This is a genomic window from Streptomyces sp. NBC_01591, from assembly GCF_035918155.1.
Taxonomy (GTDB): Bacteria; Actinomycetota; Actinomycetes; order Streptomycetales; family Streptomycetaceae; genus Streptomyces.
In genome coordinates this window covers 5035065-5260668 of sequence record NZ_CP109327.1, presented here as the reverse complement: position 1 = coordinate 5260668, position 225604 = coordinate 5035065, and the positions used below count along the sequence as shown (strand labels likewise).

At 69.8% G+C, this 225604-nt stretch carries 224 protein-coding genes, 4 tRNA genes and 3 pseudogenes (1 of these 231 running past the window's edge); 86 read left to right on the top strand and 145 right to left on the bottom strand.

The window, feature by feature from the left end:
* Positions 1-64 precede the first annotated feature (64 nt).
* Positions 65-631 carry a hypothetical protein gene (locus OG978_RS24690; protein ID WP_326767277.1) on the top strand — a complete coding sequence of 189 codons (567 nt, stop codon included), beginning with the start codon at positions 65-67 and terminating at the stop codon, positions 629-631.
* A gap of 80 nt (positions 632-711) precedes the next feature.
* On the opposite strand, the gene OG978_RS24685 is transcribed toward OG978_RS24690, so the two are convergent.
* The 4 genes from OG978_RS24685 to OG978_RS24670 form a co-directional block, all read right to left on the bottom strand.
* The gene (locus OG978_RS24685; protein ID WP_326767276.1) at positions 712-1836 is read right to left on the bottom strand and encodes a GuaB3 family IMP dehydrogenase-related protein; all 1125 of its coding nucleotides are present in this window, start codon (positions 1834-1836) and stop codon (positions 712-714) included.
* Between the two features lie 104 nt (positions 1837-1940).
* Positions 1941-3446, bottom strand: a complete 1506-nt coding sequence (guaB, locus tag OG978_RS24680; RefSeq protein ID WP_326767275.1) for an IMP dehydrogenase — start codon at positions 3444-3446, stop codon at positions 1941-1943.
* Between the two features lie 139 nt (positions 3447-3585).
* On the bottom strand, positions 3586-4161 hold the full coding sequence (locus OG978_RS24675) for a sigma-70 family RNA polymerase sigma factor (protein ID WP_326767274.1): 576 nt from the start codon (positions 4159-4161) through the stop codon (positions 3586-3588).
* Between the two features lie 297 nt (positions 4162-4458).
* Positions 4459-5070, bottom strand: coding sequence for a response regulator transcription factor (locus OG978_RS24670; RefSeq protein WP_003948568.1), 612 nt, complete (start codon positions 5068-5070; stop codon positions 4459-4461).
* Positions 5071-5482: 412 nt separating this feature from the next.
* Here OG978_RS24670 and OG978_RS24665 point away from each other — a divergent pair, with 412 nt between their 5' ends.
* Complete coding sequence (locus OG978_RS24665; RefSeq protein WP_326767273.1) at positions 5483-5818, top strand: WhiB family transcriptional regulator; 336 nt, start codon at positions 5483-5485, stop codon at positions 5816-5818.
* Positions 5819-5903: 85 nt separating this feature from the next.
* On the opposite strand, the gene OG978_RS24660 is transcribed toward OG978_RS24665, so the two are convergent.
* On the bottom strand, positions 5904-6794 hold the full coding sequence (locus OG978_RS24660) for a LysR family transcriptional regulator (RefSeq protein ID WP_326767272.1): 891 nt from the start codon (positions 6792-6794) through the stop codon (positions 5904-5906).
* 108 nt (positions 6795-6902) lie between these two features.
* Between OG978_RS24660 and OG978_RS24655 the strand changes: the two genes are divergently transcribed.
* Both OG978_RS24655 and OG978_RS24650 read left to right on the top strand, forming a co-directional pair.
* Positions 6903-7577: an MOSC domain-containing protein gene (locus OG978_RS24655; protein ID WP_326770149.1), complete on the top strand. Its 675-nt coding sequence runs from the start codon at positions 6903-6905 to the stop codon at positions 7575-7577.
* A gap of 35 nt (positions 7578-7612) precedes the next feature.
* Entirely contained in the window at positions 7613-8386 is a 774-nt protein-coding gene (locus tag OG978_RS24650) for an SDR family NAD(P)-dependent oxidoreductase (protein ID WP_326767271.1), read from the top strand.
* Positions 8387-8394: 8 nt separating this feature from the next.
* Here OG978_RS24650 and OG978_RS24645 read toward each other — a convergent pair whose 3' ends face one another.
* Positions 8395-9924 (bottom strand): right-handed parallel beta-helix repeat-containing protein, encoded by a 1530-nt coding sequence (locus tag OG978_RS24645; protein WP_326767270.1) that lies wholly within the window; start codon positions 9922-9924, stop codon positions 8395-8397.
* A gap of 259 nt (positions 9925-10183) precedes the next feature.
* On the opposite strand from OG978_RS24645, the gene OG978_RS24640 reads away from it, so the two are divergent.
* The 6 genes from OG978_RS24640 (at position 10184) to OG978_RS24615 (ending at position 16388) form a co-directional block, all read left to right on the top strand.
* The gene (locus OG978_RS24640) at positions 10184-11275 is read left to right on the top strand and encodes a substrate-binding domain-containing protein (protein WP_326767269.1); all 1092 of its coding nucleotides are present in this window, start codon (positions 10184-10186) and stop codon (positions 11273-11275) included.
* A 193-nt stretch (positions 11276-11468) separates the two neighbouring features.
* Positions 11469-12797 carry an ABC transporter substrate-binding protein gene (locus OG978_RS24635; protein WP_326767268.1) on the top strand — a complete coding sequence of 443 codons (1329 nt, stop codon included), beginning with the start codon at positions 11469-11471 and terminating at the stop codon, positions 12795-12797.
* Positions 12797-13690, top strand: coding sequence for a carbohydrate ABC transporter permease (locus tag OG978_RS24630; protein ID WP_326767267.1), 894 nt, complete (start codon positions 12797-12799; stop codon positions 13688-13690). The genes OG978_RS24635 and OG978_RS24630 overlap by 1 nt, the downstream gene beginning before the upstream one ends.
* The gene (locus OG978_RS24625) at positions 13687-14541 is read left to right on the top strand and encodes a carbohydrate ABC transporter permease (RefSeq protein ID WP_326767266.1); all 855 of its coding nucleotides are present in this window, start codon (positions 13687-13689) and stop codon (positions 14539-14541) included. Before OG978_RS24630 ends, OG978_RS24625 begins: the two co-directional genes overlap by 4 nt.
* 36 nt (positions 14542-14577) lie before the next feature.
* Positions 14578-15606: a hydroxyacid dehydrogenase gene (locus tag OG978_RS24620; RefSeq protein WP_326767265.1), complete on the top strand. Its 1029-nt coding sequence runs from the start codon at positions 14578-14580 to the stop codon at positions 15604-15606.
* A gap of 68 nt (positions 15607-15674) precedes the next feature.
* On the top strand, positions 15675-16388 hold the full coding sequence (locus OG978_RS24615; RefSeq protein WP_326767264.1) for an ester cyclase: 714 nt from the start codon (positions 15675-15677) through the stop codon (positions 16386-16388).
* A 100-nt stretch (positions 16389-16488) separates the two neighbouring features.
* On the opposite strand, the gene groL is transcribed toward OG978_RS24615, so the two are convergent.
* On the bottom strand, positions 16489-18114 hold the full coding sequence (gene groL, locus OG978_RS24610; protein WP_326767263.1) for a chaperonin GroEL: 1626 nt from the start codon (positions 18112-18114) through the stop codon (positions 16489-16491).
* A gap of 98 nt (positions 18115-18212) precedes the next feature.
* Complete coding sequence (gene groES, locus OG978_RS24605; RefSeq protein ID WP_124716902.1) at positions 18213-18521, bottom strand: co-chaperone GroES; 309 nt, start codon at positions 18519-18521, stop codon at positions 18213-18215.
* A gap of 315 nt (positions 18522-18836) precedes the next feature.
* Between groES and OG978_RS24600 the strand changes: the two genes are divergently transcribed.
* Positions 18837-19313: a DUF6234 family protein gene (locus OG978_RS24600; protein ID WP_326767262.1), complete on the top strand. Its 477-nt coding sequence runs from the start codon at positions 18837-18839 to the stop codon at positions 19311-19313.
* A gap of 190 nt (positions 19314-19503) precedes the next feature.
* Here the strand turns inward: OG978_RS24600 and OG978_RS24590 are convergent, their stop codons facing one another.
* Positions 19504-20535 (bottom strand): polysaccharide deacetylase family protein, encoded by a 1032-nt coding sequence (locus tag OG978_RS24590; RefSeq protein ID WP_326767261.1) that lies wholly within the window; start codon positions 20533-20535, stop codon positions 19504-19506.
* Between the two features lie 82 nt (positions 20536-20617).
* Between OG978_RS24590 and OG978_RS24585 the strand changes: the two genes are divergently transcribed.
* Positions 20618-21910 (top strand): THUMP-like domain-containing protein, encoded by a 1293-nt coding sequence (locus OG978_RS24585; protein ID WP_326767260.1) that lies wholly within the window; start codon positions 20618-20620, stop codon positions 21908-21910.
* A 136-nt stretch (positions 21911-22046) separates the two neighbouring features.
* On the opposite strand, the gene OG978_RS24580 is transcribed toward OG978_RS24585, so the two are convergent.
* From OG978_RS24580 to OG978_RS24570, 3 genes and pseudogenes are all read right to left on the bottom strand, one after another.
* Positions 22047-22712, bottom strand: coding sequence for a hypothetical protein (locus OG978_RS24580; RefSeq protein WP_326767259.1), 666 nt, complete (start codon positions 22710-22712; stop codon positions 22047-22049).
* 35 nt (positions 22713-22747) lie between these two features.
* A pseudogene (locus OG978_RS24575) lies at positions 22748-22996 on the bottom strand (VOC family protein); the annotation flags it as partial.
* Between the two features lie 82 nt (positions 22997-23078).
* The gene (locus tag OG978_RS24570) at positions 23079-24635 is read right to left on the bottom strand and encodes an MFS transporter (protein ID WP_326767258.1); all 1557 of its coding nucleotides are present in this window, start codon (positions 24633-24635) and stop codon (positions 23079-23081) included.
* A gap of 90 nt (positions 24636-24725) precedes the next feature.
* Here OG978_RS24570 and OG978_RS24565 point away from each other — a divergent pair, with 90 nt between their 5' ends.
* Positions 24726-25475 (top strand): TetR/AcrR family transcriptional regulator, encoded by a 750-nt coding sequence (locus tag OG978_RS24565; RefSeq protein WP_326767257.1) that lies wholly within the window; start codon positions 24726-24728, stop codon positions 25473-25475.
* Positions 25476-25483: 8 nt separating this feature from the next.
* On the opposite strand, the gene OG978_RS24560 is transcribed toward OG978_RS24565, so the two are convergent.
* The 4 genes from OG978_RS24560 to tsaB are packed head-to-tail and all read right to left on the bottom strand — an operon-like array spanning position 25484 to position 28033.
* On the bottom strand, positions 25484-25762 hold the full coding sequence (locus OG978_RS24560) for a hypothetical protein (RefSeq protein ID WP_326767256.1): 279 nt from the start codon (positions 25760-25762) through the stop codon (positions 25484-25486).
* Positions 25759-26859, bottom strand: coding sequence for a tRNA (adenosine(37)-N6)-threonylcarbamoyltransferase complex transferase subunit TsaD (gene tsaD, locus OG978_RS24555; RefSeq protein ID WP_326767255.1), 1101 nt, complete (start codon positions 26857-26859; stop codon positions 25759-25761). The genes OG978_RS24560 and tsaD overlap by 4 nt, the downstream gene beginning before the upstream one ends.
* The gene (rimI, locus tag OG978_RS24550; RefSeq protein ID WP_326767254.1) at positions 26859-27374 is read right to left on the bottom strand and encodes a ribosomal protein S18-alanine N-acetyltransferase; all 516 of its coding nucleotides are present in this window, start codon (positions 27372-27374) and stop codon (positions 26859-26861) included. The genes tsaD and rimI overlap by 1 nt, the downstream gene beginning before the upstream one ends.
* Positions 27371-28033 (bottom strand): tRNA (adenosine(37)-N6)-threonylcarbamoyltransferase complex dimerization subunit type 1 TsaB, encoded by a 663-nt coding sequence (gene tsaB, locus OG978_RS24545; RefSeq protein ID WP_326767253.1) that lies wholly within the window; start codon positions 28031-28033, stop codon positions 27371-27373. The genes rimI and tsaB overlap by 4 nt, the downstream gene beginning before the upstream one ends.
* Positions 28034-28186: 153 nt before the next feature.
* Here tsaB and OG978_RS24540 point away from each other — a divergent pair, with 153 nt between their 5' ends.
* A complete protein-coding gene (locus tag OG978_RS24540) occupies positions 28187-28750 on the top strand; it encodes a hypothetical protein (RefSeq protein WP_326767252.1) in 564 nt (187 codons plus the stop codon).
* A gap of 49 nt (positions 28751-28799) precedes the next feature.
* Here OG978_RS24540 and OG978_RS24535 read toward each other — a convergent pair whose 3' ends face one another.
* The 8 genes from OG978_RS24535 to glmS form a co-directional block, all read right to left on the bottom strand.
* Positions 28800-28985: a hypothetical protein gene (locus tag OG978_RS24535; protein ID WP_326767251.1), complete on the bottom strand. Its 186-nt coding sequence runs from the start codon at positions 28983-28985 to the stop codon at positions 28800-28802.
* A gap of 130 nt (positions 28986-29115) precedes the next feature.
* Entirely contained in the window at positions 29116-29646 is a 531-nt protein-coding gene (tsaE, locus tag OG978_RS24530) for a tRNA (adenosine(37)-N6)-threonylcarbamoyltransferase complex ATPase subunit type 1 TsaE (RefSeq protein WP_326767250.1), read from the bottom strand.
* Complete coding sequence (locus OG978_RS24525; RefSeq protein ID WP_326767249.1) at positions 29615-30871, bottom strand: alpha/beta fold hydrolase; 1257 nt, start codon at positions 30869-30871, stop codon at positions 29615-29617. The genes tsaE and OG978_RS24525 overlap by 32 nt, the downstream gene beginning before the upstream one ends.
* Positions 30872-30964: 93 nt before the next feature.
* Entirely contained in the window at positions 30965-32119 is a 1155-nt protein-coding gene (alr, locus tag OG978_RS24520; protein ID WP_326767248.1) for an alanine racemase, read from the bottom strand.
* A 97-nt stretch (positions 32120-32216) separates the two neighbouring features.
* On the bottom strand, positions 32217-32603 hold the full coding sequence (locus tag OG978_RS24515; RefSeq protein WP_326767247.1) for a DUF488 domain-containing protein: 387 nt from the start codon (positions 32601-32603) through the stop codon (positions 32217-32219).
* A 50-nt stretch (positions 32604-32653) separates the two neighbouring features.
* Entirely contained in the window at positions 32654-34105 is a 1452-nt protein-coding gene (locus tag OG978_RS24510; RefSeq protein ID WP_326767246.1) for an NAD(P)H-hydrate dehydratase, read from the bottom strand.
* 4 nt (positions 34106-34109) lie between these two features.
* Positions 34110-34478 carry a holo-ACP synthase gene (locus OG978_RS24505; protein ID WP_326767245.1) on the bottom strand — a complete coding sequence of 123 codons (369 nt, stop codon included), beginning with the start codon at positions 34476-34478 and terminating at the stop codon, positions 34110-34112.
* A 20-nt stretch (positions 34479-34498) separates the two neighbouring features.
* Positions 34499-36346 carry a glutamine--fructose-6-phosphate transaminase (isomerizing) gene (gene glmS, locus OG978_RS24500; RefSeq protein ID WP_326767244.1) on the bottom strand — a complete coding sequence of 616 codons (1848 nt, stop codon included), beginning with the start codon at positions 36344-36346 and terminating at the stop codon, positions 34499-34501.
* Positions 36347-36781: 435 nt separating this feature from the next.
* Here glmS and OG978_RS24495 point away from each other — a divergent pair, with 435 nt between their 5' ends.
* From OG978_RS24495 to OG978_RS24475, 5 genes are all read left to right on the top strand, one after another.
* Positions 36782-37381, top strand: a complete 600-nt coding sequence (locus OG978_RS24495; protein ID WP_326767243.1) for an RNA polymerase sigma factor — start codon at positions 36782-36784, stop codon at positions 37379-37381.
* Entirely contained in the window at positions 37369-38355 is a 987-nt protein-coding gene (locus OG978_RS24490; protein WP_326767242.1) for a CU044_5270 family protein, read from the top strand. Before OG978_RS24495 ends, OG978_RS24490 begins: the two co-directional genes overlap by 13 nt.
* A gap of 254 nt (positions 38356-38609) precedes the next feature.
* Positions 38610-39119: a hypothetical protein gene (locus OG978_RS24485; RefSeq protein ID WP_326767241.1), complete on the top strand. Its 510-nt coding sequence runs from the start codon at positions 38610-38612 to the stop codon at positions 39117-39119.
* A gap of 82 nt (positions 39120-39201) precedes the next feature.
* Positions 39202-40197 (top strand): type I pantothenate kinase, encoded by a 996-nt coding sequence (gene coaA, locus OG978_RS24480; protein WP_326767240.1) that lies wholly within the window; start codon positions 39202-39204, stop codon positions 40195-40197.
* Between the two features lie 27 nt (positions 40198-40224).
* Positions 40225-41181, top strand: a complete 957-nt coding sequence (locus OG978_RS24475; RefSeq protein ID WP_326767239.1) for a DUF389 domain-containing protein — start codon at positions 40225-40227, stop codon at positions 41179-41181.
* A gap of 32 nt (positions 41182-41213) precedes the next feature.
* Here the strand turns inward: OG978_RS24475 and OG978_RS24470 are convergent, their stop codons facing one another.
* On the bottom strand, positions 41214-41912 hold the full coding sequence (locus OG978_RS24470) for a response regulator transcription factor (protein ID WP_326767238.1): 699 nt from the start codon (positions 41910-41912) through the stop codon (positions 41214-41216).
* Positions 41909-43135: a sensor histidine kinase gene (locus OG978_RS24465; RefSeq protein WP_326767237.1), complete on the bottom strand. Its 1227-nt coding sequence runs from the start codon at positions 43133-43135 to the stop codon at positions 41909-41911. Before OG978_RS24465 ends, OG978_RS24470 begins: the two co-directional genes overlap by 4 nt.
* Before the next feature lie 241 nt (positions 43136-43376).
* Between OG978_RS24465 and OG978_RS24460 the strand changes: the two genes are divergently transcribed.
* On the top strand, positions 43377-45587 hold the full coding sequence (locus OG978_RS24460; RefSeq protein WP_326767236.1) for an MMPL family transporter: 2211 nt from the start codon (positions 43377-43379) through the stop codon (positions 45585-45587).
* A gap of 51 nt (positions 45588-45638) precedes the next feature.
* Here the strand turns inward: OG978_RS24460 and glmM are convergent, their stop codons facing one another.
* The 4 genes from glmM to OG978_RS24440 all read right to left on the bottom strand — a co-directional run bounded on the left by glmM (position 45639) and on the right by OG978_RS24440 (position 50089).
* Positions 45639-46997 carry a phosphoglucosamine mutase gene (glmM, locus tag OG978_RS24455; protein WP_326767235.1) on the bottom strand — a complete coding sequence of 453 codons (1359 nt, stop codon included), beginning with the start codon at positions 46995-46997 and terminating at the stop codon, positions 45639-45641.
* Positions 46998-47167: 170 nt separating this feature from the next.
* Positions 47168-47695 carry a 30S ribosomal protein S9 gene (gene rpsI / locus OG978_RS24450; protein ID WP_030914197.1) on the bottom strand — a complete coding sequence of 176 codons (528 nt, stop codon included), beginning with the start codon at positions 47693-47695 and terminating at the stop codon, positions 47168-47170.
* Between the two features lie 44 nt (positions 47696-47739).
* On the bottom strand, positions 47740-48183 hold the full coding sequence (gene rplM / locus OG978_RS24445; protein WP_072486702.1) for a 50S ribosomal protein L13: 444 nt from the start codon (positions 48181-48183) through the stop codon (positions 47740-47742).
* A gap of 277 nt (positions 48184-48460) precedes the next feature.
* Positions 48461-50089 carry an ABC-F family ATP-binding cassette domain-containing protein gene (locus OG978_RS24440; protein ID WP_326770148.1) on the bottom strand — a complete coding sequence of 543 codons (1629 nt, stop codon included), beginning with the start codon at positions 50087-50089 and terminating at the stop codon, positions 48461-48463.
* Positions 50090-50146: 57 nt separating this feature from the next.
* Here OG978_RS24440 and OG978_RS24435 point away from each other — a divergent pair, with 57 nt between their 5' ends.
* Both OG978_RS24435 and OG978_RS24430 read left to right on the top strand, forming a co-directional pair.
* Positions 50147-50998 carry a hypothetical protein gene (locus tag OG978_RS24435; protein ID WP_326767234.1) on the top strand — a complete coding sequence of 284 codons (852 nt, stop codon included), beginning with the start codon at positions 50147-50149 and terminating at the stop codon, positions 50996-50998.
* Positions 50999-51014: 16 nt separating this feature from the next.
* On the top strand, positions 51015-52907 hold the full coding sequence (locus OG978_RS24430) for a hypothetical protein (protein WP_326767233.1): 1893 nt from the start codon (positions 51015-51017) through the stop codon (positions 52905-52907).
* 5 nt (positions 52908-52912) lie between these two features.
* Here the strand turns inward: OG978_RS24430 and truA are convergent, their stop codons facing one another.
* From truA to rpsJ, 31 genes are all read right to left on the bottom strand, one after another.
* A complete protein-coding gene (gene truA, locus OG978_RS24425; RefSeq protein ID WP_326767232.1) occupies positions 52913-53767 on the bottom strand; it encodes a tRNA pseudouridine(38-40) synthase TruA in 855 nt (284 codons plus the stop codon).
* Between the two features lie 97 nt (positions 53768-53864).
* Positions 53865-54365 (bottom strand): 50S ribosomal protein L17, encoded by a 501-nt coding sequence (gene rplQ / locus OG978_RS24420; RefSeq protein WP_072486706.1) that lies wholly within the window; start codon positions 54363-54365, stop codon positions 53865-53867.
* A 207-nt stretch (positions 54366-54572) separates the two neighbouring features.
* Entirely contained in the window at positions 54573-55595 is a 1023-nt protein-coding gene (locus tag OG978_RS24415) for a DNA-directed RNA polymerase subunit alpha (protein ID WP_326767231.1), read from the bottom strand.
* A 134-nt stretch (positions 55596-55729) separates the two neighbouring features.
* Entirely contained in the window at positions 55730-56134 is a 405-nt protein-coding gene (gene rpsK / locus OG978_RS24410) for a 30S ribosomal protein S11 (protein ID WP_003956432.1), read from the bottom strand.
* A 105-nt stretch (positions 56135-56239) separates the two neighbouring features.
* A complete protein-coding gene (rpsM, locus tag OG978_RS24405; protein WP_018519286.1) occupies positions 56240-56620 on the bottom strand; it encodes a 30S ribosomal protein S13 in 381 nt (126 codons plus the stop codon).
* 194 nt (positions 56621-56814) lie between these two features.
* Positions 56815-56928, bottom strand: coding sequence for a 50S ribosomal protein L36 (gene rpmJ, locus OG978_RS24400; RefSeq protein ID WP_003956441.1), 114 nt, complete (start codon positions 56926-56928; stop codon positions 56815-56817).
* 60 nt (positions 56929-56988) lie between these two features.
* Positions 56989-57210, bottom strand: coding sequence for a translation initiation factor IF-1 (gene infA / locus OG978_RS24395; protein WP_003956442.1), 222 nt, complete (start codon positions 57208-57210; stop codon positions 56989-56991).
* Between the two features lie 178 nt (positions 57211-57388).
* The gene (map, locus tag OG978_RS24390) at positions 57389-58225 is read right to left on the bottom strand and encodes a type I methionyl aminopeptidase (protein ID WP_326767230.1); all 837 of its coding nucleotides are present in this window, start codon (positions 58223-58225) and stop codon (positions 57389-57391) included.
* 137 nt (positions 58226-58362) lie between these two features.
* The gene (locus OG978_RS24385) at positions 58363-59019 is read right to left on the bottom strand and encodes an adenylate kinase (protein ID WP_326767229.1); all 657 of its coding nucleotides are present in this window, start codon (positions 59017-59019) and stop codon (positions 58363-58365) included.
* A complete protein-coding gene (gene secY, locus OG978_RS24380) occupies positions 59019-60338 on the bottom strand; it encodes a preprotein translocase subunit SecY (protein WP_326767228.1) in 1320 nt (439 codons plus the stop codon). The genes OG978_RS24385 and secY overlap by 1 nt, the downstream gene beginning before the upstream one ends.
* 215 nt (positions 60339-60553) lie before the next feature.
* The gene (gene rplO / locus OG978_RS24375) at positions 60554-61009 is read right to left on the bottom strand and encodes a 50S ribosomal protein L15 (RefSeq protein ID WP_018550610.1); all 456 of its coding nucleotides are present in this window, start codon (positions 61007-61009) and stop codon (positions 60554-60556) included.
* A 1-nt stretch (position 61010) separates the two neighbouring features.
* Positions 61011-61193, bottom strand: a complete 183-nt coding sequence (rpmD, locus tag OG978_RS24370; protein WP_018550611.1) for a 50S ribosomal protein L30 — start codon at positions 61191-61193, stop codon at positions 61011-61013.
* Complete coding sequence (gene rpsE, locus OG978_RS24365; protein WP_030914151.1) at positions 61193-61798, bottom strand: 30S ribosomal protein S5; 606 nt, start codon at positions 61796-61798, stop codon at positions 61193-61195. The genes rpmD and rpsE overlap by 1 nt, the downstream gene beginning before the upstream one ends.
* A gap of 46 nt (positions 61799-61844) precedes the next feature.
* Positions 61845-62228 (bottom strand): 50S ribosomal protein L18, encoded by a 384-nt coding sequence (gene rplR, locus OG978_RS24360; RefSeq protein ID WP_093540756.1) that lies wholly within the window; start codon positions 62226-62228, stop codon positions 61845-61847.
* 2 nt (positions 62229-62230) lie between these two features.
* Positions 62231-62770, bottom strand: coding sequence for a 50S ribosomal protein L6 (rplF, locus tag OG978_RS24355; RefSeq protein ID WP_326767227.1), 540 nt, complete (start codon positions 62768-62770; stop codon positions 62231-62233).
* Between the two features lie 21 nt (positions 62771-62791).
* The gene (rpsH, locus tag OG978_RS24350; protein ID WP_124716936.1) at positions 62792-63190 is read right to left on the bottom strand and encodes a 30S ribosomal protein S8; all 399 of its coding nucleotides are present in this window, start codon (positions 63188-63190) and stop codon (positions 62792-62794) included.
* Positions 63191-63414: 224 nt separating this feature from the next.
* Entirely contained in the window at positions 63415-63600 is a 186-nt protein-coding gene (locus OG978_RS24345; protein WP_003948630.1) for a type Z 30S ribosomal protein S14, read from the bottom strand.
* Positions 63601-63602: 2 nt separating this feature from the next.
* Positions 63603-64160, bottom strand: coding sequence for a 50S ribosomal protein L5 (rplE, locus tag OG978_RS24340; protein WP_326767226.1), 558 nt, complete (start codon positions 64158-64160; stop codon positions 63603-63605).
* Positions 64160-64483, bottom strand: a complete 324-nt coding sequence (rplX, locus tag OG978_RS24335) for a 50S ribosomal protein L24 (RefSeq protein WP_003966949.1) — start codon at positions 64481-64483, stop codon at positions 64160-64162. The genes rplE and rplX overlap by 1 nt, the downstream gene beginning before the upstream one ends.
* Positions 64484-64485: 2 nt before the next feature.
* Positions 64486-64854: a 50S ribosomal protein L14 gene (rplN, locus tag OG978_RS24330; protein ID WP_003966950.1), complete on the bottom strand. Its 369-nt coding sequence runs from the start codon at positions 64852-64854 to the stop codon at positions 64486-64488.
* Between the two features lie 107 nt (positions 64855-64961).
* Positions 64962-65246 (bottom strand): 30S ribosomal protein S17, encoded by a 285-nt coding sequence (gene rpsQ / locus OG978_RS24325; protein WP_073786784.1) that lies wholly within the window; start codon positions 65244-65246, stop codon positions 64962-64964.
* Positions 65246-65470 (bottom strand): 50S ribosomal protein L29, encoded by a 225-nt coding sequence (gene rpmC, locus OG978_RS24320; RefSeq protein WP_015035581.1) that lies wholly within the window; start codon positions 65468-65470, stop codon positions 65246-65248. The genes rpsQ and rpmC overlap by 1 nt, the downstream gene beginning before the upstream one ends.
* The gene (rplP, locus tag OG978_RS24315; RefSeq protein WP_014047785.1) at positions 65470-65889 is read right to left on the bottom strand and encodes a 50S ribosomal protein L16; all 420 of its coding nucleotides are present in this window, start codon (positions 65887-65889) and stop codon (positions 65470-65472) included. The genes rpmC and rplP overlap by 1 nt, the downstream gene beginning before the upstream one ends.
* A gap of 5 nt (positions 65890-65894) precedes the next feature.
* The gene (rpsC, locus tag OG978_RS24310; RefSeq protein ID WP_093540760.1) at positions 65895-66737 is read right to left on the bottom strand and encodes a 30S ribosomal protein S3; all 843 of its coding nucleotides are present in this window, start codon (positions 66735-66737) and stop codon (positions 65895-65897) included.
* Positions 66737-67084 carry a 50S ribosomal protein L22 gene (gene rplV, locus OG978_RS24305; RefSeq protein WP_004571827.1) on the bottom strand — a complete coding sequence of 116 codons (348 nt, stop codon included), beginning with the start codon at positions 67082-67084 and terminating at the stop codon, positions 66737-66739. The genes rpsC and rplV overlap by 1 nt, the downstream gene beginning before the upstream one ends.
* A 43-nt stretch (positions 67085-67127) precedes the next feature.
* Positions 67128-67409 carry a 30S ribosomal protein S19 gene (gene rpsS, locus OG978_RS24300; protein ID WP_003966956.1) on the bottom strand — a complete coding sequence of 94 codons (282 nt, stop codon included), beginning with the start codon at positions 67407-67409 and terminating at the stop codon, positions 67128-67130.
* 12 nt (positions 67410-67421) lie between these two features.
* Positions 67422-68258, bottom strand: coding sequence for a 50S ribosomal protein L2 (rplB, locus tag OG978_RS24295; RefSeq protein ID WP_124716938.1), 837 nt, complete (start codon positions 68256-68258; stop codon positions 67422-67424).
* A 39-nt stretch (positions 68259-68297) separates the two neighbouring features.
* Positions 68298-68621 (bottom strand): 50S ribosomal protein L23, encoded by a 324-nt coding sequence (gene rplW, locus OG978_RS24290; RefSeq protein ID WP_014154589.1) that lies wholly within the window; start codon positions 68619-68621, stop codon positions 68298-68300.
* Entirely contained in the window at positions 68621-69271 is a 651-nt protein-coding gene (gene rplD, locus OG978_RS24285; protein ID WP_072485541.1) for a 50S ribosomal protein L4, read from the bottom strand. The genes rplW and rplD overlap by 1 nt, the downstream gene beginning before the upstream one ends.
* A gap of 4 nt (positions 69272-69275) precedes the next feature.
* Positions 69276-69920, bottom strand: a complete 645-nt coding sequence (rplC, locus tag OG978_RS24280; protein ID WP_072485542.1) for a 50S ribosomal protein L3 — start codon at positions 69918-69920, stop codon at positions 69276-69278.
* Positions 69921-69933: 13 nt separating this feature from the next.
* A complete protein-coding gene (gene rpsJ / locus OG978_RS24275) occupies positions 69934-70242 on the bottom strand; it encodes a 30S ribosomal protein S10 (RefSeq protein WP_003948644.1) in 309 nt (102 codons plus the stop codon).
* A gap of 567 nt (positions 70243-70809) precedes the next feature.
* Here rpsJ and OG978_RS24270 point away from each other — a divergent pair.
* Positions 70810-72480 carry an RNA ligase family protein gene (locus OG978_RS24270; RefSeq protein ID WP_326767225.1) on the top strand — a complete coding sequence of 557 codons (1671 nt, stop codon included), beginning with the start codon at positions 70810-70812 and terminating at the stop codon, positions 72478-72480.
* The gene (locus tag OG978_RS24265) at positions 72481-74769 is read left to right on the top strand and encodes a poly(A) polymerase (RefSeq protein ID WP_326767224.1); all 2289 of its coding nucleotides are present in this window, start codon (positions 72481-72483) and stop codon (positions 74767-74769) included. It begins immediately after the preceding gene.
* A gap of 94 nt (positions 74770-74863) precedes the next feature.
* Here the strand turns inward: OG978_RS24265 and OG978_RS24260 are convergent, their stop codons facing one another.
* Positions 74864-75073, bottom strand: coding sequence for a DUF397 domain-containing protein (locus tag OG978_RS24260; protein ID WP_326767223.1), 210 nt, complete (start codon positions 75071-75073; stop codon positions 74864-74866).
* The gene (locus OG978_RS24255; protein ID WP_326767222.1) at positions 75070-75972 is read right to left on the bottom strand and encodes a helix-turn-helix domain-containing protein; all 903 of its coding nucleotides are present in this window, start codon (positions 75970-75972) and stop codon (positions 75070-75072) included. Before OG978_RS24255 ends, OG978_RS24260 begins: the two co-directional genes overlap by 4 nt.
* 141 nt (positions 75973-76113) lie before the next feature.
* Between OG978_RS24255 and OG978_RS24250 the strand changes: the two genes are divergently transcribed.
* From OG978_RS24250 to OG978_RS24230, 5 genes are all read left to right on the top strand, one after another.
* The gene (locus OG978_RS24250) at positions 76114-76605 is read left to right on the top strand and encodes an ATP-binding protein (RefSeq protein WP_326767221.1); all 492 of its coding nucleotides are present in this window, start codon (positions 76114-76116) and stop codon (positions 76603-76605) included.
* Positions 76606-76809: 204 nt separating this feature from the next.
* Entirely contained in the window at positions 76810-77778 is a 969-nt protein-coding gene (locus OG978_RS24245) for a helix-turn-helix domain-containing protein (protein ID WP_326767220.1), read from the top strand.
* Positions 77779-77811: 33 nt separating this feature from the next.
* Positions 77812-78696, top strand: a complete 885-nt coding sequence (locus OG978_RS24240; RefSeq protein WP_326767219.1) for a hypothetical protein — start codon at positions 77812-77814, stop codon at positions 78694-78696.
* Positions 78697-78840: 144 nt separating this feature from the next.
* Positions 78841-79299: a GNAT family N-acetyltransferase gene (locus tag OG978_RS24235; RefSeq protein ID WP_326767218.1), complete on the top strand. Its 459-nt coding sequence runs from the start codon at positions 78841-78843 to the stop codon at positions 79297-79299.
* Between the two features lie 249 nt (positions 79300-79548).
* A complete protein-coding gene (locus OG978_RS24230; protein WP_326770147.1) occupies positions 79549-81600 on the top strand; it encodes a PIG-L family deacetylase in 2052 nt (683 codons plus the stop codon).
* Between the two features lie 122 nt (positions 81601-81722).
* On the opposite strand, the gene tuf is transcribed toward OG978_RS24230, so the two are convergent.
* The 4 genes from tuf to rpsL form a co-directional block, all read right to left on the bottom strand.
* Positions 81723-82916, bottom strand: coding sequence for an elongation factor Tu (gene tuf, locus OG978_RS24225; protein ID WP_266913357.1), 1194 nt, complete (start codon positions 82914-82916; stop codon positions 81723-81725).
* 160 nt (positions 82917-83076) lie between these two features.
* Entirely contained in the window at positions 83077-85203 is a 2127-nt protein-coding gene (fusA, locus tag OG978_RS24220; protein ID WP_326767217.1) for an elongation factor G, read from the bottom strand.
* A gap of 38 nt (positions 85204-85241) precedes the next feature.
* Positions 85242-85712, bottom strand: a complete 471-nt coding sequence (gene rpsG, locus OG978_RS24215) for a 30S ribosomal protein S7 (RefSeq protein WP_072485550.1) — start codon at positions 85710-85712, stop codon at positions 85242-85244.
* Positions 85713-85714: 2 nt separating this feature from the next.
* Entirely contained in the window at positions 85715-86086 is a 372-nt protein-coding gene (rpsL, locus tag OG978_RS24210; RefSeq protein WP_003948652.1) for a 30S ribosomal protein S12, read from the bottom strand.
* Between the two features lie 381 nt (positions 86087-86467).
* Between rpsL and OG978_RS24205 the strand changes: the two genes are divergently transcribed.
* The 6 genes from OG978_RS24205 (at position 86468) to OG978_RS24180 (ending at position 93558) form a co-directional block, all read left to right on the top strand.
* Positions 86468-87217 carry a Crp/Fnr family transcriptional regulator gene (locus OG978_RS24205; protein ID WP_326767216.1) on the top strand — a complete coding sequence of 250 codons (750 nt, stop codon included), beginning with the start codon at positions 86468-86470 and terminating at the stop codon, positions 87215-87217.
* Between the two features lie 155 nt (positions 87218-87372).
* Positions 87373-88155 (top strand): hypothetical protein, encoded by a 783-nt coding sequence (locus OG978_RS24200; protein WP_326767215.1) that lies wholly within the window; start codon positions 87373-87375, stop codon positions 88153-88155.
* Positions 88152-90323, top strand: coding sequence for a hypothetical protein (locus OG978_RS24195; protein WP_326767214.1), 2172 nt, complete (start codon positions 88152-88154; stop codon positions 90321-90323). Before OG978_RS24200 ends, OG978_RS24195 begins: the two co-directional genes overlap by 4 nt.
* Positions 90324-90358: 35 nt before the next feature.
* On the top strand, positions 90359-91984 hold the full coding sequence (locus OG978_RS24190; protein WP_326767213.1) for a hypothetical protein: 1626 nt from the start codon (positions 90359-90361) through the stop codon (positions 91982-91984).
* On the top strand, positions 91981-92490 hold the full coding sequence (locus OG978_RS24185; protein ID WP_326767212.1) for a Pycsar system effector family protein: 510 nt from the start codon (positions 91981-91983) through the stop codon (positions 92488-92490). The genes OG978_RS24190 and OG978_RS24185 overlap by 4 nt, the downstream gene beginning before the upstream one ends.
* Before the next feature lie 24 nt (positions 92491-92514).
* A complete protein-coding gene (locus tag OG978_RS24180) occupies positions 92515-93558 on the top strand; it encodes a M48 family metalloprotease (protein ID WP_326767211.1) in 1044 nt (347 codons plus the stop codon).
* Positions 93559-93652: 94 nt separating this feature from the next.
* Here the strand turns inward: OG978_RS24180 and OG978_RS24175 are convergent, their stop codons facing one another.
* The 10 genes from OG978_RS24175 to OG978_RS24130 all read right to left on the bottom strand — a co-directional run bounded on the left by OG978_RS24175 (position 93653) and on the right by OG978_RS24130 (position 107012).
* Positions 93653-97552, bottom strand: a complete 3900-nt coding sequence (locus tag OG978_RS24175; protein WP_326767210.1) for a DNA-directed RNA polymerase subunit beta' — start codon at positions 97550-97552, stop codon at positions 93653-93655.
* Positions 97553-97681: 129 nt separating this feature from the next.
* A complete protein-coding gene (gene rpoB, locus OG978_RS24170) occupies positions 97682-101167 on the bottom strand; it encodes a DNA-directed RNA polymerase subunit beta (RefSeq protein ID WP_326767209.1) in 3486 nt (1161 codons plus the stop codon).
* Between the two features lie 619 nt (positions 101168-101786).
* Positions 101787-102170: a 50S ribosomal protein L7/L12 gene (gene rplL / locus OG978_RS24165; RefSeq protein WP_114246089.1), complete on the bottom strand. Its 384-nt coding sequence runs from the start codon at positions 102168-102170 to the stop codon at positions 101787-101789.
* A gap of 111 nt (positions 102171-102281) precedes the next feature.
* Positions 102282-102812, bottom strand: coding sequence for a 50S ribosomal protein L10 (gene rplJ, locus OG978_RS24160; protein ID WP_326767208.1), 531 nt, complete (start codon positions 102810-102812; stop codon positions 102282-102284).
* A 275-nt stretch (positions 102813-103087) separates the two neighbouring features.
* Complete coding sequence (locus OG978_RS24155; RefSeq protein WP_326767207.1) at positions 103088-103990, bottom strand: hypothetical protein; 903 nt, start codon at positions 103988-103990, stop codon at positions 103088-103090.
* A 162-nt stretch (positions 103991-104152) separates the two neighbouring features.
* Positions 104153-104875, bottom strand: a complete 723-nt coding sequence (rplA, locus tag OG978_RS24150; protein WP_326767206.1) for a 50S ribosomal protein L1 — start codon at positions 104873-104875, stop codon at positions 104153-104155.
* Positions 104876-104957: 82 nt separating this feature from the next.
* Positions 104958-105392, bottom strand: coding sequence for a 50S ribosomal protein L11 (gene rplK / locus OG978_RS24145; protein ID WP_006126872.1), 435 nt, complete (start codon positions 105390-105392; stop codon positions 104958-104960).
* Positions 105393-105569: 177 nt separating this feature from the next.
* Positions 105570-106472: a transcription termination/antitermination protein NusG gene (gene nusG, locus OG978_RS24140; protein WP_326767205.1), complete on the bottom strand. Its 903-nt coding sequence runs from the start codon at positions 106470-106472 to the stop codon at positions 105570-105572.
* A 73-nt stretch (positions 106473-106545) separates the two neighbouring features.
* A complete protein-coding gene (gene secE / locus OG978_RS24135) occupies positions 106546-106833 on the bottom strand; it encodes a preprotein translocase subunit SecE (RefSeq protein WP_093540775.1) in 288 nt (95 codons plus the stop codon).
* Between the two features lie 106 nt (positions 106834-106939).
* A tRNA-Trp gene (locus OG978_RS24130) sits at positions 106940-107012 on the bottom strand.
* Positions 107013-107237: 225 nt separating this feature from the next.
* Between OG978_RS24130 and OG978_RS24125 the strand changes: the two genes are divergently transcribed.
* Positions 107238-108464, top strand: a complete 1227-nt coding sequence (locus OG978_RS24125) for a pyridoxal phosphate-dependent aminotransferase (RefSeq protein ID WP_326767204.1) — start codon at positions 107238-107240, stop codon at positions 108462-108464.
* Between the two features lie 121 nt (positions 108465-108585).
* Positions 108586-109608 (top strand): adenosine deaminase, encoded by a 1023-nt coding sequence (locus OG978_RS24120; RefSeq protein WP_326767203.1) that lies wholly within the window; start codon positions 108586-108588, stop codon positions 109606-109608.
* 30 nt (positions 109609-109638) lie between these two features.
* Here the strand turns inward: OG978_RS24120 and OG978_RS24115 are convergent, their stop codons facing one another.
* Entirely contained in the window at positions 109639-110244 is a 606-nt protein-coding gene (locus OG978_RS24115) for a TetR/AcrR family transcriptional regulator (RefSeq protein ID WP_326767202.1), read from the bottom strand.
* Between the two features lie 87 nt (positions 110245-110331).
* Between OG978_RS24115 and OG978_RS24110 the strand changes: the two genes are divergently transcribed.
* Complete coding sequence (locus tag OG978_RS24110; RefSeq protein WP_326767201.1) at positions 110332-110967, top strand: NAD(P)-dependent oxidoreductase; 636 nt, start codon at positions 110332-110334, stop codon at positions 110965-110967.
* Positions 110968-110988: 21 nt separating this feature from the next.
* Here OG978_RS24110 and OG978_RS24105 read toward each other — a convergent pair whose 3' ends face one another.
* From OG978_RS24105 to OG978_RS24070, 8 genes are all read right to left on the bottom strand, one after another.
* The gene (locus OG978_RS24105) at positions 110989-112044 is read right to left on the bottom strand and encodes a UDP-N-acetylmuramate dehydrogenase (RefSeq protein WP_326767200.1); all 1056 of its coding nucleotides are present in this window, start codon (positions 112042-112044) and stop codon (positions 110989-110991) included.
* A 69-nt stretch (positions 112045-112113) separates the two neighbouring features.
* Positions 112114-113544, bottom strand: a complete 1431-nt coding sequence (locus OG978_RS24100; RefSeq protein WP_326767199.1) for a DHA2 family efflux MFS transporter permease subunit — start codon at positions 113542-113544, stop codon at positions 112114-112116.
* Positions 113545-113639: 95 nt separating this feature from the next.
* Positions 113640-114188 (bottom strand): TetR/AcrR family transcriptional regulator, encoded by a 549-nt coding sequence (locus OG978_RS24095; RefSeq protein WP_326767198.1) that lies wholly within the window; start codon positions 114186-114188, stop codon positions 113640-113642.
* A 119-nt stretch (positions 114189-114307) separates the two neighbouring features.
* Complete coding sequence (locus OG978_RS24090; protein WP_326767197.1) at positions 114308-114736, bottom strand: MaoC family dehydratase; 429 nt, start codon at positions 114734-114736, stop codon at positions 114308-114310.
* Complete coding sequence (locus tag OG978_RS24085) at positions 114736-115188, bottom strand: MaoC family dehydratase N-terminal domain-containing protein (RefSeq protein WP_326767196.1); 453 nt, start codon at positions 115186-115188, stop codon at positions 114736-114738. Before OG978_RS24085 ends, OG978_RS24090 begins: the two co-directional genes overlap by 1 nt.
* Before the next feature lie 104 nt (positions 115189-115292).
* Positions 115293-115457, bottom strand: a complete 165-nt coding sequence (gene rpmG / locus OG978_RS24080; protein WP_003956487.1) for a 50S ribosomal protein L33 — start codon at positions 115455-115457, stop codon at positions 115293-115295.
* A gap of 89 nt (positions 115458-115546) precedes the next feature.
* Positions 115547-115619 (bottom strand) — tRNA-Met (locus tag OG978_RS24075).
* A 45-nt stretch (positions 115620-115664) separates the two neighbouring features.
* Positions 115665-115737 (bottom strand) — tRNA-Thr (locus OG978_RS24070).
* Between the two features lie 301 nt (positions 115738-116038).
* Between OG978_RS24070 and OG978_RS24065 the strand changes: the two genes are divergently transcribed.
* Both OG978_RS24065 and OG978_RS24060 read left to right on the top strand, forming a co-directional pair.
* Positions 116039-117340, top strand: coding sequence for an amidohydrolase family protein (locus OG978_RS24065; protein WP_326767195.1), 1302 nt, complete (start codon positions 116039-116041; stop codon positions 117338-117340).
* A 34-nt stretch (positions 117341-117374) separates the two neighbouring features.
* The gene (locus OG978_RS24060; RefSeq protein ID WP_326767194.1) at positions 117375-118031 is read left to right on the top strand and encodes an SDR family oxidoreductase; all 657 of its coding nucleotides are present in this window, start codon (positions 117375-117377) and stop codon (positions 118029-118031) included.
* 34 nt (positions 118032-118065) lie between these two features.
* On the opposite strand, the gene OG978_RS24055 is transcribed toward OG978_RS24060, so the two are convergent.
* A complete protein-coding gene (locus OG978_RS24055) occupies positions 118066-118515 on the bottom strand; it encodes a DUF523 domain-containing protein (RefSeq protein ID WP_326767193.1) in 450 nt (149 codons plus the stop codon).
* Between the two features lie 77 nt (positions 118516-118592).
* Positions 118593-118674, bottom strand: a tRNA-Tyr gene (locus OG978_RS24050).
* Positions 118675-118886: 212 nt separating this feature from the next.
* Between OG978_RS24050 and OG978_RS24045 the strand changes: the two genes are divergently transcribed.
* The 3 genes from OG978_RS24045 to OG978_RS24035 all read left to right on the top strand — a co-directional run bounded on the left by OG978_RS24045 (position 118887) and on the right by OG978_RS24035 (position 120752).
* Entirely contained in the window at positions 118887-119375 is a 489-nt protein-coding gene (locus OG978_RS24045) for a YajQ family cyclic di-GMP-binding protein (RefSeq protein ID WP_030926258.1), read from the top strand.
* A 161-nt stretch (positions 119376-119536) separates the two neighbouring features.
* On the top strand, positions 119537-120037 hold the full coding sequence (locus tag OG978_RS24040) for a methylated-DNA--[protein]-cysteine S-methyltransferase (protein ID WP_326767192.1): 501 nt from the start codon (positions 119537-119539) through the stop codon (positions 120035-120037).
* A gap of 1 nt (position 120038) precedes the next feature.
* Positions 120039-120752, top strand: a complete 714-nt coding sequence (locus OG978_RS24035) for an alpha-ketoglutarate-dependent dioxygenase AlkB family protein (RefSeq protein ID WP_326767191.1) — start codon at positions 120039-120041, stop codon at positions 120750-120752.
* On the opposite strand, the gene OG978_RS24030 is transcribed toward OG978_RS24035, so the two are convergent.
* Both OG978_RS24030 and OG978_RS24025 read right to left on the bottom strand, forming a co-directional pair.
* Positions 120713-120985, bottom strand: a complete 273-nt coding sequence (locus OG978_RS24030; protein ID WP_326767190.1) for a GlsB/YeaQ/YmgE family stress response membrane protein — start codon at positions 120983-120985, stop codon at positions 120713-120715. The two genes, OG978_RS24035 and OG978_RS24030, sit on opposite strands and share 40 nt — an antisense overlap.
* A gap of 106 nt (positions 120986-121091) precedes the next feature.
* Positions 121092-121649: an SMI1/KNR4 family protein gene (locus OG978_RS24025; RefSeq protein ID WP_326767189.1), complete on the bottom strand. Its 558-nt coding sequence runs from the start codon at positions 121647-121649 to the stop codon at positions 121092-121094.
* 190 nt (positions 121650-121839) lie between these two features.
* Between OG978_RS24025 and OG978_RS24020 the strand changes: the two genes are divergently transcribed.
* A complete protein-coding gene (locus tag OG978_RS24020) occupies positions 121840-122241 on the top strand; it encodes a YccF domain-containing protein (protein WP_266415560.1) in 402 nt (133 codons plus the stop codon).
* Positions 122242-122523: 282 nt separating this feature from the next.
* Here OG978_RS24020 and htpX read toward each other — a convergent pair whose 3' ends face one another.
* The 12 genes from htpX to OG978_RS23960 all read right to left on the bottom strand — a co-directional run bounded on the left by htpX (position 122524) and on the right by OG978_RS23960 (position 134374).
* Positions 122524-123387: a zinc metalloprotease HtpX gene (htpX, locus tag OG978_RS24015; protein ID WP_326767188.1), complete on the bottom strand. Its 864-nt coding sequence runs from the start codon at positions 123385-123387 to the stop codon at positions 122524-122526.
* Positions 123388-123602: 215 nt separating this feature from the next.
* Positions 123603-124058: a large conductance mechanosensitive channel protein MscL gene (gene mscL, locus OG978_RS24010; RefSeq protein ID WP_326767187.1), complete on the bottom strand. Its 456-nt coding sequence runs from the start codon at positions 124056-124058 to the stop codon at positions 123603-123605.
* 94 nt (positions 124059-124152) lie between these two features.
* On the bottom strand, positions 124153-125778 hold the full coding sequence (locus tag OG978_RS24005) for an NADH-quinone oxidoreductase subunit N (RefSeq protein ID WP_442817742.1): 1626 nt from the start codon (positions 125776-125778) through the stop codon (positions 124153-124155).
* A complete protein-coding gene (locus OG978_RS24000) occupies positions 125775-127322 on the bottom strand; it encodes a complex I subunit 4 family protein (protein ID WP_326767186.1) in 1548 nt (515 codons plus the stop codon). The genes OG978_RS24005 and OG978_RS24000 overlap by 4 nt, the downstream gene beginning before the upstream one ends.
* A 27-nt stretch (positions 127323-127349) precedes the next feature.
* Positions 127350-129350 carry an NADH-quinone oxidoreductase subunit 5 family protein gene (locus OG978_RS23995; RefSeq protein ID WP_326767185.1) on the bottom strand — a complete coding sequence of 667 codons (2001 nt, stop codon included), beginning with the start codon at positions 129348-129350 and terminating at the stop codon, positions 127350-127352.
* Positions 129347-129754 carry an NADH-quinone oxidoreductase subunit NuoK gene (gene nuoK, locus OG978_RS23990; protein WP_326767184.1) on the bottom strand — a complete coding sequence of 136 codons (408 nt, stop codon included), beginning with the start codon at positions 129752-129754 and terminating at the stop codon, positions 129347-129349. The genes OG978_RS23995 and nuoK (OG978_RS23990) overlap by 4 nt, the downstream gene beginning before the upstream one ends.
* The gene (locus OG978_RS23985) at positions 129754-130344 is read right to left on the bottom strand and encodes an NADH-quinone oxidoreductase subunit J family protein (RefSeq protein ID WP_442817741.1); all 591 of its coding nucleotides are present in this window, start codon (positions 130342-130344) and stop codon (positions 129754-129756) included. Before OG978_RS23985 ends, nuoK (OG978_RS23990) begins: the two co-directional genes overlap by 1 nt.
* A complete protein-coding gene (locus tag OG978_RS23980; protein WP_326767183.1) occupies positions 130341-130922 on the bottom strand; it encodes a NuoI/complex I 23 kDa subunit family protein in 582 nt (193 codons plus the stop codon). The genes OG978_RS23985 and OG978_RS23980 overlap by 4 nt, the downstream gene beginning before the upstream one ends.
* Positions 130922-131890 (bottom strand): complex I subunit 1/NuoH family protein, encoded by a 969-nt coding sequence (locus OG978_RS23975; protein WP_326767182.1) that lies wholly within the window; start codon positions 131888-131890, stop codon positions 130922-130924. The genes OG978_RS23980 and OG978_RS23975 overlap by 1 nt, the downstream gene beginning before the upstream one ends.
* Complete coding sequence (locus OG978_RS23970) at positions 131887-133317, bottom strand: NADH-quinone oxidoreductase subunit C (protein ID WP_326767181.1); 1431 nt, start codon at positions 133315-133317, stop codon at positions 131887-131889. Before OG978_RS23970 ends, OG978_RS23975 begins: the two co-directional genes overlap by 4 nt.
* Positions 133314-133973, bottom strand: coding sequence for an NADH-quinone oxidoreductase subunit B (locus tag OG978_RS23965; RefSeq protein ID WP_326767180.1), 660 nt, complete (start codon positions 133971-133973; stop codon positions 133314-133316). Before OG978_RS23965 ends, OG978_RS23970 begins: the two co-directional genes overlap by 4 nt.
* The gene (locus tag OG978_RS23960) at positions 133964-134374 is read right to left on the bottom strand and encodes an NADH-quinone oxidoreductase subunit A (protein ID WP_326767179.1); all 411 of its coding nucleotides are present in this window, start codon (positions 134372-134374) and stop codon (positions 133964-133966) included. The genes OG978_RS23965 and OG978_RS23960 overlap by 10 nt, the downstream gene beginning before the upstream one ends.
* A 170-nt stretch (positions 134375-134544) precedes the next feature.
* Here OG978_RS23960 and OG978_RS23955 point away from each other — a divergent pair, with 170 nt between their 5' ends.
* The 6 genes from OG978_RS23955 (at position 134545) to OG978_RS23930 (ending at position 143566) form a co-directional block, all read left to right on the top strand.
* The gene (locus OG978_RS23955; RefSeq protein WP_326767178.1) at positions 134545-135765 is read left to right on the top strand and encodes a sensor histidine kinase; all 1221 of its coding nucleotides are present in this window, start codon (positions 134545-134547) and stop codon (positions 135763-135765) included.
* Between the two features lie 221 nt (positions 135766-135986).
* Positions 135987-137342, top strand: a complete 1356-nt coding sequence (locus OG978_RS23950) for a sensor histidine kinase (RefSeq protein WP_326767177.1) — start codon at positions 135987-135989, stop codon at positions 137340-137342.
* 178 nt (positions 137343-137520) lie between these two features.
* Positions 137521-138195: a response regulator transcription factor gene (locus OG978_RS23945; RefSeq protein WP_177328130.1), complete on the top strand. Its 675-nt coding sequence runs from the start codon at positions 137521-137523 to the stop codon at positions 138193-138195.
* A 299-nt stretch (positions 138196-138494) separates the two neighbouring features.
* Positions 138495-140450, top strand: a complete 1956-nt coding sequence (locus OG978_RS23940; protein ID WP_326767176.1) for a 2-oxoacid:acceptor oxidoreductase subunit alpha — start codon at positions 138495-138497, stop codon at positions 140448-140450.
* The gene (locus OG978_RS23935) at positions 140443-141501 is read left to right on the top strand and encodes a 2-oxoacid:ferredoxin oxidoreductase subunit beta (protein ID WP_326767175.1); all 1059 of its coding nucleotides are present in this window, start codon (positions 140443-140445) and stop codon (positions 141499-141501) included. Before OG978_RS23940 ends, OG978_RS23935 begins: the two co-directional genes overlap by 8 nt.
* A 109-nt stretch (positions 141502-141610) precedes the next feature.
* Positions 141611-143566 carry an APC family permease gene (locus OG978_RS23930; RefSeq protein ID WP_326767174.1) on the top strand — a complete coding sequence of 652 codons (1956 nt, stop codon included), beginning with the start codon at positions 141611-141613 and terminating at the stop codon, positions 143564-143566.
* An 11-nt stretch (positions 143567-143577) separates the two neighbouring features.
* On the opposite strand, the gene OG978_RS23925 is transcribed toward OG978_RS23930, so the two are convergent.
* Positions 143578-143922 carry a winged helix-turn-helix transcriptional regulator gene (locus OG978_RS23925; RefSeq protein ID WP_326770144.1) on the bottom strand — a complete coding sequence of 115 codons (345 nt, stop codon included), beginning with the start codon at positions 143920-143922 and terminating at the stop codon, positions 143578-143580.
* A gap of 179 nt (positions 143923-144101) precedes the next feature.
* Here OG978_RS23925 and OG978_RS23920 point away from each other — a divergent pair, with 179 nt between their 5' ends.
* The 11 genes and pseudogenes from OG978_RS23920 (at position 144102) to OG978_RS23870 (ending at position 154053) form a co-directional block, all read left to right on the top strand.
* Positions 144102-144962 (top strand): SDR family oxidoreductase, encoded by an 861-nt coding sequence (locus OG978_RS23920; RefSeq protein WP_326767173.1) that lies wholly within the window; start codon positions 144102-144104, stop codon positions 144960-144962.
* Positions 144963-145082: 120 nt separating this feature from the next.
* Positions 145083-146066 (top strand): EamA family transporter RarD, encoded by a 984-nt coding sequence (gene rarD / locus OG978_RS23915; RefSeq protein ID WP_326767172.1) that lies wholly within the window; start codon positions 145083-145085, stop codon positions 146064-146066.
* A 70-nt stretch (positions 146067-146136) separates the two neighbouring features.
* Positions 146137-147696 (top strand): FAD-dependent monooxygenase, encoded by a 1560-nt coding sequence (locus OG978_RS23910; protein WP_326767171.1) that lies wholly within the window; start codon positions 146137-146139, stop codon positions 147694-147696.
* Between the two features lie 108 nt (positions 147697-147804).
* On the top strand, positions 147805-148254 hold the full coding sequence (locus OG978_RS23905; RefSeq protein WP_326767170.1) for a VOC family protein: 450 nt from the start codon (positions 147805-147807) through the stop codon (positions 148252-148254).
* Between the two features lie 269 nt (positions 148255-148523).
* Positions 148524-148664, top strand: a pseudogene (locus tag OG978_RS23900) (DUF397 domain-containing protein); the annotation flags it as partial.
* A gap of 219 nt (positions 148665-148883) precedes the next feature.
* Positions 148884-149177: pseudogene (locus OG978_RS23895) on the top strand (urease subunit gamma); the annotation flags it as partial.
* Positions 149157-149693, top strand: coding sequence for an urease subunit beta (locus tag OG978_RS23890; RefSeq protein ID WP_326770143.1), 537 nt, complete (start codon positions 149157-149159; stop codon positions 149691-149693). The pseudogene OG978_RS23895 and the gene OG978_RS23890, both read left to right, overlap by 21 nt.
* Positions 149690-151690: an urease subunit alpha gene (locus OG978_RS23885; RefSeq protein WP_326767169.1), complete on the top strand. Its 2001-nt coding sequence runs from the start codon at positions 149690-149692 to the stop codon at positions 151688-151690. Before OG978_RS23890 ends, OG978_RS23885 begins: the two co-directional genes overlap by 4 nt.
* A gap of 112 nt (positions 151691-151802) precedes the next feature.
* On the top strand, positions 151803-152477 hold the full coding sequence (locus tag OG978_RS23880; protein ID WP_326767168.1) for an urease accessory protein UreF: 675 nt from the start codon (positions 151803-151805) through the stop codon (positions 152475-152477).
* 26 nt (positions 152478-152503) lie between these two features.
* Positions 152504-153199 carry an urease accessory protein UreG gene (gene ureG, locus OG978_RS23875; protein ID WP_326767167.1) on the top strand — a complete coding sequence of 232 codons (696 nt, stop codon included), beginning with the start codon at positions 152504-152506 and terminating at the stop codon, positions 153197-153199.
* A complete protein-coding gene (locus OG978_RS23870; protein ID WP_326767166.1) occupies positions 153196-154053 on the top strand; it encodes an urease accessory protein UreD in 858 nt (285 codons plus the stop codon). The genes ureG and OG978_RS23870 overlap by 4 nt, the downstream gene beginning before the upstream one ends.
* Before the next feature lie 76 nt (positions 154054-154129).
* Here OG978_RS23870 and OG978_RS23865 read toward each other — a convergent pair whose 3' ends face one another.
* Together OG978_RS23865 and OG978_RS23860 are read right to left on the bottom strand one after the other, a co-directional pair.
* Positions 154130-154420 carry a hypothetical protein gene (locus OG978_RS23865; RefSeq protein WP_326767165.1) on the bottom strand — a complete coding sequence of 97 codons (291 nt, stop codon included), beginning with the start codon at positions 154418-154420 and terminating at the stop codon, positions 154130-154132.
* An 85-nt stretch (positions 154421-154505) separates the two neighbouring features.
* Positions 154506-155414 carry a nitroreductase/quinone reductase family protein gene (locus OG978_RS23860; RefSeq protein WP_326767164.1) on the bottom strand — a complete coding sequence of 303 codons (909 nt, stop codon included), beginning with the start codon at positions 155412-155414 and terminating at the stop codon, positions 154506-154508.
* 393 nt (positions 155415-155807) lie between these two features.
* Between OG978_RS23860 and OG978_RS23855 the strand changes: the two genes are divergently transcribed.
* Positions 155808-156614, top strand: coding sequence for an HAD family hydrolase (locus tag OG978_RS23855; RefSeq protein WP_326767163.1), 807 nt, complete (start codon positions 155808-155810; stop codon positions 156612-156614).
* 40 nt (positions 156615-156654) lie between these two features.
* Here OG978_RS23855 and OG978_RS23850 read toward each other — a convergent pair whose 3' ends face one another.
* The 6 genes from OG978_RS23850 to OG978_RS23825 form a co-directional block, all read right to left on the bottom strand.
* On the bottom strand, positions 156655-157101 hold the full coding sequence (locus OG978_RS23850) for a hypothetical protein (protein ID WP_326767162.1): 447 nt from the start codon (positions 157099-157101) through the stop codon (positions 156655-156657).
* A gap of 62 nt (positions 157102-157163) precedes the next feature.
* Complete coding sequence (locus OG978_RS23845; RefSeq protein WP_326767161.1) at positions 157164-157757, bottom strand: TetR/AcrR family transcriptional regulator; 594 nt, start codon at positions 157755-157757, stop codon at positions 157164-157166.
* Between the two features lie 200 nt (positions 157758-157957).
* Positions 157958-158845: an ABC transporter permease gene (locus OG978_RS23840; RefSeq protein ID WP_326767160.1), complete on the bottom strand. Its 888-nt coding sequence runs from the start codon at positions 158843-158845 to the stop codon at positions 157958-157960.
* A complete protein-coding gene (locus OG978_RS23835) occupies positions 158832-159815 on the bottom strand; it encodes an ABC transporter ATP-binding protein (RefSeq protein WP_326767159.1) in 984 nt (327 codons plus the stop codon). The genes OG978_RS23840 and OG978_RS23835 overlap by 14 nt, the downstream gene beginning before the upstream one ends.
* A 121-nt stretch (positions 159816-159936) precedes the next feature.
* On the bottom strand, positions 159937-161208 hold the full coding sequence (locus tag OG978_RS23830) for a LolA family protein (protein WP_326767158.1): 1272 nt from the start codon (positions 161206-161208) through the stop codon (positions 159937-159939).
* A gap of 229 nt (positions 161209-161437) precedes the next feature.
* On the bottom strand, positions 161438-162448 hold the full coding sequence (locus tag OG978_RS23825; RefSeq protein ID WP_326767157.1) for a polyprenyl synthetase family protein: 1011 nt from the start codon (positions 162446-162448) through the stop codon (positions 161438-161440).
* A gap of 156 nt (positions 162449-162604) precedes the next feature.
* Between OG978_RS23825 and OG978_RS23820 the strand changes: the two genes are divergently transcribed.
* The 5 genes from OG978_RS23820 to OG978_RS23800 all read left to right on the top strand — a co-directional run bounded on the left by OG978_RS23820 (position 162605) and on the right by OG978_RS23800 (position 168877).
* Positions 162605-164104: a peptide MFS transporter gene (locus tag OG978_RS23820; RefSeq protein ID WP_326767156.1), complete on the top strand. Its 1500-nt coding sequence runs from the start codon at positions 162605-162607 to the stop codon at positions 164102-164104.
* A gap of 9 nt (positions 164105-164113) precedes the next feature.
* Positions 164114-166108, top strand: a complete 1995-nt coding sequence (locus OG978_RS23815; RefSeq protein WP_326767155.1) for a CocE/NonD family hydrolase — start codon at positions 164114-164116, stop codon at positions 166106-166108.
* A gap of 136 nt (positions 166109-166244) precedes the next feature.
* A complete protein-coding gene (gene fahA, locus OG978_RS23810; protein ID WP_326767154.1) occupies positions 166245-167474 on the top strand; it encodes a fumarylacetoacetase in 1230 nt (409 codons plus the stop codon).
* Positions 167471-168154, top strand: coding sequence for a GOLPH3/VPS74 family protein (locus OG978_RS23805; protein WP_326767153.1), 684 nt, complete (start codon positions 167471-167473; stop codon positions 168152-168154). The genes fahA and OG978_RS23805 overlap by 4 nt, the downstream gene beginning before the upstream one ends.
* Positions 168155-168268: 114 nt before the next feature.
* Positions 168269-168877, top strand: coding sequence for a Uma2 family endonuclease (locus OG978_RS23800; RefSeq protein ID WP_326770142.1), 609 nt, complete (start codon positions 168269-168271; stop codon positions 168875-168877).
* 31 nt (positions 168878-168908) lie between these two features.
* Here OG978_RS23800 and recQ read toward each other — a convergent pair whose 3' ends face one another.
* The 15 genes from recQ to OG978_RS23725 form a co-directional block, all read right to left on the bottom strand.
* Positions 168909-170888 carry a DNA helicase RecQ gene (gene recQ / locus OG978_RS23795; RefSeq protein ID WP_442817740.1) on the bottom strand — a complete coding sequence of 660 codons (1980 nt, stop codon included), beginning with the start codon at positions 170886-170888 and terminating at the stop codon, positions 168909-168911.
* Positions 170889-171026: 138 nt separating this feature from the next.
* Positions 171027-172691 carry an NADH-quinone oxidoreductase subunit NuoN gene (gene nuoN, locus OG978_RS23790; protein ID WP_326767152.1) on the bottom strand — a complete coding sequence of 555 codons (1665 nt, stop codon included), beginning with the start codon at positions 172689-172691 and terminating at the stop codon, positions 171027-171029.
* Positions 172688-174259, bottom strand: coding sequence for an NADH-quinone oxidoreductase subunit M (locus OG978_RS23785; protein ID WP_326767151.1), 1572 nt, complete (start codon positions 174257-174259; stop codon positions 172688-172690). Before OG978_RS23785 ends, nuoN begins: the two co-directional genes overlap by 4 nt.
* A 5-nt stretch (positions 174260-174264) precedes the next feature.
* Complete coding sequence (gene nuoL, locus OG978_RS23780) at positions 174265-176160, bottom strand: NADH-quinone oxidoreductase subunit L (RefSeq protein WP_326767150.1); 1896 nt, start codon at positions 176158-176160, stop codon at positions 174265-174267.
* Between the two features lie 14 nt (positions 176161-176174).
* Positions 176175-176474, bottom strand: coding sequence for an NADH-quinone oxidoreductase subunit NuoK (gene nuoK / locus OG978_RS23775; protein WP_072485616.1), 300 nt, complete (start codon positions 176472-176474; stop codon positions 176175-176177).
* Positions 176471-177298 carry an NADH-quinone oxidoreductase subunit J gene (locus tag OG978_RS23770; protein WP_326767149.1) on the bottom strand — a complete coding sequence of 276 codons (828 nt, stop codon included), beginning with the start codon at positions 177296-177298 and terminating at the stop codon, positions 176471-176473. Before OG978_RS23770 ends, nuoK (OG978_RS23775) begins: the two co-directional genes overlap by 4 nt.
* Positions 177295-177942, bottom strand: coding sequence for an NADH-quinone oxidoreductase subunit NuoI (gene nuoI, locus OG978_RS23765; protein WP_326767148.1), 648 nt, complete (start codon positions 177940-177942; stop codon positions 177295-177297). The genes OG978_RS23770 and nuoI overlap by 4 nt, the downstream gene beginning before the upstream one ends.
* Positions 177935-179338 (bottom strand): NADH-quinone oxidoreductase subunit NuoH, encoded by a 1404-nt coding sequence (nuoH, locus tag OG978_RS23760; protein WP_326767147.1) that lies wholly within the window; start codon positions 179336-179338, stop codon positions 177935-177937. The genes nuoI and nuoH overlap by 8 nt, the downstream gene beginning before the upstream one ends.
* Positions 179335-181842: an NADH-quinone oxidoreductase subunit G gene (locus tag OG978_RS23755; protein WP_326767146.1), complete on the bottom strand. Its 2508-nt coding sequence runs from the start codon at positions 181840-181842 to the stop codon at positions 179335-179337. Before OG978_RS23755 ends, nuoH begins: the two co-directional genes overlap by 4 nt.
* Positions 181839-183215, bottom strand: coding sequence for an NADH-quinone oxidoreductase subunit NuoF (nuoF, locus tag OG978_RS23750; RefSeq protein WP_326767145.1), 1377 nt, complete (start codon positions 183213-183215; stop codon positions 181839-181841). The genes OG978_RS23755 and nuoF overlap by 4 nt, the downstream gene beginning before the upstream one ends.
* A complete protein-coding gene (nuoE, locus tag OG978_RS23745; RefSeq protein ID WP_326770140.1) occupies positions 183215-183991 on the bottom strand; it encodes an NADH-quinone oxidoreductase subunit NuoE in 777 nt (258 codons plus the stop codon). Before nuoE ends, nuoF begins: the two co-directional genes overlap by 1 nt.
* A gap of 29 nt (positions 183992-184020) precedes the next feature.
* Entirely contained in the window at positions 184021-185343 is a 1323-nt protein-coding gene (locus tag OG978_RS23740) for an NADH-quinone oxidoreductase subunit D (RefSeq protein ID WP_326767144.1), read from the bottom strand.
* Positions 185343-186071, bottom strand: coding sequence for an NADH-quinone oxidoreductase subunit C (locus tag OG978_RS23735; RefSeq protein WP_326767143.1), 729 nt, complete (start codon positions 186069-186071; stop codon positions 185343-185345). Before OG978_RS23735 ends, OG978_RS23740 begins: the two co-directional genes overlap by 1 nt.
* The gene (locus OG978_RS23730) at positions 186068-186622 is read right to left on the bottom strand and encodes a NuoB/complex I 20 kDa subunit family protein (protein WP_326767142.1); all 555 of its coding nucleotides are present in this window, start codon (positions 186620-186622) and stop codon (positions 186068-186070) included. The genes OG978_RS23735 and OG978_RS23730 overlap by 4 nt, the downstream gene beginning before the upstream one ends.
* A gap of 18 nt (positions 186623-186640) precedes the next feature.
* A complete protein-coding gene (locus OG978_RS23725; protein WP_003992243.1) occupies positions 186641-187000 on the bottom strand; it encodes an NADH-quinone oxidoreductase subunit A in 360 nt (119 codons plus the stop codon).
* 819 nt (positions 187001-187819) lie between these two features.
* Between OG978_RS23725 and OG978_RS23720 the strand changes: the two genes are divergently transcribed.
* The 4 genes from OG978_RS23720 to OG978_RS23705 all read left to right on the top strand — a co-directional run bounded on the left by OG978_RS23720 (position 187820) and on the right by OG978_RS23705 (position 191929).
* Positions 187820-188653 (top strand): C40 family peptidase, encoded by an 834-nt coding sequence (locus OG978_RS23720; RefSeq protein ID WP_326767141.1) that lies wholly within the window; start codon positions 187820-187822, stop codon positions 188651-188653.
* Positions 188654-188892: 239 nt separating this feature from the next.
* Positions 188893-190122: an MFS transporter gene (locus tag OG978_RS23715; RefSeq protein ID WP_326767140.1), complete on the top strand. Its 1230-nt coding sequence runs from the start codon at positions 188893-188895 to the stop codon at positions 190120-190122.
* A 58-nt stretch (positions 190123-190180) separates the two neighbouring features.
* Complete coding sequence (locus OG978_RS23710) at positions 190181-190381, top strand: DUF397 domain-containing protein (protein ID WP_326767139.1); 201 nt, start codon at positions 190181-190183, stop codon at positions 190379-190381.
* Positions 190382-190570: 189 nt separating this feature from the next.
* Positions 190571-191929, top strand: coding sequence for an acyltransferase family protein (locus OG978_RS23705; RefSeq protein WP_326767138.1), 1359 nt, complete (start codon positions 190571-190573; stop codon positions 191927-191929).
* A 66-nt stretch (positions 191930-191995) separates the two neighbouring features.
* Here OG978_RS23705 and OG978_RS23700 read toward each other — a convergent pair whose 3' ends face one another.
* From OG978_RS23700 to OG978_RS23690, 3 genes are all read right to left on the bottom strand, one after another.
* Positions 191996-192583 carry a TetR/AcrR family transcriptional regulator gene (locus OG978_RS23700; protein ID WP_317863763.1) on the bottom strand — a complete coding sequence of 196 codons (588 nt, stop codon included), beginning with the start codon at positions 192581-192583 and terminating at the stop codon, positions 191996-191998.
* A complete protein-coding gene (locus OG978_RS23695) occupies positions 192583-192972 on the bottom strand; it encodes a hypothetical protein (protein WP_317863764.1) in 390 nt (129 codons plus the stop codon). The genes OG978_RS23700 and OG978_RS23695 overlap by 1 nt, the downstream gene beginning before the upstream one ends.
* 71 nt (positions 192973-193043) lie before the next feature.
* A complete protein-coding gene (locus tag OG978_RS23690) occupies positions 193044-193511 on the bottom strand; it encodes an ATP-binding protein (protein WP_326767137.1) in 468 nt (155 codons plus the stop codon).
* 254 nt (positions 193512-193765) lie between these two features.
* Here OG978_RS23690 and OG978_RS23685 point away from each other — a divergent pair, with 254 nt between their 5' ends.
* The 5 genes from OG978_RS23685 (at position 193766) to OG978_RS23665 (ending at position 197289) form a co-directional block, all read left to right on the top strand.
* Positions 193766-194620: a helix-turn-helix domain-containing protein gene (locus OG978_RS23685; protein WP_326767136.1), complete on the top strand. Its 855-nt coding sequence runs from the start codon at positions 193766-193768 to the stop codon at positions 194618-194620.
* An 11-nt stretch (positions 194621-194631) separates the two neighbouring features.
* On the top strand, positions 194632-194832 hold the full coding sequence (locus OG978_RS23680) for a DUF397 domain-containing protein (protein ID WP_072485631.1): 201 nt from the start codon (positions 194632-194634) through the stop codon (positions 194830-194832).
* Positions 194833-195063: 231 nt separating this feature from the next.
* Complete coding sequence (locus OG978_RS23675; RefSeq protein WP_326767135.1) at positions 195064-195465, top strand: hypothetical protein; 402 nt, start codon at positions 195064-195066, stop codon at positions 195463-195465.
* 66 nt (positions 195466-195531) lie between these two features.
* A complete protein-coding gene (locus tag OG978_RS23670; RefSeq protein WP_326767134.1) occupies positions 195532-196788 on the top strand; it encodes an MraY family glycosyltransferase in 1257 nt (418 codons plus the stop codon).
* Between the two features lie 105 nt (positions 196789-196893).
* On the top strand, positions 196894-197289 hold the full coding sequence (locus OG978_RS23665; protein ID WP_326767133.1) for a VOC family protein: 396 nt from the start codon (positions 196894-196896) through the stop codon (positions 197287-197289).
* 214 nt (positions 197290-197503) lie between these two features.
* On the opposite strand, the gene OG978_RS23660 is transcribed toward OG978_RS23665, so the two are convergent.
* On the bottom strand, positions 197504-198094 hold the full coding sequence (locus OG978_RS23660; RefSeq protein ID WP_326767132.1) for a dihydrofolate reductase family protein: 591 nt from the start codon (positions 198092-198094) through the stop codon (positions 197504-197506).
* A 395-nt stretch (positions 198095-198489) separates the two neighbouring features.
* Between OG978_RS23660 and OG978_RS23655 the strand changes: the two genes are divergently transcribed.
* A complete protein-coding gene (locus OG978_RS23655) occupies positions 198490-200451 on the top strand; it encodes a transglycosylase domain-containing protein (protein ID WP_326767131.1) in 1962 nt (653 codons plus the stop codon).
* A gap of 98 nt (positions 200452-200549) precedes the next feature.
* On the opposite strand, the gene OG978_RS23650 is transcribed toward OG978_RS23655, so the two are convergent.
* Complete coding sequence (locus OG978_RS23650; RefSeq protein WP_326767130.1) at positions 200550-201836, bottom strand: geranylgeranyl reductase family protein; 1287 nt, start codon at positions 201834-201836, stop codon at positions 200550-200552.
* Positions 201837-201933: 97 nt separating this feature from the next.
* Between OG978_RS23650 and OG978_RS23645 the strand changes: the two genes are divergently transcribed.
* The gene (locus tag OG978_RS23645) at positions 201934-202458 is read left to right on the top strand and encodes a GNAT family N-acetyltransferase (RefSeq protein ID WP_326767129.1); all 525 of its coding nucleotides are present in this window, start codon (positions 201934-201936) and stop codon (positions 202456-202458) included.
* Between the two features lie 9 nt (positions 202459-202467).
* On the opposite strand, the gene OG978_RS23640 is transcribed toward OG978_RS23645, so the two are convergent.
* The 9 genes from OG978_RS23640 to OG978_RS23600 form a co-directional block, all read right to left on the bottom strand.
* Positions 202468-204843: a zinc-ribbon domain-containing protein gene (locus tag OG978_RS23640; RefSeq protein WP_326767128.1), complete on the bottom strand. Its 2376-nt coding sequence runs from the start codon at positions 204841-204843 to the stop codon at positions 202468-202470.
* A gap of 121 nt (positions 204844-204964) precedes the next feature.
* Positions 204965-205657 (bottom strand): demethylmenaquinone methyltransferase, encoded by a 693-nt coding sequence (locus OG978_RS23635; RefSeq protein WP_326767127.1) that lies wholly within the window; start codon positions 205655-205657, stop codon positions 204965-204967.
* 307 nt (positions 205658-205964) lie between these two features.
* Positions 205965-206309 (bottom strand): hypothetical protein, encoded by a 345-nt coding sequence (locus OG978_RS23630; protein WP_326767126.1) that lies wholly within the window; start codon positions 206307-206309, stop codon positions 205965-205967.
* Complete coding sequence (locus tag OG978_RS23625; protein ID WP_326767125.1) at positions 206306-206920, bottom strand: RNA polymerase sigma factor; 615 nt, start codon at positions 206918-206920, stop codon at positions 206306-206308. The genes OG978_RS23630 and OG978_RS23625 overlap by 4 nt, the downstream gene beginning before the upstream one ends.
* Positions 206921-206995: 75 nt before the next feature.
* A complete protein-coding gene (locus OG978_RS23620; RefSeq protein ID WP_326767124.1) occupies positions 206996-207319 on the bottom strand; it encodes a hypothetical protein in 324 nt (107 codons plus the stop codon).
* A gap of 369 nt (positions 207320-207688) precedes the next feature.
* Positions 207689-208342 carry an imidazolonepropionase-like domain-containing protein gene (locus OG978_RS23615; RefSeq protein ID WP_326767123.1) on the bottom strand — a complete coding sequence of 218 codons (654 nt, stop codon included), beginning with the start codon at positions 208340-208342 and terminating at the stop codon, positions 207689-207691.
* Positions 208343-208349: 7 nt separating this feature from the next.
* On the bottom strand, positions 208350-209549 hold the full coding sequence (mqnC, locus tag OG978_RS23610) for a cyclic dehypoxanthinyl futalosine synthase (protein WP_266730534.1): 1200 nt from the start codon (positions 209547-209549) through the stop codon (positions 208350-208352).
* Positions 209550-209621: 72 nt separating this feature from the next.
* Entirely contained in the window at positions 209622-211469 is a 1848-nt protein-coding gene (locus OG978_RS23605; protein ID WP_326767122.1) for a serine/threonine-protein kinase, read from the bottom strand.
* 430 nt (positions 211470-211899) lie between these two features.
* Positions 211900-212778: a menaquinone biosynthetic enzyme MqnA/MqnD family protein gene (locus tag OG978_RS23600; protein WP_326767121.1), complete on the bottom strand. Its 879-nt coding sequence runs from the start codon at positions 212776-212778 to the stop codon at positions 211900-211902.
* A gap of 341 nt (positions 212779-213119) precedes the next feature.
* Here OG978_RS23600 and OG978_RS23595 point away from each other — a divergent pair, with 341 nt between their 5' ends.
* Together OG978_RS23595 and OG978_RS23590 are read left to right on the top strand one after the other, a co-directional pair.
* Positions 213120-213323 carry a cold-shock protein gene (locus tag OG978_RS23595; protein WP_003967102.1) on the top strand — a complete coding sequence of 68 codons (204 nt, stop codon included), beginning with the start codon at positions 213120-213122 and terminating at the stop codon, positions 213321-213323.
* A gap of 203 nt (positions 213324-213526) precedes the next feature.
* Complete coding sequence (locus tag OG978_RS23590) at positions 213527-214351, top strand: MerR family transcriptional regulator (RefSeq protein WP_326767120.1); 825 nt, start codon at positions 213527-213529, stop codon at positions 214349-214351.
* Positions 214352-214421: 70 nt separating this feature from the next.
* Here the strand turns inward: OG978_RS23590 and OG978_RS23585 are convergent, their stop codons facing one another.
* Positions 214422-215654, bottom strand: a complete 1233-nt coding sequence (locus OG978_RS23585) for an amidohydrolase family protein (RefSeq protein WP_326767119.1) — start codon at positions 215652-215654, stop codon at positions 214422-214424.
* Between the two features lie 262 nt (positions 215655-215916).
* Between OG978_RS23585 and OG978_RS23580 the strand changes: the two genes are divergently transcribed.
* Together OG978_RS23580 and OG978_RS23575 are read left to right on the top strand one after the other, a co-directional pair.
* Positions 215917-218874 carry an AfsR/SARP family transcriptional regulator gene (locus OG978_RS23580; protein WP_326767118.1) on the top strand — a complete coding sequence of 986 codons (2958 nt, stop codon included), beginning with the start codon at positions 215917-215919 and terminating at the stop codon, positions 218872-218874.
* Positions 218875-219094: 220 nt separating this feature from the next.
* On the top strand, positions 219095-219304 hold the full coding sequence (locus OG978_RS23575) for a hypothetical protein (protein ID WP_326767117.1): 210 nt from the start codon (positions 219095-219097) through the stop codon (positions 219302-219304).
* Between the two features lie 133 nt (positions 219305-219437).
* Here the strand turns inward: OG978_RS23575 and OG978_RS23570 are convergent, their stop codons facing one another.
* From OG978_RS23570 to OG978_RS23560, 3 genes are all read right to left on the bottom strand, one after another.
* Positions 219438-219833 (bottom strand): hypothetical protein, encoded by a 396-nt coding sequence (locus tag OG978_RS23570; RefSeq protein ID WP_326767116.1) that lies wholly within the window; start codon positions 219831-219833, stop codon positions 219438-219440.
* Positions 219833-220108, bottom strand: a complete 276-nt coding sequence (locus OG978_RS23565) for a hypothetical protein (protein ID WP_326767115.1) — start codon at positions 220106-220108, stop codon at positions 219833-219835. Before OG978_RS23565 ends, OG978_RS23570 begins: the two co-directional genes overlap by 1 nt.
* Positions 220109-220202: 94 nt before the next feature.
* On the bottom strand, positions 220203-221762 hold the full coding sequence (locus OG978_RS23560; RefSeq protein ID WP_326767114.1) for a FadD3 family acyl-CoA ligase: 1560 nt from the start codon (positions 221760-221762) through the stop codon (positions 220203-220205).
* Positions 221763-221833: 71 nt separating this feature from the next.
* Between OG978_RS23560 and OG978_RS23555 the strand changes: the two genes are divergently transcribed.
* The 3 genes from OG978_RS23555 to OG978_RS23545 are packed head-to-tail and all read left to right on the top strand — an operon-like array spanning position 221834 to position 224229.
* The gene (locus OG978_RS23555) at positions 221834-223003 is read left to right on the top strand and encodes a lipid-transfer protein (RefSeq protein WP_326767113.1); all 1170 of its coding nucleotides are present in this window, start codon (positions 221834-221836) and stop codon (positions 223001-223003) included.
* Positions 223004-223008: 5 nt separating this feature from the next.
* Positions 223009-223449 carry a Zn-ribbon domain-containing OB-fold protein gene (locus tag OG978_RS23550; protein ID WP_326767112.1) on the top strand — a complete coding sequence of 147 codons (441 nt, stop codon included), beginning with the start codon at positions 223009-223011 and terminating at the stop codon, positions 223447-223449.
* 6 nt (positions 223450-223455) lie between these two features.
* Entirely contained in the window at positions 223456-224229 is a 774-nt protein-coding gene (locus OG978_RS23545) for an enoyl-CoA hydratase/isomerase family protein (RefSeq protein WP_326767111.1), read from the top strand.
* A gap of 28 nt (positions 224230-224257) precedes the next feature.
* On the opposite strand, the gene OG978_RS23540 is transcribed toward OG978_RS23545, so the two are convergent.
* On the bottom strand, positions 224258-224803 hold the full coding sequence (locus tag OG978_RS23540) for a hypothetical protein (protein WP_326767110.1): 546 nt from the start codon (positions 224801-224803) through the stop codon (positions 224258-224260).
* Positions 224804-224963: 160 nt separating this feature from the next.
* Here OG978_RS23540 and OG978_RS23535 point away from each other — a divergent pair, with 160 nt between their 5' ends.
* Positions 224964-225604 carry the 5' portion of a hypothetical protein gene (locus OG978_RS23535; RefSeq protein ID WP_326770139.1) on the top strand. 64 nt of this gene lie beyond the right edge of the window, so 641 of the gene's 705 nt are visible here — the first part of the coding sequence; the start codon lies at positions 224964-224966; its stop codon lies beyond the right edge, outside the window.

Below are 225604 nucleotides of genomic sequence, written 5' to 3'. Positions count from 1 at the left end.
GCTGCTAGCCTGCGGCTCACTTCTCGCACAGTCGTGCGCTTCCGTCCCAGGGGGATCCCACACCATGAGTCAGCCCGTGCCGCCGCCGAACCAGCCGCAGCAGCCGCAGCAGCCGTACAACGCCCAGCCCGGCGGCAACCCGTTCGCGAACCAGCAGCCCGGTGACCCGAACGGCAACCCGTTCGGGGGCCAGCAGCCCGGCGCGCCGTTCGCCCCGCCGGCGCCCGCACGCAACAACATCGGCCTCGGCCTGGTCGCCGCCGTCGTCGCGGCCGTCGTCGCCGCAGGTATCTACGGGGCCATCATCGGCGCCACCAAGCACGAGATCGGCTACGCGGCCGTGGGTGTCGGCTTCATCGTCGGCTTCGTGGCGGGCAAGGTCGGCGGCCGCAACCCCGTGCTGCCGGTCGTCAGCGCCGTGCTCTCGCTGGTCGCCGTCTACTTCGGCCAGCTGCTCGGTGAGGCGATGATCGCGGCCAAGGAGCTCCCGGTCACCGTCTCCGAGCTCTTCTTCGAGCACTTCAGCCTGCTGAACGAGGCATGGAAGGCCGACTCGGACTTCATCTCGTACCTCTTCTTCGCCATCGCGGCGATCGCCGCGTTCTCCGGCGCCAAGAAGGCCGCCGACTAGTCGCGGACCGCACCCCGCACATACGGGAGGGCCCGGACCGCCACTGCGGTCACCGGGCCCTCCTGTCATGCTCGGAACACTCAGCGACGGTGCTGCGAGTCCGCCACCGTGACCTCGACGCGCTGGAACTCCTTGAGGTCGCTGTACCCCGTCGTCGCCATCGCCCGGCGCAGCGCGCCGAAGATGTTCATCGAGCCGTCGGGGGTGTGCGAAGGACCGGTCAGGACCTCCTCGGTGGTGCCGACCGAGCCCAGGTCCACCAGCTTGCCGCGCGGCACGTCCTCGTGGACGGCCTCCATGCCCCAGTGCCGGCCGCGGCCCGGCGCGTCCGTCGCACGGGCCAGCGGGGAGCCCATCATCACGGCGTCCGCACCACAGGCGATGGCCTTGGGCAGGTCGCCGGACCAGCCGACGCCGCCGTCCGCGATCACGTGCACGTACCGGCCGCCGGACTCGTCCATGTAGTCGCGGCGGGCGCCGGCCACATCGGCGACCGCGGTCGCCATCGGGACCTGGATGCCGAAGACGTTGCGCGTGGTGTGCGCGGCGCCGCCGCCGAAGCCGACGAGGACACCGGCCGCACCGGTACGCATCAGGTGCAGGGCGGCGGTGTACGTGGCGCAGCCGCCGACGATCACCGGGACGTCCAGCTCGTAGATGAACTGCTTGAGGTTGAGCGGCTCGGCAGCACCCGAGACGTGCTCGGCGGAGACCGTCGTACCGCGGATGACGAAGATGTCCACGCCCGCGTCGACGACGGCCTTGGAGAACTGCGCGGTGCGCTGCGGGGAGAGCGCGGCGGCGGTGACGACACCGGAGTCGCGCACCTCCTTGATGCGCTGCCCGATCAGCTCCTCCTGGATCGGGGCGGAGTAGATCTCCTGGAGGCGGCGGGTCGCCGACTCCACGGGCATCTCGGCGATCTCGTCGAGCAGCGGCTGCGGGTCGGCGTGCCGGGTCCACAGGCCCTCGAGGTTGAGGACGCCTAGGCCGCCCAGCTCACCGATGTGGATCGCGGTCTGCGGGGAGACCACGGAGTCCATGGGAGCGGCCAGGAACGGCAGCTCGAAACGGTAGGCGTCGATCTGCCAGGCGATCGAGACCTCCTTCGGGTCACGGGTACGGCGGCTCGGAACGACGGCGATGTCGTCGAATGCGTACGCCCGGCGGCCGCGCTTGCCGCGCCCGATCTCGATCTCAGTCACGTGTGTGGCCTTTCCCTCTGCGTTTCAGCGCCTTCCAGTATCCCCGACATACGTGCCAGGGGCGGCCCCGGGAGTCCCGGGGCCGCCCCTGGCACTGTCGGCGGCTACTTGCTGCGGCTGTAGTTCGGCGCCTCGACCGTCATCTGGATGTCGTGCGGGTGGCTCTCCTTGAGCCCCGCGGACGTGATGCGGACGAAGCGGCCCTTGGTCTCCATCTCGTCGATGGAGGCGGCGCCCACGTAGCCCATTGTCTGGCGGAGGCCGCCGACGAGCTGGTGCAGCACGTTGGCCAGCGGGCCTCGGTAGGGCACCTGGCCCTCGATGCCCTCGGGGACGAGCTTGTCGTCCGAGGCCACGTCGGCCTGGAAGTAGCGGTCCTTGGAGTACGAGCGACCCTGCCCGCGGGACTGCATCGCCCCGAGGGAACCCATGCCGCGGTACGACTTGAACTGCTTGCCGTTGATGAAGAGGAGCTCGCCGGGAGACTCCTCGCAGCCCGCGAGGAGGCTGCCCAGCATGACCGTGTCGGCACCGGCGGCGAGCGCCTTGCCGATGTCGCCGGAGTACTGCAGACCGCCGTCGCCGATGACCGGGACACCGGCCGCGCGGGCGGCGAGAGCGGCCTCGTAGATCGCGGTGACCTGCGGGACGCCGATACCGGCGACCACGCGCGTGGTGCAGATGGAGCCGGGGCCCACGCCGACCTTCACGCCGTCGACACCGGCGTCGATCAGGGCCTGCGCGCCGTCACGCGTCGCGACGTTGCCGCCGATGACGTCGACGCCGACGCTGGACTTGATCTTCGCCATCCAGTTCAGCGCGTTGCTGTTGTGTCCGTGCGAGGTGTCGACGATGAGGAAGTCCACGCCCGCCCCGGCCAGAGCCTGAGCGCGCTCCAGGGCCTCGGGGCTCGCGCCGACCGCCGCGCCGACGAGGAGCCGGCCCTCGGCGTCCTTCGCCGCGTTCGGGTACTGCTCGGCCTTCACGAAGTCCTTGACCGTGATGAGGCCCTTGAGGACGCCCGCATCGTCGACCAGCGGAAGCTTCTCGATCTTGTGGCGGCGCAGCAGCTCCATGGCGTCGACGCCGGAGATGCCGACCTTGCCGGTCACGAGCGGCATCGGCGTCATGACCTCGCGCACCTGGCGGCTGCGGTCGGACTCGAACGCCATGTCGCGGTTGGTGACGATGCCGAGCAGCTTGCCCGCCGGGTCGGTCACCGGGACGCCGCTGATGCGGAACTTGGCACACAGCGCGTCGGCCTCGGCCAGCGTCGCGTCCGGGTGCACGGTGATCGGGTCGGTCACCATGCCGGACTCGGAGCGCTTCACGAGGTCGACCTGGTTGACCTGGTCCTCGATCGACAGGTTGCGGTGCAGCACACCGACGCCGCCCTGCCGTGCCATGGCGATGGCCATGCGGGATTCGGTGACCTTGTCCATCGCCGCGGAGAGCAGCGGAATGTTCACGCGCACGTTGCGGGAGATGCGGGACGAGGTGTCGACTGCGTTGGGCAGCACCTCTGATGCGCCGGGCAGCAGCAGCACGTCGTCGTATGTCAGCCCGAGCGTCGCGAATTTCTCGGGCACTCCGTCGACGTTTGCAGTCATGACACCTTCCCCAAATGGCCTTGATCGGTGCGGATGTCCATGCTAACGGCCTCCGGGGGTGTCTCATTCCACGAGCAAGATCACCTAGAGGTTCTGTAGCTTCATACGGAAGCCTCCGTACGGACCCGACCGGGCCCGATCACTGCTCCGCGAGCGCCCGCAGCCTGCTCAGCGCCCGGTGCTGGGCGACCCGGACCGCGCCCGGCGACATGCCCAGCATCTGTCCGGTCTCCTCGGCGGTCAGCCCGACGGCGACCCGCAGGACGAGCAGCTCGCGCTGGTTCTCCGGGAGGTTGGCGAGGAGCTTCTTCGCCCAGGCGGCATCGCTGCTGAGCAGGGCACGCTCCTCGGGCCCGAGCGAATCGTCCGGCCGCTCGGGCATCTCGTCGGACGGCACGGCCGTCGATCCCGGGTGCCGCATGGCGGCCCGCTGGAGATCGGCGACCTTGTGGCCCGCGATGGCGAACACGAAGGCTTCGAAGGGTCTGCCGGTGTCCTTGTAGCGCGGCAGCGCCATCAGCACCGCGACACAGACCTCCTGCGCCAGGTCCTCCACGAAGTGGCGGGCATCACCGGGCAGCCGGCTCAGCCGCGACCTGCAGTAACGCAGCGCGAGAGGGTGGACATGGGCCAGCAGATCATGGGTGGCCTGCGCGTCGCCCTCGACGGCACGGTGCACCAGGGCACCGATCGCCGTCGTCTCGTCGTCGCGCATCGGACCATGGTGCCTCGGAGCCGCGCCATCCGTGCCGCCGCGTCCGTAGTTGTGCACCGAAGCGTTATGAGCGGGTGCGCCGGAAGTCATGTCCTGCGCCCTCCCCTTCCGCTCGACCGAATCGTTCCCGAGGAACTCCACCTCTCAAGGATGCGTCATCGGCCGGGAAGCGTCACATACCGTCGGCGCTACGGGCTCCGCCGGTGGAGCGGAACCCGTCCCGCGCACGTCGGTCACGTCGCCCCGTCCACAGCTTCGCGGACGGGGGATCGATCGACTGCCGGCCATGGCCGGCCCTCAGCGGACCAGGCCCCAGCGGAAGCCGAGCGCCACGGCGTGCGCCCGGTCCGAGGCGCCTAGCTTCTTGAACAGACGCCTGGCGTGCGTCTTCACCGTGTCCTCCGAGAGGAACAGCTCACGGCCGATCTCGGCGTTCGAACGGCCATGGCTCATCCCTTCGAGCACCTGGATCTCACGCGCGGTGAGCGTCGGCGCCGCACCCATCTCGGCCGACCGCAACCGGCGCGGGGCGAGCCGCCACGTCGGATCGGCCAGCGCCTGGGTGACGGTGGCGCGCAGCTCCGCGCGGGAGGCGTCCTTGTGCAGATAGCCGCGGGCACCGGCGGCGACCGCGAGCGCGACACCGTCCAGGTCCTCGGCGACGGTCAGCATGATGATCCTGGCGCCGGGGTCGGCGGAGAGCAGCCGCCGGACCGTCTCCACACCCCCGAGACCGGGCATGCGTACGTCCATCAGAATCAGATCCGAACGGTCGGCGCCCCAGCGGCGAAGGACTTCCTCGCCGTTGGCCGCCGTCGTCACCCGCTCGACGCCGGGCACGGTCGCGACCGCGCGACGGAGCGCTTCTCGGGCAAGCGGGGAGTCGTCGCAGACGAGGACGGATGTCATGACCGTCCTCCGCAGCTGATGCGCGTCACCTTGAGCCTCCAGGCTGTTACAAGTCGTCACCTGTGCGGTTGACACTCTCGGACATCTGCCCGATCGCTTTTTTCGTCAACCGCCTCCGCCCTCTCAACGATGGTCACTCGAAAGAGTTACGGGTCGGGGAACCGGGTTCGGCACTCTACGTGAGGGGCTGCACACGGAGGAGAACGGCACGGATCATCCAATCCTCAACCGAAACTTCACATGAAGGTATGCCCCATTTAGCGGATTTTCTTCCCTTTTACTGGTGTCTGTGGATAGATTCGCAATCAGTCATATTTACATCTACTTGCACCGTAGATGTACGGTCGTGGGCACGGTCGATGACGGACGACAACGACGTTTCCGACTCAGCAAGGTTTCGAGGGGACAAGCAATGGCAGATTTCTCCCGCCTTCCCGGACCCAACGCCGATCTCTGGGACTGGCAGCTGCTGGCGGCCTGCCGTGGGGTCGACAGCTCGCTGTTCTTCCACCCGGAGGGTGAGCGCGGGGCGGCACGGAGCGCCCGCGAGAACTCGGCGAAAGAGGTCTGCATGCGATGCCCGGTACGCGCCGAGTGCGCAGCCCATGCCCTGGCGGTGCGAGAGCCGTACGGAGTGTGGGGCGGACTGACCGAGGACGAGCGCGAAGAGCTCATGGGACGGGCCCGCAGCCGGCTGATCGCGGCAGCGGCGCCGTCGGGCGTTCCGTCCCCGCTGGGGCACGGCTGATCCAGCACGCCTCGTAACAACAACAAGAAAAACGTCTCTGCACTTCACCCGGCCGCAACGAGGGGCCGGGTCTCAGGCAGGCCCTTCAGCGGGCGGCCGCCAGGGACAGCCGGTCCAGGGTGGCCGCCACCGCCGGGACCTGGGCCAGGTCGGGCAGGGTCAGCGCGACGATCTCGCGCTCGATGGCCGGTTCCACCGTCACGGTGCACGCCCCCTTGGGACGTACCGACTCGATCGCCAGCTCCGGCAGTACGGCCACCCCGAGTCCGGCGCCGACCAGACCGACCACCGCCGGGTAGTCGTCGGTGGCGAAGTCGATCCGGGGGGTGAAGCCCGACTCCTCGCAGACCTCCACCAGCTGGCGGCGGCAGCGCGGGCAGCCCGCGATCCACGAATCCCCGGCCAGATCGGCGATGCCCACCGTGGCCGATCGCGACAGCCGGTGCCCCTCGGGGACCAGGCCGATCAGCCGGTCGGTGAGCAGCGGGCGTACCACCAGGTCGTCCCATTCGGTGCCGGAGGCGCCGTAACGGAACGCCAGCGCGATGTCGCAGTCGCCCTCGCGCAGCATCTCGACCGAGCGCGGCGGCTCGGCCTCCACCAGCGAGACCCGGGTGCCGGGGTGGGCCTCGCGCAGTGCGGCGAGGGCGCCGGGGACCAGGGTGGAGCTGCCGCTGGGGAACGAGACGAGCCGGACCCGGCCGGCCCGCAGCCCGGCGATGGCGGCGACCTCCTCCTCGGCGGCGGTGAGACCGGCGAGGATGCCGGAGGCGTGCCGGACGAGCGCCTCGCCCGCCTGGGTGAGCCGCATCTCGCGGCCGGTACGGATCAGCAGCGTGGTGCCCGCGGAGGCCTCCAGGGCCTTCATCTGCTGGCTGACCGCGGGCTGGGTGCAGCCCAGTTCGCGAGCGGCGGCGGAGAACGAGCCGGCGGCGGCCACGGCGCGCAGGACACGGAGATGACGGGCTTCGATCACCCCTCAACCATAAGCGGATCTTGGGTCGGGTGTGAATTATTGTCGCGCACCTTTGAGGGTGGAATGGTTAGCGTTCTCCGTATGACGTCCATGGAACCGACAGAGCCGATGCGGCTGCTGACCGTGAATGTGGGACGGCCGAAGGCCGTCGACCACACCGACGCCCCCTCGGGCCTGACCGGCATCGACAAGCAGCCGGCGAACGGGCCGGTGCGCGTCACCGACCCCGGGCCCAAGGGCACCGGCGGCAGTGGTCTGGCCGGGGACACGGTGTGCGATCTGCGCCATCACGGCGGCTCCGACCAGGCGGTGTACGCCTTCGCCCGCAAGGATCTCGACAGGTGGGAGCGGGAGCTCGGCCACCGGCTGGCCAACGGCGCGTTCGGCGAGAACCTGACGACCGCCGGGGTCGATGTGAGCGGTGCGAAGATCGGCGAGCGCTGGCGGATCGGCGCCGATCTGGTGCTGGAGGTGACGTCGGGCCGGATTCCGTGCCGTACGTTCGCCGGTCATCTCGGCGAGGCGCGCTGGGTCAAGCGGTTCACGCAGGCGGCGGCTCCGGGCGCCTATCTGCGGGTGATCGAGCCGGGCGACATCAGGGCCGGGGACCCGGTCGAGATCGTGCACCGCCCGGAACACGACGTCACCGTGGAGATGGAGTTCCTGGCCTCGACGACGCGACGGGACCTGCTGCCGGGGCTGCTCGCGGCCCGGGACGCGCTGCATCCCGAGGCGTTGCGTGCCGCTCTGAAGTACGTCGAGAAGTCGGCGGCGGACGGCTGATCACCGCGTGCCGGACAGGCACTAACGTGCCGCGTATGACGACTGCACTGATTACGGGCGCGACCGCGGGGATCGGCGCCGCCTTCGCGCGGCGGCTCGCGGCGGACGGGCACAACCTGGTGCTGGTGGCGCGGGACACCGAGCGGCTGCGCGAGCAGGCGACGGAGCTGCACGACCGGCACGGCATCGAGGCCGAGGTACTGAGGGCCGATCTGTCCGAGGACGAGGGGATCGCCGCGGTCGAGGACCGGTTGACGGACCGTCGCCATCCGGTCGATCTGCTGGTCAACAACGCCGGGTTCGGCAACAAGGGCCACTATCTGGACGTGCCCATGGCCGATGAGCTGAAGATGCTGAAGCTGCACTGCGAGGCGGTGCTGCGGCTGACCTCGGCGGCCGCGGCCGGGATGCGGGAGCGCGGACGGGGCGGGGTGGTCAACGTGGCCTCGGTGGCCGCGTTCGTGCCGCGCGGCACGTACGGCGCGTCCAAGGCGTGGGTCGTGCAGTTCACCCAGGGCGCGGCGAAGGACATGGCCGGTACGGGGGTGCGGCTGATGGCGCTGTGCCCCGGGTTCGTACGGACGGAGTTCCACCAGCGGGCCGGGATGGGGACCGGCAACATTCCGGGCTGGATGTGGCTCGACGCGGACAAGCTGGTGGAGACGGCCCTGGCCGACCTGGCACGCGGTAAGTCGGTCTCGGTTCCGGATCCGCGGTACAAGGCGTTGATGGGGATCGTGAAGGTGACGCCGCGCGGCCTGCTCGGAGGGGTCACCTCCAAGACAGGCCGCAAGTACGGTCCCCAGTGAGCGGTCGGTTACCGCACCCCACGGCCCGCGTAGGCGCCGATGTTGGGGGCGCCGGGCTTCAGTTCGTTGCCGAAGTAGTCCTTGCCGCCGTTGTTCTCGATGACGGCTCCGGCGGCGAGGGCGGGCGAGCCCGCACCGAGCCGGAAGTCGGCCCGGAGCTTCGGGTCGGCCGTGATGCCGCCGGGGTCGGGTCGGGTCATGTCGATGCCGTAGAAGGCGTTGTGGTCGAAGGAGAGCCCGGGGGTCGGGTTCTTGAAGGCGTAGCCGCCGGTGCCCTCGCTCACGAAGATGTTGTTGCGGATGGACAGTTCGTGCTGGGTGGTGGCGGGGCCGCCGGCGTCGTCCTGGACGAGGTAGCCGGGGATCTGCTCCTTGTTGTGGAAGGTGTTGTTGTAGATCTCGGTGCCGAGGATCGGGCCCCAGCAGTTCTGGATGAGGCGGGCGCCGTCGTTGCGGCTGACGTTGTAGCGGGCGACCGTGCCGATGGTCTTGGCGCCGCTGTACGGGCAGATCAGCAGGAAGCCGCCCTTGTTGTCGTGGCTGTAGTTGTACTGGAAGACGGTGTTCTGGGAGGCGCCGTCGGCGTCGAAGGACATCCCGTCGTGGGTGTTGCCGCCGCCCGAGACCTCGTTGTACTCGACGGTCGTGTCGTCGGTGTTGAAGGTCCAGATGCCTGCGTTGGCGGAGGGCGAACGGAGCTGGAAGCCGTCGACCCGGTTGTGGTCGACGCGGGCGCCGCTGGTGGTGTCGAGCTTCATGCCGTCGCCGGCCAGGGACTTCAGCGTGTTGTGGTGGATGCGGACGCCGGTGCTGGGTGTCCACTCCCCCGGGTACACGTTCGGGTCCTGCTGCTGGCCGACCAGGTCGCGCTTGGAGAAGGTCGACTTGAAGTAGATGCCCTCGCGGTCGACGTCCTCGATGCGGTTGTGCCCGATGTCCAGGCCGTCGTACCAGCTGGCCTTCGCCTTGCCCTCGACGGCGATGTGGATCGCGCTGGAGCCGGAGACCGTCTTGTAGTCGCCGCCGCGCACATCGTGGATGTAGAGGCCGGAGATGTCGAAGCCGCGGGCGACGCCGTAGTCGGTGAGGCGGAGGCGGACGCCGTTGCGCTCGCTGCCGGGGTTGTCGGCGTTGGTGATCTCCAGCGCCTTGAGGTGCACGTACTGCGTGTTGGAGAGCAGGACGACATCGTGGGCACCCGCGCCGTCGAGCCTGGCGCGGGCCGGGCCGCTGCCGTAATCGGCAATGGTGAACGGGGCGCGGGCGGAGCCGGTGCCGGTGGGGGCGAGGGTGCCGGTGCAGGTGGCACCGCGCTTGAAGAGGAGCCGGTCACCGGGGCCGTAGGTGTGCGCGTTGGCCTCGGCGAGCGAGGTCCAGGGGTGCTGCTCGCTGCCGGTGGCGCCGGCCGGGTCCGCGGCGCAGTCGACGTGGAAGGTACGGCCGGCGGGCGCGGCCTGTGCGGCGGTCTGGCCCACGGCGGTCAGGCCGCCGGCGGCCGTCAGGGCCACGAGCGCCGCAGCAGTGACGCGATGTCTCACAATTCCTCCGTACGAACAGTCAGGGTCGGAACGAACAGTCAGGGCGGGGCGGACGGTCGGGGGTGGGGCGGACGGTCAGGGGTGGGGGCGGGACGAGTCCGCACCGCCGGAATCCTGGACTCGGATTGATCGAACGTCAATGGATTGGGTTTGAATGATCGAAACTCCCATCGTTCGATCACGTTGCTCTAGGGTCGGACAACGGCCCCGGCATCGGCCGGACCGGGGCCGGGCCACACACTGCGAGGGGACTGCTGCCGTGCGCGAAAGTGCTGCTGAACGTCATGACCGCCTGCTCGGACTGGTACGGGAACGGGGTTCGGCCCGGGTCTCGGACCTGGCCTCGCTGCTGGGGGTCTCGCCCGTCACGGCGCGCCGGGACGTGGAGGAACTGGCCGGCCGCGGCCTGCTCGACCGGGTCCACGGATCGGTGTCCTGGCCGCAGGAGGGCGCCCCGGGCTCCGCCGCCGGACCCGGCTCCACGGGCAGCGGCCTGGTCCTCGGCATGCTCGCGCCCTCGTCGACCTACTACTTCGCCGAGGTCATCCGCGGCGCCCACGAGGCCGCCGCCAGGGCCGGGGCCAGGCTCATCCTGCGCATCTCCGACTACCGGCCGCAGGAGGACCACGCCCGCACCGAGGGGCTGCTCTCCGCGGGCGCCGAAGGGCTGCTGGTCGCGCCCGGCTGGCAGGACCCGGGCGACCCCGCCGCGTTCGGCGACTGGATCGCCTCGCTGCCCGTGCCGACCGTCCTGCTGGAGCGCAGGCCCACCGCGGGCTCCCCGCTGGACGGCCTGGACCGGGTCTGCTCGGACCATGCGCACGGCGTGCTGCTGGCGGTGCGCCACCTGGTGGATCTCGGACACGGGGCGCCGCTGCTGATGGCCCGTGCCGACTCACCGACCGCCGTCGCGGTGCGGTCCGGGTACGCGGAGGCGCTGGGTGTGCTCGGGCTGCGCGCGCCGCAGGACGTGATCGATTCCGTACCGTCCGAACTCGCCCCGGACGCCTTCGAGCAGGCCGTGCAGGCGCTGCGCGAGGCGGTCCTCTCGGGGGTGGCGACGGCGGCGCTGATCCACAACGACGTGGACGCGATCCAGGTGGTGCAGCGCCTGGCCGAACTGGGCGTGCGGGTTCCGGAGAACCTGGCCCTGATCGCCTACGACGACGAGGTGGCGGCCCTCGCGGACACACCGCTCACGGCGGTCGCGCCGCCCAAGCGCGAGGTGGGCCGTCACGCGACGGAACTGCTGGTGGAGCGGCTGGGCCAGAGCGCGGGCGCACCCCGGCGGCATCTGACGCTGCTGCCGCAGCTGAGGGTCAGGGACTCGTGCGGGGCGCGCCTCCCGTAGGCGCCGGGGGCAGACCTCGGGGCGGGCGTTCCCGCGGCCCTCGCACCCGATTTCGCAGGATATCTCACGCCCTTCCGTACGCAACTTATCTGATCTTTTTTCGATCAATCGATCTTTCGCTCTTGACTTCGGTCACGACTGGTCCAAGGATCACGGCCAACGCCAATGTCGCCGCCAGTTCAGGAGCCTCGCTGTGAGCCGCAGTCCGAGCAGAACGTCCCTCGCCGTAGTCGGCACCGCCACCGCCCTCGCCCTCCTCACGGCCTGTGGCGGCAGCGGTGACGACGACTCCGCCGCCGGAAGCGACGGCAAGCCCGTCAGCATCACCTTCTGGGGCTGGGCCAAGGGGTCCAAGGAGGTCGTTGACGCGTTCAACGCCTCGCACAAGGACATCAAGGTGGTGTACGAGGAGATCCCGTCCGGCAACGCGGGCGGTTACGCCAAGATCTCCAACGCGGTGAAGGCGGGCAACGCCCCCGACCTGGTCTCCATCGAGTACCCACAGCTTCCGGAGTACGTCAGTCAGGGCGCGCTCCAGGACATAGGCCAGTACTTCACCGACGACATCAAGAAGAAGCTGCTGCCGCAGGCGGTCGAGCTGACGACGCTCGGCGGCAAGAGCTGGGCCGTCCCGTTCGACGCCTCGCCGCAGTCCTTCTACTACCGCAAGGACCTGTTCGAGAAGTACGGCGTCGAGGTCCCCAAGACCTGGGACGAGTTCCGCAAGGCCGCCGAGAAGGTCAAGAAGGCCGACAAGAAGGCCCGGATCGGCACCTTCTTCCCCGATGACCCGACCACGTTCCAGGCGATGGCCTGGCAGGCCGGCGCCCAGTGGTACAAGCCCGAGGGCGACACCTGGAAGGTCAGCACCGCCGACGCGGCAACCAACAAGGTCGCCGACTACTGGCAGGGTCTGCTCGACGACGACCTGATCCGCTCCAACGCCTCGTTCAGCCCCGAGTGGACCAACTCCCTCAAGAACGGTGGCACCGTCGGCTACCTCGGCGCCGCCTGGGGCGCGGGTGTCCTCAAGGGCACGCTGCCCGAGCAGAGCGGCAAGTGGGCCGTCGCCCCGATGCCCAGCTGGGACGGCAAGCCGGCCAGCGGCATGCTCGGCGGCTCCACCTTCGCGGTGACGAAGACCAGCAAGAAGGCCGAGGCCGCGGTCGAGTTCGCCACCTGGATGTCGACCACCGAGGAAGGCATCAAGGCCCGCATCGAGTCCGGAACTTCGAGCGCCTTCCCGGCCGCGACGGCACTGCGCCCGGTGGCCAAGAAGTCCTTCGACGCCGGCTTCTACGGCGGCGAGGACATCTACCAGGTGTTCGAGGGTGCCGCGACGTCGATCGGCCCGAACTGGAACTGGGGCCCGACGACCGGCACCACGAACACCACCATGAAGGACCAGTTCGGCAAGGTCGCGAGCGGCGGCACCACCATCAAGGACGCCGTGAAGGCCGGGCACGACGCCACGGTCGCCGAGCTGAAGAAGCGCGGTCTGAAGGTCGAGGACGCAGGCTGATGAAGCGCGCCCGGACGACCAGAGCCGCCGCCATCCTGCTGGGGCCCTTCTTCGTACTGTTCACCGTGGCCATGGTGCTGCCGATCGGTTACGCGGTCTGGCTCAGCCTGTTCACCGAGAAGCAGTCCGGCCTGGGCTTCGGCGGCACCGAGACCGTCTTCAGCGGACTCGACAACTACACGGCGGCCCTGGGCGACCGGGCGTTCCGCGAGGGCTTCGGCGTACTCCTCGGATACTGCCTGTTCTACATTCCGCTGCTGCTCATCGGGGCCCTCGCCCTCGCCCTGCTGCTGGACTCCACGCTGGCCCGCGCCCGCCGGTTCTTCCAGCTCGCACTCTTCCTGCCGCACGCCGTGCCCGGCATCATCGCCGCGCTGATCTGGGTGTACCTCTACACCCCGCAGCTCAGCCCGGTGGTCAGCGCCATGGAATCCGGCGGAATCGGCTTCGACTTCTTCTCCCCCGAAGGTGCCCTTCCCTCCATCGTCAACATCGCCCTGTGGGAATGGCTCGGCTACAACATGGTGATCTTCTATGCCGCGTTGCAGGCCATCGACCGCTCCGTACTCGAAGCGGCCACGGTCGACGGGGCCGGTGCCTGGCGCACCGCGCTCAGCATCAAGGTTCCGCTGATCCGCTCCTCCCTCGTGATGGTCGCGCTGTTCACGGTCATCGGCTCGCTCCAGCTGTTCACCGAGCCGCTGATCCTCAACAAGGGGACCGGCTCCGCCGTCTCCTCCACCTGGACGCCGAACATGTACGCGTACACCGCGGCCTTCGAGCGCAACGACTACGGTCTCGCCGCGGCCGCCTCCATCCTGCTGGCGCTCACGGCCGCGCTGCTGTCCTTCGTCGTCACCCGCTTCACCGGCCGGAAGGGCAAGAAAGCATGAACTCCCCCGCCTCCCGCGGCCGCTGGATGTCGAAGACCGCCGTCAACGGCTTCCTCCTGCTCGCCGTCGTCTACATGCTCTTCCCCCTCGTCTGGCTGGTCACCGCCGCCACGAAGGACACCGGCGGTCTGCTCGCGGGCAACGCGTTCTCCTTCGAGGGCTTCAACCTCGGCGAGAACCTGTCGAACCTGGCCTCCTACGGCGACGGCATCTACTTCCGCTGGTACCTCAACAGCCTCATGTACGCGGGCGGTGGGGCGATCGTCTGCTCGCTGATCTGCGTCGCCGCGGGATACGCCTTCGACAAGTACGAATTCCGGGGCAAGGAGAAGCTGTTCGCCCTCGTGCTGATGGGCGTGCTCGTGCCCACCACGGCGCTCGCCCTGCCGATGTATCTCCTGGCCTCCAAAACCGGCCTGGTCAACACCTACTGGTCCGTGCTGATCCCGGTGCTGGTCAACCCGTTCGGCGTGTATCTCGCCCGGGTGTTCAGCACCGGCTACATACCGAACGAGGCCCTGGAGGCCGCCCGTATCGACGGGGCCGGCGAGCTGCGCGTCTTCTGGTCCATCGGACTGCGCATGGTCATGCCGGGCTTCGTGACGGTCTTCCTCTTCCAGTTCACCGCGATCTGGAACAACTTCTTCCTCCCCCTCGTGATGCTCTCGGACCGCAAGCTCTTCCCGCTGAGCCTCGGTCTGTACTCCTGGAACACCAACACCCACGGCGAGCCGAGCTTCTACCCGCTCGTCGTCACCGGCTCCCTCCTCGCCGTCATCCCCCTGATCGTCGCCTTCGTCTCGCTGCAGCGGCACTGGAAGGCCGGACTGACCGCCGGCAGCGTCAAGTGACTCTCACCGCGAGCCCTGAGGAGTACGAGTTCCACCATGCCCCACGCCACTGACAACCGGCCGACGGCCCTGCTCGCCATGGGGCCCGGCATCGCCGACCGCCTCCTCGCCGACCGCCACCGCACCCGGCTGGCCGCCCTCACCCGCACCGACCCGAACTTCGTCGCCCACGACCTGGCCGACCCGACGCCCGAGGTGGCCGCCGCGCTCGCCGAGGCCGAGGTGCTGTTCACCTGCTGGGGTGCGACGCCGCTCACCGCCGGGGTACTGGCGGCCGCGCCCCGGCTGCGGGCCGTCGTGCACGCCGCGGGCTCCGTGAAGCACCACATCACCGACGCCTGCTGGGAACGCGGCATCACCGTCACATCCGCGGCCGGGGCCAACGCCCTGCCGGTCGCCGAATTCACCCTCGCCGCCATCCTGTTCGCCGGCAAGCGGGTCCTGCACACCGCGCACCGCTACCGCGGTCTGCGCGCCGGCCACGACTGGCTCGCGGAGCTCGACGGAGCCGGCAACTACCGCCGTACGGTCGGCATCGTCGGCGCCTCCCGCATCGGCCGGCGCGTGATCGAGCTGCTGCGCCCCTTCGACCTGGACGTGCTGCTGTACGACCCGTACGTGGACGGTCCGGAGGCGGCGCGGCTCGGTGTACGGCTCACCTCGCTCGACGAGCTGTGCGCGAGCAGCTCCGTGGTCTCGGTGCACGCGCCCCAGCTCCCGGAGACGCACCATCTGATCGGTGCGGCGCAGCTGTCCGCCATGGCCACCGGGACGACGCTGATCAACACGGCGCGGGGTTCGCTGATCGACGAGGACGCGCTGCTGCCCGAGCTGACGGCCGGACGGCTGCAAGCGGTGCTGGATGTGACGGAACCCGAACTCCCGCCCGAGCACTCGCCGTTGTACACCCTGCCCAATGTGCTGCTCACCCCGCATGTCGCGGGTTCGCTGGGCGATGAGCTGCACCGGATGGCCGACCAGGCGCTGGACGAGATGGAGCGGTTCGCGGCCGGCCTGCCCTTCGCGGACCCCGTGCATTCCGGAAGTCTGAGCCACTCGGCCTGAACCGTCGAAAAGCCCGCTCCTCACTAAACTGGAAGCATCCCATCCGGAACGTGAGACCGGGAGGCATCATGAGATTCGTACAAGTTATCGACTGCAAGACGGAGCGGTTCGAGGACATGGACCGTCTCATGGACCAGTGGGTCGAGCAGACCAAGGGCACCCGGACCGCCACTCACAGCCTCATCGGCAAGGACCGCTCCGACGGGTCCCACTATGTCGAGATCGTCGAATTCCCGTCGTACGAGGACGCGATGGCGAATTCCGGGCTGCCCGAGACCGAGCGGATCTTCCAGGAGATGGTGGCGCTCTGCGACGGGATGCCCACCTTCACCGACCTCGACGTGGTCCGCGACGAGCAGCTGAACCAGGCGCAGTCACGCCGCTTCTTCCACGAGATCGCCGTCGGAGGCAATCTCGACGCCATCGACGAGGTGTTCGCGCCCGACTACATCGACCACGACATCGCGAAGACGGAAAGAACCGTGGTCGGCTCCGACAGGCTGCGGAACGATGTCGCCGGATGGCGCGCCGCCTTCGACTTCTCCTTCGACCTGGACCGGCAGATCTGCGAGGGCGACGACGTCGTGACGCTGTGGACCTGGACCGGTACCCACAAGGGCGAATTCATGGGCATCGCTCCCACGGGCAGGCAATGCGTCATGTCCGGCACCACGATCTTCCGGTTCAAGAACGGAAAGATCCAGGAAGGCTGGTGGCACGAGGACCTCATGGGCCTGATGCGTGGGCTCGGTGCCCTCGACCAGGGAACGGCTCCCGCCTGAACAGCGCACGTTCCGCCTGAACAGCTGAAGGCCCCCTGTCCCACCGCCGAGCGGTGGGACAGGGGGCCTTCTTCGGCTGTCAGCCCTGAGCGGCTACGCGTCAGTGCGAGTGACCGTGACCGCCGTGGGCGGCATCGGCCTCTTCCTCGGCCGGCTTCTCGACGACCAGGGTCTCGGTCGTGAGCAGCAGCGACGCGATGGACGCGGCGTTCTCCAGCGCGGAGCGGGTGACCTTGACCGGGTCGATGACGCCGGCCTTCACCAGGTCGCCGTACTCGCCGGTGGCGGCGTTGAAGCCCTGGCCCTTGTCGAGCTCGGAGACCTTCGAGGTGATGACGTAGCCCTCGAGGCCGGCGTTCTCGGCGATCCAGCGCAGCGGCTCGACGGCGGCGCGGCGCACGACCGCGACACCGGTGGCCTCGTCGCCGGTCTTGTCGAGGTTGCCCTCCAGGACCTTGACGGCGTGGACCAGAGCGGAGCCACCACCGGAGACGATGCCCTCCTCGACCGCGGCGCGGGTCGCGGAGATGGCGTCCTCCAGACGGTGCTTCTTCTCCTTGAGCTCCACCTCGGTAGCGGCACCGACGCGGATCACGCACACGCCGCCGGCCAGCTTCGCGAGGCGCTCCTGGAGCTTCTCGCGGTCCCAGTCGGAGTCCGTGGCGTCGATCTCGGCCTTGATCTGGTTGACCCGGCCCTTGACGTCGCCGGGCTCGCCGCCGCCGTCCACGATCGTCGTGTCGTCCTTGGAGACGGTGACGCGGCGGGCGGTGCCCAGCACGTCCAGACCGGCCTGGTCGAGCTTGAGGCCGACCTCTTCGGCGATGACGGTCGCACCGGTGAGGGTGGCGATGTCGCCGAGCATGGCCTTGCGGCGGTCACCGAAGCCCGGGGCCTTCACCGCGACGGCGTTGAAGGTGCCACGGATCTTGTTGACGACGAGGGTCGACAGCGCCTCGCCCTCGACGTCCTCGGCGATGATCAGCAGCGGCTTGGAGCCACCGGCCTGGATGACCTTCTCCAGCAGCGGGAGCAGCTCCTGGATCGAGCCGATCTTGCCCTGGTGGATCAGGATGTACGGGTCGTCGAGGACGGCCTCCATACGCTCCTGGTCGGTCACCATGTACGGGGACAGGTAGCCCTTGTCGAAGGCCATGCCCTCGGTGAAGTCGAGGTCCAGACCGAAGGTGTTGGACTCCTCGACGGTGATGACACCGTCCTTGCCGACCTTGTCCATCGCGTCCGCGATGAGCTCGCCGACCTGCGGGTCCTGCGCGGAGAGCGCGGCCACGGCGGCGATGTCGGTCTTGTCGTCGATCGGTCGGGCGGTCGCGAGGAGCTCCTCGGACACGGCCTTGACCGCGGCGTCGATGCCCTTCTTCAGGGCGGCCGGGGAGGCACCGGCGGCGACGTTGCGCAGACCCTCGCGGACGAGCGCCTGGGCGAGCACGGTGGCGGTGGTCGTACCGTCACCCGCGACGTCGTTGGTCTTGGTCGCCACCTCCTTCACCAGCTGGGCACCGAGGTTCTCGTACGGGTCGTCGAGCTCGACCTCGCGCGCGATGGTGACACCGTCGTTGGTGATGGTGGGAGCGCCGAACTTCTTGTCGATGACGACGTTGCGGCCCTTGGGGCCGATCGTCACCTTGACCGTGTCGGCAAGCTTGTTGACGCCGCGCTCAAGGGCGCGACGGGCGTCCTCGTCGAACTTCAGGATCTTCGCCATGGGAGCTGAGCTTTCCTCTCGAACGAACTGCGCCCCCGACCACCCGGCTGGTTATTCGCGGGGGCCAGGGGCGCAGAACAGAAGCAAACGTGGGTGAATTACTTCTCGACGATCGCGAGCACGTCGCGAGCCGAGAGGACGAGGTACTCCTCGCCGTTGTACTTCACCTCGGTGCCGCCGTACTTGCTGTACAGCACGACGTCGCCGGTCTTGACGTCGAGCGGAAGGCGCTCGCCGTTCTCGAAGCGGCCCGGGCCCACGGCCAGGACGACGCCCTCCTGGGGCTTCTCCTTGGCGGTGTCCGGAATGACCAGGCCGGAGGCCGTGGTCTGCTCGGCGTCGAGCGGCTGGACCACAATGCGGTCCTCGAGCGGCTTGATCGCAACCTTGGTGCTGGCGGTCGACACGATCCGGTCTCCCCCTTCGGAGATCTCACGGGGTAACAGTCTTGGGTGGCGACCAGGTCGATCCGTCGTCGCGGGTGCCGGACCTGCCAGTCGCGCAGTACTGCTGGCACTCTCCAGTGGTGAGTGCCAGCACCGAGACTATGACCGCGATTAGCACTCGGTCAAGCGGAGTGCCAATTCAAGCAATCGTGGCGTCGCCGCCGCACCGCTCCCGCGGCGCGAAACCCGACGATCGGGGCACGGTCCGGACAACAGTCCGGACAACATGGGAACAACGTACGGACGGACCGGACCGTTCCGTACGACCGTGTGGGCATGACCCGCCCTTCTCCGTACCCTCAGCCGGGCCCGAGCTCCGGGCGGCGGCCGTACGAATCGCGTGCCGTGAACGGCTGCCTCGATGTGGTGCTCGGGCTGCTGCTGGTTCTCCTGGAGGGGCTGATCTGCGCGGTCGCCGCCTTCCGGATGGCCTTTTCGCGAGCGGACCTCGGCGGCCCGGAATCGACGGGCCCGCCGCCGATGGACTGGACTCCCGTCCTCACCTTCGGCGGGATCGCCGCGGTGATCTGCCTGTTCGCCGTCGTGCTGATCCGCGGCAACCGGCCCTGGGCCGGCGCGATCCAACTACTGGCGGCGCTGGCGCTGTGCGTGGTGACGGTGCAGGTCGGCCACGAGGACTACCGCCGCTCGCACCCGGCGCCCACGCCCGCTCCCTCGTACGATCCCGGCCGGACCGGCCACCAGTGCCTCAGCGGCGGCGACAGCCGCGAGTGCCGGGACTCCGGCAGCTGACGGCAGGAGATCACGACCATCGAGCCCGGCTCGCCGTGATCGCCGTGCGCGGGCGTCCGCGGCGGGTGGTTCACCTTCTGGGCGGCCTTGCGGCCCAGCCGTTCGATCGGGTCCACCGACTGGGCGCAGCCGGTGGTGGCGAGGAGCGCACCGGCCACCAGCAGTCCGGCGAGCAGCCGGTGCGTGTTTCTCATACGTAGTCCTCCAGCCGGGCCACCGCGTAACCCCGGTCCGTGACGGTCTTCATGACCGCCCGGACCAGGTCGGCCATGCTGCCGTCCCATTCACCGCGGCCCCGGAAGTGCGTGAGGATGATGTCGCCCGGGTGCAGGTCCTCGTCCTCCTCGCGCCACTCCATGCGGTCCGGGAACGCCTCGGCGTTCCAGAGGGGCACGGCCTTGATCCCGCAGGACTTCGCGATGCGGAGCGTGTCCCCGTTGTAGTTGCCGTACGGCGGGCGGAAGAGGATGGGGCGCTTCCCGAACTGCTTCTCGATGATGTCCTGCTGGTCGCAGATCTCGCGTTCCTGCTCGGCGTACGAGAGTCCGGGCAGATAGGGGTGGTTGAGCGTGTGGTTGTTGAGGGTGACGCCCAGCCGCTGCGCCTCGCCGAAGTACCCGTAGTTGTCGCTCACCTCGTAGTCGCTGAGGAACGCGCTGTACGGGATGTCCAGCTCGTCCATCATCTGCAACAGCTCGGGGTCCTTCTCGGAACCGTCGTCCATCGTCAGGAAGACGACGCGGTCCTTGGTCGGGACGGTGGTGAAGACCGGCGGCAGCGAGTCGTCGCCGCCCTCCACCTCGAAGCCCTCGCGGGTGGTGATGCGCGGTTTCACGGCGGGCGGTTGCGGTGCGATCAGCGGCGGCTTCTCCAGCCCCCACTTCTTGGCGAGCGCCGCCCGCACGGCCGGGCTGAACTGCGCGTTCTCATGGGCTCCGCCGGGTACGCGGCCCTGACCGGCACGTTGCCCGGGGCCGCCCGGGTGTCCGGCGGCGGGTTCTTGGCCCGGGTTCCCGGCAAGGGGCCGGTCCCGGTGCCCGGTGTCGCCCGCCTGCCCGCCGGCCCCGGAGGCGCAGCCGGAGCCGACCGCGGCGACCAGGAGTGCGGCCAGGACGGCGCAGGCGGGCCGGTGCCCGCCGGAGCCCCCTCCCCGTCCGGAATCGGGCGCGACCGATCCGCGCCACTTCGTGGTGTTTTTTTCCTTTTGTCGTACAAGCTGCATGGCGCCGCATACTGCCAGCACGTGATCGGCCTCCCGGCCCGACACCGCCGCCGGGCCCGCCGGTCTACCCGGCTGGCTCACAATGGGGCGGGTGAACGCTTTCGCCCCGAACGACCCGTCCGCCGACGACCGGTCCGACGCCCACGACCCTTCCCCAAGCTCTCGGCTTCGCTCGAGCGGGGGAGACGCCATCGCCGCCTTCATGGCCCTGCGCACCCCCGAGGGCGCCGCGCTGCTGGACGAGCTGCGGTCGTACGACCCCGCCCAGGAACTCGCCACCGCCACCCGGCTGCGCCGCACCCACCCGGCCGCCCTGGTCTCGGCGGCTCTGGGACAGGCGCGGCTCCGGCAGCGGGCGGTGGCGAAGTTCGGCGCCGAGGACGCGTACCGGATGTTCTTCACGCCGAACGGCGTCGAGCAGGCGACCCGTACGTCGGTGGCCACCCATCGCGCGCGGCGGTTCGCGGAGGCGGGCGGGGTGCGCGCTGTCGCCGACCTCTGCTGCGGGATCGGCGGCGACGCGATCGCGCTCGCACGGGCGGGCATCTCCGTGCTCGCCGTGGACCGCGACCCGCTGACCGCCGAGGTGGCCCGCGCCAACGCCGCCGCGCTGGGCCTGGACGGCCTGATCGAGGTGCGGTGCGCCGATGTCGCCGACATCGACACCTCGCCCTACGACGCGGTCTTCGTCGACCCGGCCCGGCGCGGCGGAAGGGGCCGGATCTTCGACCCCGAGGCGTACTCCCCGCCGCTCTCCTGGGCGACCGGCGCCGCGCTCGCGGCCCCGCGCGCCGCACTGAAGATCGCCCCGGGCATCCCGCACGAGGCGATCCCGGCGCAGGCGGAGGCCGAGTGGATCTCGGACGGCGGCGACGTGAAGGAGGCGGTGCTCTGGTTCGGCGAGGGCTTCGCGGCCGGTTCGTACCGCGCCACCGTGCTCCCGGCCGGGGCCACCCTGTGGTCCGGGGCCCCGCTGCCCGCCCCGCCCGTCGGCCCGGTCGGCCGCTATCTGTACGAGCCCGACGGCGCCGTCATCCGCGCCCATCTGGTCGCCGACATCGTCGCGCGGTGCGACGGCCGACTGGTCGACGAGACCATCGCGTACATCACGAGCGACCGGCCGTACGAGTCCCCGTACACCTCCGGGTACGAGATCACCGACCACCTGCCCTTCAACATGAAGAAGTTGAAGGCGCTGCTGCGGGAGCGGAAGGTGGGCGTCCTGACCGTCAAGAAGCGCGGCTCGGCGGTCGAACCGGAGGAACTGCGCCGCCGGATGAAGCTCCAGGGGCCGAACTCCGCGACGGTCTTCCTGACCCGGGTGGCCGGAGCGCCGACGATGCTGATCGGCCACCCGCTGACCGGCCCGGCCTGACCTGCCGGGCGGCCGGGCGGCCGGGCGGCCGTCAGGCGAGGTCGGTCAGGTCCTCCGCGTACACCTGCGACAGCGGCTGAGGGCCCCCTGCGTGACCCATGTAGCCCGTCCGTGTCCCGTCAGGACAGGTCCGCGGTCAGCGGTGGGCACCGCCCCCGACGGAGATCAGCGGCTCCGGAACGGGTGCCCCGACCAGTACCCGCAGCACCCAGCGCCGGTGGGCGAACGCCTTGACGACGCCGATCAGTCCGATGATCCAGCAGATCAGTCCGAGCCCCATGACCAGGGCGGCCAGGCCGTACGCGCTGCCGTCCAGCACGCCGCCGGCCGGGACGGCGATGCAGGTGTACAGCCCGACCGCGCAGAGCGCGAAGGACATCAGCAGCCAGGCGAGGGAGGCGCCCGGCATCCGCAGTACCGCGTCGCGCGCCGGATCGCGTTCCAGCCCGCCCCAGGCGTCGAGCAGTCGGCGGATCCTGCGGTCGCGGCGCAGTCCGATGACGACGAGGATGACCGCGGGCACCACGCAGCCTGCACCCACGGCGGCGAGGATCACACCGATCCCGGCGCTGATGACGTCGTACGACTCCTCGAAGGTGATCAGCGCCGAGCCCACCAGCAGCCAGCCGAACGCGCAGAGCGCTCCCCACAGCCACAGCATCGCCAGCCGGCCCGGTGAGACATGTGCCTTCACCAACTCCCCGAGCACCGCGGCCCGGTCGGCGAGCAGGGCCTCCCGGTCGGGCCAGGAACGTATTTCCACGGGCGGTGGCGGTGGGGGCAGTTGTGCGCGGCGAGACATGGGGCAGACCCTACCGACCGCGCGCGCGGGCCTGTTCAGGCGTTGCGCAGCGCCTCCAGGTCCAGCTTCCGCATGCCCATCATCGCCTTCATGGCCCGCTCCGCCCTGCCCGGGTCCGGGTCGGAGAACGCCTCGTCGAACCCGTGGGGCACCAGCTGCCAGGACAGGCCGTACTTGCCCTTGAGCCAGCCGCACTGCCCCTCCTCGCCGTCCTTGGTGAACTCGGCCCACAGGGTGTCCACCTCTTCCTGCGAGGCGCAGTCCACGGAGAGCGAGATCGCCTCGTCTGCTCATCGATGCGGATCAGCGACATGAAGCGCGGCATGGTGACTCCTAGGTCGGCAGGCCGGGGGCTTTCCCCGCCTCTCACCCTTGCGTCGAGCGGGACCCGGCCGGATCGACAGCTCCCGGGAAGTTCTTCTGAGAATTTTCCGGCCCGGCCACCGGAGCGGTCTCGGACCCGGTCTCCGGAGCGGTCTCCGGGGTGGCCGCCGAGGCAGTCTCCGGGCCGGTCCGCCCGCGCCCCGGGAGCAGCACCAGGGCCGCCAGTGCCGCGACCGCGAGCAGCCCGGCGCATACCCAGAACGCCGCCGAGTACCCGGCCGCCAGGTCGGCCGGACGACTTCCGTCGCCGGTGACCCGGGCGGCGACGGTGACCAGCACCGCGAGCCCCAGCGAGCCGCCCACCTGGCGGGCGCTGTTCAGCAGCCCGGAGGCCATGCCCGTCTCGTCGGGCGCCACATCGGTCGTGGCCGCCGTGCCGAGCGGTACGAAGCACATCCCGATGCCGACGCTGCAGACCAGGGACGGGCCGAGGATCGAGTACAGGAAACTGCCGTCCGCCTGCGCGGTCGCCGCGAATCCGGCGAGGCCGAGCGCGGCCAGGGAGCCACCGAGCGCCAGCAGCCGTCCGGTGCCGAGCGCCGCGACCGTACGGGTGGCGACGAGCGAGCCGGCGATGACGCCCGCCGAGAACGGCAGGAAGGCGATACCGGCGGCGGTCGGCCCGAAGTCGAGCACCTGCTGCATGTAGAGCGAGACGAAGTAGAACGCGGCGAACTGCCCGGAGCTCAGCAGCAGGCAGAAGAGATTCGCGGTCAGGACCGGCCGCCCCTTCAGCAGGCCGGGGCGGAACAGCGGAGTGCGGGTCCGCAGTTCGACGGCGACGAAGGCGATCAGCAGCAGCACGGCGGCGCCGAGCGTGCCCAGCGTCCGGGGCGACCCCCACGCGTCGGTCGAGGTGCGTACGAGTCCGAGGACCAGCAGCGTCGTACCCGCGGTGGCCAGCAGCGCTCCCGCCACATCGAGCCGGGCGCCGGTCCGGGCCGGACCGCCCCGCAGTCCGCTGCGCATACCCCCCACCAGCGCGAACGCCACGATCGGCACGTTCACCAGCATCACCGCGCGCCAGCCCGCCGCATCGGTGAGCACCCCGCCCGCGAGCACGCCGACCGCACCGCCCGCCGCGCCCGCCATGCCCCACAGCCCCAGGGCGCGGGAGCGGGCGGGCCCGGCCGGGAAGGCCAGGGCGATCAGGGCGAAGGCGACCGGGGCGAGCGCGGCGGCGCCGACCCCCTGCACCGCCCGCGCGGCGATCAGCGCGCCGGGCGACCAGGCGAGCCCGCCGACCAGGCTCGCCGCGCCGAACAGCGCCAGGCCCGCCGTCAGGACCAGGCGGCTGCCGAGCAGATCGGCGAGCCGCCCGCCGAGCATCAGCAGCCCGCCGAAGGCCAGCGCATAGGCGTTCACCACCCACAGCAGCCCCTGCGGCGTGAAGCCGAGATCGCTGCGCATGTCCGGCAGCGCGACGTTCACCACGGACATGTCCAACGCCACCATGAACTGCACGATGAGGGCCACCAACAGCAGCCAACGCGTGTGCCGTGACTGATCGTTCACGACTTTCCCTTCCTTCGCGGTCATCCGGTCGAATCATTACTATACGCGTATAGAAATTAGCCGCGGAGGGACCCGGGAAGCAACGGGAGCAGTGGAACGGGAGACAATGCCCAGGTGTCAGGGACAGAGAAGAAGCAGGCACCCGCAACGAAGCAGGCACCGGCGAAGAAGCAGGCACCCGCAGAAAAGCAGGCACCGGCGAAACGATCCGTGGGGCGGCCGCGCAGGCTCGACCCGGACGCGATGGTCGCCATCGCGCGCCGCATCATCGAGGAAGAGGGCGTGGACGCCCTGAGCATGCGGCGGGTGGCGAAGGAGCTCGGCTCCACGCCGATGGCGCTCTACCACTACGTGCAGGACAAGGACGAGCTGCTGATGCTCACCCTGTCGGGCACCGCGGCCGCCTTCCCCCGCCCCGAGCTGCCCGAGGACCCGCGCGAGCGGCTGCTCGCCGTGGCCGTGCACATGCACGACATCCTGGGCCGGCTCCCGTGGGTGCTGGACATCCTGGCGCTGGGCGAGCTGACCGACCGGAACGCGCTGTGGATGGTCGAGGAGATCATCGACTCGGCGCTCGCCTGCGGCCTCTCCCCGGCCCAGGCGGTACGCGCGTACCGGACGATCTGGAGCTACGTCTACGGCGACCTGATCTTCCGCCGGGCCGCCGAGCGCCGCACGCAGAACCCGCCGAACAGGCGCTACTTCCCCGAGATGGTGACCGAGGAGGACGCGGCGACGCTGCCCCGGCTCGTCGCGATCAAGGACGAGTGGCGCGCGTACGCCGCCGACTACGAGGTGGCGGACGAACTCGACGCGATCATCCGGGGGCTGCTCGGCCGGGGTACCGCGCCCACCTCCGGCTGAGGGGCCGGTCAGCCGGCGGCGGACCCGGTGGCCCCCAGGGACTCGAAGCGCCAGCGGTGCACCGGGCGGGTGATCAACTCGGCGTCCGGTTCGGGGAGTTCGGGCAGCTCGTCGCCGTACGCGCCCTCCCACCAGGTGATGACCAGGACCCGGTCCTGCGGGGCGCGCAGCAGCTCGCGGCGCAGCGGCTCACGGGCCAGCTCGGCCGAACGGGCCCGCGCCCACTCCAGGAGCTCGGCGCCCCGGCCGCCGGTGGCGCGGGCCTCCCACATGAGGGCGACGGTCATGAGTAGAGGTTGTCCTTGCTGATCTCGTGGACGTGGTCGTGATCGTGCGCATGAGCGCCCGGTACGTGGGTGTCGGTCACCGGCAGCGACGAGTCCGCGGACAGCTCCAGGTCCGAGGCCGGCCTGTTCCGGGCGACCATCTCCGCGCCCAGCGCCGCGACCATCGCGCCGTTGTCCGTGCACAGCCCGGGGCGCGGCACCCGCAGCCGGATGCCGGCCCGCTCGCACCGCTCCTCGGCCAGCGCCCGCAGCCGCGAGTTGGCCGCGACACCGCCGCCGATCATCAGGTGGTCGACGCCCTCGTCCTTGCAGGCCCGGACGGCCTTGCGGGTGAGCACGTCCACCACTGCCTCCTGGAAGGACGCCGCCACATCCCGTAGCGGCACCTCCTCGCCCGCCGCGCGCCTGGCCTCGATCCAGCGGGCCACCGAGGTCTTCAGGCCGGAGAAGGAGAAGTCGTAGGCGGGATCGCGCGAGCCGGTCAGACCGCGCGGGAACGCGATCGCCTTCGGGTCGCCCTCCTTCGCCAGCCGGTCGATGACCGGGCCGCCGGGGAAACCGAGGTTCAGCACCCGGGCGATCTTGTCGAAGGCCTCGCCCGCCGCATCGTCGATGGTCGCGCCGAGCGGCCGTACGTCATTGGTGATGTCCGGCGCGAGCAGCAGCGAGGAGTGGCCGCCGCTGACCAGCAGCGCCATCGTCGGCTCGGGCAGCGGGCCGTGCTCCAGCTGGTCCACGCAGATGTGCGAGGCGAGGTGGTTCACCCCGTAGAGCGGCTTGTTCAGCGCGTACGCGTACGCCTTCGCCGCCGATACGCCGACCAGCAGCGCCCCCGCGAGCCCGGGGCCCGCGGTGACGGAGATGCCGTCGAGGTCGCGGGCGCTGATCCCGGCGTCCTTCAGGGCGCGCTCGATGGTGGGGACCATCGCCTCCAGATGCGCGCGGGAGGCGATCTCCGGGACGACGCCGCCGAAGCGGGCGTGCGTGTCGACGCTGGACGCGACGGCGTCGGCGAGCAGTGTCGTACCCCGGACGATGCCGACGCCGGTCTCGTCGCAGGAGGTCTCGATGCCGAGTACGAGCGGTTCGTCAGCCATCAGTCAGTCTCTGTTTCCTGTACGTGCTCTTGTGCGTGCTCTTGTGCGTGGAGGCGCATGACGAGTGCGTCGATGTTGCCCGGCTGGTAGTAGCCGCGGCGGAAGCCGATCGGTTCGAAGCCGAAGCGTTCGTACAGCTTCTGGGCCCGGGTGTTGTCGACGCGGACCTCGAGGAGCACCTCGGCGCACTCGAAGGCCGTGGCGTGCTTCAGCAGGTCGGTAAGGAGTACGGAGCCGAGGCCGCCGCCCCAGTGGTCGCGGGTGACCCCGATCGTCTGGACGTCGCCGAGGTCGCCGGCCGCGGCGAGCCCCGCGTAGCCGACGATCCGGCCGGTGGCCAGGTCCTCGGCGACGACATAGCGGCGGGTGGCCCGCGGGCCGCGGGAGTGCGCCAGCTCGGACCAGAACATGCCGGCCGACCAGGCGTCTTCCGGGAACAGCTCGTGTTCGAGCTCCAGCACCGGATCGATGTCCCACCAGCGCATCTCGCGCAGAACGGCAGTCGTGGTCGTCACTTCGGGGTGACCACCTTGTAGTTCTTCGGCACCTGGGCGTCGGGCCTGCGGAGGTAGAGCGGCTGCGGCGGCAGCAGCTCCGCGCCCGCGGCGAGCCGCTCGGCGGCGAGGGCGGCCAGCGCTCCGGCACTGACGTGCTCGGGCTCCCGGGCGTCCGGGAACGCCTCGGGGTAGAGCGCCGCGCCCGCGCCGACGACGGGCAGTCCGGCGAGCTGTTCGGCGATGTCGGCGGGCCGGTCGACGGCGGGCTCGGTGACCCGGGTGCGCGCGTCGTCGTATCTCGCCCAGTAGACCTCCTTGCGGCGGGCGTCCGTCGCGACGGCGAACGGCCCCGACAACCCGGCCAGGCCCGCGGCGTACGCGAGACCGTCCAGGGTGCACAGCCCGTGCACGGGTACGGAGAGAACGGAGCCGAAGGTCGCGGCGGTGACCAGGCCGACCCGGAGCCCGGTGTACGGTCCGGGGCCGACGCCGACGACCACGTCCGTCACGGCGTCGAGTTTCACACCGGCCTCGGCGAGGACCCGGTCGACGGCGGGCAGCAGCAGCTCCCCGTGCCTTCGGGCGTCGACCTGACCGGACTCGGCGACGACGGAGGTCCCGTCGTGCAGGGCGACGGTGACGGCGGGGGTTGCGGTATCCACGGCGAGCAAGAGCACGCAAACAGCCTACGGCTCCGCCGACGGGGGTACGGCGCCCCGTACGGCGTCCCGGTACCACCGGACCCGGCTGCTACCGTCACCGTGAACACGCGGGTACGACGTAAACGCTAAACGCTTGTACGACATACGGAAGCGAAAGGGGCGCGCACGGTGTCTAGGGGCAGCTCGGGAATCGTGGCCGGGCTCACTGCGGCGGCGCTCGTCGCGGTCGGTGTCCTGGCCTATCAGGCATCGGCGAACGCCCCCGACAGCGTCGCGGCCCCCAGGCCGAAGGCGTCCCACAGCGCCTCCGCCACCGAGCACGCGAAGCCCAAGGAGAAGTCGCGCCCGGCCGCGCTCCCCGCGGGCTCAGGAACCGGGACGCGGGTCGTGTACGCCCTGGCCGACCGCCGGGTGTGGCTGGTCGACGCGGACGGGGAGGTGACCCGGACGTTCGAGGTCATGCCGAGCGCGCTGAACCCGCTGCCCGGGACCTACAAGGTGGAGACGCGCTCGGGCGCCCCGACCAAGGGCTCGGACGGCGTGATGATCGAGCACGTGGTGCGGTTCGCGACGGTGGACGACGCGGTCGTCGGGTTCAGCGCAGCGGTGGACGGCTCGATGGAGAGCCCGGACCCGACGCTGAAGACCGGTGGCGTGCGAATGTCCCGGGCCGACGGGGACGCGATGTGGGACTTCGCGATGGTCAGCATGAAGGTGGTCGTCGTCCGCTAGGGCCTGTCCGGCGGACAGGCCCTCGGGACGCCCCCGGCCGCCCGTTGTCTCACCCCGCCCGTCGTTCGAGGTCTGATCCAGAACGGGGCGCGGGGGCGGTGGCCGGGGCTTCGTCGTCCTCGGCCTCGTCCGCAGGCGGTGGCGGTGTGGAGACCGCCGTGGCCGCGGCACAGGCCGCCAGCAGGTCCTTCATCGATGGCGGCGGCGGCACTTCACGTTCGGCGGACGTCGTCATGGATGCCTCCCGAGGCTCCGATGGAAGGCGTGGTTAGGCAGACCTAACCCGCTCTCGTCATCCATGTGACCACGCCCGCACCGCCCGGCGCAACAATTTGCCGACAGCCTGTCGGAATCCGGCCCCGCGCTCAGACCTCGCGCAGTCCCGCCCAGCGCGCGCCGATCCCCACCAGCGTCACCTCGCGCCGTTCGTCGTCCGTGTCGCCGACCGCGCGGTCGATCACCACCTGCAGCCGGTCGTCGGACAGCTCCTCGACCTTGCCGTCGCCCCACTCCACGACCACCACCGACTCCGGCAGCGACACATCGAGGTCCAGGTCCTCCATCTCGTCGAGCCCGCCGCCCAGGCGGTACGCGTCGACGTGGACCAGCGCCGGGCCACCGGTCAGCGACGGGTGGACGCGGGCGATCACGAAGGTGGGGGACGTGACCGCGCCGCGCACTCCGAGGCCCTCACCGAGGCCCCGGGTCAGCGTCGTCTTCCCGGCGCCGAGCTCGCCGGTGAGCATCACGAGGTCGCCGGGCCGCAGGATCCCGGCGATCCGGCGGCCGAGTGCCTGCATCTGTTCGGGGGACTCGACGGCCAGGCTCACGGTGACGGCGCCCGGCGCGGCGCCCTCGGCGACCTCAGCCGCCAGGCTGTTGTGCGGTGCTTCCATGTCCGCCAACGTTAGCCGTTGCCGGCACCGCTCCGACGCGTACCAGCAGGTCCGCCAGCCGGTCCGTGACCGTCTCGGGGTGCTCCAGCATCACCAGATGGCCGGCGTCCGGGACGATGACCAGCTCCGCGTCCGGGAGCTGGTCCGCGATGGTCTCGCTGTGCGAGCTGGGCGTCACCAGGTCCTTGTCGCCCGCCAGGATCAGCACCGGGACATCGCGGAAGGCGGGCAGCGCGCCGCTCTTGTCGTGTTCGGTGAAGGCCGGATAGAACTCGGCGACCACATCGATCGGGGTGGACTCGATGAGCCGCTCGGCGAACCGCTCGACCGCCGGGTCCACGTCCCGCGAACCGAACGAGTACCGCTTGATCAGCCCGGCGAAGAGGTCGGCGGTCGCCCGACGGCCCCGTTCCACCAGCTCGGCCTGGGAGCCGAGCGCCTTGAGCACCCCGGGCAGCACCCGCCGCACCGCGTTCACGCCCGCGACCGGCAGCCCGAAATTGACCTCGCCGAGCTTCCCGCTCGATGTGCCGACGAAGGCGACGGCGGCGACCCGGTCCCGGATCAGCCGGGGGTACTGGTCGGCGAGCGCCATCATCGTCATGCCGCCCATCGAGTGCCCGACGAGCACCAGCCTGCCCTCGGGGGCCGCCGCGTCGATCACCGCCTTCAGGTCGCGGCCGAGCTGGTCGATGCCGACCGTCACGCCCTCCGCCTGGGCCCGGCCCCGCTCGGAGCGGCCGTGGCTGCGCTGGTCCCAGTGGACGGTGCGGACCAGACCGCGCAGCGCCGCCCGCTGGAAGTGCCAGGAGTCCTGGCTGAGGCAGTAGCCGTGGCTGAAGACCACGGTGACGGGCGCGGGGGCCTTGCGGCCGAAGAGCCTGCGGCGGCGCGTGCCGGGGCCGGCTGCGTCGCCCCCGCCGCCCTCGGCGGACCCCGTGCCGCCGCCCGGTTCGACCTCGTCGACCTCGTAGTACAGCTCGGTGCCGTCGTCGGCGGCGGCCCGGCCCGGCAGTCCGCGCAGCGAGCCGTACGGCCCGGTGGCGTCCAGCGCCAGCCTGGCCCTTCTGCGCATGCCCCGGCCGACGGTGAGCCGCTCGACCGCGACACCGGCGGCCGCGCCCGCCGCGATCACGCCTATGGCAGCTCCGGCGATACCCGCCCGGCGCCAGCCGACCGCCGTAGCAGCCGTCGTCACCGCGTCCCCCGCACCGATCTCGCTCACCGTGCCGCGCTCCTCATCGGTCGTATCCGTCAGGTCAGGGCTGGTCTGTTCCGGTCGTGATCAGATCGTGCCTGGTCAGCGGTGCACGATCGGTCAGGACTCGGCCGGGGTCGCGTGCAGATGCACGCGTGGTACGCGGCTGCCGATCCGGGTGACGATCTCGTACGCGATCGTGTCGGCGGCCTGCGCCCAGTCCTCGGCGCTCGGCTCGCCCCGGTCCCCCGGGCCGAAGAGCACCGCCTCGCTGCCCACCTCGATCTCGTCCCCGTCGAGGTCGACGACGAACTGGTCCATGGCCACCCGGCCGGCGATCCGCCGGGTGACGCCGCCGACCAGGACGGGTGCCCGGCCGGAGGCGTGGCGCGGGATGCCGTCCGCGTAGCCGACCGGCACCAGGCCCAGGGTGGTCTCGGCGGAGGTCGTGTAGTGGTGGCCGTAGCTGATCCCGTGGCCGGGCGGCACCTGCTTGACCAGGGCGACCGACGCGATGAGCGTCATGACGGGACGCAGCCCGAAGTCGGCCGGGGTGCCCAGCTCGGGGCTGGGCGAGATGCCGTACATCGCGACCCCGGTCCGGACCAGGTCGAAGTGCGCCTCGGGGATCGTCAGCGTCGCCGGGGAGTTGGCCATGTGGCGCACCTCGGGTTCGACGCCCTCCTTCTCCGCGTGCGCCACCATGTCCCGGAACAGGGCCAGCTGGGCGGCGATGGAGGGGTGGCCGGGCTCGTCGGCGCAGGCGAAGTGGGACCACAGGCCGGTGATCCGGACGGTGCCCGCCTTCTCGGCGGCACGGGCGGCGGCGACCAGCTCCGGCCAGTCGGCGGGCTGGCAGCCGTTGCGCCCGAGGCCGGTGTCGGCCTTGAGCTGGATCCGGGCCGGGACGCCAGCCTCGGTGGCCGCGGCGACGACCTCGCGCAGGGCCCACATCCCGCTCACCGACACATCGATGTCGGCCTCGATCGCCTCGCGCCAGGGACCGCCCGGGGTCCACAGCCAGCACATCACCCGGCCGCCGAGCCCGGCGGCCCGCAGGGCGAGCGCCTCCTGCGGCGTCGCGGTGCCCAGCCAGGTCGCCCCGGCCTCCAGCGCGGCGCGGGCGCAGGGCACCGCCCCGTGCCCGTACGCATCGGATTTGACGACGGCCATGAGTTGCGCGCCCGCCGCCCGCGCGCGCAGCACACGCACGTTGGCGCGCAATGCGGCGAGGTCGATCTCGGCACGGGCTCTCAAGGACGCTGTCTCGTTCATCGCGCCCAGTCTCTCAGAGGCGCACGACAGGGCCTTCGGGCGGCGGGCCGGAAGGGGCCCGCCGCAGAAGGCGTCCGCCCTGTGACGGGCGTGCACCTCAGTGATGGCGCAGCTCGTGTTCCAGCTGGTCGACGATGACCGGGACATGGCTGTGGGGTACGTCCTTGACCGCCGTGATCAGTGTCACCGGGCCGCCCGCCCGGACGAGTTCGACCAGTTCCCGGACAGCCACCGTGTGGACGGGGTCGGCCAGTTCGGCGCGGTAGCGGTCGACGAACTCGTCGTAGCGGGTGGCGGTGCGGTCCTCGTGGTACCAGTCGCGGAGCTCGTTCGACGGGGTGATGTCCTTGAGCCACTTGTCGATCGCGGCCCTCTCCTTGGACTCGCCGCGCGGCCAGAGCCGGTCGACGAGGACGCGGGTGCCGTCGCCGTCCTCCTTCGGCTCGTACACCCGGCGTACGCGTACCTCGCTGCTGCTGCCCACGGTCGGCCCTCCTGTCGGCTGCGGTCGGTCCCCGCTGCGCCCAGGATCACTCAGGCCCGTACGTCCCGCCACGCCGCCGGGATCGCCTCCGCGACGTCCTGCGCGACGACGGGCGAACCGTCGGAGGCGTGGCGGGCGGCGAGTCCGTGCAGATGGGCGCCGGCCGATGCGGCGTCGCGCGGGGCGAGGCCCGCGGCCAGCAGGGAGCCGGTGAGTCCGGAGAGGACGTCGCCGCTGCCGGCCGTGGCCAGCCAGGAGGTGCCGGTCGGATTGACCCGTACGGGAGTGTCCGGGTCGTCGGTGGCGACCAGGGTCGTCGACCCCTTGAGCAGGACCGTGGCGCGGTAGCGGGCGGCCAGCTCCCGTACGGCGGCGAGCCGCCCCGCCTCGACCTCCTCGCGCGGGGCGCCGAGCAGCGCGGCGGCCTCACCGGCGTGCGGGGTGAGGACGGTCGGCGCGGTGCGCGCCCGTACTGCATCGGTGTCCAGCAGCCGTAGCCCGTCCGCGTCCACGAGCACCGCGACATCCGCCGCCAGCACGTCCCGGACCGCCTCGGCGGCCTCCGTCCCGTCACCGAGTCCGGGCCCGACGACCCACGCCTGCACCCGTCCCGCCTTCGACGGCGGTCCCGCGTGGACCAGCGTCTCCGGATGACGGGCGATCACCGCGTCCGCGCCCGGACCGACGTACCGCACGGCCCCCGCGCCGCCCCGCAGCGCCCCGGAGACGGCCAGCACCGCCGCCCCCGGGTACCGCGCGGAACCGGCGACGATGCCGACGACACCGCGCCGGTACTTGTCGCTCTCGGCACCGGGAACGGGCAGCAGCGCGGCGACGTCCGCGTACTGGAGCACCTCCAGGTCGGGTACGCCGGGCAGTTCGGGCCCGAGCCCGATGTCGACGAGGCGCAGCGCGCCCGCCCGTTCGGCGGCCGGGTCGATGAGCAGGCCCGGCTTGTACGTGCCGAAGGTGACCGTCGCGTCGGCGCGCACCGCGTCGCCGAGCACCTCGCCGGTGTCGGCCTCGACCCCGCTGGGCAGGTCGACGGCGACGAGGGGCGCGCCGGTCGCCGCGAAGGCCCGCACCAGTTCGGCGGCGCCCGGGCGGAGCCCGCCGCGGCCGCCGATGCCGGTGATCCCGTCCACGACGAGGTCGATGTGGCCGCCCCAGGCGTCCGCGCCTTCCGCGACCCGCCCGCCGGCCGCGAGCAGGGCCGCGAGGCCGCCCTCGTGAGCGCGGTCCGGCGAGGTCAGCACGGCGCGCACGCCGGCGCCGCGACGGGCGAGCCGGGCGCCCGCGTACAGCGCGTCGCCCCCGTTGTCGCCGCTGCCGACGAGGAGGACGACCCGGGACCCGTACACCCGGCCGCGCCGCCGCAGCACATCGGCGCAGGCCGCCGCGAGTCCCGCGGCGGCGCGCTGCATCAGCGCCCCCTCGGGCAGCCGGGCCATCAGGGCCTGTTCGGCGGCCCGTACGGTCTGAACGCTGTAGGCGGTACGCATGTGCTCAACCCTCCGCGATCACCACGGCCGACGCCACTCCCGCGTCATGGCTGAGCGATACGTGCCAGTGCCGTACGCCCAGCTCGGCGGCGCGGGCGGCGACGGTGCCGCGGACCCGCAGCCGGGGCTGCCCGCTGTCCTCGACCCACACCTCGGCGTCCGTCCAGAGCAGTCCGGCGGGCGCGCCGAGCGCCTTCGCGAGGGCCTCCTTCGCGGCGAACCTGGCGGCGAGCGAGGCGATACCGCGCCGATCGCCGCTGGGCAGCAGCAACTCCCGTTCCACGAAGAGCCGTTCGGCCATCTGCGGCGTGCGTTCCAGCGCCGCGTCGAACCGTTCGATCTCGGCCACGTCGATCCCGACCCCGATGATCACGCGTATTCCCTCATCCCTCGCTACTCCACGGTCACGGACTTCGCCAGATTGCGCGGCTGGTCCACGTCGTTGCCGCGGGCCGTGGCCAGTTCGCAGGCGAAGACCTGCAGCGGCACGGTCGACACCAGCGGCTGAAGCAGCGTAGGCGTAATGGGAATCCGGATCAGGTGGTCGGCGTACGGGACGACCGCCTCGTCGCCCTCCTCGGCGATGACGATGGTGCGGGCACCGCGGGCCCTGATCTCCTGGATGTTCGACACGACCTTGTCGTGCAGCAACGACCGGCCGCGCGGTGACGGGACCACCACGACGACCGGGAGGCCGTCCTCGATGAGCGCGATCGGGCCGTGCTTGAGCTCACCGGCGGCAAAGCCCTCGGCGTGCATGTACGCGAGCTCCTTGAGCTTCAACGCGCCTTCCAGGGCCACGGGGTAGCCGACATGGCGGCCCAGGAAGAGCACGGTGTCGTGACCGGCGAGGGAGCGGGCGAGTTCGCGTACCGGCTCCATGGTCTCCAGGACCTGTTCGACCGCGCCGGAGATCTCGGAGAGCTGGCGGATGACGGTGCGGATCTCGTCGCCCCACTTCGTGCCCCGGATCTGTCCGAGGTACAGGGCGACGAGGTAGCAGGCGACCAGCTGGGTGAGGAAGGCCTTGGTGGAGGCGACGGCGACCTCGGGCCCGGCGTGCGTGTAGAGCACGGCGTCGGACTCGCGGGGGATGGTGGAGCCGTTCGTGTTGCAGATGGCGAGGACCTTCGCGCCCTGCTCACGGGCGTGCCGCAGGGCCATCAGGGTGTCCATCGTCTCGCCGGACTGCGAGATCGCGACGACGAGGGTGCGGTGGTCGAGGATCGGGTCGCGGTAGCGGAACTCGCTGGCCAGCTCGGTCTCGCAGGGGATGCGGGTCCAGTGCTCGATGGCGTACTTGGCGATCATCCCGGAGTGGAACGCGGTGCCGCAGGCCACGATGACGACCTTGTCGACCTCGCGCAGCTCGTGCGGCGGGATGCGTACCTCGTCGAGGTGGAGCGAGCCCGCGCCGTCGATCCGGCCGAGGAGGGTGTCGGCGACGGCCTTCGGCTGTTCGGCGATCTCCTTGAGCATGAAGTAGTCGTGGCCGCCCTTCTCGGCGGCGGAGACGTCCCAGTCCACGTGGTACTTGCGGACTTCGGCGGGCCGCCCGTCGAAGTCGGTGACGGTGACGCCCTCCCGGCGCAGCTCGACCACCTGGTCCTGCCCCAGCTCGATCGCGGAGCGGGTGTGCGCGATGAACGCGGCGACGTCGGAGGCCAGGAACGACTCGCCCTCCCCCACCCCCACCACGAGCGGCGAGTTGCGCCGGGCCCCGACCACCGTGCCGGGCGCGTCGGCGTGCACGGCGACGAGGGTGAAGGCGCCCTCCAGCCGACGGCAGACCTGCCGCATCGCCTCCGCCGGGTCGGCGCAGGAGGAGAACGCCTCGGCGAGCAGATGGGCGACGACCTCGGTGTCGGTCTCGGAGGACAGATCGTGGCCGCGCTCGGCGAGTTCGGCGCGCAGGGCGGCGAAGTTCTCGATGATCCCGTTGTGCACGACGGCGACGCGGCCCGCGTTGTCGAGGTGCGGGTGGGCGTTGGTGTCGGTGGGGGCGCCGTGGGTGGCCCAGCGGGTGTGCCCGATCCCGGTGGTCCCGGCCGGGAGCGGCGCCTCGACCAGTGCCTTCTCCAGATTGACGAGCTTTCCGGCCTTCTTGGCGGCGGCCAGACCGCCGTCCGCGAGCACGGCGATGCCCGCCGAGTCGTAGCCCCGGTACTCAAGGCGCTTGAGACCCGCGACGACGACGTCCTGCGCCGACTGCCCACCGACGTAACCAACGATTCCGCACATACCGTTCCTTTCGTGGTCACTCACCCCTCTTCTTCGCATCGTCGCAGAAGGTGAATGGGGCGGCAGGGAGGACGTGGTCTCCATGGCCGCCGAGCAGGGCCTTGCCATTGTCGCGGTCGACCCCGCCTACACCTCTGTGTGGGGTGCCCAGCACTTCGGACCGCCCGGGCCCCACCAGACACCCGAGGACGCGACGGAAACCGCCCACCCGCAACGGACCACACCCCAAGAGGCGTGCCGCCGAACGGGACGCGAAAGCGGGGACCCAGTGCATCCGACACCGTTCGGGATGTGCCCAGCACACATCAGCGGGTCCAGGACCCACTCACGCACACCGGCCAGGAACGGTGAGCGCCCCGCATACCCTGTGAACCTTTCCGGCCCCTGCGGGGAACAAGGGGTGACACGCCCACCCGACGAGCCCCAGGAGCCGATGTGACCGGACCGCCGGCCAGCCCCGACGACGATGCCGAGGTCATCGCGCAGTCGTTGGAGGAACCCGAGATCTTCGCCGGGCTCTACGACCGTCACGCACCGGACATCCACCGCTATGCCGCCCGCCGCCTCGGGGAGGGCGCGGCGGACGACATCACGGCGGAGACCTTCCTCGTCGCCTTCCGCTCCCGGCGCCGCTACGACAGCTCCCGGCGCAGCGCCCGTCCCTGGCTGTACGGCATCGCGGCGAACCTCATCGGCAAGCACCGGCGCAGCGAGGAGCGGGGGCTGCGGGCCCTGGCCCGTACCGGTCAGGACCCGGTGGCCGCGTCCTGGAGCGACCGTTCCGACGACCGGATCGCCACCCAGGCACCGCTGGCGACGGCGCTCGCCGCACTCTCGCCCGGCGACCGCCATGTGCTGCTGCTCGTCGCCTGGGCCGACCTCGGGTACCAGGAGGTCGCCGAGGCGCTGGGCATCCCGCTCGGCACCGTACGTTCGCGGCTCAACCGCGCCCGCCGCAAGGTCCGCGAGGCCCTCCGCATGGACCCCTCGTTCACGCCCGACGCCATGGAGCTGACCCCGTCATGGACGAAATGACCCAGCTGCGCGAACTCCGCGCGGACGTGCCCGTTCCCGACCGTGGAAGGCTCGCCCCGGGCCGGCAGCGGCTCGCCGAGGCCGCGGCCTCGGGGCGTCGCGTCCGCCGGCTGCGGGCCGACTGGCGGTTCGCCGCGGCCGGTGCGGCAGCGGCGATCACCGTGGCGGCCGTGCTCGGTACCCAGCTCGGGGACGCCGCCGCGCCCTCCCGCTCCGGACCCGCGTCCACCTCCGGCACCCTGCGGCTGGACAACCCGGCCGAGGTGCTGAACCGGGCCGCCGACGCGCTGGAGAAGCAGCCGGCCGGGCCGGAGCCGCGCGACGACCAGTGGATCTACACCAGGACGGCGCAGGTGGCCTCGCAGGGCAACCAGAACGGCGCGGCCGTCGGGCCCGCCACGCACGACCCCGACAGCTGGGTTCCGTACGACAACTCCGCCGCGGCCAAGAACGGCAAGGACTCCGACTACCGCACGGCCCGCCAGGTCTACCGGGCCGCCGACAAGCTGCCCGACGACCCGGCGCGGCTGCTGGCGAAGGTCCGCTCGTTCTACCCGACCGGCATCACGGCCGAGAGCCCGCCCGAGGCCGAGGCCCAGCACAGCTTCCGCGCGATCGGGCTGATGGCCGAGGCGTACCCGGTCGCACCGGACGCCCTCGCCCGGATCTACCGGGCCATGGCCACCATCCCCGGCGTGCACGTCACCGACCACCTGGTGAAGGACGCGGCCGGGCGCGAGGCCATCGCCATCACCCGGAAGGAGGACGGCAGCCATGAGCAGCGGGAGATCCTGCTCGACCCGCACGACTTCAGCTACGCAGGTCTGCGTTTCGTGGTCGCCGAGGACTACGCGTACACGCTCTCCGACGGCAAGGTGGAGCGCCAGACCTTCCACTTCAAGGCGGGACAGATCCTCACGAGCGAGGCGCGGATCAAGGCCGCCGTCGTCGACGCCAAGGGCGAAAAGCCCTGACCACTCGGGGTCGTGAACCGGGGCCGGTGTCCGCCACAGGGGTGTGGACACCGGCCCCCGCCGACAGCGGCAGGTGACGCCGGGTGCATCATGGCGTCGCCGCCGACCGGCACCGATTCTCGGCCGGCCGGCCGAGAATCTGGGGGTGAGGGCGCATGTCCCGCGCCGAAGGACCAGTCACGTCGTCGCAACGTCTGCCATGGGGTCTCCGGCCCTCCCAGCCGTTCCCCGGCCCCCCTCCGCCCGAGCGCGGGATGTCGAGCAGGACCGCCGTCGTGGTGGGGCTGTGCATCGGGGCGGTCCTCGTGGTGCTCGTCCCCGTGGGGCTGTTCGTCCTGCTGCTCCTCCTGCGCGTCGTGAGCGTCCCCCCGGAGCCGGACGGCCCGCCGCTCGTGCTGACGCGGAGCCAGCTGCGGGGCACCTGGCAGGACGAACACGGCGGCCGGCTCGTCCTCGCCGAGGACGGCACCTTCAGTGCCACGAACATCTGCGGCGACTACACGGACTCCCGCACCGGCGACAGCTCCGGTTTCGGCTTCCCCTCCACCATGACCGGGACCGGCACCTGGGAGTCCGCCGAGTACGCGACCCTGGACGGCGCGACGGAGCTGTCCACGGAATTCGCCCCCGGCAATGTCAGCGGCAGCCTCGTGGCCAGGGGGAAGACCGATTCCGCCGTCCTGTGGACGTTCATCGGCGACCCCGACAGCGGAAAGCTCTGTGTGCTGAAGAAGGTGGGCACGAAGGTGGGCACACAGCCGTGAACGGCGGCGGTACCCCTATCGCCCTCCCCTACGTGACCGAGCCCACCCTCCACTCCGTCAAAACTCCCGCAACAATGAACCCGTGATCACTTCGCCGCCACGGAGCACCCACCGACGCGCCGAGCACGCGGCGACGCCGTACGTCGATCTGTCCCGCGCCGAGTGGAGCGCCCTGCGCGACAAGACGCCGCTGCCGCTGACCGCCGACGAGGTGGAGCGGCTGCGCGGGCTCGGGGACGTCATCGACCTCGACGAGGTGCGGGACGTCTACCTGCCGCTCTCCCGGCTCCTCAACCTCTACGTCCAGGCCACCTCGGGCCTGCGCGGCGCCCTGAACACCTTCCTCGGGGACGCGGGCAACGGCCACGGCGAGCAGCGCGGCACCCCGTTCGTCATAGGCGTCGCGGGCAGTGTCGCGGTCGGCAAGTCCACCACCGCGCGCATCCTCCAGGCGCTGCTGGCCCGCTGGCCCGAGCATCCGCGCGTCGAGCTGGTGACCACGGACGGGTTCCTGCTGCCGATGAAGGAGCTCCGGACCCGCGGGCTGATGTCGCGCAAGGGGTTCCCCGAGTCGTACGACCGGCGCGCCCTGACCCGTTTCGTCGCCGACATCAAGGCCGGCAAGGACGAGGTGACGGCGCCCGTCTACTCGCACCTGATCTACGACATCGTGCCGGACCAGCGGCTCACCGTACGCCGCCCCGACATCCTGATCGTCGAGGGGCTGAACGTGCTGCAGCCCGCGATGCCCGGCAAGGACGGCCGGACCAGGGTCGGTCTGGCCGACTACTTCGACTTCAGCGTGTACGTGGACGCGCGCACCGAGGACATCGAGAGCTGGTATCTCGACCGGTTCCGGAAGCTGCGCGCGACGGCGTTCCAGAACCCGTTCTCGTACTTCCGCAAGTACACCCAGGTCTCCGAGGAGGAGGCCATGGAGTACGCGGCGACGATGTGGCGGACCATCAACAAGCCCAATCTGGTGGAGAACGTCGCGCCCACCCGGGGCCGTGCCACCCTGGTGCTGCGCAAGGGCCCGGACCACAAGGTCCAGCGGCTGTCCCTGCGCAAACTCTGAACCCCCGAGCCTCCTGGGAGTGGCCACGTGCTGCATCTGCGCCTGATCGTCCCCGCCGACCGTACGGACGAGGTGGTGCACCTGATGGAGAGCACCCTCGGTACGACACATCTCGTCGTGCTGGCCGGGGCCGCCCGCAACCCGGCGGGTGACATGGTGCTGTGCGATGTGGCCCGTGAGGCGGGTGACGGACTGATCTCCGCGCTGCGCCGCCTCGGCATCGACAAGTCCGGCTCGATCACCGTCGAGAACATGGACCTGACGCTCTCCGCGCACGCCGACAAGGCCGAGAAGGACGCGCCGGGTGAGGGCGCGGACGCGGTGCTGTGGGAGGAACTGACGGAGGCGACCCACGAGGAGTCGACGTTCAGCGCCACGTACGTGGCGTTCCTCACCGTCGCGACGATGCTCGCCGCCTGCGGTGTGATGCTCGACAACGCGATCCTGATCGTGGGCGCGATGGCGGTCGGCCCGGAGTTCGGGCCGCTGGCCGGGATCTCCACGGCCCTGGTGCAGCGTGCTCCGCGACTGGCGCTGCGGTCGCTTTACGCGCTGCTCGGCGGCTTCGCCGCCGCGATGGTGCTGACGGCCGGGTTCGCCTGGCTGATGGACGGCTTCGGCCTGTTCACCCGCTCGATGATCGAGGCCGACCGTCCCAACACGGCGTTCATCTGGAAGCCCGACGCGATGTCGTTCGTGGTGGCCTTCCTGGCCGGGATCGCCGGAACGCTCTCGCTCACCTCGGCGAAGTCCGGGGCGCTGATCGGGGTCGCCATCTCGGTGACGACCGTGCCGGCCGCAGCCAACGCCGCGGTGGCGTTCAGCTACAGCGACTACCACCAGATGTCGGGCTCCACGACCCAGCTGCTGGCGAACCTCGGCGGGATCGTGGTCGCGGGGACGCTGACCCTGCTGGTCCAGAAGGCCCTGTGGGCGGCGCACCTCCGCCGGACGGGCCTGGTCGCGAACCCGTCCCGCGATTAGGGTCTGTCCGACCCTGATCCGCCGGACAGGCCCTAGTCCGCGCGCGCGGTGACCAGGCCCGATTCGTAGGCCGCGATGACCGCCTGGGCGCGGTCGCGGACGGCGAGCTTGCCGAAGATGCTGGTGATGTAGTTCTTGACCGTGGAGAGGCTGATGTCCAGGGCGCGGGAGATCTCGGTGTTGTCGAGGCCGGTGGCCATCAGGCGCCACACCTCGACCTCGCGGGGGGTGAGTTCACCCGGGCCGGTCGGGCCGGTGGGGGCCGGCCGCGCATCGCGCGATGCCCGTACGTGGGTGGAGATCAGCCGGGTGAGCAGGCGCGGCGCGACGACGGCCTCTCCGGCGTGGACGGTGCGGATCGCCGCGCCGAGATCCTCCGGGGAGCTGTCCTTGGGCAGGAACCCGTAGGCCCCGGCGCGCAGGGCGCCCACGACGTACTCGTCGAGGTCGAAGGTGCTGAGGGCCAGGACCCGGCAGCCGGGCACGGTGACGGCGAGCTCCCTGGTCGCGCCGACCCCGTCGAGGACGGGCATCCGGATGTCCATCACCACGACGTCGGGGCACAGTCGGCGGGCGAGGGTGACGGCCTGCGCGCCGTCCCCGGCCTCGCCCACCACCTCGAAGGACGGGTCGGGGGAGAGGATCAGCGACAGACCGCGCCGGACCAGCGGCTGGTCGTCCACGATCAGCACCCTGATCCTCGGCGGCGTCGTCGGTCCGGTCCCGTTCATCGGTGTGCCCCCTTGTGCTGGACGGCCGCCTCGACCGCCTCGTCCGTGCTCAGCGGCAGTTCGGCCACCACGGCGAACCCCCCACCGGCCTGCGGGCCGGCGGTCAGGGTGCCGCCGTGCAGGGCGACGCGCTCGCGCATGCCGATCAGACCGTAACCGCCCGAGCCCACCGCCGACGCCCGCTCCCGCGGCGGTGCGCCCCCGCCGTCGTCCCGCACCTCGACGGTGATCCGCTCCTGGTGGTACGTCAGTTGTACGGACGCACGGGCGTCCCCCGCGTACTTGCGGGTGTTGGTGAGGGCCTCCTGGGCGATCCGGAACACCGTGAGGCCGACGGTCGGCGGCAGCGGACGCCGCGGCCCGTGGACGGCGAACTCGGTCGGCAGTCCGGCGAGGCGGGACTCGGCCACCAGCCGGTCGAGGTCTTCGACGCCGGGCTGGGGCAGCGACGGCGCGGACTCCGGTTCGTCGCCGGCCCGCAGCACGTCGAGGAGCTGGCGCATCTCGCGCAGCGCGAGCCGCCCGGAGGACTCCAGGGTGACCAGGGCGTCCCGGACCACCTCCGGTCGGGCGAGGTTGGCCCGGGCTCCACCGGCCATCAGCTGCATGGTGGTGATGTGGTGGGCCACGATGTCGTGCAACTCCCGTGCGATGCGGCGGCGTTCGTCGGCCACCGCACGTTCGGCAAGGAGTCTGCGGTTGGCCGCCACCTCCCGCTGCCAGCGGTTGACCGCCAGGGCGGTGCCGACGACGATCAAGGTGGAGAGGGGCGGGGTGATGGCCTCCTTCCAGGGCGGGATCCGGCCGTTGCTCTGGCTCAGCAGTGTCAGCGACATCGTCGCGACAGTCGCGACCGCCGTGACTCGACCGGGGCAGGACCTGGCGACCGTGTACAGGGCGACCACCAGGACGGCACCGAAGTGGCTGGGCAGCGGGACGGTCAGGGTGGCCGTCGCGTCGAGTGCCAGTACGGCGGCGAGCGCCGCCACCGGGTGGCTTCGCCGGGCGAGCAGCGGCACGGCCGCCAGGGCGAGGAGGAGGAACCCGGCCACGCTCACGTCGTGCCGGCCGTCGGGGTCGTCGAAGAACACGTAGCTGAGCAGGTTCATCGCGCAGGCCCCGCCGGTCACGAGTGCGTCGTTACGGGTCCACGGCGGCTCGGCGCTGTCGATGTGCGGCGACTCCCGGGCACCGTCGGGCCCGATGTACCGGCTTTTGCGCATGTCTGTTCCCCCTGTGTCCGGCCCCCGGGGACAGGGTTGCACAGCACCGCCCGCGGCAGTCGCAGGCCCTTGACCAGGACGGGGACCAGGGTCCTGGTCGCGGGCCGGGGAAGGACCCAGGTCCCCGGTCCGGATCATCCGCTGCCACGACGCCCGCCGCTTCTCGTGCTGATGGTCTGGAGACCGGTGCCGGGAACCCCCGGCAGACGTCCGCATTCAAGTCCGTCCGCCGGAGGACCTCGTGATCCGCGCCCTGACCGGATATTCCACCAGACACCCGTGGAAGGTCATCGCCCTCTGGGCGGTGCTGGGTATCGTGCTGAGCGCCCTGACCCCGACCCTGATCGGCCGCGTCACCCAGCACCGGACCGGGGACTTCCTACCGCGCAGCTACGACTCGGCCGCCGCGCTTCGGATCGCCCAGGAACAGTTCGGGGTGAACCCCGACGCCACCACGGTGACGATGCTGGTCGCCCGGTCCGACGGCAAGGCCCTCGACGCCGCCGACCGGAAGCGGGTCGAGGCCGAGGCGGCGAAGCTGGCCCAGCGCCGGGTGATCATGCCCAGGGAAGACGACATGCCGCGGTTCCTGGTCCCGGACCGCTCCCAGACGCCCGAGATCGCCCCGGCGATGACGGCGCCCGACCGGAGCTTCGAACTGCTCTCCGTCCAGCTGATGGGGAATCCCACGGACAAGGGGGTCCAGGGCGTCTACCGGACCTTCCGGGACGCGGCCCGGACTCAGTTCTCCGAGGCGGGGATGCGCACCGGTTTCACCGGGAGTCTCGCCGACACCGTCGACACCACCGATGCCCACGAGACCGCCGCGACGGTCGGGAGCGCCCTCGTCATGGGGCTCATCGTCCTGCTCAACGTGCTGGTGTTCCGCAGTGCGCTGGCGGCCCTGTTGCCGCTGCTCGCGGTCGCCGTCATCGGCGGCGTGGCGGCGGGATCCGTGGCGGGTGCCGCGATGCTCACCGGGCGCAAGCTCGACGCGGGCACCCCGGGGCTGATCAACGTGGTCCTGCTCGGCATCGGCATCGACTACCTGCTGTTCCTGCTGTTCCGCTTCCGCGAGCAACTGCGCAACCGGCCCGAGCAGCCCGCCCGCGAGGCGGCCGAGGAGGTCTCCGGCCGGGTGGGCGCCGCGATCACCTCGGCGGCGCTGACCATCGTGGCCGCGTTCGCCACGCTGGGCCTGGCGACCTTCGGGCAGTTCCGCTCGCTGGGCCCCGCGATCGCCGTCGCGGTCCTGGTGATGCTGCTCGGCAGCCTCACCCTGCTGCCCGCGCTGCTCTCGGCCGCCGGGCGCAAGATGTTCTGGCCCTCCAAAACCCTTCGCCGGAAGCCGGGCGAAGGCCGTGCCGCCCGCTTGGGCGCGCTGGTCACGCGGCGACCGCTGACGATGTTGACGGCCTCCGTCGCCCTGCTTGCCGCGCTGTCCGCCGGGTTGACCGGCATCCGCATGGACTACGGCCTGGGCGACTCCGGCGACCGTACCCCCGCCGCGGTCACCGCGGCCGAGATCTCCCGCACACTGCCGGCCGGAGTGTCGGACCCGACGAGCGTCTTCGTCACCGCCGAGGACGGCGGCACCCTCACCACCGACCGGCTGGCCGGCCTCTCCCGGGCGCTCACCCGGGTCGACGGTGTGGGGAAGGTCGCACCGACCGTCCTGAACAAGGACCGCCGTGCCGCCCGGATCGACCTCTACCCGACCGCCGACCCGCAGAGCCAACAGGCCCGCGACCTGGCCTCCGGACCGATCCGGGCCACGGTCGGCCGGCACACACCCGCCGGGACGACGGCATATGTGGGCGGGACGGCGGCGATCTTCGCCGATGTCGCGACCGCCGTCGACCACGACCTGAGGATCGTGTTCCCGGTCGCGGCCGCGCTGATCGCGCTGATCCTTCTGCTGCTCCTGCGCAGCCTGCTCGCACCGGTGGTCCTGATGCTCTCCGTCGGGCTCGGCTTCGCCGCCACCCTCGGCGCCGCCACGCTGCTCTTCCAGCACACCCTCGGCGAGCCGGGCGTCGACTTCACCCTGCCACTGGTGCTGTTCCTGTTCGTCGTGGCACTGGGCACCGATTACAACATCCTGATCACCGACCGGATCCGGGAGGAGATGCAACGACCGGGCCCGGCCCGCGCCGCCGTGGCCCGCGCGGTACGGCACACGACACCGGCCATCGCGACGGCCGGGCTGGTGCTGGCCGGCTCCTTCGCCACGCTCGCCACGACCCCGGGAAACGAACAGATCGCCTTCGCGATGACGCTCGGCATCATGCTCTCCGCGCTCGTACTCTCGCTGGTGCTGGTCCCCGCCCTTGCCGCACTCCTCGGCCGGAGCCTCTGGTGGCCGGTCCGCCCGCGGCCCGCCGCGGGCGGCCACCCGCAGGACCGCGCCACCGCACCTGCCCCGGAACCCGACCAGGCCCTGGCCCGGTGACAGCGGCACGCACCCGCACCGCCGTCCACCGGACGGCGGTGCGCGCACTCCCTATCCCAGCGCGGACTTCACCACATCGGCCAGCCGCTCGGCGATCGCCCGGGCCTGCTCGATGTCGGCCGCCTCGACCATGACCCGCACCAGCGGCTCCGTGCCCGACTGGCGCAGCAGCACGCGTCCGGTGGAGCCCAGCTCGCGCTCGGCGTCGGCCACGGCCGCGGCGACCTCGGCGGAGGTCGCGACCCGGGACTTGTCGACGTCACGGACGTTGATCAGCAGCTGCGGCAGCCGCTGCATGACCCCGGCCAGATCGGCGAGCGTACGGCCGGTGGCGGCGACCCGGGCCGCCAGCAGCAGGCCGGTCAGCGTGCCGTCGCCGGTCGTGGCGTGGTCCAGGACGATGACGTGGCCGGACTGCTCGCCGCCCAGCGCGTAGCCCTCGGCCTTCATCGACTCCAGTACGTAGCGGTCGCCGACGGCGGTCTGGACGAGCTGGATGCCCTCCCGCTCCATCGCGATCTTGAAGCCGAGGTTGGACATGACGGTGCCGACCACGGTGTCCTTGCGCAGCTGTCCGGCCTCGCGCATGGCGAGGGCGAGGACGGCCAGGATCTGGTCGCCGTCGACCTCCTCGCCTGCGGCGTCCACGGCCAGGCAGCGGTCGGCGTCGCCGTCGTGCGCGATGCCGAAGTCGGCGCCGTGCTCGACGACGGCGGCCTTCAGCGGCTCCAGGTGGGTGGAGCCGCAGCCGTCGTTGATGTTCAGGCCGTTCGGGTCGGCCCCGATCGTGATCACCTCGGCGCCGGCCCGCGCGAAGGCCTCGGGCGAGACCCGGGCGGCCGCGCCGTGGGCTTCGTCGAGCACGACCTTCAGCCCGTCGAGCCGGTTCGGCAGGACCGCGACGAGGTGGGCCACGTAACGGTCGAAGCCCTCCGCGTACTCGGTGACGCGTCCCACACCGGCACCGGTCGGGCGCTCCCACGGCTCACCGGTGCGGTGCTGCTGGTAGATCGACTCGATCCGGTCCTCCAGCTCGTCGGAGAGCTTGTGACCGCCGCGGGCGATGAACTTGACACCGTTGTCCGGCATGGAGTTGTGGCTCGCGGAGAGCATCACACCGAGGTCGGCCCCCAGCGCGCCGGTGAGGTACGCCACCGCCGGGGTGGGCAGCACACCGACGCGCAGGACGTCCACGCCGGCGCTGGCGAGACCGGCCACGACGGCGGCCTCCAGGAACTCTCCGGACGCGCGTGGGTCACGGCCCACCACGGCTGTCGGCCGGGTCCCGTCGAGGGTGCTCCCCTCGGCGAGAACATGCGCCGCAGCGACCGAGAGACCGAGCGCCAGCTCAGCCGTCAGATCCGCATTGGCGACACCGCGCACACCGTCCGTGCCGAAGAGTCGTCCCACTGGTGTCCTCCGAAGATGCTCCGAAACCGCAAAACCAAATCAACCAAAGCAACGCAACAAGCCTATGAACGCCTTATGCCGTTATACGCCCGAGGGTGCCGATAAACGAACGCCCCGGCAGCACGAGGTGTGCCGCCGGGGCGAACGTATAAAGCAGAAGAGCAGGCGGATTAGCGCTTGCTGTACTGCGGGGCCTTGCGGGCCTTCTTGAGACCGGCCTTCTTGCGCTCGACCGCACGGTCGTCACGGGAGAGGAAGCCGGCCTTCTTCAGCGGGGCGCGGTTGTTGTCCACGTCCGCCTCGTTCAGCGCACGGGCCACGCCGAGACGCAGGGCGCCGGCCTGACCCGAGACGCCGCCACCCGAGATGCGGGCGATGACGTCGTAGCGGTTGTCGAGCTCGAGCACCTTGAAGGGCTCGTTGACTTCCTGCTGGTGCACCTTGTTGGGGAAGTAGTCCTCAAGGGTGCGACCGTTGATCTTCCACTTGCCGGTGCCCGGAACGATCCGGACGCGGGCGATGGCGTTCTTCCGACGGCCAAGGCCGGCGGCGGGCTGCGGGTCGCCGAAGCGGGACGCCAGCGACTCGCTGGTGTACTCGCCCTCGACGGGAACCTCGGACTCGAAGGTGGTCACCTCGGCGAAGACCTCTTCGCCCTCGGTGCCCTCGACGGGGTTCTCAACAGTGGTCTCGGCCACGATTCTCCTCAGATCTTTCTTTTGGTCTTAGGGGGAGGCCGGAACTACTGCGCGACCTGGGTGATCTCGAACGGGACCGGCTGCTGAGCAGCGTGCGGGTGCTGGTCGCCCGCGTAGACCTTGAGCTTCGAGAGCATCTGACGGCCCAGGCTGTTCTTGGGGATCATGCCCTTGATGGCCTTCTCGACGGCCTTCTCGGGGCTCTTGGCGAGCAGCTCGTCGTAACGGACGGAGCGGAGACCACCCGGGAACCCGGAGTGGCGGTACGCCATCTTCTGGGTCTTCTTGTTGCCGGAGAGGTGAACCTTCTCGGCGTTGATGATGATGACGAAGTCGCCCATGTCCATGTGGGGGGCGTAGATCGCCTTGTGCTTGCCGCGGAGGAGGTTCGCAGCCGTGGTGGCCAGACGACCCAGGACGATGTCCTGCGCGTCAATGATGTGCCACTGGCGCGTCACATCGCCGGGCTTGGGGCTGTACGTACGCACGGTCGTAGCCTTCGCTTCTTCAGTGAGTGAGTCCTGACAAGGCCACCCGGACGATCACACCAGCCTTGGCGGCGCTGCGGGGACGCAACCCGAGTGCCTGCCGCTGGTCATCGGCCCGGTGGACCGGCGTAAGGGCCCCTCGCGTGAGAACGACCAAGCCAATACGCATAACAAACCAGAAGAATACCGTCGCTCCCCCGCACGGGTCAAAACAGCCCCGGAACCCCGGCCCTGTCGGGGTTCCGGGCCGTGTCACCACCGCTCCGGCCGCCGCGCGCTACCGCGCCCGTTCCACCCTCCGCTCGTCCCACACCGGCGCCGTCGTCTCGCGTACGACGCCGTCCGAGCCGAACACCAGATAGCGGTCGAAGGACTTCGCGAACCACCGGTCGTGCGTGACGGCCATCACGGTTCCCTCGTACGCCTCAAGGCCGTCCTGCAGCGCTTCCGCCGACTCCAGGTCCAGGTTGTCCGTCGGCTCGTCCAGCAGCAGCGCGGTCGTTCCGGCCAGCTCCAGGAGCAGGATCTGGAACCGCGCCTGCTGCCCGCCGGACAGCTTCTCGAAGGGCTGGTCGCCCTGGCGCTCCAGCTCGTAGCGGCGCAGTACGGACATGGCGCCGCCGCGGTCCTTGGCGTGCTCCGTCCACAGGATCTCGACGAGCGTCTTGCCCAGCAGCTCCGGGTGGGCGTGGGTCTGCGCGAAGTGCCCGGGTACGACGCGTGCCCCGAGCTTCCACTCCCCGGTGTGCGCGACCGGCTCGCCCGCGAGGAGCCGCAGGAAGTGCGACTTCCCCGATCCGTTCGAGCCGAGGACGGCGACCCGTTCCCCGTAGAAGATCTCCAGGTCGAACGGCTTCATCAGCCCGGTCAGCTCAAGGTTCTTGCAGGTCACCGCACGTACGCCGGTCCGGCCGCCGCGCAGCCGCATCTTGATGTCCTGCTCGCGCGGCGGCTCCGGCGGCGGGCCCGCGTCCTCGAACTTCTTGAACCGGGTCTGCATCGCCCGGTAGCGGGACGCCATGTCCGGGCTGATCGCCGCCTGCTGCCGCAGCCGGTGGACCAGCGCCTTCAGCCGGGCGTGCTCCTCCTCCCAGCGCCGCAGCAGCTCCTCGAACCGGGCGAACCGGTCCTTGCGGGCCTGGTGGTACGTGTCGAAGCCGGCGCCGTGCACCCACACATCGCTGCCCGCCGGGCTCGGCTCCACGCTGACGATCTTCTCGGCGGCCCGTGAGAGCAGCTCGCGGTCGTGGGAGACGAAGAGGACCGTCTTACGGGTCTCCTTGAGCCGCTCCTCCAGCCAGCGCTTGCCCGGCACGTCGAGATAGTTGTCCGGCTCGTCGAGCAGCAGCACCTCGTCGGGGCCGCGCAGCAGCGCCTCCAGCACCAGCCGCTTCTGCTCACCGCCGGAGAGCGTGCGCACCTCGCGCCACTGCGCCTTCTCGTACGGGACGCCGAGCGCGGCCATGGTGCACATGTCCCAGACGGTCTCGGCCTCGTACCCACGGGCCTCCGCCCAGTCGCTCAGGGCCTGCGCGTACTTCATCTGCGCGGCCTCGTCGTCGACGGTGAGGATCAGCTCCTCGGCCCTGTCGACCGCCAGGGCCGCCTCCCGGATGCGCGGCTGGGACACGGAGACCAGCAGGTCCCGGACCGTGCGTTCGTCCCGCACGGAGCCCACGAACTGCTGCATCACCCCGAGCCCGCCGCTCACCGAGACGGAACCGCCGTGCGGCTGGAGATCGCCGGCGAGCAGCCTCAGCAGCGTCGTCTTGCCGGCCCCGTTGGCCCCCACGAGGGCGACCACGGCACCGTCCGCCACCCGGAACGAAGCATCGCCGAGCAGCACCCGCCCGTCCGGTAGGTAGTACTCCAGGTGGCCTGCTTCAAGATGTCCCATGCACAGCATTGTCACGGCCCGCGAAGCCCTGGCCCAACCGGTTTACGTCTCCTCTAGGATCGCGGCATGAGCTTTGGGCAAGGGGGGCCCTCCTGGGGGCCCGGGGGCACACAGACTCCGGACTGGGCAGCGCTGGCCGACGAGTCCGTCGCGCGCAGCCGGCGCAAGAGGTGGCTACTGATCGGCGGCGGCGTGCTCGCCACCGCGGCGATCGGCGCGATCGTGGCCACGGCGGTCATCTCGACCAACAAGAACAACGGCAGCAACTCCGGCAAGAACGCGAACGAGCTGCCCGCGCCGAGCGACCTGCCGAACGACACCGCCGAGCCCGAGCCGTCCTTCTCCTCGGTGGCGCCGCCGCCCCCGCCGGACCCGAAGGACTACATCTCCGACGCGAAGAAGGACCGGGCGCCGATCACCGTCGACGCGTTCTTCCCCGGCAAGAAGCTGACGATGGGCGACCGCGTCTACGTCAAGGGCGCGACGCAGCAGACGAAGAACTGCGCCGCGACCACGAAGGGCGCGCTCGGCTCGATCCTCGTGAACAACGGCTGCGACCAGGTCGTCCGGGCCACGTACAGCAAGGACGGCGTCGCCGTCACCGTCGGCCTCGCGGTCTTCCGGACGGAAGCACAGGCCAAGAAGGCGGCCCGCCAGGCCAGCGGCAGCATCGCCACGCTGAGCGGCAACGGTGTACCGGCCTTCTGTACACCAGGATCGGTCTGCCGCCGTACCGCCAACTCCTACGGCCGATACGCCTACTTCGCCATCAGCGGGTTCACCAACGGCAAGAGCGTCACCACGGCCCACAAGAACGTCTACGCCACCGGTGACGACCTGACGAACTTCACGTTCCGTCAGATCCACCACCGCGGCGAGCTCCAGGCCTCGGCCGCGGCCACCGCGCAGACCGGCTGACGGGCAACGGGGTCCCGTGCGCCTGCCGTTCCTGCTCACCGTTCCCCGCGTGCTGCGCCACAGCGCGGCCATCGGCGCCGACCTGCCGCCGGACGAGGCCGTGTCCGTCGACGCGCCGGACCCCGCGCTGCGGGCCGCCCTGGCCTCGGCCGCCGACGGCGACCACGGCCCCGCCCGGGAACTGCTCGCCGGGACCCGCGAGCACACGCAGTGGGAGCTGAGGGACGGCTACGTGTCACGGCTCGCCGAGGCCGCCCTGCACAACCCCGGCTGGCTGGACGCCTGGCAGGCCGAACACCCCGAGGATCCGGACGCGGCCCTGACCAGGGCGGACCTCCGTATCCACCAGGCATGGGAGCTACGCACCGCGGAAGGCGCCGGGCAGGTCCCGCCCGACCGGTTCCGGGCCTTCTTCGCGCTCCTGGAGGACGCCGTGCCGGTGGTCGGCAGGGCGGCCGGACTCAACCCCGCCGACCCCGTGCCCTGGCGCATCGCCCTGACCCACGCGCTGGGCAGCCAGGCGCCCCGCGAGGTCTTCGACGGCTACTGGTCGCAGGCCCTGGCCCGCGACCCGCACCACTACGGATGCCACACCGCCGCCCTCAAATACCTCAGCGCGAAGTGGCACGGCTCGCACGCGGAGATGTTCGACTTCGCCGAGCGGGCAGCCGACACGGCCCCGCCCGGTTCGAAGCTGCACGCGCTGCCCCTGTTCGCGGCGCTGGAGTACGTGGTCCTCTCCCCCGGCCCCGACGCCCCGTACACGTCCCGCGTCGCAGCCGCGCTCACCCGCGCCCTGGACCTCTCGGCGGCATACGGACCGGGCAGCCAGGAGGCGGCCGGCTTCCGCAACTGCCTGGCCCTGATGCTGCTGCGCGCGGAGCGCTGGGAGGAGGCGCTCGACGCCTTCCGCGGCATCGGCACCCATGCCACCAGGTTCCCCTGGGCGTACTTCGGCGACGACCCGCGCCAGGAGTTCCTCGAGACCCGTTCCGGCACCCGTATCCAACTGGCCTCCCTGACCCCCTTCTTCGGCCGTCCCCCACAGCCCCGCACCGCACCGGCCCCCGCACTCGTCCGTGCACCCGGCGCCCCCTGCGCGGTCGCGATAGCGGCGGCCCGCCCGGCGGACGTGGCGCAGGCGGCGCTGATGTGCGGCGTCTCGCTCCGCACCGCCCCCGCGACCGACACGCACACCTATATCGAGGCCGTCGCCGAGGCCCGCCCCGCCAAGCGCTCGGTCCTGTCCACGGAGGACCCGCTGACCACGGCGGCCGACAACTTCACCACGGGCGAGAAGTGGCCCACGCTGGTCCTGCGCCGCACCCCCGAACGCTGCGGACTCACGCTGTTCCTCAAGGGCAGGCCCCTGGCCGCCCACGAGTGGAACGCCACGTCCCCGGCCCCCGACCACTCCGCGGTCACCGCCACGGCCGAGGCCCTGGCCCGTGCCTTCGCCCTCGCGGACCCCCGCCCGCTGACGCACATACTCCGCTCCACCGGCAACCCACCCCGCCACCAGTCGGACCTCCTGGCGGCCCTGGCCCTGCCCCCGCTCCCCCCGGGCTTCGGTGACCGCCCGGACGTCCTGGACACCCTGCCGGGCGCCCGGGTACTCACCCGCCGGGGACTGCTGGCGGGCATGCGCTCCGCGATGACCACCCAGGACGGCGAACACCCCGCGCCCCCGGACGCGTACCGGCCCCGCCGGCCGCGCTGGTGGCTGCTGCGCGTGCTGGGCCTGCTGCTGTTCTCGGCGGCCGCGGTGCACGGCTGGGCGGCCCCCGACATCACCCCGGCCCTCGCGACGGCGTACACGCTCGCGGCCCTGTCCCTGGCGGCCGGGCTGACGCGTGCCTGGCGCCGGCGCCGGGCACACGCGGCAACCGCGACAGCGGCCCGGAAGTAAGCGCGTCAGCAGCAACCGCCCCCGGGGAGCGTGCGCACATTGCGCGCCTCCACGGCGCGGGCGGCCAGCAACTCGTCGGCCGGGTAGGCCACTTCCTCCAAGGTCAGCCCATGCGGGCGCACTACGTGCACCCCGGGGTCGCGCACCCGGGCCGCGAGCACCTGGGCCGGCCACTCGGCAGGACGGCGCCCGTCCCCGACGAAGAGCGCCGCACCGATCAGCGCGCGGACCATGTTGTGGCAGAACGCGTCCGCCTGCACGGTCGCCGTCAGGATCCCGGTCGCCCCGTCCCGTACCCAACTCAGCTTCTGCAGCGTACGGATGGTCGTCGCGCCCTCGCGCTTCTTGCAGTACGCGGCGAAGTCGTGCTCCCCGACCATCCGGCCGGCCGCCTCGTTCATGGCGTCCACGTCCAACGGCCGGTCGTGCCACAGCACATGACCGCGCAACAGCGGATCCACCCCACCGGGACGATCGGCCACGCGATACGCGTAACGCCGCCACAGCGCCGAGAACCGCGCGTTGAACCCCACGGGCGCCGGCGCGATCCGCCAGATCCGTACATCGGGCGCCATCCGCCCGGCCATCCGCCGCAGCAGCTTGTCCGCGTGCTCGGCCCACACCTCGTCCGGCAGATCGACATGCGCGACCTGGCCCCGGGCGTGCACCCCGGCATCGGTCCGCCCGGCGACGGTGAGGTCGTACGTCCGCGAGGACCGCGTCACGGTCCGCAGCGCGCCCTCGATCTCCCCCTGGACGGTCCGCCTGGAGGTCTGCTTGGCCCAGCCCGAGAAATCCTTGCCGTCGTACGCCAGGTCCAGCCGCACCCGTACGAAGCCGGGCTCCACTTCGTCACTCACCCAGGGATCCTTTTCCGCAGCTACTCGCAGGTACATACAGAACGGGCCCGCACCGCCCCGAAGGGTGATGCGGGCCCGTCCAGTGGTCTCAGAACGCTCAGGCGTCCTTGGACTCGGCGTCGTCGGCCGGCTTGGCGTCCTCGACGGCCTCGGCCGGAGCCTCGTCCTTCTTGAGGGCGTCTTCCTTGACCGCACGCTTCGTGGCGGCCTCGGCCTCACCGGTGGCCTGCTGGGCCACGGTCAGCGCCTCGACCAGCTCGATGACCGCCATCGGGGCGTTGTCGCCACGACGGTTGCCGATCTTGGTGATGCGGGTGTAACCACCGGGGCGGTTCTCGTACCGCGGGGCGATCTCGGTGAAGAGCGTGTGAACGACGCCCTTGTCCGTGATCGACTGCAGCACCAGGCGACGGTTGTGGATGTCGCCCTTCTTCGCCTTGGTGATGAAACGCTCGGCGACCGGACGCAGGCGACGGGCCTTGGCCTCGGTCGTGGTGATGCGGCCGTGCTCGAACAGCGACTTCGCGAGGTTGTTGAGAAGCAGCTTCTCGTGCGCGGCGCTGCCGCCCAGACGGGCACCCTTGGCGGGCTTCGGCATGGTTTTTCTCCTTGTGTGCTGCACCGGCCGTATCAGGTACCGGTGTCAGTTCCCGCGCGGCGGACGCCACACGGAAGTCTTCGTCCGCCGGACGCACCCAACATCGAGCCTCAGCCCGAAAATCAAGCCCGTCCGGCGATTGAGGACAAAGCCCTCGCCCGGTCCGGGGCACCCACCAGAAAGACGGGCACCCCAGCCGGAGGCGTACTAGTACTGCTCGGTCTCCGCGAAACCGGCATCCGCGTCGTCGTCCGCGCCGAACGCGTCCGCCGCGGCCGTCGGGTCGAATCCGGGCGGGCTGTCCTTGAGCGCCAGGCCCATGCCGGCCAGCTTCGCCTTGACCTCGTCGATCGACTTCGCACCGAAGTTGCGGATGTCGAGCAGGTCGGCCTCGGAACGAGCCACGAGCTCACCCACGGAGTGGATGCCCTCGCGCTTGAGGCAGTTGTACGAACGGACCGTGAGCTCCAGCTCCTCGATCGGCAGCGCCAGATCGGCGGCGAGCGCGGCGTCCGTCGGGGACGGGCCCATGTCGATGCCCTCGGCGTCGATGTTGAGCTCGCGCGCCAGACCGAACAGCTCGACCAGGGTCTTACCGGCCGAAGCCATGGCGTCACGGGGACGCATGGCCTGCTTGGTCTCGACGTCGACGATCAGCTTGTCGAAGTCGGTGCGCTGCTCGACACGGGTCGCCTCGACCTTGTACGTGACCTTGAGCACCGGCGAGTAGATGGAGTCGACCGGGATACGGCCGATCTCCTGGCCCGCCTGCTTGTTCTGGACGGCGGAGACGTAGCCGCGACCGCGCTCGACGGTCAGCTCCATCTCCAGCTTGCCCTTGCCGTTCAGCGTGGCCAGGACCAGGTCCGGGTTGTGGACCTCGACACCGGCCGGCGGGGCGATGTCAGCAGCGGTGACCAGGCCGGGGCCCTGCTTGCGCAGGTACATCACGACCGGCTCGTCGTGCTCCGAGGAGACGACCAGCTGCTTGATGTTGAGGATGAGGTCGGTGACGTCCTCCTTGACGCCCGGCACGGTGGTGAACTCGTGCAGGACACCGTCGATCCGGATGCTGGTGACAGCAGCGCCGGGGATCGAGGAGAGGAGCGTACGGCGGAGAGAGTTGCCGAGGGTGTAGCCGAAGCCCGGCTCCAGCGGCTCGATGACGAACCGGGAGCGGAACTCGTCAACGACCTCTTCGGTCAGCGACGGACGCTGAGCGATAAGCATGTTGCGTTCCTTCAGTCGTGGGCGCCCACTATTTGACGCCCCCAGATACTGACAAGGGTACGGGCGGCACGACCTCGAAGAGGCCGTACCGCCCGGACCCACTCACGAGCTACTGCTCGGAGCAGAGCACGAAATCAGACGCGGCGACGCTTGGGCGGCCGGCATCCGTTGTGCGGGGTGGGGGTGACGTCCTGGATCGAACCGACCTCCAGGCCGGTGGCCTGGAGCGAACGGATCGCGGTCTCGCGGCCGGAGCCCGGACCCTTGACGAAGACGTCAACCTTGCGCATGCCGTGCTCCTGCGCGCGGCGGGCGGCCGACTCGGCGGCCATCTGCGCGGCGAAGGGGGTGGACTTGCGCGAGCCCTTGAAGCCGACGTGGCCGGCGGAGGCCCAGGAGATCACGTTGCCCGAGGGGTCCGTGATCGAGACGATCGTGTTGTTGAACGTGCTCTTGATGTGCGCGTGGCCGTGAGCGACGTTCTTCTTTTCCTTGCGACGCACCTTCTTGGCTGCGCCCTGACGACCCTTGGGGGGCATGTCTTGACTCCAGATGGAGAGGGGAGGTGATCGGTCCTACAGCGAAGACCGCTGGTTGCTGCGGATGACCGGTGGCCCGGACGCCCGCAGTGCGTCCGCTGAGGACTACTTCTTGCCCGGCTTCTTCTTGCCGGCGATCGCGCGACGCGGGCCCTTGCGGGTACGAGCGTTCGTGCTGGTGCGCTGGCCGTGGACCGGCAGGCCGCGGCGGTGACGCAGACCCTGGTAGCAGCCGATCTCGACCTTGCGGCGGATGTCGGCCTGGATCTCGCGACGGAGGTCACCCTCGGTGCGGAGGTTGGCGTCCACGTACTCGCGGATCTTGACCAGGTCCTCTTCGGCCAGGTCGCGAACGCGGGTGTTGGGGTTCACGCCAGTGGTGGCGAGAATCTCCTTGGACCGGGTGCGCCCGATACCGAAGACGTAGGTGAGGGCAACCTCCACGCGCTTTTCGCGCGGGATGTCAACACCTGAAACGCGTGCCATTCAATGGCTCCAGTTGTTAATTCGGGGGTCTTCCACAGTGCCGCTCCCGATCGCCGACCTCTCGTGACGAGAGGTGGTACGCCCGGGTCCCCGGCCCCCACCGGAGGTGTCGTCAGCCGAAGCTTGGACGGACTCTGCGTATGTACGTTTTACGTGCGTCGCGCGAAGTGCTGCGAGATGCAGGGGGTCGTGCGTCAGCCCTGGCGCTGCTTGTGGCGCAGGTTGTCGCAGATGACCATGACCCGACCGTGACGGCGGATCACCTTGCACTTGTCGCAGATCTTCTTGACGCTCGGCTTGACCTTCATGGGATGTCAGGTTCTCCGGGTCAGTGCCGTCACCGCGCGAAAGCGTGGTGGAGGCAAGATCTACTTGTAGCGGTAGACGATCCGACCACGCGTCAGGTCGTACGGGGAGAGCTCCACGACGACCCGGTCATCCGGGAGGATTCGGATGTAGTGCATCCGCATCTTGCCGCTGATGTGCGCGAGGACTTTGTGACCGTTCTGGAGTTCCACCTTGAACATGGCGTTCGGGAGGGACTCGATCACGGTGCCCTCAATTTCGATGGCACCTTGCTTCTTGGCCACGCTTCGCCTTTCGAATCGGCTACCTTGATCGACTTTCGGCATCGCATGTGGACACACTGATGCACGAGAGCCGACGAGTCAGTCTACGTCAGCGGACCCCAAAAGACGAATCCGTCAAGTTTGCCCACCGGAGGAGATCCTTAGACCTCGACAAGCGGGTCAAATCCCCCGGGCATCGTCACCCCAGAGGATCCGGCGCCACCTCGATCCCGTACTGCGCCAGCTTCGCCTTGCCGCAGTCGGGGGCGGTCAGGACCAGGGGGCCCTGCTCGGTGAGGGCGATCGAGTGCTCCCAGTGGGAGGACCAGGTGCCGTCCGTCGTGATGACGGTCCAGTCGTCCTGGAGCACCTCGGTCTGCGCCGTACCGAGCGAGACCATCGGCTCGATGGCCAGGCAGACGCCGGGGACGAGCTTGATGCCCTTGCCGCGCTTGCGGGCGACATAGTTCAGCAGGTGCGGGTCCATGTGCATCTCGGTGCCGATGCCGTGGCCGCCGTAGTCCTCGATGATCCCGTACTTGCCGGTGGCGGGACGGGGCTGGCGCCGGATGTAGGACTCGATCGCCTTCGAGATGTCGACGAGGCGGTTGTTCACCTTCATCGCGGCGATACCGGCCCACATGGACTCCTCGGTCACCCGGGAGAGCTCGACCAGCTCCGGAGCGTGACCCGTGCCGACGAAGGCCGTGTACGCGGCGTCGCCGTGCCAGCCGTCGACGATCGCGCCGGCGTCGATGGAGATGATGTCGCCGTCCTTGAGGACGGTCTTGTCGTCCGGGATGCCGTGGACGACGACCTCGTTGACCGAGGTGCAGATGGTCGCGGGGAACCCGCCGTACCCGAGGAAGTTCGACTTCGCACCGTGATCGGCGATCACCTTGCGTGCGACCCGGTCCAGGTCCAGCGTGGTGGCGCCGGGCACCGCCGCCTCGCGGGTGGCCGCGTGAATGGCAGCGACCACCAGCCCCGCCTCACGCATCTTCGCGATCTGCTCGGGGGTCTTGATCTGCACCATTGCGTGGCGCCTCTCTGCATCGGACTGCATCGAACGGTGATGTCTGCGGCGTACTCACACAACGATACGGCGCAAGCAGTCGGCCGCGGCGCCCATGGACGCCGCGGCCGACTGCACAAGTACTGCGGGTGTTTCGTTCAGCCCTTGTCGGACTTGAGAGCCTCCATCGCGCGCTCGGTCACATCGGTGACCTTGCCGAGCGCGGAGATGGTGACCACCAGGTTCTGGGCCCGGTAGTAGTCGATGATCGGCTCGGTCTGCGAGTGGTAGACCTCCAGCCGGGTACGAACCGTGTCCTCGGTGTCGTCGTCGCGCTGGTACAGCTCGCCGCCGCAGGCGTCACAGACGCCCTCGGTCTTCGGCGGGTTGTACGTCACGTGGAAGACGTGGGAGCCGTCGTTCCGGCAGATCCGGCGGCCGGCGATGCGCTTGACCACCTCGTCCTCGGGGACTTCCAGGTCCAGGACCGCGTCGAGCTTGGTGCCCTCGTCCTTGAGCATGGCGTCAAGAGCCTCGGCCTGACCCACGTTGCGCGGGAAGCCGTCCAGCAGGAAACCGTTCTCGGCGTCCGGCTGGGACATGCGGTCCTTGGCCATCCCGATGGTGACCTCGTCCGGCACCAACTGCCCTGCATCCATGAAGGCACGGGCCTGCTTGCCAAGGTCGGTGCCCTGGCTGATGTTGGCACGGAAGAGATCGCCCGTGGAGATCTGCGGAATCGACAGGTTCTTGGCAAGGTACGCAGCCTGCGTTCCCTTGCCGGCACCGGGCGGCCCGACGAGGACGATTCGCATCAGCGGAGGAACCCTTCGTAATTGCGCTGCTGGAGCTGACTCTCGATCTGCTTCACGGTCTCCAGACCCACACCCACGATGATGAGGATGCTCGTCCCGCCGAACGGGAAGTTCTGGTTGGCTCCACCGAAGCCTGCCAACGCCATCGTCGGCACAAGAGCGATCAGACCCAGGTACAGCGAGCCCGGCCAAGTGATCCTGTTGAGCACGTAGCTCAGGTACTCGGCAGTAGGTCGACCAGCCCGGATACCCGGGATGAACCCACCATACTTCTTCATGTTGTCGGCGACTTCCTCGGGGTTGAACGAAATCGCCACATAGAAGAAGGCGAAGAAGACGATCAACAGGAAGTACGCCGTGATGTAGTACGGGTGGTCGCCCGTCACGAAGTTGTCCTTGATCCAGGTCGCCCAGCCCGCAGTGGAGTTGGAGAACTGGACGATCAGGGCAGGGATGTAGAGCAGCGAAGAAGCGAAGATGACGGGAATCACACCCGCCTGATTGACCTTCAGCGGAATGTACGTCGAGGTACCGCCGTACGACCTGCGGCCGATCATGCGCTTCGCGTACTGCACCGGGATACGGCGCTGGGCCTGCTCGACGAAGACGACGAGGCCCACCATCACGAAGCCGATCAGGATGACGGTGCCGAACTCGATCCAGCCGTCGGCCAGCTTGCCGCTGGTCTTGATGGCCCACAGGGCGCCGGGGAAGCTGGCGGCGATCGAGATGAACATCAGGATCGACATACCGTTGCCGATGCCGCGGTCGGTGATGAGCTCACCGAGCCACATGACGGCCGCGGTACCCGCGGTCATCGTGATGACCATCACGATGGTCGTGAAGATCGACTGGTTCGGCACGATCTGGTCGGCGACCGGGCAGCCGCTGAAGAGGGCGCCGCTGGTGGCGGTGGCCACCAGGCCGGTGCCCTGGAGGATGGCGAGCGCGACGGTCAGATAACGCGTGTACTGCGTGATCTTCGCCTGGCCGGACTGCCCCTCCTTCTTGAGTGCCTCGAGTCGGGGAATCACCACGGTCAGCAACTGAAGAATGATGCTGGCCGTGATGTACGGCATGATGCCGAGCGCGAAGATCGTGATCTGCAGCAGTGCACCACCGCTGAACATGTTCACCAGGCCGAAGAGGCTGTTGTTGCCCTTGCTGGCCTGATCAACACAGGTCTGGACGTTCTCGTAGCTCACTCCCGGTACCGGGATGTGCGCCCCGAGCCGGTAGAGCACGATGATGCCGAGCGTGAAGAGCAGCTTCTTGCGCAGGTCGGGCGTCTTGAACGCCCGGGCGAACGCGGTGAGCACGGTGCCTCCTGCGACCCCCGCGCAATGCGTAGAGGTGACGGTCTTGAGGATCGACGAATACGTAAAAGTCAAAGTCCCCGGGGCGGGTGCCCAGAGGGGTACCACACAACAACGCACGCCACCTTACCGGCGACCATGCCCCCCTAGGAACGACCAACCGGGGATGCCCCATATGAGAGGCATCCCCGGTCGGATGTTCAAGCCATCGAGTTGTCTCAGACGAGCTCGGTGACGGTGCCGCCGGCGGCGGCAATCTTCTCCTTGGCGGAGCCGGAGACGGCGTCAACCGAAACCTGCAGTGCCACGGAGATCTCGCCCTGTCCGAGGACCTTGACGAGGTGGTTGTTGCGCACCGCACCCTTGGCGACCAGGTCGGCCACGGTGACCTCTCCACCCTCGGGGTAGAGCGTCGCGAGCTTGTCCAGGTTCACGACCTGGTACTCGGTGCGGAACGGGTTCTTGAAGCCCTTGAGCTTCGGGAGGCGCATGTGGAGGGGCATCTGCCCACCCTCGAAGCGCTCCGGAACCTGGTAACGGGCCTTGGTGCCCTTGGTGCCACGACCGGCGGTCTTACCCTTGGACGCCTCACCACGACCCACACGGGTCTTGGCGGTCTTGGCGCCCGGGGCGGGCCGGAGGTCATGGGCCTTCAGCGGCTTGTTCTCCGCCATGTCAGTCGACCTCCTCAACCGTCACGAGGTGGCGGACGGTGTGCACCATTCCGCGGAACTCGGGGCGGTCCTCCTTGACAACCACGTCGTGCAGGCGCTTGAGCCCGAGCGAACGAAGGGTGTCGCGGTGGTTCTGCTTGCTGCCGATGTACGACTTCGTCTGCGTGATCTTGAGGCGAGCCATTACGCACCCGCTCCCGCACGTGCACGAAGCAGAGCCGCAGGGGCGACGTCCTCGAGCGGCAGACCGCGGCGGGCCGCGATCTCCTCGGGACGCTGCAGGCCCTTGAGGGCCGCCACGGTCGCGTGCACGATGTTGATCGCGTTGTCGGAGCCGAGCGACTTCGACAGGATGTCGTGAACGCCGGCGCACTCCAGAACGGCGCGCACCGGGCCACCGGCGATAACACCGGTACCGGGGGAAGCAGGCTTCAGCAGGACGACGCCCGCAGCCTTCTCGCCCTGGATCGGGTGAGGAATGGTGCCCTGGATGCGCGGAACCTTGAAGAAGTTCTTCTTGGCTTCTTCCACGCCCTTGGCGATGGCCGCGGGAACTTCCTTGGCCTTGCCGTAGCCGACACCGACGGTGCCGTCACCATCGCCCACCACGACCAGCGCGGTGAAGCTGAAGCGACGACCACCCTTCACAACCTTGGCGACGCGGTTGATCGCGACAACGCGCTCAACGTACGCGGTCTTCTCGGCGGCAGCTGCGCCGCCGTCACGGCCCTTCCGGTCCCGCCGCTCGCCGCCACCGGCACCGCTTCCGCGGCGCTGGGGTCCAGCCATTGGATTTACCTCTCTCTGTTACGTCCGCTGTGCGTAGGAACCGGGCTCAGAACTTCAGACCGGCTTCACGGGCGGCGTCAGCCAGAGCGGCAATCCGCCCGGCGTACTGGTTACCACCGCGGTCAAACACGACGGCCTCGACGCCTGCGGCCTTGGCGCGCTCAGCGACCAGGGCGCCGACCTGCTTGGCCTGGGTGCTCTTGTCGCCCTCGCCACCACGGATGGAGACGTCCAGGGTCGACGCCGACGCGAGCGTGTGGCCCGCGATGTCGTCGATGACCTGAGCGACCATGTGGCGGTTGGACCGCGTCACGACCAAGCGCGGACGCTCCGGCGAACCGGAGATGTGCTTGCGGACACGGATGTGGCGACGCTTGAGGGCGGCACGCTTGTAGGCGTCGCCCTTGGCGATCTTCACGCCGTATGCCATGGCTACTTACCAGCCTTTCCGACCTTGCGGCGGATGACCTCGCCGGCGTACTTGACGCCCTTGGCCTTGTACGGGTCAGGCTTCCGCAGCTTGCGGATCTTGGCCGCGGTCTCGCCGACCTTCTGCTTGTCGATGCCCTCGACGGAGAACTTCGTGGGGGACTCCACCTTGAAGGTGATGCCCTCCGGGGCCTCGATCAGGATCGGGTGGCTGTAGCCCAGGGCGAACTCCAGGTTGGAGCCCTTCGCCTGGACTCGGTAACCGACACCACTGATCTCGAGCGCCTTGGTGTATCCCTGGGTCACACCGGTGATCATGTTCGCCACCAGCGTGCGGGACAGGCCGTGAAGGGCCTTGTTCTGACGCTCGTCGTTCGGGCGGGTGACGCTGAGAACGCCGTCCTCACCCTTGGTGACCTCGATCGGCGACGCGACGGTGTGCGAGAGGGTGCCCTTGGGCCCCTTCACCGCGACCGTGCGGCCATCGATGGTGACGTCCACACCGGCGGGAACCTGGATGGGGAGCTTGCCGATTCGCGACATGAGCTATTCCTCCGTTCCCGACTACCAGACGTAGGCGAGGACTTCCCCACCTACGCCCTTCTTGCTGGCCTGCTGGCCGGTCAGGAGACCGTGGGACGTGGAGATGATCGCCACGCCCAGGCCGCCGAGAACCTTCGGCAGGTTGGTGGACTTTGCGTATACACGCAGACCCGGCTTCGAGATTCGCTTGATGCCGGCGATCGAGCGCTCGCGGTTCGGGCCGAACTTCAGCTCGAGGATGAGGTTCTTACCAACCTCGGCGTCCTCGACCTTCCAGCCGGTGATGAAGCCCTCCTGCTGGAGGATCTCCGCGATGTGCGACTTGATCTTGCTGTGCGGCATCGCGACATCGTCGTGGTACGCCGAGTTCGCGTTACGCAGACGCGTGAGCATGTCTGCGATGGGATCAGTCATGGTCATGAGTTGGCCTTCGGCCTCTCTCGCCGGGGTTTCCTGTATGCGCCATCCCTCTCCCCACTCAGAGGCAGGACGGGTGCGGTGCGGGGACCTACGGCGTAGTAAGTCGGTCTTGGGCGGCAGGCGCCCAACCCTTCAAGCCTACGGCATGAAAGGAGGGGCTCCTGCCGACCAGATGCTTACCGAGAGTCTCCGGGTAATCCCAACGCCCAAAGGGCGAAGGAGATTTACCAGGAGCTCTTGGTCACGCCCGGCAGCTCGCCACGGTGAGCCATCTCACGAAGGCACACGCGGCACAGGCCGAACTTGCGGTAGACGGAGTGGGGCCGGCCGCAGCGCTGGCAGCGGGTGTACCCGCGAACGCCGAACTTCGGCTTACGGGCGGCCTTAGCGATCAGAGCCTTCTTCGCCACGGTCAGTTCTCCTTGAACGGGAAGCCGAGGTGACGAAGGAGGGCACGACCCTCGTCGTCATTGGTCGCCGTGGTGACCACGGTGATGTCCATGCCCCGGACCCGGTCGATCTTGTCCTGGTCGATCTCGTGGAACATGACCTGCTCCGTGAGACCGAAGGTGTAGTTGCCACGGCCGTCGAACTGCTTCGGCGACAGACCACGGAAGTCACGGATACGCGGCAGCGCGAGCGACAGCGTACGGTCCAGGAACTCCCACATCCGGTCACCACGGAGGGTGACGTGGCAGCCGATCGGCTGACCCTCGCGCAGCTTGAACTGCGCGATGGACTTGCGGGCCTTGGTGACGGCCGGCTTCTGACCGGTGATCGTGGTGAGGTCGCGCACGGCGCCGTCGATCAGCTTGGAGTCGCGGGCGGCGTCGCCCACACCCATGTTGACCACGATCTTGACCAGACCGGGGACCTGCATGACGTTCTCGTACGAGAAGTCCTCACGCAGCTTGCCGGCGATTTCCTCGCGGTACTTCGTCTTCAGACGCGGAGTGGTGGTGGTAGCCATCAGATGTCCTCACCCGTCCGCTTGGCAACGCGGATCTTGTTGCCTTCGTCGTCGAAGCGGTAACCGACGCGCGTGACGACCTTGTTGCCGTCCTTCTCCACGACGAGCTGAACGTTGCTCACGTGGATGGGGGCCTCGGTCGTGACGATGCCACCGGTCTGCGAACCGCGAGCGGTCTGACCGGCCTTGGTGTGCTTCTTGACCCGGTTGACACCCTCGACGAGGACGCGGTCCTGAGCGGGGTAGGCCACGATGACCTTGCCCTGCTTGCCCTTGTCCTTACCGGTGATGACCTGAACCAGGTCGCCCTTCTTGATCTTCATGCTTACAGCACCTCCGGCGCGAGCGAGATGATCTTCATGAACTTCTTCTCGCGCAGTTCCCGGCCCACCGGGCCGAAGATGCGGGTGCCGCGGGGGTCACCGTCGTTCTTCAGAATGACGGCGGCGTTCTCGTCGAAGCGGATGTACGAGCCATCCTGACGGCGACGCTCCTTGACGGTGCGAACGATGACGGCCTTGACGACGTCACCCTTCTTCACGTTGCCACCGGGGATCGCGTCCTTGACGGTGGCGACGATGACGTCACCGATGCCCGCGTAGCGGCGACCCGAACCACCGAGAACACGGATGGTGAGGATTTCCTTCGCACCCGTGTTGTCGGCGACGCGAAGTCGCGACTCCTGCTGGATCACGTCTATCTCCTGATCGTCTGCCGGTTCCCGGCGGGGGCCACTCCGTCACCGGAGCGGGCCCCCACCGAGCCTGGCGGAACTTGCCTGAGGGGAGTGCCCCTCAGGAATTACTTGGCCTTCTCGAGGATCTCGACGATGCGCCACCGCTTCGTGGCGGACAGCGGCCGGGTCTCCATCAGGAGGACGCGGTCGCCGACGCCGGCGGCGTTCTGCTCGTCGTGCGCCTTGAGCTTGTTCGTACGGCGGATGACCTTGCCGTACAGCGCGTGCTTGACACGGTCCTCGACAGCGACGACGACGGTCTTGTCCATCTTGTCGCTGACGACCAGACCCTCACGGGTCTTGCGGAAACCGCGGTCAGTGTTGGTCTCAGTCACAGTCTTCTCGCTCATCAGGCGCTCTCCACCGTCTCGATGCCCAGCTCGCGCTCGCGCATCAGGGTGTAGATCCGGGCGATGTCCTTACGGACGGACTTGAGCCGGCCGTGGTTCTCGAGCTGCCCGGTCGCCGCCTGGAAGCGGAGGTTGAACAGCTCTTCCTTGGCCTCGCGGAGCTTGTTGAGGAGCTCCTCGTTGCCCAGCTCGCGCAGCTCGGACGCCTTGGTACCGGCCGACATCACGACTCACCTGCCTCGCGCCGAACGATCCGGCACTTCATCGGAAGCTTGTGAGCAGCGCGGGTAAGCGCCTCACGAGCAATCTTCTCGTTCGGGTAGGACAGCTCGAACATCACCCGACCCGGCTTGACGTTCGCGATCCACCACTCGGGAGAACCCTTACCGGAACCCATGCGGGTCTCGGCCGGCTTCTTCGTCAGGGGACGGTCCGGGTAGATGTTGATCCAGACCTTGCCGCCACGCTTGATGTGGCGGGTCATCGCGATACGAGCAGCCTCGATCTGGCGGTTCGTCACGTACGCCGGGGTCAGCGCCTGGATGCCGTACTCGCCGAACGCAACCTGCGTGCCACCCTTGGACATACCGCTGCGCTTCGGGTGGTGCTGCTTGCGGTGCTTGACCCTACGGGGGATCAGCATTTCGGTCAGGCCTCCGTTCCGGTGCTCTCGGCAGCCGGAGCGGCAGCGGCGGGAGCCTCGGCCTTGGGGGCCTCGGCAGCCGGAGCCGACTGCTGCTGCGGCTTGCGACCGCGACCGCCACGCTCGCCACCGCGGCCACCACGGCCGGCCGGGCGGTCAGCGCCGCCACGGGCCGGGCGGTTACCGGCGCGGGCAGCGGCGTTCTCGGCGCGGACCTCAGCGATGTTCTTGACGTCGCCCTTGTAGATCCAGACCTTCACACCGATGCGGCCGAAGGTCGTCTTGGCCTCGAAGAAGCCGTAGTCGACGTTCGCGCGGAGCGTGTGCAGGGGCACACGGCCCTCGCGGTAGAACTCCGAGCGGGACATCTCGGCGCCGCCGAGGCGGCCACCGCACTGGATCTTGATGCCCTTGGCGCCGGCCTTCATCGAGCTCTGCATGCTCTTGCGCATGGCACGACGGAAGGAGACGCGGGAGGAGAGCTGCTCGGCGACGGCCTGGGCCACCAGCTGAGCGTCCACCTCGGGGTTCTTGACCTCGAGGATGTTCAGCTGGACCTGCTTGCCGGTCAGCTTCTCCAGCTCGCCACGGATGCGGTCGGCCTCGGCGCCACGGCGACCGATGACGATGCCCGGGCGGGCGGTGTGGATGTCAACGCGGACGCGGTCGCGGGTGCGCTCGATCTCGACCTTCGAGATGCCGGCCCGCTCCATGCCCTTCGTCATCATGCGACGAATGGCGACGTCTTCCTTGACGTAGTCCTTGTACAGCTTGTCGGCGTACCAACGGGACTTGAAGTCCGTGGTAATGCCGAGCCGGAACCCGTGCGGGTTTACCTTCTGGCCCATTACCGGGTTCCTTCCTTGCTGCTGACGACCACGGTGATGTGGCTGGTCCGCTTACGGATCCGGTAGGCACGGCCCTGAGCACGCGGACGGAACCGCTTCAGGGTCGGGCCCTCGTCCACGTACGCCTCGCTGATGACCAGCGAAGAGGCGTCGGTGTGGTCGTAGTTGTGTGCGGCGTTGGCGATGGCGCTGTCCAGCACCTTGCCAACCGGCACGCTCGCGGCCTGCGGGGCGAAACGCAGGACCGCCTGAGCCTCCGTGGCATCCATGCCACGGATGAGGTCCACCACGCGGCGGGCCTTCATGGGCGTGACGCGGATGTACCGCGCCTGGGCCCTGGCTTCCATGGTTGTCCCTTCGGTGTAAGTCATAGTCGTTTCCACCCCGCGGTTAGCGGCGCTTCGACTTCCGGTCGTCCTTGACGTGGCCGCGGAAGGTGCGAGTCGGCGAGAACTCGCCGAGCTTGTGGCCGACCATCGACTCGGTGACGAACACCGGGACGTGGATCTTGCCGTTGTGCACCGCGATGGTGTGACCCAGCATGGCCGGGACGATCATCGAGCGACGGGACCAGGTCTTGATGACGTTCTTGGTGCCTGCCTCGTTCTGTACGTCCACCTTCTTGATGAGGTGGCCGTCGACGAAGGGCCCCTTCTTGAGACTGCGCGGCATCTAAACCCGCTCCTAGCGCTTCTTGTTCGTCTTGCGGCGGCGGACGATGTACTTGTTCGATGCCTTCTTCGGCGAACGAGTACGACCCTCCTTCTGACCCCACGGCGAGACCGGGTGGCGACCACCGGAGGTCTTGCCCTCACCACCACCGTGCGGGTGGTCAACCGGGTTCATCGCGACACCGCGGACGGTCGGGCGAACGCCCTTCCAGCGCATGCGGCCGGCCTTGCCCCAGTTGATGTTCGACTGCTCGGCGTTGCCGACCTCACCGATGGTGGCGCGGCAGCGGGCGTCGACCAGGCGGATCTCACCCGACGGCATACGAAGGTGGGCCATGGTGCCCTCCTTCGCCAGCAGCTGCACGGAGGCACCCGCGGAACGGGCGAACTTCGCGCCGCCGCCGGGCCGCAGCTCGATGGCGTGGATGGTCGTACCGACCGGGATGTTGCGCAGCGCCAGGTTGTTGCCGGGCTTGATGTCGGCGGCCGGGCCGTTCTCGACACGGTCGCCCTGCGTCAGGCCACGCGGCGCGATGATGTAGCGCTTCTCGCCGTCCGCGTAGTGCAGGAGCGCGATGCGCGCGGTGCGGTTGGGGTCGTACTCGATGTGCGCGACCTTGGCCGGCACGCCGTCCTTGTCGTGACGACGGAAGTCGATCACTCGGTAGGCGCGCTTGTGGCCACCGCCCTGGTGGCGAACGGTCACACGACCGGCGTTGTTACGGCCGCCCTTGCTGTGCAGGGGGCGGACCAGCGACTTCTCCGGCGTGGACCGCGTGATCTCGACAAAGTCGGCGACGCTGGAGCCACGACGGCCCGGGGTCGTCGGCTTGTACTTGCGGATACCCATTTCTCAGTCCTCGTCCGATTCCGGACGACTCGACCTCCGTCAGGAGGTCGGGCCGCCGAAGATGTCGATACGGTCGCCCTCGGCGAGGGTCACGATGGCGCGCTTGGTGTCAGCGCGCTTGCCGAAACCGGTCTTGGTGCGCTTGCGCTTACCCTGCCGGTTGATCGTGTTGACCCCGGTGACCTTGACCGAGAAGACCGCTTCCACGGCCTGCTTGATCTGGGTCTTGTTGGAGCCGGGCGCGACGATGAACGTGTACTTGTTCTCGTCGAGCAGCGCGTAGCTCTTCTCGGACACGACCGGCTTGACGAGAACGTCGCGCGGGTCCGAGTAGGTCTTGCTGGTAACGGTCGCCTCGCTCATCAGGCGTCGCTCCCTTCGGTCTCAGCGGTCTGGGGGCCAGACACGAAGGACTCGAGGGCGGCCTGGGTGAAGACCACGTCGTCAGAGACGATCACGTCGTACGTGTTCAGCTGGCCCGGCTCCAGGATGTGCACCTGGGGCAGGTTGCGGGCGGACAGCCACGCGGCCTCGTCGGCACGGTCGACGACCAGGAGCAGGTTCTTGCGCTCCGAGATCTTGCCGAACAGCGTCTTGGCGGCCTTGGTGGAGACTGCACCGTCGACCACGCCGGTGACGACGTGGATGCGGGAGTGACGGGCCCGGTCGGAGAGGGCACCGCGCAGGGCGGCGGCCTTCATCTTCTTCGGGGTCCGCTGCGAGTAGTCACGCGGCTGCGGGCCGTGGACGACGCCACCGCCGGCGAACTGCGGCGCACGGGTCGAACCCTGGCGCGCGCGGCCGGTGCCCTTCTGGCGGTACGGCTTGCGGCCACCACCACGGACTTCGCCGCGGGTCTTGGTCTTGTGCGTGCCCTGACGGGCAGCTGCCAGCTGTGCGACGACGACCTGGTGGATCAGCGGAACGCTGGTCTTCGCGTCGAAGATCTCCGCGGGGAGCTCGACGGTACCGGCCTTGTCGCCTGCCGGCGAAAGGATGTCAATGGTGCTCATTACCTCAAGCCCCCTTGGCCGCGGTACGGACCAGGACGAGGCCGCCGTTCGGACCGGGGACTGCGCCCTTGATGAGGAGCAGACCCTTCTCCGCGTCAACCGCGTGGATGGTCAGGTTCTGGGTGGTGACACGCTCGTTGCCCATGCGACCCGCCATGCGCATGCCCTTGAAGACACGGCCGGGGGTGGCACAGCCACCGATGGAGCCAGGCATACGGTGCACACGGTGGGCACCGTGGGACGCCTTGCCACCCTTGAAGTTGTGACGCTTCATCACACCGGCGAAGCCCTTGCCCTTGCTCTTGCCCGTGACGTCAACCTTGACGCCGGACTCGAACACCTCGGCAGTGACTTCCTGGCCCAGCGTGTACTCGCTGGCGTCAGGGGTGCGGAGCTCCACCAGGTGGCGGCGCGGGGTCACGTCGGCCTTGGCGAAGTGGCCCTTGAGGGGCTTGTTCACCTTGCGGGGGTCGATCTCGCCGAAGGCGATCTGGACTGCCTCGTAGCCGTCGTTGTCGTTGGTGCGGACCTGGGTGACGACGCAGGGCCCGGCCTTGACGACGGTCACCGGGACGACCCGGTTGTTCTCGTCCCAGACCTGGGTCATGCCGAGCTTCTCGCCCAGGACGCCCTTAATGTTCTTAGCCATCTCGCGCGTCACCTCAGAGCTTGATCTCGATGTCGACGCCGGCCGGCAGGTCGAGACGCATCAGCGAGTCAACCGTCTTCGGCGTGGGGTCGAGGATGTCGATGAGGCGCTTGTGCGTGCGCATCTCGAAGTGCTCGCGCGAGTCCTTGTACTTGTGCGGCGACTTGATGACGCAGTACACGTTCTTCTCAGTGGGCAGCGGCACCGGGCCCGCGACCGACGCACCAGTGCGGGTCACCGTCTCGACGATCTTCTTCGCCGAGGAGTCGATGACCTCGTGGTCGTAGGCCTTGAGCCGGATGCGGATCTTCTGTCCCGCCATGGCTACTAGTAGTCCTGTCTCTCATAACGCTCTGGAACCCGGGAGTTCTAACGACTCCACCTCCGACCCACGCGGTCGGGCGTGTCGCATCCCCTCTACGCAGATCTCCCGAAGGATTTCCCAACCAAGGGGGTGCGGGCCCGAGGACCGCAGGACCGGGGGCGAAACACCCACCGGGTGCCTGGCCGGTGCCCCACTGACGCTTCCCGGAAGATTCCCGTACGTCCGACCCGCAAGGGGTCGACGAGTACTGTGGGACTCGCTTCCGGTCCTCCCGGCGGGAGGCGCGCAGCATTGACACTCAACCGAGCAACCTGGTCAGTGTGCCATACGGGGCGTGAGCCTGGCCAATCGGGCGGAGGATCTTACCCCGCGTGGTCGCTCGGTCAAACGCGGGCGCTCAGCGGGAGCCGTGCCGGGCGCGCTCATCGTAATCGGGTCGAGCGGTGCGCAGTAATTGGGTCGAGCGGTGCGCACCCCCGTGCCTAGGGCCTGTCCGACCCTGATCCGCCGGACAGGCCCTAGAGTGACCGGCCGGGCAAACCGTCGTCTCCAGGGGCATCGATCATGCGTACGCACTATCCGCGCACCGCGCATCTGCCCTGGTCCCCCGGAGCCACCTCGGACGACGTACGGATCGCGGATCTCTCCGCGCTGACCGGCCGCGAGGTCGTCGTCACCGAGAAGCTGGACGGCGAGAACACCACGCTCTACGCGGACGGGCTCCACGCCCGCTCCCTCGACTCCGCGCACCATCCCTCGCGGGGCTGGGTGAAGGCGCTCCAGGGCCGGATCGGGGCGCGGATCCCCGACGGGTGGCGGGTGTGCGGCGAGAACATGTTCGCGCGCCACTCGATCCCGTACGACGGCCTGGAGAGCTTCTTCTACGGCTTCTCCGTCTGGGACGGGGAGCGCTGCCTGGGCTGGGACCGGACCGTGGCGTTCCTGCGGGATCTGGGGATACCGGTGCCGCCCGTGCTGTGGCGCGGCACCTTCGACGCCCGCGCCGAGAAGGCGCTGCGGGCGCTGAAGCCGGACACCGGGCGCCAGGAGGGGTACGTCGTACGGCCCGTGGACGGCTTCGGCGCACCGGACTTCGGGCGCCTGGTGGCCAAGTGGGTGCGGCCCGGTCACGTACAGACCGATACGCACTGGATGCACGCCGCCGTCGTGGAGAACGGGCTCGGCCCGGCCGCCGCCCTGTGGGCCGTACGGTCCGGAGCTCCGGTCGACGCGGCGGCACTGGCCGCCGCCACGGGCACGGAGGCGGGGGACGCCGGGGCCGCCGCCGCGATGGGAGACGCCCTCGACGCGCTGGGCCGGACGGGCGAGGACCGGCTGACCGGGGTGCTGGCCGCGCTGCTGCACGGTTCCCGCCGCACCGGACTCGCGCCCGCGCTGGCACCGGCGCTGGGGATGCCGCTCGCCCGCCGCGTCGCGGACCTCGTCGGACTGCACCCCGGGCTGCACCGCCCGTACCCGGACGAGGAGCGTCGCACCGGACTGGTCCGGATGTCGTTCGCCGCCGATCTGCCGCTGCTGCACGCGCTGGCCGCCACGGTGGCGGACACCGCCGAGGCGCGCGAGCAGGTGGAGTGGTCGGCGCTGCACGCGGAGGACCTGGCGGAACCGGCCGGGCTGCGGGAGGCGTTCACGGATCTGGAACCGGACGCCGCCGACCGCTGCCTGGCGCAGGCCCGCGAGGCGTACGCCCTGGGCCGGGTCACCACCGCCGAGGAGGCGGTTGCCGCGACCTGGCGCTGGCGGTCCGGGGACTTCCCGCGCCTTGTCCATCTGGTCGGCCCGTCCGGCAGCGGCAAGAGCACCTTCGCGCGAGCGCTGCCCGGCGTCGACACGTACCTCTCGCTCGACGATCTGCGCCAGGCCCGGGGTTCGCGCGCCGACCAGAAGGCCAACGTGGACGTGCTGCGCGAGGGGCTCGACCGGCTGGACGCCGCACTCACCCCGGGCTCCACGGTCGTCTGGGACGCCACCTCCCTCAACGCGCACCAGCGCTCCCTGGTGCACGGGGTCGCCCGGCGCAGGGACGCGCTGCTCACCCACGCCGTGGCCCTGGTCGACGAGGCGGAGCTGATCCGCCGCAACGAACGCCGCAGCCACCCCGTACCGCCCGAGGTGCTGACCTCGCAGCTGCACAGATTCGTTCCCCCGTACCCCGGCCAGGCACACCGCACCTGGTACATCGGCGCGAGCGGAACCGTGGAGGACAGTGCGTAGATGCGTACCAGCGAGGAGATCTACCACCGTGTCCGCTGGGACACCCGGTTCGACCCGGCGCGCTTCGTGATGGGCGTGGCGCAGCGCGGGACCGTGCCCAAGCGGGTGCCGCTGCCCCGCTTCACGCCCGGCGGGGACATCCCCTGGCACCGGGTGCTGTTCTTCGAGGCGGACGGTGAGCTGGTCTGGGACCGGTCCTCGGGCATGGACCGGATCGACGCGACGGACGCCGGGCGGGTACGTGCCCCGCGCCGGCTGCCGTCCCCGTACTTCATCTCCCGCACGCCGCACGCGTACTCCGCACCGGAGGCGGCCTGGACGCCCATGCCCGAGGACGCGCCGACGCCCGAGCCGCCCGCCTCGCTCACGCTGCTGACCTGGAACACCCTCTGGGACCGCTACGACAGCGACCGCATCGACACCGCCCGGCGCCGGCCGCTCCTGCTCGACGCCCTGCGCGCCGCGGACGCCGACGTCATCGCCCTCCAGGAGGCCGAACCCGCCCTGCTCGCCCTGCTGTTGGCGGCGCCCTGGGTCCGCGAGGGCTACACGCTCTGGGCCGACCCGGCGGGCCGGGACGTCACCGACTGCGGGCTGCTGCTGCTCAGCAGGGTCCCCGTGCGCGAGGCGGGCCTGCATGCCCTCGGCCCGCACAAGGCGGTCGCGGCGGTCGTCGTGGACGGCCCGGAGGGACCGGTCACGGTCGCGGTGACCCATCTCAGCAGTGACCACTCGGCCGACGGCGCCCTTCGGCGCGATGCCGAACTGGCCGATCTGGCACCGGGGTTGGCGGCGGTCGAGGGCGATGTGACGCTGCTCGGCGACTTCAACGACGGCGGGGACACGCCGCAGGACCGGCTGGGGATGGCGGACGCCTGGAGCCAGGTGCACGGCGCGGACGACCGGACGCCCACCTTCGACCCGTCGGTCAACCCGCTGGCCGCCGTCTCCTCGCTGACCGGGCGGGTGTCCCGGCTGGACCGGGTGCTGGTCCGCTCGGAGCGGCTGCGGCCCGCCTCGGCGGTGCTGCTGGGCGACGTGCCGGCGCCGGACGGGCTGTACGTCTCGGACCACTTCGGGGTACGCGTGGAGCTGGCCGCCGACGCGGTGTCGGCGGCGCTCGCCGCGGAAGACGAGGCGGAGGAGGCGTGCGCGGCCGATGCCGTGCGCCGGGTGGCCGCCGCCCTGCACGAAGGGTGCGTCCACCTGGTCGGCTCCCGGCGGATGGGCTGTGCGCTGCCCGGCGCGGATGTGGACCTGGTCGCGGCGCTGCCCGGCGCCGTGGATCTGCCGGGGGTGCGGGAGCGACTGGCCGCCGCCCTGCCGGACGCGGTCGGCCTGCGCGAGGTGACCGGTGCCCGCGTACCGGGCCTGCGCTTCGCCCTCGGCGGCCTGCGGGTGGACCTGGTGACCGTGGCGACGGGCGGCCTGCCCCCGGCCGAGGCGGTGGCCCGGCGCGCCGAGCTGGGCGAGGCGGCGGCCACGGCGCTCAGCGCGGTGAGCGACGCGGAGGCCGTGCTCGCGGCGGCGGACCCGCACCGGGCGGCGTTCACCCGGCTCGCCCGCGCGGTGAAGGCCTGGGCGCGGGCGCGCGGGCTGGACTCCGCCCCGTGCGGTGGACTGCCGGGCCTCGCCTGGTCCGTGCTGGCGGCCCGTACCGCCCACGAGTCTGGCGACCTGCCGCCGCTCCCCCTGCTCAGGCACTTCTTCGCGGCCTGGGCCACCTGGGACTGGGACCGCGCGGTCGGCTCCGGCGGGACGGGCGGCACCGGCGGCTCAGGCGCGACCGCCGGGACCGGCGGACTCCCCCTCACCGTGCTGACCCCGACCGCCCCCGTCCGCTCCTGCACCCCGCAGGTCTCCCCCGCCGGCCGCGACCTCGTCGCCGAGGAACTCTTCCGCGCCTGGGAGATCCTGGAGTCCGCCGACGACTCCGACCCCGTACCGCACGCCCTGCTCTGCGCCCCACCGCCGCTGCACGCGCAGCACACCGCCTGGGCCCTCGCCTCCGTGCGGCCCGGCCCCGACGAGGGGCGGCTGCGCGGCCGTCTCCTCGCCACAGCCGCCGCCCTCGCCGGGGCGGGCGCCCCGGACTCCCGTATCTGGCCGCGCCCGCTCACCGCCGACGGTCTGGCGGGATACGCGATCGGCCTGGGCGCTACGCCGCCCGACGGGCACCGGCTGGCGAAGATCGGGGCGGAGCTCCTGCGCGGCATCCCGGACGCCTCGCTGGCCCGGGTGGAACTGTCCGATCTCCGGCCGACCGGAGACCCGGCTTTCGCCCTCTGACGGACTGGACGACGCCCCCAGGACGGGATCTCCCGACAGCAGCGCGCCCCCGGTCCGGCATCAACCGGGCTCGGGGGCGCGAGTGCGTGTGGGTTCAGTGCCCGGCGGCGTACGAGACAAAGCCCGCCCAAGCGCCTGAGGCGAAAGCGAGCCGGGCCCCCTGCACGTTCTTGGAGTCGCGCACGAGCACCGCGCCCGGGGTGGACGCGACCTCGACGCAGTCGTTGCCGTCGCCACTGCTGCTGTAACTGCTCTTGAACCACTCCAGCTCGGAAGCGTCCCCGGCAGAGGGCTTGTCGATCATGTCTCTCCCAGCACTTGCTCGATGAAGGCCAGCGACTCCCGTGGCGTAAGAGCCTGGGCCCGGATCATCCCATAGCGCAACCCAAGGATCCTGAGCTGCTTCGGGTCGGAGACCGGACGGCCACCGAACGCGCCCTCGGAACGCCCCACCGCACTGCCGTCGGGGAACTTCAGCACCTCGATCAGTCCACCCGTCCCAGGATGTTCCTCGCGGTTGGTCGGCATCACCTGGATCGCCACATTCCGCAACCGCCCTACTTCCAAGAGGTGTTCGAGTTGTCGGCGCAACACCATTGTGCCTCCGACCGGACGGCGAAGCGTCACCTCCTCCTGGACAAAACTCAGCGACGGAAGGGGATCTCGATCGAAGATGGATCGTCGAGCCATGCGAGCGGCCACCACGCGGTCCATCTCATCCAGCGTGTAGGCGGGCAACCACGACGCGAACAGGGCCCGCATATGCTCCTCGGTCTGCAACAGGCCGTTGATGTTGTGGTGGTGATACGCCTCCAGCTCGACGACCTTGGCCTCCAGCTTCGCCAGATCCCGGATCTTCTTCGGGTACCGGACCTCCGCCACGTCCTGCTTCATCGCCGCGAGCTTCCCGCCCGCCCCGAGCACCTCGTCCGCCCTGTCCAGAAGCTCCGGCCGGGGGATGCGCCGCCCGCCCTCCACCTTGTAGACCAGGTCTTCCCCGTACCCGATCGCGGCCCCGAACTCGCCGGCCCGCAGCCCGGCCGCCTCCCGCCATGCCTTGATCTGGCGGCCCACCGCGGCGAGCACTGCCACGCCCGACTCGTCGTCCGGGTCGACGTCCCAGCCCGGCTCGTCCGCCCCGGCGTCGCCACGTTCCGTACCGGTCTCATCCACGCTCTTCCGTGCCCCACTTCCGATGTGCATGCCGTTCCTGGCCCAACCCTGGTCGTCCCCAGCACGTCACCCCGGACAGCCGGGACAGCACTGGACAAGCCCTGGACAATCGCCGTACGCAAGCGGCTCGCCGCTGTTCACGGTACGCACGCCACGGCCACGCTGAGCGACGTGAACCAACACATCACCCGAACCGAACATTCCGCTCCCACCCGGCAGTTCACCGTGCTGCTCTCCCCCACCCGCCGGGGCGCGCGGCTCGCCCGTCTGCTCACCATGGCGCATCTGGGCGACTGGGGGCTTCCTCCTGAGTCCGCTGCGCACATCGTCGCCGAGCTGGCCGCCAACGCCGCCGTCCACGGCCGCGCATCCGGACGGGACTTCCAACTCAGCCTCACCGCCCACCGCGACGGGCTCCTGCGGATCAAGGTGACCGACACCCGGGGCGAGCAACTACCCGTCGCATCCACCCCCGACCAGCACGCGGAGAGCGGGCGCGGCCTGCTGATCGTCGAGGCACTCGCCGACCGCTGGGGCATCGACGTGGGACCCGTCCCGCACATGACCGTCTGGGCCGAACTCGACCTCGTACCGCGACCGCTCCACCGGGTCGCGGAAACCCACGACCCGGTGCACCACGTCCCCGCGTTCCACGACGCATAAAGCCTTAAAGAACCTGGGGAAATTACCCTCCCCACCCAAACCCGACCCCGTCACTCACGCGGGTGACATGGGGCAACTGAGCTGGATTTCATACGGGTTGGCTGGCATATGCTCGCCGCGACAACTCCAGACATGCGACGGCCCCCGACCGAGATTCGCACTCTCAACCGGGGGCCTGACCACCGAGGAAGTAGGAGCTTCCCGATGGGTACCTCGCAGATTACCGCGCCCTCGCGCGGTCCATCCCCCGTACCCGGAGACGCCACACCGTCATCCGGTGTCATCCACATCAACTTCCGGCATGCCGCTGGCTTCACCGTCATCGGCAACCACCTCGCCCAGCACCGCGGACTCTCCCTCGCCGCGATCGGACTGGCCGCCCACATCCAGTCGCTCCCCGCCGGAGCCAGGATCAGCATCAAACACCTCGCCGAACGCTTCCCCGAGAGCGAAACCCGCATCGCCGCCGCCCTGCGCGAACTCGAAGCCCACGGCTACCTCCACCGCAGCCGCGTACGCCTCCCCGACGGCCGCATCATCACCCGCACCGTCTCGTACAACCAGCCGAGCACCGACGCGTCCGCCGTCGCAGCCCCTCAGCCCCGGACCAGGCGCAGCAAACCGGCAGCCCCACAGCCACCACGCGAGGCCGCCCCCGAACCGCGCCCCGCCCCGGCGCTCACACCGCAACCGCAACCGCAGCCGCTGCCACAGCCCGCCCCCGTCCTGGTACCGGCCCCCACCGCGCGCACGACGCCGCCTCCGCCGCTCCCCCAGCCACAGGAGCTCACACCGGGGCTCCAGCGCGCGGCCACCGCACTCCTCGCCGACCTGCGCCGCCACGCACCTCAACTCGTCCTCTCCGAGAGCGACATCCACGCCCTCGCCCCCGGCGTCGCCACCTGGCTCGAACACGACGCCCACCCCGACACCATCCGCCACGCCCTCACCACCGACCTCCCGAACCCCCTGAAACACCCGGCCAAGCTCCTGCGCCACCGGATCACGGCACTCCTGCCACCACCGCTACCGGGAGCCCAGGACATCGCACTCACACGCCCCGGCGTCATCGTCATCCCGCTCCAGAACTGCGACCGCTGCGACCGCGCCTTCCGCTCCCGCCACCCAGGCCACTGCCGCGACTGCCGGTCAGACCTCCACACAGCCGCCTGACTGGAACATCACCCACAACCCGAACGGATCTGAATGGTCAGCTCGCCCCACGAGGCAATGCACCGCATCTTCCAGGAGTACCCCGGCCTCTTCTCCCGCGTCTCCGAAGTGCTCGGAGTCGACATCCCGCCACCCACCTCGGCCACCGCGCTGCCCACCGACCTCACCGAAGCCCGTCCCGTCGAACGCCGGGTGGACACCCTCCTGCGCATCGAAACAGAGCACGACGGGCCCTTCGTCCTCGCCATCGAGGCCCAGGGCAAGAAGGACCCGCGCAAGACCGCCAGCTGGCCGTACTACGTCAGCTATCTCCACAACAGATACGGGCTGCCCGTCCTGTTACTGGTCGTCTGCCAGGACCGCGCCACCGCCGATTGGGCCGCACGCCCCATCTCCATCGGCGTCCGGCAATGGCAGACACTCACCCTGCACCCCCTCGTCGCGGGACCGCACAACATGCCGGTCATCACCGATGTGGCCGAGGCTCGCAAGGACCTCGCGCTCGCCACCCTGGCCGCCATCACACACGCCGACAATCCGGACGTCGGTGCCATACTGAAAACCCTGTCCGCCGCACTGCGGGACACACCGGAAGCAATCGCCGACCCCATCGTCGAACTCACCGCACAGGGCCTGGGCAACCGCCCGGCCGCACAGCACTGGAGGAACCTGGTGGCCGTGGACCTCTCCTTCTACAAGTCCTTCATGTCGGAAGAAATCCGGGACGAAGGCCGCGCGCAAGGCCGGGCGCAAGGCCGCGCCGAGGACATCCTGCTCGTACTGGAACAGCGCCGCATCGCCGTTCCCGACAAGGTTCGCGAGCGGATCACCGATTGCGGCGACCCCGAGACTCTGCGCCGGTGGCTCATGCGAGCCGTCACCGCCACCTCTGCCGAGGAGATCTTCACCGAGGAGTAGCTCATCCCGGTGGCTGCGCCCCGCCTACCCACAGGCCCGCAACCCGTTCACCGGCTCCCCCACAGGTACAAGCCCACCTTCGTGGGCGCCTGAGCTGCGGTGACCGCCGAGAACCCGCGCCACCGGCCCTGCGAGAATCCGACCATGACAACGAACACCACCACGACCTGGGCCCTGCGCCCGGCCCGCCCCGAGGACGTCGAGGCCATAGCCGAGCTCAGGGCCACCGTGATGCGTCCCGACCTGGAGCGGCTCGGGCGTTACGACGAGCACCGCGTACGCCAGAGGCTGCGCGACGTCTACGCGCCGGAGCACTCCTCGCTCGTGGTCGTGGACGGGGAGTTCGCGGGCTGCGTCACGCTGCGCCCGGTCGAGGACGGGTTGTGGCTGGAGAACTTCTACCTCTCCCCCGCCCTCCAGGGGCGCGGGATCGGCACCGCGGTGCTCCGTACGCTGCTCGCGCGGGCCGACAAGGAAGGCGTGACCGTGCGGCTGGACGTGCTGCAGGGCAGCGCCGCCCGCGCGCTCTACGAACGGCACGGGTTCACCGAGGAGCGGCAGGACCCGATCGATGTGTTCATGGTGCGTACACCGGCGAGTTGAACCGTCCCGGGCACCCTCGCGTTGAACCGTCCCTGGTCACACCCGGGCACACCCAGGCAACCCGCCCCCGGGAATCCCCGTCTATCCCCCCGCAGCAGCGGCTCGCGCCCCTTCCGCCGCGGCCTGCACGCGATCAGCACGCAGCACAGGGCCGCCCAGCCGCCCGCTGCGGGGGAACGGACGGAGCACGGTGTGACGGATCGACCCGCGCCGCGCGCATCCCGCACGGGATTGCCGCGGCGCACTCTGATGACGGCGGCGGCCGGCGCGACCGGCTTGGCGGCCCTCACCGCCTGCACGGCGCCCTCACCGCCCCGCCGCCGCGATCCCGCCGCGGACCCGATGCCCGGAATGCCGATCAGTACCTCGCACCCGGCCCTGATGATGCAGATCCTCGCCCACCCGGACGACGACCTGTACTTCATGAACCCGGACACCCAGCAGGCCCTCGACTCCGGGACCCCGCTGGTCTGCGTCTATCTGACCGGCGGTGAGGCCACCGGCATAAATCGAATACCCGGCCGACCGCTGCCCGCACCCGACAAGGCCGCGTACTCCTCCTCGCGTCACCAGGGGCTCCGCCAGGCGTACGCGACACTGCTCGGCCTCGGCAGGTTCACCCCGTGGCAGAAGTCCGTCATCGAGCTGCACGGCGGCCACCGCGCCGAGCTCAACACCCTCGGCAACCGCGGCCGCAGGGTCGAGCTGATCTTCATCAACACCGCCATGCACACCTCGTACGGGCGTCTCGGACTGCCCAGCCTCTGGCAGGACCGGCGCCTGGTCCTGCCGACCGTCGTCGCCGACGGCTCCCCGCTGGAGAAGGCGGGTTCGTACACCTACGACGGGCTGATCGATGTCCTGGTCGGGCTCTTCGACCGGTACCGGCCGAGCATCCTGCACACCCTGGACCCGGACCCCGACATCCAGCACAGCAGCGAGGCCGTCCGGCGCCGGGACAGCGAGCAGCACGGCTACTCCGACCACCCCGACCACACCGCCGCCGCGCTGTTCACCTGGGCGTCGCTGATCCGGTGGGTGGCAGGGGCCACCCGGGGCGGCGGTGAGGTGCCGAGCTTCGCCACCACGGCGTTCCGGGCCTACTACAACCGGCACTGGCCGAAGAACCTGCCGCCCGCCGTGCTCGCCGAGAAGGCCTCGCACCTGGTGCCGTACGGCGGCTCGGCCGACTGGCAGTGCGGCAACCCGGCGGGCTGCGGGGACTACAACGTGGGCGGCGACCGGCCGCTGACCAACCGGAAGGGCTGGGTACGGTCCACCCACTACCGCTACCCGGGCCCCCGGCCCGCCCTCGCCACCGAACCGGACGGCCGGCTCGTCACGTACGGGGTGCTGGGCCTGCGGGCGGTGCGCCGGCGCGAGAGCGCACCGGGCAGCGGGGTGTGGGACGCGCCGGACGACCTCGGCGGCGGCCCGCTCGCACCGGTCCTGGGCAGCGCGACGCTGCCGGACGGGCGCCATCTGCTCTTCGGGCTGCGGTTCTCGGCGATCGGCGGGCACGGTGCGGACAACGAGCGCGAGATCGTCGCGCTGGAGCAGCGCTCCCCCGGCGGTGCCTTCCGAGCCTGGCAGGGGCTGGGGAACCCGGTGCGCGGGCACGACGGCGGGCGCCGGATCGGTGTCCCGGTCGCGGTCGCCGCGCCCGACGGGCGGGTGCATCTCTTCGTACGGAACGCGGAGAAGGGTGTCAGTACCCGGGTACGGGACACGGCCGGCCGGTGGAGCGGGTGGCTGGACATGGGCGGCGGCGAGATCCAGGACGGGCTGAGTGCCGTGGTGGACGCCGAGGGCCGGGTCCATGTCTTCGCGGCGGGCCGTTTCGCGGTGCACCACTGGACGCAGGACGCGCCCGGCGACGCGCTGACCGCGCGCACCCAGATCACCGGGGTGCCGGTGCCCGGTGACGGGCCGGCCGCGCTGCCGGGGGCGGACGGGAGCATCGGGCTGTTCTACCGCGCGGCGGCGAAGGCCGCCCTGACGACCGTACGGACCGGGGAGACGGCGGACGAGACCGGGATCGACGGATACGGGCGCCCGGTCCGCGACCGGACGGGCTTCGACGGGTACGGGCCGGTGGCCGCCGCCGGGCCGCCGGGCGCCCCGGTGCTGCTCGGCCGCACCGCCGAGGGCCTCGTCCAGCTCCGTACGCCCGGCGGGCTCTTCGTACGGCGGCACGGACCGGTGGCGCTGGACGGGCCGGCCCTGCACGTCGGGAAGGACGGACGGCCGACGGTGGTGGCCCTGGGGCCGGACGCCCTGCCCTGGCTCTGGCGCCCCTGAACGAGAACCTGCCCAGGCATTGCGCCCGGACATGAAGAAGGGCCCCGGTCCACCGCTCGCGCGGCGGGCCGGGGCCCTTCTCGGTGCTCTGTGCGGAGCAACCAGGTCAGACAGTCAGGTAATTACTTGACGATCTTGGTGACCTGGCCGGCGCCCACGGTCCGGCCACCCTCACGGATGGCGAACTTCAGGCCCTCTTCCATGGCGACCGGCTGGATGAGGTTGACCGTCATGACGGTGTTGTCACCCGGCATGACCATCTCGGTGCCCTCGGGAAGGGTCACCACGCCCGTCACGTCCGTGGTACGGAAGTAGAACTGCGGGCGGTAGTTGTTGAAGAACGGGGTGTGACGGCCACCCTCGTCCTTCGACAGGATGTAGGCCTGGGCCTCGAACTCGGTGTGCGGCGTGACCGAACCGGGCTTGATGATGACCTGGCCGCGCTCGACGTCCTCGCGCTTGATGCCACGGAGGAGCAGACCGACGTTCTCACCGGCCTGGCCCTCGTCGAGCAGCTTGCGGAACATCTCGATGCCGGTGACCGTGGTGGTGGTCTTCTCCTGCTTGATACCGACGATGTCGACGGTCTCGTTGACCTTGAGGATGCCACGCTCGATACGACCGGTGACGACGGTGCCACGACCGGTGATCGTGAAGACGTCCTCGATCGGCATCAGGAACGGCTTGTCGACGTCACGCTCGGGCTGCGGGATGTTCTCGTCGACGGCCTTCATCAGGTCGAGGACGGTCTGGCCCCACTCCTTGTCGCCCTCGAGCGCCTTGAGCGCCGAGACCTTGACGACCGGCAGGTCGTCGCCCGGGAACTCGTACTCGGAGAGGAGCTCACGGACCTCGAGCTCGACGAGCTCCAGGATCTCCTCGTCGTCCACCATGTCGGCCTTGTTCAGGGCGACGACGATGTACGGAACGCCGACCTGGCGGGCCAGGAGCACGTGCTCCTTGGTCTGCGGCATCGGGCCGTCGGTGGCGGCGACCACGAGGATGGCGCCGTCCATCTGCGCGGCACCCGTGATCATGTTCTTGATGTAGTCCGCGTGACCCGGGCAGTCGACGTGCGCGTAGTGACGCGACTCCGTCTGGTACTCGACGTGCGCGATCGAGATCGTGATACCGCGCTGGCGCTCCTCGGGAGCCTTGTCGATCTGGTCGAAGGCCGAGGCCTCGTTCAGGTCGGGGTACGCGTCGTGCAGCACCTTGGTAATGGCGGCCGTGAGGGTCGTCTTACCGTGGTCAATGTGACCGATGGTGCCGATGTTGACGTGCGGCTTAGTCCGCTCGAACTTCGCCTTCGCCACTGGGTCCTCCTGTGGAGTGGTTCTGTACGCCTTGCTTCATCGGCGCCAGGTGATCTTTGCTGGGATGCCGGAGCCGGGGGCATTCGGCGCAAAACTTCCGCTCTGCGACGAATGCCCCACCAGGCTCCGGTGACAAGCCTAAAGCGTGAGCTCGGGAGAGTTACTCGCCCTTGGCCTTCGCGATGATCTCCTCGGCGACGTTCCGCGGAACCTCGGCGTAGGAGTCGAACTGCATCGAGTAGCTTGCGCGACCCGAGGTCTTGCTGCGGAGGTCTCCGACGTAGCCGAACATCTCCGAGAGGGGCACGAGGCCCTTCACGACGCGAGCGCCGCTGCGCTCCTCCATGGCCTGGATCTGGCCACGGCGGGAGTTGATGTCACCGATGACATCGCCCATGTAGTCCTCGGGCGTGGTCACCTCGATGGCCATCATCGGCTCGAGGAGCACGGGGGACGCCTTGCGGGCACCCTCCTTGAACGCCTGCGAACCGGCGATCTTGAACGCCAGCTCGGAGGAGTCGACCTCGTGGTAGCCACCGTCGAGAAGGATGACGCGGACGCCGACCATCTCGTAGCCGGCCAGGATGCCGAACTGCATGGCTTCCTGAGCACCCGCGTCCACCGAGGGGATGTACTCACGGGGGATGCGGCCACCGGTGACCTTGTTGACGAACTCGTACGAGGCCTCGCCGCCCTCGATGGGCTCGATCGCGATCTGCACCTTGGCGAACTGACCGGTACCACCGGTCTGCTTCTTGTGGGTGTAGTCGATGCGCTCGACGGCCTTGCGGATCGTCTCGCGGTACGCGACCTGGGGCTTGCCGACGTTGGCCTCGACGCGGAACTCGCGCTTCATGCGGTCGACGAGCACCTCGAGGTGAAGCTCGCCCATACCACCGATGATGGTCTGGCCGGTCTCCTCGTCGGAGTGCACCTGGAAGGACGGGTCCTCCTCGGAGAGGCGCTGGATGGCGACACCCAGCTTCTCCTGGTCACCCTTGGACTTGGGCTCGATGGCGACCTGAATGACCGGCGCCGGGAAGTCCATGGACTCCAGGATGACCGGGTTCTTGTCGTCACACAGCGTCTCACCGGTGGTGGTCTGCTTCAGGCCCATGACGGCGATGATGTCGCCGGCGCCCACCGACTCGATCTCCTCACGCTTGTTCGCGTGCATGCGGTAGATCTTGCCGATGCGCTCCTTCTTGCCCTTGACGGAGTTCAGCACCGAGGTGCCGGACTCCAGGCGGCCCGAGTAGACCCGGACGAAGGTGAGCTTGCCGAGGTGCGGGTCGCTCATGATCTTGAACGCGAGGGCCGCGAGCGGCTCGTCGTCGGACGGCTTGCGCTTGACGACCTCCTCCGGGTCCTTGACGCCGTGGCCCTCGATGGCCTCGACGTCCAGGGGGGAGGGGAGGTAGCGCACGACGGCGTCGAGCAGGGGCTGGACGCCCTTGTTCTTGAACGCGGTGCCGCAGAACACGGGGGTGACGGTCGTCTCGCCGCCCTTGCCCGAGTTGATGGTGATGCGACGGATGCCCTCGTAGAGCTGCTCCGCGGAAGGCTCTTCGCCCTCCAGGTAGAGCTCCATGAGCGCCTCGTCGTTCTCCGCGGCGGCCTCGATGAGCTTGCCGCGGTACTCCTCGGCCTTCTCCGCGAGCTCCGCGGGGATGTCGACGATGTCGTACGCCTCGCCCTTGGTCGCTTCGACGGGGTAGACGAACGCCTTCATCGTCACGAGGTCGACGACACCCGTGAAGTCGGCCTCGGCACCGATCGGGAGCTGCATGACGATCGGGGTCGCGCCGAGGCGGTCCGTGATCATCTGAACGCAGCGGAAGAAGTCGGCACCGGTGCGGTCGAGCTTGTTGACGAAGCAGATACGCGGCACGCCGTAGCGGTCCGCCTGACGCCAGACGGTCTCGGACTGCGGCTCGACGCCCGCCACACCGTCGAACACGGTGACGGCGCCGTCGAGGACGCGGAGCGAACGCTCCACCTCGACGGTGAAGTCGACGTGACCCGGGGTGTCGATGATGTTGATGGTGTGGTCAACATCATTGAGCGGCCAGTGGCAGGTCGTCGCGGCGGACGTGATCGTGATGCCGCGCTCCTGCTCCTGCTCCATCCAGTCCATCGTGGCAGCGCCGTCGTGGACTTCACCGATCTTGTACGAGACGCCGGTGTAGAACAGGATCCGCTCAGTGGTGGTCGTCTTGCCCGCGTCGATGTGGGCCATGATCCCGATGTTGCGGACCTTGGCCAGGTCAAGCGAAGTGGTGGCCATAAGGCTCAATCTTCTCTCGGTCTCGATGTGGGTAGCGACTACCAGCGGTAGTGCGCGAAGGCCTTGTTGGACTCGGCCATCTTGTGGGTGTCCTCGCGCTTCTTGACGGCAGCGCCAAGACCGTTGGAGGCGTCGAGCAGCTCGTTCATGAGGCGCTCGGTCATGGTCTTCTCGCGGCGGGCGCGGGAGTAACCCACGAGCCAGCGCAGCGCGAGGGTGGAGGCGCGACCGGGCTTGACCTCGATCGGCACCTGGTAGGTGGCGCCACCGACACGGCGGGACTTGACCTCGAGCGAGGGCTTGACGTTCTCAAGCGCGCGCTTCAGCGTGATGACCGGGTCGTTGCCGGTCTTCTCGCGGAGGCCCTCCATGGCGCCGTACACGATCCGCTCGGCGGTGGAACGCTTGCCGTCCAGCAGGATCTTGTTGATCAGCGAGGTGACAAGAGGAGAGTTGTAGACCGGGTCGATGATGACCGGGCGCTTCGGGGCGGGGCCCTTACGAGGCATTCTTACTTCTCCTTCTTGGCGCCGTAGCGGCTGCGGGCCTGCTTGCGGTTCTTGACACCCTGGGTGTCGAGCGAACCACGGATGATCTTGTAACGAACACCCGGCAGGTCCTTCACACGGCCACCACGCACGAGCACGATGGAGTGCTCCTGCAGGTTGTGTCCCTCACCCGGGATGTAGGCCGTGACCTCGATACCGGAGGTCAGACGCACACGCGCGACCTTACGGAGTGCCGAGTTCGGCTTCTTCGGGGTGGTCGTGAACACACGCGTGCAGACGCCGCGGCGCTGGGGCGAACCCTCGAGCGCGGGCGTCTTGTTCTTCTCGACCTTGTCCTGCCGGCCCTTCCGGACCAGCTGCTGGATCGTAGGCACTACTTCTCCGGTTTCTGTGTGCCGTTCGTGAAACTAACCTGGAACGTCACCGACCCACGCGGTCGGGTGTGTCGAATACTGCAAGCTCCTGCCGCAAGGCAGAAGGAGCGCAGATTGCGGTAGCCACTGACGGACTCGCCATGCGGTTGAGGACACGCACACGAGCCCAGGCACACCCCAGGCACAAGGTCTGAGCGTACCTACCTCGTCGACTCCGGTCAAAACAAATGCTGTCCGCCACGACACGCCGGACTTCCGCAGCTCACGGCCAACGGAATTGAGACAGCCGGCCGCGGACGCACGGCAGGAAAACAACCTTGTCGGTCCGGTCATACGCGTCCTCAGTACATTGAACCGCGCGGTGGACGATCGGGGGACGGGATGGCGGCGGCGTACATACCCGATGGCGACGGGCTCGACGACCGGGTGCCCTTTCTCGCCCGCCTGGAGCGCGAGGACCGGGTGTCCCTCCTCGGACTGGGCCGCGAGCTGAGTTTCGCCTCCCGGGCCCCGCTGCTCAGGCAGGACGAACCGTCCGCGTACGTCCTGTTGATCGTCAACGGCTGGACGAAGGTCACCACGTCCGCGCCGAACGGTTACGAGGCGTTGCACGCCCTGCGCGGCCCCGGCGACATCGTGGGCGAGTCGGCCGCGCTGACCGGCCGGCCACGCTCGGCGACGGTGACCGCGCTCTCCCCCGTGCGGGCCGTGGTCGTGGCGCACGAGAAGTTCCGCGCGTTCGTGGCAGGCTCCGCCAAGGTCTCGCTCACGCTCCTGGCATTGACCGCCGACCGTACGCGCGCTGCGGATCGGCGCAGCCTGGAGTTCGCGGCGATGACGGTACGGGAGCGCTTCGCCGTTCTGCTGCTGGATCTGGCGCACACCCACGGCGGCCGTACGGATGAAGGCATCGAACTCGACATACCGCTCAGCAAACAGGAGCTGGCCGGGGCGGTCGGTGCCTCCAGGGAAATGGTCCAGCGGCTGCTGAAGGACCTGCGCGAACGGGGCATCGTACTGACAGGGCGGCGGGCGATGGTGATCGTGCGGCCGGACGCGCTCCGCCGGATCGCCCGGGCGCAGGACTCTGCCCGACCGGTCGTCCGCCACGAAGCCCCGCTCCCTCCGTAGAGCAGGTTCCGCGCGCTCTGCGGAGGAAGCGCGGCCGCAGACGACTCTGTGCACACGGTCACACTCGAAGTGAGTCATCCGCCCTCACCACCGCAGTCCCATCAGCCCCACGCTCGTGTCTTCGGCCCGCGGAGACCCGAGCGAGAGGCACCCCCATGAACGATCCCGTGAACAGCACGATCCTGCTGCTCGACATCGAGAAGTACAGCGAGCGGGACGATGTCGAGCAGGCGTATCTGCGCCGCATGCTCTATGACCTCACCGACCGGGCACTGCTCGCCGCCGGGATCGACGAGACCCGGCGCAGGCGGGCGGACCGCGGCGACTCCGTGATGGAGTTGATCGACGCCAACTGCTCGGTGATCGCCCTGCTGCGGGCGCTGCTGACCGAGGTGCCGGCCCAGTTGCGCAGCCAGAACCGGCGAGCCTCCGCCTCGGCTCAGATGCGGCTTCGCGGAGTGGTCGCTTCGGGGTACGTCGCCGTGGACCGGCTCGACGGATGGGTCGGCAGCGATCTCAACCACGCGTGCAGACTGCTGGACACGGAGTTGCTGCGGACGGCGCTGCGGGAGCGCCCGGACGACTTCGCGCTGTGCGTGTCCGATCCGGTCTACCGGGGCGTTGTACGGCACAGCCACGCCGGCGTTCCGGCCGAGGAGTTCCGCTCCGTCACGGTGGACAGCAAGAACGGTCCGCTCGCTGCGTGGCTGCACGGTCCGCTTCCGAGTGAGCGCCCGCACCCCGCGAGCGGGAAGGGGGACGCCCCGTCGGTCTCCGGCATTGCCCCGCCCACCCCGCAGGAACCGGCCCAGGCCTTCGACTTCGGCGGCGCCACAGTCAACGGAGGTGTCTTCGGCGGGACCAACCACGGCATCGGCGGCGGCACCTTCTCCGGAGACATCCATCTCGGCGACGGAGGCCGGGGAGACCGCCGGTGAGCGCCGAGGAACAACCGCACGGCTCCCAGCCCTCGACAGGGGGCGACCAGTCTTCCGAGGCGCAGGACGGCCGCCAGGCCGACGGGGAGACAACCGAGGAGACCGACCAGCCGCAGCCCGCCTGGGCAGCCCGGCGGGACCTGGAGAACCACACCCCACGGACCATGGGATTCGGGGACGGCGCCCAGGTCGGCGGGGGCGTCTTCGGCGGGATCAACCACGGCATCGGCGGCGGCACCTTCTACGGGGACATCCTGCTCGACAGGACCGAGATCATCTACCAGTTCGGCGCCTCCTCCGCACTCCACACCTCGGGCGAGATCGCACAGTCCACCCTGGAGGAGCTGTCGGCCTGTTTCGTGCCTGCGTGCGCCGACTTCGAGGCGTTGGTCGACCGGCTGCGCGAAGAGCATGTCCTGGTGGTCTCGGGCCCGTATTTCGCGGGTCGGCGGACCGCCGCACTCATGCTGCTGCACCGGCTCCGCGCAGATCCGGTCCAGGCGATCGGCCGGGACACCACCCCCGGACAGCTCACAGCCGGTCTCGGTGGCGGCGAGACACGCGACGGCCGAACCGGCCATGTCCTCTGCGATCTGATCACCGAGCCGGGCCGACCGCTGCGGGAGGCGGATCTGCTGGCTGCCCGCAAGGAACTGGGCGAGGACGCGTATCTGGTGATCACCGTGGGGCCGACGGCCCTGCTGGAGGATGTACCGGTGGTGAGCTGGCAGGCTCCCCCGCCGGGCGATGTCCTCGCCGCGCACCTGGGGGTGCTGGTGGGCGAGGACCATGTGCCGGAGCTGCTTTCCCTGCCGGCCGTGACCGCGTTCCTCGAACGCAACCATCAGCCGCGCGAGGCCGCCGAGTTCGCCCGGCTCCTGGCGAGGTACGCGACCGGGGAGGCCGACACCGCTGAGCTCGGGGACTTCTCCCTGATCGCGTTGGAGAACCAGGTCCAGGAGTGGTTCGAGGACGACGGGACCGTGCTGCACCTGCGGGACAAGGCATTCCTCGTCGCCCTGGCCGCCTTCGACGAGGGCCCGTACGCCCTGACGGCGGAGCTGAGCGATCTGCTCTACGTCTTCCTCCACGAAATCGAGAGCGGGCTGCGGTCCGCCACCGTCCCGGTCTTCGGCACGCACATCGGCAAGCGGCTCCAGCTCGCCCGTGCCCGGCGGTTCGAGGCCGAGGAGCCCACCGAGTGGGGTCCGGTCCGACAGGTGAAGGCCGCCTACCGGGACGAGCGGGCCCCACTCGTGTTGCTGCGCGAGATATGGACCGGGCACCCCTCGGCACGGCCCGCACTCGTGCACTGGCTGCAACGGCTGGCCGGGGACGGACGGCCGTTCGTGCGTACCCGCGCCGCCTCCACCGTCGCCGTGCTCGCCCATACCGATCTGCCGTCCGCCATGGCGCTGGTCATCGAGCCATGGGCCTCCTCACACCTCTACCGGCACCGCCTCGTCGCCGTCAACGCGCTCACACTCACCCACGTGCTGGGCACTCCCAACGTGCCGCGCATCCTCGACGCCTGGTGCGAGAGCGACGAGTCGCCGCTGCGCTGGGTCGCCATCCGCGCCCATGGGCTGATCGGGCCGGAACGCCCCTCCGAGACCCTGGCAGCGCTGCGCTCGGCGGCCCGGCACCAGGCAGGACAGCCGGAGCCCGACACGGATCTTTCGGGGCAACTCGCCGAGTCCGTAGAGCTGTTGCTGTTGTCACCAGCGGGCGAGGACGTGCTCGCGGGGCTGCTCAGGACGCTGCACGACGACCGTCCGGCGACCGACCTCGCGCTCGGCGGCTTCATCAGCGCCTGCCGTCGGACCGAGCAGGACGAGCGCCATGGGCAGCCGCTCGTTCTGTCCTGGTACGCGCGAGCGTCGGCCGCGCGGACACCGGCCGCCACCGGCATCGTCGAGCTGTGGCGCACCGCCCTGGGGAGCCGCGGCCACACCCGGGACGCCCTCGACGTGCTGCGCCGCTGGGTGCTGTCGGCGGACCACGATCCCGGCACGGAGTGGGCGCTCGCCGCGCTGCTGCCCTCACTCGTCACCACGCCGTCGGAGCACCAGCGGCTCAGCCATCTCCTGCGGACGATGCCCGGCGAGGACGGCACCGACCCCCCGCCCGTGACAGGCCGGCTACTGGCCGTCCTGACTCATCCCTGACCTGCGATCTCGTCCACAGCAACAGGAGAGTGCCCATGCCCGAATTCCGACGAGCACCCGACTGGGACCAACGGGCCGACCGCGGAACGCGGTTGTCCGACCCGGTGGTCACGGTCCGGCAACTGTCCCGCTTCGGATTCGCCCGCCGCCCGCTCACCCGCATCGACCACGCCCTGGTCTTCTCGGCCCGGGACGGCTCGTACGAAACCTACCTCCCGCCGGTCCGCCCCACCAGGGCCGGAGCCGCCGCGAAGCGATACACCTCGGTGTACGAGGTCGACATGGGGGTCCATCCCGTACGCGAGGAGATCGGCCTGCCGAGCAACGATGACGCCTTCGAGTTCGGAGTGGTCGTCGAACTGTCGTGGCAGGTCGTCGATCCCGCGCTGTTCGTGGCGAGCCGACACCGTGACGTACCACGACTGCTGATCGGCGAGCTGGAACAGTCGGCCCGGGCCGTCACCCGCCGCTACCCCGCCTCCCGGAGTGCGGAGGCCGAGGAGGCACTGCTGCGGGAAGTACGCGCACAGGGTTCACTCGGCACGCGAGCGGGTCTCGCCGTGGCCTGGACCGTACGGCTGCGCGGGGACCAGGAAGCCATCGACCATGTACGGCGAATGAGGTCCATCGACCATGCGGCCACCGAGCAGGTCCACACCGAGCGGCGGGGCCGGGAGCACGATGCTGCGATCGACCGGCGCGTCAGGGAGCAGGACGCACTGCAGTGGGGGCGCGCGGCCGAATTCGATGAGCAGCAGCACGAACTGAGGTTGCGGCAGCAGAAGTGGCAGCACACGGAGGCGGTCGACCGGGCCCGTCGGCAGATGGAGCTGCAGCAGGTGAACGCGGAAAAGATCGCCTTCTACGAAAAGCACTTGGAACAGGGCGGGGTCCGCGCATGGGCGCTCCATCTGGCCGACCATCCCGAGGACACCAAGCTCGTGGTGACAAGCCTGCGCCAGGACCAACTACACATGATCCAGGCGCAGATGGAGCTGGCGGGCGAGCTGCTGCAGGGCGACAGCGCGGAGAACCACGAGTTGGAGGCACCGAAGAAGAGGGCTCTCCAGGCGTTGATCGACGTACTGAACCAGCATCTTCCCGGCGTCACCGCGCAGAGCACGGCCGAAGGCCGGCTGACCGTGTCGATGCCGCAGGACGCACTGAGAGCGGCGCCGGAAGCGGTCATGCGGAGCATGTCCCGGCCGGACTTCGACCTGACCGACGGCATTGAGGCAAACAGCCGGGAGGTGCACCGGCTCGATGGGACGCCCCTCCGCAAGGCCGATCCGGAGACGGGCGACCCGTCGAGTCCCTTCCCGGGCTGGCAGCCGCCGCCGGGCTATGGCAGCGCGCCTCTGAGGCCGACGGGCACCGCCACGCCATCGGCCGGTGCGGAAGACGTGCGCAGAGCACCCGGCGGGACCGGCGTGCCGAAGGCACGGACTGTGACTGCCGCGGCATCTCCCGACCCCCGGCCCGCCTCCGCCTCCGCCGAGGACATGACGGCGGACGCCGCCGGAGCGGCCGGCCGGAGTGGGGCGACCGACGCAGCCGAGCCTGCGGACGCTCCCGGGGCTGCGAACCCGCCGAGGACATCGGACACGCCCCGGGCCACGGACGTGGCAGGAGCGCCGGGCCAGGAGGACCACAGCACATGACCGACAGCCCACCGATCCAGAACACCGATGCCGGGGCGCGGCTACTCCTCGATCTGCGGTCCGAGATCGCACGAGCCGACAGCAAGGCATCCGTACTGGTTGCCGCGCTCGGCATGACCGCAGGCGTGATCAGCGGCTGGCTGGCTGGGAGCGAGTGGCGACCGAACGCGCTCTCCTCCCCCGGCACGGCCCTGTGGTGGGCGGGCACCGGCGGGCTGGCGACGGCGCTGCTCTCCATGCTGATGGCCATACTCCCGCGCTACCGCGGCAGTACCTGGGTCCCCGGAGCCCCGCTCACCTACTTCGCGGACATCCGGCGCGCCGCCCGACAGAACCGGTTGCCGGAAGCGCTCGACGCCACTGAGAGCGCCCAGGCCACGGCACTCGTCACGGCCCTGACCGAAACCAGCCGGATCGCCGTATGCAAGCACCAGTGGATACGCGTGGGGCTGCTCGCCTACTCCGTCGGCACCGTCCTGCTCCCCGCCTCGCTACTCCTCGGCTGATGTTCCTCCCGCCAAAGGATGACCATGAATCCACCGAAACCTCAGTCCCATGACCCGGGCGACGGGTTCGTACCACCCCCGGACCCGTACCTGACCGCCACCGCCCCACCCGCGCCCGATGACTTGATCTACGAGCACGGGCCGGGCCGACGTGTGTACTACACGGCGCACCAGCGGCGTGTGGACATCACCGTACTCGGACGGCTGACATTGGCACTGCCTGCCTTCCTGACGAACACGCTGGTGGTGCTGCTCGTCGGCGCGGTCCTGGACGGCTGCCTCGGGCTTCCGTTCTGGATACCGGCCGCGCTCTGGCTGGCATCCGGCGCCCTGGTCTTCCACCGGCCCACGGAGGAACTGCTCGCCCGCTACCTGCTGGGGCTCCGGCGCCCGATGCCCAAGGAGGCCGCACGGCTGGAGCCGGTCTGGCACGAGGTGACAGCCATCGCCGGGGTCGACGGAGCGTCGTATCAGCTCTGGATCGAGGAGAGCGACGACCTCAACGCGTACGCCGCCGCGGGCCACATCGTGGGGGTCACCCGGTTCGCCCTGGAACAGCTGTCGAGCGGCCAGCTGGCCGCCGTGCTCGCCCATGAGCTGGGCCACCACACCGGCGGTCATGCGTGGTCGTCGCTGCTGGGCCACTGGTACGGGCTGCCGGGCCGGGCGGCCTGGCGCGCCCTCCGCGCGATGGCCCGCTCCCTCGTCACGCCTGCCAGGTGTGCCGTCTACCTCGCCGTCGGCGTCCTGCTCCTCGCGATCGGCGGGCTCGCCTCCACCGCCGCCGCGGTCCTGTACGGGATTCCGATGCTTCTCGTACTTCCGTATCTGTCGGCGGCGGTGGGACGCCGTGCCGAACTGCGTGCCGACCGCCATGCCGCTGCACTCGGATTCGCACCGAAACTGGCCGAGGTGCTGGAGACGATGCACGCGAACGAGATCCGGGCGCGGCAGAAGGCGCTCCCCGTCACAGGAGAACGGATGGAGCGCGGGTCGACGCCTGCCCGACTGCTCTCCACCCACCCCGACGTCCCGACCCGGCTGCACCATCTGCGGCACTACCTGTAGCCACGGCCGCCGGTGCGGCACATCGGGACACGCCGGAGGGCGGCCACCCCGTACGAAACGGGGTGACCGCCCTCCGGTCGGTCAAGCGACTCGCTTACTGGTTGTACGGACCGTAGTCGTAGTCCTCCAGCGGAACGGCCTGGCCGGAGCCCGTGCCGAACGGCGAGTAGTCGATGTCGTCGTAGCCGACGGCCGAGTACATCGCGGCCTTGGCCTCCTCGGTCGGCTCGACCCGGATGTTGCGGTAGCGGGACAGGCCCGTACCGGCCGGGATGAGCTTACCGATGATGACGTTCTCCTTGAGGCCGATCAGGGAGTCGGACTTGGCGTTGATCGCCGCGTCCGTCAGGACCCTGGTCGTCTCCTGGAAGGAAGCCGCGGACAGCCACGACTCCGTCGCCAGCGAGGCCTTGGTGATACCCATCAGCTGCGGACGGCCGGAGGCGGGGTGACCGCCCTCGGTGACCACACGACGGTTCTCGGTCTCGAACTTCGAGCGCTCGACGAGCTCGCCCGGCAGCAGCTCCGCGTCGCCGGACTCGATGATCGTCACGCGGCGCAGCATCTGCCGGATGATGATCTCGATGTGCTTGTCGTGGATCGACACACCCTGCGAGTTGTAGACCTTCTGGACCTCGCCGACCAGGTGGACCTGGACCGCGCGCTGACCGAGGATCCGCAGCACGTCGTGCGGGTTGGTGGCACCCACGGTGAGCTTCTGGCCCACCTCGACGTGGTCGCCCTCGCCCACGAGCAGACGGGCGCGCTTCGAGATCGGGAAGGGGATCTCGTCGCTGCCGTCGTCCGGCGTGACCACGAGCTTCTTGGTCTTCTCGGTCTCCTCGATCCGGACCCGGCCCGCGGACTCCGAGATCGGGGCGACACCCTTGGGCGTACGGGCTTCGAAGAGCTCGACGACTCGGGGCAGACCCTGGGTGATGTCGTCACCGGCCACACCACCGGTGTGGAAGGTACGCATCGTCAGCTGGGTACCGGGCTCACCGATGGACTGGGCGGCGATGATGCCGACCGCCTCGCCGATGTCGACCAGCTTGCCGGTGGCGAGCGAGCGTCCGTAGCAGAAGGCACAGGTGCCGACCGCGGACTCACAGGTCAGGACCGAACGGGTCTTGACCTCCTCGACGCCGGCGCCCACCAGGGCGTCGATCAGGACGTCACCGAGGTCGACGTTGGCAGGCGCGATGACCTTGCCGTCGACGACGACGTCCTCGGCGAGCATGCGGGCGTAGACCGAGGTCTCGACGTCCTCCGTCTTGCGGAGCACACCGTCCGCACCCTTGACGGCGATCTTCAGCTTGAGGCCGCGCTCGGTGCCGCAGTCCTCCTCGCGAATGATCACGTCCTGCGAGACGTCCACCAGACGACGGGTCAGGTAACCCGAGTCGGCGGTACGCAGGGCGGTGTCCGCCAGACCCTTACGGGCACCGTGCGTGGAGATGAAGTACTCCAGAACGGTGAGGCCCTCACGGAAGGACGCCTTGATGGGACGCGGGATCGTCTCGTTCTTGGCGTTGGACACCAGACCACGCATACCGGCGATCTGACGCATCTGCATCATGTTTCCTCGGGCACCCGAGTCAACCATCATGAAGATGGGGTTCGTCTTGGGGAAGTTCGCGTTCATCGCCTCGGCAACCTCGTTGGTCGCCTTGGTCCAGATCGCGATGAGCTCCTGCGTGCGCTCGTCCTTGGTGATCAGACCGCGCTCGTACTGCTTCTGGACCTTCTCGTCCTGCGCCTCGTAGCCCGCGACGATCGCCTTCTTGGCCTCGGGGACCACGACGTCGGAGATGGCCACGGTGACACCGGAACGGGTCGCCCAGTAGAAGCCCGCCGCCTTCAGGTTGTCGAGCGTCGCCGCCACGATGACCTTGGGGTAGCGCTCGGCGAGGTCGTTGACGATCTCGGAGAGCTGCTTCTTGCCGACCGAGTAGTCGACGAACGGGTAGTCCTCGGGCAGCAGCTCGTTGAAGAGCGCGCGGCCCAGGGACGTACGCAGCCGGAACGTGTCGCCCTGCTGGTACTCCTGCTCGCCTTCCTCGGCGACCGGCGGCACCCAGCCGCGCGGCGGGATGGTGCCCACCGGGAAGCGGATGTCGACCTTCGCCTGGAGCGACAGCTCGCGGGCGTCGAAGGCCATGATCGCCTCGGCCGTGGAGCCGAAGGAACGGCCCTGGCCGATGACCTTGCGCTCCTCCTCGTCCGTGGTGAGGAAGAACAGGCCCAGCACCATGTCCTGGGTCGGCATGGTGACGGGACGACCGTCGGCCGGCTTCAGGATGTTGTTCGAGGACAGCATCAGGATGCGGGCCTCGGCCTGCGCCTCCGCGGAGAGCGGCAGGTGCACGGCCATCTGGTCACCGTCGAAGTCCGCGTTGAACGCGGTGCAGACGAGCGGGTGGATCTGGATGGCCTTGCCCTCGACCAGCTGCGGCTCGAAGGCCTGGATGCCGAGGCGGTGCAGGGTCGGTGCACGGTTCAGCAGCACCGGGTGCTCGGCGATGACCTCTTCGAGGACGTCGTACACCACGGTGCGGCCGCGCTCGACCATGCGCTTGGCCGACTTGATGTTCTGCGCGTGGTTCAGGTCGACCAGGCGCTTCATCACGAACGGCTTGAAGAGCTCCAGCGCCATGGCCTTCGGCAGACCGCACTGGTGCAGCTTGAGCTGCGGGCCGACGACGATCACGGAACGCGCGGAGTAGTCCACACGCTTACCGAGAAGGTTCTGACGGAATCGACCCTGCTTGCCCTTCAGCATGTCGCTGAGGGACTTGAGCGGGCGGTTACCGGGACCGGTGACCGGGCGACCGCGGCGGCCGTTGTCGAACAGCGCGTCGACGGCCTCCTGCAGCATCCGCTTCTCGTTGTTCACGATGATCTCGGGGGCACCGAGGTCAAGGAGACGCTTGAGGCGGTTGTTGCGGTTGATCACACGGCGGTACAGGTCGTTCAGGTCGGAGGTCGCGAAGCGGCCACCGTCCAGCTGCACCATCGGACGCAGGTCCGGCGGGATGACCGGCACGCAGTCGAGCACCATGCCCTTGGGCTTGTTGCTGGTCTGCAGGAACGCGGAGACGACCTTGAGGCGCTTGAGCGCACGGGTCTTCTTCTGGCCCTTGCCGGTACGGATGATCTCGCGGAGGCGCTCGGCCTCCTCGTCGAGGTCGAACGACTCGAGGCGCTTCTGCAGGGCGGCAGCACCCATGCAGCCGTCGAAGTACGTGCCGAAGCGGTCACGCAGCTCGCGGTAGAGCAGCTCGTCGCCCTCCAGGTCCTGGACCTTGAGGTTCTTGAAGCGGCTCCACACCTCGTCGAGACGGTCGATCTCGCGCTGCGCACGGTCGCGCAGCTGCTTCATCTCACGCTCGGCACCTTCGCGCACCTTGCGGCGCACGTCGGCCTTGGCGCCCTCGGCCTCCAGCTCGGCCAGGTCGGTCTCGAGCTTCTTGGCGCGGGCTTCGAGGTCGGCGTCGCGGCGGTTCTCGATCTGCTGACGCTCGACGGAGACGTGCGCCTCCAGCGAGGGCAGGTCGCGCGTACGGCGCTCCTCGTCCACGAACGTGATCATGTACGCGGCGAAGTAGATGACCTTTTCGAGGTCCTTCGGCGCGAGGTCGAGGAGGTAGCCAAGGCGCGACGGGACGCCCTTGAAGTACCAGATGTGGGTGACGGGAGCGGCAAGCTCGATGTGACCCATGCGCTCACGGCGCACCTTGGCGCGCGTGACTTCGACGCCACAGCGCTCACAGATGATGCCCTTGAAGCGGACACGCTTGTACTTGCCGCAGTAGCACTCCCAGTCCCGGGTCGGACCGAAGATCTTCTCGCAGAAGAGTCCGTCCTTTTCGGGCTTGAGCGTGCGGTAATTGATGGTCTCCGGCTTCTTCACTTCGCCGTGGGACCAGGTCCGGATGTCGTCCGCGGTGGCAAGGCCGATCCGCAGCTCGTCGAAGAAGTTGACGTCGAGCACTTGTCGTCAATCCCTCTTTCGGGGGTTCGAGCCCCCTCGCGTCAGGCGAGAAATCGGGGCACTTCAGCAATGGTCTGAACGGGTCCGGGGAGAGCCGGCCGGATCACTGGGATCCGGCCGACCAACCCGTCAGACCTCTTCGACGCTGCTCGGCTCGCGCCGGGACAGGTCGATACCGAGCTCCTCCGCCGCGCGGAAGACGTCCTCGTCCGTGTCGCGCATCTCGATGGACATGCCGTCCGAGGACAGCACCTCCACGTTGAGGCAGAGCGACTGCATTTCCTTGATGAGCACCTTGAAGGACTCAGGGATGCCCGGCTCGGGGATGTTCTCGCCCTTGACGATGGCCTCGTAGACCTTCACGCGGCCGGTCACGTCGTCGGACTTGATCGTCAGGAGCTCCTGGAGGGCGTATGCGGCGCCATAAGCCTCAAGGGCCCACACCTCCATCTCACCGAATCGCTGACCACCGAACTGAGCCTTACCACCCAGCGGCTGCTGGGTGATCATGGAGTACGGACCCGTCGAACGAGCGTGCAGCTTGTCGTCGACGAGGTGGTGCAGCTTCAGGATGTACATGTAGCCGACCGAGACCGGGTCCGGGAACGGCTCGCCGGAGCGGCCGTCGAACAGATTGGCCTTGCCGGAGGGCTGCACCAGGCGGTCGCCGTCGCGGTTCGGGATCGTGGCCTCGAAGAGACCGGAGATCTCGTCCTCGCGCGCACCGTCGAAGACGGGGGTGGCGACGTTGGTGCCGGGGGCGACCTGGTCGGCGCCGATGGCCTGCAGGCGCTTGGCCCACTCGTCACCGAGGCCGGAGACGTCCCAGCCGCGGCTGGCGAGCCAGCCGAGGTGGATCTCCAGGACCTGTCCCGGGTTCATTCGGGACGGGACACCCAGCGGGTTGAGGATGATGTCGACCGGGGTGCCGTCCTCCAGGAACGGCATGTCCTCGATCGGCAGGATCTTCGAGATGACGCCCTTGTTGCCGTGACGGCCGGCGAGCTTGTCACCGTCGGTGATCTTGCGCTTCTGCGCGACGTAGACGCGGACCAGCTGGTTCACGCCCGGCGGCAGCTCGTCGCCCTCTTCGCGGTCGAAGACGCGGACGCCGATGACCTTGCCGATCTCGCCGTGCGGCACCTTCAGCGAGGTGTCGCGCACCTCGCGCGCCTTCTCACCGAAGATCGCGCGGAGCAGGCGCTCCTCGGGGGTCAGCTCGGTCTCACCCTTGGGCGTGACCTTGCCGACGAGGATGTCACCGGCGACGACCTCGGCACCGATACGGATGATGCCGCGCTCGTCGAGGTCGGCGAGGACCTCTTCGGAGACGTTCGGGATGTCCCGGGTGATCTCCTCCGGGCCGAGCTTGGTGTCACGGGCGTCGACCTCGTGCTCCTCGATGTGGATCGAGGAGAGGACGTCGTCCTGCACGAGGCGCTGCGACAGGATGATCGCGTCCTCGTAGTTGTGACCCTCCCACGGCATGAACGCCACGAGCAGGTTCTTGCCGAGGGCCATCTCACCGTTCTCGGTGGCCGGACCGTCGGCGAGGACCTGGTCGGCGACGACCCGGTCGCCCTCGGAGACGACAACCTTCTGGTTGACCGAGGTGCCCTGGTTGGAGCGCATGAACTTGGCGATGCGGTACGTGGTGTACGTGCCGTCGTCGTTGGTCACGGTGATGTAGTCCGCGGAGACCTCCTGGACCACACCGTCCTTCTCGGCCTTGAGCACGTCACCGGCGTCGGTGGCGCAGCGGTACTCCATGCCGGTGCCGACGAGCGGGGCCTCCGACTTAATCAGCGGCACCGCCTGACGCATCATGTTCGCGCCCATGAGGGCACGGTTGGCGTCGTCGTGCTCCAGGAAGGGGATCATCGCGGTCGCGACGGACACCATCTGGCGCGGCGAGACGTCCATGTAGTCGACGTCCGTGCCGGGCACGTAGTCGACCTCGCCGCCACGGCGGCGGACCAGCACGCGGGACTCGGCGAACCGGAGCTCGTCGGTCAGCGGCGCGTTGGCCTGCGCGATGACGAAGCGGTCCTCCTCGTCGGCGGTCAGGTAGTCGACCTCGTCGGTGACCTGGCCCTCGACGACCTTGCGGTACGGCGTCTCGATGAAGCCGAACGCGTTGATCCGGCCGTAGGAGGCCAGCGAGCCGATCAGACCGATGTTCGGGCCTTCGGGCGTCTCGATCGGGCACATGCGGCCGTAGTGCGAGGGGTGCACGTCACGGACTTCGAAGCCGGCCCGCTCACGGGAGAGACCACCCGGGCCGAGGGCGTTGAGACGACGCTTGTGCGTCAGGCCCGACAGCGGGTTGTTCTGGTCCATGAACTGGGACAGCTGGCTGGTGCCGAAGAACTCCTTGATGGAGGCGACGACCGGCCGGATGTTGATCAGGGTCTGCGGCGTGATCGCCTCGACGTCCTGGGTGGTCATGCGCTCGCGCACGACGCGCTCCATACGGGCGAGACCCGTACGGACCTGGTTCTGGATCAGCTCGCCGACGTTACGGATACGACGGTTGCCGAAGTGGTCGATGTCGTCGGTCTCGACCATGATCGAGCGACCGGACTCGCCGACCGTCTCGGTCTCACCGGCGTGCAGCTTGACCAGGTACTTGATCGTCGCGATGACGTCGTCGCTGGTGAGCACACCGGCGTCGAGCGGCTCGTCGGCGCCGAGCTTCTTGTTCACCTTGTAGCGGCCGACCTTCGCGAGGTCGTAGCGCTTCGGGTTGAAGTAGAGGTTCTCGAGCAGCGTCTGAGCGGCCTCACGGGTGGGCGGCTCGCCCGGACGCAGCTTGCGGTAGATGTCGAGCAGCGCGTCGTCCTGGCCCTGGGTGTGGTCCTTCTCCAGGGTGGCGCGCATCGACTCGTACTCGCCGAACTCCTCCAGGATCTGCTCGGTCGTCCAACCGAGAGCCTTCAGGAGAACGGTGACGGACTGCTTGCGCTTGCGGTCGATGCGGACACCGACCATGTCGCGCTTGTCGATCTCCATCTCCAGCCAGGCACCCCGGGACGGGATGATCTTGGCGGAGAAGATGTCCTTGTCGGACGTCTTGTCGATCGAGGAGTCGAAGTAGACACCCGGCGAGCGGACCAGCTGCGACACGACGACACGCTCGGTGCCGTTGATGACGAAGGTGCCCTTGTTGGTCATGAGCGGGAAGTCGCCCATGAAGACCGTCTGGGACTTGATCTCGCCGGTCTCGTTGTTGGTGAACTCGGCGGTGACGAAGAGCGGGGCGGCGAACGTGAAGTCGCGCTCCTTGCACTCGTCGATCGAGTTCTTCGGGGGCTCGAAGCGGTGGTCGCGGAAAGTCAGCGACATCGACCCGGAGAAGTCCTCGATCGGCGAGATCTCCTCGAAGATCTCTTCCAGGCCGGACTTGGTCGGGACGTTCTGTCCACTGTCCAGAGCAGCCTCGACGCGAGCCTTCCATGCGGCATTGCCGAGGAGCCAGTCAAAGCTCTCGGTCTGCAGCGCGAGGAGGTTCGGAACCTCGAGGGGCTCCTTGATCTTTGCAAAGGAGATGCGCAGCGGGGCGGTGCTGGCACCGTTGTTCGTATTCGCGGTCGAGGCGTTGCGCGAGGCGGCCAAGAGGGGGTCCTTCCGAGGGCTCGGACTCACTACGCGCGTACCGGTCCCAAGCCGGACACGGTGACAGTCTGTTCCTGATTCAGCCGAATAAGGCCAGGTCAGAGACGATCAGTCATCGGTGCTCAAGCGAGGGCATGCCCCTGGTGACGGGCAGGAGGCAGCTAACAGGCAGCGCAAAGGGTCAGTGTAGCCAAACGGCACACTGATGTCCAGTCGGGGTTCTCAGAGACCCACGTTGCTCTCAACAGCTGTTCTCAACACCTATGGCTAGCCCTTGCGCGTGCTGCGCTCTTCTTTACTGCCCGCTTCGCCCACGATCCATGCCTCGGATTCGGATCGATGTGACGACGCGTCCTGAGAATTGCGCGCCGCGTGCGGTTCGTCAAGGCCCCCCTGCGGGGACAACGCCCCGAGGTCCGCACCCGACCGCCTCCCGGCGCCGGTCGGCCGCTCCGGAGAGGCAACGGCGAAGATCACCATACTCGTCGCCGCCGGAAGAGCAAGGCAGCCGCCTCGGGTACGCCGAAGGGCGACCACCCGGATGGGTGATCGCCCTTCGTCAGATGACGTCCGTGCCGTGCGGCACGGGGCGCCAGAAGGAGTCAGCAGACTCCCTGAGTCACTTGACCTCGACGGAAGCGCCGGCGGCCTTGAGGGACTCGGCAGCCTTCTCGGCGGCCTCCTTGGCGACCTTCTCGAGGACCGGCTTCGGGGTGCCGTCGACGAGGTCCTTGGCCTCCTTCAGACCCAGCGAGGTCAGCTCACGCACGACCTTGATGACCTGGATCTTCTTCTCGCCGGCGCCGGTGAGGATGACGTCGAACTCGTCCTTCTCCTCGACGGCCTCGGCAACGGCGCCCGGGCCGGCCGGACCGGCGACGGCGACGGCCGCGGCGGCGGTGACGTCGAACTTCTCCTCGAAGGCCTTCACGAACTCGGAGAGCTCGATGAGGGTCATCTCTTCGAACTGCGCGAGCAGGTCGTCCTGGGACAGCTTCGCCATGATGGCGTCCTTCCACTAATTCGGCAGGTGCCGGATGTACATGTAGGCGGGCGTACGTTCGGCCCGCTGCGACCGTCTCCCTAGTGGGCGACGATCATTGCGCGAGCCGAGTTACTCGGCACCGCCCTGCTCTTCGAGCTTGACGCGAAGCGCCTCCGCGGTGCGGACGAACTTCGACGGCAGCGCCTGGAAGAGCGAAGCAGCCTGAGACTGCTTGCCCTTGAAGGCACCGGCCAGCTTGCTGAGCAGAACCTCGCGGGACTCGAGGTCCGCAAGCTTCTTGATCTCATCGGCGGACAGCGCCTTGCCATCAAGGACACCGCCCTTGATGATCAGGTTCGGGTTGTCCTTGGCGAAGTCACGAAGACCCTTCGCCGACTCCACCGGGTCACCGGTGATGAAGGCAACCGCCGTCGGACCAGTGAACTGGTCGTCCAGCGAAGTGATCCCGGCCTCGTTGGCCGCAATCTTGGTCAGCGTGTTCTTCACCACGGCGTACTGGGCGTTCTCACCGAGCGAACGGCGCAGCTCCTTGAGCTGTGCCACGGTGAGACCCCGGTACTCGGTCAGCACGGCGGCGTTCGAGCTGCGGAACTGGTCCGTCAGCTCGGCTACCGCGGCAGCCTTGTCGGGCCTTGCCATGAGCGTCGGCCTCCTTCCGGGTGATGAGGACCGCTCAGAAGGGGCCGGGAAAGACGAAACGCCCCGGCGCAGGCGCCAGGGCGTAGCTCGACCGAACGAATCCGGGAGCTTTCCACAGTCACCTGCGCAGGTCGCCCGTACTCAACGGATCCTTCGGTCACTGTTCCCTCTTGCGAGAGCACAGCAACGACCAGCGGTCTTTGGCTTCTGTAGGAGAGTACGCGACCGGGGTCGCGCCGAGCAAATCCGTCCCGCTCAGGGGCGGCGAGGGAGGTTCAGGACGCGCCCGAACCCGCTGCCTGCTGCTGCTTCAGGAGCTCGGCGAAGTCGACCGTGTCGGCGGCCGGGGGCTGCTCGACCGAGACCTTCGTCCCGTAGTCGCTGTAGTACACCGTGGAATTGAGCTCACCGGTCTTCATCTGGCCGCGCTCGGTCTTCTTGACCAGCAGGTCGTTGTCGTCGACCCAGATGTCGACCGTCTCCGTGGTGATGCCGGCGTCGCTCAGCTGCTTCTTCAGCTGCTCCAGCTGGTCGGCGTCGAGCTCGGAGTTCTTCGCGGTGAGAGCGGCGACGTCGACGGTGCCGGAGTAGTGCGTGGTGGAGACGCCGCGCACATCCTCCTTGCCGACCTTCTTCACGTCGCCGGAGGCCAGCAGCGACTTCACGCCCTGGTCGGGGGTGGTGTTCTGCATCTGCTGCTTCATCGCCTCGCCGGAGGCGCCCGCAATCTTGGCGAGGTCGGCGTAGCCGTAGTTGATCCAGTGCTTGCCGCCGGTCTGCTTCGCGAAGCCGTCGCCCATGTTGACGACGTAGCCGTCCTTGAAGTAGCGGGCCTGCATCGTGCCGGTGCCACCGGTCTGCTTCATGGCGTCCGCCATGCTGCCGCCGGTGTACGTGATCTCCATGGTGCCGGTGAGACCGTCGGTCCAGTCGATGGTGCCGGTCTGCTTCATGGACATGGTGGTGCCCATCTGCGTGGTGCCCTCGACCTTGGCCGAGCTCTCCCCACCGGTCTTCTTCTGTACGTCGAGCAGCGCGGCGATCGGGTCGGCCTTCACGACGCCGCTGCCGTTGCTGTCGCTCTTGCCGCTGTCCGATCCGCTGCAGGCCGCGACCGACGTCAGCGCCGCTGCCGCTGCCACCGACAGACACACGCGTCGCACGGTATTGGTCCTCATGTCAGCTTCCACCCCTCGTTCGGCTCTGTCGGGGCCTCACGCTAACGCACGGGTCCGACACAGCCTCTGGCAATACGGATACAAGGACGGGCCCCGCACCTCGAAAGGTTGCGGGGCCCGTCAATGTCACACGTGACGCGGCTTGCTGCCGAGCGCGAGGGCTCAGACGGCGGCCGGGTCCTCCTCGACGAGGAGGTTACGGGTGCGGTTGGCGTCCAGCGGGATGCCGGGGCCCATCGTGGTGGCCAGGGTGGCCTTCTTGATGTAGCGGCCCTTGGCGGCGGACGGCTTCAGACGGAGGATCTCCTCCAGCGCCGCTGCGTAGTTCTCCACCAGCTTGGTGTCGTCGAACGAGACCTTGCCGATGATGAAGTGCAGGTTCGAGTGCTTGTCGACGCGGAACTCGATCTTGCCGCCCTTGATGTCGTTGACAGCCTTCACGACATCGGGGGTGACGGTGCCGGTCTTCGGGTTCGGCATCAGACCACGCGGACCGAGCACCCGGCCGAGGCGGCCGACCTTGCCCATGAGGTCCGGGGTGGCGACGACGGCGTCGAAGTCCAGACGGCCCTTCGCCACCTCGTCGATGAGCTCGTCGGCGCCGACGATGTCGGCGCCCGCGGCTTCCGCGGCCGCAGCACGGTCACCGGTCGCGAAGACCAGGACCCGGGCGGTCTTGCCGGTGCCGTGCGGGAGGTTCACGGTGCCACGGACCATCTGGTCGGCCTTGCGCGGGTCGACACCCAGGCAGAACGCGACCTCGACGGTGCCGTCGAACTTGGTGGAGGCGGTGTCCTTGGCGAGACGGACGGCTTCGAGCGGCGCGTAGTTGCGCGACCGGTCGACCTTGGCGTCCGCAGCGCGGAGGTTCTTGCTGCGCTTCACTTCTACTCCTGTTGGTTTCAGGGTGTGGAGTCGTGGTGCGGGCCAGCGCTTGGCCCTACCACTGAGGATGTGAGGGGCTGAATCAGCCTTCGACCGTGATGCCCATGGAACGGGCGGTGCCAGCGATGATCTTCGACGCGGCGTCGAGGTCGTTGGCGTTCAGGTCGGGGAGCTTCGTCGTGGCGATCTCACGGACCTGGGCAGCCGTCAGCTTGGCGACCTTGGTCTTGTGCGGCTCGCCGGAGCCCTTCTCCACGCCCGCGGCCTTGAGGATCAGCTTCGCGGCCGGCGGAGTCTTGGTGACGAAGGTGAAGGAACGGTCCTCGTAGACCGTGATCTCCACCGGCACGACCATGCCACGCTGCGACTCGGTCGCGGCGTTGTAGGCCTTGCAGAATTCCATGATGTTGACGCCGTGCTGGCCGAGCGCGGGGCCGACCGGCGGGGCCGGGTTGGCCGCACCAGCGTTGATCTGGAGCTTGATAAGCCCCGTGACCTTCTTCTTCTTGGGAGGCATTGCTCTCTCCGGGTCCTAGTGAGAGTGTTTCGCCGCCGTCCGGATCATCCGGATGGAGGCATACCGCACAACGATAACGGGTATAGCTGCGCGACCAAAAACCGAGCAGGTCAGACGGGCTTCACAGCCGGTCTGACCTGCTCGGTAGGCATGTGTCCAGAAACTGGCGGGAAGCCGCTAGTTCTTCTGGATCTGGTCGAAGCTGAGCTCCACCGGGGTCTCGCGGCCGAAGATCTCGACGAGGCCCTTGACCTTCTTCGAGTCGGCGTTGATCTCGTTGATCGTCGCCTGCAGCGTCGCGAACGGGCCGTCGGTGACGGTGACCGAGTCGCCGACCTCGAAGTCGAGCACCTGGACCTCGACCTTGCGGGCCGGAGCCGGCTTGCCCTCGGCCTCGGCGGCCTCGCGGGCGGCCTTCTCCTCGGCCTCCGGGGCGAGCATCTTGACGATCTCGTCCAGGGTCAGCGGGTACGGGTCGTAGGCGTTGCCCACGAAGCCGGTGACGCCGGGGGTGTTGCGGACGACGCCCCAGGACTCGTTCGTCAGGTCCATGCGCACCAGGACGTAGCCCGGGAGCTTGTTCTGGCGGACGTTCTTGCGCTCGCCGTTCTTGATCTGGACGATCTCTTCCTCGGGCACTTCGGCCTGGTAGATGAAGTCCTCGACATTGAGCGAGACGGCGCGCTGCTCCAGGTTGGCCTTCACGCGCTTCTCGTAACCGGCGTACGTGTGGATGACGTACCACTCGCCGGGAAGGCCGCGCAGCTCGTCGCGCAGGGCCGTGACGGCGTCGACGGGGGCGGCCGGCTCGGCCTCCTCCTCGTCGGCCTCGGCGGGCTCCTCGGCGTCCTCGTCGCTCTCGGGGTCGGGGTCGGCGTCGGCCTCCGCGGCCTCTTCCTCGTCCTCGTCCTCGACGTGCAGGGCGGCCTGCTCGGCGGGCTCACCTGCGGCGTCGTCGGCAGCTTCGGCCTGGTCCGGCTCCTCGGCGTCCGCCGCCTCGACGATGTCGAGCTCGTCCTCGGCGGACTCGAAGGCGCCCGCCGTCGGCTCGACGGCGTCGTTCAGGTTCGGGTCAGACACGGTGGCTGCTTCTTCCTGGATACAAATGGGTGGAACATGCGAAAGGGGCGCCCATGAGGCGCCCTCCGCGGGATCAGCCGAAGACGTACTTGATGACCCGCTGGAATCCGAAGTCAATCACGGTAACCAGACCGATCATGACGACGACGAAGACAATCACCACTGTGGTGTATGTCGTCAGCTGACTACGAGTCGGCCAGACGACCTTGCGCAGCTCGGCGACGATCTGGCGGTAGAACAGCGCGAGGCGGCCCAGAGGGCCCTTCTTTCCGCGCTTGCCGCCCTTCCGGGTCTTCTTCTTCGACTCGGGTACTTCATCCTCGGCATCAGGCATGTCGATGGAGCCCACGGCGTCCGTCACGCTTCTCACCTGATTCCGGGTCATGGCCGTGCCGCGCCCGGTGGAGCCGCACGGCGGTGCATAGAAGTACGTACATGCGCACACATCCTGGCGAAGGAGTGTGTAGCAGGGCCGGAGGGACTTGAACCCCCAACCGCTGGTTTTGGAGACCAGTGCTCTACCAATTGAGCTACGACCCTTTGTGGTTTCCACCAACCTACCGCATCTCCCCGGATGACCCGGGTGCAGGAACAGTGCGGCTGGTGAAGGCCAACGACAGGTGAGTGTACGTGTTCAACGGCCCGGCGTCGAACAGATAGCTCCCGACAACTCCTGGTCGCATGTTGTCCGCATGCTGTCCGAGTCGTGTCCGGTCCCTGAAACCCCTGCGCCGACTGGGATCACGGTCTGGGACCATGGGGGCCATGAGCGCTGCAACTTCCCCCTCCGAGCGCCGGGTCTCCGCCCGCATCGGTGCGATCTCCGAATCCGCCACTCTCGCCGTCGACGCCAAGGCCAAGGCCCTCAAGGCCGCCGGCCGCCCGGTGATCGGTTTCGGCGCCGGTGAGCCCGACTTCCCGACCCCCGGCTACATCGTCGACGCCGCGATCGAGGCCTGCCGCAACCCGAAGTACCACCGCTACACCCCGGCAGGAGGGCTCCCGGAGCTCAAGGCCGCCATTGCGGAGAAGACGCTGCGCGACTCCGGCTACGAGGTCGACGCCTCGCAGATCCTGGTGACCAACGGCGGCAAGCAGGCCATCTACGAGGCGTTCGCCGCGATCCTCGACCCGGGCGACGAGGTCATCGTCCCCGCTCCGTACTGGACCACCTACCCCGAGTCGATCCGGCTGGCCGGCGGTGTCCCGGTGGAGGTCGTGGCCGACGAGACCACCGGCTACCGGGTCTCCGTCGAGCAGCTGGAGGCGGCACGCACCGAGCGCACGAAGGTTGTCCTGTTCGTCTCGCCGTCGAACCCGACCGGCGCCGTGTACAGCGAGGCCGACGCCGAGGCGATCGGCCGCTGGGCCGTCGAGCACGGCCTGTGGGTGCTGACCGACGAGATCTACGAGCACCTGGTCTACGGCGACGCGAAGTTCACCTCGTTGCCCGCGATCGTGCCCGAGCTGCGTGACAAGTGCATCGTGGTCAACGGTGTCGCCAAGACGTACGCGATGACCGGCTGGCGGGTGGGCTGGATCGTCGGCCCGAAGGACGTCGTCAAGGCCGCGACCAACCTCCAGTCGCACGCCACGTCCAACGTCTCCAACGTGGCCCAGGTCGCCGCGCTGGCCGCCGTCTCCGGGAGCCTGGACGCGGTCGCCGAGATGCGTACCGCCTTCGACCGGCGCCGGCAGACCATCGTCCGGATGCTCAACGAGATCGACGGGGTGCTGTGCCCGGAGCCCGAGGGCGCGTTCTACGCGTACCCCTCGGTGAAGGAGCTGCTCGGCAAGGAGATCCGCGGCAAGCGCCCGGCCACCTCGGTCGAGCTGGCGGCCCTGATCCTGGACGAGGCCGAGGTCGCGGTCGTACCGGGCGAGGCCTTCGGTACGCCGGGCTACCTGCGGCTCTCGTACGCCCTGGGCGACGACGACCTCGTCGAGGGCGTCTCGCGGCTCCAGAAGCTGCTGGGCGAGGCCAAGGCGTAGCGCGTCGCGCACATTCGGTGGCGACCCCCGGCTCCGGCCGGGGGTCGCTTCTCTGTTCGGGGGTCAACTCGATGGGGAAAGCGGCTACCGCTCGACCCCACGTGTGCGGCAGGATCTTGGAATGGAGCGTGATGTACGGCTGTTGCCCAAGGCCCACCTGCACCTGCATTTCACCGGGTCGATGCGGCCAACGACCCTGCTCGAACTCGCCGACAAGTACGGCGTGCGGCTGCCGGATGCCCTGACCAGCGGCGAACCGCCCAGGCTGCGGGCCACGGACGAGCGCGGATGGTTCCGCTTCCAGCGGCTCTACGACATCGCCCGGTCCTGCCTCAGGGCCCCCGAGGACATCCAGCGGCTGGTGCGCGAGACGGCCCAGGAGGACGTCGCGGACGGCTCCGGCTGGCTGGAGATCCAGGTCGACCCCACCTCGTACGCCCCGCTGCTCGGCGGGCTGATCCCGGCGATCGAGATCATCCTGGACGCGGTGGACAGCGCGTCGCGCGAGACGGGGCTGCCGATCCGGGTGGTGATCGCGGCGAACCGGATGAAGCATCCGCTGGACGCCCGGACGCTCGCCCGGCTCGCGGTGCGGTACGTGGACCGGGGCGTGGTCGGGTTCGGGCTCTCCAACGACGAGCGCCGCGGGATGGCCCGGGACTTCGACCGGGCCTTCGCCATCGCCCGCGAGGGCGGCCTGCTGGCGGCGCCGCACGGCGGTGAGCTGTCCGGCCCCTCCAGCGTGCGGGACTGCCTGGACGATCTCGACGCGGCCCGGATCGGGCACGGCGTCCGGGCCGCCGAGGACCCGCGGCTGCTGCGCACGCTGGCGGAGCGCCAAGTGACCTGTGAGGTCTGCCCGGCGTCGAACGTGGCGCTGGGCGTCTACGAGAAGCCCGCCGACGTACCCCTGCGCAAACTGTTCGAGGCCGGGGTGCCGATGGCGCTGGGCGCGGACGATCCGCTGCTCTTCGGTTCCCGGCTGGCCGCGCAGTACGACCTCGTGCGGCGCCATCACGCGTTCACGGACGAGGAGCTGGCCGAACTGGCCCGGCAGTCGGTACGGGGCTCCGCCGCGCCGGCCCCGGTGCGGGCGGAGCTCCTGGCGGGCGTCGACGACTGGCTGGCGAAGCCGGCGGGCTAGAGGTCGCTTCCCTCGGCCTGCGGGACAGGTCTACGCCCCGACGCCCCGCATCAGCGTTCTCGCCACGGACGCGGCGAACTCGTCGAGGGGCTGCGGCGGCTCCCCGCCCGCCGTGGCCTCGTAGGCGAACGCCCGCTGCGCGCAGGCTCCCAGCAGCAGCGACGCGGCCGCGTAGGTGTCCGCGTCGGCCCGCACCCGGCCGGCTGCCTGCTCGGAGCGCAGATAGGCGTCCAGGCCGCGGATGGGCATGTGCGGGCCGGTGCCGAGTTCCCTCATCGCCTCGTTGTGGCGTTCCTTGAGCCTGGGCTCGGCGTACAGCGAGGCGGCGATCGGGAAGCTCTGCTCGTAGAAGAGCGCCGCCTGGCGGGCGATCTCGGTGAGGTTCTGCTCGACGGTCCGCTCCCCCGCCCCCGGGGACGCGATGAGCCGCTTCAGCAGCGGGTCGACCTTCGGCAGCCGTTCCTTGAGCACGGCCACGAACAGCTCTTCCTTGCTCGCGAAGTGCTTGTAGAGCGCAGCCTCCGAGCAGCCTGCGGCTCTGGCGATCTCCTTGGTGGTGGCGCGGGCCAGGCCGATGGTGAGCATCAGCTGGTGGGCGGCGTCGATGATGCGGACGCGGGCCGGCTTCTGCTCCATGTGCACTCCAACGAAGCTTGACGAGGTGGTGAGTATTCACTCACTCTACGGGTGAGTGAATACTTACCCACCCTGGGAGGGTGCGCAATGAGGATCACGGTGTTCGGCGCCACGGGCGGCGTCGGTCAGGAGATCGTCCGCCAGGCGGTGGCGGCGGGCCACGAGGTGACGGCGGTGGTCCGCGACCCGGCGCGACTGCCCGTCCCGCTCTCCGACGTACAGGTCCACACGGTCGGGCGCATGGACGAGCCGGAGGCGCTGCGCGAGGCGGTCGCGGGCCGGGACGCGGTGCTCTCCGCGCTCGGCTCGCGCGGCCGGAAGGCGGACGGGGTCGCCGAGCGGCTCACCGGGTCGGTGCTGGCGGCGATGGAGGCGGAGGGAGTGCGGCGGCTGCTGGTGGTCAGCGCGGCCCCGGTCGGCCCGCGACCGGCCGACGACCCGCTGCTGGACCGGCTGGTCCGCAAGGTGGTCGGGGCGATCCTCAAGGAGGTCTACGCGGACCTGACGCAGATGGAGGCCGCGCTGGCCCGGAGCGCGACGGACTGGACGTCCGTACGGCCGCCGAAGCTCACCAACGGGCCGCTGGTGGGGAAGTACCGGACGGCCGTCGGCAGCACCCCGCGCAGCGGGCGGACCATCTCGCGCGCCGATGTGGCGCACGCGATGCTGGCGCTGGTCGACGATCCGGCGTCGGTGAAGCAGGGCGTGGGCGTGGCGTACTGAGCCCGGCGGCCGCAAGAGGCCCTACAGGCTCACGCCGACCGTCACCGGTTCGTTGACGAGCGTGACGCCGAATGCCTCGCGGACCCCGGCGACGACCTCGCGGGCGAGTGCGAGGAGGTCCTCGGTGGTCGCCTCGCCGCGGTTGGTGAGGGCGAGGGTGTGCTTCGTGGAGATACGGGCCGGCCCCGTGCCGTATCCCTTGGTGAAACCGGCCTTGTCGATGAGCCAGGCCGCCGAGGTCTTGACGCGCCCCCCGTCCGCGGGAAAGGCGGGGGGCGTCACCTCGGGGCCGAGCCGGTCCTTGGCGCGGGCGAGGAACGCCTCGTACTCCGCCTCCTCCAGGACCGGGTTGGTGAAGAAGGAGCCCGCCGACCAGGAGTCGTGGTCCTCCGGGTCCAGCACCATGCCCTTGCCCGCGCGGAGCCTGAGCACCGTTTCGCGGGCGGCCGCCGCGGGGACGCGCTCGCCCTGTTCGACGCCCATGGTGCGGGCCGTCTCGGCGTACCTCAGCGGCGCGGACAGACCGCCCGCGTCCTCCAGCTCGAAGCGGACACGCAGCACCACGAAACGGTCGGGGTCGGCCTTGAAGCGACTGTGCCGGTACGAGAACGCGCAGTCGGCGTTCGGGATGGTGACCGTTTCCTCGGTGTGCCGGTCGTAGGCGACGACCTCCGTGATGGTGGCGGAGACCTCCTGGCCGTACGCGCCGACGTTCTGGATCGGCGTCGCACCCGCGGAGCCCGGGATTCCGGCCAGGCACTCGATGCCCGCGAGGCCGGCTTCGACGGTGCGGGCCACGGCGTCCGTCCAGATCTCACCGGCGGCGAGTTCCAGCGTCGTGCCGTCCAGCACGAAGCCCTTGGTCGCGATGCGCAGGGCGGTTCCCTCGAAGCCCTTGTCGCCGATGACCAGGTTGCTGCCGCCGCCGATGACGAGGAGCGGGGTGCCGCTCCCGTCGGCCTCGCGCACGGCTTCGATCACCTCGGCGTCGGTCGTCGCCGTGAGGAGCCGGGAGGCGGGGCCGCCCAGCCGGAAGGTGGTCAGGGGGGCGAGGGGGGCGTCATGGAGTTCCTGCACGGGGACAAGGGTACGGTCCGTGCCCCCACCGCTCGGGCGGGGCACGGACCGTACGCACGGAACCGCGGTTCAGACGGCGACGGGAGCGCGCTTCCCGGCAGTCGCGGGCTCCGGGGCCGGGGTACTGCGGCGGCCCGGGATCAGCAGGGCGGCGAGGGCGGCCAGAGCCACCACCGAGGCACCGATCCACACCGCCGGAACGGTCCCGTCCGTGAAGGACCGCGCGGAGTCGTAGCCGCCCTGCGAGGAGAAGACCGTGGCGAGCACGGCGACCCCGAGTGCTCCGCCGACCTCGCGCAGGGCGTTGTTGGCGCCGGAGGCGATGCCCTGCTCCGCGGGGCGGACGCTGGACATCACGAGACTGGCGGCGGGTGCGAAGTACAGGGCCATACCGACCCCGCCGACGATCAGGGCGGGCAGCTGCGAGGCGTACGAGGCATCGGGCGCGATGGTCATCGCGAAGAGCGCGAGGCCGACCGCCTGGAGGACGAGTCCGGCCACGACCACCGGGCGGCCGCCGAACCGGTCGGAGAGTATCCCCGCGACGGGGGCGACCAGCATCGGCATCCCGGTCCAGGGCAGCATCCGCAGGCCGGCCTCGGTGGGCGAGTACCCCAGCACGCCCTGGAAGTACTGGCTGAGCAGGAAGATCGCCCCGAACATGCCCAGGAACATCAGCATGCTCGCCATGTTGATCCCGAAGAACGCGCGGTCGCGGAAGAGCCGCATGGGCAGCATGGGGCGCTTCGCACGGAAACCGTGGCGGATGAAGCCCGCGACGAGCGCGGCGCCCACGATCAGCGCGGTGAGGACGGTGGGGCTGGTCCAGCCCTCGGAGTTGGCGCTGACCAGGCCGTAGACGATGCCGAACAGCCCGCCGCTGACCAGGAGCGTGCCGGGTATGTCCAGCCGTGCGTCCGGCGCGTACGACTCGGTCAGGCGCAGCCGTGCCAGCGGCAGCAGGGCCAGTCCGACCGGGACGTTCAGCCAGAAGATCCACTGCCAGGACAGGTGCTCGGTGAGGCTGCCGCCGATCAGGGGTCCGCTGGCCACGGCCAGTCCGGTGACGGCGCCGAAGACGCCGAGCGCGGCGCCTCGGCGGGCGGGCGGCACGGCGGCCGTGAGCAGGGTGAGCGTCAGCGGCATCATGATCGCGGCGCCCACGCCCTGGACCGCCCGGAAGGCGATCAGCTCGTTGATCCCGGGTGAGAGGGCGGCCGCGGCGGAGGCGCCGGTGAAGACGGTGAGCCCGGCGAGGAACAGCCGGCGGCGGCCGAACCTGTCACCGAGGGCCGCCCCGAGCATCAGCAGGACGGCGAAGGTGAGGGTGTAGGCGTTCACCGTCCATTCCAGCTCGGCCAGCTCGCCACCGAGGCTCTTGCGGATGGAGGGCAGGGCGGTGGTGACGACGAGGTTGTCGAGGGCCGCCATGAATCCGGCGACGCTGGTGATGACGAGGGCCCAGACCGCTCCTGAGCGGCCCGTTGTGTGCTGGTTCACTGCTCCCCCTGGGGGTTAGTCAATGACTAACTTCTCTGGGCAGAAAACCGGGCGGAACCCGGGTCACACACCGGGCGGAACCCGGGTCGCACTGTTCAGGCGATCGGCCTGGCCTCGTCGTAGAACCCCGACCAGACCCGGTGCCCGGCCGGGAAGCCGAGCGAGGCCAACGTATTGATGAGCATGCCGAACGCCCAGAACGTCGTCGTTTCCTTGACGTCGGCGCCCAGGGCGAGATGGACGTCGTCCCACATCTTCAGCCAGGCGGCACGCACCGCATCACCGAGTTCGTGGCCCCCGGACGCCTCGGCACTCGCGACGGCCGCATAGGTCTGCATCTGCATCTGGAGCTTGTCGGGGTCGTCGACGATGAGCCGCTGGTACGCGACAGCCATCGCCTTCACCGCCTCGTCGCCCTCGAGCCCCTCGGCGGCCTCGGCGAAGACCTTGCGGGTGTCCGCGAGGCACCGCTCGACGGCCGCGAGGAACATGGCCTGCTTGTTGGGGAAGAGACGGAAGAGGTACGGCTGCGAGACACCCACACGCTTGGCGATCGCCTCGGTGGAGGTGGCGCTGTACCCGCCGCGGGCGAACTCGGTGATCGCCGCCAGGATGACGCTCTCGCGCCGTTCATCTGCACTCATCCTCGCCATGCAAGAAAGTTAGTACTCAATCACTAACCTGGTCAAGCGGTATGCCCCGACACAGGTGAGGGGCACGGCCCCGCGGACCGTGCCCCTCACTTGTGTCGCGCGATACGGCCTCAGCCGAGTCGCACCACGGCGCGGGACATGCCCAGCACCTTCTTGCCCTCGCTCATGGCCGTCAGATCCACCCGCACCTGCTTGTCGTCCAGCAGGGCGGCCACCTTGGCACTGACCTCGATCAGGGCGCCCTTGTCGTCGTTCGGCACGACGACCGGCTTGGTGAACCGCACCCCGTACTCGACGACCGCACCCGGGTCGCCGGCCCAGTCCGTGACCACCCGGATCGCCTCGGCCATGGTGAACATGCCGTGCGCGATCACATCCGGCAGTCCGACCTCACGGGCGAACTTCTCGTTCCAGTGGATCGGGTTGAAGTCGCCGGAGGCGCCCGCGTACTGCACCAGCGTGGCCCGGGTAACCGGGAAGGACTGCGCCGGCAGCTCCGTACCGACCTCGACCGACTCGTATGCGACCTTCGCCGTCATCACGCCTCCTCGGCAGCGCGCGCCACCAGCTTCGTCCACGCGGTCACCACGTGCTCGCCGGACTCGTCGTGGACCTCGCCACGGACGTCCAGGATGTCGTTGCCCGCCAAGGACTTGATGGCCTCGATCGTCGAGGTGACCGTCAGCCGGTCCCCCGCCCGCACGGGACGCACATAGGCGAACTTCTGGTCACCGTGCACCACCCGGCTGTAGTCCAGGCCCAGCTGCGGGTCGTGGATCACCTGTCCGGCTGCCTTGAACGTGATGGAGAAGACGAATGTCGGCGGTGCGATCACATCGCTGTGGCCGAGCGCCTTGGCAGCCTCGGGGTCGACGTACGCCGGATTCGCGTCGCCCACCGCCTCGGCGAACTCGCGGATCTTCTCCCGGCCGACCTCGTACGGCGGGGTGGGCGGATAGGTCCGCCCCACGAAGGACTGGTCGAGCGCCATGAGCTCGCTACCTCCTGATGAAAGATGAACAGGCCGAAGAACAGTCTTCATACAACGACACGAGGCCGCCCCCAATGGGGACGGCCTCGTGTACGAGCCTGTTTTTAGCGCGTTTCGCGGTGCGCAGTGTGCGAGTTGCAGCGCGGGCAGTGCTTCTTCATCTCAAGACGGTCCGGGTTGTTACGCCGGTTCTTCTTGGTGATGTAGTTCCGCTCCTTGCACTCCACGCAGGCCAGCGTGATCTTCGGGCGGACGTCGGTGGCAGCCACGTGAGTGCTCCTTGGACGGACGGATGGACGGATGAACGCAAAAAAGAGTAGCCGATCGAAGGACCGACCCCACAATCGGCTACCGTAAGTAGCGGTGACCGGACTTGAACCGGTGACACAGCGATTATGAGCCGCTTGCTCTACCGACTGAGCTACACCGCTTTGATGACGAGCCCCCCCGCCGAAGCGGGGTTTCCCGATCACCAGAGCCCCAATGCGGAATCGAACCGCAGACCTTCTCCTTACCATGGAGACGCTCTACCGACTGAGCTATTGGGGCGAGCGATGAAGACATTACACGGTCTGTCGCCGATCGCCCAAATCCGTTTCGGGGCCCCATCCGGCGCCCTTGATCGACGCCCCGCCGATACCGTGATCGACAGCCTCGGAAACCGCCCGCCGGCCGCCTGAGCAGCGCCTCAGCCTCCCCTCGGGGCACCTCCGCCACGGTCGTACACCCGCACCCCACGCTCCCCCGGGGCCACACCGGTACGACTATTTCGCTCCTACTCGAACCGGACCGAACACGCCCCTAGGCTCGACTCACTCTGCGTGATCTTGTCCCCATTCCCAGGAGCGCGATGCCCGACAGCCAGCCGTGGCAGCCGGACGACCACGCCGCCGACGCGGCCGATGCGACCGGCAGCCCCGACACCGTCACCCCGGCCGGGACCGGACTGGTGCTCTGCGGCGCCCGTCTCACCGACGGCCGCGTCGTGGACGTACGGCTCGGCGGCGGCCGCATCGAGGCCGTCGGTACGGCGGGCAGCCTGACCGCATCCGGTCCGCGGCTGGACCTGCGCGGCTATCTGCTGCTCCCCGCCCCCGCCGAACCCCACGCCCACAGCGACACCGCGCTCACCGCCGACGGCGCGGGCCCCGGCATCCCGGGACCGGTGTCGCACCGCCCGGAGGACATCCGGCGCCGCGCCACCGAGGCCGCCCTGCTGCAGCTCGGTCACGGCGCCACGGCGCTGCGCTCGCACGTGCGGATCGGGGACGTCCAGGGCCTCGCCCCGCTCGAAGCCGTGCTGCAGGCATGCCGTTCGCTGCGCGGACTGGCCGACCTGACACCGGTCGCCGTGCCCCGGCTGCTCACCGGCGTCGCGGGCGCCGGCAACCTGGCCATGCTGCGCGACGCGGTGAAGATGGGGGCCGGTGCGGTCGGCGGCTGCCCTGACCTCGATCCGGACCCGGCGGGGTACGCGGAAGCCGTCCTGGAGGTCGCCGCCGAGCAGGGCTGCCCCGTCGATCTGCACACGGACAGCGACGATCCGGCCCGGCTCGGCCGGCTGGCCGCCATGGCCGGAGGGCTGCGGCCCGGCGTCTCGCTCGGCCCGTGCGCCGGCCTCGCCCGGCTCCCCGCGCAGGCCGCGGCCCGCGCCGCCGACCAGCTGGCCGCGGCCGGGGTGACGGTGGTCTGCCTCCCCCAGGGCGGCTGCTGCGGCGTGGAGGGCCGGGGCACCGCCCCCGTACGGCTGCTACGGGCGGCCGGGGTGCGGGTCACGGCGGGCAGCGGGGCGCTGCGGGACATCGCGAACCCCGTGGGCCGCGGTGATCCTCTGGAGGCCGCCTACCTGCTGGCCTCGCAGCACGGACTGCCGGCCGAGGAGGCGTACGAGGCGGTGTCCTCGGTCGCCAGGACGGCGATGGGGCTGCCCGGGGTCAGGGTCGAGGCGGGCTTCCCGGCCGAGCTGCTCGCCGTGCGCGGGGAGCAGCTCCCGGGCGTGCTCTCGCTGGCCTACAGCCGGATCGTGGTGCATCGCGGCCGGGTGGTGGCGCGGACGAGCGCGGTGCGCCGGTACTGCGACTCCGAGACCGTCGTCGCCCTCGATCTGCCCCGCCAGGGGAGACCGGATTCCGGTCCTTGCGGCGGGCCCTGAGCGCGGCGGGCCGCCGCGGCGTACGGTCGTGAGCATGCGCATTGTCATCGCAGGTGGACATGGTCAGATCGCGCTGCGGCTGGAGCGGTTGCTCGCCGCGCGCGGGGACGAAGCCGTGGGCGTCATCCGCAATCCGGACCAGGGCGAGGACCTCCGGGCGGCGGGTGCCGAGCCGGTCGTCCTGGATCTCGAATCCGCCTCCGTGGATGAGGTGGCTCAGGTGCTGCACGGCGCCGACGCGGTGGTCTTCGCGGCCGGTGCGGGCCCGGACAGCGGCTCGGCACGCAAGGACACGGTGGACCGCGGGGCGGCGGTGCTGTTCGCCGACGCCGCCGAGCGGGCGGGCGTACGGCGCTACGTCGTGGTCTCGTCGATGGGCGCCGATCCCGACCACCCGGGCGACGAGGTCTTCGACGCGTATCTGCGGGCCAAGGGTGCGGCGGACGCGTACGTGCGCTCCAGGACCGCACTCGACTGGACGATCCTGCGCCCCGGCATGCTGACGAACGACGCGGGCACGGGGGCGGTCCTGCTGACCGCGTCGACCGGCCGCGGGCCGGTGCCGCGCGACGACGTGGCGGCGGCGCTGCTGGAGCTGCTGGAAACCCCGGCGACGGCGGGGCTGACGCTGGAGCTCATCTCGGGGAACGTGCCGGTGTCGGTCGCGGTGAAGGACATCGCGGGGAACTGACCCGGCGGCAGGCCTCCGTGCCGGGCCTCGGGGCTCAGGTGCGCGGTGCCGGGCGGACGGTGACGCCGTGCCGCTCCAGCAGCGCCGCGGTGACACCGTCGCCCTCGCGGAGCTCGCCCGTGAACGTACCGTCGTAGACCGTTCCGTGCCCGCAGGAAGGGCTGCGCGCCATCAGCAGCGCCTCGGTGCACCCGGTGCGGCGCGCGGCCTCCAGCGCCCGTTCTGCGCCGTCCACGAACTCCTCCGTCACGTCGTGCCCGGTGTCGTCGACGACCCGGGCGCGGCCGTCCAGCACGTCATGGCCGTCGCCGCCGACGATCTCGGCGGGGCGGCGCGGGGTGGGCAGTCCGGCGGAGACCTCGGGGCAGAAGGCCACGGGGCGGCGGTGGCCGATGGCCTCGGCCACTGCGGCGGAGGCCTTGCCGCGGCCGTCGAAGCGGCAGGGCACACCGTGCAGACAGGCGCTGACCAGTACGGATTCCATGTTCACGGCCCCTCGCAGCAGAAAACTCGCAGCAGAAAACAAAGAAGGCCCCTGTCTGAGACAGGGGCCTTACCATGTGGCGGCGCCAGGGTTCGAACCTGGGTAGGCTGAGCCGGCAGATTTACAGTCTGCTCCCTTTGGCCACTCGGGCACACCGCCAGGGATTGCTGCCGTGAGAACCGCTTTTCGGCGGCGCTCCGTGGCAACGACGTAAACGATACCCGATGCCCGGGGGTGCTTCGCCACCGGATTGATCAGCGGCCCGACCGGGCGCGGGTGGCTAGGCTTTGATCGGCGCCGCGGGGCCGACAGGCCCGCTGCCGCCCTTATGCACCGCGTTTCCGATCCCCCGATACAAGGAGCCACACGTCATGGCCGACTCCAGTTTCGACATCGTCTCGAAGGTCGAGCGGCAGGAGGTCGACAACGCCCTCAACCAGGCCGCCAAGGAAATCTCGCAGCGTTACGACTTCAAGGGCACCGGCGCCTCGATCTCCTGGTCCGGCGAGAAGATCCTGATGGAGGCGAACGGCGAGGAGCGGGTCAAGGCGATCCTCGACATCTTCCAGTCCAAGCTGATCAAGCGCGGCATCTCGCTGAAGTCGCTGGACGCGGGCGAGCCGCAGCTGTCCGGCAAGGAGTACAAGATCTTCGCCACGATCGAGGAGGGCATCTCCCAGGAGAACGCCAAGAAGGTGGCGAAGATCATTCGCGACGAGGGCCCGAAGGGCGTCAAGGCGCAGGTCCAGGGCGACGAGCTGCGGGTCAGCTCGAAGAGCCGGGACGACCTGCAGGCCGTGCAGGCGCTGCTGAAGGGCCAGGACTTCGATTTCGCCGTGCAGTTCGTGAACTACCGGTAGGTCCCGCCCTTCACCGGAGTGCGGAGCGGGAGGTACCGCTCCGCACCCGGGGTGCGATGTCCGAAAACCGCCGGTCGCGACGGCGCGGGGAACGCAGACTTGTCCATGTCGGGCGACGATCCGGTCGAATCCCGGCATGACGTGCAGGAAAGGGACGAGTCATGACCATGTACGCAACGGTCGACAGCCCGCTGGGTGAACTGCTGCTGGTCGGCGAGGAGACCACCGACGGGGTGGCGCTCGCCTCGCTCTCACTGCCCGGTCAGAAGGGCGCCGCGGTCGTCCGGGAAGGGTGGGTCCACGCACCGGAGGCCTTCGCGGGGATCGCCGCTCAGCTGCGGGAGTACTTCGCGGGGCGGCTGACCCGCTTCGACATCGTGTACGCGGACGGCGTGGGCACCGACTTCCAGCGCCGGGTGTGGGCCGCCCTGGACACCGTCCCGTACGGGGAGACCGTGTCGTACGGACAGATCGCCGAACGCGTCGGTACTCCGGGGGCGGGGGTCCGGGCCGTGGGGACGGCGATCGGGCGCAATCCGCTGCTGGTCGTGCGGCCGTGCCATCGGGTGATCGGCGCGGACGGGGCGCTGCGGGGTTACGCGGGCGGCCTGGAGCGCAAGGAGCGGCTCCTGGGGCTGGAAGGCGCCCTGGCGGTGCGTTGAGATGTCCGGGCTCTTCCCGAGGCCTCGTACGGTCGTCGCGCCGGGGGCCGTGCATGTGCCCGAGTGGCTGCCGCCGGAACGCCGTCGGGAGTTGGTGGCGGCCTGCCGGGAATGGGCGCGCGGGCCCGTGCCGCTGCGGCACACGGTTCTGCCGGGCGGCGGGGTGATGTCCGTGCAGACGGTCTGTGTGGGGTGGCACTGGCAGCCGTACCGGTATACGCGCACGGCCGACGATGTGAACGGCGCGCGGGTGGCGGAATTCCCCGACTGGCTGGCCGAGTTGGGGCGCGAGGCGCTGACTGCGGCGTACGGCGACGAGTGCCCGGTACGGACGTACGCGCCGGACACCGCGCTCATCAACTTCTACGACGGAGCGGCGCGGATGGGCATGCACCAGGACAAGGAGGAGCGGTCCGACGCTCCGGTGGTGTCGCTCAGCATCGGCGACACCTGTGTCTTCCGCTTCGGGAACACGGAGAACCGCGGAAAGCCCTACACCGACGTGGAGTTGGCCTCCGGCGATCTGTTCGTCTTCGGCGGCCCGTCACGTTTCGCGTTCCACGGCGTACCGAAGGTCTGCCCCGGGACCGCCGATCCCGCGGCGGGGATGAGCCGTGGCCGGCTCAATCTGACCCTGCGTGAGACCGGGTTGGGCGCCTTCGGCACCGCCGGGGGTCAGCGTCGTTCGCGGGAGTTCCCGAACAGCAGCCGGTAGGCGATCAGCAGGACCAGCGAACCGCCGATGGCGGCGACCCAAGTGGCCATGTCGAAGAAGTCGTTGGAAATGGGGCGGTCGAGGAAGCGCGACGATATCCAGCCACCGAGAAAGGCGCCGACGACCCCGATGAGGGTGGTGCCGACCAGGCCGCCCGGGTCACGCCCCGGGAGCAGGACCTTGGCGATGACTCCGGCCACCAGCCCGAGAATGATCCATCCGATAATGCTCATGCGTGCGAACCTACCCGTCACTCGTTCCTGGAATCCAAGACGTTCGTGCCGGTGGAACGGTTGCCGGTGCGCTCCGTGAACGGGCCGTGCCCCGGCCGCCCATGGCTCATGTACGGGCGCTGAACTCCGGCCAGGGCACCAGATCGGCCGCATCGTCCTCGGACTCCTCGGAGTACCACGCGGTGCCGTCCAGCCAGCTGCCGAGCCACTGGGCGAGGTCGGGCCGGTCCACGTACCAGGCGTGCTCCGGCTCGTCGGCGTTCGGCTCGAAGAGCAGCACCGTGGTGCGTTCGCTGCGGCAGTCCACGCAGGAGTACATCCCGCAGCCCAGGCTGCATATCGGCAGCACGCCCTCCGGCCACGGCCATCCGCCCTCCTCGGTCGCGTCCCGGCGGTGGGCGAGGTACTGCGTGACGGCGGACTCCTCCCCGTCCGGCGCCCGGTCGCCGATCAGCGGCATCAGGCCGTACTCCGGGCCGAAGCCGCCGTTGGCGATCCGGGTGTACAGGGCGGTGAGCAGCGGCGGCAGGGTGAAGCCGAGGGCGGCTTCGGCGCGCACGACGTCCTCGGCGGACAGGGGCGCCGGGAGGGGGTATTTCTCCCAGCGCGGGGTGGTGCGGGCGGTCTTCTCGGCGGCTGCGAGCAACTGCTCGGTGTCGTTCATGCGTTCATGGTGAATGACGGCACTGACAATCGGGCGGGGCGGTGGGGCTGCGGGGCTGCGGAGGCCGTGAGGCCGTGGGGCGGTGGGGCAGTCACTCCACGAGCCCGCTCCGGTTACTCCTGTCCGTGACCGGGGCTGATACTGACCATGCAGAGCGATGACGGGCAACACCCTCGGAAGGCGAGTGACCATGAAGCTCATACAGCTGATCCTGAACATCCTGTGGGTGGTGCTCTGCGGGTTCTGGATGGCCCTCGGCTACCTCGTCGCCGCGATCATCTGCTTCGTGCTGATCGTGACGATTCCGTTCGGCATCGCATCCCTGAGAATCGCCGGTTACGTGCTGTGGCCGTTCGGGCGGACGACCGTGGAACGGCCCGACGCGGGTGCGCCGTCCTGCGTCGGCAATGTGATCTGGCTCGTCTTCGCCGGGTGGTGGCTCGCGCTGGGGCACCTGATCACCAGCATCCCGCTGTTCGTGTCGATCATCGGCATCCCCTTCGGCTGGGCGAACCTGAAGATGATCCCCATCTCGCTCATGCCGCTGGGCCGTGAGGTGGTCCCGAGCGACGAAGCCTTCGGAGCCCGCTAGGCCCCGAGGCGCACGCGAGCGGCCCCGGACCAGGAGTCCGGGGCCGCTCGCGTGCGCCTCAGCGGGTGTCGGTGAGGGGCTTTCGTTTGGATCAGGCCGGATCAGGGAGCGGGGTCCGGCGCTGTGCATCGCAAGGCGGAGGAGGGAGTCGGATGGGGTCTCCCCTGCTCGAGCGGAGCCGAGAGCTTGGGGAAGGAGCGTCGTCGACCGACGACAACGCGGCGAGGCGCGGTGCCGGGGCACGCGAGCCCGGCCTGATCCAAACGAAAGCCCCGAGGGGCTTCAGGGGCGCGGGCCCGCCATCTGCTCCAGTCGGGCGATGCGCTCCGCCATGGGCGGATGCGTCGAGAACAGCTTGGACATGCCCTGGCCGGGGCGGAACGGATTCGCGATCATCATGTGGCTCGCGGTCTCGATCCTCGGCTCCGGGGGCAGCGGGAGCTGTTTCGTTCCTGCGTCGAGCTTGCGCAGGGCACTGGCCAGAGCCAGCGGGTCGCCGGTCAGCTGGGCGCCGGAGGCGTCCGCCTCGTACTCGCGGGAGCGGCTGACGGCCAGCTGGATCACGGAGGCCGCGACAGGGCCGAGGATCATGATCATCAGCATTCCGAGGATCCCCGGTCCGTCGTCGTCGTTGGACCGGCCCACCGGGATCAGCCAGGCGAAGTTGACCAGGAACATGACGACGGAGGCGAGTGCTCCGGCGACGGACGAGATCAGGATGTCGCGGTTGTAGACATGGCTCAGCTCGTGGCCCAGTACGCCGCGCAGCTCCCGCTCGTCCAGGATTCGTAGGATGCCTTCGGTGCAGCAGACCGCGGCGTTGCGCGGATTTCGGCCGGTGGCGAAGGCGTTGGGAGCCTGCGTCGGGGAGATGTAGAGCCGGGGCATGGGCTGCCGGGCGGCGGTGGAGAGCTCGCGGACCATGCGGTAGAGCTGTGGTGCCTCGAACTCGCTGACGGGGCGGGCCCGCATGGCCCTGAGCGCCAGCTTGTCGCTGTTCCAGTACGCGTAGGCGTTGGTGCCGACGGCTACGAGGAGCGCGACGATCAGGCCCGTACGTCCGAAGAAGCTTCCGATGACGATGATGAGTGCGGACAGGCCCCCGAGGAGTACGGCGGTTCTCAGCCCGTTGTGCCGGCGGTGCACGGTACGCCCTCCAAGTGGTGCGGCAGGGGAACCCATTGCTTGGTGGTCTCCACTCCCCCAGTGGAGCCTCCCGTACAGGTCAACGCCAGGCGAGAGGAGCTAGTTCCCTTGTGCGCGCCGCCGCAGGGCAGGGCCTGTCCGGCCCTTGCGGCCGGATCAGGCCCTGGGCCGTGCGGGTCAGTGGCTGTGCGTGTGCCGGTCCGGTGCCCGGTGGCTCAGCGCTGGGCGGGGAGGCCGGCGACCGCGAGGGCCTCGGGGTCCGGCTTGATCTCGCTGGTGCAGTGGGCGCAGCGGGAGGCGATGGCCGGGATCTCGGTGTAGCAGCGGGGGCAGTCGCGCGTGGCGGCCTTGATGTCGAGCTTCTCCGCCTTGGCGAAGCGGCTCTGGACCTTCGCCATGGGAACGACGACGCAGAAGTAGAGGACGGCGGCGGTGATCAGGAACGCGATGGCGGCGGCGAGGAACTTCCCGTACGGGAAGATGGCGCCGTCGACCGTGAACTGCGCCGAGCTGAAGTCGCCGACGGAACCGGTGGCGAGGCCGATCAGCGGGGTGATGAAGGCCGTGCTGAATCCGGTGACGACGGCGGTGAACGCTGCTCCGACGGCCAGCCCGATGGCCATGGAGATGACGTTTCCGCGCAGGATGAAGTCCTTGAACCCGTTCAGCACTGCTCTTGCTCCTCTGGAATGCGTACGTGTGGGGGGTGTGCGGGCAAGACCTTGCCTTGTACGTACCGTTCCGGGCAAACCGATCTTCGGTATGTCAGAAGAGATTGACGGCGGCGAACCTGAGGACCGTCTGCGGAGCGCCTGAGAGCGCTACGCCGACCACGGCGGTGAGCGCGATGGCGACGGTGAGGGAGGCCGGAACTCCGTGCCTGGTGGGGGCGCGTACGGCGTCCTCCGCCGGGGTCTCTTCGCGGACCGCCGTCGCCGGGGTTCCCTCCGGGGCCTCCGCCGGGGCGCGGAAGAGCGTCGCGGTCCACTGGAGGTAGTAGTAGAGCGCGATCACGACATTGACGGCCATGACGACGGCGAGCCAGCCGAGTCCGGCGTCGACGGCCGCGGAGAAGACCGTGACCTTGGCGAAGAGGCCGATGATGCCGGGCGGCAGGCCGGCCAGGCAGAGCAGGAAGAAGGCCATCGCCAGGGCGGCGAGGGGGCGGGTGGCGTACAGCCCGCGGTAGTCCGTGATCCGGTTGCCGGGGCTGGTCCGGGCGACCAGGGCGGCGACCGCGAAGGCCCCGAGGTTCACGACGGCGTACATGAGGGCGTACGCGACGGTGGAGCCGATGTGCTCGTCGCTGGTGTACGCGGCGGCGGCAATCGGCACCAGCAGGTAGCCGGCCTGGGCGACGGACGACCAGGCGAGCAGGCGTACGGCGCTGCGTGCCCGGTCGGCGTTCTGGCGCAGTGCGGCGACGTTGCCGATCGTCATGGTGAGCGCGGCGAGGACGGCGAGGGCCGGTCCCCAGACGTCGGCGTACGCCGGGAACGCGATCACGGTGACGAGGATGAGGCCGGAGAAGCCGACCGCCTTGCCGACGACCGAGAGGTAGGCGGCGATCGGCAGGGGGGCGCCGATGTAGGTGTCGGGAACCCAGAAGTGGAAGGGCGCGGCGGCCGTCTTGAACGCGAAGCCGACGAGGGTGAGGGCGACGCCCGCCTTGGCGAGGGTGTCGAACTGGCCGGGTACGTCGTCGAGCCGGGCGGCGATCTCGGTGAGGTGCAGGGTGCCGGTGGTCGCGTACACGAAGCTGACGCCGAGCAGCATGACGGCGGTCGCGACGACGGAGGAGAGGAAGAACTTCAGGGCCGCCTCGGAGGACCGCCGGTCGCCGCGCTTGATGCCGACGAGCGCGAAGGCGGGCAGCGAGGCGACTTCCAGGGCGACGACGAGGGTGGCGAGGTCGCGGGCGGCGGGCAGGAGCGCGGCGCCGGACGCGGAGGACAGCAGCAGGAACCAGAACTCGCCGGCGGGGAGCTTGCGGGTGTCGCCGAGCGAGAGCAGGGCGGTGAGCAGGGCGCCGCCGAGCACGAGGGCCTGGATGACCAGGGCGAAGTGGTCGGCGGTGTAGCTGCAGGCGCCGGGGCCGGATCCGGTGGCGGCCGCGGTGAGGCAGAAGGTGGAACGGTCGCCGTCGCGCAGCGGGACGAGGAGGGCCAGGGCGGCGACGAGTCCGGCGATGGTCAGCGCGCCGAGGAGCGGCTTGCGGTGCTCGGGGAGGAAGAGGTCGGTGACCAGGACGATCAGGGCCATGGCCGCGACGACGACCGGGGGTGCGATCGCGAGCCAGTCGACGGACTGGATGAGGCTGGTGGTGCTCTCGGCCGCGGTGGTGACGAGGTCCGGGGTGGCGACGCCCCGGGTGACGACGGCTGGGGTCACGACTTGCCTCCTGCGAGGAGCTTCTGCACGGCCGGGTCGGTGAGGCCGAGGAGGGCCGCGGGCCACAGACCGGCGAGGACGGTGAGCGCGACGAGCGGGGTCCAGGCGGCGAACTCGTACGTCTGGACATCGGCGAGCTGCGGCTCTTCGCGCTTCTCGCCCATGCAGACCCGGCGTACGACCATGAGCATGTACGCGGCGGTGAGCAGGGTGCCGAACGCGGCGATCGACATGAAGGTGAGGAAGGCGGGCCGGCTGAGGCCGTCGGCGGGGTCGAAGGAGCCGAACAGGGCGAGCATCTCGCCCCAGAATCCGGCGAGGCCCGGCAGGCCCAGGGAGGCGACGGCGGCGAAGGCGAGGAGGCCGCCGAGGCGGGGTGCCCGGCCGTAGAGCGCGGCCCCGGTCGCCCCGGAGAGGGTGTCGAGGTCGGCGGTGCCGTACCGGTCCTTGACTGCTCCGACCAGGAAGAACAGCAGCCCGGTGATGAGGCCGTGGGCGATGTTGGCGAAGAGCGCGCCGTTGACCCCGGTGGGCGTCATGCTCGCGATGCCGAGGAGCACGAAGCCCATGTGGCCGACGGAGGAGTACGCGATCAGGCGCTTGAGGTCGCCCTTGGAGCCGGGGCGGACCAGCGCCAGGCAGGCCAGCGATCCGTAGATGATGCCGACGACCGCGAAGGCGGCGAGGTAGGGCGCGAAGGTGTGCATCCCGTCGGGAGTGATGGGGAGCAGGATGCGGACGAATCCGTACGTGCCCATCTTCAGCAGGACGCCCGCGAGCAGGACCGAGCCGACGGTCGGGGCGGCGGTGTGGGCGTCCGGCAGCCAGCTGTGCAGCGGCCACATCGGTGTCTTCACGGCGAGTCCGATGCCGATCGCCAGAACGGCGATGACCTGCACGGACGAGGTGAGCCCACGGCCGTTGTCAGTGGCGAGTGCCACCATGTCGAAGGTGCCGCTCTTCAGCCCGATGAGGAGCAGGCCCAGCAGCATGACCACCGAGCCGAGCAGTGTGTAGAGGATGAACTTCCAGGCGGCGGCCTGCCTCTGCGCACCGCCCCAGCGGGCGATGAGGAAGTACATCGGGATGAGCACCATCTCGAACGCCAGGAAGAACAGCAGCAGGTCGAGGACGGCGAAGGTCGCGAGGGTGCCGGACTCCAGGACGAGCAGGAGGGCGACGAAAGCCTTCGGGGAGGGGCCCGCGGGCAGCTTGAAGTAGCTGTAGAGCGCGCAGAGGAAGGTCAGCAGCGCGGTCAGTACGAGAAGGGGGAGCGAGATGCCGTCGATGCCGAGATGGATGCGGACGTCGAGCGCCGGGATCCAGCTGATGTCGGTGGTGGCCTGCATCTTCGACGGGTGGTCGTGGTCGAAGCCCGCAGCGAGGACGATCGCGGCGACGAGGATCGCGCCGGTGACGGTCACGCCGTGGCGGAGCACGGCTTGGTCGGGGCTGGTTCCCTTCAGTCCCGGCGGGGCCGGGAACAGGGCGGCCACGGCGCCGATGAGCGGGATGACGACGATGAACGCGAGAAGGAACTGCATCACGGATTCACTGATATCGATCACGGCTCACGACCCGGCATTGACGTTGGCAAAGACGACGGCGGCGATCGCCAGGACCAGCGAACCGGCGAGCAGTGCGCTGAGGTAGGTCTGCACGTTGCCGGTCTGCGCGCGGCGGACGGCGGTGCCGAGCCCGCGTGCGACGGCTCCGGAACCGCGTACGTAGGTGTCGACGACCTCGCGGTCCAGGAAGCGGACGAGGCTCGCCGCGGCCTGGACGGGGCGGACGAACAGCGCCGCGTACAGGGCGTCGAGGTGGAAGCCGGCCGCGGCGTGGTGGTGGAGCGGGCCGAGCAGCAGGCGGCCGGGGTCGGCCGGGTCGGGGGCGTCCCCGTCGGCTCCGTAGGCGGCGGTGTGTGCCGTCATGGCCTGGGCCTCGATGAGGGCGGGTTCGGCGTCGGGGTGGGCGACGAAGGTGCCGACGGTGGTGCGGGCGGCGAGCGCCGACGTGTGGCGCCAGGCGCCGTAGATGACGAGGCCGCCGACGAGGCCGACGCCCGTGGAGAGGACGGCGGTGGTCACGGTCGGGGTGAGGCCGTGGCCGTCGAACCAGTCGGTGATCGCGCCGACGGTCAGCCCGAAGGCGATGGTGGGGACGGCGAGGACCCAGAGGACGGCGGTCATCGCGACGGGCTGCCTGCCGTGGCCGGGGGCCTCGGCGCCGCGGCCCCGGAAGGCGAGGAGCCAGAGGCGGGTGGCGTACGCGGCGGTGAGGACGGCGGCGAGCAGTCCGGCGACGAGTACGGTCCAGCCGGCGGCGGCCGGGGCGATGTGCCGGTCCCCGAGCGCGGTGTGCTCGGCGGCGACGAGGACGGCTTCCTTGGAGAAGAAGCCGGCGAACGGGGGGATGGCGGCGAGCGCGAGCAGGGCGACGGTCATCGTCCAGTAGGCGTCCGGGATGCGCTTCGTCAGGCCGCCCATGCGGGACATGGCGGCCAGCGAGTTGGTCCCGGCGGCGTGGATGACGACGCCGGCCGCGAGGAAGAGGACGGCCTTGAACGCACCGTGGGAGAGGAGGTGGAAGACGGCGGCCCCGCGGTCGCCGACGGCCAGGGCGCCGGCCATGTAGCCGAGCTGGCCGATCGTCGAGTAGGCGAGGACGCGCTTGATGTCGTCCTGGGCGAGGGCGGCGAGTCCTGAGCCGATCATCGTGACCGCCGCCATCACGGCGAGTACGACGAGGGCCGCGCCGGACTCGGCGAAGACGGGGAGGAGCCGGGCCACGAAGTAGATGCCGGCGGCGACCATCGTCGCGGCGTGGATGAGCGCGGAGACGGGGGTGGGGCCGGCCATCGCGTCGGGCAGCCAGGTGTGCAGGGGGAACTGCGCAGACTTGCCGGCGACGCCGGCGAGGAGCAGCAGGGCGATGAGGGTGGGGTGGTCCAGGCCGCCGTTGGCGACGGCGCCCAGGATGCCGGTGATGCGGAAGGTGCCGGTGTCGGCGGCGAGCGCGAACAGACCGATCAGGAAGGGGACGTCGCCGAGCTTGGTGACCAGGAAGGCCTTGAGGGAGGCGGCGCGGGCTTCGGGCGTCTCCCAGTAGTGGCCGACGAGGAAGTACGAGCAGATGCCCATGATCTCCCAGCCGACCAGGAGCACCATCAGGTCGCCCGAGTAGACGACGAGCAGCATCGCGGAGGTGAAGAGAGAGACGAGGGCGGCGTACGAGGGGTAGCGGGGGTCGTCGCGCAGGTAGGCGGTCGAGTAGATCTGCACGCAGGTCGCGACGAGCCCGACCAGGACGGCGACGAGGACCGCGAAGCCGTCGAGGTGCAGGGCGAGGTCGATCGGGACCGAGCCGGTGGGGGTGAGCTGGGTCGCGGCGTCGATGGCCCGGCCGCCGCCCTGGCGTGCGGCGACGACGGCCGCGAGGACGGCGGCGAGGAGGGTGGGCAGTACGGCGAGGGGCCGTACGAAGCCGGGGGCGGTGCGTCCGAGCAGGAGACCGGCCGCGGCGCCCAGGAAGGGAAGGAGGGGGACGAGGACGGCGAGGGTCGTGGTGGTCACGCGGTGGCCTCTGCCTTCTTTGCCTTCCCTGCCGCAGCAGTGGCCTGGTCTTCGGTGCCGGTGTCGGACTCGTCGCCCGGGAGGGCTTCGGCGGCGTCGGTCTCGGCGGTGTCGCGTAGGCGGTCGACGTCCGAGCTGCCGCGGTTGCGGTACACGGCGAGGACGATCGCCAGGCCGATGCCGATCTCCGCCGCCGCGATGGCGATGGTGAAGAGGGTGAGGGCCTGGCCGGAGTGCAGGGTGTCGCGGAGCCAGACGTCGAAGGCGACCAGGTTGAGGTTGACGGCGTTGAGCATCAGCTCGACGGACATCAGGACCAGGATCGCGTTGCGCCGGGCGAGCACTCCGTACAGCCCGGTGCAGAAGAGGAGGGCGGCGAGCACCGCGGGATAGGCGAGGTGCATCAGCTCTGCTCCTTACCGCGCTTGCGGGACAGGACGATCGCGCCGACGAGGGCGGCGAGCAGCAGGACGGAGAGTGCTTCGAAGGGCAGCACCCAGTGCCGGAAGAGGAAGGAGCCGGTCACCTCGGTCGAACCCTGGGCCGGTCCGTCCAGGTCGATCCAGGTGGTGCGGAAGGCGTCGACGACGACCCAGACGAGTGCGCCGGCGGCGGCGGCCGCCACGGCGAGGGCCGCCCAGCGGTTGCCCGAGTCGGCGTCCGGGGAGCGGCCGATGGGGGCCCTGGTGAGCATCAGCCCGAAGAGAAGGAGGACGACCACGGAACCGACGTAGATCAGTACCTGCACCCAGGCGATGAACTCCGCGGTGAGCAGGAGGTACTCGACGGCGAGACCACCGAGCGCCACGACCAGCCAGAGGGCGGCGTGCACCAGCTGCTTGGTCGTGACGGTGACGAGGGCCGCGCCGAGGGTGGCGATGCCGACGAGGACGAAGGCGATCTCGATGCCGGTCGGGGAGAGGAAGCCGGAGGGGGCCGCGGTAGCCGCAGTGGCCGTGTTGGCCGCGTTGGCCGCAGTGGCTGCGAGTGTCACTCCTCCCCCTCTGCTTCCTTCTGGGTCTGCTGGGCTTCCTGGGCCTGTTGGGCTCGCTGGGCTTCGAGTTTCTCCGCCGTCTTGCGGGCGGCGGCGATCTCCTTCGGCTCCTCGGCGCCCTGGTCGAGCGCGGGCGGTTCCGGCACCGTCCACATCCATTCGCGGAGCTTGTCGCGCTCATGGGTGAGTTCGAGGATGTCCGTCTCCGCGTACTCGAACTCCGGCGACCAGAACAGCGCGTCGAAGGGGCACACCTCGATGCAGATACCGCAGTACATGCAGAGCGAGAAGTCGATCGCGAAGCGGTCGAGGACATTGCGGCTGCGCTCGCGGCCGCCCGGGGCTGCGGCCGGCACCGTCTCCTTGTGGGAGTCGATGTAGATGCACCAGTCCGGGCACTCGCGGGCGCAGAGCATGCAGACCGTGCAGTTCTCCTCGAACAGCGCGATGACGCCGCGCGAGCGGGGCGGGAGCTCGGGCTGGACGTCCGGGTACTGCGCGGTGACCGTCTTCCTCGTCATCGTCCGCAGGGTGACGGCCAGGCCCTTGGCCAGGCCGGAGCCGGGGATCGGAGACATTAGCTGATCGCCACCTTCACGATGCCGGTGAGCGCGATCTGCGCGAGAGCGAGCGGGATGAGCGCGGTCCAGGCGAGCTTCTGCAGCTGGTCCTCGCGGAGCCGGGGGTAGGACACCCGTAGCCAGATGACGACGAAGGCGAGGACCGCGGTCTTGAGCAGCGTCCAGACCCAGCCGAGTCCATCGGCACCGAACGGGCCGTGCCAGCCGCCGAGGAAGAGGACGGTGGTCAGTCCGCACAGCACGACGATGCCGGCGTACTCGGCCAGCAGGAACAGGGCGAAGCGCAGGCCGGTGTACTCGGTGTACGCGCCGAAGATGATCTCCGAATCGGCGACCGGCATGTCGAACGGCGGACGCTGCAGCTCGGCGAGTCCGGCCACGAAGAAGACCAGTGCGCCGACGATCTGCCAGGGCAGCCACCACCACTCGAAGGCATTGAGGATGCCCGGGAGGGAGACGGTGCCGGCCGCCATCGCCACGGAGGCGGCGGCGAGCAGCATCGGCAGCTCGTACGCGAGCAGCTGGGCGGCGGTGCGCAGGCCCCCGAGGAGGGAGAACTTGTTCGCCGAGGCCCAGCCGGCCATCAGCGAGCCGAGCACTCCCACGCCCATCACGGCGAGCACGAAGAAGATGCCCGCGTCGACGACCTGTCCGACCGCGCCCTCGCTGGGGCCGATCGGGATGGCGACGAGCACGAGGAGGTACGGGAGGAGCGCCACGGCCGGCGCGAGCTGGAAGATGCGGCGGTCGGCCTCGGCCGGGACGATGTCTTCCTTCTGCGCGAACTTCACACCGTCCGCGACGAGCTGCGCCCAGCCGTGGAAGCCGCCCGCGTACATGGGGCCGAGGCGGCCCTGCATGTGGGCCATCACCTTGTGCTCGGTCTGCCCGACGACGAGCGGGAGGACCATGAACACGGCGAAGACGATGACTAGGCGGAGGGCGACGTCCAGTACGTCGTTCACGCGGTATCGCCTCCGGCGGGGTGGTCAGGGGTTTCTGGGGTTTCCGGGGTTTCCGGGGTTTCGGGGGTTTCCGGGGTTTCCGGGGTTTCCGGGGTTTCCGGGGTTTCCGGGGTTTCCGGGGTTTCCGGGTGCGCCGAGGGTTCGGGCTGGTTCGCGGGGGTGGTGGGGTCGTCGGGGGTGGCGTCGGTGTCGGTGGCGGTGGCGGGGGTGCCGCTGCGCGGGGCTTCTCCCCTACCCGCCCCTTCCCGAACCGGGGGCTCCGCCCCCGGACCCCCGCTCCTCAAACGCCGGAGGGGCTGAGGAGCAACCGGGTCCGGAGTGGTGCCGCCCGGTTGGGGAGTACCCGGGTCCGAGGCAGCTTCGTCCGGCTCGGGAGTACCCGGGTCCGAGGCAGCTCCGTCCGACTCGGGAGCACCCGGGGCGAAGGCCGGGCGGGCGTGGTGCCACGGGGCATCGCTGGTTCCGGGGCTCGGCTGCGCCGACCCGGTCCCCGTCCCCGTCCCTGTCCCCGTTCCCGTCTCCGTTCCTGGCCCCATTCCCGCTCCCGCTCCCGTTCCCGCTGCCGTCCCCGGCTCCGGTGCGGCCGGCTGTCGCTGCTGGCTCGCCGAGCCCTGGGAGGCGCTGCGGGTACGGCGCGGGGTCGCGGTCTGCGGGGTCGCGGTCCGGGGTGTCGGCTCCGTGCCCGTGCCCGCCTCCGTGCCCGCCTCCGGGGCTGCCGCCGCTGCCGCCGCTGCCGTCCGCTGGGCGGCCGAGCCCTCGCTCGCGCTGCGGGTGCGGCGCACCGGGCGGTCGCCCGCCGCACGCGGGGTGCGGGCCGGGCGGGACGGGGCGGGCGGGAGCTGGCCCTTCAGGGGGCCCCACTCGTTCGGGTCGGGGACGCCGGGCGGCAGCATCGTGCGTCGCTTCGGGCCGCCGTGCTCCGACTCGCCCGGCTCCTTCGCGCCGGGCCAGGCCTTCGCGACGCGCGCCGCCAGCACGAAGTCCTTGCGCAGCGGGTGGCCCTCGAAGCCCTCCGGCAGCAGCAGCGGCACCAGGTGCGGGTGGCCGTCGAAGCCGATGCCGAACATCTCGTGCGTCTCACGCTCGTGCCAGGCCGCGCCCGCGTAGACGTCGATGGCGGTGGGCAGGACCGCCGCCTCGTGCGGAACGGTCGTACGGATCAGGAGCCGACGGACCTTGCCCCCGGCCAGGGCTGCGACATGGGCGCAGACCCGGAAGCCGGTGCCCGGTTCGTCGACCGCGCTCAGCCAGTCGAAATACGTGCAGCCCAGCCGGTCGCGGGCCGTTTCGAGGGCTGCGATCCAAGAAGCGGCGGGTACGTCGACGGTCAGCAGCTCGTACGCGTACTCCGCCGTCGCGTCCTCGCCGAAGAGCTCGGCGGCGGCGTCCGGCAGGCGGTCGTAGGCGTCAGCGGGGGTTGTGGTCATGCGCGGTCCTTCCCCGAAGCCGGGGCCGAGGCCGGACCCGGGGCCTGCGGGGGCGCGACCAGGCCGCTGCGCAGTGCGGTGGCGGAGGGACGGCTGCCGCCGCCCGTCGCGTACCGCTCACCCAGCGACTCCCGGGCGATCTTCTCCTGAAGCTTGAGGATGCCCTGGAGGAGCGCCTCCGGCCGGGGCGGGCAGCCGGGTACGTAGACGTCGACCGGGATGATCTGGTCGACGCCCTTGGTCACGGAGTACGAGTCCCAGTACGGGCCGCCGCAGTTGGAACAGGCGCCGAAGGAGATGACGTACTTGGGCTCGGGCATCTGCTCGTACAGCCGCTTCACCGCCGGGGCCATCTTGTCGGTCACCGTGCCGGAAACGATCATGAGGTCGGCCTGGCGCGGGCCGGGCGCGAACGGGATCACGCCGAGCCGGATGAAGTCGTGCCGGGCCATGGAGGCGGCGATGAATTCGATGGCGCAGCAGGCGAGCCCGAAGTTGAAGACCCAGAGGCTGTAGCGGCGGCCCCAGTTCAGGACCACCTTCATCGGCTCGGGCGCCAGGCGCGACAGGACGCCGAGCCGTTTGGGCTCCGGCAGGAAGGTCGGCACGGGCTGCGGCTCGGATCCCTCGTCGGCCTGCGGGCTGGTCACGTCCATTCGAGGACGCCCTTCTTCCATGCGTAGAGCAGTCCTACGGCCAGGAAACCGAGGAAGATGAACATTTCGACCAGCGTCGTCGCTCCGTATCCGGGCGCGGAGAATACCGTCGCCCACGGAAACAGGAAGATCGAGTCGACGGCGAAGATCACGTACAGGAAGGCATAGACGTAATAACGGACCTTTGTATGTGCCCATCCTTCACCCACCGGGTCCACGCCGCACTCGTACGTCAGGAGTTTTTCCGGCGTCGGAACCACGGGGCGCAGCAGTCGGCCGGCCCCGAAGGCGACGGCGACGAAAAGCACGCCGATCACGGCGAGCAGTCCGACCACTGAATAGCCGTGGAAGTAGTCCGACGCGAGAACGGTCGATTCCGGCAGGTCCGCTACGTCCGCCACGTCCGCCCCTCGCTCCCTCGAATCCGTCCGGTGATCTGTACGCACGGGAGTCTAGGCCCTGTTAAAGAGAGGGTAAGCAGCCGCATCGGACAAGGGGTGGGGTTATCCCCACTTCACCCCACCCACGAGCCCCATGGCGTGCGCCGGTCCGGCCCGGCAGGCTGGGGCGTATGACCATGAGCCCCCTGGTGCCGGACGACGACCGGCCACCGCCCGCCCGCTGCATCCCCGACCGGTGGACATGGAAGGAGATCGGCCATCTCCTGGCCGATCTCCCCATGGCCCTGGTCGGGTTTGTTTACACCGTGTTCATGATCGGCGTCGGCGTGGGGCTTGCGGTCACGGTGGTCGGTCTGCCTCTGCTCGCCGTCGGGCTGCACGGGGCGCGGCTGATCGGCAAGGCCGAGCGGGGCCGGGCGCGGGCGATGCTCGGGGTGCGGATCGACGAGCCGAGCCCGGTGGATCTGTCCCGCCGGGAGAAGGGGTTCTTCTCCTGGCTGTGGTCGAGCCTCAAGGATCCGGTGGGCTGGCGGACGGTGCTGTACTCCTTCGTCCGGCTGCCCTGGGGCGTACTCACCTTCACGGTGACGCTCGTGAGCTTCCTCGTGCTCTGGCCGCTGCTCCCCCACATCACTCGGCTTCTCAGCAACGGGGACCGGGCGATGGTGCGCGGGCTGCTCTCGCCCTCCGACGAGCTGGAGCGCCGGATCGCCGAGCTGGAGGCGGACCGCGGGGTGGTCGTCGACACCGCCGCCGCCGACCTCCGCCGCATCGAACGCGACCTGCACGACGGCGCCCAGGCCCGCCTCGTTGCCCTCGCCATGGGCCTCGGCCTGGCCAAGGAGAAGCTGACCGACGACCCCGAAGCCGCGGCCCGCATGGTCGACGAAGCCCACGGCGAGGTCAAGGTCGCCCTCCAGGAACTCCGCGACCTCGCCCGCGGCATCCACCCCGCCGTCCTCACCGACCGCGGACTCGACGCCGCACTCTCCGCCATCGCCTCCCGCTGCACCGTCCCCGTCACCGTGGGCGTGGATCTGCCGGGGCGCCCCGCGGAGGCGATCGAGGGGATCGCGTACTTCACGGTCTCCGAGCTGCTGCAGAACGTGAGCAAGCACAGCGCGGCGCGTTCGGCGGCCGTCGAGGTGTGGCGCTCCGGGGACCGGCTGCTGCTCCAGGTCACCGACGACGGCCGGGGCGGGGCCCGGATGGACGGCGGTACGGGAATGGCGGGGCTGGCCGAGCGGCTGGGTGCCGTCGACGGGCTGTTCGTCCTCGACTCGCCGGTCGGCGGACCCACGACGGTCACGGCGGAACTGCCCTGGCGGGACCGCGAGCAGAAGAAGGGCACGGAGCCGAGGGGTACGGGGGCAGCGGTCAAGCGCCTCTAGGGCCGCCCCGGAACCCCCCATGGTGGGGAAAACCCCCGGTCGAAGAGGGATACCCCCCTCATGGTGCGCCGGCCCGCGAAACAGCACCCTTGTCGTAATGGCCGGAACAGCACCCGATCCCCGGCCCCCGACCCCGGCACCACCCACCGCATCGCGCACCGCACCACCCACCGCATCGCACACCCGCATCGCAGACCGCTGAGAAGAAACGGACAGCACCCATGGCCACGGCATACGGACCGGACACTCGGGACCACCAGCGGTCCGGAGCCGGTTTCGGGGACCATCCCCCGGTGAAGCATTTCTTCCCCGCCGCGCTGCGGGCGCCCGTCGAGGGCCGGACCTGGCGCGAGTTCGCCTATCTGCTGCTGAGCCTGCCGATCAGCCTCGTCCTGTTCAGCCTCTCGATCACCCTGACGACGCTGGGTGTCGGTTTGCTGATCACCTTCCTCGGGGTTCCGATCCTGGCCGGCGCGCTGGCCCTGTGCCGCGGCTTCGGCGCGATGGAACGGGCACGGGCGCGCGGACTGCTGAAGCTGGACGTGGCGGCCCCGGCGCCGGCGCGCGGCAGGACCGGTGGCCTGATGTCCTGGGTGGGCGCGATCCTCAAGAGCGGGGTGTCCTGGCGCCATCTGCTCTACACGCTGCTGCACCTCCCGTGGGCGACCTTCGCCTTCTCCGTCGCGGTGACGTTCTGGATGTGCGGGTGGACCGCGTTCACCTACCCGCTGTGGCACTGGGTCTTCCCGACGTACGTGGGTAGCGACGGCATTCAGCTGTACGGCGACCGGGCCCACGAGGTCTACCTCGACACCTCCGTCGAGCTGGCCCTGACCAGTGCGGTCGGCCTGGTGTTCGTGCTCGTCACGCCGTGGATCATCCGCGGTCTGGTGAGCGTGGACCGGGTGATGGTGGCCGGGCTGCTCGGGCCGTCCCGGCTGGCGACCCGCGTCTCGGAGCTGGAGACGGACCGCGGGGTGGTCGTCGACACCGCCGCCGCCGACCTCCGCCGCATCGAACGCGACCTGCACGACGGCGCCCAGGCCCGCCTCGTTGCCCTCGCCATGGATCTGGGCCTGGCGAAGGAGAAGCTGACCGACGACCCCGAAGCCGCGGCCCGCATGGTCGACGAAGCCCACGGCGAGGTCAAGGTCGCCCTCCAGGAACTCCGCGACCTCGCCCGCGGCATCCACCCCGCCGTCCTCACCGACCGCGGACTCGACGCCGCACTCTCCGCCATCGCCTCCCGCTGCACCGTCCCCGTCAAGGTCGAGGTGGATCTGGCCTCCCGGCCGGCCCAGGCGATCGAGGGAATCGCGTACTTCACGGTCTCCGAGCTGTTGCAGAACGTGAGCAAGCATGCGCGGGCGACCCGCGCGTCGGTCGATGTGTGGCGGGCGGCGGACCGGCTGATGCTCCAGGTCACCGACGACGGACGCGGCGGCGCCGATGCGTCGGCGGGCAGTGGGCTCGCCGGGCTGACCGAGCGGCTGGACGCGGTGGACGGCGTCCTGGTCGTGGATTCCCCGCAGGGCGGCCCGACCCGGATCACGGCCGAGCTGCCGTGGCGCGGCTGAGCACGGCTGAGTGCAGCTGAATGCGGCTGAGTACGACTGGGTACGCCCGAGCACGCCCGAGCACGGCCGAGTACGACCGAAGTCCACCCGTCGGCCGAGGACACCACCCGCCGATGCTGGGATGCTGGAGACCGTACGTGCGGGACCAGCGAACAGTGGGGGCAACGGCTTCATGGTGATGGTGGAGGACAGGGTGCGAGTAGTCATCGCCGAGGATTCGGTGCTGCTCCGGGAAGGACTCACCCGGCTGCTGACCGATCTCGGGCATGACGTCGTCGCCGGAGTGGGGGACGCCGAGGCGCTGATCAAGACGGTGGGCGACCTGGCGGGGCAGGACGCGCTGCCCGATGTGGTGGTCGCCGATGTGCGGATGCCCCCGACCCACACCGACGAGGGTGTGCGGGCGGCCGTGCGGCTGCGGAAGGACTACCCGGGGATAGGGGTCCTGGTCCTTTCGCAGTACGTCGAGGAGCAGTACGCAACCGAGCTGCTGGCCGGATCCAGCCGGGGCGTGGGGTACCTGCTGAAGGACCGGGTCGCCGAGGTCAGGGAATTCGTGGACGCGGTGGTCCGGGTGGCGCAGGGCGGGACGGCGCTGGACCCTGAGGTGGTGGCGCAGCTGCTGGGCCGGAGTCGTAAGCAGGACGTTCTGGCCGGGCTGACGCCACGCGAGCGCGAGGTGCTCGGCCTGATGGCGGAAGGGCGGACGAACTCCGCGGTGGCCCGGCAGCTGGTGGTGAGCGACGGCGCCGTGGAGAAGCACGTCAGCAACATCTTCCTGAAGCTGGGCCTGTCCCCCAGTGACGGGGATCACCGCCGGGTACTGGCCGTACTGACCTACCTGAACTCCTGACGAACTGACACTCTGTCAGATACCTGGTGGAGGTCACCGCGGAGAGCCGGCCACGGCTGCCGCGGTGACCGGGCCCCGGGGCGGACACGTCCTAGCACCAAAGAATGAGTGCAAAGCGTCTTCATCGAACGGCTGAGGGGCTTGCGAAGCATGACAAACCGGTATCAAATCGCGTCCCAAAATCACGTCCACCATTTGATCGGTCCAGGGAAGGCGACCCTTACCGACGTAGGGTGGGCATGGGGACCGTCGGCGGGCCGGCGGTACCCGAGCCGCCGCCCCGAGGGAGGTCCAGTTCAGTGACCAGCCAGGTCAGTAGCCCAGCCGAACAGGCCGATGAGGCCAGCGAGGCGCTCGTCGGGGGACAGCGTGCCCCCCGTCCCGATCATGCGGGCGCCGGCGAGAAGGAGATCCGCCGCCTCGACCGGGTGATCATCCGTTTCGCGGGTGACTCCGGAGACGGTATGCAGCTCACCGGAGATCGCTTCACTTCGGAGACCGCGTCATTCGGGAACGATCTTTCCACGCTGCCGAACTTCCCCGCCGAGATCCGCGCCCCCGCAGGCACCCTGCCGGGGGTTTCTTCGTTCCAGCTGCATTTCGCGGACCATGACATCCTCACGCCGGGCGATGCGCCGAACGTGCTGGTCGCGATGAATCCGGCCGCGTTGAAGGCGAACATCGGCGATGTGCCGCGCGGTGCGGAAATCATCGTGAACACCGATGAGTTCGCCAAGCGGCCGATGGCGAAGGTCGGCTACGAGACCAGTCCGCTGGAGGACGGCTCGCTGGATGCCTACAGCGTGCATCCGGTGCCGCTGACGACGCTCACGATCGAGGCGCTGAAGGAGTTCGGCCTTTCCCGCAAGGAGGCCGAGCGGTCGAAGAACATGTTCGCGCTGGGTCTGCTGTCGTGGATGTACCACCGGCCGACCGAGGGGACCGAGGCGTTCCTTCGCGCCAAGTTCGCGAAGAAGCCGCAGATCGCCGAGGCGAACGTGACCGCGTTCCGCGCCGGGTGGAATTTCGGGGAGACGACGGAGGACTTCGCCGTCTCCTACGAGGTGGCACCCGCCTCGCAGGCCTTCCCGGCGGGTACGTACCGCAACATCTCGGGGAATCTGGCCCTGTCGTACGGGCTGATCGCCGCGTCCCGGCAGGCGGACCTGCCGCTCTACCTGGGCTCCTACCCGATCACCCCGGCCTCCGACATCCTGCACGAGCTCAGCAAGCACAAGAACTTCGGGGTGCGCACCTTCCAGGCCGAGGACGAGATCGCGGGAATCGGGGCGGCGCTGGGCGCGGCGTTCGGCGGTTCGCTCGCGGTGACGACGACGTCGGGGCCCGGCGTGGCGCTGAAGTCGGAGACGATCGGGCTCGCCGTCTCCCTGGAGCTGCCGCTGATCATCGTCGACATCCAGCGCGGTGGCCCGTCCACTGGCCTGCCGACCAAGACCGAGCAGGCCGACCTGCTCCAGGCGATGTACGGGCGCAACGGCGAGGCCCCCGTCCCGATCGTGGCCCCCAGGACCCCGGCGGACTGTTTCGATGCCGCGCTCGACGCCGCGCGGATCGCCCTGACCTACCGCACCCCCGTCTTCCTGCTCTCCGACGGGTACCTCGCCAACGGCTCCGAGCCGTGGAAGATCCCCGAGACCGACGAGCTGCCCGACCTGCGCGTCCGGTTCGCCACCGGCCCCAACCATGAACTGGCCGACGGCACCGAGGTGTTCTGGCCCTACAAGCGCGACCCGCAGACCCTGGCCCGCCCGTGGGCGCTGCCCGGCACCCCCGGTCTCGAACACCGCATCGGCGGCATCGAGAAGCAGGACGGCAGCGGCAACATCTCCTACGACCCCGCCAACCACGACCTCATGGTCCGCACCCGCCAGGCCAAGATCGACGGCATCGAGGTCCCCGACCTCCAGGTCGACGACCCCTCCGACGCCAGGACCCTGGTGCTGGGCTGGGGCTCCACCTACGGCCCCATCACCGCCGCTGTCCGCCGCCTCCGTACCGCCGGACACCCCATCGCCCAGGCCCACCTGCGCAGCCTCAGCCCGTTCCCGAAGAACCTCGGCGAAGTCCTGGGGCGCTACGACAAGGTCATCGTCCCCGAGATGAACCTCGGCCAGCTGGCCACCCTCATCCGGGCCAAGTACCTCGTGGACGCACACAGCTACAACCAGGTCAACGGCATGCCGTTCAAGGCCGAACAGCTCGCAACGGCACTCAAGGAGGCCATCGATGCCTGACGCCAACCAGCTCCTGCACCTGGTGCCCAAGGCCGAGGCCAAGCAGTCCATGAAGGACTTCAAGTCCGACCAGGAAGTCCGCTGGTGCCCCGGCTGCGGCGACTACGCCGTCCTCGCCGCCGTGCAGGGCTTCATGCCCGAACTCGGCCTGGCGAAGGAGAACATCGTCTTCGTCTCCGGCATCGGCTGCTCCTCCCGCTTCCCGTACTACATGAACACCTACGGGATGCACTCCATCCACGGCCGCGCCCCGGCCATCGCCACCGGACTCGCCTCCTCCCGCCGTGACCTGTCCGTCTGGGTCGTCACCGGCGACGGCGACGCCCTGTCCATCGGCGGCAACCACCTCATCCACGCCCTGCGCCGCAATGTGAACCTCAAGATCCTCCTGTTCAACAACCGGATCTACGGCCTCACCAAGGGCCAGTACTCCCCCACCTCCGAAATCGGCAAGATCACCAAGTCCACGCCGATGGGCTCCCTCGACGCCCCCTTCAACCCGGTCTCCCTGGCCATCGGCGCGGAAGCCTCCTTCGTCGCCCGCACCATCGACTCCGACCGCAAGCACCTCACGAGCGTGCTGCGCGCGGCGGCCGACCACCCGGGCACGGCACTGGTGGAGATCTACCAGAACTGCAACATCTTCAACGACGGCGCGTTCGAGGCCCTCAAGGACAAGGAACGGGCTCAGGACGCGGTCATCCGCCTCGAACACGGACAGCCGATCCTCTTCGGCGTGGACAACAGCAAGGGCGTCGCCCGCGACCCGGCCACCGGCGATCTCCAGGTCGTGACCGTCACCGAGGAGAACCGGTCCCAGGTCCTCGTCCACGACGCCCACAACCCGTCCCCGACCGCGGCCTTCGCCCTCTCCCGCCTCGCCGACCCCGACACCCTCCACCAGACCCCCATCGGCGTGCTGCGCGACATCGACCGCCCCGTCTACGACACCCTCATGGCCGAACAACTCGACACCGCCGTCGAACAGAACGGCAAGGGCGACCTCGCCGCGCTCCTCGCCGGCAACGACAACTGGACGGTCGTCGGCTAGTTCGTCCCGTTTGAATCATTTGAATCATCCGTCGCCGGACGGGCTGAATTTCGGCCCGTCCGGCGACGGCGTACCGGGCGTGCGGCCGGCCGCCGCGCACGATGTGGCCATGACCCTGGACCGTCCCGCGTACCGCATCAAGCGGCGTCTGCTCGGCAAGGCGCTCACCACCGAGCGCATCAGCGAGGAGAAGCTGAACAACCGGACGGCGCTCGGGGTGCTCGCCTCCGACTGCATCAGTTCGTCCGCGTACGGCTCCGAGGAGATGCTCCGGGTTCTCGTACCCGTCGTCGGGGCCGCCGCGTTCACGCTCCTGATGCCGGTGACCGGCGCGATCCTGCTGGTGCTGCTGCTTCTGACGCTCTGTTACAGCGATGTCGTCATGATCTACACCCGGGCGGGCGGGTCCTATGTCGTCGCGCGGGAGAACTTCGGGCCGAATATCGCGCAGATCGCCGCCGTGGCACTGCTCGTCGACTACATCGTCACCGTCGCCGTCCAGGTCTCCGCGGGCACCAACGCCCTGATCTCGCTCGCCCATCTGGTCGGCGGCGACTTCACCGGCCTGGACCACCTCCAGATCCCGGTCTCCGTCGGTGTCATCGTGCTGCTCGCGTACGGGAATCTGCGCGGGATCCGCGAGGCGGGCCGGGCCTTCGCGCTGCCCGCCTATCTCTTCATGGCCGCCGTCGGTCTCGTCCTCCTCGTCGCCGCGGTGCGCGGGCTCACGGGCGAGCTGCCGCACGCCGACCTGCACGCCGCCGGAGTCGTACCGCTCGGCACCCCGGGCGACGGCTGGCTGTACGGCGCCTCGCTCTTCATCGTGCTGCGCTCGTTCGCCAACGGCGGCTCGTCCCTCACCGGACTCGAAGCGATCTCCAACGGCATCTCCGCGTTCCGCGAACCGCAGGGCCGCAACGCCCGCCGCACCCTGATCACGATGAGCTGTGTACTCGGCGTCCTGGTTCTCGGGGTCTCCACACTGGCGCACTTCACCCATGCCGTCCCGTACACCGACGGCACTCCGACGGTCATCGCGCAGGAGGCCCATCTCGCCTTCGGCAGCGGGCCGCTGGGGACGGCCGGGCTGGTCTTCGTGCAGCTGGCGACCGCGCTGGTCCTCTACACCGGCGCCAACACACCGTTCACCGGCTTCCCGTTCCTCGCCAGCTTCGTCGCCGAGGACCGGTTCCTGCCCCGGCAGCTGACCCGGCGCGGACACCGGCTCGCGTTCTCCAACGGCATCATCGCGCTGACCGTCGTCTCGTTGGCGCTGCTGCTGGTCACCGAGGCCAGCGTGGACAAGCTGGTGGCGCTGTACGCGATCGGCGTGTTCACCGCCTTCACCATGGCCGGGGCCGGTCTCACCGCGTACCACCTGCGGCGCCGCGAGCCGTACCGCAGGACGAAGATCACGGTCAACGGGCTCGCCGCGGTCATCTCGGCCGCGGTCGTGCTGATCTTCGCGGTCACCAAGTTCACCGAGGGCGCCTGGCTGGTCGTGGTGGTCTTCCCGCTCGGTGTGTGGGCGCTGACGCGGATCAACCGTGAGTACCGGCGCGAGGCCGCGGTGCTGCAGAGCCTCCAGCCGCCGGGGGCCGACCGGCCCCGGGACCTGCGCCATCTGGTCTTCGTCCTCGTCGAGACGCTGGACCTGGCGACGATCAAGGCGTTGCGGTACGCCCACGAGCTGCGCCCGGACGAGATCCGGGCCGTGCACTTCGCGATCGACGAGGCGCACGGCAGACGGCTGGCCGCCCGGTGGGAGGCGACGGCCGCCACGTCCGTGTCCCTGGAGCTGGTGGAGTGCCCGGACCGGCGGCTGCGCCACGCGATGAAGGAGCTCGCCACCCGCACCACGGAGGACGGCAGGACCTCGCTGACGGTGCTGGTGCCGCGGCGGATGTACACCAATGCGCTCGGGAAGCTGCTGCACCGGGGTACGGGCGAGCAGATGGCGAAGACGCTGGCGCAGCTGCCGCACGTGGCGGTGACGATCCTGCCCTTCGACGTGTCGCGTGCGCTGCGCGCGCTGGAGGAGGGACGCGCGCCCCAGCCGGAGTGACCACGCGGGCCTTACGGGGCGTGCGCCTTCTGTTCGTCGTACGTCTCGCGCGCCGCGTGCACCGCGTCCAGGCGGCGCTCGGTCCAGCGGGCCAGCGCCCACACCTGCTCGGCGGCCTCCCGGCCCAGCCCGGTGAGCGAGTAGTCGACCCGCGGCGGGATCACCGGCTTGGCGTCCCGGTGCACGAATCCGTCGCGCTCCAGCGTCCGGAGGGTCTGGGCCAGCATCTTCTCGCTGACGCCGCCCACCTCGCGGCGCAGTTCGCTGAAGCGGTACGGGCGCTCAAGCAGGGCGGCCAGGACCAGGACGCCCCAGCGGCTGGTGACATGTTCGAGCACCAGCCGGGAGGGACACATCGGCCGGTTCACGTCGGGCCGCGCGCCCTGTTCACTCACGTTCACACCAGTACCTTACTTCAAAGTGGGTACTTTCGATTAGTTAGTGCACCCCATACAGCGAGTCGTACGAGCCCGAACAAGGACAAGTGCCACAAGCGTTATAAGTGCCACCGGTTCCACCCAGGAGGAGAAACCCCATGAGCATCGTCGTCACCGGAGCCACCGGAGAGCTCGGCCGTCTCGTCATCGAGCAGCTGCTGGCCACCGTGCCCGCGAGCGAGATCGCCGCCGTCGTGCGCAACGAGGAGAAGGCCGCCCCGCTCGCCGCCCGCGGCATCGAGCTCCGTGTCGCGGACTACGACCGGCCGGAGTCCCTCAAGGACGTCTTCCGGGCCGGCGACCGGGTCCTGCTCATCTCCGGCAGCGAGGTCGGCAGGCGCGTACCGCAGCACACCGCGGTCATCGACGCGGCCAAGGCGGCGGGCGTCGCCCAGCTCGCGTACACCGGCGTACTGGGCGGCCCCGACGCCGACTTCCAGCTGGCCGCCGAGCACAAGGTCACCGAGCAGCTGATCCTCGACTCCGGACTGCCCCACACCTTCCTGCGCAACGGCTGGTACACCGAGAACTACACGGCCAACCTCGCCCCGGTCCTGGAGCACGGCGCCGTCGTCGCCAACGCGGGCGACGGCCGGGTCGCCTCCGCCACCCGCGCGGACTACGCCGCCGCGGCCGCCGCCGTACTGACCGGCGAGGGCCACATCGGCGCGGTCTACGAGCTGAGCGGCGATGTCGCCTGGTCGTTCGCGGAGTACGCGGCCGCGGTCTCCGCCGCCACCGGCAAGAAGATCGAGTACAAGAACGTCCCGGCCGCCGTGCACCAGGAGATCCTGGTCGGCGCCGGACTGCCCGAGGGCTTCGCGGCGATCCTCGTCGACGTCGACGAGGCGATCGGGCGCGGCCTGCTCGCCGCCACGAGCGGCGACCTGGCCCGGCTGATCGGCCGCCCGACGACGCCGCTCACCGAGACGGTGGCCGCCGCGGCGGCCGCCGCGTAACACCCGGTTCCCCCACACCTCAGGGGCCCCATGTCATGACCGTATCTCGATACGGGTATGACATGGGGCCCTCCCCGGCGCTACCGTCGTGCAGTTGACGCAGACACGCCTGGAGGGCCCGTGAAGGGGATCAATGAACAGCGGGCGGGACTCCTGTCCGGCATCGGCGCGTACGGCCTGTGGGGACTCGTCCCGCTCTTCTGGCCGCTGTTGAAGCCCGCCGGCGCGATCGAGATCCTCGCCCACCGCATGGTCTGGTCCCTCGGCTTCGTCGCCGTCGCACTGCTGCTGCTGCGCCGCTGGTCCTGGATCGGCGAGTTGCTGCGGCAGCCGAGGAAGCTCGGCCTGATCTCGGTGGCCGCGGCCACGATCACGGTCAACTGGGGCCTGTACATCTGGTCCGTGAACAACGGCCATGTCGTCGAGGCGTCGCTCGGTTACTTCATCAACCCGCTGGTCACCATAGCCATGGGCGTCCTGCTCCTCGGCGAGCGGCTGCGCCCCGTGCAGTGGGTGGCGGTCGGCACCGGTTTCGCGGCGGTGCTCGTGCTGGCGATCGGTTACGGGCGCCCGCCGTGGATCTCGCTGATCCTGGCGTTCTCCTTCGCGACCTACGGGCTGATGAAGAAGAAGGTCGACATGGGCGGCCTGGAGTCGCTCACCGCCGAGACCGCCGTGGTGTTCCTGCCCGCGCTCGGCTATCTGCTGTGGCTGGGCGCCCAGGGCGAGTCGACGTTCACCTCCGACGGCGTCGGCCACGCGGCGCTGCTGGCCTCGGCGGGCCTCGTCACGGCCGTCCCGCTCGTCCTGTTCGGCGCGGCGGCGATCCGGGTGCCGCTCTCGACCCTGGGCCTGCTGCAGTACCTGGCGCCGGTCTTCCAGTTCGCCCTCGGCATCCTCTACTTCCACGAGGCGATGCCGCCGGAGCGGTGGGCCGGGTTCGCCCTGGTGTGGCTGGCGCTCACCCTGCTGACGTGGGACGCGTTCCGGACGGCGCGGCGGACGAGGGCACAGGTGCGCGAGGCGCGGCGGGTGGCGCAGCAGCAAGCGCCGCAGCCGAATCCGCCTGCCGCCGATGAGCCCGCCTCACGCGCACAACTTTAATTACCCGGTTGCTTTTTTAACTCGGTTACGTTTTCCTGGGACATTCACGGACCGCGACCGAGGAGCCGACATGTCCGCAACCACACCCACCACCCCTACCCCCGTACTGATCGTCGGTTCGGGCCCGACCGGCCTGACCCTCGCCTGCGACCTGGCACGACGCTCCGTCGGCGTACGGATCATCGACAAGACCGCCGAGTTCCCGCGCAGTTCACGGGCCAAGGGCCCCAACCCCCGCTCCCTGGAGGTGCTGGAGGACCTGGGCATCGCCGACCGGGTCCTGGCCGCGGGATCGGGACCGCTGCCGATGCGCAAGTACCGGAACGGACTGCCGGTCGCCGACACCGATCCGTCCGAGTCCTCGCGCCCGACGCCGGACACCCCGTACGCCCACGGCCGGCTCATCGCCCAGTGGCAGCTGGAGGAGATCCTGCGGGACCGCCTGGCGGAGTACGGCGTGCACGTGGAGCTCGGCTCCGAGGCGGTCGGCCTGTCGCAGGGGCCGGAGTCCGTGACCGTCGCCCTCGCCGACGGCCGGAGCATCGAGGCGCGGTACGTGGTGGGCTGCGACGGCGGCCACAGCCCGGTGCGCAAACTGCTCGGCGTCCCGTTCGAGGGCAAGACGACCGAGGAGCAGATGATGATCTGCGGGGACGTCGAAGTGGACGGCCTCGACCGCGGTATCTGGCACCAGTGGTTCGACGAGGACGGCGCCGTGATGCTGTGCCCGATCCCGGGTACACGCACAGGCTGGTGGTTCCAGGCCGGGCCGGAGCGGGACGCGACGGGAGCCCCCGTGCCCCCGTCCCTGGAGAGCTTCCAGCGCCTGTTCGCCAAGCACACCGGACTCCCGGCAGCCCGCCTGTCACAGGCCACCCTGCTGTCGACGTACCGCGTCAACGAGCGCATGGCCGACCGATACAGGGTGGGCCGCGTACTCCTGGCCGGGGACGCGGCACATGTGCACTCCGTCGCCGGCGGGCTGGGCATGAACACCGGCATCCAGGACGCGTACAACCTGGGCTGGAAGCTCGCCCGGGTCGTCGAGGGCCGGTCGGACGCCCGCCTCCTGGACACCTACGAGGAGGAGCGGCTGCCCGTTGCCTCCTGGACGCTGGACATCACCGCCGAGCGACTGCGGGCGACCCTCGAAGCGATCAAGCGGCCGGGCGGCGGCCTGGATGCGGCGGTCTCCGGGGACACGGCGGGCCTGGGCCTCGGCTACCCCTGGAGCTCCCTCTCCGCCCCCGGCTCCACCCCCCGGCTGCGGGCGGGCGACCGGGCCCCCGACGCCCCCTGCCGCGACACCGCGACGGACGCGCCGACCCGCCTGTTCGAGGCGTTCGCGGGCCCGCACTTCACCCTGCTGGGCTTCGGCCCGGACACGGCTCAGGCGCTACGGGCGACGGAAGCGGCGTACGGCGACACGGTGCGGGCGTACGGGGTGGACGCGGGAGCCCCGCACGACCTGACCGACGACGCGGGCCACGCCCGCACGGCGTACGGCGTCGCCCCCGCCACCGCCCTCCTCGTCCTGGTCCGCCCCGACAACCACGTGGCCCTGATCGCCCCGGCCGCAAAGAGCGCGGCGGTCGTCGACTACCTCGACCGCCTGGCCGGTACGGCCTGACGACGGGGCGGCGGGGCGGCGGGGCGGCGGGGCCCGGCCGAACAGCTGGATCTCCGGTCAGGCACGTCCGTTGACGACTCGATCACGTAACCGCTAGGAACGGTTCCCATGACCCTGCACTGGAAAGTCGTCATCGACTCGACCGACCCGCACGCCCAGGCCACCTTCTGGGGCGAGGCCCTCGGCTACCTCGTCGAGGACCACAGCGTCCTGATCGAGCGGCTGCTCGGCTTCGGCGCGGTGCCCGAGGACGTCACCCTCGTGGCACATGACCGCCGCGCCTGGCGCGACCTCGCGGGGGTCCGGCACCCCGACGACCCGTACGACAAGGAGAGCGGGGCGGGCCTGGGGCGACGGCTCCTGTTCCAGCGGGTCCCGGAGGCCAAGACGACGAAGAACCGGCTCCACCTGGACGTGCACGCGGGACCGGAGCGCCGCGAGGCCGAGGTCGAGCGCCTGGTGGGGCTGGGCGCGACGGTGCTCCGCGAGGTGGCGGAACAGGGCGGCACCTGGACAGTGCTCACCGACCCCGAGGGCAACGAGTTCTGCGTGCAGTGACGCCGACAGGCGCGCGGGCGAGGGGCGGGCTTCGACGCCCAACGCCCTGAACCGCCTCCGGACACTGGACCGGAGGCGGTTCGGACAGGGACAGTGCGGGTCAGCTCACGCCGATGGCGTTCAGGATCGCCGATGCGACGTGATCGGCAGCGTTTTGGTGACCCCTGGCGTTGGGGTGCACGAAGGCCACCTGGTCGGGGAAGCGGGCGAAGATGCCCTCCGCCCACTTGATGGCATCGCAGACGCTGTGGCCCTGGGTGCTGTTGTAGGTCGCCGCACGCCTCGCCGCCCCGCTCGGCGTGGTCCCCGTCCGCGACTCCAAGAACCCGAGCGGCCCGGTACTGAACACCTCCCCCGCCTCGTTCGCCTCCTTCGTGACGGGCGTCAAAGACGGAGAGTCCGGCACCGTCCGACCGCTTCGGCAGCCTCGGCATATACGGCCGGAAGGCCAGAGACTGCGCACCGCCCGACTCGATTTCACCTGATCGTGTACGCGATCCGTGACGTGTCCTGCTCGATGAACTCTGCCGCTCATGATCGGTGAGCGACTGGCGCCGCCCGAGGACGTGTTCCGTGTCCTTCCGCAGGCCCGGCCGCTCGCACTGCCCGTTCAAGAGAAATGGCTCATCGTGCATTTGACTCCGCATGAGCAGGAGCGCCTGCTGATCCATGTGGCGGCTGACGTGGCGCAGCGTCGCCGTAGTAGTGGGCTGCTCCTCAACTACCCCGAAGTGATGGCCCTGCTGACGGTGCACGTCTTCGAGCAGGCACGCGCCGGCCGCACCGTCAGCGACGTCATGGACTCGGGCCGGCAGTTGCTGGGCCGGGACGAAGTGATGGACGGCGTTCCGGAGATGATCAAGAACGTTCAGGTGGAGGCCACTTTTCCGGACGGCACCAAGCTGGTCACCATCCACGATCCCTTCCCGGAGGCAATCGAGGAGCCCGAAATCCACCCGGGCAAGGTCGAGCACCCCCGGCCGCCCCGCAAACCGGGCTGCCCGGTCGGCTGCGACGGCGACAGCGGCAGCGGCAGCGATTCGCCGTCGTGCTGTGACAAGTGCCGGGACGCGGAGTCCTGGTACAAGGCGATCGCGTTCAACGCAGACCTGCAGGAGGATGCCACCACGCTGCCGGGTGGGGGCAGGACGAGGATCAGGGTGAAGAACATGTCGGACCGCCCTGTCCAGGTCGGCTCCCACTATCACTTCGCCGACGTCAACCCGGGGCTGAAGGTCCTCAAGGTCGAGGTCCCTTCCGGTCCGGAACTGGAGTCGCCCCAGGAACTCAAGGACTGCGAGGCGGCGCGGATGCGGCGGCTGAACATCGCCGCGGGTACGTCCGTGCGCTTCGAGCCGGGCGACGAGTGCTGCGTCGAACTGGTGGAGATCCAGGGGGATCGACAGGTCAAGGGACTGCGTGAGGTGGCGCACCGGTGAGCAACAACAAATCGACCCCGCCGAGCAACGTGCTGAAGCGGGCCGATTACGCCGCTCTGTACGGGCCCACCGCCAAGGACCGCGTCCGCCTGGCCGACACCGCCCTGACCGTCGAGATCGAGGCGGACTGGAGCGGCGGTCCGAAGCACAGCGGCAACGAGATGATCTTCGGTGGCGGAAAAGTGATCCGGGAGTCGATGGGAATGTCCCACATCCCCAGAGACGGGGACGCTGAAGGCCGCACGCCCGTGGACACGGTCGTCACCGGTGCGCTGATCCTCGACTGGTGGGGGGTCGTCAAGGCCGACGTCGGGCTTCGCGGCGGTGTGATCGCCGCGATCGGCAAGGCGTACAACCCCGAGACGATGGACCCGATCCCGGACAACGAGTTCGAGATGCCGGACCGTACGTCCCCGAGCGACAAGCTGCCGGAGACGGTGCGGCCGACGAACTTCGTGGTCGGTCCGAGCACCGAGGTCATCTCCGGCAACGGGCGGATCCTCACCGCGGGGGGCGTGGACACCCACGTCCATTTCATCTGCCCGGAGCAGATCCACGAGGCCCTCGCCTCGGGCGTGACCACGCTCATTGGCGGCGGCACCGGCCCCGCCGAGGGCAGCACGGCCACCACCGTGACCCCGGGCTCGTGGCACATCACCCGGGCCTTCGAAAGCCTGGACGCGTACCCGGTCAACATCGGCCTGCTCGGCAAGGGCAGCACGGTGAACACGGATGCCCTCAACGAACAGGTCGACGCAGGCGTCATCGGGTTCAAGGTCCACGAGGACTGGGGAGCCACGCCCGCCGTGATCGACGCGGCGCTGGACGTGTGCGAAAGCCGTCAGGTCCAACTGGCCCTGCATGCCGACTCACTGAACGAATCCGGCTTCCTGGACAGCACCCGCAACGCCTTCACGAGAGACGACAGAAAGCGTTCCGTCCACATCTTCCACGTCGAGGGCGCCGGCGGTGGCCATGCCCCGGACATGATCGAACTGGTCAAAGAGAAGAACGTGCTGCCCGCTTCGACCAACCCGACCCGCCCCCTGACGGTGAACACCGTCAAGGAGCACGTCGACATGATGGTGGTCTGCCACCACCTCAATCCGGACATTCCGGCGGACATGGCCTTCGCCGACTCCCGAATCCGGCCGTCCACCATGGCCGCGGAGGACCTCCTACACGACATGGGCGCCATCTCGATGATGTCCTCCGACGCCCAGGCGATGGGACGCATCGGCGAGATGGTCATGCGCACCTGGCAGACCGCACACGTCATGAAGTCCCGATACGGCCCTCTGAAGGAGGACCTCGCCAACGCGAAGGTCCGCCCGATCGCTGACGACGCCGACCACTCCCACAACGCGGAGAGGCTGATCCCGAACGACAACTACCGGGCGCGCCGCTACGTCGCCAAGTACACGATCAACCCCGCGATCACGCACGGCATCGACGGTCACGTCGGTTCCGTGGAGACCGGGAAGCTCGCCGACCTGGTGCTCTGGGAACCGAAGTTCTTCGGCGTCAAGATGCACATGGTCCTCAAGGGCGGGCAGCTCGCCTACGCGCAGGTGGGCGACGCCAACGCATCGATCACGACACCGCAGCCCTTCCTGCCGCGAGCGGTCTGGGGCTCCACCGGCCGTTCCCCCCTGAGCAACTCGTACAACTTCGTGGCACCGGGCGTGGCCGACGAGCTGAACTCGCGAGTCGTCACTGTCCAGGACAGCAGCGGGAACGTCACCGAGATGGCGACCGGTGGGCTCGGCCTCGGCAAGAAGTTCATGGACATCTCGACGAGCATCCGGGACGTCACCAAGGCCGACATGAAGCTGAACGACACGGTGCCGGAGAGTCTCCACGTCGACCACAACAGCTTCGAGGTCACCATCGGCGGTGCGACCACAGGGGACGCCCGCACGGAACTCAACGGAGTGACCGTGCCGCGGTCCTACGTCAGTGAAGTCCCCATGGCTCAGCGGTACTTCCTCTTCTGACCGGCCTCTGCCCGGACGGCGACGCCGTCACCGCAGCAGTGGTCCGGGCAGGCACCCGTGCCCTCCTGGACCACTACGCCATCCGACCCCTCGAAAGGCAGCCGGATCGCCCATGAGCCGTGCCGCACTGCTCCTGCTGGCCGACGGTCGCTTCCCCGCCGGCGGGCACGCCCACTCCGGCGGCGTCGAAGCCGCGGTCGCCCACAAAGCCGTACACGACATCAACAGCCTCGAAGCCTTCTGCCGCGGGCGCCTGCACACCACCGGTCTGACCACGGCCGGCCTGGCTGCCGCGGCCGCCGCCGGTTGCGACCCCCTCATGCTGGACGACGCCGCCGACGCACGCACCCCCGTCCCCGCGCTGCGCGCCGTGGCCCGCAAGCTCGGCCGGCAGATGATGCGCGCGGCACGCGCCACCTTCCCGTCCGCCGAACTCGACCGCCTGGCCGCCGAGCGACCCCAGGGTGCCCATCAGCCCATTGTCCAGGGCATCGCCGCCCGAGCCGCCGGGCTCACCCCGGAGGACGCCGCCTGTGCCGCAGCGTACGAGGCCGTCGGCGGCCCGGCCACCGCGGCGGTGCGCCTGCTCAGCCTCGATCCCCTCGCCGCCTCGTGGCTGCTGGCACGCCTGAGCACGGAGGTCGACGCCGTCGCTGCGAACGCCGCCGGCGCGGCGGCCCGCGTAAAGACCGAAGGTCTTGACGCCCTGCCGTCGGCGTCCTCTCCGCTGCTGGACATCACCGCGGAACAGCACGCCGCCTGGACCGTGCGGCTCTTCGCCTCTTGAACCCACCCCTGCCCCCTGGAGCCTCCATGCACCTCGATCACCCCGTGACCATGCCCCACCGCCACACCTACAGCGCCGAGCCGCTGCGCGCGGACGGCAGCCTCCGCGCCTTCCGCGTCGGCCTGGGCGGTCCCGTCGGTTCCGGCAAGACCGCCAGCGTCGCCGCGCTCTGCCGCACGCTGCGCGACAGGCTCTCCCTCGCCGTCGTCACCAACGACATCTACACCCGCGAGGACGCCGAGTTCCTGCTGCGCGAGGCCGTGCTGCCGCCCGAGCGGATCACCGCGGTGGAGACCGGAGCCTGCCCGCACACCGCGATCCGGGACGACATCTCCGCCAACCTGGAGGCCGTCGAGCACTTCGACGAGACCCTCGACCCCCTCGATCTCGTGCTCGTCGAGTCCGGTGGCGACAACCTCACCGCCACCTTCTCCAAGGGCCTTGTCGACGTGCAGATCTTCGTCATCGACGTCTCCAGTGGCGACGACATCCCCCGCAAGGGAGGACCCGGCATCACCACCGCCGATCTCCTCGTCGTCAACAAGACCGACCTCGCTCCGCACGTCGGTGCCGACCTCGCCACCATGGCCGCCGACGCCGAACGGCAACGCGGCGCCCTTCCCGTCGTCTTCACCAGCCTCACCTCCGACGACGGCATCCGCGAGATCGCCGACTGGATCACCGGACACCTCACCCGGTGGCGCGCGAAGGCGGCGGCATGAGCTCCGGCTCCCGACTCGCCGAGCCCGATACCACGCTCGATCCCGCCGTCCCCGCCGCCCGGGCATCCTGCGGACACCCGGACGGTGTGCATGCCACCGCCCGCATCCGTGCCACGTACAACGGACGCGTCACCACACTCCCGCAGTTGCGCAGTGACGGCCCGTTCCATCTACGACGCATGCGCACCGGCGGACGGGCCGCCACAGTGGGGATCATCGGTGCGATGAGCGCCCCGCTCGGCGGCGACCGACTCGCCCTCGACATCACCGCCGAAGACCGAGCCGAACTGGAGGTCACCACGGCCGCCGCCACACTCGCCCTCCGCGGTCCCACCACCGCGCCGGCCACCTACGACGTACGGCTGACCGCTGGGGAGCACGCCTGCCTGCGCTGGCTGCCACAGCCGCTGATCAGCGCCGCCGGCAGCAATCTGCACCAGACCTGCACCGTCAACCTTGCCGCGACCTCGCGACTGCTGCTGCGCGAGGAGCAGATCCTGGGCAGAGCCGACGAGGAGCCGGGCCACCTCGTCAGCCGCATCCGGGTCCACCACGCCGGCCGCCTGCTGCTCGACCAGCACACCGCCTACGGGGACCCGGCGCCCGGGTGGGACGGCCCCTCGGTCCTGGACGGACACCGCGCCGTCGGCCAACTCCTCGTCGTGAAACCGGATCTGGACGTCAGCCGAGCCCCCGTCCTGCTCCGCGAAGGGATCAAGGACGGCTGTGCGGTCCTCGCGCCTCTGGCCGGCGGCCCGGCACTGCTTGCCACCGCTGTCGCCCCGGCCTCCTCGGCTCTGCGGGAGTTGCTCGACGAGGCGCTCAGACACGCCCTCGCCACGGCCGGCCGCTGAGGTCCGTTCCGGTGGCGAAAGCCCCGGCGGTCACGAGGACCGCCGGGGCTCAAGAGGGGAAGATCGCCCAGCGGGGTCAGCGGATGAAGACGCTTCCGCCGAACTCCGACACCTGCGAGGACCCCGGCGTGACGAACCCGAGGATCGGGCCGGAGCAGTCCGCCGACCCGAAGATCAGCGCCGGTTCGTTGGTGTAGTTCTCGACGCTGAGCGGCCAACGGTCGGAGGGATAACACCCGGAGGGGTCGCTGTAAACCGTCCCGTTGACGACCAGGTCCCCCTGGGCTGCACTGGCCGACTGGGTGACCGATACGGAGAGCATTGCCGCGGCGGCGAGGGTGCCGAACGCGGTGAGGACGCGACGCATGAGGGTTCTCCTGGCTGTTGCGAGGGCGCCCGATGCACCCTCTCGCCATGATTACCATGCGTAGCCATCAATTGCGTAGCGTGACTCACGCCGGAGGAGCCGGAGGCCACGGGACCCCGGCCAGCAAGGGCACGATCTGCTCCTCCTCGTAGTCGAGGTGTGCGTTCAGCTCCGTGGACATCCGGTCCAGCTCGGCGCGGAAGCGCTCGGCGTCGGCGGTGCCGATGTCCGCCAGCAGGGCCACCAGCTCGCCCTGGATGCGGGCGACCGTGCGGTGTTCGGCGGCGAGCCGGTCGAAAGTGTCGGTCAGGTGCGGGTGGTAGCGGGCGATTCCGGGGAACAGGTGCTCGTCCTCGCTGGTGTGGTGGAACTCCAGCGACTGGCAGAACGCCAGGCAGCGCTGCCTGATCTGCAGCCCGAGGCCCGGGGGCGGTGGTGCGCCGGGGCCGCGGTGGGCGGCCCGTGCGGCGAAGTGGGCGTCCACCTCCGCCCCGACCTGGCGCAACTGGCCCCGCAGCCAGGTGTGGACCTCCATCACCTTGTCGGCGAGGGTGTTGACGTCGCGGGACGGCTCCCAGCCGTCGGGCTCGGCGCGTTCCAGCACCACGACCGGGAGGGGCCGGGTGGTCCGGGCCTGGTACTCGGCGTATCCGGGCGCCGCCCGCACCGCGTGCCCGAACAGTTCCTCGCGCCGCGCCCCCTCTGCGGGGACCGCGAGGGCCTGGAACGTACGGGTGCCGAGCTCCACCCGGACCACGGGGTGGGCGAGCAGGTTGTGGTACCAGTCGGGGTGGTGCGGGGCGCCGAGGTTGGAGCCGATGACCAGCAGCGCGTCGCCGTGGCGGACGTAGCCGAGGGGCGTGGTGGTCTCCTTCCCCGACCTCGCGCCGGTGGTGGTCAGCAGGAGCAGGTCCCCGCCTTCGAAGGGACCACCGACCTTCCCGCCGTTGGCGCGGAACTCCTCGATGACGGATTGATTGAAAGGTGTGGGCATACGTTCTGTGTCTCCATGGGTGCAGGCGCAGGCACAGGTGCGGGCGCAGCTTGGGGCCGCGGTGACCTGAGGAACGAGTGATCGCGATGCGCGGCCCATGACGGTGCACGGTGCCGGGACACGCGGGACGGCAGACTGCGACGAGCGGTCGCCGCTATGTCGGATACCGGTGCGTCAGATACAGGGCGCGGAGTATGAACTCATGACGGGCCCCTCGGTGAAGGGTGTTCGCCCGACCGCCGGCCGGCCCACTGCTCTTTGGCCGGCGTCACGCGACACCGCGTTCATTACACGCACCTCGGCGGGGGCCTGTCAACGCGCACCCTTCCATGTGCCGAACGCTCTTCATCCGGCTTCGCACATGATCGCCCGGACAACTCCTAGTCTTGTGCCATGCCGACCCCACCCGCATACGCCCTCGTCGCCACCGACCTGGACGGCACCCTGCTGCGCCGCGACGACACCGTGAGCCCCCGCACCCGCGCCGCGCTCGCCCTGGCCGCCCGCGCCGGTGCTCGGCACCTCGTGGTCACCGGGCGCCCCGTGCCCGGGATACGCGGACTGCTCGCCGAACTGGGCTACCGGGGCCCGGCGGTGTGCGGGCAGGGGACCCAGTTGTACGACGCCGGGACCGGGCGGCTGGTGCGCGCGCTCACCCTGGACCGGGAGGCGGCCGACACCGCGCTCGGCAAGATCGAGGCCCAGGTGGGGCCGGTCTTCGCGGCCGTGGACCAGGACGGGGCCGAGGGGCGGACCCTGATCGAGCCGGGGTATGCGATGCCCCATCCGACGCTGCCCGCCCAACGGACCAGGCACCGCCACGAGTTGTGGTCCGCCCCCGTGGTGAAGGTGCTCATCCGGCACCCGGAGCTCACGGACGACGCGCTGGCCGAGGCGGCCCGTGATGCCGTCGGCGATCTCGCCACCGTCACGCACTCCGGCCCCGGCACCGTCGAGCTTCAGCCGTACGGCGTCGACAAGGGGACCGGGCTCGCGCTGGCCGCCGATTACCTCGGCGTGGTCGCGGAGTCCGCGATCGCCTTCGGGGACATGCCCAACGACCTGCCGATGTTCCGCACGGCCGGGTACGGCGTGGCCATGGCCAACGCCCATCCGGAGCTGCGGGCCGCGGCGGACGAGGTGACGTCGTCGAACGAGGGCGACGGGGTCGCGGAGGTGCTGGAGCGGGTGTTCGGCTGAGCCGGTGCCGGCCGATTCCTCCGTACCGGGCGGCGGGGTGTCAGAGCGACATCAGGCAGTACAGCCGGTGCGGCTCGGGGCGGGCCCGCGCCTCCTCGGCCAGGTCCGCCAGCATGTTCAGGAAGTCGGCCAGCTCGTCGGGCCGGCACTCGCCGCCGAACTCCTCGATGCGCGACCATGCCTCGGCCACCGCCGTGAACCCGCCGGGTCTCGCCGCCGCCAGGGCGTCGCGCAACTCGTCCGTGAGCGTGACCAGCCAGCGGGACTCGTCCTCGGGGGAGCTGAGCAGCCGGTTGAAGCGCGGCAACGACGTGACGTCGTCGTACGGCGTGCCGGTGAGCATGCTCTCGGCCCGGCCCAACTGCACGTACGGGTCGATCCCCTTGACCGGGAGCATGGGGAGACCGGCTGCCTCGACACCCTGGCCGAACGTCGCCAGGGCCGTCGGGTCGTCCGGTGCGCTGAAGTAGTCGTACAGGTTTCCCATGCGTCGCATGCTCGCACGGCCGTCTGACAGTCGGCCCGGCCCTGGCACGTCCCGCCCGGTCCTCACGGCTCCGGCGGCACTCCTATCGCCCGCAGCACATGCGCGACCAGTGCCGCGATCTCTTCCTCGTCCTGTATCGGCTTGCGCAGGACATGGCGGTAGTACATCGGGCCGTACAGCATCTCCACGGCCAGCGGAAGATCGGCGTCCGGCAGGATCTGGCCCTGTTCCTGGGCCCGGCGCAGGCGGGCGACCGCCTGCTCGAAGCGGGGGTCGACCAGCTTCGCCCGGACGGTCTGCGCGAGTGCGACGTCGTGGTGCATCTCGGAGAGGATCCCGGCGAACGCGGGGCCGAAGGGCGGCGTGTTGATGAGCTTCACCGCGCCCGCCAGATTGGTCCGCAGATCGGCGACGATGTCGCCGGTGTCGGCGAACGGCGTCGTGCCGACCAGCGCGTCGGTGAAGGCCTCCAGGATCACCGCGCTCTTTGACGGCCACCAGCGGTAGATCGTCTTCTTGCTGACGCCCGCTCTGGCCGCGATGGCCTCGACGGTGACGCGGCCGTACCCCTTCTCCGTGCACAGTTCGAGAGCGGCCTCCAGGGTCGCCCTCCGTGATCTCTCGCTGCGGCGCAGTGAACTCGGCGATGTGATCATTCGGTGAGCATAAGCGTGCTCGAACCGGCTCTTGTTGACAGCCTGTCGCCAGAGATCGAACAATAACCAGGCGGAAACGGAACGTGCCGTGTCGTGTCGTTCTGTAAATTCGCACCGTTCGTGCCGTTCGTGCCGCGACGAGCCGATCGGGGGACGGCTCGCCCGGCCGACGGCGCGAGTGGGGCGTTGCACCCCGTGCGTCAGGCGGTGATGTCCTTCGCCGTGAAACGGGCCCAGGCCGCCGAGCCGAACACCGCCGCGTACAAGCCCTGAAGCCCCAGGTTCTTGACCACTTCGTCCCAGTAGACGGGGGCGCGCAACAGGTCCGCGTACGACATCCAGTAGTGCGGGAAGAGATACGGGTGCATCCCGCTCAACTGAGGGATGCCGTCCACGATCTGTACGGTGATCAGCAGTCCGACGGTGGCGGCCATGGCCGCGATGCCGCTGCCGGTGAGGGTCGAGATGAACAGGCCGATCGCCGCGAACCCGATCAGCGACGCCGCGACCACCACCGCGATCAGCCCGGCCCGCAACAGCCCCTCGCCGAAGCCGATCCGTGTTCCGGAGATGGTCGTGACCTCGCCGACGGGGAAGAGCAGCGAACCCACGACGAGCGCGGAGAGGGCCACGACCAGGGTCGCGACCAGGCAGAACACCAGCACCGAGGCGTACTTCGTCAGCAGCAGCCTGGTCCGTCCCGCCGGGGCGACCAGCAGATAGCGCAGCGTTCCCGCGTTCGCCTCGCCCGCGACGGAGTCGCCCGCGATGACCCCGACGGCCATCGGCAGGAAGACCGGGAGCGTCACGGCGAGGGCGGCGAAGACCAGGAAGAGTCCGTTGTTGGTGATCTGGGAGAGGAACGCCGGGCCTCCCCCGCCGCCGCCCGGTCCGGGCGAGGAGCCGTCGTTCGTCTCGATCCGCACCGCGATGCCGATCAGCACGGGCACGGCGGCCAGCACCCCGAGCAGTGCGAGGGTGCGCCCGCGGCGGAGTGTGGTGGTCAGTTCGGAGCGGAGGATCCCGAAGGTCCACAGCGGGCTCGGCGCCCTTCCCGCCCCGGCTACTGCGGCTTCAGCCTGCGACATCGAAACCCTCTCCGGTGAGTGCGACAAAGGCGTCCTCCAGCGAGGCCCGTTCGACGCCGAAGGACCTCAGGCGTACGCCGGCGTGCACCAGCGCCGCGCTGAGGTCGGCGAGTTCGACATCGCCGGGCGGGGCCTCGGCGCTCACCCGGTCGCCGTCGACCGCGATCCCGGTGACGCCCAGCTCCTTGAGGACCCGGGCGGCCTCCCCCGGGTCGGGGGTGGTGACGGACAGCCGGCCGCGGGCACCCGCCGCCAGTTCCGCGACCGGGCCCTGGGTGATCAGCCGGCCCCTGGCCATCACCGCGGCATGCGTGCAGACCTGCTCGATCTCGTCGAGGAGGTGCGAGGAGAGGAAGACGGTGGTGCCGTCCGCCGCCAGTTCCCTGACCAGGGTGCGGATCTCCCGCATGCCCTGCGGGTCCAGGCCGTTGGTCGGCTCGTCGAGGACGAGCAGGCGGCGCGGCTGGAGCAGGGCGGCGGCGAGACCGAGGCGCTGCTTCATGCCGAGCGAGTACGCCTTGGCCTTCTTTCCGGCCGCCGCGGCCAGTCCGGCCCGGTCCAGGGCCTGGTCCACCCGGGAGCGGCGGGTACGCGGATCGGCGGTCGGGTCGGCGGAGTCGTACCGCAGCAGATTGTCCCGGCCGCTCAGGAAGCCGTACAGCGCGGGCCCTTCGATCAGCGCGCCGACCTGCGGGAGCACGGTGCGGGCGGCGCCCGGCATGGGGTGGCCCAGGAGCCGCGCGGTGCCGGAGGTCGGGTCGATCAGGCCCATCAGCATCCGGATGGTGGTGGTCTTGCCCGAGCCGTTGGGGCCGAGGAATCCGAAGATGCTGCCGCCGGGGACGCTGAGGTCGAGGCCGTCGACGGCGAGCTGGCCGCCGCGGTACCGCTTGGTCAGGCCCCGGGTCTCGATCACGGCTCCCGGCTCGGTGACCGCCGTCGGTTCGATGACGGTCCCGGACTCTGTCATGCGTACTCCCCATGGGTCGGGCAGGGCCCGTCCGCCGGACAGGCGATGGCGGACCGCCCCGCCGTACGGAGCGTACGGCGGGGCGGGTGAGCGGTTCGGGACGCGCGGGCGTGTCCCGGTGTCAGGAGGCGTTGTTCGCCGCCTGGACCAGCGCGTCCTTGGTGACCGCGCCGACGTACACCTTGCCGTCGTCCGTCATCAGGGCGTTGACCAGGCGGGTCTTGAAGACCGTGCCCGAGCCGAACTTGCCGGTGACCTTGTCGCCCAGCGCGTCCAGGAACTGCTGGGCCTCGGCCGGGACGTCGCCCGACGCCTTCGAGGGAAGCCCGGTGGAGCCCGGGGTCGTGATCTCGGCGATCGCGTTCCAGCCCTCGCCGATGACCTTCGTGTTCTTGGCGCCCTGGTCCCCGGCGCCCAGCCCCTCGGCGCCCGGGATCAGGTCGCCGAGGCCCTTGTCCGCCTCGTGCTGCGCCTTCGCGTCGTCGGCCTCGGTCACCTCGGTGCCCTTGGGCGGGGTGAAGGTGAACGAGGAGGCGTCCGGCTTCGAGAAGTCGACCTTGGTGAATCCGGCGTCGACGATGGCCTTGCCGCCGCTGCTCGGGAGCAGCGTGAACTTCAGCGGCACGCCGTTCTCCGCGTCGACCGCGACCGTGACCGAGCCGATCGTGGAACCGCTCTGCTTCGGCTTGACGACCAGCTTGTACGCGTCGCGCCCGGCGACCTGCGCGGTGCCGTCGACCGTCACCGACGTGGTGGGGCCGGCGGCCTCGAGCACCTGCTCGGCGAGTGCCTTCGGGGTGGTGGGCACGCCCTCGGGAACCGGGTGCCCGGACTTCTTCCCGGCGTCCTTCCCGGCGTCCTTGCCGGCCCGGTCCTCGGTGGCGTGGTACGCCTCGTCGGACTTGCTGTCGTAGGCCCAGACCTGATCGCCCTTGCGGATCAGGCTGTACTCGGACGTGTTGTCCAGGATCGAAAGCCGCTGCTTGTCGGGGCCGTCGGCGGCCACCCGGAGGGTGTGCGTGCCGGACGCCAGCTCCGTCATCCGCTCCTGCGGGTCGGCGCTCGAACCGCCCTTGCCGCCCGCACCGCCCGCGCCGCCCGGGGCGAAGGATTCGGCCAGTCCGCCGAGCGACGGGATGCCGAGGTCCGTGGTGATCTTCACCGTGCCGGAGAGCTGCTCGGCGTCCGAAGCGGCGATCTTCTCGATGAGTTCCTGTGCGCTGATCTTCGGCAGATCGGGGTCGCCGGAGCTCGCGAGCGCCGGGACGAGCCCGATCGTCGCGGCCGCCACTCCCGCCACCGCGACCGGGACGATGTAGCGCGCCGCCTTGCGGCGGCCGGCGGCGGTGCCCCTGGTCCCGCCGTTGGTCTCTGCACTGTCGTTCGGTGCCATCTGTGCCCTACCTCCGTGGTCGGCGGCTTCCGTCCGGTTGCACTCGTCCACTCCGCGCCGCCATTCTCACCCGGTTTGGTCAGGAGTGGTTGTTCTCCATCTGACCAAACCGGCGGCGCGGAAGCGTCAGCCCGCGGGAGCAACTCCGCCTACCTCTTCGGTATGACACCGCACGGCGGTTCCTCCCCCGTCCAGTAGGGGACGCCACGACGGCGGCTCGGACGGGCGCTCAGCCCGCGCGGTGCACCACCGCGTCGCACAGCTCGCGCAGCGCCGACTTCGCGTAGCCCTCGGGCAGCGGCGTCAGCGTCGCGCGCGCCGCCTCCGCGTACCGGACGGTGTCCCGCTTGGCCTGCTCCAGCGCAGGGTGGGCGCGCAGCCTGCGCAGCGCCTCGGCGTGCCGGGCGTCGTCGCTGAGGTCGCCGTCGAGCAGCTCGACGAGCTCCAGGTCGTCCGGCTTCCCGTCGGCCGCCGCCTGCGCCCGCAGGTGGAGCACGGGGAGCGTCGGGATGCCCTCGCGCAGGTCGGTGCCCGGGGTCTTGCCGGACTCGTGGGAGTCGGACGCGATGTCGAGTACGTCGTCGGCGAGCTGGAAGGCGACGCCGAGCCGCTCCCCGTACTGGGTGAGGATGTCGACCGCGGACTCGTCCGCACCGGCCATCATCGCGCCGAACCGGCAGGCCACCGCGATCAGTGAGCCGGTCTTGCCGCGCATCACTTCCAGGTAGTGCTCGACCGGGTCGCGGCCGTCGCCCGGCCCCGCGGTCTCCAGGATCTGGCCGGTGACCAGCCGCTCGAACGCCTCCGCCTGGATGCGTACGGCCTCCGGGCCGAGGTCGGCCAGTATGTGCGAGGCGCGGGCGAAGAGGAAGTCGCCGGTCAGCACGGCCACCGAGTTGCCCCAGCGGCTGTTGGCGCTGTCCACGCCGCGGCGCACGTCCGCCTCGTCCATCACGTCGTCGTGGTAGAGCGTCGCGAGATGCGTCAGCTCGACGACGACGGCCGCAGGCACGACGCCCGGCGCGTCCGGGTCACCGAACTGGGCGGCCAGCATCGCCAGCAGCGGCCGGAAACGCTTGCCCCCGGCGCGTACGAGATGCTGCGCGGCCTCCGTGATGAAGGGCACGCCGCTCTTGGTGGCATCGAGCAGCCCGGACTCGACAGCAGCCAACCCGGCCTGGACATCGGCCTCAAGTGCCTGGTCCCGCACGCTCAGCCCGAACGGCCCGACGACGGTCACGAGGGGATCTCCTGTCTGCTGACGATCACACGGAATGTCGATGTGTCGCTGTCATCACTCAACTCAGCGTATCCGGTCCCCTTTGGATCACCATGGGCGCCTTCCCGCCACCGCCGGTATGTTCGGGATCAGCTCATACGATCAGGAGTTCTCCCTTTGTCCCACACGGCCACCGACACCGAACCGAGTCAGCCGCCCCCCGAAGACGACCATGCCTTTTTCGGCCAGCCACGAGGGCTGATGACCCTGTCCGGCCTGGAGGTCTGGGAACGGTTCTCGTTCCTGGGCATGCAGGCGATCCTGGTCCTCTACTTCGCCGACACCGTCGCCCACGGCGGCATGGGCATGGAGGCGGGCACCGCGGCCTCCGTCTCGGCCGCCTACGGCACCCTCGTCTACCTGGTCTCCGTCGCCGGCGGCTGGCTGGCCGACCGGATCCTCGGCTCGTACCGCGCCGTCCTGTACGGCGGAATCCTCATCGCCTGCGGGCATTACGCCATGGCGGTGCCCACCGACACCATGACGTGGGTCGGCCTCGGTCTGATCAGCGCCGGAACCGGTCTGCTCAAGCCCAATGCGGCGACCATGGTCGGCAAGCTCTACCGCACCGACGATGAGCGCCGCGACGCCGGCTTCGCCCTCTACTACATGGGCATCAACATCGGGGCGTTCCTCGGCCCGCTGGTCACCGGCTGGCTCGGGGACCACGCGAGCTGGCACTGGGGCTTCTCGGCCGCCGCCTTCGGCATGACCCTCGGCCTGATCCAGTACGTCCTGGGCCGGCGTCACCTGGCCGGGCGAAAGCACGGCGCCGAATTCGCACTGGCACCGGCACCCATGCGCCGCGCCATTCGGCTGATCGTCGCCGGCGTCGTCGTGGTCGCCGCCGTCGCCACCGCGCTCTCCCTGGCGGGCTGGCTGACCATGGACCGCTTCGTCGACCTGCTCACCCTGATCTCGGTGATCGCACCGGTCGTCTACTTCGTGGTGATGTTCCGCAGCCCGCGGGTCACCCCGGAGGAACGCGGCAGGCTGCGCCCGTACGTGGTGCTGTTCCTGGCCTCCGTCGTCTTCAACTTCATCCTCTTCCAGGCGTACTCGACGATGATGCTGCTCGCGTCGACCAACGCCCGCACCGAGATCTTCGGCTTCCACTTCCCGGCGAGCTGGTACGCCTCCGCGCTCGGCGCCTTCGAGGTCGCGCTCGCCCCGGTGGTCGCCGCCGTCTGGGCCCGGATGGGGCCGCGTCAGCCGCACGCCTCCAACAAGATCGCGATCGGGGTGATCCTCGGCGGACTGTCCTTCCTGCTGATGGTGCTGCCGACCTCCGGGCACTCCGGCGACACCTACAGGATGGCCGCCTGGTGGATCGTCGGCTCGTACCTGCTGCTCGGCCTCGGCGACATCCTGCTGGAGACCTCCGGCATGTCCGCGACCACCAAGCTCGCCCCCAAGGCGTTCGCCAGCCAGACGATGGCGCTCTGGTTCCTCTCGCTGGCCCTCGCCAACGGCATCCAGGCCCAAGTCGTGAAGCTGTACGGCGAGGTCTCCAACCCCGCCTACTTCGGTGTCAATGGCGCGATCGCGGTGGTGGCCGGTGTGGCCGTCATCGCCGCCGCACCCTGGCTCAAGCGCACCATGCACCCCGTCCACTGAGGTACCGCCATGCACATCCGCACCACGTTCCCGTACGACACGACCCATGAGGACGTCTACATCCCGCTGCCGGACGGCACCCAGCTGTACGCCCGGATCTGGCGGCCCATCACCGACGAGCCGGTGCCCGCGCTCCTCGAATACCTGCCCTACCGGCTGAGCGACTGGACGGCGCCGCGGGACTGGCAGCGCCACCCCTGGTACGCGGGCCACGGCTACGCCTCCGTCCGGGTGGATGTGCGCGGACACGGCAACAGCGAGGGCCTTCCGGGTGACGAGTACGACGCGACGGAGCTGGCCGACGGCGTCGCCGTCATCCACTGGCTGGCCGAGCAGGAGTGGTGCTCCGGCCGGGTCGGCATGTTCGGCATCTCGTGGGGCGGCTTCAACTCGCTCCAGATCGCGGCCCTGGCCCCCGAGCCGCTGAAGGCGATCGTCACCGTCTGCTCGACCGACGACCGTTACGACAACGACGTCCACTACATGGGCGGTTCGGTCCTCGCCGTCGACATGCACGCCTGGGCGGCCACCATGCTGGCCTTCGTCTCCCGGCCGCCGGACCCGGCACATGTCGGCGACGGCTGGAAGGACATGTGGCTGAAGCGGCTGGAGGCGGTGGACCCCTTCATCCACACCTGGCTGGCGCACCAGACCCGCGACGCCTACTGGAAGCACGGCAGCGTCTGCGAGGACTACTCCGCCATCCGGGCGAACGTCCTCGCGGTGGGCGGCTGGCACGACCCGTACCGCGACACCGTCCTGCGGCTCGTCGAGCACCTCGACCCGGACCGGATCCGTGGGCTGATCGGGCCGTGGTCGCACCAGTACCCGGACCGCGGTCTGCCGCCGGGGCCGTCGATCGGCTTCCTCCAGGAGACGCTGCGCTGGTGGGACCAGCATCTGAAGGACAAGGACACCGGCGTCATGTCCGAGCCGCTGCTGCGGTCCTGGATCAGCGAGTCGCACCGTCCCGCCACGGTGTACGAGACGCTGCCGGGCCGCTGGGTCGGTGAGAACAGCTGGCCGTCCCCGAACATCGCGCCGGTCGCGTACGCCCTCCAGGGTGGCCCGCAGATCGTCGACTCACCGCAGCAGACGGGGCTGGACGCCGGGCGCTTCTTCCCGTTCGGCAACGACGCCGACCTGCCGCCCGACCAGCGCGACGAGGACGCCAAGTCGGTCTGCTTCGAGTTCCCGGTCGAGGGCGCCCCGATCGAGATCCTCGGCCGCCCCCGGGTGAAGCTGCGCATCCGGATGGACGTGCCGCGCGGCCAGGCGATCGCCCGGCTCTGCGACATCGCACCGGACGGCTCCTCCACCCTGGTCACCCGGGGCGCGCTCAACCTCTCCGTCCGCAACGGCCGCGACCGCGCGGAGGACTGGCCGGTGGGCGGCACCGAGGACGTGACCTTCGAGCTGAACGGGATCGGGCACACCTTCCCGCCCGGCCACCGGATCAGGCTCGCGGTCTCCTCCTCGTACTGGCCGTGGATCTGGCCGCAGGCCGGGTCGGTGGGCTTCACCCTGGACGCCGACGGCAGCCTGGTCGAACTGCCGGTGCGCCGGCCCGTCGAGGAGCCCGCGATCCGGTTCGAGGAGCCGGAGCAGTCGGAGCCGCTCGGCGTGGTCTACCCGGTGACACTCGACGAACAGCGCCCGGAGCGGTTGGTGGTCCGCGATGTCGCCAAGGGCGAATGGCGACTGGAGGTCGACCCGCGCTACGGCGGCACGCGCGTCTACCCGGACGGCCTGGAATTCACCGAGGACGCCCTGGAGACGTACACCGTCCAGGAGAACGACCCGCTCTCCGCACGCACCCGCTCCGACTGGGCGATCCGGCTGCACCGGCCGGAGATGGCGTGGGACGTACGGGTCGAGACACGCTCCGAGATCAGTGCGGACGACACCGGCTTCATCACCTCCAACGAGGTGGTCTGCAAGGACGGCGGCGAGGTCGTCTTCCACCGCACCTGGGAGAAGCGGATCCCGCGCACGGCGGGCTGAACCCCACCGCCGTGCCCCGCAGGCCCGGGGCGCGGCGGAACTTTCCGGGCATCTGGAGCAGTTGGGACACTCCCGCGAGCGGGTGGCACCGACGTAACGTGTCCCCCAAGCGACCTGGAAAGCGAGGCAGCAACACATGCCCGAGCAGAGCAGCCCGCTCGATCTGGCCGAGGGCGACCCCTTCGGTCCGCACAACCTTCCCTACGGAGTGTTCTCCACCCCCGACCACCCCGAGGACCGCCGGGTCGGCGTCCGCATCGGCAACCACGTACTGGACGCCGGAGCCGCGGCGCACACGCTCGGCTCTCCCTACGCGCAGCTCCTCGCGCAGCCGGACCTGACCGCGCTGCTGTCGGCGGGCCGCACCGCCTGGCGGGACGTCCGTCGGGCGCTGACCGCGTGGGTGACGGTCCCGGCACACCGCGCGGACATCGAACCGCTGCTGCACCCGGTCGATTCCGTGACGCTCCATCTGCCGTACGCGGTCGCGGACTACGTCGACTTCTACGCGAGCGAGAACCACGCCACCAACGTCGGGCAGATCTTCCGGCCGAACGCCGAAGCGCTCACGCCCAACTGGAAGCACCTCCCGATCGGCTACCACGGCCGGTCCGGCACCGTCGTCGTCTCGGGCACGGACGTGGTGCGCCCGTCCGGCCAGCGCAAGGCGCCGGCCGACGCGGCCCCGGTCTTCGGCCCTTCCGTGAAGCTGGACATCGAGGCCGAGGTCGGCTTCGTCGTCGGTGTGGGCTCCGAGCAGGGCCGCCCGGTGCCGCTCGGCGACTTCCGCGACCATGTCTTCGGGCTCTGCCTGCTCAACGACTGGTCGGCGCGCGACATCCAGGCCTGGGAGTACGTCCCGCTCGGCCCGTTCCTCGGCAAGTCGTTCGCCACCTCCGTATCGGCCTGGGTGACACCGCTGGAGGCCCTGGAGTCGGCCCGCATCGCACCCCCGGCCCGCGACTTCCCGCTGCTCCCCTATCTGGAGGACGCCGACGAGGACGAGGACGGCGGCCTCGACCTGCGGATCTCCGTCGCGATCAATGGACAGGTGGTCGCCGAGCCGCCGTTCGCCACGATGTACTGGACGGCGGCCCAGATGCTGGCCCAGATGACGGTGAACGGCGCGTCGCTGCGCACCGGCGACCTGTACGGCTCCGGCACGGTCAGCGGCGCGGAGCCCGGCCAGCGCGGCTCCCTCCTGGAGCTGACCTGGAACGGCCGCGACCCGCTGGACCTCCCGGACGGCAAGCGCACCTTCCTGGAGGACGGCGACACGGTGACGATGACCGCCTGGGCCCCGGGGCCGGACGGCACCCGGGTGGGGCTCGGCGAGGTCGCGGGACGGATCGTGCCCGCGCCATGACGCCGCCCGCCCTGGAACTCACGCTCCCCGAGGAACTGCTGCTGCTCGCGCTGGACCCGCTGCGCGGCAAGCCGTACTGCTCCGGTCGTTTCCTGTCGTACGGGACTGCGGGCGCGGTCCTCCGGGAGCTGGAGTTCCAGGGCCGGGTCACCGGACAAGGCGGCCGGACACGGGTGGTCAGCCCGCTCGCTCCCCCGGATCCGTTCCTCGCCCAGGTCCTGGGAAGCCTTTCGGACCCGGGCGTGGGCGGGCTCGCGGGCGGCGTCGACACGCCGGTGTGGATACGTCGGACCGCCCCGCACGTCGAGGAGCTCTGCCTGGAACACCTGGTACGCCGCTCTGTCCTGCGCAGGGAGACCCACCGCCTCCTCGGCCTGCTGCCGTACCACCGCCACCCGGCTGTGGCCCCGGCCCTGTCGCTCGCCGTCCGCGACCGCTTCGCGGCCGCCGAGGCCGCCGGCTTCCCGGACCCGCGCAGCAGGACCCTGGCCGCCCTGGTCTCGGCGATCGGCCTGTCGGGCGCGGTGGCCCGGGGCGGCCTGCGAGACCGTTGGGCGATGCGCGACCTGGTGGACGAGGAGTGGACCGCGCACGCGGTGTACCGGAACGTCCGCCAGGACAGGGCGAACCGGAACAACAGAAGAAGGCGCAGCGGCGGCGGGGGCTCCGGGGGCGACTGAGCGGGGCGGGTCGGGTCAGCTTCGCACAGGCGTTCACACGTTCAGGGGAACCCTCTCCAGTTCCCGGCGGATACGCTGGAAAGACCCGCGAGACTCTGCGTCATGGGAGCACTGATGAGCGTCGAACCCGAGGCCCCCGAGCCGCGGTGGGCGGTTCCGCCCGTGGGCGGCTGGACCGCCGATGACCTGGACACACTCCCGAATCTGCCTCCGCACACGGAGCTGATCGACGGGAGCCTTGTTTTCGTGAGTCCGCAGACCCTGTTCCATTCACGGGCGGTCAGCTTCTTCGAATGGCAGCTGCAGTCGCTGGTGCCGCGTGACCTTGAGGTCGTGCGCGAGTTCACCATCGACATCGACCGCTACAACCGGCCCGAACCCGATGTGATCGTCGTGGACGGCGAGGTCATCCAGGACCCGAGCCAGACCCGCTTCCCCGCCGAGTCCGTACAGCTGGCCATCGAGGTCGTTTCCCCGGAGTCCCTGACTCGGGACCGGGAGACCAAGCCCATGAAGTACGCACGGGCGAAGATCTCTCACTACTGGCGGGTGGAGAACCACGACGGCCGGGCGGTGGTCTACGTCTTCGAGCTGGAGCCGTCGACCGGGGCCTACACCTCCACCGGCATCTTCCACGACCGGATGAAGGTCTCCGTCCCCTTCCCCGTCGATCTCGACCTCACCGCGATCACCGCGCGCCGCCGGGCAGCGGACCCGCAGTAGGCCGGTCCGCAGCGCCGCCCGGCCCCCGCGCTCACTCGTACTCGGGCGGCTCCTCGTCCCAGCCGAACTCGGGGTCGGCTTCGCGGGCTGACGGGGCCGCCGGGGCCGGTGCGGCTTCGCGGGCCGGGGCCTCCGCCCCCGCACCCGCCTCCCCGAGCGACGCCAGCACCTCCAGCACCCCTTCCCCGTACGTCGCCAGCTTCTTCTCGCCCAGGCCGCTGATCCCGCCCAGCGCGGACACCGAGTCCGGCCGCACCGTGGCGATCTCGCGCAGCGTCGCGTCGTGGAAGATGACGTACGCCGGGACGCCCTGCTCCTTCGCCTGAGCGCCCCGCCAGGCCCGCAGCGCCTCGAAGACCGGGACGGCCTCGGGGGTCAGCTCGGCGGCGGCCGCCTGCGACTTCGACTTGCGTTCGGCCTTCGTGGAGCGCGACGCGGGCTTCGGTGCCTCCTTGCGCAGCAGCACCTCGCGCTGCCGGCCGAGCACGGAGCCGCTCTCCTCCGTGAGCACCAGCGTGCCGTACTCGCCCTCGACCGCGAGCAGCTCCTGGGCGAGCAACTGGCGTACGACGCCGCGCCATTCGGCCTCGGCCAGCTCCTCGCCGATGCCGTAGACCGAGAGCTGGTCGTGGTCGAACTGGATGACCTTGGCCGTCTTGCGGCCCAGCAGGATGTCGATGATCTGGCCCGCGCCGAACTTCTGCCCGCGCTCCCGCTTCAGCCGCACCACGGTCGACAGCAGTTTCTGCGCGGCCACTGTGCCGTCCCAGCTCTCGGGCGGGGTGAGGCAGGTGTCGCAGTTGCCGCAGTCCGCCGTGGTGGGTTCCTGGCCGAAGTACGTCAGCAGCTGGGCGCGGCGGCACCGGACCGTCTCACACAGGGCCAGCATCGAGTCGAGGTGGGAGGCCGCGCGGCGGCGGAACGCCTCGTCGCCCTCGCTGCCCTGGATGAGCTTGCGCTGCTGGACGACGTCCTGGAGTCCGTACGCCATCCAGGCCGTGGACGGCTGTCCGTCACGGCCGGCGCGGCCGGTCTCCTGGTAGTAGCCCTCGACGGATTTCGGCAGGTCGAGGTGGGCGACGAAGCGTACGTCCGGCTTGTCGATGCCCATGCCGAAGGCGATGGTCGCGACGACGACCAGGCCCTCCTCGCGCAGGAACCGGGACTGGTGGACGGCGCGCGTGCCCGCGTCGAGCCCCGCGTGGTACGGGACGGCGTCGATGCCGTTGCGGCAGAGGTACTCGGCGGTCTTCTCGGTCGAGTTGCGCGACAGGCAGTAGACGATGCCCGCGTCCCCGGCGTGCTCGTCCTTGAGGAAGGAGAGCAACTGCTTCTTCGGGTCGGCCTTCGGCACGATCCGGTACTGGATGTTGGGCCGGTCGAAACTGGCGACGAAGTGCTTGGCGTCGGGCATGCCCAGACGCTGGGTGATCTCCTGGTGCGTGGCGTCGGTCGCGGTCGCCGTCAGGGCGATGCGCGGTACGTCGGGCCAGCGCTCGCCGAGGACGGAGAGGGTCAGATAGTCCGGGCGGAAGTCGTGGCCCCACTGGGCCACACAGTGCGCCTCGTCGATCGCGAAGACGGAGATCTCGCCGCGTGAGAGCAGCGCGAGGGTGGAGTCCAGGCGGAGCCGCTCCGGGGCCAGGTAGAGCAGGTCGAGCTCACCGGCGACGAACTGGGCCTCCATCGAGCGGCGCTCGTCGAAGTCCTGCGTGGAGTTGATGAAGCCGGCCCGGACCCCGAGCGCCCGAAGCGCGTCCACCTGGTCCTGCATCAGGGCGATCAGGGGTGAGACGACGATGCCCGTACCCGCTCTGACCAGGGCCGGGATCTGGTAGCAGAGGGACTTGCCGCCACCGGTGGGCATGAGCACGACGGCGTCCCCGCCCGCCACCACATGGTCGACGATCGCTTCCTGCTCGCCGCGGAACGCCTCGTACCCGAATACCTTGTGCAGCGTCCGCCGCGCGTCGCTCTCGGTCACATCCATGGTCCCGCCCGTCGTGCCCATCGCTCTGTCCCCCGGGTCCGTCCCGCTTTTTCCGTGTTGCCGCCGTCCCCTGCCACGATAGGCGCCGCCTACGACAACGCCGGACGGGCTTGACTTCTCAAGCCCGTCCGGCGGGGTTCCAGCTGCGTGGCGTGTGCGCTACCTCACGAACACTCCCGCCTGGCTCGCCAGGTCCAGGAAGTACTGCGGGGCCAGGCCCAGCACCAGCGTGACCGCGACTCCGACCGCGATCGTCGTCATCGTCAGCGGGGACGGGACGGCGACCGTGGGGCCGTCCGCCTTCGGCTCGCTGAAGAACATCAGCACGATGACCCGGATGTAGAAGAACGCGGCGATCGCCGAGGAGATCACACCGACCACGACCAGTCCGCCCGCGCCGCCGTCCGCCGCCGCCTTGAACACGGCGAACTTTCCGGAGAACCCGGAGGTGAGCGGGATACCGGCGAAGGCCAGCAGGAACACCGCGAAGACCGCGGCGACCAGCGGCGAGCGCCGGCCGAGCCCGGCCCACTTCGACAGGTGCGTCGCCTCGCCGCCCGCGTCGCGCACCAGGGTGACGACGGCGAACGCGCCGACCGTCACGAAGGAGTACGCGCCCAGGTAGAAGAGGACCGACGAGATGCCGTCCGGGGTCGTGGCGATCACACCGGCGAGGATGAATCCGGCGTGGGCGATCGAGGAGTAGGCCAGCAGCCGCTTGATGTCGGTCTGGGTGATGGCGACGATCGCGCCGCCCAGCATCGTGACGATCGCGACGGCCCACATGACCGGGCGCCAGTCCCAGGCGAGGCCCGGCAGCACCACGTACAGCAGGCGCAGCAGCGCGCCGAACGCGGCGACCTTGGTGGCCGCGGCCATGAAGCCGGTGACCGGTGTCGGGGCGCCCTGGTAGACGTCCGGGGTCCACATGTGGAACGGGACGGCGCCGACCTTGAAGAGCAGCCCGGTCAGGACCATCGCGCCGCCGATCAGGAGCAGCGCGTCGTTGCCCATGGTGTCGGCGAGTGCCGGGTCGATCTTCGTGACGGAGCCGTCGACCACGTGGGCGATGGACGCGTACGAGACGGAGCCCGCGTAACCGTAGAGCAGGGCGATCCCGAAGAGCAGGAACGCCGAGGAGAAGGCGCCGAGCAGGAAGTACTTCACCGCGGCCTCCTGCGACATCAGCCGCTTGCGGCGGGCGACGGCGCACAGGAGGTAGAGCGGGAGGGAGAAGACCTCCAGGGCCACGAAGAGCGTCAGCAGGTCGTTGGCCGCGGGGAAGATCAGCATGCCGGCCACCGAGAAGAGGACCAGCGGGAAGACCTCGGTGGTGGTGAATCCGGCCTTGACCGCGGCCTTCTCGCTGTCGCTGCCGGGGACCGAGGCGGCCTGGGCGGCGAAGGAGTCGACCTGGTTGCCGTGCGAGGCCGGGTCGAGCCGCCGCTCGGCGAAGGTGAAGACGGCGACCAGTGAGGTCAGCAGGATGGTGCCCTGCAGGAACAGCGTCGGCCCGTCGATCGCGATGGCGCCCATCGCGGCGATGTGCGCCTTCGTCGTGCCGTATCCGCCGGCCGCCAGTCCGACGACCGCGGCGAACGCGGCGGCCAGCGCGACGACCGTGAGGAAGACCTGCGTGTAATAACGGGCCCGGCGCGGCACGAAGGCCTCGACGAGTACGCCCACGACGGCGACACCGATCACAATGAGGACCGGGGCCAACTGGGTGTACTCGATGACCGGTGCCTTGAACTTCTCGACCGGGGCGGCCGATGTCACCCCGCCCGCCATTGTCCACAAGCTGTGGACAGCTGTTGCGCTCACTTGGCGGCCTCCACCTCAGGCTGGGGGTCCTTCTTCTGGACGTCCGACATGGTGTGCTGCACCGCCGGGTTGACGATCTCCGTCAGCGGCTTCGGATAGACACCCAGGAAGAGCAGCAGCGCGATCAGCGGAAGGACCACCACCAGCTCCCGGACCTTGAGGTCCGCCATGCCCTGGACCTCGGCCTTCACCGGGCCCGTCATCGTCCGCTGGTAGAGGACGAGGACGTAGAGCGCGGCGAGCACTATGCCGGTCGTGGCGACGATGCCCGCCGCCGGATAGGCGCTGAACGCGCCGACCAGGACCAGGAACTCGCTGACGAACGGTGCGAGCCCGGGCAGCGACAGGGTGGCCAGACCACCGATCAGGAAGGTGCCGGCCAGGACCGGCGCCACCTTCTGCACCCCGCCGTAGTCGGCGATGAGCCGCGAACCGCGCCGGGTGATCAGGAAGCCCGCCACCAGCATCAGCGCGGCGGTCGAGATGCCGTGGTTGACCATGTAGAGCGTGGCGCCGGACTGGCCCTGGCTGGTCATCGCGAAGATGCCCAGGATGATGAAGCCGAAGTGCGAGATCGACGCGTAGGCGATCAGGCGCTTGATGTCGCGCTGGCCGACGGCGAGCAGCGCCCCGTACACGATGCTGATCAGCGCCAGGACGACGATCACCGGCGTCGCCCACTTGCTGGCCTCCGGGAAGAGCTGGAGGCAGAAGCGGAGCATCGCGAACGTGCCGACCTTGTCGACGACCGCGGTGATCAGGACGGCGACCGGGGAGGTCGCCTCGCCCATCGCGTTGGGCAGCCAGGTGTGCAACGGCCACAGCGGGGCCTTCACCGCGAAGGCGAAGAAGAACCCGAGGAAGAGCCAGCGCTCCGTGCTGGTCGCCATGGAGAGCGAGCCGCTCGCGCGGGCCTCGGCGATCTCGGAGAGCGAGAACGTCCCCGCGACCACGTAGAGCCCGATCACGGCGGCCAGCATGATGAGCCCGCCGGCCAGGTTGTAGAGCAGGAACTTGACCGCGGCGTACGAGCGTTGCGCCGCCGCGTTCTCGTCGCTGCCGGTGTGTGCCCGGTCCCCGAAGCCGCCGATGAGGAAGTACATCGGGATGAGCATGGCTTCGAAGAGGACGTAGAAGAGGAAGACGTCGGTGGCCTCGAAGGAGAGGATCACCATCGCTTCGACCATCAGGATCAGGGCGAAGAAGCCCTGGGTCGGGCGCCAGCGCGAGGACTTGGTCTCCAGGGGGTCGGCGTCGTGCCAGCCGGCCAGGATGACGAAGGGGATCAGCAGGGCGGTGAGCGCCATAAGCGCCACCCCGATGCCGTCCACACCCAGCTCGTACCGGACGCCGAAGTCCTTGATCCAGGCGTGCGATTCGGTGAGCTGGTAGCGGTCGCCGCCGGGCTCGAAGCGGGCGAGCGCGATGCCCGCCAGTACGAGTGTGGCGAGCGAGAAGATCAGCGCCAGCCATTTGGCGGCGGTGCGCCGGGCGGCCGGGACGGCGGCGGTGGCGACCGCACCGATCGCCGGGAGCGCCGCCGTCGCTGTCAGGAGGGGAAAGGACATGGTGATCAGACCGCCCTCATCAGCAGGGTCGCGGCGATGAGAACCGCCGTACCACCGAACATCGAGACCGCGTAGGAGCGGGCGTAGCCGTTCTGCAGCTTGCGCAGCCGGCCGGAGAGCCCGCCCATCGAGGCCGCCGTGCCGTTGACGACGCCGTCGACCAGGGTGTGGTCGACGTACACCAGGGAGCGGGTGAGGTGCTCGCCGCCGCGGACCAGGACCACGTGGTTGAAGTCGTCCTGGAGGAGATCGCGGCGGGCGGCCCGGGTGAGCAGCGAGCCACGCGGGGCGACGACCGGCACCGGCTTGCGTCCGTACATCGCCCAGGCGATGGCGACGCCGATGACGAGCACCACCATGGTGGCGGCGGTGACCGTCGTGGCGCTGACCGGGGCGTGTCCGTGGCTGTGTCCGGTGACCGGCTCCAGCCAGTTCAGGAAGCGGTCACCGATGGAGAAGAAGCCTCCGGCGAAGACCGAACCGAACGCCAGGATGATCATGGGGATGGTCATCGACTTCGGGGACTCGTGCGGATGCGGCTCGTGGCCTTCCGCGTCGGGCTGCCAGCGCTTCTCGCCAAAGAACGTCAGCAGCATCACCCGCGTCATGTAGAACGCGGTGATCGCGGCGCCCAGCAGGGCCACCGAGCCGAGGATCCAGCCCTCGGTGCCGCCCTTGGCGAAGGCCGCCTCGATGATCTTGTCCTTGGAGAAGAAGCCGGACAGACCGGGGAAGCCGATGATCGCCAGATAGCCGAGGCCGAAGGTGATGAAGGTGACCGGCATGTACTTCCGCAGGCCGCCGAACTTCCGCATGTCGACCTCGTCGTTCATGCCGTGCATGACCGAACCGGCGCCGAGGAAGAGCCCGGCCTTGAAGAAGCCGTGCGTCACCAGGTGCATGATCGCGAAGACATAGCCGATCGGGCCGAGCCCGGCGGCCAGGATCATGTAGCCGATCTGCGACATCGTCGACCCGGCGAGGGCCTTCTTGATGTCGTCCTTCGCACAACCGACGATCGCACCGAAGAGCAGCGTGACCGCTCCGACGACCACGACGACCAGCTGCGCGTCCGGCGCAGCGTTGAAGATCGCGCCGGACCTGACGATGAGGTACACACCCGCGGTCACCATGGTCGCGGCGTGGATGAGGGCCGAGACCGGGGTCGGGCCCTCCATCGCGTCACCGAGCCAGGACTGCAGCGGCACCTGGGCCGACTTGCCGCAGGCCGCGAGCAGCAGCATCAGGCCGATCGCCGTCAGCTTGCCCTCGCTCGTCTCCCCCGTCGATTCGAGGACGGGGCCGAAGGCGAAGGTGCCGAAGGTGGTGAACATCAGCATGATCGCGATCGACAGGCCCATGTCGCCGACCCGGTTGACCAGGAATGCCTTCTTGGCGGCCGTGGCCGCGCTGGGCTTGTGCTGCCAGAAGCCGATGAGCAGGTACGACGCCAGACCGACGCCCTCCCACCCGACGTACAGCAGCAGGTAGTTGTCGGCGACGACCAGGATCAGCATCGCCGCGAGGAACAGGTTCAGATAGCCGAAGAAGCGGCGCCGGCGCTCGTCGTGCTCCATGTAGCCGATCGAGTAGATGTGGATCAGGGTGCCCACACCGGTGATCAGCAGCACGAACGTCATCGACAACTGGTCCAACTGGAAGGCCACATCGGCCTGGAAGCCCTCGACCGGGATCCAGCTGAACAGCTTCTGGTGCAGCGTCCGGTCCTCCGCGCCCTTCCCCAGCATGTCGAGGAAGAGCACGACACCGATGACGAACGACACGGCGGCGAGCAGGGTGCCGAGCCAGTGTCCGGCGCGGTCCAGCCTTCGGCCGCCGCAGAGCAGGACCGCCGCTCCGAGCAGAGGCGCCGCGACGAGCAGCGCGATCAGGTTCTCCACGATTCAACGTCCCCTTACAGCTTCATCAGGCTGGCGTCGTCGACCGAGGCCGAGTGGCGGGAACGGAACACCGACACGATGATCGCGAGCCCGACCACGACCTCCGCCGCGGCGACGACCATCGTGAAGAAGGCGATGATCTGGCCGTCGAGATTGCCGTGCATCCGGGAGAAGGTCACGAACGCGAGGTTGCAGGCGTTGAGCATCAGCTCCACGCACATGAACACCACGATCGCGTTCCGCCGGATCAGCACCCCGGCCGCACCGATGGTGAACAACAGGGCTGCGAGATAGAGGTAGTAGACCGGATTCACTTGGCGACCTCCTCTTCTTCGTTGTCACGGCCGAGCCGTTCCCCGGAGCGCTGCTCCAGCGCCTTGAGCCGGTCCAGCGACTCCTTCGACACATCGCGGATCTGGCCGCGGTTGCGCAGCGTCTGCATGACGGTGAGCTCGGAAGGCGTGCCGTCCGGGAGCAGACCCGGGATGTCCACGGCGTTGTGCCGGGCGTAGACACCGGGGGCGGGCAGCGGCGGCAGCTGCTGTCCGCGTACGCGCTCCTCGGACATCTCCCGCTGGTTCTTGGCCCGTTCGGTGCGCTCCCGGTGGGTGAGCACCATCGCGCCGACCGTCGCCGTGATCAGCAGGGCGCCGGTGATCTCGAAGGCGAAGACGTACTTGGTGAAGATGAGGCTGGCCAGCCCCTCCACGTTTCCGCCGTGCTCGGTGTTGGCGGTGCCGAGCCCGTTGAAGCTGTTCAGCGAGGCGTTGCCGATGCCCGCGATCAGCAGGACGCCGAAGCCGAGCCCGCAGCCCGCGGCCAGCCAGCGCTGCCCCTTCAGGGTCTCCTTCAGCGAGTCGGCCGCGGTGACACCGACGAGCATGACCACGAAGAGGAACAGCATCATGATCGCGCCGGTGTAGACGACGATCTGGACGATGCCCAGGAAGTAGGCGCCGTTGGCGAGGTAGAACACCGCCAGGACGATCATGGTCCCGGCGAGGCTCAGCGCGCTGTGCACGGCCTTCTTCATCAGTACGGTGGACAGCGCGCCGATCACGGCGACGATGCCGAGCACCCAGAACTGGACGGCCTCACCGGTCGAGGTCTGGGAGGCCGCAGCGGCCAGGGCGGTCATGCGCCCACCTCCTGCGCCGAGCCGTTGTTCTCGCTGTGCGTGTCGTCCGGCTTCTCGCCCTCGGAGACGGCGATCTGGCGCTCCGTACCGGGCGCGGCCTCGGTGACGAGACCCCGGTAGTAGTCCTGTTCGTCCATCCCGGGGAAGATCGCGTGCGGGCTGTCGACCATGCCCTCCTCCAGGCCCGCGAGCAGCTCGTCCTTGGTGTAGATGAGGCTCTCGCGGGTGGTGTTGGCGAGCTCGAACTCATTGGTCATCGTCAGCGCCCGGGTCGGGCAGGCCTCGATGCACAGTCCGCAGAGAATGCAGCGCGCGTAATTGATCTGGTAGACGCGGCCGTAGCGCTCACCCGGGGAGTAGCGCTCCTCGTCGGTGTTGTCCGCGCCCTCGACGTAGATCGCGTCCGCCGGACAGGCCCAGGCGCACAGCTCGCAGCCGATGCACTTCTCCAGGCCGTCCGGGTGACGGTTGAGCTGATGCCGGCCGTGGAAGCGCGGCGCCGTCACCTTCGGCGTTTCCGGGTACTGCTCGGTCAGCCGCTTCTTGAACATGGCCTTGAAGGTCACGCCGAAGCCGGCGACGGGGTTCTGGAACTTCTCCTCCGAGGATCCCGAGGACCCCGAGGACTCCGATGACTCAGACACCGTCGGCCTCCTTTCCGTCACTCGAATTTCCGTCACTCTGAGTATCCGACCCGCCACTGACAACGAGCTCCCGCTCGCCCCGCGGCCTGCGGCGCGGCACCGGCGGCAGGGTCTGTCCGGGCAGCGGCGGCACCGGGAACCCGCCCGCCATCGGGTCGAACGCCGGCTCCGGTCCGGCCTCCGCCTCGGCAGCCTGGCCCTTCTTGTCGCGGAAGATGTCGGCGACGAAGGAGATCAGCAGGATCGCGATCACGGCCCCGGCCACGTACAGCACGATCCTCGTGAAGTCGTAGCCCTCGTTGCGCAGCGCCCGCACCGTCGCGACCAGTATCAGCCAGACCACGGAGACCGGGATCAGGACCTTCCAGCCGAGCTTCATCAGCTGGTCGTAACGGACCCGGGGCAGCGTGCCGCGCAGCCAGATGAAGAAGAACAGCAGCAGCTGGACCTTGACGACGAACCAGAGCATCGGCCACCAGCCGTGGTTCGCGCCCTCCCAGAAGGTGCTGATCGGCCACGGGGCCCGCCAGCCGCCCAGGAACAGGGTCGTGGCGACCGCGGAGACGGTGACCATGTTGACGTACTCGGCGAGCATGAACATCGCGAACTTGATCGACGAGTACTCGGTGTTGAAGCCGCCGACCAGGTCGCCCTCGGACTCCGGCATGTCGAACGGGGCGCGGTTGGTCTCGCCGACCATCGTGACGATGTAGATGATGAACGAGACCGGCAGCAGGAGGATGAACCACCGGTCCTGCTGCGCCTCCACGATCTTCGAGGTCGACATCGACCCGGAGTAGAGGAAGACCGAGGCGAACGCGGCGCCCATCGCGATCTCGTAGCTGATCATCTGCGCGCAGGAGCGCAGACCGCCGAGGAGCGGGTACGTCGATCCGGACGACCAGCCGGCCAGCACGATGCCGTAGATCCCGACCGAGGCGACCGCGAGGATGTAGAGCGTCGCGATCGGCAGGTCGGTGAGCTGCATCGTGGTGCGGTGCCCGAAGATCGAGACCTCGTTGCCGGACGGGCCGAACGGGATCACGGCGATCGCCATGAACGCCGGGATGGCGGCGACGATCGGCGCGAGCACGTACACGACCTTGTCGGCCCGCTTGACGACGACGTCCTCCTTCAGCATCAGCTTGATGCCGTCGGCGAGCGACTGGAGCATGCCCCAGGGACCGTGCCGGTTGGGACCGATGCGCAGCTGCATCCAGGCGACGACCTTGCGCTCCCACACGATGGAGAAGAGCACGGTCACCATCAGGAACGCGAAGCAGAACACCGCCTTGATGACGACGAGCCACCACGGGTCGGTGCCGAACATCGACAGATCCTCGGCGGCGAGTACGGCACCGTGCGGTGCCGCGGCCAGTTGAGCGAAGGCACTCACGCCCCCACCTCCGGTGTGACGTCGGGAGTACCCGGTGCGGCGGGGCCGATCCGGACCAGACCGCCGGGCCGGGCGCCGGTGTCGGCCGGGACGCCCCGCCCGACGGAGTTCAGCGGCACCCAGACCACCCGGTCCGGCATGTCGGTGACCTTCAGCGGGAATTCGACGCTGCCCGCCGGGCCGGTGACGGCCAGCAGATCGCCGTCCTTCACGCCCGTCTCGGCCGCGGTGGCCGCGGACAGCCGGGCGACCGCGGCGTGCCGGGTGCCGGCCAGTGCCTCGTCGCCCTCCTGGAGCCGGCCCAGGTCGAGCAGCATCCGGTGGCCGGCGAGGACCGCCTCGCCGTCGCCGGGCCTGGGCAGCGGCTGCGCCGACTCGTTCGGTTCGGTGGCGCGCGCCCCGGTCCAGCCGCCGAGCCGGTCCAGCTCACGACGTACGGACCTCAGGTCCGGCAGCGCGAAGTGGACGTCCAGGGCGTCGGCCAGCATGTGCAGCACCCGGGCGTCGCCCGGCGCGAGCGCGCGCGTCATCTGCTCGGGCTTCAGCGCCGCCTCGAACATCCGCGCCCTGCCCTCCCAGTTGAGGAAGGTGCCGGACTTCTCGGCCACCGCGGCGACCGGGAAGACCACGTCGGCGCGCTCGGTGACCTCGCTCGGCCGCAGCTCCAGCGAGACCAGGAAGCCGACCTGGTCCAGCGCCTCCAGGGCCCGTGCCGGGTCCGGCAGGTCCACCGGCTCGACCCCGGCGACGACCAGCGCGCCCAGTTCGCCGGTGGCCGCGGCCTCGACGATCTGGCCGGTGTCGCGGCCGAAGCGGGACGGGAGTTCGGCGACGCCCCAGACGGCCGCCACCTCGTCCCTGGCCCGCGGGTCGGTCGCCGGACGGCCGCCGGGCAGCAGCGACGGAAGCGCGCCCGCCTCCACCGCGCCCCGCTCGCCGGCCCGGCGCGGGATCCACACCAGCGCGGCCCCGGTCGCGGTCGCCGTCCGTACCGCGGCGGTGAGCCCGCCGGGCACCACGGCCAGCCGCTCACCGACCACGATCACGGCGCCCTCGCCGCGCAGCGCCTCGGCCGCCGCGGCTCCGTCGCCGTCGAGCCCGACGCCGCCCGCGATCGCGTCCAGCCACTCCGTCTCGGTGCCGGGGGCTGCGGGCAGCAGCGTGCCGCCCGCCTTCTCCAGGCCGCGGGTGGCGTGCGAGGCGACGGCGAAGGTGCGCTGCCCGTGCTTGCGGTTCGCCTTGCGCAGCCGCAGGAAGACGCCGGGCGCCTCCTCCTCCGACTCGAACCCGACCAGCAGCACCGTCGGGGCCTTCTCCAGCGAGGTGTACGTGACACCCTCACTGTCCAGGTCCCGGCCGCGCCCGGCCACGCGGGCGGCCAGGAAGTCGGCCTCCTCGCTGCTGTGGACCCGGGCCCGGAAGTCGATGTCGTTGGTGTCCAGCGCGATCCGGGCGAACTTGCTGTACGCGTAGGCGTCCTCGACGGTCAGCCGACCGCCGGTGAGCACCCCCGTCCGGCCCCGCGCGGCGGAGAGGCCGGCGGCCGCGGCGGCCAGCGCCTCGGGCCAGCCGGACGGTTCCAGGACACCGTCCGCGTTCCGTACCAGCGGAGTGGTGAGCCGGTCCCGCTGCTGCGCGTAACGGAAGCCGAAGCGGCCCTTGTCGCAGACCCACTCCTCGTTGACCTCGGGGTCGTCGGCGGCGAGCCGCCGCATGACCTTGCCGCGCCGGTGATCGGTGCGGGTCGCGCAACCGCCCGCGCAGTGCTCGCACACCGACGGCGAGGACACCAGGTCGAAGGGGCGGGAGCGGAATCGGTACGCCGCCGAGGTCAGCGCGCCGACCGGGCAGATCTGGATGGTGTTCCCGGAGAAGTACGACTGGAACGGGTCGCCCTCGCCCGTACCGACCTGCTGGAGCGCGCCGCGCTCGATCAGCTCGATCATCGGGTCGCCCGCCACCTGGTTGGAGAACCGGGTGCAGCGCGCGCAGAGCACGCACCGCTCACGGTCCAGCAGCACCTGGGTGGAGATCGGGACGGGCTTCTCGTACGTCCGCTTCTTGCCGTCGAAGCGGGAGTCCGCCTCGCCGTGCGACATCGCCTGGTTCTGCAGCGGGCACTCGCCGCCCTTGTCGCAGACCGGGCAGTCCAGCGGGTGGTTGATGAGCAGCAGCTCCATCACACCCTTCTGGGCCTTGTCGGCCACCGGCGAGGTGAGCTGCGACTTCACCACCATGCCGTCGGTGCACGTGATGGTGCAGGACGCCATCGGCTTGCGCTGGCCCTCGACCTCGACGATGCACTGGCGGCAGGCGCCGACCGGGTCGAGGAGCGGGTGGTCGCAGAAGCGCGGGATCTCGATGCCGAGGAGTTCGGCGGCCCGGATGACCAGGGTGCCCTTGGGCACGCTGATCTCGATGCCGTCGATGGTCAGCGTGACCAGGTCCTCGGGCGGGATGGCCGCCTCGCCACCCCCGGAGGGCGCACTCGTGGTGACTGTCATGCGTTCACCCCCTGGTGAGCGTTCTTGTCGTCGGCCCAGACGGTCGACCTGGCGGGATCGAAGGGGCAGCCCTTGCCCGTGATGTGCTGCTCGTACTCCTCGCGGAAGTACTTCAGCGAGGAGAAGATCGGCGAGGCGGCGCCGTCGCCGAGGGCGCAGAAGGACTTGCCGTTGATGTTGTCGGCGATGTCGTTCAGCTTGTCGAGGTCGGCCATCTGTCCCTTGCCGGCCTCGATGTCACGGAGCAACTGGACCAGCCAGTAGGTGCCTTCGCGGCAGGGCGTGCACTTGCCGCAGGACTCGTGGGCGTAGAACTCGGTCCAGCGGGTGACGGCCCGCACGACGCAGGTCGTCTCGTCGAAACACTGGAGTGCCTTGGTGCCGAGCATGGATCCGGCGGCGCCGACGCCCTCGTAGTCGAGCGGTACGTCGAGGTGCTCGTCGGTGAACATCGGGGTCGACGAGCCGCCCGGGGTCCAGAACTTCAGCCGGTGGCCGGGGCGCATGCCGCCGCTCATGTCGAGCAGCTGGCGCAGCGTGATGCCGAGCGGCGCCTCGTACTGGCCGGGACCCGCGACATGCCCGCTGAGCGAGTACAGCGTGAAGCCCGGGGACTTCTCGCTGCCCATCGACTTGAACCAGTCCTTGCCCCGGTTCAGGATCGCGGGAACCGAGGCGATGGACTCGACGTTGTTCACCACAGTGGGGCAGGCGTACAGACCGGCGACCGCGGGGAAGGGAGGCCGCAGCCGGGGCTGGCCACGCCGTCCTTCGAGAGAGTCGAGCAGCGCGGTTTCCTCACCACAGATGTACGCGCCGGCACCGGCGTGCACCGTGAGTTCCAGATCGAGCCCTGATCCCAGGATGTTCGTCCCCAGATAACCCGCCTCGTACGCCTCTCGTACGGCCTCGTGCAGACGTCGCAGCACGGGGACGACCTCACCGCGCAAGTAGATGAACGCGTGCGACGAACGGATCGCGTAACAGGCGATCACGATGCCCTCGATGAGGCTGTGCGGGTTGGCGAACAGGAGCGGGATGTCCTTGCAGGTGCCCGGTTCCGATTCGTCGGCGTTGACAACTAGATAGTGCGGTTTTCCGTCGCCCTGCGGGATGAACTGCCACTTCATCCCGGTGGGGAAGCCTGCGCCGCCGCGGCCGCGCAGACCGGAGTCCTTGACGTAGGCGATGAGGTCGTCCGGCGCCATGGCGAGAGCCTTGCGCAGTCCCTCGTACCCCTCGTGGCGCCGGTACGTCTCCAGGGTCCAGGATTCCGGCTGGTCCCAGAAGGCGGAGAGGACGGGTGCGAGCAGCTTCTCCGGGCTGCCCCCGTTGCCGCTTCCGTTGTCGTTGATCTCGGTCGCCAACGTCATCACTCCCCCTCCTCGGCGATCGGGCCGGACGAGTGGTCCGGGTCCTGCGGGGCGGCCTTGTGACCGGACCCGCCGCGCGGGCGCTCGCCGCGCGGGGCGACGACGCGCGGGTGCGGATCCTCGCCCTTGGCGAGGCGGAGGCCGATCAGCGAGGCGGGGCCCGCGCCGCCGGAGGCCTCGACGGCACCGGGGCGCTCGTCCGGGAAGCCGGCCAGGATCCGGGCGGTCTCCTTGTACGAGCACAGCGGGGCGCCGCGGGTGGGTTCGACGGTGCGCCCGGCGATCAGGTCGTCGACCAGGCGGGTCGCGCTCTCGGGCGTCTGGTTGTCGAAGAACTCCCAGTTGACCATCACCACGGGGGCGAAGTCGCAGGCCGCGTTGCACTCGATGTGTTCGAGGGTGATCTTCCCGTCCTCGGTGGTCTCGTCGTTGCCGACGCCGAGGTGCTCCTTGAGCCGGTCGAAGATCGCGTCGCCGCCCATCACCGCGCACAGCGTGTTGGTGCAGACGCCGACCTGGTAGTCACCGCCGGCCCTGCGCCGGTACATCGTGTAGAAGGTGGCGACCGCGGTGACCTCGGCGGTGGTGAGGCCGAGCAGCTCGGCGCAGAACGCCATGCCCGTACGGGAGACGAAGCCCTCTTCGGACTGCACCAGGTGCAGCAGGGGCAGCAGCGCGGAGCGGCTGCCGGGGTAGCGGGCGATCACCTCCTTCGCGTCCGCTTCGAGCCTGGCGCGCACCTCGGCCGGGTAGGCGGGGGCGGGGAGCTGCGGCATCCCCAGACTGACTTCCTGACGTGCTTCGGTCACCGGTCGACGCCTCCCATCACGGGGTCGATGGACGCGACGGCGACGATGACGTCGGCGACCTGGCCGCCCTCGCACATCGCCGCCATGGCCTGAAGGTTGGTGAAGGACGGGTCGCGGAAGTGGACCCGGTAGGGGCGGGTGCCGCCGTCCGAGACGACATGCACGCCGAGTTCGCCCTTGGGTGACTCGACCGCGGTGTACGCCTGTCCGGCCGGGACCCGGAAGCCTTCGGTCACCAGCTTGAAGTGGTGGATCAGGGCCTCCATGGAGGTGCCCATGATCTTCTTGATGTGGTCGAGCGAGTTGCCGAGTCCGTCCGGGCCGAGCGCGAGCTGGGCCGGCCAGGCGATCTTCTTGTCGGCGACCATCACGGGACCGGGGGCGAGCCGGTCGATGCACTGCTCAACGATCCGCAGCGACTGGCGCATCTCCTCCAGGCGGACGAGGAAGCGGCCGTAGGCGTCGCAGGTGTCGGCGGTGGGGACGTCGAACTCGTAGTTCTCGTACCCGCAGTAGGGGTCCGTCTTGCGCAGGTCGTGCGGGAGTCCGGCGGAGCGCAGCATCGGGCCGGTGACGCCGAGTGCCATGCAGCCGGTCAGGTCGAGATAGCCGACGTCCTGCATACGGGCCTTGAAGATGGGGTTGCCGGTGGCGAGCTTGTCGTACTCCGGCAGGTTCTTCTTCATGGTCTTCACGAACTCGCGCAGCTGGTCGATCGCGCCGGGCGGCAGGTCCTGGGCGAGTCCGCCGGGGCGGATGAACGCGTGGTTCATGCGCAGGCCGGTGATCAGCTCGAAGAGATCGAGAACGAGTTCACGATCGCGGAAGCCGTAGATCATGATCGTGGTGGCGCCGAGCTCCATGCCGCCGGTGGCGATGCACACCAGGTGCGAGGAGATCCGGTTGAGCTCCATCAGGAGCACGCGCAGGACGCTGGCCCGGTCGGGGATCTGGTCCTCGATACCGAGAAGCTTCTCGACGCCCAGGCAGTACGCCGCCTCGTTGTAGAAGGGCGTCAGGTAGTCCATGCGCGTGACGAAGGTGGTGCCCTGCGTCCAGTTCCGGAATTCGAGGTTCTTCTCGATGCCGGTGTGGAGGTAGCCGATGCCGCAGCGGGCCTCGGTGACGGTCTCGCCGTCGATCTCCAGGATCAGCCGCAGAACACCGTGCGTGGACGGGTGCTGGGGGCCCATATTGACAATGATGCGCTCGTCGTCGGACTTGGCCGCGGCCTCGACGACCTCGTCCCAGTCGCCGCCGGTGACTGTATATACAGTCCCCTCGGTCGTGTCCCGAGGCGTTGCATGTGGAGTAGACATCAGGAGTACGACCTCCGCTGGTCCGGAGCCGGGATCTGGGCGCCCTTGTACTCGACGGCGATGCCGCCGAGCGGGTAGTCCTTGCGCTGCGGGAAGCCCTGCCAGTCGTCCGGCATCATGATCCGGGTGAGGGCGGGGTGCCCGTCGAAGATGAGCCCGAAGAAGTCGTAGGTCTCACGCTCGTGCCAGTCGTTGGTCGGGTAGACCGCGACGAGGGACGGGATGTGCGGATCGCTGTCCGGGGCCGACACCTCCAGGCGGATCAGCCGACCGTGCGTGATCGAGCGCAGGTGGTAGACGGCGTGCAGCTCGCGGCCCTTGTCACCGAGGAAGTGGACGCCGCTCACCCCCGTACAGAGCTCGAAGCGCAGCGCCGGGTCGTCGCGCAGGGTCTGTGCGACCCGGACGAGGTGCTCGCGGGCGATGTGGAAGGTGAGCTCGCCGCGGTCGACGACGGTCTTCTCGATAGCGTTTGCCGGAAGCAGGTCCTGCTCCTCCAGGGCCCCTTCGAGCTCGTCGGCGACCTCGTCGAACCAGCCGCCGTACGGACGGGACGTGGCGCCCGGCAGGGTCACGGTGCGGACGAGGCCGCCGTAGCCGGAGGTGTCACCGCCGTTGTCGGCGCCGAACATGCCCTTGCGTACGCGGATGACCTCGCCGGTGTCCGCGCGCGGGGCGGGCACACCGTTGTTGTTGCTCTGTTCGTCGTGGTTGTTGTTCCCGCTCATCGCAGCAGCCCCTTCATCTCGATCAGGGGCAGTGCCTTGAGTGCCGCGTCCTCCGCCTCGCGGGCGGCCTCCTCCGCGTTGACCCCGAGCTTGGAGCCCTGGATCTTCTGGTGGAGCTTGAGGATCGCGTCCAACAGCATCTCGGGCCGCGGCGGACAACCCGGCAAATAGATGTCAACCGGAACAATGTGATCAACACCCTGAACAATGGCGTAATTGTTGAACATTCCGCCCGATGATGCGCAAACCCCCATGGAGATCACCCACTTGGGGTTGGGCATCTGGTCGTAGACCTGCCGCAGGACGGGAGCCATCTTCTGGCTGACCCGTCCTGCGACGATCATCAGATCCGCCTGCCGCGGTGATCCGCGGAAGACCTCCATGCCGAAACGGGCCAGGTCGTAGCGCCCGGCCCCGGTCGTCATCATCTCGATGGCGCAACAGGCGAGGCCGAAGGTGGCAGGGAAGACGGAGGACTTCCGTACCCAGCCGGCGGCCTGCTCGACAGTGGTCAGCACGAAGCCGCTGGGCAGCTTCTCTTCGAGTCCCATGGTGTGCCCCTCAGCCCCTCAGTCCCATTCCAGGCCGCCGCGACGCCACACATACGCGTAGGCGACGAAGACGGTGAGCACGAAGAGCAGCATCTCCACGAGCCCGAAGATCCCCAGGGCGTCGAAGGTGACCGCCCAGGGATAGAGGAAGACGATCTCGATGTCGAAGACGATGAAGAGCATCGCCGTCAGGTAGTACTTGATCGGGAAGCGGCCGCCTCCGGCTGGAGTGGGGGTGGGTTCGATACCGCACTCGTACGCTTCGAGCTTTGCCCGGTTGTACCGCTTGGGGCCGATAAGCGTGGCCATGACCACGGAGAAGATCGCAAACCCTGCCCCGAGGGCGCCGAGCACGAGGATGGGCGCGTAGGCATTCACGCTCCTCGCTCCTTCCAGTCGTCCTTGACCGTTGGACCGCATCGGGCGACCGGCTCACCGCCTCACCAAGATCGTGCACATGTGAGGCAGTTCACAAGCCCGACTGCCCCGCATCCTATGCCCGCCATCCTGTGATCTGCGACACGGGGTACGACAACGCCTTTGTGATCTCCACCACCTGACGAAGGATCATGAAGTCGGATGAGCGGTGATCTTCACACGCGAAGCGGCCGAGTGATCACGAGACGTGACATTCGATGCCGTTACCGCTGGTCAAACGGCTGTCGCTCTATCAAGAGATGGCAGTGCCAAGCAAATTGGCGATGGACAACCCGGAGTGATAGAGGCCCCCTCACCCTCCAGACCCCGACCACCCCCTCCCTACCTCGACCCCCACCCACTTCGCCCCATCCGGACCGCTCGAACTCACCCGGGAGGGGGTGCCGCGAGGAGCGAAGTGGACGAGTATGAGCATTTGCGATCTTCGGAGCGAACGGGACATCTCCCCTCGCCCGGCGCCGCCTTGAGTGCGTGGCGCATAACCGCCCCCCGCGCGGCGATCACACTGTGACCTGCGTCACTCCATCAAGGCTCCAACAAAAGGGGGCTTGGCCATCGGTGCGAACGGATGGTAAGTGGCGGGCAATTCGGACGTATTACCGAAAGCCCGTGATCACAGCGGTGATCAGGCATGACCGTTTTGCCCGTTACGGCGTCAATAAAGGCCGCCAGAAAGCGGATTCACAGATTCCGGACGTAACTGTGTCGCAACACACGTTTCTTGATGGCAACCCCGAGGCCCTGATAGCGCTAGTACTCATGTCCCACACCGCTCACATACCCAGCCACCGGAAGCCCCGCCGAAACGCCTCGAAGACGGCGCTGCGGGCCGGAGTTGCCGGTGGCGTCCTCAGCACCATCGCGGTCGCAGGCGCTGCCGGTCCGGCCCAGGCCGAGCCGGTGACCCAGACCATCGAGATGCCCACCATCACCTCCGGGCTCTCCACCGCCGTCGCCGCGTCCGCTCAGGCCACGCAGCAGGTCGCCCAGGACCTGCAGACGCAGGCCCAGGAGGACGCCGCAGCCGCCACCGCGGCCAAGACCGCCAAGAAGGCCAAGGCCGAGGCGGTCCGCAAGGCAGAGGCCAAGAAGAAGGCGGAGGCGGCCGCCAAGGCCAAGGCGGAGGCCGCCGAGCGCGCTTCCCGCTCCACCGCCCGTACGACGCTCAGCGCGACCTCCGGCTCCAACGCCGGTACGGCCGCGTCCACGTCCTCCTCTTCCTCCTCGTCGAACGCGACCGGCTCCGCAGCGGCCGTCATCGCCTTCGCGAAGGCGCAGCTCGGTGACGCGTACGTGTTGGGCAGCACCGGCCCCAGCTCGTGGGACTGCTCCAGCCTCGTCCAGGCCGCGTTCCGCTCGGTCAACATCGACCTGCCGCGCGTCTCGCAGTCCCAGTCCACCGTCGGCACCCAGGTCTCCCTGAGCAACCTCCAGCCGGGCGACATCCTGTACTGGGGCGGCGCGGGCAGCGCGTACCACGTCGGGATCTACGTGGGCGGCGGCGAGTTCGTCGGTGCGCAGAACTCCGGCACCGGTGTGGTGCAGCGTCCGCTGTCCTACGACCCGCCGTCGGGCGCGGTCCGCGTTCTCTGAGTTCTCGGATTCACAAGCGCCTTCGCGGCGCGCGGTGAAGGGCCGTCACTCCCCCGCTCGGGAGCGACGGCCCTTCGCCGTTCCCGGTCCTCCGGCGAAAAGTGTCCGGCCTCCGGCGAAAAAGCGACATCACCCCGGCCGGCAGCATTGACGTCGCGAACCTGCCGGACACCGTCCACCGCCGCTTGTGAACTGGGGCGAACAGCCCTCGCGTCACCGAGCACAGGACGGCATCCGCCATGAACCCCACCGCGGCCTCCACCCCCTCCGAACGCACCGCCCTCCCGGCCCGCACCCCTTTACGCGGCCGGCTCGCCGTCCTCTCCGTCATGCTGGGCATCTTCTCGATCGTCACCACCGAGATCCTGCCCATCGGCCTGCTCACCTCGATCGGGTCCGACTTCACCGTCTCGGACGGCACGGCGGGCCTGATGATGACCATGCCCGGACTCCTCGCGGCGGTCTCCGCCCCCTTGGTCACCGTGGCGACGGCGCGTGTCGACCGACGCCTGATGCTCTGCGCCTTCATGCTCCTGCTGGCCCTGGCCGACTTCCTCACCGCCGCCGCGACCGACTACCGCCTCGTCCTGGTCTCCCGGGTGATGGTCGGAGTCACCATCGGCGGCTTCTGGTCCATCGGGGCCGGACTGGCCGGCCGGCTGGTCCGACCGGCGTCGGCCGCCCGAGCGACAGCGGTGATCTTCTCGGCCGTCCCGCTGGGCTCCGTGCTCGGCGTCCCCGCCGGTACGTTCATCGGCGGCCTGGCCGGCTGGCGGACGGCGTTCGTGGTCATGGGGATGCTGAGCATGGGCGTACTGGCCCTGATGCTCCTGGTGGTTCCGCCGCTGCCGCCGGCACGGGTCACCCGCGCGAGCCTGCTGCGCACCGTGCTCGCCCGGCCCGGCACCCGGTTCGCCCTGCTCATCACCTTTCTCATTGTTCTGTCCCACTTCGCGACGTACACCTATGTCACCCCCTTCCTGGAACGGGTCACGCACGCCGGTCCGGCGCTGATCACGGTGTTCCTGCTGATCTACGGCGCCGCCGGGATCGTCGGCAACTTCGTCGGCGGCGCACTCATGACGCGCCGCCCGCGCGCCGCGGTCTGCCTCGCCGCAGGGCTCATCGCCACCGCTACCGCATTGCTCCCGGTCCTGGGCAGATGGGAGGCCGGAGCCGTCGCGCTGCTGATCGTCTGGGGTGTCGCCTACGGTGCGGTGCCGGTCTGCTCGCAGACCTGGTTCGCCAAGGCCGCGCCCGATGCGCCCGAAGCGGCGTCCGTCCTGTTCACCGCGTCCTTCCAGGCGACCTTCGCCTTCGGCGCCCTGGCGGGCGGAGCCGTCCTCGACCACATGTCCGTGTCGGCGGTCATGCTGCTCGGCGGCGCGACCGCGGCCTTCGTGGTGGCCGTGGTGGCCGCAACGGGGACAGACCCGGGGCGCTTCCGCGTCCGGGGGCGGCGGGGGTGAGCCACGCGGTCTACACTGCGGGCCGACCCTGCCGTGCGAGAAATGTGAGCCCACCCGCATGACCGACGCAATCAGCTGGCAGAAGTCCTCCTTCTCCGGAGCGGACGACAATCAGAGCTGCATCGAACTGGCCGCCGTGAACGGCTCGATCAAGATGCGCGAGGGCGACGATCCGGATGTCATCGTCACCACCAGCGTCGCCAAGCTGCGCGCTTTCATGCTCGGCGTGAAGGCCGGGGAGTTCGACCACCTGATCTGAGCCCCGATGCTTGGCCAGGCAGGTCCGTAGCGCCCACAGCTCAAGTACGTCAAGGTCGACCCGACCCGGCCCGCTCGGGTGCACGAAGCCCGGTAGGGAGAACCCCACCATGGCACGCAGTGCTGGCACCCCAATGATTCGGGGGGCCACTTCACTGTGCGTATCGCCTCCTGACGTCACGCTGTTTACATGCAGCAAACCCACGCTCATTCGCCCGGTCGCGGTCGCGATTCATTCATAGACGTCATCAGAGCGCTATGCGTGCTGGCCGTGATTTCCCAGCACTGGCTCATGCCCGTACTGGCCTATGACAATGGGAATTTGAGTACCGGGAATGCGCTCGCGAGCCCCGGCTGGTGGATTGTCACCTGGCTGACGCAGGTCATGCCCGTGGTCTTCTTCGCCGGCGGGGCCGCCAATTTCTTCTCGTTCCGATCTGTGAAATCGGTGAACACCTGGCTCCGGAGCAGAATCGCGCGGCTCCTGGTGCCGGTCATACCCCTGGCAGCCGTGTGGCTCTTGCTGCCCCACGTGTTGATCGGCGCGGGGCTGCCGGAGCAGCCGGTGCTGATGGCGGGCAAGATAGCCGGCCAGCTGCTCTGGTTCCTCGCCGTCTATGTGCTCGTGGTGGCGCTCACCCCGGTGATGTTCAAGTTGTACCGCCGGTACGGCTGGCGTGTGATCGGAGCCCTCGGCGCCTGTGCCCTGGTCGTCGATGTGCTGCGCTTCGAGTTCAGCCCCGCGATCGGTTTCCTGAACGCCCTGTTCGTCTGGCTGGCGGCCCACCAGTTCGGCTTCCACTACGCCGACGGCGGCCTGCGCATGCGGAACGCGTGGGTGTCGTCGGGTCTGGCCTCGGTCGGCTTCGGACTCACCGCGGCCGCCGTGTTCTTCGGCCCCTACCCGGCGTCCATGATCGGAATGCCCGGGGCCCCTGTCTCCAACATGAGCCCGCCGACCGCGTTGATGATGTCGCTGACCATCGGCCAGCTCGGACTCTGGCTGACGCTCAAGCCGGTGATAACGCGATTCGCCGAACGCCCCATGGCCACCGCCGTACTTCAGTGGTGCGGAACCCGCTTCATGACGCTGTATCTCTGGCACATGCCCGCGCTCGTGATGACGGCGGGAATCGCAATTGTCGGACTCGGCTTTTCGACACCGACGCCCGGCAGCCCGATGTGGTTCGCGGTGGCTCCGCTGTGGGTCGGCGTTTCGGGAACCTTCCTGGTGTGCTTCACTGGAATTTTCGGCCGGTTCGAATTCCGTCGCCGTTCCGGTGCGGCATCGGAAATGAGCCTCGGCAAGGTCGTTCTCGCGGCCGTGCTTTCCGCCGGTGGTCTCCTCGGACTCGCCGCGCAGGGTTTCATTTCCCCCGGAAACCCGCTCGGTCCGGTGCTCTGCGTGGCGCTGGTGCTGACCGGACTGCTCGTCGTACGGGAGAAGAGCGCTCCGAAGGCTGACGCCGCGCAGGGCATTCGCACCGTGCCCGTTCAGCCGGTGGTGCGCCATGAAGGTGCCCGGGTTCTCTCCCGGCAGGGCAGCTGATGAGGGCCGCCTCTCGTACGGCGCCCGCGCGCCCCGTACGCGAGGCGGCTCTCGCGCCCCCGCATCTCATGAGCCGTCGGCTGCGAGCTGTTGCCGGACCAGGCCGACCAGTCCCTCGATGAGGGGGCCAGGCTCAAGGGACGGGTCGAGCGACCGCTGGAGGAGGTATCCGTCGATCGCCGCCGTGAGGGTGACGGCGAGGGTGAGCGGATGCGCGATCCCCCGGTCCGCGAACCAGTCGCACAGCCGCTGCCGCAGCTCGGCCAGCAGGGCGGCGATCTCGGCACGCAGCTCGTCGTCCCGGCTCGCGGCGACGAGAGACTCGTACAGCAGCAGCAGTTCCGGATCACGGGGATCGTTGGCGGACAGCGCGCGGAGCATGGTTTCCACGGCCACGGCCGGATCCTCCTGCGCCAGGGCCTCGCCGATCCGGTCGAGGAAGAACGTCCGGATCTTCCGTACCGCAGCGATGCGCCGGAGTTCGCCGATGCTCCCCACGTGGTAGTGGATCACTCCGGTGTTCACGCCTGCGCGCTCCGCCACCCGCCGACTGCTCACATCGCCCCAGCCCAGCTCGGGAATGAGGGAGGCAGCGGCTTCGATGATCTTCTCGCGCGTATCCGTCCGGCGCGAGGGGCTCGTCGACTCGCTCATCACAGCCGTACCCCCTGGATCGCGATCACGGCGATCACACCGGCCGAGGCCAGCGCGATCGCTTCGAGGACGAGCAGCTGCACCGGCAGGGGGTCCGGCACGACGGGGAAGACCGCACCGAGGTCGGCCGCGAAAACCGCGATGTAGCCGAGGCTCAGCACCAGTGCCGCCACGAAGGCCCAGTGCTGACCGGCCATGGCGAACCCGGCCACCACGAAGCTGGCGAGCCCGAGAGAGGTCAGGAACACGTTGAAGCTGTTGTACTGCCACCGCGGAAGCGGGGAGAAGTCCCTCGTGTCGATCAGCTTCCCCGGGACCATGGGAATCAGCAGAAGCGCCTCCCAGACCAGGAGTGCCGCGGTCACGGTCGCCAGCAAGGATTGATTCATCACGCTCTCCGATACGTGTACGTGCGGGAGTCTCCGTCTTTTTGGACGATAGTCCTGGACGGTCGTCCAAATCAAATGGAGGGGTGAGCCGCGCTCGCGGCGGAGAGGGTGAACCACACGGTCTTCGAATGCGGCGACCGCGCCCCGTACGCGGTGGTCCCCCACCGGACGGCCAGCGCGTCGACAAGGAGCAGCCCCCGGCCGCCCTCGTCCACGCCGGGGGTACGCGGGGGTGGCGGCACGGGCAGGCGGCCGGGTTCGTCGTCCGTCACGTACACCGTCACCTGCCGGTGGTTGACGGTGACCTCCACCCGGACCTGCGGCGATTCCGTGTGGCAGTACGCGTTGGAGACGACCTCGCTCACGCAGAGCCGGGCGTCGTCGACGAGGCGTGGGTGCCCGGTGGCCCACAGCACCGTCGCCACGAAGTCCCGCACGATCTTGGGCGCGGCGGGGGTGTTCGGCGCGACGAGCCGGTATCGCTCGCCGCGCTGGGGGAGGTAGGGGGCGGGTGATGGAGGAGCGGTTACGGGGGTCATGGTGCGGTCTCCCTGCGTGATGCGGTCTCCGGGGCGTTGTGCGGTGGGCGTGGTCCGTGGCATTGGCCGGTCCGTGGGCGTTCAACTCGCTTACGGGTGGCTGCACTTCGAACGATGACGCCTTTGAGCGTCGCCCACTGGGACCATAGGGCGCCAGAATGCCCCGTAGCAAGGTTGCCCCTGCCACTTCACGCGATCGGGTGGACCGGGGCGGCCGCACCACGCAAGACTGCGCGGGGACGAAGGATGGTGACATGCCACCGAGGGACAATCCGACCGCACGCCAGGCACGCTTGGGCTGCGAACTGAGGAAGCTGCGGGAGCAGGCCGGCCGAACGGCTCGCGAGGCCGCCGGACTCATCTCGACCGATCAGTCGAAGATCAGCCACATGGAAGCGGGCCGCATCGGCATCAGCGAGGCGCGAATCCGCCGCCTGGCCAGCTTCTACGCATGCGACGACGCCGTGCTGATCGAGGCGCTGTGCGCCATATCCCGGGAGCATCGGGGCCAGTTCTGGTGGGACGAGTACCGCGGCGTGCTGGCACCCGGTTTCCTCGACATCGCGGAGCTGGAGCACCACGCGAGCCATATGCGCTGCCTCCAGTCCGTGACGCTGCCGGGACTGATCCAGACGCCGCAGTACGCGCGGGCGCTGTTCGAGGGAGTGCTGCCCAAGCTGCCCGAGGACGAGGTGGAGACGAGGGTCGAGCACCGCATGCGCAGGCAGGCCGTGCTCGACCGCGAGAAGCCACCGAAGTTCGACGTCATCGTCCACGAGGCCGGTCTCCGCATGCGGGTCGGCGGCCGCGAGGTCGCTCGCGGCCAGCTGGTGCGCCTCCTGGAGGCGGCCGACAGGCCGAACGTGTCCGTGCGCGTGATCCCGTTCGCCAGCGAGAAGTTCGTCGAGGTGACACAGACCGTGCTGTACGCGGGCGGAGTCGCGCCGCAGCTGGACACTGTCCACATCGACGCCCCGTTCGGAGGCGTTCAGCTGGACGCCGTGGCCGATCTGAACCGGTACCGCATGCAACTCGACTTCGCCCAGCGGGTCAGCCTCGCCCCCGAGGAGTCGCGGAGCTTCATTCACCACATCGCACGGGACCTGTGATAATCCGCAGCATGAGCGCAGACATCGAGTGGCAGAAGTCGTCGTTCTCCGGCGGCGGCGGAGAACAGTGTGTCGAGGTCTCGCGGCAGGCCGAGGAGATCCTGGTGCGCGAGAGCGACGACCCGCGCGTGGTGACCAGGACGAGCCGCAGCAAGTTCGCCGCGTTCATCCAGGGCGTCAAGGCAGGCGAGTTCGACCACTTCGTCCAGTAGCGCCGTCCCGCCTGCCGCAGGAGAGCCTCCGTCCGTACCGGGCGGGGGCTCTCCTGCTGCCTGGAGGCAACCATGCCCCGGGGCATGGTTGCGCCCCACACTCCCGTAACGCTACCGTCGCTCTGCGTCGCCGCATTACGGGGGCCAACCGCCCCGCCGTGCCGCCCCGCGCCACAACTCCCCCACACTCGCACGCCATTTGGCGCGCCCGCTGCGATCGGACGACCGACGATGCGTACACCCCTCACCCCCTTACAACCGGTCGTCGAGCGCGGCTACCGGTTCGAGACCCTCCGCTACAGCCCCGCCACCGGCTTCGTCCCCGAGCCGATCGACCTGCGCATCATGGCCACGCCCCAGGAGGCCATCCGCGCCATCCGCCTCCAGCTCCGGGCGAACCATCTCTTCGGCCTCACACCGCGCGAGCTGATCCGCGCCCTCCACTGGTCCGACCAGGGCGGCTGGGTGCAGGCCCTGGGTGCACTCCACCGCGGTGAACCCTGCGGGTTCACGCTCATGCTGCGCGGTGGCCGGCACATCGAGTGGCGCGTCCGCCCGCTGACGTACGTATCGCTCGACGCCCGCACCCACCTCCGTCCCGCCCCACGCCCCATCGCACGAAAATCCGTATGAGTTAGGCTCGCCTGGGCGCAGCGAGGGCATCGATCGGGCTCAGGTATCGGCCCGCTGGGCCGGAATGTGAGGCCGCCCGTGCGGGACTACTTGCTCATGCTGTTCGTCACGGCAGCGGTGACCCATCTCCTGACCGGCCCCGTACGGAAGTTCGCCATCACGATCGGGGTGGTCCCCGAGGTCCGGGCGCGCGATGTCCACCGCGAGCCCACTCCGCGCCTGGGCGGCATGGCCATGTTCGGTGGGCTGCTGGCCGGACTGCTGGTTGCCTCCCACCTGCCGCACCTGGAAGAGATCTTCACCCAGAGCTCGACGCCACGGGCACTGCTGTCCGGCGCGGCCCTGATCTGTCTGCTCGGCGTGCTCGACGACAAATGGGGCGTCGACGCGCTGGTCAAGCTCGGCGGCCAGGTGCTCGCCGCCGGGGTGATGGTCTTCCAGGGACTGACCATCCTCTGGCTCCCGGTGCCGGGCACCGACGGGATCTACCTCTCCGACTGGCAGGGCACGCTGCTGACCGTGGGACTGATCGTCGTCTCCATCAACGCGGTGAACTTCGTCGACGGGCTCGACGGGCTGGCCGCGGGCACGGTGGGCATTGCGGCGTCGGCGTTCTTCCTGTACGCGTACCGGCTCTGGTACGGCTACGGCATCGAGGCCGCCGCGTCCACCACGCTGCTGTCCGCGATCCTGGCGGGCATGTGCCTGGGGTTCCTGGTCCACAACTCCCACCCGGCCCGGATCTTCATGGGCGACTCGGGCTCGATGCTGCTCGGCCTGCTCATCGCCGGATGCGCGGTCTCCGTGACGGGCGAGGTCGACCCGAGCCTCCTCAAGCAGTCGATGGACGGCACATCCGGTTCGGCCGCGATGGTGCCGGTCTACATTCCGCTGCTGCTGCCGCTGTCCGTCATCGCGCTGCCGGTCGCGGACCTGGTGCTCGCCGTCATCAGGCGTACGTGGAACGGAATGTCCCCCTTCGCCGCCGACAAGGGCCACCTCCACCACCGCCTGCTCCGGCTCGGCCACTCGCACCGCCGGGCCGTGCTGCTCATGTACTTCTGGTCGGCGCTGTTCTCGTTCGGGATCGTGGCCTACTCGGCGCGGGGCGCCAAGTCCTGGATGCTGTTCGGGGTCGCGTTCGTCTGCGCGGTGGGCCTGATCCTGCTGCTCCAGCCCCGTTACGAGTCCGGTCTCACCCGCCGGCTGCTGCCGCGCAGGCCCAGGGGCCGCGTGGTCGCCACCGGCGGAAAGCGCACCGAGGCCGACGAGGAACGCCGGGTGGCGGCTCGGGCCCTCGGGCCCGATTCAAGCGAACGTTGACTCGAAGTCAGAAGTACTCGCCGGCCGAGCGATCGAAGTGCTCTGCTTCCGGACGGGCGGCATGAGCCAATACTCCGAGCCCCGTCCACTCTGTCTGGGAGAGTCATGACAAGTAGGTTCACCGAGTTGGTCGTTGACTGCCACGATCCGGAGAGGCTCGCGGCCTTCTGGTGCGAGGTCCTGGACTTCGAGGTGATCGACCGGAGCGAGGGCAAGGTCGAGATCGGCTCCTGGGTGCCGACCGTCGAGGACGTTCGGGTCCGCCAGATGTCGCCCACCCTGCTGTTCATCCAGGTGCCCGAGGGCAAGACCGTGAAGAACCGGCTTCACCTCGACGTCAGCCCGATCGACGACAGCACCGAGGACGAGGTGACCAGGTTGCTCGGTCTCGGTGCCACCAAGACGGATGTGGGCCAAGGCTCAGACCGAAACTGGGTGGTCATGGCCGACCCCGAGGGCAACGAGTTCTGCGTCCTACGCACCCTGGCACCGCAGAACTAGTGCCCCTCCCGGCAAGCTTTGCCCCGTCGCGTCGTCCATCTGGCAACCGACGCTCACTGCCGGCCCCCGGCTTTCGTTCTCACCGCAGGGCAGGCCGGTGACGCGCTCGCTTTCGGATCGCCACCCGCTACGAGAAGACCGCGACCATTTTCCTGGCCGGGCTCCACATCGCAGGCATATTCCTCTGGTCCGCCGGTGATCCGAAAGAGGGCCCTCAATCCTCAGCGCGGCGGCGGTACGTGTTGATCAAGACGCCGGAAGGTGTCGACTGTGTGGCGGTGAGCGTCAGGCGGCGCGGGCTCTTGCCATCGGCGAAGAGCTGCTTTCCACTGCCCAGGATGAGGGGAAAGACCAGCAGTCGGTACTCGTCGACGAGGTCGTGCTCGATCAGGGTTCCGAGCAGCCCTCCGCTGCCCAGCACCACCGTCTCGGTCTCGGATGCGGCCTTGATACGGCTGACCTCCTCCGCCAGATCAGCGCCGAGGAGGGTGGAGTTCGCCCACCTCAGATCCCTGAGCGTATGGGAAGCCACGTACTTGGGCATCGTGTTCATCGCGGCCACCGCGGGGTCGTTCATATCGGCATACGGCCATGTTGCGGCGAAGATCTCGTATGTCCTGCGACCCAGGAGCAGGCCTCCGGCACTGGCCGTGGCCTCGCTCATGAACCGCTCCACCGCCTCGTCGACATAAGGCAGCACCCAGCCGCCTTGGTCGAACCCACCGTCCCGGTCCTCGTCGGCCGAGAGGACCGACTGCATGACGCCGTCCAGCGATACGAAGTTGACCACGACCAGCTGTCCCATGTGCTGCTCCCATCCGTGTGCTTGCCTCACCGATGTTGACCACACGCAGGAGCGAGACTCATCGGTCGCGCCGACATTCTCCTCGTGGGCAGCGTGTTGATCCTGAAGAAACGGCCTGGGCCGCGAGCGGGGGCGCCCGCACCCCGTTACACACCGCAATCGGTTGCCGAGCTCCAATTCGGCGCTGCTCTGCCGTCACGGTACGCGGGTCTGCGCCTGGTCGCCGCGCCGGCCGACAAGTGGGGTGTCGCGGACCGTTCCCCGGAAAGGTCGTCCGGTGCGAGTTCGCCACCCGTGTCGGACGGGGCCCCGAGACAACCTGATCGCGATCCGGAACATCTCCTCTCACAAGCCCGCACCACACCGGTGCGGGACGGTGAACGAGGAGCCGGAGCATGGCCCGACGCCCCATCCGCCCGATCCGCCTTCGCAGGCTCCGTGTCGACTACCCCCGCCGAGGGAGAAGCAACTGGCGCCGCTGGGTCCCTTCGTGGCGGCAGGTGCTGAGCGGGATCCTGCTCGGATTCGGTGCGCTGGCCGGGCTGTTCGTCGTGGTGTACGCGTCCGTCGACATCCCGGACGAGAACGCCGAGGCGCGCAGGCAGGGCACCGTCTACTACTGGGCGGACGGCAGCCAGTTGGTGAGCGTGGGCGCGGTCGATCGGCAGAACGTCACGCTCGCCGACATACCCGATTCGGTGGAGCACGCGGTCATCGCCGCCGAGAACGAGACTTTCTACTCCGACTCGGGGGTATCGGCGAAGGGGATCGCCCGCGCGGCCGTCAGCATGGTCAAAGGCGGTGAGACCCAGGGCGGCTCCACCATCACCCAGCAGTACGTGAAGAACACCTATCTCAGCCAGGAGCAGTCGGCCACCCGGAAGTTCAAGGAGTTCTTCATCTCGCTGAGGCTGAGCAACAAGCAGAGCAAGGAGGAGATCCTCCAGGGATATCTGAACACCAGCTGGTTCGGCCGCGGCGCCTACGGCATCCAGGCAGCGGCGCACGCGTATTACGGAATCCCCGCGAAGGACCTCGATCCCGGCCAGGCGGCGCTGCTCGCGTCCCTGCTCAAGGGGGCGGAGCAGTACGACCCCGCAGGCGGCAAAGGCAACCACGAACGAGCCGTCGACCGCTGGGAGTGGATCCTCGACCGGCAGGTGGAGATCGGCACGATGACGAAGGCCGAGCGGGCCGCGTACCAGACGTTCCCCGAGCCGAGGCCGGCCGCCAAGCCGACCAGCCTCGGTGGCCAGACCGGCTATCTCGTCGACATCGCCAACAAGTACATCAAGAAGCGCTCGGGCCTCACCGACAAGGACCTCTTCCGGGGCGGCTACCGGGTGCACACCACGTTCGACAAGGCCAGGGTGGGGCAGCTGGAACGGGCCGTGCGGAGCGTGCGCAAGCGCGACCTCGACCCCAAGAAGCGCCCCGAGGACAAGTACGTCGAGGTCGGCGCCGCATCCGTGCGGTCCGACGGGGCCGTGGTCGCGGTGTACGGCGGAGCCGACGCGGTCACCCACTTCACCAACAACGCCGACACCGCGGGCGTCCCCGTCGGCTCGGCCTTCAAGCCCTTCGTGCTGGCCGCGGCCCTTCAGCACAGCGGCGGCGAGATCACCCTGGACAGCGGCTACGACAGTGAGGGGCGTCTGATCAAGGACGGCCCGTACGCGGCGCCCCCCACCCCACCGGGTGCCGGTCCCGGCCAGGTGATGGTCACGGCGCCGACGCCCCTGCGCGATGCGCTGGTCAAGTCGTCCAACGCAACCTTCGTGCTGCTCGGCAAGGGCATCGGGCTGAAGAAGGTGAAGGAACTGGCGGTATCGGCCGGGCTGCACGAGGAGAGCCTGGCCCGCCTGGACAAGTCCTTTCCCCTCGGCACGTCCACACCCAGCGCGGTCAGGATGGCGGACGCGTACACCGCCTTCAGTAACGACGGTATGAGGGCCGATCCCTACTCGGTGACCAGGGTGACCCGGGACGGCGAGGCGGTCGAAGGCTTCGGGAAGCCCGAGCTGCGGCGCGCGATGGACGCCTCGGTGGCCAACGATGTGAACAACACCCTGGGGATGGTGGCCTGGACGCGGCTGGGTCGGGACGGGAAGTTCGCCATGATGGCCGGGCCCAAGGCTGCCGACGACGTCTCGGCAGGCGCGACCGGCGAGGACGACCGGATGAAGTCGGCCTGGTTCATCGGCCACACCAAGGGGCTGACCACGGCCGTCACGATGTTCCGCAGCAAGCCGGGCACCCCTCAACTGCTGGGAATGCAGGGCGTGGGCGGACCCGACTCGGGGCGCGGCAATGTCTTCCCGCTCCGGATCTGGAACGCCTACGTCATGGGGACGTAGCCCCACCCCCGCACGCAATCCGCAGTCGGTTGTCCGCTCCTCCTCGACCGAGTGCCGACCCCACGGGCGGGGTCACGCCTTCCCGGTCGCTCACGAACTCAGGCCTTCGGAGCCACCTTGGACAGGCCGTTGATGATGCGGTCCATCGCGTCGCCGCCCGTCGGGTCGGTCAGGTTGGCGAGCATCTTCAGGGTGAACTTCATCAGCAGGGGGTGCGTCAGGCCGCGCTGGGTGGCGACCTTCATGACCTTCGGGTTGCCGATCACCTTCACGAAGGCGCGGCCCATCGTGTAGTAGCCGCCGTAGGTCTCCTTGAGCACCTTCGGGTAGTTGTTCAGCGCCAGTTCGCGCTGGGCCGGGGTCGCGCGGGCGTGGGCCTGGACAATGACGTCCGCGGCGATCTGGCCCGACTCCATGGCGTACGCGATGCCTTCGCCGTTGAAGGGGTTGACCATGCCGCCCGCGTCACCGACGAGCAGCAGGCCCTTGGTGTAGTGCGGCTGGCGGTTGAAGGCCATCGGGAGGGCGGCGCCGCGGATCGGCGTCGTCATGTTCTCCGGGGTGTAGCCCCAGTCCTCCGGCATCGAGGCGCACCACGCCTTGAGGACCTCGCGCCAGTCCAACTCCTTGAACGCGGAGGAGGAGTTGAGGATGCCGAGGCCGACGTTGGACGTACCGTCGCCCATGCCGAAGATCCAGCCGTAGCCGGGCAGCAGCCGGTCCTGGGGCCCGCGGCGGTCCCACAGCTCCAGCCAGGACTCCAGGTAGTCGTCGTCGTGGCGGGGCGAGGTGAAGTACGTACGGACGGCCACGCCCATCGGGCGGTCCTCGCGGCGGTGCAGGCCCATGGCGAGCGACAGCCGGGTGGAGTTGCCGTCGGCGGCGACGACGAGCGGGGCGTGGAAGGTGACCGGGGTCTTCTCCTCGCCGAGCTTCGCGTTGACGCCGGTGATGCGGCCGGTGCGGTCGTCGACGATCGGGGCGCCGACATTGCAGCGCTCGTACAGCCGCGCGCCCGCCTTCTGCGCCTGGCGGGCCAGTTGCTCGTCGAAGTCGTCGCGCTTGCGGACCAGTCCGTAGTCCGGGTACGAGGCGAGGTCCGGCCAGTCCAGCTGGAGACGGACGCCGCCGCCGATGATGCGCAGGCCCTTGTTGCGCAGCCAGCCGGCCTCTTCGGAGATGTCGATGCCCATGGAGACGAGCTGCTTGGTGGCACGCGGGGTGAGGCCGTCGCCGCAGACCTTCTCGCGGGGGAAGGCCGTCTTCTCCAGAAGCAGGACGTCCAGTCCGGCCTTGGCGAGGTAGTACGCGGTCGTGGAGCCGGCCGGGCCTGCCCCGACGACGATCACATCCGCGCTGTGTTCGGAGAGGGGCTGCTCGGTCACGGTCGGATCTCCCGAAGACTCGAAATCGCGTGCCGCGCGGCACCTGTCCCGTGCAGTCTATGGGGGTCTGCTGATCAACATTCCGAAGGGCTCCCAGATGTCGACCGTGCCTCCCGGCGCTCCCTCCATACAGCTGCGCGTCCCGACCGACGAGGACGCTCTGTCCTGGCATCGCGCGTTCGACGATCCCGAGGTGATGGAGTTCTTCGGCGGTGCGTCGGAGGAACTCTCGATGTACGAGGAGTGGACCGCCCGGCAGCGCAGGCTCGACGCCGAACTCGGCTACTGCTTGTGGACGGTGCTGGGCGAGGACGGCGAGGTGGCCGGCTTCACGGGCGCCCAGCCCTGGCCGCGGACCGATTACGGACCGGTGGGCGAGATCGAGATCGGCTGGCGGCTGGCCCGGTCGGCGTGGGGCCGGGGTTACGCCACCGCCGCCGCGCGCCTCACGCTGGAGCGGTTGCGCGCGGCCGGGGTGGAGCGGGTGGTGGCGACGATCGACGCGGGGAACGAGCGGTCGATCGCCGTGGCCCGGCGGCTGGGGATGGAGCGGGCGGAGAGCTTCACGACGCCGCAGCCGGCCCAGGAAGTGGTCTGCTTCCGGCTGGCCCTGACGCCGTGAACGCGGGCGTCAGTCGGTGTCGTTGAGCATCCACGTGGACAGTGCGGTGTCGAAGATCCGCCGGGCGCCGGGCCATTCGGTGTCGCGTTCGGTGGTGTAGATGGCGTACTCGGTGCCGTCGTCCGCGATGTAGCTCTGGTCGATCGCGTGGATCGTCTCGCCGCTCTCCCGGTCCTCGTACGTGTACTCCCAGATCGCGCCCGGCCGTCCCTGGAAGGAGTTGGCCGTCAGCTCAAGGCGGCGGTAGTTCTTCTGGTTGGCGTCGGCGGTGCGCTCCAGCGTCACGAAGTTCTCGTACGAGCTGTACGGGGCGTTGCGGATGACGCCGACCTTGAGCGCCGCCCGGCCGGTGGAACCCGCGTAGGTGATCTGGTTGTTCTCCTCGCTCCGCCGGTCCCAGACCGTGGGGACGGCGAAGGAGAACCCGGCGGTGTCGGAGACGAGCCGGAAGCCCTCGGGGACGGTGGGGGCGGAGGGGGTGGTGGAAGCGGTGGCGGTCGGGCTGGTGGAGGGGGTCTGCTGCTGCGACGGCTCGGCCGAGGGTTCCTGACTGCTCCGGGCCTCGGCGGCGGGCTTGTCGTCCTTGGGCGCTCCGTCACCGCTCCGGCTGTCCATCAGGGCCAGAACCCCCGCGGTAGCGCCGCCGCCCACGAGCAGCGCCGCGACGAGGGTGCCGGTCCAGATGAGGGCGGTGCGCCTGCGGTCACCGGCCGGGGAGGCGGGACGCGCCACGGGCTCGACGGTCAGCCCGACGGTCTGCGGGTCGTACGGAGCCGCGTCGTACGGGGACGGGGACGGCGTGGGAGCCGGGGTCGGAGTCGGGGTGGGAGTCGGCGTCGGTGGGACGGCCGGGGTCGACGGGACGGAAGGGGCGTACGCGGCCGGGGTCGCCGGGTCGTACGGAGCCCCCGGGCCGTACGGGGCCCCCGGAGCCGCACCGGGCGGCGTCGGAGCCGTCCCCGGCCCCGACATCGGCGTGGCCCGTCCCAGCAGGCGCAGCAGGTACGGCGCCACGAGCACCGCGCCGCCCACCCACAACAGCCCGAACAGCAGCGCGTCCGACACGCTCGGTGCGAGCTCCCCCGTGCCCTGGCCGCCCACGTCCCCGAAGCCGCCGCCCGACAGCGCCACGGACACCCCGCCGACCCCGCTCAGCACCAGGAACATCGCCAGGAACATCGCGCCCGCGGTGACCTGTTCACGCCGGTCCGCCGAGCGTCGCGCGGCCGAGATCCCCACCGCCAGCGCGCAGACGACACCGATGGCCAGCGCTCCGGTCACCGCCCAGCCGTTCACTGCCTCGCCCAGTTCGGACAGCCCGAAGCCGCCGTGCTCCATGCCCGAGCCGAAGAAACTCACCTGCCCCCGGACGTCGTACTCGACCGGGGCGCCCCAGCTCAGCCCGAGCACCGCCAGGCCGATGTTCGGCAGCAGCGGCAGTGCGATCAGCATGGCCTCGCCGTCCACGTCGTCGGCATTGGCGTACACGATGAACCCGATCAGGCTGCAGAGCAGGAGTACGACGCCGAGTGCCCGTACCGCCGTTCCCGCCGCCCGGACCGTGGTGAGCGCCACCGGCCGTGCGGCCAGCCACTGTGCCGAGACGTCGCGCTGGAGTACGCCGCCGGTGACGAGCAGCGAGATGACCAGCGCCCCGAGCGTGGCCAGAAGCGGTGCGGACGAGACCGAGACACCCGCGACATCGGGCTGGGCGAACAGCCCGAGGACCAGGACGGCGGCGGAGGCCACCAGGCCGATCCGTACCGCCGCCTCCAGCCCGCCGCCCTGTGCCCGGGCCCTGCGGGCGCCCAGGATCAGCGCGCCCACCCACAGCACGGTGACGGTCAGCGGGACCATGGAGAGCGAGGCGCCGCCCTGCGACATGCCTCCGTCGAAGTCGTACCCGCCGTCGCCGAAACCGCTGTCGCCGAAACCGCCGCTGTTTTCACCGCCGCCCGGGCCGGTGGGCCGCAGCTCGAAGCCGCCGCCGAACGCCTGGAGCAGCATCGCCAGCGCGATCCGCAGCCGGTCGCTCCAGCCGACGACGATGTCGTCGCCCTGCCCGTACGAGGGGATGGCGAGCGCCACCGCGAGGGCGAGGATCAGTCCGCTGGGCCAGGCGGCGGCCTTCACCGAACCCGCCCAGTCACCGCGGAAGGTCCGGCCGAAGAACGCGCCGAGGGGCGACGGAACGGCCGGACCGGACAGCGGAGACGCGGCCGGCGGCATCGGCGGCGGGGCCAGGGGCGGGACGGGGGGCGGGGCGAGCCGCGCCGTCCCGGCCTCCGGTTCCGTCTCCGCGGTCGGGCGTTCGCGCCCGCACTTCATACAGAAGAGTGCCCCGTCCGGGGCCTGTGTTCCACAGAACGGGCAGTACAACGGCATGCGAACTCCGGCGGCAGCAACGGGGAGGGGGACGACGATGTCGGGGAAGACATGTGCGTTTCAACGGACACATCTACCCCGCCGCCCGGTTCCCGTCTGCGGAATTCGCCGAACCGTTGTCTCAGGGGCGCACGCCCCGGTGCAGCGCCACCACACCACCGGTGAGGTTGCGCCAGGCGACCTTCGACCAGCCGGCCCGCTGGAGCGCGGCCGCGAGCCCGGGCTGGTCGGGCCAGGCGCGGATGGATTCGGCGAGGTAGACGTACGCGTCGGGGTTGGACGACACCGCGCGTGCGACCGGCGGCAGAGCCCGCATCAGGTACTCGGTGTAGACCGTGCGGAACGGCGCCCAGGTCGGCTGCGAGAACTCGCAGATCACCACCCGGCCGCCCGGCTTGGTCACCCGGTACAGCTCGCGCAGCGCCGCGTCCGTGTCCTGGACGTTGCGCAGCCCGAAGGAGATCGTCACCGCGTCGAAGGTCTCGTCGCGGAACGGCAGCCTGGTGGCGTCGCCCGCGGTGAAGGGCAGCCAGGAGTTGCGCTTCTTGCCCTCCTGGAGCATGCCGAGGGAGAAGTCGCACGGCACGACGTACGCGCCCGTCGCGGCGAACGGCAGCGACGACGTCGCCGTGCCCGCGGCCAGGTCGAGGACCTTCTCGGCGGGCCGGGCGTGCACCGCCTTCGCGACCTCCTTGCGCCACAGGCGGGCCTGGCCGAGTGACAGCACATCGTTGGTGAGGTCGTAGTTCGCCGCCACGTCGTCGAACATCGTGGCGACTTCGTGCGGCTGCTTTTCCAGGGATGCTCGGGTCACCCACCCATTCAAGCAGCCCGGTCCGCGGCGCTCCGCGCCGGTCGCGAGTCGGGCCCGGGTGGACTGAACCAATCCGGGCCACCCGCAGTCGGTACGGAAGGGAACACAGAGCCACCGGGAGCCAGGGGTCCGTGCCGCCGCTGTGGTGGTGCCCAGGTGGAGCACCGGCGACAAGGGGAATGCGGGCACACACGTGGAGCGTAAAGCCGCAGGTCGCAGGCGGTGGGTGGGAGCTGTTCCGGGGTACGGCACCAAAGGCGCCGCCGGGCGGGCGAATATGCCGTACCGGCCGCGATCCGGACGTGATCTATGGCTGGCCGGCCACACTGGGGTCCGCACCGGACGGGCCGACCGGGCGCGGAGATGTGGCCGGCACCGGTTCATTGATGCCCGGGGGGCGGGCGGGCGGCACCGGAGCCGGGTCCAGCGGGCTGCCGGGCAGCAGCACCAGCAGGCACACGGTCACCACGGCGGCAGCCACACCGAGCGCGGCGAAGGCCATCCTGCGTACCCGGCGCACTCCCCAACTGCGTCCCTGCGGGGGTGCATCGCGGCGCAGGTCGCGGTGCGTGACGAGCGCGGCGCGGGCGGCCAGCGCGGCGCGCAGCCGGTCCTCGGTCGCAAGTCGGCGGTCTTCGGCGTTCGGCTTCATCGGCCCGCCCCCAGCTTCTTCTCCAGGGCATCCAGCGCGCGGCTCGCGGTGGACTTCACCGTGCCGCGCGACAGCCCGAGCGTCTGCGCGATCTGCGCCTCGGTCAGCTCAGACCAGTAGCGCAGCACCAGCACCTCTCGCTGACGCTGCGTCAATTGTGCCATTGCGTCGAGAACTTGACGGTACTCCTCGGCGAGCAGCAGCCCCTCGTCGACGGGCGGCCCATAACCCTGGTGGGGCGGGGTGTAGGCACGGGCGGTGCGACGTCTGCGCAGCACGGAGCGGGCCGCGTTGACCACGGCTGTGTGCAGGTAGGCCCCGGGGTCCTGGAGCCCGTCCAGCGAGGTGCCGTGCGAGCGGCAGACTGCGGCGAAGGCGTCCTGGACGACGTCCTCGGCGGTGTGCAGATCGTCCACCAGGAAGAGCGCGAGCCGCACCATGTCGAGTCGCCGCGCCTGGTACAGCTCGGTCAGCGTGGGCGGCGGCTCGTCGTCGTACGGCGTACCGAGTGCCCGCAGATGATGTCCCCGTTCCGGCGCAGCCTCGGTCCGGGGCATGCGGGAGAACAGACGGGACCACCAGGGCGGCGCTGTGGGAATGGCGTACTGCATGGACCTCGATCCATTGCGGGAGGGGCGGGCGGGCCTGCGGAGAGGCCGGCCCGCCCCGTGGTGCTGCCGCTGCTGCTACTTCTGGGCTCCGCTGCCCGGCTTGATCACCCGGGGCGCTTCGGCCGGGACGGGCGCGGTGCCGGGCTTGCCCGCGTCGGCCCGCTTGCCCGCCTCGACGACCTTCGGGGTGCCGGCGGGCTTCGAGCCGACGGGCTTCGACACGGTCTGCGGGGCTGCGTCCCCGGTCGTGGTGACCTTCGGCGCGGCGGGGGCCGGCTTCACGCCGGAGTCGGCGACGGCCTGCATGGCGAAGCCGCCGCCCAGCAGCAGCGCGACACCGGTGACGGTACCCAGGACCCGGGGGCGGAGACAGTGGTTCCACTTGGCGTGCGTAGACATGGGACTCTCCTGAGGAAGTGACGGAAACACGGTCTGGAGCAACAGCTGAGAGGCGCCTTCAACCCACCAGACGTGCGACACCCCCCGAGGTTGCGACCACATCCGAGAAACCTCACCACGGCCTGCTCCTCGGGGGAGAGCGTGCTCAGTCCCCGCAGGCCGGCCCTGATCTGCCGCGCAGTACAGCAACCGGCGCACACGCCTCAGAGCCTGTCGGGTGGCCTTCGATCGGATAGCGGACGCGGTCTGGTGCGTGCGATTCCAAGGCGCCGGGATGTCCTCGTAGCGGAGCTACTAGGGCATTTCGGCAACGTGGGAAGCGTGCGTGCCAGAGCGTGGCCGCCCGATCAGAGGTCACCCGACAGGCTCTCAGCGCCGCCGGTACACCAGCCGCCCGCCCAGCACCGTGGCCACGCACCGCCCCGCCCCCGCCGCGCACAGCGCCGCCTCATCGGGTACGTCGAAGACGGCGAGGTCGGCGCGGCCGCCGACGGTGAGCGGGCCGTGCACGGAGCCGGGCAGGTCGTACCCCTCCACGAACGGGTCCAGGCTCGGTTCGCCGACCAGGATGCCGGGGGCGCCGACGACCGAGACCTCCGTCATACCCGAGCGGGCGACGGCGGTGCGGACGGCCGGGTCGTGGAAGCGGCCCGCGAGGTGCGTCGTGCCGTACCGCAGCATCTGCTGCAGCCCGCGCCGTACGCTGCCCGCCCGCCGCGTCGCGTCCATCTCACCGACCAGCCGCTCGAACGCCTCGCCCCACAGCGGCTGGTCGCCGAGCTCGTCCGCCTCTCGCGGGTCGGGGTGGTAGCAGCGGGTGAGCAGCCACAGCCCGTGCCACTGCCGCAGCCCCGGCGTGATGACGCCCGGCCATGTACGGACCCGGGCCGTGGGGTGGGCGGCCACGACCTCGTCGTACGGTCCGAGCGCGACGATCCGGTCGCCCTCCACGGCCACCGCACCCTGCGCAACGGCAGCCGCGCCGACCGGAAGAACCAGCGGCGCGGCATGAACGGTCAGCAAAGCGGCCTCAGTTGGCGTTGAGGAGCTTCAGCTCCGGGTGAGCCGTGCCGCCCTCGATCGCGGTGGACGAGATGTGCGAGACCACGCGCTCGTCGACCGGGTCGTTCGCCGGGTCGTCGTGGACGACGAGGTGCTCGTACGTGGTGGCGCGCTGGGCGGGCACCCGGTCCGCCTTGCGGATCAGGTCGATGATCTCCAGGCGGTTGGAGCGGTGCTTGGCGCCGGCCGAGGAGACGACGTTCTCCTCCAGCATGATCGAGCCGAGGTCGTCGGCGCCGTAGTGCAGCGACAGCTGGCCGACCTCCTTGCCGGTGGTCAGCCAGGAGCCCTGGATGTGCGCGACGTTGTCGAGGAAGATCCGGGCGATGGCGATCATCCGCAGGTACTCGAAGAGCGTGGCCTGCGTCTGGCCCTTCAGCTTGTTGTTCTCCGGCTGGTACGTGTACGGGATGAACGCGCGGAAGCCGCCCGTCCGGTCCTGTACGTCGCGGATCATCCGCAGGTGCTCGATGCGCTCGGCGTTGGTCTCGCCGGTGCCCATCAGCATGGTGGAGGTGGACTCGACACCGAGGCGGTGGGCGATCTCCATGATCTCCAGCCAGCGCTCGCCGGACTCCTTGAGCGGGGCGATCGCGGTACGCGGCCGGGCCGGCAGCAGCTCGGCGCCGGCTCCCGCGAAGGAGTCGAGACCGGCGGCGTGGATGCGCTGGATGGCCTCCTCGACGGAGACCTTGGAGATCCGGGCCATGTGCTCGACCTCGGAGGCGCCCAGCGAGTGGATGACCAGCTGCGGGAACGCCTTCTTGATCGCGGAGAAGTGCTCCTCGTAGTACTCGACGCCGTAGTCCGGGTGGTGCCCGCCCTGGAACATGATCTGCGTACCGCCGAGTTCGACGGTCTCCGCGCAGCGGCGCAGGATGTCGTCGAGGTCGCGGGACCAGCCCTTGGCGGTGTCCTTCGGCGCGGCGTAGAAGGCGCAGAACTTGCAGGCCGTGACACAGACGTTCGTGTAGTTGATGTTGCGCTCGATGATGTACGTCGCGATGTGCTCCGTACCGGCGTAACGGCGGCGGCGTACAGCGTCGGCGGCCGCGCCCAGTGCGTGCAGCGGCGCCGAACGGTAGAGGTCGAGCGCCTCCTCCGGAGAGATCCGACCGCCCTCGGCGGCTCGGTCGAGGATGGGCTGAAGGTCGGCCTTCTCGGTCACCGGGCTGTCACCTTTCGGCGGTTCTTCAACGGATCTACGGACCGGTTCAGCGTACGCCAGCCCCTTGCGGGGTCAGCCGCCGGACCGGCTCAGCGTGCCGTACGGCAGACCCGCGCCCCGCTCCTCGGACCGGAAGCGCAGGGTGCCGTCGGCGGCCAGGGTGAAGTGGACGTCGGTGGTGGTGGAGGTGCACAGGGCCGGGGTGCTGGGCCGGTCCGGGTCGACGCGTTCGTGGAGGGTCAGTTCCTCGGCGGTGCCGGAGGTGAGGCTGGCGACGCTGTTGCAGCTGACGGTGACTCCGAGGCTGGTGACCTCGGTGTTCATCCGGACCACGTCCGTACCCTTCTTCCCCGCGGTGAAGACGGCGGTGAGCGTGCCGTGCGGCTGCCCGCTGGTCTTCTCGGTGACCGGGCCCTTCCAGGTGCCGATGAACTCCTTCGGGAGTGCGGTGATCTGCTCCGGGCTCGCCGAGCCCGAGTCCGTGGGCTGCGACGGCCGGCCGGTCGCGGTGGCGGCCGGCGGGGTGCTGCCGACGTTGCCGTGCTCGGCGTTGTTCTGGCCGCCGCCGCCCGGCATCAGGTCGAAGATGAACGCGCTGCCCACGGTCACGGCGGCGAGAGCACCCGCCACCGCGAGGGCGACGGTGCAGCTCAGTCTCCGGCCGCGGTTCGCGTCCGGAGAGGCCGGGCCGGAGTCCGCGCTGACGGTGACGGACAAACGGGGATCGGACGTACGTTGTCCGGGCAGCCCGGACTCACCGGCATGCCGCGACGGCCCGGATACCCCGGATGTCCCCGATGTCCTGGCCGACTGGGCCGCGCTCTCGGCCGTGGGCCACGAGGGCAGTACGCCCGGATGGGACAGCCGGGTCGGGTCGTGCGTGGGGAAGGGCTCGGCCGGCGACCCGTACCCGCCGCCCACGCCCCCGGCCCCGGCCCCGTTGGCGCCGTTCAATCCGTTGGCGCCGCCCGCATCCCACGCCGCGCCGCTGAACGGCACCGGCCCCGACTGCACCGGCGCGTCCTGCGGCTCCAGGTCCAGCAGCGCAACCGCGGCCCGGCTCACCTCGCGCACCAGCGGTCCGGGCAGCCAGCCGGCCGCCACCAGCGCGGCGGCCCCGCCCGGCGCCAGCCGCCGGGCCAGCTCCATGGGCGTGGGCCGGTCCTCCGGCTCCTTCGCCAGGCACCCGGCGACGATCTCCCGCAGATCCCCCTCCAACTCCCCCAACTCGGGCTCCTCGTGCACCACCTTGTAGAGGAGTACGGCCGAGGAGTCGCCGAGGAAGGGAGCGGTACCGGTCGCCGCGTACGCGAGCACCGCGCCGAGCGAGAAGACATCGGCCGCGCCCGAGATGTCGACGCCCCGGATCTGTTCCGGAGCCATGTAGCCGGGCGAGCCGACCGAGACCCCGGTGGAGGTGAGCGAGGCGGTGGCGCCGATGGCGTGGGCGATCCCGAAGTCGATCAGCCGGGGGCCGTCCAGGGCCAGCAGTACGTTGGACGGCTTCACATCACGGTGGATGAGGCCCTGCTCGTGCACCGCGGCCAGCGCCTCCCCGAGTCCGGCGCCCAGCGTCCGTACCGCGTTCTCGGGCAGCAGCCCGTACTCGGCGACCGCGGCGGAGAGCGGGGGGCCGGCCACGTAGCCGGTGGCGACCCACGGAATGGGCGCGTCCGGGTCGGCGTCCAGCACGGGAGCCGTCCACTGCGCACCGATCCGCCGTGCTGCGTCCACCTCGCGCCGGAAGCGCGCGCGGAACTGCTCGTCGAGCGCGAAATGCGGGTGCACGACCTTGACCGCGACGGTGCGCCCGCCCGCGCTGCGCCCCAGATAGACCCGGCCCATGCCGCCCGCACCGAGCCTGCCGAGCAATCGGTAGGCACCGATGGTCAGCGGTTCGCCGGCTTCCAGCGGCTGCATATGGACTCCCCCTGTGGACCGGCCCGACCTCCGACCGAAGCCTAGGGGGCGAAGGTCATCGCGTCACAGAGGAAACCATCCGCCTATTTCACCCCTAAGGGAACGAACAACGGCTTTCGATACAACAAAAGGCGTGAATGCGTCGTTCACCCGAGCGATTCCGGAGCCGGCCGGGACGCACGGCCGGCACCGCCCGGGAATCGACTATTCGGCGCGTATTAACCCGAATCGAGGCCGTACCGGCAGAAGTGCCGGGAGAAGCGACGAGAGAAGGCGCGCGAGAAGACGAGGGAGAAGTGCGGAGGGAGAAGAGCGGGGGATAGGCGGCCCGGAAAGGTACAGAATTCACCTATATCCCGGGGCATTCCCGTGCAAGGCGCGCGGCGCACGCCCCGCGCCCGCACCCCGCCCGTACCCCGCCCCGCTTCCGTCAGCCGCCGAGCAGCTCGACCTTCACGTCCGCCGGGAAGCCGGTCGTCGGACCGACCCGGCGCGCGAACTCCTGCACACCCGCCAGCTGGTCCGGACCGAAGCGGAAGTCCAGGGTCGTGAAGTACCGCTCCAGCACCTCCGAGTCGAAGGCCTCCCAGCGCGCCGCCTGCTCCGCGACCTTGGTGACCTCCTCCAGCGAGAGGTCCCGCGAGGCCAGGAAGGCCTCGTGCACCTTGTTCACCTGGTGGGGCAGGCTCGCCAGGTAGTCCTTGCGGGCCGCCCAGACCGCGAAGACGAACGGCAGCCCGGTCCACTCCTTCCACATCTGGCCCAGGTCATGGACCTGAAGGCCGAGCCGGGGCGCGTCGTGCAGGTTGGCGCGCAGCGCGGCGTCACCGATCAGCACGGCGGCGTCCGCCTCCTGCATCATCAGGCCGAGGTCCGGCGGGCAGGTGTAGTAGTCCGGGTTGACCCCGTACCGCTCGGCGAGCAGCAGCTGGGCCAGCCGCACGGAGGTGCGCGAGGTCGAGCCGAGGGCCACCCGGGCCCGGTCCAGCTGGTCCAGCGGCACCTGCGACACGATCACGCACGACATGACGGGCCCATCGCAGCCCACCGCGATGTCGGGGAAGGCGACCAGGTCGTCGGCGTTGCGCAGGTACTCCACCAGCGTGACGGGGCCGATGTCCAGATCGCCCCTGATCAGCTGCTCGCTGAGCTTCTCCGGGGTGTCCTTCGAGAGCTCCAGGTCGAGCAGGGTCCCGGTGCGCGCCAGTCCCCAGTACAGGGGAAGGCAGTTCAGGAACTGGATGTGGCCGACGCGCGGCCGGCTCCGACGGTCGTCGCCTGCGACGGTTGAGACGGTTGAATTGTCCACATCGCGAGGCTAGACCCGTGGCGCGATCCGAACGGCACCGGGGGCGCGAGGCGCTCCCGGATCTCACTCCCCGGCCTCCTCCGTACCCCTCGAAGTCGCCTCTGCGACACCCTCCCGTACGCCCGCTCCGTCAGCCCATCAGCACGGCAATCAAACGTCCGAGTGAAGTGATCTTTCCCTCTACCCTTCGATACACGCTGCGTGCTAGGCTCGACGCAAGTTGCAGTTTGGTTTCCCTTGCAGTACAGAGCCTGCGGAGCATGTAACCCGCAGGCTTTTGTAGTTTTCAGACTTCTTTGCAGGTTCTGGAGCAGGGCAACCCTTTGGCCCAAGGAGGGCTTATGGCTACCGGAACCGTCAAGTGGTTCAACGCTGAAAAGGGCTTCGGCTTCATCGCCCAGGACGGCGGCGGCCCGGATGTCTTCGTCCACTACTCCGCGATCAACGCGTCCGGGTTCCGCTCTCTCGAGGAGAACCAGGTCGTGAACTTCGACGTCACTCAGGGACCCAAGGGTCCGCAGGCTGAGAACGTCACCCCGGCCTAGTTGCCCGGGTCGGCCGATCGCGGCCGGCTAGTAGTACCCAAGGAGCCCCGCTCCTCCGCCTCGGCGGAGGAGCGGGGCTCCTGCCTTTTCCGCTCCCCGGTTTATCCCGCTCCCGCTCTCCCCCCTCATTTCTTCCGATGCCCGTCCGCAGGGTGGCGACGCTTGACCTTGACACCGTGTGAAGCGGTGCGCTGGGAGACATCATGTTCACCATCGGAGACTTCGCCCGGTACGGACGGGTGTCGGCCCGGATGCTGCGTCACTACGACGCCATCGGGCTGCTGCACCCCGACCGCACCGACCCCGCCACCGGCTACCGCTTCTACGGGGCCGCCCAGCTCGCCCGCCTCAACCGCATCATCGCCCTCAAGGACCTCGGCTTCACGCTCCAGCAGGTGCAGGCCATCCTCGACGAGCAGGTGGGGCCGGAGGAGCTGCGCGGGATGCTGCGGCTGCGCCAGGCGGAGCTGGAGGAGGCCATGAGGGCGGCGGCCGCACGGCTGGCGCAGGTCGAGGCGAGGCTCCGGTCGATCGAGAGCGAGGGACGCATGTCTGTGGACGATGTCGTCGTCAAGAATGTTGCCGCGGTACGGGTCGCCGAGCTGGCCGGCACCGCGGCGAGCTACGAGCCGGAGGACATCACTCCGGTGATCGGCCCGCTGTACGACCGGCTGTTCCCGTTGCTGGACGGGGCGGGCGTCAGTCCGAGCGGCCCCGGGATCGCGTACTACGAGGATGCCCCGGAAGGCGGCGGCGTCGTCGTCCACGCGGGCGTCACGGTGTCCGCCCCGGTGGGCCCGCTGGGCGACACCGGGATCACGGTGGTCGAACTGCCCCCGTTCGAGGCGGCGACCATCGTCCACCGGGGTTCGATGGACAGCGTGCTGCCGACGGCCCAGACCCTGGCCCGCTGGATCGACGCCAACGACTACCGGTCCGCGGGTTACGCCCGGGAGATCAGCCTGGAGTGCCCCGAGGACCGGGACGAGTGGGTGACGGAGCTCCAGGAGCCGATCGCCAGGGTCTGACCCGCCGGAACACCTGGAGGTCGGAAGAACGTGACACCCCACCCCGGGGTGTCACGTTCTTCCACACCTTCTACTGACCTCCGCCGGGCCCTGCCCACAGCCCGTCGTCCGTCAGCCCCAGCAGGTCGATCGCGTTGCGGCGCACGATCCGGTCCACCACATCGGCGTCCAGATGCCCCATCTGCGCCTCGCCGACCTCACGCGACTTGGGCCAGGTTGAGTCGGAGTGCGGGTAGTCCGTCTCGTACAGGACGTTTCCGACGCCGATCGCGTCCAGGTTCTTCAGCCCGAAGGCGTCGTCGAAGAAGCACCCGTAGACGTGCTCGGCGAACAGCTCCGACGGCGGGCGGTGGACCTTGTCGGCGACACCGCCCCAGGCCCGGTTCTCCTCCCAGACCACGTCGGCGCGTTCCAGGATGTACGGGATCCAACCGATCTGTCCCTCCGCGTACATGATCCGGAGGTTCGGGAACCGTTCGAACTTGCCGCTCATCAGCCAGTCGACCATCGAGAAGCAGCAGTTGGCGAAGGTGATGGTGGACCCCACGGCGGGCGGGGCGTCGGCCGAGGTGGACGGCATCTTCGAGGACGAGCCGATGTGCATCGCGATCACCGTCCCCGTCTCGTCACAGGCCCGCAGGAACGGATCCCACTCGTCCGTGTGAATCGAGGGCAGTCCGAGGTGCGGGGGTATCTCGGAGAACGCCACCGCGCGCACGCCGCGCGCCGCGTTCCGCCGGACCTCGTCCGCGGCCAGCCGTGCGTCCCAGAGCGGGATCAGGGTGAGCGGTATGAGCCGGCCGTGCGCCTCGGGCCCGCACCACTCCTCGACCATCCAGTCGTTGTACGCGCGCACTCCGAGCAGCCCCAGCTCGCGGTCCTTCGCTTCGGTGAAGGTCTGGCCGCAGAAGCGCGGGAAGGTGGGGAAACAGAGCGCGGACTGGACGTGGTTGACGTCCATGTCGGCGAGCCGGTCGGGGACCGAGAACGAACCCGGACGCATCTGCTCGTACGTGATGACTTCCAGCTTGATCTCGTCCCGGTCGTAGCCGACCGCGGTGTCGAGCCGGGTGAGCGGACGGTGCAGATCCTCGTACACCCACCAGTCGCCGATCGGCCCGTCGTCGCCCTTCGCACCCATCACGGGCGCGAACTTCCCACCCATGAAGGTCATTTCCTTGAGCGGTGCGCGAACGATCCGCGGGCCGCGGTCGAGGTACTTCGACGGGAGCCGGTCCCGCCAGACATGAGCGGGCTCCACCGTGTGGTCGTCCACCGAGATGATCTTCGGGAAGGTCTCCATATACACCACCGTAGCGCTGATCTGACGAACCGTCAGCTATGCGGGCCGGACCCCGTTCGATAATCGTTGTCGAGGGCTTGTGCAGAGAGTCACCCACTGCTGACGTGCCACCCAAGACAAGGCAGACTGTTGAGCGCGATACCAGCGGTACCGAGCAATCCGCATCCACCCGCCCCGGACCGGCGCATGGGCGGGCAATCCAGGCGGACGGCATCAAGCACGATGGGCAGCACAGGCGGGGCGAGCAGGGCAGGGGGCAGCAATGGACCGTGACATCGGGCCACACGTGCGTGTTCCGGAGCAGCGCGCTCCACAACAGCGGTCGGCGGGCGGCGTCGATCTGCGCTTCTCCGTACTCGGTCCGGTACGGGCATGGCGGGACGGCGAAGCGCTGTCGTCCGGTTCGCCGCAGCAGCGCGCCCTGCTGGCGGCACTCCTGCTGCGCGGCGGCCGCACGGCCACCGCCTCGGAACTCATCGACGCGATCTGGGGCGACGAGCCGCCCTCGCAGGCGCTCGCCGCCATACGCACGTACGCCTCCCGGCTCCGCAAGGTCCTCGACCCGCAGACGCTGGTCAGCGACGCCGGTGGGTACGCGATCCGGGCCGGCCACGACGCCCTCGACCTGACGGTGGCCCAGGAGCTGGCGGCCGACGCGGACAAGGCCCGCGCGTCCGGCGACCGCTGCCAGGCCCGGACCCTGCTCAACAAGGCGCTCGGGCTGTGGGACGGCGAGGTCCTGGCCTCCGTGCCCGGACCGTACGCCGAGAACCAGCGCACCCGCCTGGAGGAATGGCGGCTCCAGCTCACCGAGACCCGCCTCGACCTGGATCTGGAGGTCGGCTGCCACGCGGAGGCGGTCTCCGAACTGACCGCGCTCACAGCCGCGCACCCCCTGCGGGAACGGCTGCGCGAGCTCCTGATGATCGCCCTGTACCGCAGCGGCCGCCAGGCCGAGGCGCTGGCCGTCTACGCCGACACCCGCCGGCTGCTCGCCGACGAACTGGGCGTCGACCCGCGCCCCGAGCTCGCCCAGCTCCAGCAGCGCATCCTGCGGGCCGACGAGGAACTCGCCCGCCCCGCGGACGAACCGGCTCCCGCCCCGGCCCCGGTGCGCCCCGCCCAGCTCCCGGCCACCGTCCCGGACTTCACCGGCCGCGCCTCCTTCGTACGCGAACTGGGCGACCGGCTGGCGACCGCCGAGGGTTCGGTGATGGCCGTCTCGGCGCTGGCCGGCATCGGCGGCGTCGGCAAGACGACCCTCGCCGTCCACGTCGCCCACCAGGCGCGCCAGCACTTCCCGGACGGCCAGCTGTACGTGGACCTCCAGGGCGCGGGCGCACGGGCGGCGGAGCCGGAGACGGTCCTCGGCGCGTTCCTGCGCGCGCTGGGCACGGCGGACTCGGCGATCCCCGACTCCCTGGACGAGCGCGCCGCGCTGTACCGCTCCACGCTCGACGGACGCCGGATACTGGTCCTCCTCGACAACGCCCACGACGCGGCCCAGGTCCGCCCCCTGCTCCCCGGCACCGCGGGCTGCGCGGCGCTGATCACCAGCCGCGTCCGGATGGTCGACCTGGCCGGTTCCCATCTGGTCGACCTGGACGTGATGTCGCCCGAGGAGGCGCTCCAGCTCTTCACCCGCATCGTGGGCGAGGAGCGCATCAACTCCGAGCGTGAGGCCGCCCTGGACGTGGTCGCGGCCTGCGGCTTCCTCCCCCTGGCCATCCGCATCGCCGCCTCCCGCCTGGCCGCCCGCCGCACCTGGACGGTCTCCGTCCTGGCCGCCAAGCTCGCCGACGAACGCCGCCGCCTGGACGAACTCCAGGCCGGCGACCTCGCGGTGAAGGCCACCTTCGAGCTCGGCTACGGCCAGCTGGAGCCCGCCCAGGCCCGCGCCTTCCGCCTCCTCGGCCTGGCGGACGGCCCGGACATCTCCCTGGCCGCCGCGGCGGCCCTGCTCAACCTGGAGACCCACACGGCCGAGGACCTCCTGGAGTCCCTGGTGGACACCAGCCTCGTGGAGTCCGCGGCCCCCGGCCGCTACCGCTACCACGACCTGGTGCGCCTCTACGCGCGTTCTTGCGCGGAGCGGGGCGAAGAGCCTCTGGAGGAACGGGAGTCGGCGCTGTCACGGCTGCTGGACTTCTACCTGGCGACGGCGGCGGGGGTGTACGCGCTGGAGCGGCCGGGGGACCGCGCTGTCGCCCACCTGGTGACCACCGAGCACCCGGGGCTCGCGTTCACCGACGGGCACGAGGCGGTGGACTGGCTGTACAGCGAGGCTGATTCGCTGCTTGCCTGCGCCCACCAGAGCGCGTCGAGCGGAATGCTGCAGCGTGCCGTCGACCTGCTCTGCGCGGCGAAGGACCTTGCCGAGTCGGGCGCGAACTCCCGCCAGTACGAGACCACGGGCGTGGCTCTGCGCGACGCGGCGATGGCTGCCGCAGACCCTCGGTCCGAGGCACGGGCCCGTGCCTCGCTGTCCACCGTCTACCTCGTCTCCGGCCGCTTCACGCTGGCCGACGAGGAGGCCGGGCACGCGATGGATCTGGCCAGGAGCACCGAGGACCCGATCCCCGCATGCTGGGCCCCCAACGACCGCGGCATCATCGCGTTCTACCAGGGGCGGTACGAAGAGGGCGAGAAGTTCCTGCAGCAGGCGATAGACAGCTACCGCGCGGACGGAAACCTGGTCGGCGAGGCGTCCGCGTTGTGCAATCTCTCGCGTATCCACGTGAACATGGACCGCACGGCCAGCGCGGTCGAGCTCGCCCAGCAGGGCACAGCCATCTTCGACGGAATGGGACTCAGCCTCCGCACGGCCAACGGTCGCTTCGCGCTGGGCATCGCGCTTACTCAGGCCGGAAGGCCGACCGAGGCCCTGGCGGAGCTCGACGAGGCTCTGCGCGTGTTCCAGGGCAACCGCCAGCGCCTCTGGGAGGGCTCGACCCATTTCCGGATGGCGGAGGCACACCTGGCCGACGAGCGCCCCGCGCGGGCGGCTCAGCACGCGGAGCAGGCACTGGCTCTGCGTGTCATCGGAGGCGAATGGATGCGGGGAAACGTTCTGATCACCCTGGGACACGCCCTCGAACGCCTGGGTCAGATCGACCGGGCACATGCATGCTGGACCGAAGCACTGGCCATCCACGAACAGTTCGGAGCTGCGGAGGCGGACAAGGTCCGGGCCCTCCTCTCCCCGGCCAGTGCCGCCTGACACGCCGGAACCAGCAGAGAACCGGCGGCGTTCATCGAACGTTTATCGCCACTCGTCAGTCTTAAGCCCATCGATCCGTCGTGTCGGGGGGCAGGCGGGTTGCACGGGGGACCACACCGCTAGGGTGAACGGCCCTGATATGCCCGTCCGGCAGCCCACGGGGGAGCAGCCGGACGGGCATCGCCGACCACGCAAGCAAGAACTTTGGGAGTTGACAGGCATGAGCGACGCATTGAAGCCGAAGACCGGTGCCGCGACCACTCAGGAGAACCACGCCGGCAGCCCGAGCAACGGCGGCGCCGTCAAGCCGCTGGAGAACCACGCCGGCAGCGCGAGCGAGGACATCACGACCCTGGAGAACCACGCCGGCAGCACGCCGAAGGACCTGCTCAAGACGCAGGAGAACCACGCGGGTTCCGAGAAGGCCTGAACCTCACTCGACGGGGAGAGCGGCCGCGGCGGCGCGGAGGGGGAGCCGTCGCGGTCGCTGTACGTCGGGGGGCGTACAGCACAACCGGAGAGGGGCACGAGCCATCGGCTCGTGCCCCTCTGCGCGTTCACCGCTACAGCTCCCGGACGAGCACCCCCGCCCCGCACAGCTTCCCCATGTCGTCCTCGTCCGAGGTGAAGACCACCACCCGGCCCTGCTGCCGCCCCGCGATCACTGCGAGGGCCGCGTCGATGGCGTACTTGTGGCCGTGCAGACCTGTGTCCGCCAGCAGTCCGATCGCCTCGTCCGCGACCTTCTTGGTCACGGGCTCGACGATGATCCGGGACATCGCCCAGTTCCACTCCGGTCGCCGGATCCTGCTGTGATAGGCCTCGATGAGGGTCATGGAGCTCGTCACGACCCGGACGCCCGCCCGGTGCGCATCCTTGAGTCTGGCCTTCATCTCCAGGTCTCCGAGCGCAGCCCGCGAAAGCGCCTCGCAGTCCAGCACATAGCAGGCGCCCGCCATCAGGCAGCGTCCCTGTGCGCCTTCGCGCCTGCCTCCTGAGCGTCGAACCAGCGCTCGATCTCGCGGCGCTCCGCCTCCGCCGCCGCCAGTTCCGCCTCCGTCACCTGCCCGTGCTTCTCCTCCATCCACGCCACCAGCTCCCCCAGCCGGTCATGCTCGCGCTGGCGCTCTATGGCGTGGGTGACATACGCGCTGAACGCCCCCGGACCCACCTCGCTGCGGATCTCCTCCGCGAGCTCCTCCGGCAGCGTGACCGTGTACTTCTTGGTTGCCATACCTATCACCATACCGACGCATCGGGCATTCCGGCGCCCCCTTCCCCCAGCTCGACCCGAAGGGATGACGGGGCAGCCGAGCCCTTGACGCGCGTCAGGCCTCCCGCCCCCGCAGCTCCCCCTTCACCACCTTGCCGCTCGCGTTGCGCGGCAGTTCGGGTACGAACTCCACCGACCTCGGGACCTTGTAGTTCGCCATCTCGCGGCGGGACCAGGCGATCAGGTCGTCGGCCGTCACCGTCGCGCCCGGCCGGCGCACCGCATACGCCTTGCCCACCTCGCCGAGGCGGGGGTCGGGGATGCCGATCACCGCGACGTCGGCCACGTCCGGGTGCAGGCCGAGGAGCTGCTCTATCTCGGCGGGGTACGCGTTGAAGCCGCCGACGATGAACATGTCCTTGATCCGGTCGGTGATCCGGAGGTTGCCCGCCTCGTCGAGGACGCCCACGTCGCCGGTGCGGAGCCAGCCGTCGGGGGTGATCGCGGCGGCCGTGGTCTCCGGGTCCTCGAAGTAGCCCTGCATCACGTTGAAGCCGCGGACCAGGACCTCGCCGGGCGAGCCGGGGTCGGCCAGGACGCAGATCTCGGTGCCCGGGATCGCCCGGCCGGACGTCGAGGCGATCGTCTCGGCCGGGTCGCCGCGGCGGCACATCGTGACGATGCCGCTCGCCTCGGAGAGGCCGTACGCGGTGAGGACCGTGGCGATGTGGAGCTCCGTGCGCAGGCGTTCCACCAGTCTCAGGGGGACCACCGCCGCGCCCGTCACCACCAGGCGGAGGGCGGAGAGGTCGTGGGCGGAGCGTGCCGGGTGGTCCAGGAGGGACTGGTGGAGGGTGGGCGGGCCGGGCAGGACCGAGATGCGTTCGGCGGCGATGTTGGCCAGGACCGTGTCCACGTTGAAGACCGGTTGCGGGACCATCGTCGCGCCCCGCATCAGGCAGGCGATGATGCCCGCCTTGTAGCCGAAGGTGTGGAAGAACGGGTTCACGATCAGATAGCGGTCGCCCTCGCGCAGATCCGCCAGTTCGCTCCAGATCGCGTAGCAGCGCAGGGTCTGGGCGTGGGTGATGACGGCGCCCTTGGGCCGGCCCGTGGTGCCCGAGGTGTAGATGATGTCGGAGGGGGCCGAGGAGGCGATCGCGTCGGCGCGGGACCGTACCGCCGCGCCGGACACCCCCTCCCCCGCCGCCAGGAAGTCCTTCCAGGTGACGTAGTCGTCGGGGGCGGCGTCCGCCAGCACCACCACCTTTTCCAGGTGGGGGAGTTCGGCTTCCGCCCGGCGCAGCGACGCCACGTACGAGGTGCCGAGGAAGGTGCCCGTGACGAAGAGGAGTTTGGCCCGGCTGCGTTGCAGGATGTACGCCGCTTCGGTGCCCTTGAAGCGGGTGTTGAGGGGGACGAGGACCGCGCCGGCCGTCACCGCCCCCAGCGCGGAGACGATCCAGTCCAGGGTGTTCGGGGCCCAGACCGCGACCCGGTCCCCCGGTTCGACGCCCGAGGCCATGCACGCGGCGGCGGCCCGCTCCACGCGATCGCCGAGTTCGGCGTACGAGATCCGGGTGCGGCCCTCGACGACCGCCTCCCGGTCCCCGTACCGTCGCACCGCCGCCCGGACCAGCTCCGGGATGGTGCCCCACTCCTCGTCGCCGCGCATCGCTCGCCCTCCCTGACGCAGTAGCTGACTATCCGTCAGATTAGCTGTAGCCTCAGCCGCTGTCAGCAGTCATGACGGCCTGGGAGGTGGCGGTGACGGCACTCAAGGACGCGACGGCGATAGCCGGCATAGGGCAGACGGCCTTCGCGAAACAACTGCCGGAATCCGAGAAGACCTTGGCCTGTCGGGCCATCGTCGCGGCGCTCGACGACGCGGGCATCGCCGCGTCGGAGGTGGACGGATTCGCCTCGTACACGATGGAGGAGACCGACGAGGTGGAGGTCGCCAAGGCCATCGGTGCCGGTGACGTCACCTTCTTCGGCAAGGTGGGGTACGGGGGCGGCGGCTCCTGCGCGACGATCGCCCATCTCGCCGCCGCCGTGGCGACCGGGCAGGCGAGCGTCGGGGTCGCCTGGCGGTCGCGGAAGCGGGGGTCGGGGCCCCGGCCGTGGAAGAACACCGCCGTGCAGCTGCCCACCCCCGCCCAGTGGACCCGCCCGTACGGACTGCTGCGGCCGGCCGACGAGATCGGGATGCTGGCGCGGCGGTACATGCACGAGTACGGGGCGACCCGCGACCACCTCTTCAACGTCGCCCTCGCCTGCCGCAACCGCGCCAACCAGAACCCGGACGCGGTGATGTACGAGCGGCCGCTGACCCGCGACATGTATATGACCTCGCGCTGGATCAGCGAGCCACTCTGCCTCTTCGACAACTGCCTGGAGACGGACGGGGCGCTGGCCTGCGTCATCGTCTCCGCCGAGCGGGCCCGCGACTGCCGGCAGAAGCCCGTCTACATCCACTCCGTCGCCCAGGGTCTGCCCGCCCAGCACCACGGAATGGTCAACTACTGGAACGACGACCCGCTCACCGGACCCGCCTGGACGGCCGCCCGGCAGCTGTGGAAGCAGGCCGACTTCGGCCCGGACGATGTGGATGTCGCCCAGATCTACGACGCGTTCACCCCGCTCATCCCGCTCTCCCTGGAGGGCTACGGCTTCTGCGGACGCGGCGAGGGCGCCGCGTTCACCGAGGGCGGGGCGCTGGAGAGCGGCGGTCGGCTGCCCATCAACACCGGGGGCGGCGGGCTCAGTGAGGGGTACGTGCACGGCTTCAACCTGATCAACGAGGGCGTCAAGCAGTTGCGCGGCGTCTCCACCGCCCAGGTCCCGGACGCCGGGACGTGTCTGGTCACCGCCGGGGAGGGCGTTCCCACCTCCGCCGTGCTACTGAGGAGTTGACCGGGATGGATGCTCTGCTGCTGCCCGTCGTGGACGAGGACGGCGCACCCTTCTGGGAGTACGCGGCCCGCGGTGAACTCCGCGTCCAGGCGTGCGCCGCCCCGGAGTGCGGACGGCTCCGCTTCCCGCCCCGGCCGTGCTGCCCGCACTGCCAGTCCTTCGAGAGCGAGTGGCGGCCGATGAGCGGACGCGGCCGCATCTGGTCCTACGTGCTGCCGCATCCGCCGCTGCTGCCCGCGTACGCCGCGCAGGCCCCGTACAACGCCGTCGTGGTCGAGTTGGCGGACGCCCCGCAGATCCGCCTGGTCGGGAATGTGGTGAGCGGTCCGGACGCCCCGCTGGACTCGGTCGATCCGGGGCGGCTGCGGATCGGTGCGCCGGTGCGGGCGGCGTTCTGCCCGGCCGGTTCCGGGGTGACCCTGGTGCGCTGGCTGCTGGAGAGGTGAGGGGCGATGGCGCTGCGCACGGAGACGGACAAGGAGACCGGGGTCGCGCTCGTCACCCTCGACCGGCCCGCGAAGCACAACGCGATCGACCTGGCCACGGCCGCCGAACTGACCGCCGCCTGGCGGGCGTTCCGCTTCGACGACGGGGTGCGGGCCGTGGTCCTCACCGGTGCGGGCGGCCGGGCCTTCTGCACGGGGATCGACCGGGGCGTGGACGTGCCGCAGCCCTCGTCCCCGTACACGATCGACGATCCGCTGCTCGCGATCGGGCCGAAGGCGAACGACCTGTGGAAGCCGGTGATCGCGGCCGTGGAGGGGATGGCCTGCGGCGGGGCGTTCTATCTGCTGGGCGAGGCGGAGTTCGTGATCGCGTCCGAGGAGGCGACGTTCTTCGACCCGCACACGACGTACGGGATGGTCAGCGCGTTCGAGGCGATCTCGATGGCTCAGCGGATGCCGTTCGGCGAGGTGGCCCGGATGGCGCTGATGGGGACGGCGGAACGGGTCTCCGCCCGCCGCGCGTACGAGACCGGCCTGGTCAGCGAGTTGACTGCGCCCGGCGGCGCGGTGGACGCGGCGCTGCGGGCGGCGGGCGTGATCGCCTCGTACCCGACTCAGGCGGTGCAGGGGACGGTACGGGCGGTGTGGTCCGCGCGGGAGGCGGCCAGGGCGCAGGCCATGGCCCACGCCCCGCACCTCGTCGCACTCGGGAATCTGCCACCGGAGCGGCAGGCCGAGCTGTTCCGGGGGCGGGGCGGGGGCGGGTTCCGGACGCGCTGACGGGCCGAATGGTGGGCCCGCCTGCGCGTCAGTAGGTCAGTTCGGCCTCGACCCGGCACTTCTTCACCTTGGAGACCTTGCGCGGGTCGTCCATCCGCACGGAGACGGTCTTGGTCTCGCCGCCCTCGGCGTCCACGGTGGCGTAACCGATGTCGATGGCGTTGCCGCGTGCGTTGAGGAAGGCCACCTCGACCTCGTACCTGTGCGAGCCGGCGGCGTTCGCGGTGAGCCTGACGGCGGAGGTGGTGACGGCCTTGCGCTTGCCCTTGCGGGGCTGGGCACAGCGGAAGACGTATGCCTGGGGCTCATCGGACGCCGTGGCGGTCGGGGGCGCCGTCGCGTAGTCGGTGCCGCCGGAGGAGCTGCTCGACGAGTCGTAGTCATCGTCGTCGTAGTCACTGCTGTTGTAGCTGTCGTTGCTCTTCTTGGAGTTGGAGCAGCCGCCGCCGCTGCTGCTCGACCCGCCGCTCTTGCTCTTGCCGCTGCGGCCGCCGTGGCTGGAGGTCGAGAAACCGGTGAGTGCGAGTACCACCACGACCAGTACCGCGGAAAGCTTTATGTGCTGCCGCATCATCGATGCAGCCCCCCTTGTGTTGTTGTCCGTTTCTGCAGTTGTCGAACGACCGTGCGTCACGGTAGCGCAAGGTGGCGGGGGTGAAGGGCCGGGCGTAGCGTCGAGGCCGAGAGCGGTGCAGAGCTGTGACGCCGGTCCGCGCACGCGCAGGAGGCCGATGATGATCCGCAACGTCCTCGGCTCGGTGCTCGCTCTCACCGGAGCGGCGGCCGCCGTGCTGAGCCCCTTCCGTGACTGGTACGACGGTCGCCTCGGGCGTCACTACCGGATCGACGAGCTGTTCACCGGCATCACGGCCGGCCGGCCCGGACCGCTGGGTTCGATCCTGCTCGCTTTCCTGTTCGCCGCCGTGCTGACGGTGGTCGGTGTGGCGCTGCGGTCACGGCTGCTGGTGGCGGCCGCGGGCGTGGTGGTGCTCGGGTTCACCGTGCTGTGGATGGTGCGCCAGGGACAGGCGGCGGGCAGTCTGGCGGTCGCGGGCGACGGTTCCGGGCTGGGGTGGGGCGTGGCCGGGGCGGCGGCGGGCGGGGTGCTGCTGCTGTTGGGCGCGGCGGTGATGTCGGGGCGGCGCGGTGCCCGGCGCCGGCTTGCCCGCAGGGCGCGCAACCAGCCGTACGCGGCGCCCGGCTCGGAGCACCCGGACACCTGGCCGCCGACGCAGGAGCCGGGGCCGTCCGTACAGACGAGCACCCTGCCGGAGCCCGAGCCGGAGCTGTACACGGGGCCGGACCCGGCGGACCGGCGCCCGGACGCGGCGTCGGGGCCGGGGTCCGCGCCGGGCTCGGCCTCGGACGACCGGGA

Bases quoted from the DNA above. Each gene is read 5' to 3' on its own strand.
- OG978_RS24560 (WP_326767256.1), bottom strand. From the start codon at position 25,762: ATGACCGTCGCCCTCATGTGGGAGGCCCGCGCCACCGGCGGCCGGGGC.
- fahA (WP_326767154.1), top strand. From the start codon at position 166,245: ATGCCCGAGCAGAGCAGCCCGCTCGATCTGGCCGAGGGCGACCCCTTC.
- OG978_RS24615 (WP_326767264.1), top strand. From the start codon at position 15,675: ATGAGATTCGTACAAGTTATCGACTGCAAGACGGAGCGGTTCGAGGAC.
- groL (WP_326767263.1), bottom strand. From the start codon at position 18,114: ATGGCGAAGATCCTGAAGTTCGACGAGGACGCCCGTCGCGCCCTTGAG.
- OG978_RS23710 (WP_326767139.1), top strand. From the start codon at position 190,181: ATGACCGACGCAATCAGCTGGCAGAAGTCCTCCTTCTCCGGAGCGGAC.
- OG978_RS23665 (WP_326767133.1), top strand. From the start codon at position 196,894: ATGACAAGTAGGTTCACCGAGTTGGTCGTTGACTGCCACGATCCGGAG.
- OG978_RS24065 (WP_326767195.1), top strand. From the start codon at position 116,039: ATGCCCGACAGCCAGCCGTGGCAGCCGGACGACCACGCCGCCGACGCG.
- rpmD (WP_018550611.1), bottom strand. From the start codon at position 61,193: ATGGCTCGCCTCAAGATCACGCAGACGAAGTCGTACATCGGCAGCAAG.
- OG978_RS23955 (WP_326767178.1), top strand. From the start codon at position 134,545: ATGACCATGAGCCCCCTGGTGCCGGACGACGACCGGCCACCGCCCGCC.
- rplK (WP_006126872.1), bottom strand. From the start codon at position 105,392: ATGCCTCCCAAGAAGAAGAAGGTCACGGGGCTTATCAAGCTCCAGATC.
- rpsJ (WP_003948644.1), bottom strand. From the start codon at position 70,242: ATGGCGGGACAGAAGATCCGCATCCGGCTCAAGGCCTACGACCACGAG.
- OG978_RS23865 (WP_326767165.1), bottom strand. From the start codon at position 154,420: ATGCGTCGCGTCCTCACCGCGTTCGGCACCCTCGCCGCCGCGGCAATG.
- OG978_RS23565 (WP_326767115.1), bottom strand. From the start codon at position 220,108: ATGGCAACCAAGAAGTACACGGTCACGCTGCCGGAGGAGCTCGCGGAG.
- OG978_RS24630 (WP_326767267.1), top strand. From the start codon at position 12,797: ATGAAGCGCGCCCGGACGACCAGAGCCGCCGCCATCCTGCTGGGGCCC.
- OG978_RS23770 (WP_326767149.1), bottom strand. From the start codon at position 177,298: ATGACCGCCCTGGCCGCTGCGGCCTCCCAGACCTCGACCGGTGAGGCC.
- OG978_RS24120 (WP_326767203.1), top strand. From the start codon at position 108,586: ATGGAGCGTGATGTACGGCTGTTGCCCAAGGCCCACCTGCACCTGCAT.
- OG978_RS24415 (WP_326767231.1), bottom strand. From the start codon at position 55,595: ATGCTTATCGCTCAGCGTCCGTCGCTGACCGAAGAGGTCGTTGACGAG.
- OG978_RS23815 (WP_326767155.1), top strand. From the start codon at position 164,114: ATGCACATCCGCACCACGTTCCCGTACGACACGACCCATGAGGACGTC.
- OG978_RS24580 (WP_326767259.1), bottom strand. From the start codon at position 22,712: ATGTCTCGCCGCGCACAACTGCCCCCACCGCCACCGCCCGTGGAAATA.
- rplD (WP_072485541.1), bottom strand. From the start codon at position 69,271: ATGAGCACCATTGACATCCTTTCGCCGGCAGGCGACAAGGCCGGTACC.
- OG978_RS23910 (WP_326767171.1), top strand. From the start codon at position 146,137: ATGTCCGCAACCACACCCACCACCCCTACCCCCGTACTGATCGTCGGT.
- OG978_RS24440 (WP_326770148.1), bottom strand. From the start codon at position 50,089: ATGCTGTGCATGGGACATCTTGAAGCAGGCCACCTGGAGTACTACCTA.
- rpmJ (WP_003956441.1), bottom strand. From the start codon at position 56,928: ATGAAGGTCAAGCCGAGCGTCAAGAAGATCTGCGACAAGTGCAAGGTG.
- OG978_RS24085 (WP_326767196.1), bottom strand. From the start codon at position 115,188: ATGGCGCTCGACCAGTCCTTCGTGGGGCGGACCTATCCGCCCACCCCG.
- OG978_RS24155 (WP_326767207.1), bottom strand. From the start codon at position 103,990: ATGAGGACCAATACCGTGCGACGCGTGTGTCTGTCGGTGGCAGCGGCA.
- OG978_RS23690 (WP_326767137.1), bottom strand. From the start codon at position 193,511: ATGACCCCCGTAACCGCTCCTCCATCACCCGCCCCCTACCTCCCCCAG.
- rpsE (WP_030914151.1), bottom strand. From the start codon at position 61,798: ATGGCTGGACCCCAGCGCCGCGGAAGCGGTGCCGGTGGCGGCGAGCGG.
- rpmC (WP_015035581.1), bottom strand. From the start codon at position 65,470: ATGTCGGCCGGTACCAAGGCGTCCGAGCTGCGCGAGCTGGGCAACGAG.
- rplJ (WP_326767208.1), bottom strand. From the start codon at position 102,812: ATGGCAAGGCCCGACAAGGCTGCCGCGGTAGCCGAGCTGACGGACCAG.
- OG978_RS23575 (WP_326767117.1), top strand. From the start codon at position 219,095: ATGAGCGACGCATTGAAGCCGAAGACCGGTGCCGCGACCACTCAGGAG.
- rpsM (WP_018519286.1), bottom strand. From the start codon at position 56,620: ATGGCACGCGTTTCAGGTGTTGACATCCCGCGCGAAAAGCGCGTGGAG.
- rplX (WP_003966949.1), bottom strand. From the start codon at position 64,483: ATGAAGATCAAGAAGGGCGACCTGGTTCAGGTCATCACCGGTAAGGAC.
- OG978_RS23580 (WP_326767118.1), top strand. From the start codon at position 215,917: ATGGACCGTGACATCGGGCCACACGTGCGTGTTCCGGAGCAGCGCGCT.
- rpsC (WP_093540760.1), bottom strand. From the start codon at position 66,737: ATGGGCCAGAAGGTAAACCCGCACGGGTTCCGGCTCGGCATTACCACG.
- rplE (WP_326767226.1), bottom strand. From the start codon at position 64,160: ATGGCTACCACCACCACTCCGCGTCTGAAGACGAAGTACCGCGAGGAA.
- OG978_RS24025 (WP_326767189.1), bottom strand. From the start codon at position 121,649: ATGAACGACACCGAGCAGTTGCTCGCAGCCGCCGAGAAGACCGCCCGC.
- OG978_RS23555 (WP_326767113.1), top strand. From the start codon at position 221,834: ATGACGGCCTGGGAGGTGGCGGTGACGGCACTCAAGGACGCGACGGCG.
- tsaD (WP_326767255.1), bottom strand. From the start codon at position 26,859: ATGGCTGACGAACCGCTCGTACTCGGCATCGAGACCTCCTGCGACGAG.
- OG978_RS23735 (WP_326767143.1), bottom strand. From the start codon at position 186,071: ATGAGCGGGAACAACAACCACGACGAACAGAGCAACAACAACGGTGTG.
- OG978_RS23680 (WP_072485631.1), top strand. From the start codon at position 194,632: ATGAGCGCAGACATCGAGTGGCAGAAGTCGTCGTTCTCCGGCGGCGGC.
- OG978_RS23935 (WP_326767175.1), top strand. From the start codon at position 140,443: ATGCCTGACGCCAACCAGCTCCTGCACCTGGTGCCCAAGGCCGAGGCC.
- OG978_RS23560 (WP_326767114.1), bottom strand. From the start codon at position 221,762: ATGCGCGGCGACGAGGAGTGGGGCACCATCCCGGAGCTGGTCCGGGCG.
- alr (WP_326767248.1), bottom strand. From the start codon at position 32,119: ATGAACGAGACAGCGTCCTTGAGAGCCCGTGCCGAGATCGACCTCGCC.
- rpsK (WP_003956432.1), bottom strand. From the start codon at position 56,134: ATGCCCCCCAAGGGTCGTCAGGGCGCAGCCAAGAAGGTGCGTCGCAAG.
- OG978_RS24675 (WP_326767274.1), bottom strand. From the start codon at position 4,161: ATGCGCGACGACGAGACGACGGCGATCGGTGCCCTGGTGCACCGTGCC.
- OG978_RS23905 (WP_326767170.1), top strand. From the start codon at position 147,805: ATGACCCTGCACTGGAAAGTCGTCATCGACTCGACCGACCCGCACGCC.
- OG978_RS24240 (WP_326767219.1), top strand. From the start codon at position 77,812: ATGGTCAGCTCGCCCCACGAGGCAATGCACCGCATCTTCCAGGAGTAC.
- OG978_RS24060 (WP_326767194.1), top strand. From the start codon at position 117,375: ATGCGCATTGTCATCGCAGGTGGACATGGTCAGATCGCGCTGCGGCTG.
- OG978_RS23540 (WP_326767110.1), bottom strand. From the start codon at position 224,803: ATGATGCGGCAGCACATAAAGCTTTCCGCGGTACTGGTCGTGGTGGTA.
- OG978_RS23620 (WP_326767124.1), bottom strand. From the start codon at position 207,319: ATGTCTACGCACGCCAAGTGGAACCACTGTCTCCGCCCCCGGGTCCTG.
- OG978_RS23570 (WP_326767116.1), bottom strand. From the start codon at position 219,833: ATGGCGGGCGCCTGCTATGTGCTGGACTGCGAGGCGCTTTCGCGGGCT.
- OG978_RS24040 (WP_326767192.1), top strand. From the start codon at position 119,537: ATGACCATGTACGCAACGGTCGACAGCCCGCTGGGTGAACTGCTGCTG.
- OG978_RS23930 (WP_326767174.1), top strand. From the start codon at position 141,611: ATGACCCTGGACCGTCCCGCGTACCGCATCAAGCGGCGTCTGCTCGGC.
- OG978_RS24510 (WP_326767246.1), bottom strand. From the start codon at position 34,105: ATGCGTACCGCCTACAGCGTTCAGACCGTACGGGCCGCCGAACAGGCC.
- OG978_RS24245 (WP_326767220.1), top strand. From the start codon at position 76,810: ATGGGTACCTCGCAGATTACCGCGCCCTCGCGCGGTCCATCCCCCGTA.
- OG978_RS24255 (WP_326767222.1), bottom strand. From the start codon at position 75,972: ATGCACATCGGAAGTGGGGCACGGAAGAGCGTGGATGAGACCGGTACG.
- OG978_RS24485 (WP_326767241.1), top strand. From the start codon at position 38,610: ATGTCGAGCAGGACCGCCGTCGTGGTGGGGCTGTGCATCGGGGCGGTC.
- OG978_RS23840 (WP_326767160.1), bottom strand. From the start codon at position 158,845: ATGTCGCAGGCTGAAGCCGCAGTAGCCGGGGCGGGAAGGGCGCCGAGC.
- OG978_RS23785 (WP_326767151.1), bottom strand. From the start codon at position 174,259: ATGTCCTTTCCCCTCCTGACAGCGACGGCGGCGCTCCCGGCGATCGGT.
- OG978_RS23870 (WP_326767166.1), top strand. From the start codon at position 153,196: ATGAGCTCCGGCTCCCGACTCGCCGAGCCCGATACCACGCTCGATCCC.
- OG978_RS23655 (WP_326767131.1), top strand. From the start codon at position 198,490: ATGGCCCGACGCCCCATCCGCCCGATCCGCCTTCGCAGGCTCCGTGTC.
- OG978_RS23945 (WP_177328130.1), top strand. From the start codon at position 137,521: ATGGTGGAGGACAGGGTGCGAGTAGTCATCGCCGAGGATTCGGTGCTG.
- OG978_RS24235 (WP_326767218.1), top strand. From the start codon at position 78,841: ATGACAACGAACACCACCACGACCTGGGCCCTGCGCCCGGCCCGCCCC.
- OG978_RS24205 (WP_326767216.1), top strand. From the start codon at position 86,468: ATGGCGGCGGCGTACATACCCGATGGCGACGGGCTCGACGACCGGGTG.
- OG978_RS24600 (WP_326767262.1), top strand. From the start codon at position 18,837: ATGACCCGCCCTTCTCCGTACCCTCAGCCGGGCCCGAGCTCCGGGCGG.
- OG978_RS23645 (WP_326767129.1), top strand. From the start codon at position 201,934: ATGTCGACCGTGCCTCCCGGCGCTCCCTCCATACAGCTGCGCGTCCCG.
- rplF (WP_326767227.1), bottom strand. From the start codon at position 62,770: ATGTCGCGAATCGGCAAGCTCCCCATCCAGGTTCCCGCCGGTGTGGAC.
- map (WP_326767230.1), bottom strand. From the start codon at position 58,225: ATGGTGCAGATCAAGACCCCCGAGCAGATCGCGAAGATGCGTGAGGCG.
- OG978_RS24620 (WP_326767265.1), top strand. From the start codon at position 14,578: ATGCCCCACGCCACTGACAACCGGCCGACGGCCCTGCTCGCCATGGGG.
- OG978_RS24690 (WP_326767277.1), top strand. From the start codon at position 65: ATGAGTCAGCCCGTGCCGCCGCCGAACCAGCCGCAGCAGCCGCAGCAG.
- OG978_RS23925 (WP_326770144.1), bottom strand. From the start codon at position 143,922: ATGTGTCCCTCCCGGCTGGTGCTCGAACATGTCACCAGCCGCTGGGGC.
- OG978_RS24000 (WP_326767186.1), bottom strand. From the start codon at position 127,322: ATGCAGTTCCTTCTCGCGTTCATCGTCGTCATCCCGCTCATCGGCGCC.
- rplP (WP_014047785.1), bottom strand. From the start codon at position 65,889: ATGCTGATCCCCCGTAGGGTCAAGCACCGCAAGCAGCACCACCCGAAG.
- OG978_RS24265 (WP_326767224.1), top strand. From the start codon at position 72,481: ATGCGTACCAGCGAGGAGATCTACCACCGTGTCCGCTGGGACACCCGG.
- OG978_RS23585 (WP_326767119.1), bottom strand. From the start codon at position 215,654: ATGGAGACCTTCCCGAAGATCATCTCGGTGGACGACCACACGGTGGAG.
- OG978_RS23630 (WP_326767126.1), bottom strand. From the start codon at position 206,309: ATGAAGCCGAACGCCGAAGACCGCCGACTTGCGACCGAGGACCGGCTG.
- OG978_RS24535 (WP_326767251.1), bottom strand. From the start codon at position 28,985: ATGACGACGTCCGCCGAACGTGAAGTGCCGCCGCCGCCATCGATGAAG.
- guaB (WP_326767275.1), bottom strand. From the start codon at position 3,446: ATGACTGCAAACGTCGACGGAGTGCCCGAGAAATTCGCGACGCTCGGG.
- rplR (WP_093540756.1), bottom strand. From the start codon at position 62,228: ATGGCATACGGCGTGAAGATCGCCAAGGGCGACGCCTACAAGCGTGCC.
- OG978_RS24590 (WP_326767261.1), bottom strand. From the start codon at position 20,535: ATGCAGCTTGTACGACAAAAGGAAAAAAACACCACGAAGTGGCGCGGA.
- OG978_RS24055 (WP_326767193.1), bottom strand. From the start codon at position 118,515: ATGGAATCCGTACTGGTCAGCGCCTGTCTGCACGGTGTGCCCTGCCGC.
- OG978_RS24045 (WP_030926258.1), top strand. From the start codon at position 118,887: ATGGCCGACTCCAGTTTCGACATCGTCTCGAAGGTCGAGCGGCAGGAG.
- tsaE (WP_326767250.1), bottom strand. From the start codon at position 29,646: ATGGAAGCACCGCACAACAGCCTGGCGGCTGAGGTCGCCGAGGGCGCC.
- OG978_RS23695 (WP_317863764.1), bottom strand. From the start codon at position 192,972: ATGAATCAATCCTTGCTGGCGACCGTGACCGCGGCACTCCTGGTCTGG.
- OG978_RS24270 (WP_326767225.1), top strand. From the start codon at position 70,810: ATGCGTACGCACTATCCGCGCACCGCGCATCTGCCCTGGTCCCCCGGA.
- OG978_RS24095 (WP_326767198.1), bottom strand. From the start codon at position 114,188: ATGAGTGCAGATGAACGGCGCGAGAGCGTCATCCTGGCGGCGATCACC.
- OG978_RS24185 (WP_326767212.1), top strand. From the start codon at position 91,981: ATGACCGACAGCCCACCGATCCAGAACACCGATGCCGGGGCGCGGCTA.
- OG978_RS24230 (WP_326770147.1), top strand. From the start codon at position 79,549: ATGACGGCGGCGGCCGGCGCGACCGGCTTGGCGGCCCTCACCGCCTGC.
- OG978_RS23850 (WP_326767162.1), bottom strand. From the start codon at position 157,101: ATGGGAAACCTGTACGACTACTTCAGCGCACCGGACGACCCGACGGCC.
- rpsQ (WP_073786784.1), bottom strand. From the start codon at position 65,246: ATGAGCGAGAAGACTGTGACTGAGACCAACACTGACCGCGGTTTCCGC.
- rpsS (WP_003966956.1), bottom strand. From the start codon at position 67,409: ATGCCGCGCAGTCTCAAGAAGGGGCCCTTCGTCGACGGCCACCTCATC.
- OG978_RS23950 (WP_326767177.1), top strand. From the start codon at position 135,987: ATGGCCACGGCATACGGACCGGACACTCGGGACCACCAGCGGTCCGGA.
- rplW (WP_014154589.1), bottom strand. From the start codon at position 68,621: ATGAGCGAGGCGACCGTTACCAGCAAGACCTACTCGGACCCGCGCGAC.
- OG978_RS23970 (WP_326767181.1), bottom strand. From the start codon at position 133,317: ATGACCACAACCCCCGCTGACGCCTACGACCGCCTGCCGGACGCCGCC.
- OG978_RS23835 (WP_326767159.1), bottom strand. From the start codon at position 159,815: ATGACAGAGTCCGGGACCGTCATCGAACCGACGGCGGTCACCGAGCCG.
- rplB (WP_124716938.1), bottom strand. From the start codon at position 68,258: ATGGGTATCCGCAAGTACAAGCCGACGACCCCGGGCCGTCGTGGCTCC.
- OG978_RS23860 (WP_326767164.1), bottom strand. From the start codon at position 155,414: ATGCCCACACCTTTCAATCAATCCGTCATCGAGGAGTTCCGCGCCAAC.
- OG978_RS24585 (WP_326767260.1), top strand. From the start codon at position 20,618: ATGGGGCGGGTGAACGCTTTCGCCCCGAACGACCCGTCCGCCGACGAC.
- OG978_RS23705 (WP_326767138.1), top strand. From the start codon at position 190,571: ATGCAGCAAACCCACGCTCATTCGCCCGGTCGCGGTCGCGATTCATTC.
- OG978_RS24670 (WP_003948568.1), bottom strand. From the start codon at position 5,070: ATGACATCCGTCCTCGTCTGCGACGACTCCCCGCTTGCCCGAGAAGCG.
- OG978_RS24260 (WP_326767223.1), bottom strand. From the start codon at position 75,073: ATGATCGACAAGCCCTCTGCCGGGGACGCTTCCGAGCTGGAGTGGTTC.
- OG978_RS24115 (WP_326767202.1), bottom strand. From the start codon at position 110,244: ATGGAGCAGAAGCCGGCCCGCGTCCGCATCATCGACGCCGCCCACCAG.
- OG978_RS23700 (WP_317863763.1), bottom strand. From the start codon at position 192,583: ATGAGCGAGTCGACGAGCCCCTCGCGCCGGACGGATACGCGCGAGAAG.
- OG978_RS24200 (WP_326767215.1), top strand. From the start codon at position 87,373: ATGAACGATCCCGTGAACAGCACGATCCTGCTGCTCGACATCGAGAAG.
- rplO (WP_018550610.1), bottom strand. From the start codon at position 61,009: ATGGCGGAGAACAAGCCGCTGAAGGCCCATGACCTCCGGCCCGCCCCG.
- nuoE (WP_326770140.1), bottom strand. From the start codon at position 183,991: ATGCCGCAGCTCCCCGCCCCCGCCTACCCGGCCGAGGTGCGCGCCAGG.
- OG978_RS24385 (WP_326767229.1), bottom strand. From the start codon at position 59,019: ATGCGAATCGTCCTCGTCGGGCCGCCCGGTGCCGGCAAGGGAACGCAG.
- fusA (WP_326767217.1), bottom strand. From the start codon at position 85,203: ATGGCCACCACTTCGCTTGACCTGGCCAAGGTCCGCAACATCGGGATC.
- OG978_RS23730 (WP_326767142.1), bottom strand. From the start codon at position 186,622: ATGGGACTCGAAGAGAAGCTGCCCAGCGGCTTCGTGCTGACCACTGTC.
- OG978_RS23965 (WP_326767180.1), bottom strand. From the start codon at position 133,973: ATGGACGTGACCAGCCCGCAGGCCGACGAGGGATCCGAGCCGCAGCCC.
- OG978_RS23605 (WP_326767122.1), bottom strand. From the start codon at position 211,469: ATGCAGCCGCTGGAAGCCGGCGAACCGCTGACCATCGGTGCCTACCGA.
- OG978_RS24655 (WP_326770149.1), top strand. From the start codon at position 6,903: ATGCGGCTGCTGACCGTGAATGTGGGACGGCCGAAGGCCGTCGACCAC.
- OG978_RS24030 (WP_326767190.1), bottom strand. From the start codon at position 120,985: ATGAGCATTATCGGATGGATCATTCTCGGGCTGGTGGCCGGAGTCATC.
- OG978_RS23660 (WP_326767132.1), bottom strand. From the start codon at position 198,094: ATGGGACAGCTGGTCGTGGTCAACTTCGTATCGCTGGACGGCGTCATG.
- recQ (WP_442817740.1), bottom strand. From the start codon at position 170,888: ATGGGCACGACGGGCGGGACCATGGATGTGACCGAGAGCGACGCGCGG.
- OG978_RS24110 (WP_326767201.1), top strand. From the start codon at position 110,332: ATGAGGATCACGGTGTTCGGCGCCACGGGCGGCGTCGGTCAGGAGATC.
- OG978_RS24570 (WP_326767258.1), bottom strand. From the start codon at position 24,635: ATGACCGCGAAGGAAGGGAAAGTCGTGAACGATCAGTCACGGCACACG.
- nuoK (WP_326767184.1), bottom strand. From the start codon at position 129,754: ATGCACCTCGCCTATCCCGCGGTGCTCGCCGCCCTCCTCTTCTGCACC.
- rplV (WP_004571827.1), bottom strand. From the start codon at position 67,084: ATGGAAGCCAGGGCCCAGGCGCGGTACATCCGCGTCACGCCCATGAAG.
- rplQ (WP_072486706.1), bottom strand. From the start codon at position 54,365: ATGCCGAAGCCCGCCAAGGGTGCCCGTCTGGGCGGCAGCGCCGCGCAC.
- OG978_RS23640 (WP_326767128.1), bottom strand. From the start codon at position 204,843: ATGCCGTTGTACTGCCCGTTCTGTGGAACACAGGCCCCGGACGGGGCA.
- rpsG (WP_072485550.1), bottom strand. From the start codon at position 85,712: ATGCCTCGTAAGGGCCCCGCCCCGAAGCGCCCGGTCATCATCGACCCG.
- OG978_RS24180 (WP_326767211.1), top strand. From the start codon at position 92,515: ATGAATCCACCGAAACCTCAGTCCCATGACCCGGGCGACGGGTTCGTA.
- OG978_RS24490 (WP_326767242.1), top strand. From the start codon at position 37,369: ATGGACGAAATGACCCAGCTGCGCGAACTCCGCGCGGACGTGCCCGTT.
- OG978_RS23545 (WP_326767111.1), top strand. From the start codon at position 223,456: ATGGCGCTGCGCACGGAGACGGACAAGGAGACCGGGGTCGCGCTCGTC.
- OG978_RS24465 (WP_326767237.1), bottom strand. From the start codon at position 43,135: ATGCGCAAAAGCCGGTACATCGGGCCCGACGGTGCCCGGGAGTCGCCG.
- OG978_RS24625 (WP_326767266.1), top strand. From the start codon at position 13,687: ATGAACTCCCCCGCCTCCCGCGGCCGCTGGATGTCGAAGACCGCCGTC.
- OG978_RS23590 (WP_326767120.1), top strand. From the start codon at position 213,527: ATGTTCACCATCGGAGACTTCGCCCGGTACGGACGGGTGTCGGCCCGG.
- OG978_RS23800 (WP_326770142.1), top strand. From the start codon at position 168,269: ATGAGCGTCGAACCCGAGGCCCCCGAGCCGCGGTGGGCGGTTCCGCCC.
- OG978_RS24650 (WP_326767271.1), top strand. From the start codon at position 7,613: ATGACGACTGCACTGATTACGGGCGCGACCGCGGGGATCGGCGCCGCC.
- glmS (WP_326767244.1), bottom strand. From the start codon at position 36,346: ATGTGCGGAATCGTTGGTTACGTCGGTGGGCAGTCGGCGCAGGACGTC.
- ureG (WP_326767167.1), top strand. From the start codon at position 152,504: ATGCACCTCGATCACCCCGTGACCATGCCCCACCGCCACACCTACAGC.
- OG978_RS23550 (WP_326767112.1), top strand. From the start codon at position 223,009: ATGGATGCTCTGCTGCTGCCCGTCGTGGACGAGGACGGCGCACCCTTC.
- OG978_RS23685 (WP_326767136.1), top strand. From the start codon at position 193,766: ATGCCACCGAGGGACAATCCGACCGCACGCCAGGCACGCTTGGGCTGC.
- rpsH (WP_124716936.1), bottom strand. From the start codon at position 63,190: ATGACCATGACTGATCCCATCGCAGACATGCTCACGCGTCTGCGTAAC.
- OG978_RS23855 (WP_326767163.1), top strand. From the start codon at position 155,808: ATGCCGACCCCACCCGCATACGCCCTCGTCGCCACCGACCTGGACGGC.
- nuoF (WP_326767145.1), bottom strand. From the start codon at position 183,215: ATGACGTTGGCGACCGAGATCAACGACAACGGAAGCGGCAACGGGGGC.
- OG978_RS24470 (WP_326767238.1), bottom strand. From the start codon at position 41,912: ATGAACGGGACCGGACCGACGACGCCGCCGAGGATCAGGGTGCTGATC.
- rplC (WP_072485542.1), bottom strand. From the start codon at position 69,920: ATGGCTAAGAACATTAAGGGCGTCCTGGGCGAGAAGCTCGGCATGACC.
- OG978_RS24435 (WP_326767234.1), top strand. From the start codon at position 50,147: ATGAGCTTTGGGCAAGGGGGGCCCTCCTGGGGGCCCGGGGGCACACAG.
- OG978_RS24190 (WP_326767213.1), top strand. From the start codon at position 90,359: ATGCCCGAATTCCGACGAGCACCCGACTGGGACCAACGGGCCGACCGC.
- OG978_RS23980 (WP_326767183.1), bottom strand. From the start codon at position 130,922: ATGTCTCCGATCCCCGGCTCCGGCCTGGCCAAGGGCCTGGCCGTCACC.
- OG978_RS23740 (WP_326767144.1), bottom strand. From the start codon at position 185,343: ATGTCTACTCCACATGCAACGCCTCGGGACACGACCGAGGGGACTGTA.
- OG978_RS24125 (WP_326767204.1), top strand. From the start codon at position 107,238: ATGAGCGCTGCAACTTCCCCCTCCGAGCGCCGGGTCTCCGCCCGCATC.
- OG978_RS23625 (WP_326767125.1), bottom strand. From the start codon at position 206,920: ATGCAGTACGCCATTCCCACAGCGCCGCCCTGGTGGTCCCGTCTGTTC.
- OG978_RS24090 (WP_326767197.1), bottom strand. From the start codon at position 114,736: ATGACGGCGAAGGTCGCATACGAGTCGGTCGAGGTCGGTACGGAGCTG.
- OG978_RS23830 (WP_326767158.1), bottom strand. From the start codon at position 161,208: ATGGCACCGAACGACAGTGCAGAGACCAACGGCGGGACCAGGGGCACC.
- OG978_RS23755 (WP_326767146.1), bottom strand. From the start codon at position 181,842: ATGACAGTCACCACGAGTGCGCCCTCCGGGGGTGGCGAGGCGGCCATC.
- OG978_RS23715 (WP_326767140.1), top strand. From the start codon at position 188,893: ATGAACCCCACCGCGGCCTCCACCCCCTCCGAACGCACCGCCCTCCCG.
- OG978_RS24665 (WP_326767273.1), top strand. From the start codon at position 5,483: ATGGCAGATTTCTCCCGCCTTCCCGGACCCAACGCCGATCTCTGGGAC.
- OG978_RS23720 (WP_326767141.1), top strand. From the start codon at position 187,820: ATGTCCCACACCGCTCACATACCCAGCCACCGGAAGCCCCGCCGAAAC.
- OG978_RS24035 (WP_326767191.1), top strand. From the start codon at position 120,039: ATGTCCGGGCTCTTCCCGAGGCCTCGTACGGTCGTCGCGCCGGGGGCC.
- rplL (WP_114246089.1), bottom strand. From the start codon at position 102,170: ATGGCGAAGCTGTCCCAGGACGACCTGCTCGCGCAGTTCGAAGAGATG.
- OG978_RS23805 (WP_326767153.1), top strand. From the start codon at position 167,471: ATGACGCCGCCCGCCCTGGAACTCACGCTCCCCGAGGAACTGCTGCTG.
- OG978_RS24020 (WP_266415560.1), top strand. From the start codon at position 121,840: ATGAAGCTCATACAGCTGATCCTGAACATCCTGTGGGTGGTGCTCTGC.
- OG978_RS23675 (WP_326767135.1), top strand. From the start codon at position 195,064: ATGCGTACACCCCTCACCCCCTTACAACCGGTCGTCGAGCGCGGCTAC.
- OG978_RS23920 (WP_326767173.1), top strand. From the start codon at position 144,102: ATGAGCATCGTCGTCACCGGAGCCACCGGAGAGCTCGGCCGTCTCGTC.
- OG978_RS23595 (WP_003967102.1), top strand. From the start codon at position 213,120: ATGGCTACCGGAACCGTCAAGTGGTTCAACGCTGAAAAGGGCTTCGGC.
- OG978_RS23880 (WP_326767168.1), top strand. From the start codon at position 151,803: ATGAGCCGTGCCGCACTGCTCCTGCTGGCCGACGGTCGCTTCCCCGCC.
- OG978_RS23845 (WP_326767161.1), bottom strand. From the start codon at position 157,757: ATGATCACATCGCCGAGTTCACTGCGCCGCAGCGAGAGATCACGGAGG.